Consider the following 224,619-nt stretch of genomic DNA (forward strand, 5'->3'; position numbering starts at 1 on the left):
CCGTCGACATCGTCGCGGCCGAATAGTTCCTCTTCCATCTCGCGGCGTAACGTAGAACCTATCTGCGTGTCCTCGCGGAAATCCGACAGTGGTTCATGGAAGCTCTTCGGGATTACGGCGAGACGGCGTGCGGCGTTTAGGACGCGCCCGCCACGCTCCTGTACGAGCAGGAGGTAGTCGGCTTTTCGTCTTCTCATTCCGGCCGGCCGCGCGATCGCCGTTAACGCTAACGCACCTCCCGCGCATAGTCGTGACCTCACATCGAGCACAGACGCTGTGTCAGGCATGTAATGCGCACGCAGGGGCAGGGAGGACGAGTCGAGAGCCTTGCCCGTCGCGATTGCATCGGCAAGTTCGGCTTCGAGCAGGTCCATTGTCAGTGCGTAGTGGACGAACGATGTTAGTCCGAAGGTGCCCGCCAGCTTTCCTGGAGCCACGTCGATCTCCACCAACCGGTAAAGGTCTGCATCGACCAGCCGTGTGTTCGCCTCCAACGTCTCCGCTAAACGGCGGACGGCAGCACTGATCGCGTACTCTGGGAGGACACTAGTCTGCAGAGACGCCTTGCGTGACAAGTCAGCCTGGTCGTTTGCTGGGGTCAGCGTGCACGCCAGGTCAATCCACTCGGGACGTGTCAGGATGCTGGTGCAAACGGATCCGTCCCCGGCATGTGCGCTGTACCTGCCGTACCCGTCTGGCAAATCCGCGTAGAACGCACGCAACGCCGCCGAGGCTTGCTCCCGATCAACCTTGCTGCGTAGCTGGCGCCGGTCATTGACCTCGCCAGGCTCGGCGCTCACGAGTTCTCTTGCGACTCGCTTCCGAGCCGTTCCGGGGGCCCAGTTGGCATGTTGATCCAGCCAGTCCAGCGCAGCACCGATATTCGGGTCGTTGGTCAAGCGCTGTTCCGCTGCGTTGAGATCTCGATCGGCGGCGGCCGTCCTTGCCGTCTCCGCCTCCACCATGAGACGAAAGCGCGCTCTCGCTGCGTCGGTGATCTTCTCCTGCAGCATGGTGTCGAGCGAGGCTTTCATCTCTGCCGTACGTGGATGTACTCCGGAGTTCCAGTTCGCGACCGTTCGGGTGGAGACGCCGAGCTTCTCGGCGAACTGCTCGTTGGTCATGCGGCATGCGGCTTGCAACATCGCGGCCCGCTCAGCGGTCCAGTCGTCAACCACGTCCACGAGACCGCTCCTTCCCTGCCTCGTCGGTTCGTGCACTGCCGCTGCACTCGAACTGCATTGCCGCTTCATCGCAGGTCAAAGGCTTGCGAGCTTGAATAGAAGCCATGGAACACGGCCCATCGAAGACCGAGCTTTGGACCACCGGAGCTCCGATGGCGACCTTAGGGGTCCTAACATAATGACCTTGGGTGTGGTTTGATGCCGTGTCTTGTTGGTCTTCGGTGAGAGGTGGGCTGGGTGGGGCAGCGGCGTCCGTGGGAGGTCGACGACGGTCTGTGGGAACGGATCGAGCCGTTGTTGCCGCAGGTGGAGCGTCGGTTTCGACATCCGGGGCGTAAGCGGTTGGACGACCGCAAGGCGTTGTGCGGGATCATGTTCGTGCTCTATACCGCGATTCCGTGGGAGTTCCTGCCGCAGGAGCTGGGCTATGGGTCGGGCATGACGTGCTGGCGCCGGCTGCGGGACTGGACCGAGGCCGGGGTATGGCAGCGGCTGCACGAGGTACTGCTGGCGGAGTTGCACGCGGCGAACCGGCTGGATTGGTCACGGGCGGCGGTCGATGGATCGCATGTAAGGGCGTTAAAAGGGGGCCGAAAACCGGTCCCAGCCCGGTAGACCGAGCCCGCACTGGGTCCAAGCACCACGTGATCACCGACGGTACCGGCATCCCCTTGGCAGCCACTCTGACCGGTGGGAACCGGCACGACGTCACCCAGCTGATGCCGTTGATCCAGGCGATCCCGCCGGTGCGGGGCCGTCGTGGACGGCCCCGCCGACGACCACGACGGATCTACGCCGACCGCGCCTACGACCACGACAAGTACCGCAAACTCGTCCGTGCCGAGGGAATCACGCCAGTCATCGCCCGCCGCGGCGAGGAACACGGCTCTGGCCTCGGCGTGTACCGGTGGGTCGTCGAGGGCGCGTTCGCCCTGCTGCACTGGTTCCGGCGCCTGCGCATCCGATGGGAGATCCGCGACGACCTCCACGAAGCCTTCCTCACCCTCGGCTGCGCCATCATCTGCTGGCGCCGCCTCAAAGCCCACTCATTGTGTTAGGACCCCTTAGAGGAGGAGACCATGGCGAAGAAGGATCCCCTGCAGGCCCTGGCCAGTGGTAGCGGCGGAGCGCTTCGGAAAGTCACGGGCATTGCAACCGTCATTGCCGTGGCGGTGATCATCGTGAGATTCCCCGGTGAAGCGGCTGACTGGGTCGGGGCTTTGTGGGACATGGGTTCGGACATCATCGACGGGCTCGTGAGCTTTATCCGGCAGGCGACCTAATCCTTCGCCTCCTCGATCTTGCGGACGCGCTGCTCAAGCGCAGCGAGGTCGACGCGCAGCGCCGACACTGTTTCACGCAGTTCCGACAGTGTCTCGGGTGGCTTCGACTCGGGCAGCGGGTCGGCAACGAAGACGCCCACCGAACCACGGGACAGGAGCCAGCCCTCATCGCGAAGTACCCCAATGGCGCGCTGCAGCGTGGGCAGCGAGACATCGTGTTGTTCAGCTAGAACCCTGTTGCTTGGCAGTTGCTCGCCAGGTGCCCAGCGGCCAGAAACGACCGCGTCTCGGATCGACGCCGCAACCCGTTCGAACGGGGCAAGGGCCCGAAGTTCGCTCGTCATGCTCCGAGCTTACCGCCGTGACCAAGCCTGACCAAGGAATCACCCAGAAAGAGCATCGACGAACTGACCAATGCTGACTAATGTCAGCACTTGTCAACGGCACACGGAGGTGGCACATGAAACCGGCACGAATCACCGATGCGGCAGTTCGGGAAGCGCTCGCACTCGCGACGGACCCGGACATCTGCGCAGTTCAGAGGGAGGAGGAGCACCGGATGGAGCTGGAAGAGATCGACCGACTGATTGAGGAGGTCGACCGCGAGGTGGCTGCCGAGGCGAGTGCGGCGGCATCGAGGGTGCGGCGGCCGTTCGCCGATGTTGAGCGGGCTCGCCGTTCTCAGCGGCGAGCAGTGCGAGACGCGCTCTCCCTGTTGCACGCGAACCCGCTGATCGCGGGCATGTCGGGCGGGGGCAAAGCGGCTGGAGTTCGCACCCTGCTGGCTGACCGCCTGGACGGGAAGGAGGCGGCCTGATGGGAAAGAAGGACCAGCCGCTGGTGCACATCACCGCGAAGAAGTCCTGGTGGAACGGCCGGATCACCGCGCTGTGCGGGGCCACCGAGGAGTACGGCAACTACCAGACCGACACCTGGCGCCTGTTCAAGCTGCCCGGCCGGCCGTGCCCGAGCTGCGAGCGGATCAAGAAGGAGGGCAAGCGCTGATGGGCCAGGGCAAGCGAACCGGCATGCGGCACTACGCGAAGACCTCGTGGTGGTCCGGCCGGGCACGCGCGCTGTGCGGCATCACCTGGGACGCGGGCGAGTGGGAGGACTCCAGCTGGTTCAGCACCGACCCGATCTGCCCGACCTGCAAGCGCCTCCGGAAGGAGGGCAAACGCCGATGAACGCCCGAATCACCGTTGGTGACCCCGGTGCGGCGCACTCCGCCAAGAACACGACCGCACCGGGACTCCCCAACCAGACAGCGAACGACTCGAAGGGAAGGACACCCATGGTGGCACAACAGGACATCGTCGCCGAGACCGCCGAACGAGGTGAGGCGCGATGAACCCGCGTAAGCGCAGGCAGCGGCCGGTGACGGTGTTCGACGGCCGAACCCACCATGTGGCGCTGTGCCGGGGGTTCCGGGACGGGCTGCCGGTGTTCGGCTGGGGCGAGGCTCCGTCGACGCTGCTGACCGCGACCCAGCTCCGGCAGGTCGGGTTGCGGCGCAACGGCCAGGACCCGGTGGCGCTGCTGGTGTTTCGCCACCACCACCCCTACCGGCACGAAACGGTGGCCGAGCTGTTCTCGGTGGAGCGGGCCGCCCCGGTGCGCGGCACCGAGGGTCAGCGCCGGGCGAAGGTGCAGGGCGCGCTGCGCGCCCGCCGGATCTGCGCCGAGTGCCGGCAAGACGTGGGCTACTACGTGCCCACCTCCACCGGGCTGTGCTGGAACTGCGAGGGCATCGACCTCGCCGAGGAGGTGGCGGCCTGATGTCCACCTTCGACGTGCTGCGCACCTACGGCACCGCGGCGCTGCTGCGGTTCGCCGGAGCGGTGGTGCTGTTCCTGGTGCTGCACCTGGTGCGGATTCCGCTGGTGCTGCTGGCGCGGGTGCTGGAGGTCGGCATGCGCCGCATCGACGGCTACGCCGCCCGGCAGGCCAGCCGCCCGCCACGCCGCCCGATCAACCACTTCTTCGACCCGTCCACGTCCACACAGGAGGGTGCCCGTGTCTACGCCTGAACTGCGCCGCAGGGCGGAGCTGACGCCGTCGCAGCGGCGCGCGCTGGAGCAGGAGCTGACCCGCACCGACCAGGTTGTGTCCTGGATCGGCTGGCACATCGGCGAACTGGTCGCGGTCGGACTGCCGCTGCTGCTCGCCATCACGATCACCTGGTGGCTGCTCGCCCTGTCCGTACTTGCCGGGGGTGTGTGGGCCGGGCACGAGTGGCTGCTGCACCGCCAGCAACGCCGCCAGGTCGAGCACGCCCGCCGCGCGCTGCCCGGTCGTGAGCAGGACGCCACCGACGTGCAGGCCGCGCAGAAGTCCCGCGAGGGCGGGGAGGTGTCGGCATGAGCACCTGGCGGGAGGAACGCCGCAAGGACCGGGTCGCCGAGGCCGAGGCCAAGCGCGCCGACACCCTGGCCGCCGCCGAGGCCGAGGCCGTCCGCACCGCCGCGCTGGCCGACGCGCAGCGCGCCGCCCGGGAGCAGGAACACGCCCACCAGCAAGCCCGCGCCCAGGCCCGGCAGGAGGCCAAGGACAAGCGCCGCGCCCAGCGTGCCGCCCGGATGAGCGGGCTGCGCCGGTGGGCGGCCGGGCACGTGGTGGATCTGCTGATCTACCCGCTGGCGCTGGTCAGTGCGGTGATGGCGATCCCGGCGATGGCCGCCTACGGCCACACCCTCTACGGCGGGGCGACCGGGCTGGTGCTGCCGGTGCTCTCGGAGCTGGGGATGTGGGCCTTCGCGGTGGCGGTGCAGGTCTCCCGTACCCGCACCCCAGAGCGGCCGGTGTGGGCGCTGCAGCTCGGGGTGTGGCTCTTCGCCGGAGTGGCCGCCGTGCTGAACTTCCTGCACGGCGTGACAGCGGAACCGGGTGCGCAGACGCCGCGCGGCGTGGATGTGGGCCTGGTGATGGGACTGGTGTCCATCGCCGGGGTGGTAGCCCACCAGCTCACCGTGGCCGGTGCCCGCCGCAGCCGCGCCGAGCGTGCCGAGGCGCGGCTGGCCCGGCAGGCCGCCCGCAAAACCCTGCGGGTCCGGCAGGCCGCGATCCGGCAGGCCGTCGCCGAGATCGACAGCAACGGCACCGCCCGGCTGGTCTATGCCCCCGGCCGCTATGTGCTGGCCCGCCGCAGTCTCGGCCAGACGCTGGCGTGCCGTCGTCGCCCGCTGGTGGCGGCGGTGGTGCCCGGCCTGCCCGTCGACTCGACACCGGCCGGGGAGGCAGGCACGGATTGGGATGCCGATCTGGCCGCCCTGCTCGCCTCGGTCGACCCCGATCCGGTCGCGTCGTCGGAGGGCGAGTCGACCCCCGGTGATGGGGGTGGTGTTGGCACCCTCGATCGGCCCGCTGAGCAGCCGAAATCGACCCCAGATCGAGGCCGACTGCGCGGCCGGGTCGGCCGCTCGCTCGACCAGCTCCGCGCCGAACTCCGCGCCGCGATCGAGGCCGGGCGAGTCGACCCGACCTCGGCCGAGTCGATCCGCAAGACCCTGCACTGCGCACCGAAGTACGCCCGCCAACTCCGCGACGAACACCGGGGAGGCCAGCAGTGACCACCGACCAGAACAACCACCCGCAACCCGGCGAGGACCAGGAGCTGGCGCGGGTGCACTACCTGCCCACCCGCCCCGAAGGTCAGACCGCGCCCGCCACGTCCGATACCGAGGTGCTGGAGGGCGAGCTGGTCTCCGATGAGGAGTACCGCCGTCTCACCTCGCAGAAGGCGCAGGCCATCGCCCGCTACAAGGGCTACGCCCACGACGCAGTGGTCGTCTACCGGGGCGTGAAGAAGGCCGCCACCCACGAACGCACCAAGGCGGTGCTGCGGCACACCATTGCCTATCCCGTGGCCGGGGTGAAGGTGGTGGTTAAGCGGTGGCGCGACACCCACGGCGCGTCCCGCTACGAGCGGATGATGCTGGCCGCCGAGCTGGAGGGCAACCACGAGCGACTGTTGGAGTGGGAGGCCCGGGATGTGGCGGAGAAGCAGCGTCGCCACCAGCGGGTGATGGACTGGGTCGCCGCGCCGGGCCAGTGGATCAAGGCCGGTGCACTCGGTCTGCTCGGGCTGGCCGGATTCCTGCTGGTACTCGGGGTGATCCTGTTCGCCAACTCCGGCGATCTAGCCGACGTGATCGCGCCGATCAGCGCGGTGGTGGACGCGGTGGCGTTCACCGTGTGGTTCCTCACCGCCTACGGGGCTTTCCTGCTGGCTGGTGGCACGGCAGCGGGCCTGTACTACCTGTACAAGCAGGGCCGCGATCACGGTGACACCCCGTCGTGGTTGCGGGCCACGCCGACCGGCGCCGAGACCCCGGAGACCGCGCTGGACGAGTCGATGATCATGAACGCGCTGCGCAATCTCGGGCACCCGGCGCTGAACAAGAAGTTCAAGGAGGGCTGGGGCTCCACGGTCCAGCCGACCTGGGTGCAGCCCCCGCTGCCGGTCAACCACGGCTGGGAGTTCGCGCTGCGCCTGCCCGGCGGTGCCCCGGCGAGCAGCATCAACGCCCGCAAGACGGTGCTGGCGCACAACCTCGGCCGCCGGCCGGAGGAGGTCTGGGTCGAAACCGACCACACCGACCCGATGGCGATGAAGTGCCTGGTGCTCAACCCAGGCGCGCTGCGCGAACCGGTGCCGGACTATCCGCTGGTCGAGAGTGGACAGACCGATTTCTGGACCGGGTTTCCGATCGGCATCGACGCCCGCTGGAACCCGGTGGAGACCCCAGTGTTCGAACGCAACTTCGCCTGGGCCGGGATCATGGGTTCGGGCAAGTCGGACCAGATCAACGCCCTGCTGGCCGGGGCGGTGCTCGACCCGGCGGTGGACATCGACGTGTTCTGCTTCGCCGAGAACAACGACTACGAGTGGCTGCGCCCGGTCGCGTCGACGATCTCGATGGGCGACACCGCCGAGAACGTCGAGGCGTGCATGGCCCACATCCACGAGCTGCACGCAAGCCTCGCCGAGCGGGGCCAGCTGCTGCGCGAGTACGGCGAATACTCGGTGACCCGGGAGCTGGCGGAAAAGGACGAGCGGCTGCGGCCGCGCGTGGTCGTGATCGATGAGTGCCAGAGCTTCTTCCGCCAGGACAAGCCCGAGGACCGGCGCGAGCTGGTCAATCTGGTGGTGCGGTTCTTCTCCGCCGCCCGCAAGTACGGCATCGTGCTCGGCTTCGCCACCCCCGTTCCGTCCGACCAGTCGCTGCCGCGTGACCTGATCTCGGTCACCACCAACAAGTCCTGCTTTGCCATCGGCGACAAGACCCGCAACAACGTCGTCCTCGGCGAGAAGGCCTATGAGAACGGGCTGTCGGCGCTGGAACTCAAGCCCGCCGTGAAGAAGGGCGGCAAGATCGTGGCCCTCAACGACGTCGGCACCTCGGTCACCATCGGATTCATGGACCAGCCCGGCCTGCTGCGCTCCTACCACCTCACCGACCAGCAGAAGGCCACCATCGCCGCGCGCGGCCTGGAACTGCGCGGCGGGAGCGTCCGCCGCCGCGCGGTCATCGAGCAGGAACAGCGGGACCTGCTCGCCGACGTCGCCGCCGTGCTCGCCCCCGGCGAGGACAAGGTCAAGGCCACCGACGTCTGCGCCCGGCTGCGCGAGCACGCCAAGGGCTACCGGCCCTACACCAGCCTGACCGCCGAAGCGCTGCGCGACCAGCTCGCCGACTACGGCTGCAAGGTCACCAAGGTCGGCGTGCTCATGGTGTTCACCGACCGTGTTCACGAAGCGCTCGCCGCCCGCGAGGGAGGGAACGACTAACCCCGCCGCACAATCCGCACCAGGCACCGGGTGTACGGCGCGGATTCCCTCGGCTCCCTCGTTCCCTCCACCCACCAAAACCGCTGATCAAACCGAGGGAGCCCGACGCGGGGAGCGGCAAGGGAATTCTCCCTCGCCACCAGCAGACTCCCTCGCCCGCTCCCTGCCGATTCCCTCACCCGCGTCGGCACCTCACGCCAAAATACGTTACCGATAGTAACCACGAAAGGGTTCTCGATGGACACCCCCACCACCCTTGCCCGCCTCACTTCCGCCGCGCTGGCCGCGCTCGCCCTCACCGCCTGCCAGCTTCCCTCCGCCCCCGCCGAACCGTCGTCCGCACCGGCTGCGGCCTCCCACGAGCTGGCCGCGTTGCCGGTCGCGCCGGAGGACACCGGGTTTCCCTACGACCGCGACGACTGGCCGCACTGGTCGTCCTCCGTGGGCGGCGGCTGCGACACCCGCGACCTCGTGCTGCAGAAGCAGGCCCGGCACGTTCGCGTCGGAGAGGACTGCTCGCTGACCGGCGAGTGGATCAGCGTCTACGACGGCCAGGTCGTCACCGATCCCTCCGCACTGGACGTCGACCACCTCGTGCCGCTGGCCGAGGTCGCCCGCTCCGGCGCGCGCGGCTGGAGCGAGGCGCAGCGGGAGGCCTACGCCAACGACCCCGCCGTGCTCGTCGCCGTGAGCGCGTCGAGCAACCGCGCCAAGGGCGACCAGGACCCGGCCGACTGGTTGCCCGAGCGGGACCGGTGCGGCTATGCCGCCCGCTGGGTCCAGACCAAACACCGCTACCGCCTCACCGTCGACCCGGCCGAGGCCCACGCCCTGCGCTCGGTGCTGGCGCACTGCCCGAGCGGGGGTGAGCGGTGATGGAGTCCCGCGAAGTCCTTACCCGCGCGGCGCTGGATGCGGCCGGGCGTGGCTGGCACGTCTTCCCGCTGGTGCCCGGCGGCAAGCGCCCGGCCCTACACGGGGCGGAGCGCTGCCCCGGCACCGGTGCGTGCGCCGAGGGTCACCAGGGCTGGGAACAGCGCGCTACCACCGACGCGGCGCGGATCCGTGCCGCGTGGGCGCACGCGCCGTACAACGTCGGCATCGTCACCGGCCGGTCGCGGTTGTGCGTGCTCGACCTCGACACCGCCAAGCCGGGCGAGGAGGTGCCCGAGCGGTGGGCCGCCGAGGGCGCCCGCTGCGGCGAGGACGTGCTCGCCGTCGTGGCCGAGCAGGCCGGGCACGCGCTGCCCGCCGAGACGCTGACCGTGGTCACGCCCTCCGGTGGGGTGCACCTGTACTTCACCGCCCCCGAGGGTGTCGAGCTGCGCAACACCAGCGGCGACACCGGGCGCGGCCTTGGCTGGAAGGTCGACACCCGCGCCGGTGGCGGCTACGTCGTCGCCCCCGGCTCGGTCACGACGGCCGGGAGCTACCGCTACCTCTACGACGGGCCGGTGGCGCCGCTGCCCAGCTGGCTGGCCCAGCGGCTGGCCCCGGCACCGCTCCCGCCCGCGCCGGTCGTGCCGATCCGCCCGGCCACCGGGCGCCGGGACCGCTACCTCACCGCCGCGCTGCGCGAGGAGTGCCGCCGCGTGGCCCAGGCCCGCACCAATCGCAACGCGGCCCTCTACGCCGCCGCTGTCGCCCTCGGCCAGCTCGTCGCCGGAGGCGCCCTCGGCGAGCACGAGGTGCGGGCCGCGCTGCGCACTGCGGCGGGGCGGCACATCGGGGTGCGGCAGTTCACCGCACGCGAGGCGGAGAAGACCATCACCTCCGGCCTGCAGGCCGGGGCCCATCGGCCCAGGAGCGTGGCCTGATGAACGTGTTGTCGCTGTTCTCCGGGATCGGTGGGTTGGAACTCGGGCTGGAGAGGGCGGGTATGCGCACCGTCGGCCAAGTCGAACTCGATCCGTTCTGCCGTTCCGTCCTCGCCCGTCACTGGCCGGAGGTACCCAAGCATGACGACGTCCGCACCGCCCCCGCCTGGTGGGCACGCTCTGTTCGACCTGCCGTCGACCTCGTCGCCGGCGGCTTCCCCTGCCAGCCCTTCTCCAGCGCCGGGCGCCGGCGCGGCGTCGCGGACGAACGCTGGGGCTGGCCCTGGATGGAGCGAGTCATTCGCCTGGTTCGACCCCGCTACGTCCTCGTGGAGAACGTCGCAGCTCTGCTTGATGACGGTGACGCCTTCGGATGGGTCCTGCGTGACCTGGCCGCGCTCGGGTTCGATGCGGAATGGTCAGTGCTCTCGGCGTGCGCCGTGGGTGCCCCACACACACGGGAACGACTGTTCCTCCTGGCCTACCCCCACGGCATCGATGGGCCGCCGCGGCTGGGGCCTGGGCACAGGCGGCCGCTACCGCGCCGACGTCGAGGCCCGCATCCGTGGCCTGATCCAATCCACGGGCTGCTGGCGACCCCACCCGACACAAGTGGAGTGGCTGATGGGGTTCCCCCGGAGCTGGACGGCCCCCGTGTCCGCGCCCTCGGCAACGCCGTCGTACCCCAGGTCGCCGAACACCTCGGCCACCTCATAAGCGCCCACCACCACGCCTGCGCGCCCTACCCGGCCGCCGCCTGACCTGGAGATTGCGACCATGACCACTGTTCGCCCCCTCTCGGCGGTGCCCGAGCAACCGGCACGCCGCACCCGGTGGACCGACGCCGAGCTGATGGCCGTCGACTTCCCGGAACCCCGCTGGGCGGTGCCCGGGCTGCTCTGCGAAGGGCTGAACCTGCTCGCCGGGGCACCCAAGCTCGGCAAGTCGTGGCTGTCCCTGGGGCTGGGCGCGGCGATCGCCAACGGGGAGCCCGCGCTCGGCGCGATCGACGTCGAGCGCGGCCCGGTGCTCTACTGCGCGCTGGAGGACACCGGCCGTCGCCTGCAGCGACGCAGGCGGCAGATGCTCGCCCACGGCGGCCGTCCGGCGCCGCTGCTCACCCTGGAGACCGCGTGCCCCACGATGGCGCACGGCGGGGAAGCGCTGCTGTGTGAGTGGCTGGAGGACAACCCGCACGCGCGGCTGGTCATCATCGACACCTTCGCCAAGATGCGCGGCGCCGACCCGCACGGCATGACCCAGTACGCCGCCGACTACGCCGCCGCCGTGCGGTTCAAGGCGCTGGCCGACCACTACAACGTGCCGTTCCTGCTCATCCACCACGTCCGCAAGCAGGGCGCCGACGACTTCCAGGACATGGTGTCCGGCACCAACGGTCTCACCGGCGCGGTGGACGCCACTCTGGTGCTCAAGCGCACGCGAGGCCAGGCCGATGGCGTTCTGCACGTCACCGGCCGCGACGTCGAGGAAGCCGAGTACGCGATGAGCTTCGACGCCAACTCCGGCGCCTGGACCAAGCTCGACGGCCCCGCCGCCGACTACCAGCTGCAGGACACCCGAGCGCTGATCCTGCGGTTCGTCCGCGACTACCCCGGCAGCAAACCCGCCGCCATCGCCGAAGCGCTCGAACTCAACCCGAACACCGTCCGGCAGACCTGCAAACGCATGGCCGACAAGGGCCAGCTCCGCGCCAGTGCCGGCGGGACGTACCACCCGCCCGACAGCGGTGACAGTGACAGCCCCGACCCCGAACTGTCACACCTGTCACTCTGTCACTCAACCCGCCCTGACCAGGAGAAACACCTGTGACACCTGCTGTGACACCCCACCCACCTGTCACACCTCGGAGGGACCGAATGGCCACCGCGACCAACCGGCGCCACATGACCGTAGATGAGTTCTGCGAAGAGATCGGTATTGCCCGCTCCACGTTCGATGACTGGCGCGCCAAGGGGCGCGCGCCGCAGTGCATAAAGCTGCCTAACGGCAAACTCCGAATTCGGCGGTCCGACTATGAGTCTTGGCTTGACTCGCTTGCGGAGGTGGCCGCCTGATGGGCAAGAGCTACAAGGTCCGTGTCTGGCAGATTTCGCCCCGCAGGAACAAGACTGGAAAAGTCACCAGCTACAGCGTTCGTTGGAAGGTCGAGAGCAACGAGTTCTTCGAGACCATCAAGAACAAGACCCAGGCCGATAGCTTCCGGTCCGATTTGGTATCGGCGCAGTGCCGTGGCGAACCGTTCGACACGGTAAGCGGACTACCCACCTCGATGATCCGCAAGGGCCATCAGGACATGTCGTGGTTCGACTTCACGTGCCGGTACGTGGACATGAAGTGGCCCGACCTTGCAGCAACGGCACGGCAAACGGTCGCGGAGGCCTTGATTCGCGTTGCCCCGGTGTTCGTTCCCATGAGCAAGAACGCACCGCAACCCAAGGAGTTGCGCTCGGCGCTGCGGCAGTGGGCGTACAACCCGCCGATGCGCCGAAGTGGTGAAATGCCCGGCGACGTTCTGAAGACGCTGGAATGGTGCTCTCGCCACACGAAGAAAGTTCAGGTAGTGAGTGATCCGGAAACGCTGCGCGAGCTGCAGCGTGCCGTGACGAAGCGACTGGACGGCAAGCCGTTCGCGCCGACAGTGGCACGGAAAACGCGGTCGGTTCTGTGGAATCTGCTGGACTACGCCGTGGAAAAGGAACTGATCGAGGCGAACCCGCTGCGTGGTGTGAGATGGACTGCCATGCCGAAGGGCAAGCGGAAGATCGATAAGCGTGCCGTGCCGAATCCGATTCAGGCCCGAACGCTTATCCGGATGGTCGGAGAAGTCGAGCGCAGTGGACCGAGACTGGTCGCATTCTTCGCGTGCATGTACTACGCGGCACTCCGGCCGGAAGAGGCTGCAGCGCTGAACAAACGGCACCTGTCGCTGCCGGACCCGGTGTGGAATCCGGACAAGCAGCGGTACGTGTACGGGTGGGGGGAACTACACCTGGACGAGGCCACGCCGCATGTCGGCGCGAGGTGGACAGACGGGGGTGCACCTCGGGACCGGCGGCAGCTCAAATCTCGCGCGGCAGGGGAGGGGCGGTCTGTGCCGTGCCCGCCGGAGCTGACCGAGCACCTATGGCACCACATCAACAAGTACGGCTACGGGCTGGACGGCCGGATCTTCCAAGGGGAGAAGGGTGGAGAGCTTCCGATGATCACCTACACCCGGGTATGGCGGGAGGCTCGCAGGCGGGCGCTCACCGCCGAGGCGCACACGACACCCCTGGCACGGCGGCCGTACGACCTCCGGCACGCGGCAGTGAGCACGTGGCTCACTGGAGGGGTGGACCCGACCACGGTGGCAGAGTGGGCCGGGCACTCACTGACCGTGCTGATGGAGATCTACGCGGCTTGCCTCTACGGCCAGGACGTGATCGCGCGTCAGCGCGTGCAAGCCGCGCTCGGACACCAGCCCTGACCGTGCACGCGTATTGCACGTAGCTGCCCGCAGGTGCCCGGGTTTGTCCGGGTGTGGTCGGGTAAAGACGATAACGGCCCCGACTGGCGTTTCCGCTGGTCGGGGCCAGTTTTGCGTGTTCATCGCTGGGCGCCCTCGGCAGGATTCGAACCTGCGACACCTGCCTCCGGAGGGCAGTGCTCTATCCACTGAGCTACGAGGGCCCATCGCTGTGCGACCCCTGAAGCTTAGCGCATGGTCGTTCCGCGGCTCGCGAGCGGGGCCCGGGTTGGCGAGCGGGGTGCGTTCCGCGCGGTTTGTGACCTCCGTCGGCGGGAATACCGCCCCCGCGCCTCGCAGGTTAGGCTGACCTGTATTGCACCTATGCGCATGTGACTATATGTAGCCGGTGGACGCGAGGAGGCTCGGCGATGGCGCACGGACACGGGCATGGGCACGTCGACGTGTCGGCGGCCGCGAGCGCCTCCAGCCGCCACCTACGCAGGCTCGCCGCCGCGCTCGCCATCGGCGGCGTGTTCATGGTGCTCGAGTTCGTCGTCGGATTCGCCACGTCGTCGCTGGCCCTGATCTCCGACGCCGCCCACATGTTCACCGACGTCCTGGGCCTGGGCATGGCGCTCCTCGCGGTGGTGCTCGCCCGGCGGAGCGGGCCGACCTACACCCGCACGTTCGGCCTCTACCGCGCGGAGGTACTCGCCGCGCTCGCCAACGTCGTGCTGTTGTTCGGGGTCGCCGGGTACGTCGTGTTCGAGGCCGTCCAGCGCATCGGCGACCCGCCTGCGGTGCCCGGGCTACCCGTGCTGCTCGCTGCCACGGCGGGCCTGCTGGCCAACCTGGTGGCGTTCTTCCTGCTGCGCTCCGGCGCCAAGGAGAGCCTCAACGTGCGCGGCGCCTACCTCGAGGTGCTCGCCGACATGGTCGGCTCGATCGGGGTGCTCGTCAGCGCCGCGGTCACCATGCTCACCGGATGGCGGTATGCCGACCCGCTGGTCGGCGTGGCGATCGGGCTCTGGGTGCTGCCACGTGCGGCGTCGCTCGCCGCCCGCACCCTCCGGATCCTGTTCCAGCACGCGCCCCGCGGCATCGACGTCGCCAAGCTCAGCGGCGAGCTGACCGCACTCGACGGCGTGGAGGACGTGCATGACCTGCACGTGTGGACGCTCACGTCGGGCATGGAGGTCGCCTCGGCGCACCTCACCGTCGCACCCGACGCGGACACCACGGTCGTGCTGTCCGAGGCACAGGACCTGCTCGCGGCCGGGTACTCCATCGAGCACGCGACGCTGCAGGTCGAGCCACGCGAGTCGGCACGCCGCTGCGAGGAACTCAGCTGGTGACGCTCACGGGAACGGCAGCGGTTCGCCGCCACGTTCCCGCAGCAGGGTGCGCATCGTGTTCATCTCGGGCCCCTGCGAGGCCAGGATGCTCCTCGCCAGCGTGCGCACCGCGCCGATCGAGGCGTGGTCGTAGCCGTACTCGGCCATCTCCGTGCCGCCCTGATGGTGGCGGAGCATGAGCTGCAGGAAGTAGACGTCGAGCTCCCGGCCCGACAGCGACCGCAGCCGGTTCAGCTCCTGCTGGCTCGCCATGCCCGGCATCGTCGTGGCGCCCTCGGATCGGCCGGAGTCCCCGGAGCCGTGGCCGTGCCCGTGGCCGTCCGGCTCGGACATCCAGGTCATGTACTCGCCGATGGGCTCCTCCGGCTGGCCCCACAGCATGAGCCAGCCTTTCATACGCCCGATCTGCTCGGTCTGCGTGCTCGCGATGTCGAACGCGAGCTGCACGATGGCCGGATCGGTGCTGTGGTCACGCGCCCAGTTGGCCATCGTGACCGCCTGCAGGTGGTGCACCGACATGTCCTGGGCGAAGCCGATGTCGACCGGTCCGGGTTGTCCGGCGGGCCGCTCGTCGTCGCCCGTCCTGGCGATCAGCATGCCGATGGTGGCGCCGATCAACAGCACCGCGAGCGTCGCCGCGCCGAAGATGACCACGCGTGACCACGACGACTGCCGCGGGACGTCCTCGTCCGTGGTGGGGTCCTCAGCAGCGGGGTCCGCCATCGCGTCAGTTCCCGGACGGCTGCCGGCTGCCGTCGCCCATCGGCTGGTCCTGCGCGGCGTTGCCGGTGCCCTCGTAGTCCATGGGCTTGGCGTCCGGGCCGGGCTCGCTCGGGTCGAACGGCGGCGGGTTGTCCGGGTCGAACTGGCCGGGCCCGAGCGCGTCACAGGAGGCGCCGACCTCGGGGTAGGTGTTCGGGTTGCGCTTGAGCGCCGCGATGAACTGGTCGATGCGCTGGTCCTCGACGCTGTCGACCTTCAGCTGGTGGCCCCACGACTGCAGCGACACCGGCTTGTCGAGGCCCGGGTACGGCGACAGCATCATGAACGGCTTGTTCTGTACGCGCACCTTGAGCTTGTCGAGGTCCTCGCCCTGCACGCGCTTCGGGTCGTAGGCGATCCAGATCGCGCCGTGTTCGAGCGAGTGCACCATGTTCTCGGTGCGCACGGCGTTCGGGTACACGGTGCCGGTGCACGCGGCCCAGAAACCGTCGTGCGGACCACCGAAGGGCGGCGTCTTGTCGTAGGCGACGCGCTCGGTCGGCAGGACGTGCGCACCCGCCCGGTACTGCGCGGTGACCACGCCCGGAATGTTCTTCGACGGGTCGGGGTTCTGCGCGCTCGGCGCGAACGAGGCGGCCGCTTCCTCGCGCTCCTTCTGGGCGCGGTTGTCGCTCGAGGCCACGTAGTAGTAGCCGAAGACACCGACCGCGAGCAGGAGGATGGCGATGACCGCGATGATCGTGCCCCACGGCGTCTGCTTCTGGGCGACCACGGAGCCGCGTGCCGCCTTGACGGCACTCTTCTTGGGGTTGCCTTTTCGTTTCGCGCCGCTCGCCATGGCTCCTGCTGTCTCCTTCGCCGAACGCGTACCCGCCCTGAAGTGTAGGGATCCGGCGTGAGCGGACAGTCAACGGCCGCCGGTAGGGGTGACAGAGTGTCGCCACCCCCGGCCGTACACTCGCCTGGTGACTCCCTCCGCCCTTGCTGACCTCGTGCGTTCGTCCGCCGTCAAGGTGCTCGAGGCTCGTGGCCTCGACCACAATGTCCTGCCCGACGCGGTGACGGTGGAGCGACCCCGCAACCCCGAGCACGGCGACTACGCGACCAATGTGGCCCTGCAGGTCGCGAAGAAGGTGGGGATGAAGCCACGCGAGCTGGCCGAGGCGCTGGCCGAGGAGATCGCGGGCGCGGAAGGCGTCGACACCGCGGAGGTCGCGGGCCCCGGTTTCCTGAATCTCCGCCTGGCGGCCGACGCGCAGGGCGAGATCGTCCGTCGCGTGCTGAGCGAGGGCGACGCCTTCGGCCGTGGTGACGCGCTGGCCGGCCGGAAGATCAACCTGGAGTTCGTCTCGGCCAACCCGACCGGCCCGATCCACCTCGGCGGCACCCGCTGGGCCGCGGTCGGCGACGCGCTCGGCCGCGTGCTGGCCGCGCAGGGCGCCGATGTGACACGCGAGTACTACTTCAACGACGCCGGCGCGCAGATCGACCGGTTCGTCAATTCCCTCATCGCCTCCGCGCTGGGGGAGCCGCCGCCCGAGGACGGCTACGCGGGCGCGTATATCGACGACATCGCGGCCGAGGTCCTGCGCCGCGAGCCGAGCGCGCTGTCGCTTCCCGAGGACGAGCGGCACGAGCTGTTCCGGCGCGTGGGTGTCGGCCTCATGTTCGAGGAGATCAAGCAGAGCCTGCACGACTTCGGCACCGACTTCGACGTCTTCTTCCACGAGGACTCGCTGCACGCTTCCGGCGCCGTCGGCGACGTCGTGGCCGAGCTCAAGGAGTCGGGCAGCCTCTACCACGCCGACAACGCGTGGTGGCTGCGCTCCACCGAGCAGGGCGACGACAAGGACCGCGTCGTCATCAAGAGCGACGGCGCTCCCGCCTACATCGCGGGCGACATCGCCTACCTGCGCGACAAGATCAACCGCGGGTTCGATCTCTGCATCTACATGCTGGGCGCCGACCACCACGGTTACATCGCCCGGCTCAAGGCCGCGGCCGTCGCGATGGGCTACGACGCCGACGTGGTGGAGGTGCTGATCGGCCAGATGGTCAACCTGGTCAGCGGTGGCAAGCCGGTGCGGATGAGCAAGCGGGCGGGCACCGTCGTCACCATGGAGGACCTCGTCGAGGCCGTCGGGGTCGACGCGGCGCGCTACGAGCTGGCGCGGTATTCCGTCGACTCCAGCCTGGACATCGACCTGGACCTGCTGCGCAAGCACACGAACGAGAACCCCGTGTTCTACGTGCAGTACGCGCACGCGCGGCTCGCCTCGCTGCAGCGCAACGCCGCCGAGCTGAAGATCGAGATGAAGCCGGATGCCGACTTCAGTCTCCTCACGCATCCCCGCGAAGGGGATCTGATTCGCACGATCGGGGAGTTCCCGAGCGTGCTGGCGAAGGCGGCCGAGCTGCGTGAACCGCACCGCGTCGCCCGCTACCTCGAGTCGCTCGCGTCGGCTTACCACAAGTTCTACGACGTCGCGCGAGTGCTCCCGCAGGGTGACGAGGAACCGACCGACCTCACCTATGCCCGCCTGGCGCTGTGCGAGGCCGCACGCCAGGTGCTCGCCAACGGACTGTCCCTGCTCGGGGTCTCCGCCCCGGAACGGATGTAGGAATGTGTGCACACCCCGCGGGGCCCCGTCACGCCGAGGTCTACCCGCACGCCGACCAGGCAGGCTTTCCACCGTCCACTTCGGATGAGCTCGACCGGCTCTACCCGAAGGTGTGGCCGCGCAACAGTTACCGTGCGCCCGACGGCGTGGTACGCATCGCGGGCGTGGACGTCCGGGAGCTGGCCCGCACCTACGGCACGCCGCTGTTCGTGGTGGACGAGGCCGACTTCAAGTCGCGCTGCGCCGAGTACGCGGCCGCGTTCGACGACCCGGCCCTCGTCCACTATGCAGGCAAGGCGTTCCTGAGCACCGAGATCGCGCGCTGGGTGGCCGGCCAGGGGCTCAGCCTGGACGTGTGCAGCGGTGGCGAGCTGGCCATCGCAGCGCGCGCGGAGTTCCCGCCGGAGCGGATCACGTTCCACGGCAACAACAAGTCCATCGCGGAGCTGGAGGCGGCGGTCGAGGCGGGGGTCGGCACGGTGGTGCTCGACTCGTTCTACGAGATCGCCCGCCTCGCCGACGTCGCCGCCCGGCACGACGTGGTGCAGTCGGTGCTGGTGCGCGTCACGGTCGGTGTCGAGGCACACACGCATGAGTTCATCGCCACCGCGCACGAGGACCAGAAGTTCGGGTTCTCGCTGGCATCCGGTGACGCCGCCGAGGCGGTGCGCAGGGTGCTCAACGCCCCGTCGCTGCGCCTGGTGGGTCTGCACAGCCACATCGGCTCGCAGATCTTCGACGCCGACGGTTTCGAGGTGGCCGCCCGGCGGGTGATCGGCCTGCTGGCCGAGCTCCGCAAGGAACACGGGCCCGAGGCGCTCGAGCATTTGTCTACTGTGGACCTCGGGGGCGGGTTCGGGATCGCCTACACCGACAAGGACAACCCGCCGCCGCCCGCCCAGATGGTGACCCAGATCCGCGAGATCGTGCACAAGGAATGCGCGTTCGCCGGCATTCCGGTGCCGAGGATCGCGGGCGAGCCGGGGCGAGCGATCGCGGGACCGGGCACCGTGACGCTGTACGAGGTCGGGACGATCAAGGACGTCACGCTCGGTGACGACGAGTCCCGGCGGTACGTCAGTGTGGACGGCGGGATGAGCGACAACATCCGCACCGCGCTCTACGACGCCGCCTACGACGTCCGGCTGGTGTCTCGCGCCAGCGACGACGGGCAGCCGCAGCCGGTGCACGCCATGCTGTCCCGCGTGGTGGGAAAGCACTGTGAGTCCGGTGACATCGTCGTCCGCGACTGCTGGTTGCCCGACACTCTGGCACCGGGCGACCTGATCGCGGTCGCCGCCACGGGTGCGTACTGCTACTCGATGGCCAGCAACTACAACCGGCAACCGCGGCCCGCCGTGGTCGCCGTCCGCAACGGTGGCCACCGGCTGCTGCTGCGCAGGGAGACGTACGAGGACATGCTGCGACTGGAGGCGTCGTGAGCGACAATCGCGCCGCTTCCGCTCGCGTAAGCCGACCGGGTGCGGGTGTCCCGCAGAACACTGGAGGCGTCGTGAGCGACAATCGCGCCGCTTCCGCTCGCGTAAGCCGACCGGGTGCGGGTGTCCCGCAGAACACTGGAGGCGTCGTGAGCGACAATCGCGCCGCTTCCGCTCGCGGGAGCCACGGCGTTCCGAGCGACAGGGAGGTGTCATGACGGTCGCGACCCACGATGGGCGCGCGGTTCGAGTCGCACTGCTCGGCTGCGGCACGGTCGGCAGCGAGGTCACCCGCATGCTCCTCGCCGAGGCCGACGAGCTCGCCGCCCGGGTCGGCGCTCCGATCGAGCTGGCCGGCATCGCGGTCCGGCGGCCGGACAAGCACCCGGAGCTGCCGCAGCACCTGCTGACCTCCGACGCGGGCAGCCTCGTCGAGTCCGATGTGGACATCGTCGTGGAGCTCATCGGCGGCATCGACCCGGTGCGCGGCTGGCTGCTCACCGCGCTGCGCAAGGGAAAGTCGGTCGTCACGGGCAACAAGGCGCTGTTGTCGGAATACGCGGCGGAGCTGTCCGAGGCGGCGGACGAGTCGGGTGCCGACCTCTACTACGAGGCGGCGGTGGCCGGTGCCATCCCGCTGCTGCGGCCGCTGCGGGAATCCCTGGCCGGTGACCGCATCATGCGCGTGATGGGCATCGTCAACGGCACCACCAACTTCATCCTGTCCGCAATGGACTCGACCGGCGCCGGATACGCGGAGACGCTCGACGAGGCCACCCGGCTCGGCTACGCCGAGGCCGACCCGACGGCCGACATCGACGGCTACGACGCCGCCTCCAAGGCCGCCATCCTCGCGTCGCTGGCGTTCCACAGCCGGGTCACCGCCGCGGACGTGCATCGCGAGGGCATCGTCGGCATCAGCGCGTCCGACATCGCCGCGGCCAAGTCGCTGAACCGGACCGTGAAGCTGCTGGCGATCTGCGAGCGGGTGACCGCCGACGACGGCACCGAGTCCGTGTCCGCCCGGGTGCACCCCGTGATGATCCCGCGCAGTCACCAGCTCGCGTGGGTGAGCGGCGCGTTCAACGCCGTCTACGTCGAGGCGGAGGCCGCCGGGCAGCTGATGTTCTACGGCCAGGGGGCCGGCGGCGCTCCCACCGCGAGCGCCGTGCTCGGTGACCTGGTCGCGGCCGCGCGGAACAAGGTCGCGGGCGGGCGGGGCCCGCGGGAGTCGGCGCACGCGGCACTGCCGGTGCGGCCGATGGGGCAGACGCCGACGCGCTACCACATCAGTCTCGACGTCGCCGACAAGCCGGGTGTGCTGGCGCAGGTGGCGCAGGTGTTCGCGACGCACGGCGTGAGCATCGCCGCGGTGCGCCAGCGGGACGGACGGTCGATGGCGAGCCTGGTGGTGGTGACCCACCTGGCCCCGGATGCCGCGCTCCAGGCCACTGTGGACGAGATCGGCAGGCTCGACGTCGTGCGCGAGGTTGTCAGCGTCATGCGGGTTGAAGGCGAGGATTCGTGAATCTCGTGAACCAGACCGCCCGGGCAGGCTGGCCGGGCATCATCCGGGCGTACTCGTCGCGGATCCCGATTCCCAAGGGCGCCGAGATCGTCACCCTGGGCGAGGGCAACACTCCGCTGCTGCCCGCCCCGTACCTGTCGGAGCTCACCGGCTGCACCGTCTACCTCAAGGTGGAGGGGGCCAACCCCACCGGGTCGTTCAAGGACCGCGGCATGACGGTGGCCATCACGCACGCGCTGGCCAGCGGGCTGCAGGCGGTCATCTGCGCGTCCACGGGCAACACGTCGGCGTCGGCGTCCGCGTACGCGGCACGTGCCGGGCTCACCAGCGCCGTGCTCGTGCCGCAGGGCAAGATCGCGCTCGGCAAGATGGCGCAGGCCGTGCTGCACGGTGCCCGTATCCTCCAGGTCGACGGCAACTTCGACGACTGCCTCGAGCTCGCGCGCAAGACCGCGGCCGACTACCCGGTGACGCTGGTCAACTCGGTCAACCCCGTGCGGCTGGTGGGCCAGAAGTCGGCGGCGTGGGAAATCTGCGACGTGCTGGGCACGGCGCCGGACATTCACTGCCTGCCCGTCGGTAACGCCGGCAACATCACCGCCTACTGGGCCGGTTACGCCGAGTACGCCGCGGACGGCGTGGTGGACCGCACGCCGCGCATGTTCGGCTTCCAGGCCGCCGGTGCCGCGCCGCTCGTGCACGGTGAACCGGTGAAGTCGCCGGAGACGGTCGCGACCGCGATCCGGGTGGGCAGCCCGGCGTCGTGGGAGTCGGCGGTGAAGGCCAAGACGGCGAGCGGCGGGCTGTTCGAGGCGGTCACCGACGAGAAGATCCTCGAGGCCTACCGCCTGCTGGCACGGCGGGAGGGCGTGTTCGTCGAGCCCGCGTCGGCCACCAGCGTCGCCGGGCTGCTGCTGACCGCCGCCGACGGCCGCATCCCGCGGGGCTCGACGGTCGTGTGCACGGTGACCGGTCACGGTCTCAAGGACCCGGCCACCGCGCTCGAGGGCAACGTCGAGGTGGAGCCGCTGGCCGTCGACCCGCGCGCGGTGGCGTCCGCGCTGGAGCTGTCGTGAGGCTGACCGTCCGCGTCCCCGCGTCGACGGCGAATCTCGGCCCCGGTTTCGACAGTTTCGGTCTCGCGCTCGCCCTGCACGACGTCATCGAGCTCGAGGTGACTCCGTCCGGGCTCGAGGTCGAGGTGATCGACGCGGGCGCGGGCGAGATGAAGGGCGTGCCCACCGACGGCACCCACCTCATCGTGCGGGCGCTGCGGCGGGCGTGCCGGGTGCTGGACGTCGACCTGCCCGGCGTGCGCCTGCGGTGCCACAACGCCATTCCCCATTCCCGGGGGCTCGGGTCGTCGGCGGCGGCCGTGGTGGCCGGGATCGCCGCGGGTTACGCGCTAGCGGGCCGGGCCATCGACGACCTGGCGCTGCAACTTGCCGCCGAGTTCGAAGGACACGCCGACAACGCGGCGGCCAGCCTCTTCGGCGGGTTCGTGGTGGCGTGGAACTCCGGTGGCCGGTTCCACGCCGAGCGGCTCGAACCGCACGCGGCGATCCGGCCCGTGGTGGCCATTCCCTCGACGCGGTCCTCGACCCGCGAGGCGCGCGGCCTGCTGCCCGAGCGCGTCCCACTGGCCGACGCGGCGTTCTCGGTGAGCCGCGCCGCACTGGGCGTGTACGCCATGACCGAGCGCCCGGAGCTGCTCTTCACCGCGACCGACGACCGGCTGCACCAGGCCTACCGCGCGCCGGCGTATCCGGACACGGCCCGGCTGGTCCGCACGCTGCGGGAACACGGCGTGGCGGCCGCCGTGTCCGGCGCGGGGCCGACCGTGCTGGCGCTGACGACGACGGGAATACTTCCCGAGGACGTCGGTGTTGAAGGATTCGACGTCACCGAGCTGGCGATCGACCCGACCGGTGTCCACATCACCGCGAGGTAGCCGCGGTACGGTCCTGCCAGGGCGTGAGGCACGCCACTGACAGGGGTGGTTGTTGCACCGCGACCTTGGTCGGTCTACCCTCGGGGGCGTTCGGTCACCGTGCTTGTTCCGCACCCGGTGATGGTCCCGGGAGCTTCTCCCGGTCGCATCTTCCGTTATCGACGGGGGTTCCCGGTAGCCACGGTGGTCGGCCCCATCCCGTGCAAGCGGCTCCGCCGCTGCGACTCCCACGTCTCAGCCGGATCGCTCGCAGGGAACTGAAACGCCGTCTCGCAATTCGGACGCGGGCGGCGGTCCGCTGGTCCACCGTGGAGGCGTGGATCGGTCAGGAAGGACATGTGTGAGCAACACCGATCTCTTGAGCGGCGACGCGAGCACCCAGGCGCCAGCGCCGGGTGATGGGGAGCAGACGCCGCAGACCAACGGTGCGGCCGCGACGCCGAAGCGGCGTCCCGGCGGGCTGTCCGGCATGGTCATCGCCGACCTGCGGGCACTGGCCGCCGAACTCGGCATCGGCGACACCACGGGGATGCGCAAGGGCGATCTGATCGCCGCTATTCGCGAGCGCCAGGGCAAGTCGAAGCGCGGCCGGACGACGGCGGGCAGTGGCGAGACGCTGCCGCTCGACGGCGTCGGCGAGACCGGCGAGGCGAAGAGCTCCGCGCGGAAGCCGGCGAGTGCCGAGAAGGCGACGGGTGCCGAGAAGGCGGCCGCGCCGAAGGCCGAGTCCGAGCAGTCCGCCGTGAGCGCGTCGACCGAGCAGGCCGCAAAGGTCCAGACCGACAGGAACGAGAAGGCCGAGAGCAAGCAGGCCACCGAGAAGAAGCCGGACGGCGACGCCGACTCCGGCCAGAGCGACGGCGGAGGACGGCGCAGGCGTCGCGGCGGCTCCGGCCGTGGTTCCGGTGGCTCCGACTCCGCCGCGCAGCAGCAGAAGACCGACGAGGAGTCCGGTCAGCGCGGGGAGTCCTCCGGCGAGCAGCGTGGCGAGTCCTCGGGCGACCAGCGCAAGCAGAACGGCGGCGCCAACCAGAACCGGAACAACTCCGGCGGCGACCGCAACAATGCCGGCGGCGGGGACGACGACGAGCGCGGCGGCCGCCGCGGACGGCGTTACCGCGACCGGCGCAGGCGCGGTGGCCGCGGTGAGGGCGGCGGCAACGCCGACACCGAGATCCGCGAGGACGACGTCCTGCTTCCGGTGGCCGGCATCCTCGACGTGCTGGACAACTACGCGTTCGTGCGCACCTCGGGCTACCTGCCCGGGCCGAACGACGTGTACGTCTCGCTCTCGCTCGTGCGCAAGTACGGCCTGCGGCGCGGTGACGCCATCACCGGCGCGGTGCGCCAGCCGCGTGAGGGTGAGCAGCAGCGGCAGAAGTTCAACCCGCTCGTCCGGGTGGACTCGGTCAACGGGCTGGACCCCGAGGTCGCCAAGAAGCGCCCGGAATTCCACAAGCTGACGCCGTTGTACCCGAACGAGCGGCTGCGCCTGGAGACCACGCCGAACAAGCTCACCACGCGCGTCATCGACCTGGTGATGCCGGTGGGCAAGGGGCAGCGTGCGCTGATCGTCTCGCCGCCGAAGGCGGGCAAGACGACCATCATGCAGGACATCGCCAACGCGATCACCACGAACAACCCCGAGTGCCACCTGATGGTCGTGCTCGTGGACGAGCGGCCGGAAGAGGTCACCGACATGCAGCGGTCGGTGAAGGGCGAGGTCATCGCCTCGACCTTCGACCGTCCGCCGTCGGACCACACCTCGGTCGCGGAGCTGTCCATCGAGCGGGCCAAGCGGCTCGTCGAGATGGGCCACGACGTGGTGGTGCTGCTCGACTCGATCACCCGCCTCGGCCGTGCCTACAACCTGGCGGCCCCGGCGTCCGGCCGGATCCTCTCCGGTGGTGTCGACTCGACCGCGCTGTTCCCGCCGAAGCGGTTCCTCGGCGCGGCACGCAACATCGAGGACGGCGGGTCGCTGACCATCTTCGCCACGGCGATGGTGGAAACCGGCTCCACCGGTGACACGGTGATCTTCGAGGAGTTCAAGGGCACCGGCAACGCCGAGCTCAAGCTCGACCGTAAGATCGCCGAGCGGCGCGTCTTCCCGGCGGTGGACGTCAACCCGTCCGGTACCCGCAAGGAGGAGCTGCTGCTCTCGCCGGACGAGCTGGCGGTGACGCACAAGCTGCACCGGGTGCTGCACGCCCTCGACTCGCAGCAGGCCATCGATCTGCTGATCGACCGGCTCCGCAAGACCAAGACGAACATCGAGTTCCTGATGCAGGTGTCGAAGACGACTCCGGGTCTCGACGACGACTGAGCAGGAACAAGGGCGCGTGCAGCGACGTTGCACGTGTCTGGCAGAATCGATCCGCTGACGTCCGGCTCCGGTTCACCTCGGCACGAGGACCCGGCGGCCAACGAGAGAGGACCCCATGAAGAGCGGTATTCACCCCGAGTACGTGGTGACCGAGGTCACCTGCGGCTGCGGTAACAGCTTCACCACGCGCAGCACGAAGGACACGGGCAAGATCTACGTCGAAATCTGCTCGAACTGCCACCCGTTCTACACCGGCAAGCAGAAGATTCTGGACACCGGTGGCCGGGTCGCACGGTTCGAGGCTCGCTACGGCAAGCGTCAGAAGAAGACCAACGCCAAGTAGCTTCACCAACGGCGCTCGCACCTGCCCTCGTGGCGGTGCGGGCGCCGTTTTCGTGTTCGGCGCCAGTGCGGCGCGCGGCTTGCGCAACGAAGGAGTGCAGTGGAATCCGGTTCCCTCCAGGGGCTGCTCGACGAGTACGCCGAGCTGGAAGACCAGCTCGCGGACCCGTCCGTGCACGCTGACCAGGCGCGGGCACGCAAACTGGGGCGCCGATACGCCGAGCTGTCTCCCGTGGTCAAGACGCTGAACGAGCTGAACGCCGCCCGTTCCGACCTCGCCGCCGCCAAGGAACTGGCCGCGGAGGACGAAACGTTCGCCGAGGAGGCCGACGAGCTGGCCGAGCGCATCCCCGCGCTCGAGTCGCGGCTCACCGAGCTGCTGCTCCCGCGCGACCCCTACGACTCCGCCGACGTGGTCATGGAGATCAAGTCCGGCGAAGGGGGCGAGGAGTCGGCCCTGTTCGCGGGCGACCTGCTGCGCATGTACCTGCGCTACGCCGAGCGGCGGGGCTGGAAGGCGGAGGTGCTCGACTCGACCGAGTCCGACCTCGGCGGGTACAAGGACGTCACGGTGTCCATCAAGAGCAAGGGCTCGGAGGCCGTGGTGGACGGGGTGTGGGCGCGGTTGAAGTTCGAGGGCGGGGTGCACCGGGTGCAGCGTGTGCCTGCGACCGAGTCGCAGGGTCGCATCCACACCTCGGCCGCCGGCGTGCTCATCTATCCCGAACCCGAGGAGGTCGAGGTCGAGATCGACCCGAACGACCTGCGGATCGACGTGTTCCGGTCGTCCGGCCCGGGCGGGCAGAGCGTCAACACCACGGACTCCGCCGTGCGCGTGACGCACCTGCCGACCGGCATCGTGGTGTCGTGCCAGAACGAGAAGTCGCAGATCCAGAACCGTGCGCGGGCCATCCAGGTGCTGCAGGCCCGGCTGCAGGCGTTGGCCGAGGAGGAGGCCGCGGCCAAGGCCGCCGATGCCCGCCGGTCCCAGGTGCGGACCGTCGACCGTTCCGAGCGCGTGCGGACCTACAACTTCCCGGAGAACCGGATCTCCGACCACCGGGTGAACTACAAGGCCTACAACCTGGACCAGGTGCTCGACGGGGAGCTCGACGGCGTCCTCGACGCCCTGCAGAGTGCCGACCGCGAGGAGCGGCTGGCCGACGCGCAGTCCTGACGGCAGCCTCCGAGTTCGGGCCGCCGTGTGGTCAGTGGCGTGGGTCCGGACCCAGGCGGGCCCTGTCGACGACGTCGGAGGCCGGGCGGCCCGGCGGCGTCTCGGCCGGTGACCGGCGTCCGACGTGGTCGCGATGGGAAGTGCCGGCGGCCGGTTCGGCTCTTGTTGCCGACCGGCCCGACCTGGGACTCCGTCCGGCCTCGTCGCTACGCTCCGGCGGGCACTGGCGGCCCTGGACGAGGCGGATCGAGTCGATGTGGCGGACGCGGACCACTCTCGCGGCGTATGTCCCGCTCGACGATCGAGGCGTGTGCCAGGCTGGACGATGTGAAAAGACAGCCCCTGCGACTGGCGATTCTGGAGGCGACCCGCATTCTCGAGCAGGCCGGGGTGGCCTCGCCGCGCACCGACGCGGAGCTCATCGCCGCGCACGTGCTCGGTGTCGACCGGGGGCGATTACCGCTGACACCACTGGTCGACCCACCCGTGGTGGAGGCCATCGGCCGGCTCGTCGCCCAGCGGGCCAAGCGCGTGCCGCTGCAGCACCTGACCGGCTGGGCGGCGCTCGGCGGCATCACCGTGGAGGTCGGCGCGGGCGTGTTCGTGCCGAGGCCGGAGACCGAGCTCCTGCTGGAGTGGGGCCTGTCGGTGCTCAAGGGACGCGAGTACCCGGTGGTCGTGGACCTGTGCACGGGCTCGGCGGCGCTCGCGCTGGCCGTCGCGCACGAGCGGCCCGACGCCGTCGTCTACGCCGTCGACAACGACCCCACCGCTCTCGCCTGGGCACGGCACAACGCCGACGCCCGGGCGGAAGCGGGCGACACGCCGATCCGCCTCTACTCGGGCGATGTCACCGACCACACCGTGTTCGCGGAACTCGACGGGCTGGTCGACCTGGTGCTGTGCAACCCGCCGTACGTGCCGCAGGGCACGCCCGTGCCGCCGGAGGTGGCCGAGCACGACCCGCCGCAGGCGGTGTTCGCGGCCGGGGGCGGGCTCGACGTCATCCGTCACGTCGTCGCGATGTCCGCCCGGCTGTTGCGGCCCGGCGGCGGGGTGGCCATCGAGCACGACGACACCCACGGCACCGCTGTGCCGGAGCTGCTGCGGGCCCGTCGGGTGCTCACGGAGGTGCGGGACCACCCGGACCTGGCCGGGCGGCCCCGTTTCGTCACGGCCCGCCGGGGCTGAGTGCCTACGCCCCGGTGCTCGCGCTCGCGAGCAGCAACCGGACGAGCAGGTAGAACGGCAACGCGAGAAGCACCAGCTTCCAGAACGCCCAGGCCGGTGTGCTGCGCTTGGCGATCAGCCACGTCACGAGCCCGGCGAGCACCGCGGGGACGATCGAGGCACCGATGAACGCGCCCGCCTGCTCGGCGCTCGGCGCTCCGGCGACGAGTAGTGCGATCACGAAGTTCACCGGCACCCACACGAGCGCCGCCAGCAGCGCCGAGCCGAAGCCGGCCCGTTTGCCCTGCGCCAGGGGCGCCTGCTCGCCCGGATTCACCGGGGGAGCGGCGGGCAGGTCGTGGGGATTGCGGTGCGGATCAGCGGGGTGTGTCATGACCGTTCCAACCTCGATCGTCGTTGGGCCGCCGCCCCTGCGCGGGCCGGTGCGGGGGTCGCTAAGCTCTGCCTTCATGAGCGCGGTGTACGACTGCAGCAACCCGGACACCCGAGCGGACGGCCTGAAGGCCGCCGCCGCGGCCGTGCGCTCCAGCAGACTCGTGGTGCTGCCGACGGACACGGTCTACGGCATCGGCGCCGACGCGTTCGACCCCGGTGCGGTGCGGTCGCTGCTGCAGGCCAAACACCGTGGACCGGACATGCCGGTGGGCGTCCTGGTGGGCTCGTGGTCCACTGTGGACGGCCTGGTGCTCGGCGTCCCCCAGCAGGCCCGCGCGCTCATCGAGGCGTTCTGGCCGGGAGACCTCTCGATCGTACTTCCGCACGCACCCAGCCTGAACTGGGATCTCGGCAGCACGCGGGGCACCGTGATGCTCCGGATGCCGCTGCACCCGGTGGCGCTCGAGCTGCTGCGCGAGGTCGGGCCGATGGCCGTGTCGAGCGCGAACGTCTCCGGCCGGCCGCCCGCGTCGACCGCGCAGGAGGCGCAGGAGCAGCTCGGCGAGTCGGTGTCGGTGTACCTCGACGGCGGCACGAGCGGCGACCCGGTGCCGTCCACGATCGTCGATCTCACCGGCGAGGAGCCGGTGCTGTTGCGGGAGGGCGCGGTGAGCGCCGAGGCGGTGTCGGAGGTGCTGGGTGTGGAGGTCGGCCCCCGGAGGTGACCGTGCTGCGGTGGCGATAGCGTTGCGCGCCGTGACCCCGCAGCACCTCTCCGGCAGGGGATGACGCAGTCGTGACTCCCACAGTGACCGCCGGCCTGCCGATCCGCGAGTACATCCTGGTCGCTCTCGTCTCCGCGGCCGTGACGTTCCTCCTCACCGCCGTGGTGCGCCGCTTCGCCATCAAGGCCGGCGCCGTGGCCGTGCCCCGAGCGCGAGACGTGCACGTCATCCCGATCCCGCGCATGGGCGGGCTGGCGATGTACCTCGGCGTCGTCGGCGGCATGGCCCTGGCGCACCAGCTCCCGGTGCTGCGCCGTGCGTTCGAGTACTCCTACGACCCCGTGGCCGTCCTCATCGGAGGCGGCGTCATCGTCCTGATCGGCGCGCTCGACGACCGGTTCGAGCTCGATGCCTGGACCAAGCTGGCCGGTCAGGTGATGTGCGCGGGCATCCTTGTCCTCTTCGGACTGCAGTGGGTGTCGTTCTGGGTGCCGTGGGGTGGCGATGGCGAGGCGCTCGGCCAGGTGCTGATCCTCGATCGCAACCAGGGTGGTCTGCTCGCGGTCCTGCTCGTGGTCGTGATGGTCAATGCCATGAACTTCGTCGACGGCCTGGACGGCCTCGCGGGTGGGCTCGGGTTCATCGCGGCGGCCGCGACGTGTGCGTTCTCGCTGGGCCTGCTCGCGTCGTCGGGCGGGGATGTCGGCACGTACCCGCCCGCGCTCATCGCGGCCACGCTGGCGGGCGCCTGCCTGGGCTTCCTACCGCACAACTTCCAGCCGGCGAAGATCTTCATGGGCGATTCGGGCTCGATGATGATCGGGCTCATGCTCGCCGCCGCCAGCACCTCGGCATCGGGCAAGATCAACTACACGTCGTTCGACGCGACGGACGTCGTGGCTCTGCTCTCGCCGTTGTTCGTCGTCGCCGCCGTGCTGTTCCTCCCGCTGCTCGACCTCGTGATGGCCGTCGTGCGGCGCACCCGCCGGGGCGAGAGCCCGTTCGCCGCCGACAAGATGCATCTGCACCACCGGCTGCTGGAGATCGGGCATTCCCAGCGCCGTGCCGTGCTGCTCATCTACCTGTGGGCGGCGTTGCTCGCGTTCGGAGCGGTCGCGGTGACCCTGTTCGACACGGCTGCCGTGTTCTGGATCACGTGTGCCGGGCTGCTCATCGCGGCCCTCATCTCGATGGTCCCTAGACTGAGGTCACGCAATTCCCAGGGAGCACCGTGAACGAGCAGTCCGAGAAAACCAATCCGCACGCCCAGCAGGTGCTGAAGCTGGCCGACGCCATGCTGCGCACCGCGCTGTGGCCGGCGATCGCCGTGGTGGTGGTCGGTGCGGTCGTGGCGACCGTCCTCGTCGGTACCGAAGGCCTGCTCGGTGCGCTCGTCGGTGGTGTCGTGGCCTTCGCCTCGTCGCTGGCGACGCTGTTCATGATGCGCAAGTCGTCCGCCATGGAACCCATGGCCGTGATGGCGGTCGCGCTCATCGGTTACGTCTTCAAGATCGTCGTGATCTTCGGCGTGATGACGCTGCTCCGCGGGGTCGACGCTCTGCACACCCTGTCGCTGGCCCTCACGATGATGGCGGTGATCTTGGTCTGGGCCGGTGCCGAGATGGTCGCGTTCAAGCGCACCAAGATCCCTACGATCATCCCTGACTAGGCGAAACGCGGTTACCGGCCGGTTAAGGAGTACGGGCGTACGGCGCGAATCGGGCGGCTGGTATCGTCCGGCCCGTGGACGCGGTTGCGGTCGCGCTCCCCGTCGTGCCAGGGGCACGGCCCGTGGGGCACGGCCGTTCTCCTACAAAACGTAGAGCCGCTTCCAGCTACTCGATCAGTATCAGGTACGTTAAGTCCTGATCGTGACGATTCCCCCGGCGGAGTGAACGCCGGCCGGGAGAACCGGAAGGAGCCCAGTTGGGCGCGCTGGTACTAGCCGAAGGCGAGTTCGTCGCCCCCGGTGCGAAGGACTTCGACCTTCCACCCATCTTCGGTGAAGGAACTTTCGTCACCAAGCCGATGGTGCTCGCCGTTCTGTCGGTGGTCATCGTCGCGGCGTTCTTCCTGATCGCCTCGCGGAACCTGAAGATCGTTCCCAGCAAGTTCCAGTTCGCGGCCGAGTCGATTTACGACTTCGGGCGCAACAACATCGCCCGGGAACAGATCGGTTCCAAGGACTTCAAGCCGTTCGTACCGCTCATCCTCGCGTTGTTCACGTTCATCCTCGTGAACAACATCTTCGGGATCATACCCGTCATCCAGTTCCCGACGATGTCGCACTTCGGTTTCCCGCTGGCACTGTCGGTGCTGGTGGTGTACCCGGTCTACCACTTCGTCGGGTTCAAGCGGCACGGATTCATCGGCTACATCAAGAAGGAGACGGTGCCCGCCGGAGCTCCCGGCTTCATCCTCCCGCTGCTGACGCCGATCGAGTTCCTGCAGAAGTTCTTCATCAACCCGGTCACGCTGGCGCTGCGAGTCTTCGCGGCCATGTTCGCGGGGCACCTGCTGCTGCTGGTGTTCACGCTCGGCGGCGAGTTCTTGCTGCTGGAGGCGAGCGCGGCGTTCAAGCCGGTCGGGCTGGTCAGTTTCGCCTTCGCGATTGTCCTGACCTTCCTGGAGGCCCTGATCCAGGTCCTGCAGGCCTACATCTTCGCGCTGCTGTCGGCCAACTACATCGGCGCGGCGCTCGCCGCTGAACACTGAGTAAGTAACGACCCAAGCCCCCGATCCGCGTAGTCGCGGACCGAGTCGAAAGGGATAACGCAAGTGAGCAACATTGTTCTCGCCCAGGCCGCGGAGGCCGCGTCCAACATCAACCCGGGTCTCGCCGCGATCGGTTACGGTCTCGGCGCCATCGGTCCCGGTATCGGTGTGGGTCTGATCTGGTCCGCGGTCATCAACGGCACGGCTCGCCAGCCCGAGGCCCAGGGCAAGCTGATGGGCATCGCCTGGACGACCTTCGCCCTGGTCGAGGTGCTCGCGCTGTTCGGCATCGTTATCTACTTCATCGCTTCCGGTGGCTGAGTCCTCGCTGTCTCATCTCTCACCGCACTAGGGAGAAGCTGTGCTGAACACCCAAATGGTTCTGGCGGCCGAATCGCCGAACCCGGTCCTGCCGCACGTTTCGGAGATCATCCTCGGTCTCGTCGCGTTCCTGCTTCTGTTGTGGGTGCTGCGCAAGTTCGCCGTCCCGCGGTTCGAGAAGCTCTACGAGGAGCGGACCGCGAAGATCGAAGGTGGCATCGAGAAGGCGGAGAAGGCACAGGCCGAGGCCGAGCAGGCGCTGGAGCAGTACAAGGCGCAGCTGGCCGAGGCCAGGACCGAGGCTGCCAAGATCCGCGACGACGCGCGGCTCGAAGCCGAGCAGATCAAGGCGGAGCTGCGTGCCGAGGCTCAGGAAGAGGCCCGTCGCATCGTCGCTCAGGGCGAGGCGCAGCTGCAGGCCCAACGGGCGCAGATCGTGGCCGAGCTGCGGCAGGAGCTCGGGCGCAACTCCATCGCGCTGGCCAGCCGGATCGTCGGTGAGTCGCTGGAGGACGAGACCCGCCGCCGCGGGACCGTCGACCGGTTCCTCGCCGAGCTCGAGACCAGTGGCAACGGCGCCGGAGCCAGGAACTAGGAGAAGGCGTACATGACGCTGCATGCTGCGAGCCGGGAGGCTCTTGGCTTCGCCGAGACCCGTCTCGACGAGGTGCTCGGCGACGCGGGCACGGACCCGTCCGCCGTCGGGGAAGAGCTGCTCTCCGTGGTGGATCTGCTCGCCAGGGAGGTCGGGTTGCGGCGGGCCGTCGGCGATGGCTCGTCCGACCCGGAGGCCCGCAAGCGGCTCGTCAGGACCTTGCTCCAGGGCAAGGTGTCGGATCCCGCTCTCCAGGTGCTCGACGCCGTGGTGGGCAGCCGCTGGTCCAGTCCCCGGGAGCTGCTGGACGGCCTCGAAACCGTCGCGCGGACGGCGTTGCTCGTCAGCGCGGAAAAGTCCGGCAAACTGGACACCGTCGAGGACGAACTGTTCCGGATCGCACGTATCGTGGAGGCGGAACCGGAGCTCGAGCGGGCGTTGTCCGATCGGGTCGGGCCCGTCGCAGGCAAGCGCACCCTCGTCCGCAACCTGGTCGCGGACAAGGTCGATCCTGTCACCCGGGTACTGGTCGAGCAGGTCGTCGCGCGGCCCCGTGGCCGGAGCATCGCGTTCGGCGTCGATGAGCTGGTCAAGCTGGCCGCCGCGCGGAGGTCGCGCTCGGTCGCGTACGTGACGAGCGCGACCGAGTTGACGGCCGAGCAGCGTGAACAGCTGTCGGCGAAGCTCGAGCGGATCTACGGACGGCAGATCACCCTGCACGTCGAGGTCGACCGCGCGATCGGGGCCGGCCTGGTGGTCCGGGTCGGCGACGAGGTGATCGACGGCAGCGCGGCGGGACGCCTCGAGGCGCTGCGCAGGCAGCTGGCGAGCTGACCAGCGCGGCATAACACATACTTTGCACAGTGGCAAGACACGAAGTGAGAGCGGGAACGACATGGCGGAGCTGACGATCTCCTCGGATGAGATCCGCAGTGCGATCGAGAACTACGTCTCGAGTTACTCCCCGGATGTAAGCCGGGAAGAGGTCGGCGTCGTCGTCGACACCGGTGACGGTGTCGCCCACGTCGAGGGCCTGCCGTCGACCATGGCCAACGAGCTGCTGGAATTCCCCGGCGGCGTCCTCGGCGTTGCGCAGAACCTGGAGCCGCGCCAGATCGGTGTCGTGATCCTGGGTGACTTCGACTCGATCGAAGAGGGTCAGGAGGTCAAGCGCACCGGGCAGATCCTGTCGGTCCCGGTCGGCGACAACTTCCTCGGTCGCGTCATCGACCCGCTCGGCAAGCCGATCGACGGTCTCGGCGAGATCGAGTCGACCGAGCGCCGCGCCCTGGAGCTGCAGGCCGCGTCGGTCGTCGAGCGGCAGCCGGTGTCCGAGCCGCTGCAGACCGGCATCACGGCCATCGACGCCATGACCCCGATCGGCCGTGGCCAGCGTCAGCTGATCATCGGTGACCGCAAGACCGGCAAGACCGCGGTCTGCGTCGACACGATCATCAACCAGAAGGCCAACTGGGAGAGCGGCGACCCGTCGAAGCAGGTCCGCTGCATCTACGTCGCCATCGGCCAGAAGGGCTCGACGATCGCCTCCGTGCGCAAGTCCCTCGAGGACGCCGGCGCGATGGAGTACACGACCATCGTCGCGGCCCCCGCCTCGGACTCCGCGGGCTTCAAGTGGCTGGCTCCCTACTCCGGCTCCGCCCTCGGCCAGCACTGGATGTACCAGGGCAAGCACGTCCTGATCGTGTTCGACGACCTCACCAAGCAGGCCGAGGCCTACCGCGCGATCTCGCTGCTGCTGCGCCGTCCGCCGGGCCGTGAGGCGTTCCCCGGTGACGTCTTCTACTTGCACTCCCGCCTGCTCGAGCGCTGCGCGAAGCTGAGCGACGAGCTCGGTGGCGGCTCGCTGACCGGTCTGCCGATCATCGAGACCAAGGCCAACGACATCTCGGCCTACATCCCCACCAACGTCATCTCGATCACCGACGGGCAGTGCTTCTTCCAGTCGGACCTGTTCAACTCCGGTCAGCGCCCGGCGGTCGACGTGACCACGTCGGTGTCGCGAGTCGGTGGTGACGCGCAGACCAAGGCCATGAAGAAGGTCTCCGGTTCGCTGCGCATCGACCTCTCGCAGTACGAGGAGCTCAAGGCGTTCGCCGCCTTCGCCTCCGACCTCGACTCGGCCTCGAAGGCGCAGCTGGACCGCGGTGCCCGCCTGTACGAGCTGCTCAAGCAGCCGCAGTACACGCCGGTCCCGGTCGAGCAGCAGGTCGTGACGGTGTATTTGGGCACCAACGGGCACTTCGACGACGTGCCGATCGAGGACACCGCCCGGTTCAACAGCGAGCTGCTGGAGAACCTGCGCCACAAGCACGAGGACATCCTCGCCGAGATCCGCGACAAGGGTCAGTGGACCGACGACCTCGCCGAGCGCGTCGTGGCCGCGGCGAACGAGTTCAAGAAGGGCTTCACCACCTCGGAGGGCCGCACCCTCAACGAGGTCGAGGCCGAGGCCATGGACGCCGAGAAGGTCGGACAGGAATCCGTCAAGGTGCACCGTCCGGCGCCGAAGAAGTAGTGGGCTGAAGCCATGGCTGCACAGCTTCGTGAGCTCCGGTCGAAGATCCGGGCAACCAAATCCATCGGCAAGATCACCAAGGCGATGGAGCTCATCGCCACGTCGCGCATCAGCAAGGCGCAGGCGCGGGTGGAGGCTGCACGGCCGTACGCCTCGGAGATCACCAACGTGCTCTCCGCGCTGGCCGGCGCGGCCGCCAACCTCGACCACCCGCTGCTGGTCGAGCGCGAGCAGGTGCGGCGGGTCGCGGTGCTCGTCGTGACCAGTGACAAGGGCCTCGTCGGTGGCTACAACGCCAACGTGCTTCGGGCGACCGAGGAGCTGCTGTCGCTTCTGCGCGAGCAGGGCAAGGACCCGCAGCTCTATGTGATCGGCGGCAAGGGCACGAACTACTACCGGTTCCGGGAGCGCGAGGTCGCCGGCAGCTGGACGGGCTTCTCCCAGCAGCCGCGGTACGAGAACGCGGCCGAGGTCGGCGAGACGCTCGTGCAGGCGTTCCTGGCGGGAGCTGACGACCAGGGGTCCTCGCCCGGGGCGGACGGCGTCCTCGGCGTGGACGAGCTGCACATCGTCTACACCGAGTTCCGGTCGATGCTCACCCAGACACCGGTCGCCAAGCGCATGGCTCCCCTGGAGGTCGAGTACTCGGAGGAGGAGTCGCCCGAGGCGCTCCCGCCCGCGTACGAGTTCGAGCCGAACGCCGAGACCCTCCTCGGTGCGCTGCTTCCGAAGTACATCAACACGCGGATCTTCGCGGCGTTGCTGGAGTCGGCGGCCTCCGAACTGGCGGCTCAGCGCAACGCGATGAAGTCCGCGTCGGACAACGCGAGCGAGCTCGTGGAGACCTACACCCGGCTGGCGAACCAGGCCCGCCAGGCCCAGATCACCCAGGAGATCAGCGAAATCGTCGGTGGAGCTGATGCGCTCGCCGCTGTAGGAAGTGATGACTGAGCTATGACTAGCACTGAAGCTGCCATCAAGGGGCGCATCGTCTCCGTGACCGGGCCGGTCGTCGATGTGGAGTTCCCGCGCGGCCACATCCCGGAGCTGAACAACGCCCTCAAGGTGGAGATCGAGTTCGAGGAACTCCGCAAGACCGTGACCCTGGAGGTCGCGCAGCACCTCGGTGACAACCTGGTGCGCACGATCTCGCTCCAGCCGCAGGACGGCCTCGTCCGTGGCGCCGAGGTCACCGACACCGGCGGCCCGATTTCGGTGCCCGTGGGCGACAAGGTCAAGGGCCACGTGTACAACGCCCTCGGCCAGTGCCTCGACGAGCCCGGCTACGGCGAGGACCTGGAGCGCTGGGGCATCCACCGCAACCCGCCGGCGTTCGACCAGCTCGAGGGCAAGACCCAGGTGCTGGAGACCGGCCTGAAGGTCATCGACCTGCTGACCCCGTACGTGCAGGGTGGCAAGATCGGTCTGTTCGGCGGTGCCGGTGTGGGCAAGACGGTGCTCATCAAGGAGATGATCACCCGCGTCGCGCAGAACTTCGGTGGTACCTCGGTGTTCGCCGGGGTCGGTGAGCGGACCCGTGAGGGCACCGACCTGTTCCTGGAGATGTCCGAGGACGGCGTCATCAACAACACGGCCCTCGTCTTCGGTCAGATGGACGAGCCGCCGGGCACCCGTATGCGCGTCGCGCTGTCGGCGCTGACCATGGCGGAGTACTTCCGCGACGTCCAGAACCAGGACGTGCTGCTGTTCATCGACAACATCTTCCGGTTCACCCAGGCCGGCTCCGAGGTGTCGACCCTGCTGGGCCGCATGCCGTCGGCCGTGGGTTACCAGCCGACGCTGGCCGACGAGATGGGTGTGCTGCAGGAGCGGATCACCTCCACCAAGGGCCGGTCGATCACCTCGATGCAGGCCATCTACGTGCCGGCGGACGACTACACCGACCCGGCCCCGGCGACCACGTTCGCGCACCTGGACGCCACCACGGAGCTGTCGCGGTCGGTGTTCCAGAAGGGCATCTTCCCGGCGGTCGACCCGCTGGCCTCCAGCTCGACCATTCTCGACCCGGCGATCGTCGGCGAGGAGCACTACCGCGTGGCCTCCGAGGTCATCCGGATCCTGCAGAAGTACAAGGAGCTGCAGGACATCATCGCGATCCTCGGTATGGACGAGCTGTCGGAAGAGGACAAGCTGACGGTGCAGCGGGCCCGCCGCATCGAGCGCTTCCTCTCGCAGAACATGCTGGTGGCCGAGGTGTTCACCGGGCAGCCCGGCTCGACCGTGCCGGTGGCCGAGACCGTCGAGGCGTTCGACAAGATCTCGAAGGGCGAGTTCGACCACTACCCGGAGCAGGCGTTCCTGGGCATCGGTGGCCTCGAGGACCTCGAGAAGAAGTACAAGGAAATCACCGGTAAGTGATTCGCCGAACGACGGGGCCGGTCCTTTGTGGATGCGGCCCCGTTGTTCGCATCCTCACACCGGAACCAACAGCGCGGCCGTTAGACTTGCGGGACGCGCGATGTGGAGGAGACCTACGTGGCTGAGATGTCCGTCGAGCTGGTGGCCGTCGAGCGTCGGCTGTGGTCTGGTAAGGCCTCGTTCGTCGTCGCGCAGACCACCGAGGGCGAGATCGGTGTCATGCCGGGCCACGAGCCGGTACTCGGCCAGCTGGTCGAAGGCGGCATCGTCAAGGTGACGACCACGGACGGTGACACGGTGACGGCCGCGGTACACGGCGGCTTCCTGTCCGTGACCCACGAGGTGGTGAGCATCCTGGCGGAGTCCGCCGAGCTGGGCGAGGAGATCGACGTCGAGGCGGCCAGGCAGGCGCTGACAGCCGAGGACGAGGCGGAGCGCGCGCGAGCGTCCGCGAGGCTCCGGGCAGCCGGTCAGTCGGCCTGACTCGGACGACGAGCGGGAGCCGGCCGTGGACGCAGCGATCGTGGTCACAGCCCTCCTGCTGGTGCTGCTTGTCGTCGTTGGCTGGTATGCCCTGCGCTGGGTCCGGATGCGACGACTGAGCGGCGTGAGCGTGGCTCTGCGGTGGCGGCCGGACCGTGAGCGGTCCGGCTGGCATCTCGGTATCGGCCGGTACAGCGGCGAGCGGTTCGTCTGGTATCGCGTGTGGAGTCTGCGTACCGGCCCCGATCGTGTGTTCTCCCGGGAGGGGCTGGAGATCGCCGACCGTCGCGAACCTATCGGCACCGAGTCCTATGCGGTTCCGGCGGGCGCGACGGTCTTGCGGTGTCAGTCCGCGGACCAGGAACCCATCGAGATCGCGATGGGGCCCGACGCCTTGACCGGCTTCCTGTCGTGGCTCGAATCGGCGCCGCCCGGACGCCGGATTCCCCGGGCGAGCTGAGGGCCCTGTTTCAACGATCCGGCATTTCTGCCGACATGTACCGGCGGCTGTCGCAGGCTCGTGCGGACGTCCTTCCGACGTAGCCAGGCGTATTCGGCCGGTTGAGGGGCGCTGTGCGGCTCGGACGTGGGCCGGCGAGTCAGGAACGGCGCGGTTGCCTGCCGCCGGTGCCCGACGCGACGTTCAGCGGTCGCAAAACCCGCGCGCGGTGCGTCCGGCCGTCGACGATGTGGAACGCGGCGGGTCCGTCCACCGGCAGAGAACGCCACGCGGTCAATGCGCGACGATCTGGTGCGCCCGGGCTCCGGGTCAGTGGCCGCCGCCGGGCTGCCAGAGGACGTCGCCGTCCGGGTTCGCCAGCCGCGCGAGGATGAACAGCAGGTCCGACAGGCGGTTCAGGTATTTCACGGCGAGCGTGTTGGTCCGCTCACCGTCGGCCTCGACGAGCGCCCAGCCGGACCGTTCCGCGCGCCGCGCGACGGTCCGCGCCTGGTGCAGCAGCGCGGCTCCCGCGGTGCCGCCGGGCAGGATGAACGACGTCAGCTTGCCCAGCCGCGCGTTGAACTCGTCGCACCAGCCTTCGAGCCGCTCCACATAGGCCTCGGTCACCCGCAGTGGCGGGAACTCGGGGTTCTCGACCACCGGCGAGCACAGATCGGCGCCGACGTCGAACAGGTCGTTCTGCACGGCCCGGAGCACGTCGGCGATCTCATCGGGTAGCCCGCCGAGCGCGATGGCGACGCCGACCACCGAGTTCGTCTCGTCCACGTCGGCATACGCGCCGAGCCGGGGATCGGTTTTGGGTACTCGGGAACCGTCGCCGAGTGCGGTGGTGCCGGTGTCGCCGACCTTGGTGTAGACACGGTTGATCCGTACGGGCATACGCGGAGTCTACGGCCAGGGAGCGCGAGAGCGGGGTGTCAGCTTCACCGCGACGCTCCCTATCGTCACGCGGAGATCGTTCGTTTCACGTCGTGGCCGAATTGTGACCGTCCTTTCGCTACGCCCGCCCCTGCGTGGCAGGGCGCGCTCGGCCCGGCATTATGGGCCACCATGAGCGAGCACTTCGACGTGCACGGCGGTGCGCGTCTGGTCGGCGAGGTCGAGGTAGTCGGCGCCAAGAACAGCGTGCTCAAGCTGATGGCGGCGGCCCTGCTCGCCGAAGGCACGACCACCATCACCAACTGCCCGCAGATCCTGGACGTCCCGCTGATGGCGGACGTGCTGCGCAGCGTCGGCTGCGAGGTGGAACTCGACGGTGACACGGCCTACATCACGACGCCGACGGAGCTCTCCCACCGCGCCGACTCGCCCGCGATGGGCAAGCTGCGGGCTTCGGTGTGTGTGCTCGGTCCGCTGGTCGGCCGGTTGAAGAAGGCCGTCGTCGCCCTGCCGGGCGGCGACGCGATCGGCTCCCGGCCGCTGGACATGCACCAGAACGGCCTGCGCAAGCTCGGTGCCACCAGCACGATCGCGCACGGTTGCGTCGTCGCGGAGGCCGACGGCCTGCACGGCGCTCAGATCTGGCTCGACTTCCCCAGCGTCGGCGCCACCGAGAACATCCTCATGGCCGCCGTGCTCGCCGAGGGCACCACGGTGATCGACAACGCCGCGCGGGAGCCGGAGATCGTCGACATCTGCACGATGCTCACGGAGATGGGCGCCAAGATCGAGGGCGCGGGCACCTCCACCCTGATCGTCGAGGGGGTCGACCAGCTGCATCCCACCGAGCACCGTGTCATCGGTGACCGCATCGTCGGCGCCACGTGGGCGTTCGCGGCGGCGATGACCCGCGGCGACGTGACCGTGACCGGCGTCGACCCGCACCACCTCGAGCTGGTGCTGGAGAAGCTGCGGCTCGCGGGCGCGGAGGTGACCACCTTCGACGGCAAGGGCTTCCGGGTGATGCAGCCCGATCGGCCGCGGTCGGTGGACTTCGTGACGCTTCCGTATCCCGGGTTCGCCACCGATCTGCAGCCGTTCGCGGTCGCGCTGTCCTCGGTGTCCGAGGGCACCTCGATGATCACCGAGAACGTCTACGAGGCGCGGTTCCGGTTCATCGAGGAGATGGTGCGGCTGGGCGCCGACGCCAGGACCGACGGCCACCATGCCGTGGTCCGCGGGGTCGAGAAGCTCTCCAGCGCTCCGGTGTGGGCCTCCGACATCCGCGCCGGTGCGGGTCTGGTGCTCGCCGGGCTGTGCGCCGACGGAGTCACCGAGGTGTGGGACGTCTTCCACATCGACCGCGGCTACCCCCATTTCGTGGAGAACCTCAACCGCCTGGGTGCGCGTATCGACCGTGTCAGCAGCGCGGGCGACGCCGACTGAGCCGAGGGGCGGCCGGGACGGCCCGGGAGAGCCCGGAGCCTCAGCCCTCGGCGGCGAGGGCCGCGCCGAACCCGATGAGCGTCGTGCCGGTGAGGGCGTCGAGCGACCGGCGTACCCGGGGTCGCCTGATCCATTCCCGCACCCGGTTCACGAACAGCAGGAGCAGCACCAGCCACGCCGCGCCCAGCACGGCCACGGTGTAGGCGAGCAGCAGCGCGTCGAACGCCGTGCTGCGCACCGGGTCGAGGAACTGCGGCAGCACCGACAGGTAGAGCGCCAGCACCTTCGGGTTGGTGACGTTGGAGAGGAATCCCTCCCGGAACCGCCGGAACCCGCTGGTGCGGGACCCCGCGGTGTCCATGGCGCCGTAGTCGCCGCGCCAGGCGGCGCGCAGCGCCTGGATACCGAGGTAACAGAGGTAGGCCACGCCCAGCCAGCGAATCGTCGTGAACACCGGCTGCGAGCGGACGATCAGCGCCCCGAGCCCCAGCGCCACGGCCGTGCCCTGAACGACGTTGCCGACCGCGATGCCGGACACCGCGAGCAGACCGCCCCGGAACCCGCCGGCGAACGAGTTCTTCAGCGTTACGAGGGTGTCCGGGCCGGGGGCGAGTACCACGATGATCACGAAGACCAGATAGCTGCTGTAGGCACTCCACGTCACGTCGTCACGGTATTCGAGCGGTTCCGGAGACGGCTCGCGGGTTTCCGCCGTGACGTGGCTCGCTCCACGCTCCGCGCAGGGTCACCCCACGTACCGGGCACTCGTCGGCGGCGGCCTCCACCGACCTGTCCGGCGCAACCTCGCCAAGGGCAGCCGGGCCTGTCGGTGGCCTTCGACCTGCCCACGCAGACGGGCTACGACCCGGACCACCCGCCGGCGGAGTACCGCGCCGCGATCGAGAAGGGCGAGCGGGTGCTCGTCGGCGTGAACCGGGTCGCCGAAACCGAGCCCAGCCCCTTGCAGGCTCAGGGCGCCAAGGCTGTCGAAACGGCCGAGCCGGTGGCGGAGAAGCAGGCCGTGGCGGCGCTCGACCAGTGGCGGCGGGCCCGGGACGGCGAGGCCGTGCGCCCAGCTCTCGACAAGCGTGAGGTGTCCGGCGACCGGGGTCTCCGCGGCGGCGTCGGCAGGCGAGGGGGCGAGGAGATCGCCCGCGTCCGGGCCACGAGCGAGGAGCTGGGGGAGCGGCTGCGTGTCCTGGTCGGCAAGCCCGGCCTCGACGGGCACTCCAACGGCGCCGAGCAGGTGGCCGTGCGGGCCCGCGACGCCGGATTCGAGGTCGGCTACCAGGCATCCGGCTCACGCGTGAGCAGATCGTCGCGACCGCGGTGCAGGAGGGCGTGCACGTGGTGGGGCTGTCCGTACCGTCCGGCTCGCACCTCGAGGTGGTGCCCGAGGTGGTCGACGGCCTGCGGGCGGCCGGCGCGGGCGACGTCCCGGTCGTGGTGGGCGGCATCATCCCCGCCGACGACACCCGGCTGCGGGGCGAGCGCGGGATCGCGAGGGTGTTCACGCCCAAGGACTACGAGCTGACCGGCATCATCGACGGGATCGTGACGCTCGTGCGCGAGGCGCGCGAGCTGGCGTGACCCCGCGACGCAATGTGATCTCGGGCCCGGAGTTGATGTCGTTCTGGTAACAGCCTGTGGGCAAACTTTACCGCCCTTTTGACCTGCTCGACGCTCGCGCCTAGCGTTCGGTGACTATGACCCTGTGCTCGGCACGGGGATTGACGACGAGGTCAATCGAAGGGGTCGGCCATGGCGCACAGTGAATGGACCCGCAGAGAGTTCTTCAGACGTTCCGCGGCCGTCGGAGCGGTGGCACTGGGAGGGCCTGCCGTGCTGGCGGCATGCCAGACCACCGACCAGGGCGGCGACACCCTGCAGACGGCCCGCGAGCAGGGCACCATCCGCATCGGCATCGCCAACGAGCAGCCGTACGGCTTCGCCGACTCCTCCGGCAGGGTCACCGGGGAGGCGCCCGAGGTGGCCAAGGCCGTGTTCCGCAACATGGGCATCAACGACGTCCAGAACAGCGTCGTGACGTTCGACCAGCTCATCCCCGCGCTCAACGCGCGCCGGTACGACGTGGTGTCGGCGGGCATGTTCATCACCCCGGAGCGGTGCAACGCGGCCCTGTTCTCCACCCCCGACTACACGGCGCTCGCGGCGTTGCTCGTGCCGAGGGGCAACCCGCAGCAGGTCAGGAACTTCTCCGACATCGCGAACAAGAACCTCAAGGTCGCCGTGCTGTCGGCCGCTGTCGAGAAGGGCTACGCGGAGTCCGCCGGTGTGCCCGAGGGCAACATCACCACGCTGGACACCCAGGACAGCATGCTGCGCTCGGTCATCGACGGGCGCGTGTACTGCGCGGCACTCACCGACATCTCGCTGAAGTGGCTGGTCAAGCAGAACCCCGGCGCCCCGGTCGAGGTGACGCAGAGCTTCCAGCCCACGCAGGACGGGCAGCCGGTGATCTCGGCGGGCGGGTTCGTGTTCCGCCAGGGTGACGAGTCACTGCGCGACGCCTTCAACGACCAGTTGCGCCGGCTGCACAACAGCGGCGAGTGGCTGCGCATCGCGCAGCCGTTCGGCTTCAGTCAGGCGAATGTGCCGAAGCCCAACGTGACAACGGAACAGCTCTGCAGCGGCTAGCCGGGAGGCGCCGTGTTCGACGACTTCGGACTCATCTTCTCGTCCATCCTCGATGGACTGCCGGTCACGATCGCGGCCACGGTAGGCGGCATCGCGCTCACGGTCGTGCTGTCGTTCATCGCGGGGCTGGCGTTGCTGTCGCCGTCCCGCCTCGTCCGGTTCATCGCACGCGTCTACGTCGAGGGCTTCCGCGGTACGTCCGAAGTGGTCCAGTTGTTCTGGATCTTCTTCGTGCTGCCGGTCCTCGTCGGACTCGAACTGGTCCCGTTGTTCGCAGGCATCCTCGTGCTGGGACTCAACCACGGCGCCTACGGGGCCGAGATCGTCCGCGGCGCGGTGCAGTCGGTCCCGAGGGCGCAGCGGGAGGGCGCGATCGCGCTCAACCTCAGCCCGGCCGTCCGGATGAGACGGGTCATCCTGCCGCAGGCGGTGGTGGAGATGTTGCCGTCGTTCAACAACCTCTTCATCCAGTTGCTGAAGAGCACGGCGCTGCTGTACTTCATCTCCGCCGGTGAGATCACCGAACGCGGCGAGTTGCTGCGCCCGGCGCTGCCGATGGGCCAGCTGACGGTCATCTACGGCGTCGAACTGCTGTTCTACCTGCTGCTGGCCATCCTCATCACCATCGGCATGCGGACGCTCGAGCGCATCGGCTCCCGCAAGCTCGGCAGGACGCCGAAGCCTCGCCCGAAGATCCTCTCGGCAGGGGGCACGTGATGGGCTGGGACTGGGAGTATGCCGTCGAGAGCCTGCCGCTGCTCGCGGAAGGCATGCTGGTCACGCTCGAGTTGACCGCACTCGGAGCGTTGCTGGCCTACCTGCTCGGGCTGGTGCTCGCGGTGTTCCGGCAGGTGCGCGTGCCGGTGCTCAGCCAGCTCGTGTACCTGTTCATCGAGGTGGTGCGCAGCACGCCGCTGCTGATCCAGGTGTTCGCGTTCTACTACCTCGTGCAGCCCGCGCTCGGTCTGACGCTGTCGCCGTTCCTCACCGGTGTGCTGGCCCTCGGCGTGCACTACGCCACCTACACCTCCGAGGTGTACCGCGCCGGCATCGAGGCGATCCCCAAAGGACAGTGGGAGGCGGCCACGGCGCTCAGCATCCCGCGGGGTCGCGTGTGGACCGGCATCATCCTGCCGCAGGCGGTGCCCCGCGTGCTGCCCGCGCTGGGCAACTACACGATCTCGATGTTCAAGGAGACCCCGCTGCTCCTGGCGATCGGCGTCGTCGACGTGCTCAACAGCGCCAAGGAAGCCGGCGCCGAGACGTTCCGCGTCATCGAACCGTACACACTGGCCGGCGTGTTCTTCCTCCTGGTGAGCTACCCGGCCTCCATCCTCGTCAGAAAGCTGGAACGTCGTGTCGGAACCGTATAAGGAACCCTCGTCCGATGTGATCATCCGGTTCGACCGGGTGGTGAAGAAGTTCGGTGACCACGTGGTGCTGCGGGAGCTGGACTTCACCGTGAAACCGGGTGAGTTCGTCACGCTGATCGGGCCGAGCGGCTCGGGTAAGACGACCATCCTGCGGCTGCTCATGACCCTCGAGCGGGTCAACGAGGGCACGATCGAGGTCTGTGGCGAGTACCTCAGCCACATGGAGCGCGGCGGCAAGCTCGTGCCCGCCGACGAGAAGCATCTGCGCCGCATGCGCAAGCGCATCGGGATGGTGTTCCAGCAGTTCAACCTCTTCCCGAACATGAGCGTCCTGCAGAACATCACCGAGGCCCCGATCCGCGCGCTCGGCATGTCCAAAGCGGAGGCCGGTGAGCGGGCACGGGACCTGCTCGACAAGGTGGGGCTGGGCGACAAGGTGGACGCGCATCCGATGCAGCTCTCGGGCGGGCAGCAGCAGCGGGTCGCCATCGCCCGCGCACTGGCGATGGAGCCCGACGTCATGCTGCTCGACGAGGTCACGTCCGCACTCGACCCGGAGCTCGTCGCCGGTGTCCTCAAAGTCCTCAGGGACATCGCGGAGAAGACCGATATCACATGTCTGTGTGTCACGCACGAGATGCAGTTCGCCAAGGACGTCTCCGATCGCGTCATGATGTTCGACCAGGGCCAGGTCATCGAGGACGCGCCACCGGAGAAGCTCTTCACCTCGCCCGAACACGAACGCACCCGCGAGTTCCTGCACGCCGTGATCGACCGCGCGGTCTGAAGGCGGTCACCGACGGTGGCTGTCTGAACCACCGGGGGCCCGCCGCGCCGAGTGGCGGGCCCCGACTCATGGATTTAACCTGTGTGTCCGGGCTGTTGTCTTCGCACGTCAACGCGCCTGTCGCGGCCGACCGAATCGTGTGAAGGAGGACGGAGAATTTCTCCTTTGATTGCGCACAAACGGGTGACTTGCTTAGGGTGAGCGCAATCGAGTCCGCGCTGATGTTGGAGCGGCGGACGCCGATGTCCACGACAGGAGCTATGAGTACGTGAATAACTCCAGGCTGAGCAGACGTGGTTTTCTGCGCGGCGCCTCAGGGGCGACCCTCGGCCTCGCGATCGGCGGCGGCGCACTGGTCAGTGGTTGTACCTCGATCAACGTGGCAGCCGGCAGCGAAGGCGGTGACCTGCTGCAGAGGCTTCGCGACTCCGGCACGGTGCGCATGGGCTTCGCCAACGAGCGCCCGTTCGGGTTCATCAACTCCGCGGGTGACCTGACCGGTGAGGCGCCCGAGGTCGGCAAGGAGGTGTTCCGCAGGCTCGGTGTCGACTCCTTCGAGCCGAAGCTGGCGGACTTCAGCTCGCTGATCCCCGGGTTGAAGGCGGGCCTGTTCGACGTGATCGCCGCCGGGATGTACATCACGCCCGACCGCTGCGCCGAGATCGAGTTCACCAACCCGGACTACAACGCGCCCGCCGCGCTGTTGTTGCCGAAGGGCAATCCGAAGGGTCTGTCCGATCTGGACAGTATCGTGCGGAAGCGCGCCCGCATCGGTGTGCTGACCGGTTCGGTCGAGGAGGGCTACGCCGCGGACTCGGGCATTCCCCGCTCGCGGGTGGTCGTCTTCCCGGACCAGTCCTCCGGTATCGACGGTGTCCTGGCCGGCCGCGCGGACTGCCTGATGCTGACCCGCCTCTCGCTCACGTCGGCACTGCAGCAGCGGCCCGGCGCGCAGCTGGAGATCGGCCCGTCGTTCATCCCGGTCGTCAAGGGCGAAAAGCAGTTCGGCGCGGGAGGTTTCGGCTTCCGCAAGGGAGAGACCAACATCGTCCGGGCATTCAACCGCGAACTGACGATCATGCAGGAGCGGGGCGAGATCTTGAAGCTGACCAAGCCGTTCGGCTTCTCGCAGGACGAGATGACGCGGCTCACGGCGGCGGATCTCTGCGCCGGAACAGCGTCCTAAGGGGGCCACTCATGTCAAGCGGGCTGATGGCCTATGTCTGGGAGGGTCTCGGCGTGACCCTCATGCTCACCGTGTTCGGTGCGCTGCTCGGGCTCGTCTTCGCGTTCATCGCGGGCCTGGCGCGCTCGAGCGACCGGAAGATCGTGCGTGGTGCCGCGATGGTCTACACCGAGCTCTTCCGCGGGTTCCCGTCGCTGGTGCTGCTGTTCGCGCTGATCTTCATCGTGCCGCAGTTCGGCTACCAGCTGAACACGCTGTTCGCCGGAGTTCTCGCGCTGGCGCTCAACATCGGTGCCTACGCGGCCGAGGTCGTGCGCGGGGCGGTGAAGTCGGTTCCGCCGGGCCAGATCGAGGCGGCGGTCGCGCTCAACTTCACGCCGATGCAGCGCCTGCGCAAGGTGATTCTGCCGCAGGCGATCGTCGCGATGATCCCACCGTTCTCCAACAACCTGATCGAGCTGCTCAAGGCGACCTCGCTGGTGTCGCTGGTCTACATCTCCGACCTGACCTTCGCGGCTCAGCTGATCCGCGCGTCGACCGGCGAGACGACGCTCGTCTTCCTCGGCCTGCTCGTGGGATACGGGCTCATCGCACTGGTGCTGACCACGATCATGAGGTTGCTGGAGCGAGTGGCCGCCCGCTCGCTGGGCCGGACCGTCCCGAAGGGACTGTTCGCGGGTAAGCAGGAGGTGGCCGCGTGAACGCGTTCGAATGGAGCCAGGTGTGGGACGCGATGCCCACGATGCTCGACGGTCTGCTCGTCGCGCTGCAGGCGACCGTCATCGGCTACGTCATCGCGTTGATCCTCGGCCTGGTCTTCGCCATCCTGCGGCGCAGCCACAACCGCTGGGTGAGCATGCCGGTCGGGTTCCTGGTCGAGTTCATCCGGTCGACGCCGCTGCTGGTGCAGCTGTTCTTCTTCTTCTACGTGCTGCCGCTGATCGGCATCAGCGTGTCACCGCTGGCGACGGGCGCGTTCGCGCTCGGCCTGCACTACGCGACCTACACCTCCGAGGTGTACCGCTCGGGCATCGACGGTGTCCCGGCCGGGCAGTGGGAGGCCGCGACGGCGCTCAACCTGTCGACGCGGCGCACGTGGACGAATGTGATTCTGCCGCAGGCGATTCCCAGGGTCGTTCCTGCGCTGGCCAACTACGTGATCGCGATGTTCAAGGACACGCCTCAGCTGCTGGCGATCACGGTGGTCGAGATGCTCGGTGCGGCGGTCGCACTGGGTTCGGAGACCTTCCGGTACTCCGAGCCGGTCGCCGCGGCCGGGCTCGTGTACCTGGTCGTGGCTCTGGTGATGGCCTGGCTGGCGCGGCTCGTCGAGCGCCGGTTCGGGCAGGTTCGGGTTTAGGAGAGGAACTTCGGTGAGCAACGGTGACTTCATCACGTTCGATGGCGTGCACAAGGCCTTCGGCAAAAACGTGGTGCTCGACGACCTCTCGTTCTCGGTCGCGTCGGGTGAGCGCGTCACCCTGATCGGGCCGAGTGGCTCGGGCAAGACGACGATCCTGCGGATGCTGATGACGCTGACGCGGCCCGACCGCGGCACGATCGGTGTCGACGGCGACTACCTCTACCACGAGAAGCGTGGCGACGAGCTGGTGCCGGCGAGCGAGGCGCACATCCGCAAGGTGCGCAGCCGGATCACGATGGTGTTCCAGCACTTCAACCTGTTCCCCAACATGAAGGTGCTCCGCAACGTCACGGAGGCGCCGATCCACGTCCTCGGCAAGTCGAAGGACGAGGCGGAGGCCCGGGGCAAGGAGCTGCTGGAGATGGTGGGGCTGGGCGACAAGCTGAACGCCCACCCGTCGCAGCTCTCTGGCGGGCAGCAGCAGCGGGTCGCGATCGCGCGAGCGCTCGCGGTCGACCCGGACGTGCTGCTGCTCGACGAGGTGACCTCCGCGCTCGACCCGGAGATCGCCGCGGAGGTCCTCGACGTCCTGCGGGACATCGCCAAGAGCACCGACACGACGATGCTGCTCGTCACGCACGCGATGAAGTTCGCGCGGGACGTCTCGCACCGGGTGCTGATGTTCAACGAGGGCAGGATCATCGAGGACGCCCCGCCCGAGAAGCTGTTCAACGAGCCCGAGCACGAGCGCACGCAGGCGTTCCTCCGGTCGGTCATCGACGAAACCTGACGCACCGCGTTACCGTCGGTGCATGGGTGAGTTCCAGCACATCCTCGTCAAGCGCGAGGGCGAGACGGTCACGATCACGATGAACCGGGGGAGCCGGCGCAACTCCCTGTCCGAGGACCACCTGCGCGAGCTGCTGGCCGCGTTCCGGCAGGCAGGCGAGTCCGATGCGACCGGCATCGTGCTGGCCGGAGCCGGTCCGGTGTTCTCCGCCGGGCACGACTTCGGTGACGTGGCCTCGCGCGACCTCATGGGTGTGCGGGAACTGCTGCGCCTCTGCACCGACCTCATGCGCACCATCCAGTCGGTGCCGCAGGTCGTGATCGCGCGCGTGCACGGCCTGGCCACCGCCGCGGGCTGTCAGCTCGTGGCCTCGTGCGATCTGGCGGTGGCCGCCGAGTCGGCCGGGTTCGCGTTGCCCGGCGGCAAGGGCGGCTGGTTCTGCCACACTCCCGCGGTGCCCGTGGCGCGGTCGGTCGGGCGCAAGCGCCTGATGGAGCTCGCGCTGACCGGGGACCCGATCGACGCGGCGACCGCGCTCGACTGGGGTCTGGTCAACCGAGTGGTGCCCGACGCCGACCTGGACGAGGCGGTCGCCGAGCTGCTCGGCCGGGCCACCCGCGGCAGCCGGGCGGCCAAGGCCCTGGGCAAGCAGACGCTCTACGCCCAGCTGGACCGGCCGGAGGACGACGCCTACGCGATCGCCATCGAGGTCATGGCCTCGGCGTCGCAGTTGCCCGGGGCCCGGGAGGGCATGGCGAGCTTCCTGGAGAAGCGCAAGCCGGTCTGGCCGGACTGAGCTTTGCTCACCCGCGTTCGTGCAGCTGGAGCAGCGTGTAGGCGGCGAGGGACTGGGCGTCGGTGATCTCGCCGGCGCGCACCATCTTCTCGAACTCGGCCCGGGAGAACCACGCCGTGCGCATGTCCTGTTCCTCGTGCTCCCGGTCCGGCACGCCTGCCCTGAGGTCGGTCGCCAGATAGGCGGTGCCGCGCTGGCTGGACATGCCCGCGGCCACGTCCAGCACGCCCAGGGCCACGAGCGAGCCCGCCTCCAGTCCGGTCTCCTCGCGCAGCTCCCGTGCGGCGAGCTCGGCCGGGTCGGCGTCGGAGAGCTCGGGCGCCGTTCCCTGCGGGAACTCCCAGCGGCGCAGCCCGAGCGGATATCGGTATTGCTCCACCAGGTGCAGCCGGTCGCCGTCCAGCGGGATCACGAGCGCGTAGTGCGGCTTGTCGACGACGCCGTAGATACCCTCGCTGCCGTCCGGCCTGCGGATGCCGTCCTCCCGGACGCTCATCCAGTTGTTCCGGTACACCTCGCGGGTCGACACGCGCTCGATGGGGTCCACACACCCAGTGTGCCAAGTCCCCTAATCTCTGGCGCGTGCGCTTGGTAATCGCCCGCTGCCAGGTCGACTATGCCGGCCGGCTCACCGCCCACCTGCCCATGGCCACGAGGCTGCTGCTGGTCAAGTCGGACGGCTCCGTGTCCGTGCACTCGGACGACCGGGCCTACAAGCCGTTGAACTGGATGAGCCCGCCGTGCTGGCTCATCGAGGACGGCAACCTGTGGATCGTCGAGAACAAGGCGGGCGAGAAGCTGGTGATCACCATCGAGCAGGTGATCGACGAGATCGAGCACGACCTCGGTGCCGAGCCCGGCCTGCAGAAGGACGGCGTGGAGGCACACCTGCAGGAGCTGCTCGCCGAGCACATCACGACGCTCGGCGACGGCTACACGCTGGTGCGGCGCGAATACCCGACCGCGATCGGCCCGGTCGACATCCTCGCGCGCGACGCGGACGGCTCGGCCGTGGCGGTGGAGATCAAGCGCCGCGGCGAGATCGACGGCGTCGAGCAGCTCAGCCGCTACCTCGAACTGCTCAACCGTGACCCGCTCCTGGCTCCGGTGCAGGGTGTGTTCGCCGCGCAGCAGATCAAGCCGCAGGCACGCACGCTCGCCGAGGACCGGGGAATCCGGTGCGTGACGCTGGACTACGACGCCCTGCGCGGCATCGAGACCGGCGACCTGCGCCTGTTCTGAGGACCCTCGCCGCTCCCGTGGGCCGGGTGGCTCACTGATGTCCGGGCCCTGACACCCGCCCGTTCCGGCCGTGGTCGCGGGGACGCGGTCCCCGCGGGTTTCCCGACGTTTCCCGATTCCGATGCCGGGGTAAAGCGCCGTCGGCCCGTGGGCGCAATCGGCACAGGATTTGCGATGTGGCATTCATCCCGGTGCGATCGTGCGGTAATGTGCGCTCGCAGGTTGATCCGTGATGAGTGTTGTTGACTGGTGTTGATTCCGGAGGTGGGCCGGTGAGCGTCCTTGCCCAGGATCTACGGCTTGATGCGAACGCGATCGACTACGTGTTGCTCGCGTTCTACTTCGTGCTTGTCCTCGGAATCGGATACCTGGCACGCAGGCAGGTCTCCACGAGTCTGGACTTCTTCCTCTCCGGACGCTCGCTGCCCGCGTGGGTGACCGGCCTGGCGTTCATCTCCGCCAACCTCGGCGCGATCGAGGTCATGGGCATGTCGGCCAACGGCGCCCAGTACGGCATGCCGACCGCGCACTACTTCTGGATCGGCGCCATCCCCGCGATGCTCTTCCTCGGCATCGTGATGATGCCGTTCTATTACGGCTCCAAGGTGCGCAGCGTCCCGGAGTTCATGCTGCGCCGCTTCGGCAAACCCGCCCACCTCGTCAACGGCATCAGCTTCGCGCTGGCCCAGATCCTCATCGCGGGGGCGAACCTCTTCCTGCTCGCGAGCGTGGTCAACCTGCTGCTGGGCTGGCCGATCTGGGTGTCGGTGATCCTCGCGGCCGTGATCGTGCTCGCCTACACCGCGCTCGGAGGTCTGTCGGCCGCCATCTACAACGAGGTGCTGCAGTTCTTCGTCATCGTGGCCGCGCTGCTGCCGCTGACGATCGTCGGTCTGTACAAGGTCGGTGGCTGGGAGGGCCTCGTCGACAAGGTGACCGCGGGACCGGGCGGCGCCGAGCAGCTCAACTCCTGGCCCGGCAACCAGCTCACAGGTTTCGGTGACAACTTCCTGTCCGTCCTCGGTCTGGTGTTCGGCCTCGGGTTCGTGCTCTCGTTCGGCTACTGGACGACGAACTTCGTCGAGGTGCAGCGCGCGATGGCCTCGAAGAGCATGTCCGCGGCCCAGCGCACGCCCATCATCGGCGCCTTCCCGAAGCTGCTGATGCCGTTCATCGTCATCGTCCCGGGCATGATCGCCGGCGTGAGCGTCGCCGAGCTCGCCGGGGAGAACAAGGCCGCGCTCATGAACGGCGAGGCCGCGCCCAGCGGTGCCACCTTCAACAACGCGCTCCTGCTCCTGATGCGCGACCTGCTGCCCAACGGCATGCTCGGCATCGCGATCGCCGGTCTGCTGGCGTCGTTCATGGCCGGCATGGCGGCGAACCTGAGCTCGTTCAACACGGTGTTCACCTACGACATCTGGCAGGCCTACATCAAGAAGGACCGGTCGGACGCGTACTACCTGCGCACCGGGCGCGTGGTGACGGCGGCGGCGACGATCCTCGCCATCGGCACGGCGTTCATCGCCTCCACCTACAGCAACCTGATGGACTACCTGCAGCAGCTGTTCTCGTTCTTCAACGCGCCGCTGTTCGCGACGTTCATCCTCGGCATGTTCTGGAAGCGCATGACGCCCACGGCAGGCTGGCTCGGCCTGGTCACCGGTACGGCGTCGGCGGTGGCCGTGTTCCTGCTCGCCGAGACCGGGGTCTGGGACCTGCCCGGCCAGGGGGCGTCGTTCGTGGGTGCCGGTGCGGCGTTCGTGGTCGACGTCGTGGTGAGTGTGGCCGTGACGATGGTGACGCGGCCGAAGCCGGAGGCCCAGCTCGTCGGGCTCGTCTACTCCCTGACGCCGCGGGAGACGCTGAGCCGGTCGACCACGGGCGAGGACGCGGGCTGGTATCGCAACCCCGGCCTGCTCGCGGGCATTGTCCTGGTCATCACGATCGTGCTGAACATCATCTTCTAGGAGGCGTGGACCATGGCGAACCAGACGCGCTCGCGCAGCGCCGGAGTGTTCGACGTCCGGCTGGTCATCGCTCTGCTGATCGGTGTGTACGGACTGGTCCTGACCATCATGGGCGTGGGCTTCACCACCGATCAGGACATCGCCAAGGCGGCGGGCCTGAACATCAACCTGTGGGCGGGCATCGGCATGCTCGTCTTCGCCGCGGCGTTCGTGCTGTGGGTGCGGCTGCGGCCGATCCGGGTGCCCACCGAGGCCGACCAGCAGGACCAGGGCGAGAGCTGAAACGCAGGTTCGGTGCATGCGCCGGAGATCGCCCGGCTAACGTGCACCCGTGGGGAAAATCGTCGGTCGCCGGTCCGGGGTCCTGCTCGGCATCGTCCTGCTCGGGCTGCTGAGCGGCTGCGCCGGTGAGGATCTGGCCAAGGCCAACTTCCAGCGCACCACGGTCTCCGCGGAGCCGGGCACCGGCCAGGGCGAGGTGCCGGAGGGGCCGATCACCGACCCGGCAGTCAGCCAGTCGGCCCTGCGGACCGTGGACCCGTGCGGGCTGCTCACCGACCGGATCGTCGGCGATCTCGGTTCGCTCGCCGACGAACCGTACCGGTCCGACTGGGGCTCCTGCCGGGTCGAGCTGCGGGACGCCGGGGACAAGACGGTCGACGTCGGGCTCGAGCTCGGCGAGACGGTGATCGCCGAGCCGACCGGCGGCATCGAGGGCCTGCCACTGGTGGAGAGCACGCTCGACGACGGCACCTGTTTCGTCACGGCCGTCACCGGCTACGAGCCCACGGTCGGCGTCACCGCGCAGGTCGAGTATCCCGGTGGCAACGCGTGCGATGCCGGCTACACGCTGGTGGGCAACGTGATCCGGGAACTGCGGGCCGACCCCCCGCGGTACGAGACGGTGCCGGGCAGCCTCGTCGACGTCGACCCGTGCACCGTCGTGTCCCGCGACGCGCTCGCCGAGGCGTTCGGCCCCGATGTGGTGCACCGGCCCTCGGGACTGCACCACTGCGACTTCACGCAGTCGGGCGATCCGGCGGCGTCGGTGCGGCTCTACGAGGGCGTGCTGCCGGAGGAGGGCGACAACGTCACGCGGGTCGACCTCGGAAACGGTGTGAGCGCGGTGCAGGAGAGGATCACGGACGCCGCCGACTGCGACGTGGTGTGGATGCACCGGCCGGGCGAGGACGGCATGGGCGAGGTCGTCGGCGTCAACTACCGGGACTATTCCGACGACGCCACCGCCGACGGCGCGTGTGCCGCCGCGGTCACCCTCGCGAAGGGCATCCTGGGCAGACTGCCGTCGCCGTGACCACCGGCGGGGCGTGGCCACCGGAGGGGAAAGCGGGGCGCGGCATGGCGCGAAGACCCCCCGGATGGCTAGCGTGGAAATCTGCTACCCGCACATGGTTGTGGCTGGAGGTGCGCCGTGAAAAAGATAATCAACGATCCGGCGACAGTGGTTGCCGAATCGCTTCGAGGACTCGCCGCCGCGCATGCGGATCTGGTCCGAGTCGGCTACGACCCCGACCACATCGTGCGCGCCGACGCGCCGGTCTCCGGGAAGGTCGCGGTGATCTCCGGCGGGGGCTCGGGACACGAGCCGCTGCACGGCGGCTTCGTCGGGCCGGGCATGCTGCACGCGGCCGTGCCGGGTGCGGTGTTCACGTCGCCGACGCCGGATGCGGTGCAGGCGGCCATCTCGGCGACGACCGGTGACGCGGGCGCGCTGCTGATCGTGAAGAACTACACCGGCGACGTGCTCAACTTCGAGACCGCCGCCGAACTGGCCTCCGCCGAGAACCTGGACGTGCGCAGTGTCGTCATCGACGACGACGTCGCCGTGGCCGACTCGACGTTCACCGCGGGCAGGCGTGGGGTGGGCGGCACGGTGCTGCTCGAGAAGCTCGCCGGTGCCGCCGCCGAGCGGGGCGACAAGCTCGACGCCGTGGAAGCGCTGGCGCGCAAGGTGATCGGCCAGGTCCGCTCGATCGGCGTGGCGTTGACGGCACCCACCGTGCCGCACGTCGGCGAGCCGAGCTTCGACCTCGGTCCCGACGAGATCGAGTTCGGCATCGGCATCCACGGCGAGCCGGGCCGCGAGCGCATCGGCGCCGAGCCCGCCGACGCGCTGGTGGAGCGGATGATCAACGCGGTGGTGGAGGACCTGCCGTACGGCGAGGGCGACGAGGTGTTGCTGTTCACCAACTCGATGGGCGCCACCCCGCTGATCGAGCTGTACCTGGCACACGGAATCGCCGAACGGTTGCTTGCCGATCGCGGAATCCGGGTAACCCGCCGACTGGTCGGTCCGTACATCACGAGCTTGGAGATGCAGGGGATCAGTGTGACATTGTTGCGTTTGGACGACGAGCTCACCGAGCTCTGGGACGCCCCGGTGAACACGCCCGCGCTGCGGTGGGGCGTCTGATGGGCTGCGGTGCTGCCGACGTCGCCGCCGTGCTGCGAGCAGGCGCGGAGACCATCGCCAAACACAAGGTGGAGCTCACCGAGCTCGACCGGCCGATCGGCGACGGTGACCACGGCGAGAACATGAACCGCGGCTTCACCGCCGTACTGTCCACTCTGGATACGGCGGTGCCGGAGACGCCCGGTGGCGTGCTGAAGATCGCGGCGACCACGCTCATCTCCAAAGTAGGCGGTGCCGCCGGGCCGCTGTACGGCACGGCGTTCCTGCGGGCCGCCACCACGCTCGGCGACAAGTCCGAACTGGACGCGGCGTCGGTGGTGGCCGCGCTGCAGGCGGCCCTCGCCGGGGTGGTCGCCCGGGGCAAGGCGGATGTGGGCGACGCGACGATGGTCGACGCTCTCACGCCGGCCGTGGCTGCGGCGGAGAGCTCGGAGAACAACGGCATCGCCGCGGTACTCGCCGCGGCTGCCGACGCCGCCGACCAGGGCGCGGAGTCCACTGTGCCCCTGGTCGCCCGCAAGGGCCGGGCCTCCTACCTGGGTGAGCGCAGCGTGGGTCACCTGGACCCGGGCGCGCGCTCGACGGCGCTGCTGCTCCGCGCGTTCGCCGAGGCGGTGCGATGAGGGTCGGTCTGGTCGTCGTGTCCCACAGCGGCAAGCTCGCGGAGGGGGTGGCCGAGGTCGCCACGCAGATGGCTCCCGACGTGACCGTGAAGGCGGCGGGCGGTCTGCCGGACGGCGGTATCGGCACGGACTTCGAGTCGGTGCTCACCGCCGTGCAGGAGGCCGACGCCGGGTCCGGAGTCGTGCTGCTCTACGACCTCGGCAGCGCGCAGATGACGGCCGAGCTGGCCGTCGAGGCGCTGGGCGATCCCGGGTCGGCGGTGGTGGTCGACGCCCCGCTGGTGGAGGGCGCGATCGCGGCCGCGGTGGCGGCACAGGGCGGCGCCGACCGCGCGGCCGTGGCCGAGGCCGCCTCGTCGGCGGGCGGCCGTGCCGAGCCGGCGGCAGCCGAGGCCGGGCAGGAACCCTCCGACGGCGCGACCCAGCGCACCGAGCTGACGCTCGCCAACGAGGTCGGTCTGCACGCCCGTCCCGCGGCCTTGCTCGTGCGCAGCATCGCGGGCCTGGACGCCGACGTGCGGATCAAGCGCGGTGACGACGAGGCCGACGGGCACAGCGTCCTCGCGCTCATGTCGCTGTCGGCCCGCAAGGGCGACACGATCGAGGTCACGGCCACCGGCGGCCAGGCGGGCGAGGCCATCCGGCGCATCCAGGCACTCGCGGAGCGCAACTTCGACGAGTGACCGCGCGCCGGGTGAGCTGCCCGCGGGTCAGGCATCCGGCCGGCAACACGAGCCTGCGGTCGGTGCCGGCTGTTCCTAGCCGCAGCCGCAGGCGCCGCCGCAGCAGCCGCCGACGGGTGCCGGGGCGCTCGCCGAACCCGTGAGCGCCACGGTGGTGAGCAGCTTGACGGTGTCGTCGTGGCCCTCGGGGCAGCTGGCGGGCTCGCTCGACTCGCTCATCGGCCGGTTGAGTTCGAACGTCGTGGTGCATTCCCGGCAGCGGTAGGCGTAGGTCGGCATGCCGATGATTATCGCCCGGCGGCGCACGGAGTGGGAAGCTGTCGGCGTGGCCTCTCCGCTGATCGACACCGGCACGCCGCACCTGAGCGAGGTCGTGCCGTCGCTGCTCGCGGCCCTCGGCGTGCCCGGCTGTAGTCGCACGCTCGACGTCCCGGAGGTGTCCCGGGCGTGCGTGCTGCTGATCGACGGGCTCGGCTGGGACCTGCTCGCCGAGCACGCCGCCGACGCCCCCGTGCTCCACGGACTGCGCCGCACCCCGCTCCGCGTCGGCTACCCCGCCACGACGGCGGCCGGCCTGGCGGCCATCGGCACGGGCGTGCCCGTGGGGGAGCACGGCATGGCCGGCTACACCTTCGAGGTGCCGGGTGTGGGGGTGGTCAACGCGCTGCGCTGGCGGCACCACCCGGGCGGTCCCGACCTGGGCGACGAGCTGCCCGCCGAGCGGGTGCAGCCGATGCGGACGACGTTCGAGCGCGCGGCGGCGGCCGGGGTCGCCACGAGCGTGGTGTCGGCGGCGCAGTTCGCGGGCTCGGCGCTCACGCGCGCCGTGTTGCGCGGCGGCGGTTACGTCGGTGTGCACGCGCTCGGCGACCTCGCGGCGAGCGCGCTCGCGGCGCTGCGGCCGCCCAAGGCGTTCTGCTACGCCTACCACAGCGAACTCGACCTGCTCGGGCACGTGTACGGACCGGGGTCGCCCGCGTGGCGCATGCAACTGCGGCAGGTGGACCGGCTCGTCGAGTCGATCGTGGACGGCCTGCCGCCCGGGGCCGTGCTGGCCGTCGTCGCCGACCACGGCATGGTGCGCGTGGACGACACGGTCGTGGACGTGGACACCGTGCCGGCGCTGCGGGCCGGGGTTCGGGCGCTGGGCGGCGAGGTGCGGGCACGGCACGTCTACACCGAGTCCGGCGCGGCCGGCGACGTGCTGGCGGCCTGGCGAGAGGTCCTCGGCGAGCACGCGTGGGTGGCCGCGCGTGAGGAGGCCATCGCGCAGGGTTGGTTCGGCCCCCGGGTCGCCGACCACGTGCGGCCGCGCATCGGGGACGTCGTCGCGGCCGCGCGGGACAGCTTCGGCATGGTGCGCCGGGAGGCGGAGCCGACGGAGTCGTCGCTGATCGGCCAGCACGGCTCGTTCACCAGCGCCGAGCAGCGGGTGCCGTTCGCCGTCGCCTACGGCTGACCTCCCGCCGGTCGATACCGTGGACGGCATGCCCCGCCGTCACCACAACCGCCGCCGGCAGAGCGGCCGCCCCTCCCTCGGCACGTTCACCGGCTGGGCGCAGGCGGAGTCGGCGGACGACGGCGACTGGCTCGTGCGCACGGTTCCCGGGGCCCAGGCGACGAAGGTCTACCGCTGTCCCGGCTGCGACCACGAGATCCGGCCCGGGGTCCCGCACGTCGTGGCGTGGCCCGCCGACGAGACCGGCTCGGTGGCCGACCGCAGGCACTGGCACAGCGGCTGCTGGCAGGCCAGGCGGCGGCGCAGGCCGACGCGCCGCCGTTGAACGGCACCGAAGCCCACTCCCCGCCCTGCACAGGGGCGGCTGAGCGGGGCGTAACCCTCGACGCGGTCACCCGCACCGAGGTGACGGGTACCCGACGCTGATCGTCGTCGTGCGGGTCAACGCGGGCGGTTGCGGAAGAAGCGCGCCGGTGCGCCGTCGTAGTCGGCCTGCCGGTACTCCACGAAGCCCAGCTTCTCCGCCACCCGGCACGCGGGCTCGTTGTCGACGTTGGTGACGATCACCACCGGCCGTTCCGGGATCGCCCGCTCGGCCCAGGCGAGGACGGCCTTCGCCATCTCCGGCGCGTAGCCCTTGCCCCACACCTCGGGCCGGAACCGGTAGTACAGGTTCAGCACCGGCTCGTCCTCGAGGTCCTTGAACTGCACGCCGCCGAGCCCGACGATCCGGCCGGTCTCCACCTCGACGACGGCCAGGTAGCCGAACCGGTGCTCCACCCAGTGCCGCTGCCACAGGACGAACTGCATCCGCACCCGCGCGGTCGACTCGGGTGGGGGATCGTAGGGGTGGGTCCGCGGGTCGGTCTGGATCTCGACGACCGCGGGCAGGTCTTCCACACCCAGCCGGCGCAGCAGCAGCCGTTCGGTCCGGAGGTCGGGCAGAGCGGGAGCCACGGCCTGACCGTAGCCGCCGGGTCGGACAGAATCGACCCATGGCTGATCTCCCACTCGTGCTGTTGCACGCCTACCCCGTCGACGCGCGGATGTGGAACGCCGTGCGGGAACCGCTGGCCGCGCGCACCCGGCTCATCACGCCCGACCAGCGCGGACTCGGCAGGACGCCGCTGCCGGAGACGGACCGGGAACCGAGCCTCGACGACGCCGCCCGTGACGTCCTCGCCCTGCTCGACCGGCTGGAACTGGACCGGGTGGTGCTGGGCGGCTGCTCGATGGGCGGCTACGTGACGCTGGCCGTGCTCCGGGCGGCGCCCGAGCGGATCGCCGGGCTCGTGCTCGTCGACACCAAGGCAGGCGCGGACACCGACGAGGCGAGGGCGAACCGGCTCACGGCGGCCGAGCGTGCCGAGTCCGAGGGCATCACCGGCTGGCTCGCCGACGCGATGGTGCCGAACCTGCTGTCGGAGCAGACCCGCCAGGCCCGGCCCGAGGTCGTGGCCACGGTCCGGGAGCTGATCGAGGCGCAGGCGCCGGCGGGCGTGGCGTGGGCGCAACGAGCCATGGCGGCGCGCCCGGACTCCACCGAGGCGCTCCGGCAGGCCGGGGTGCCGGCACTGGTGATCGTGGGCGAGCAGGACACCGTCACCCCGCCGGACGAGGCCCGTGCGATGGCCGACGCTCTGCCCGACGCGCGGCTGGAGGTGCTGCCCGGAGCCGGTCACCTGACACCGCTGGAGGCCCCGGACGCGGTCGCGAAGGCGATCCTGGACTGGTACCCGAGCTGAACCGGGCACCGCGTCAGCGCAGGTAACCGGCCAGCGCCGCGCGGGCCTCGCCGAGCCGGGCAGGTGTGCGGCGGGCGATCACGAACCGCCAGCACACCCCGAACAGCGCACGCAGGGCGACGAACGGGGCCAGCGCGCCGGCGTCCGGCGCCCCCGGGTAGGCGGCGACGGCGGCGGCGCCGTCGAGGCGGTCGGTCCGGCTCAGCACGGCGAGGTCCCAGGCGAGCGGTCCGCGCCAGGTGTCCTCGAAGTCGATCCAGCGCCAGCCGTCCGCGGTGGCGAGCAGGTTGCCGGGATGCGCGTCGCCGTGCAACACCTGCCGCGGACCCGGCGCGGCCGCGATCTCGGCGGCGATCCGGTCGGCGTCGGCCCGCAGCCGGGGCGCGGCGTCACCGAGATCACGCGTGACGAGATCGAGCAGCCGGTACAACTCGGCCACCGGACCGTCCCCGGGCAACGGGCCGGGGTAGTCCCGCGCGGCCTCGTGGATCTCCGCCAGCGACCGGGCCACCTCCCCGGGAGCGGGTATCGCGGCGGGATCGTGACGGACATAACGCCAGAAGGTCACCGGAAGGCCCGCGACCAGGTGCGGGCCCGCGGGCGGGTCCTCGGTGGGCGCAACGACGGGTGCGCCACGGCGAGCGAGAAACGAGGCGAGGCTCACGTCCCGGGCCAGCCAGTCGGCGGCATCCGGCCTGGCCAGCGCTGTGGTGGCGGGCACCCTGGCGACCACGTTCCCCAGTCTCACCAGCACATTCGACCGGTCGGCGAGCACGTCCGGGGCGTCGGCGGGGACCCCGTACCGGCGCGCCGCGCCGACCGCCGCGGCGACGGCGAGGGCGGTGCGGCGGTCCGGCATGACGCGATCATCCCAGCCGGTGCGCAAGGCCGGAAACGGCGACGGCTACGATCTGTCGTAGCCAACGTGGGTCCCCGCCCGTGGCGCAGCAAGGATCGCGGGGTTTTCGAGTGCAGGAGGCAGGAGTGACGGCCGTAGCCCCCAAGCCGATCGCGACGCGTCCCTACCCGGCGCAGAAATCGGCGAAGGGTTCGTACCTGCTGCGGTTGTTCCGCACGACGGACCACAAGCAGATCGGCATCATGTACCTGGTCACGTCGTTCGCCTTCTTCATGGTCGGCGGGGCGATGGCCATGTTCATCCGCACCGAGCTGGCTCGCCCGGGGCTGCAGTTCCTGTCGCAGGAGCAGTACAACCAGCTGTTCACCATGCACGGCACGATCATGCTGCTGCTCTACGCGACACCGGTGCTGTTCGGATTCGCGAACTTCATCCTGCCTCTGCAAATCGGCTCACCGGATGTCGCCTTCCCACGGCTGAACGCGCTCAGCTACTGGCTGTATCTCTTCGGCGGCCTGACCGCCGTCGGCGGGTTCCTCACCCCGGGCGGCGCGGCCGACTTCGGCTGGTTCGCCTACACGCCACTGTCGAACGCGATCTACTCCCCCGGCGTGGGCGCGGACCTGTGGATCACCGGCCTGCTGGTGTCCGGCCTCGGCACGATCCTCGGCGCCGTCAACATGATCACCACCGTGGTATGCCTGCGCGCGCCAGGAATGACTATGTGGCGGATGCCCATCTTCACCTGGAACATCCTGGTCACGAGCATCCTCATCCTCATCGCCTTCCCGATCCTCACCGCCGCCCTGTTCGGCCTGCTCGCCGACCGCCGCCTCGGCGCCCATGTGTTCGATCCGGCCAACGGCGGCGTGATCCTGTGGCAGCACCTGTTCTGGTTCTTCGGCCACCCAGAGGTGTACATCGTCGCGCTGCCGTTCTTCGGCATCGTGTCCGAGATCTTCCCGGTGTTCAGCCGCAAACCGGTGTTCGGCTACAAGGGCCTCATCTGGGCCACGCTCGCCATCGCGGCGCTCTCGGTGTCCGTGTGGGCGCACCACATGTACGCCACCGGCGCGGTGCTGCTGCCGTTCTTCTCGTTCATGACCTTCCTGATCGCCGTGCCGACCGGTGTGAAGTTCTTCAACTGGATCGGCACCATGTGGAAGGGACAGCTGACCTTCGAGTCGCCGATGCTGTTCTCGGTCGGCTTCATCGTCACGTTCCTCTTCGGCGGTCTGTCGGGTGTGCTGCTCGCGGCCCCGGCGATCGACTTCCAGGTGTCCGATTCGTACTTTGTGGTGGCGCACTTCCATTACGTGCTCTACGGCACGATCGTGTTCGCCACGTTCGCCGGCATCTACTTCTGGTTCCCGAAGATCACCGGCCGGATGATGGACGAGCCGCTGGGCAAGCTCCACTTCTGGACCACGTTCATCGGCTTCCACGCGACGTTCCTCGTGCAGCACTGGCTGGGTGCCGAGGGCATGCCGCGCCGCTACGCCGACTACCTGGTGACCGATGGCTTCACCACGCTCAACACGATCTCCACGATCGGCGCCTACCTCCTCGGTGCCTCGACGCTGCCGTTCATCTGGAACGTGTTCAAGAGCTACCGGTTCGGCGAGGTCGTGACGGTGGACGACCCGTGGGGCTACGGCAACTCGCTGGAGTGGGCCACGTCCTGCCCGCCGCCGCGGCACAACTTCACCGAACTGCCGCGCATCCGGTCGGAGCGGCCCGCGTTCGAGCTGCACTACCCGCACATGATCGAGCGACTGCACAGCGAGGGACACATCACCTTCACGGGTAAGCCGTTGCCGCACCCGGAGGCGAAGTCGGCGCCGTCCGAGGTGCTCACCGCGGCGGCCTACCCGGGCCGGCACGACAAGGACAACGCGAGCGAACAGTGAGCACCACGCCTGTCCTGATCACCACGACGGGGCCGGACAAGCCGGGCGTCTCGTCGGTGCTGTTCGCGGCACTGACGAAGCACGGTGTCGAGGTGCTCGACGTCGAGCAGGTGGTGATCCGCGGGCAACTGGTGCTCGGTGTCCTGGTGGGCGTCGAGAGTGACCCGGAGGCGCTGCAGGAAGCCGTCGAGCAGGCCATGGCGACCGTGTCGATGTCGGTCGACGTGCGGATCGGGTCGGCCATCGGCACGGACCCGTTCGCGCCGGGCAGGCAGGGCCCCACGCACGTGCTCACGCTGCTCGGCCGGCCGGTCACGGCCCGGTCGTTCTACGCGATCGCGCGCAGGCTGGCCTCCGTGGAGGCCAACATCGACACCATCCGCAGCATCGCCGACTACCCCGTCACGGGGCTCGAGGTGGAGCTCTCGGTGGCGAAGGACACCCCGGAGGCCGACGCCGAGCTGCGGTCGATCCTGGCCGACGTCGGTGCCCGCGGCGGTCTGGACGTCTCGATCCAGCGCGCGGGGCTGTCGCGCCGGGCCAAGCGGCTCGTGGTGTTCGACGTGGACTCGACCCTGATCCAGGGCGAGGTGATCGAGATGCTCGCGGCGTACGTGGGCGTCGAGCCGCAGGTGCGGGAGATCACCGAGGCCGCCATGCGCGGCGAGCTCAACTTCACCGAGTCGCTCGAACGCCGGGTCGCACTGCTCGAGGGGCTGCCCGAGTCGGTGCTCGACGAGGTCGCCGACGCGATCGAGCTCACCCCGGGCGCGCGCACCACCATCCGGACGCTGAAGCGGCTCGGGTTCCGGTGCGGTGTGGTGTCCGGCGGATTCACCCGCATCATCGACCGGCTTGTGTCCGACCTCGGGCTGGACTTCGCCGCCGCCAACGACCTCGAGATCGTCGACGGGAAGCTCACCGGCCGCGTCGTCGGCCAGATCATCGACCGCGCGGGCAAGGCGACGGCACTGGCGCGCTTCGCCGAGGGCTACGGCATCCCGCTCGCGCAGTGTGTGGCCGTCGGGGACGGCGCCAACGACATCGACATGCTGTCGGCGGCGGGCATGGGCATCGCGTTCAACGCCAAGCCGGCGCTGCGCGAGGTGGCCGATGCCGCCCTGTCGTACCCGTACCTCGACGCCGTGCTGTTCATGCTCGGTGTGACACGGGCGGAGGTCGAGGCAGCCGACGCGGCCGACGGCCTCCCGCTCGTCCGGCCGTGACCGGCCTGCTGGAGCCGCTCGCGGCGCGGTACGCGTCGTGGCTGGGACTGCCCGCCGAGGAGACCGCCGAGCCCGAGGCGGCGCCGGATCAGGTGCGTGCGATGCCGGTGATTCTGCGCATCGAACGGTCCGAACCTCCCACCCGCACGCCGCTGCTGGAGGCGGCGGCCGCCGCGGCACTGGCCGTGTGCCTCGACGAGCGCGCACAGGCGGGCGGGGACTGGCACGAACCGGTGCGCGCCTGGCTCGACGGTCACATCCGCAAGGTCGCCCGCCGGGCCCGTGGCGCGCACTGGAACGCCGTGCAGGACCTCGCGGGAGTCACGGTGTCGGTTGCCGGCGCGGAGGCGCGGGCGCTGCTTCCCGACCGTGTCGGCGCTCTGCCCAAGGAAGTGACGCGCCTGCAGGTCTCCGGCACCGACCTGCCGGCCGACGAGCCCGGACCCGCCCCCGCGGACAGGCCGTTGTTACTGCTCAATCCGGACGTCACCATGACCGCGGGCAAGGCCGCAGCGCAGGTGGGACACGGCACGATGTTGCTCGCCGCGCTGCTGGACGACGACCGCCTCGCGGCGTGGCGGGACCGAGGCTTCCGCTGCACGGTGCGCACGGCCACGCCTGCGGACTGGCAACGCCTGTACCCGCACGATCCGGCCGCAACGTGGAAGGAACACCGGGTGGTCGCCGTGCGCGACGCCGGGTTCACGGAGATCGCGCCGGGCACCGTCACCGTGCTCGCGCAGTGGCGGGAGTAGCGCTCAGGCCTGCCGGTCGCCGGCCTTCCACACGACGTAGGCCTGGTCGGCGTCGGTGGTCATGGCCTCGACGAACGTGTCGTGGTCGAAACCAGGCAGTGTCTGCAGTCGCTCGATGAGCGCGTTGGCGGCGGGATCACCGCTCGGCACGGCAGTGCCTGTGCCGTCGGAGGACGCGAGCATCAGGAAGACGTCCTCCTTCCACGGCCCCTCGGGAATCACCCGCACGACCACCGTGGCCAGGTCCTCCCAGTTGACGGACTCCTCGGTCCCATCAGCCAGCTGGCGGCGCACTCCGGTGTCGTCGACGCTGACGGAGCGGGAATGTGCGGTGGATGAGTCGGGGAACACGACCTCTCCCTTGCCTCGGGGTTCCCTTCACCGTAGCGCCTTGGTCACCGAAGCCCGGCCTGGGGCAGCGGCGTCCAGCCGGCGCAGTGCCTCGCGCACCACCGTCGGATCCTGGGTGGGCCACAGCGGTGGCAGCGACGCGCGCAGGAACCCGCCGTACCGCGCGGTGGCCAGCCGGGAGTCGAGGACGGCCACGACACCGCGGTCGCTCGTGGACCGGTGCAGACGCCCTGCGCCCTGCGCGAGCAGCAGCGCGGCGTGGGTGGCCGCGACGGAGAGGAAACCGTTGCCGCCGCGGGCCTCCACGGCACGCTGCCGCGCCGACGACACCGGGTCGTCCGGCCGCGGGAACGGCAGCCGGTCGACGATCACCAGCTGTAGCGAGGGCCCGGGAACGTCCACGCCCTGCCACAGCGACAGCGTGCCGAACAGGCAGGTGCGCGGCTCCTCCGCGAACTGGACGACCAGCAGGGACGTGGAGTCGTCGCCCTGGCAGAGGATCGGGTACGGCAACCGCTCGCGCAGCTCCTCGGCGGCTTGCTTGGCCGCCCGCATCGAGGAGAACAGGCCGAGTGCGCGGCCACCCGCGGCGTCGATCAGACCGGCGATCTCGTTGAGCGTGGGCTCGCCCAGCCCGTCCCGCCCGGGTGGCGGCAGGTGCTTGGCGATGTAGAGGATGCCGTTGCGGCCGTAGTCGAACGGCGAACCGACGTCGAGGCCCGTCCAGCGCAGGCCCTCGGAGTCACTGGGGGCGGGCTTGTCGGTGGCCGTGCCGTCGGCCTGGGGCGCGGGCTTGGGCGACGGCGGCAGCCCCCACTGGCGGGCCAGCGTGTCGAAGGCACCGCCGAGCGCGAGGGTCGCGGAGGTGAGCACCGTCGTGCTGCGGGCGAACACCCGCTCGCGGAGCAGACCACCCACCGACAGTGGCGCGACGTGCAGCGCGGGCGGTCGCGGCGAGGTCGAGTAGGTGTCGCGGGACAGCCACACGACGTCGGGCCGGTTGGCCTGGTCCTCGTCGAAGGCGTCGAGCAGCCGGACCGCGGTGTCGTGCACCTCGTCCAGCGCCGAGCGCGCGAGCTTGCGCGCGGTCGCTTCCTCGATGTCCTCCTTGCGCTCGGAACCCAGCGCGGTGAGGCACGCGTGCGCCGCGTCGCGCACGACGGTGAGCGCGCCGGACAGCGGTTGCGGCAACGTGTCCATGCGGCCCGGCGGCAGGTCGTCGAGCACGAGGGCGAGGCCGTCACCCGCCTCCAGGAGCCGGTCGGCGATGTCGGCGTCGATGATCCGGCCGCATCGCCGGGTGGCCGCGGAGATCATCGACGCCGTGAGCTCAGCGGTGGCGGCCGACGTCACGCGGTCGACGAGCTCGTGCGCCTCGTCGATGATGACCAGCTCGTGCTCGGGCAGCACCTGGTGCTCCTGCAACGCGTCGATGGCGAGCAGCGCATGGTTGGTCACCACGACGTCGGCACGGCCCGCCTCGCCCCGCGCGCGTTCGGCGAAGCAGTCGACGCCGATGGGGCAGCGGGCCACGCCGAGGCATTCCCGCGCGGTGACCGACACCTGGCGCCACGCCTGTTCGGACACGCCGGGCACCAGTTCGTCCCGGTCGCCGGTCTCGGTGTCGGACGACCATTCGTGCAGGCGCTTGACCTCGCGGCCGATGCGGGACACGGCGAAGGCGTCGAACAGGCCCGTGTCCTCCGGCTCCTCGGGGGCGCCGGTGTGCACGCGGTGCAGGCAGAGGTAGTTGCGCCTGCCCTTGAGGATCGCGAACGTCGGTTCGCGGCCGAGGGGCTTGGCGAGCGCCTTCGCCAGCCGCGGCAGGTCCCGGTCGACGAGCTGGCGCTGCAGCGCGATGGTGGCCGTGGAGACCACCACGGTGGTGCCGTGCTCGACGGCATGCCGGATGGCGGGGACGAGGTAGGCGAGCGACTTGCCAGTGCCGGTGCCCGCCTGCACGGCGAGGTGCTCGCCCGTGCGGATCGCCGTGCCGACCGCCTCCGCCATGCGCACCTGGCCCTCGCGTTCGGTCCCGCCCACGGCCTCGACGGCGTGGGTGAGGAGCTCGCGGACGCTGGGCAGGGTGGTGGTGTCGGCCGGCACGGGAGGAGACGTTACCGGTCACCACCGTCAGGATCGGCCGGACCGGCCGCATGTCCCGACCCGGCAACGTCGCGAGGGGTCCGTTCGCACCCGTGGGGCCGGTCACACTCACGGCGCGAGCGGGGACGCCCGCCCGCGGTCGTCCGTACCGTGGGCGGGGACAGCGTCAGCAGCGTCTCCAGTGCCTTGACGCGAGCCGATTCGCCGAGGTTGGTCCCGTGCCACAGTCCGCGACCGCTCCGCCCCACGCCATGACCCGCCGGACCGCGGGCCAGGACCCGCTGACCGTCGCGCACCGCGGGTATTCCGCCGTGGCGCCGGAGAACACGCTCGCCGCCGTCGAGGCCGGGGTCCGCGCGGGTGCCGAGTACGTCGAGATCGACGCGCGCACCACCGCCGACGGCGTGCCGGTGCTCATGCACGACTCCACGGTGGACCGGACGACGAACGGCTCCGGTGTGGTGGCCGAGCTCGACGCGGCATACGTCACGGGCCTGGACGCGGGGTCGTGGTTCTCGCCCGCGTTCGCCGCCCAGCGCGTGCCGACCCTCGCCCAGGCCCTCGACGTGCTCGCCGAGAGCGGCTCGGGGGTGCTGCTGGAGGTGAAGGGCCCGCAGCCCAGGGCCGGGTCGCGTGCGATCGTGTCGGCCGTGCTCGAGCACGACCTGGCGGACCGGGTATTGGTGCAGAGCTTCGACGAACGGGTGCTGCGCGACGCGCGCGAGCTGGCACCGGAACTGCCGATCGGCGTCCTTCGGTCCACGATGGACGCCGACCCGGTCGCGGCGGCCCGTGCCTTCGGTGCCGTGGCGTACAACCCCAGCGCCGCCACCCTGCGGCCCGGCGCCGTCGGCGAGCTCACCGCGGCCGGTGTGTCCGTGATGCCCTATACCGTCGACGAGCCCGAGCACTGGCAGGCGCTCGCCGACCTGGGCGTCGACGCGATCATCACCAACCGCGCGGGCGAGCACGCCGACTGGCGCGCGGACCGGCTCACCCGGGCGAGTGGTGTGGCCGCGAGCCCGTCAGGAGCGGGCGCTCGCTGACCGATGTCGAGGTGGGGCCAGGGCGCCCCGCAGTGAACGTCGGGAGGAGCGCGATGTCGACCAGGACCACAGCGAGGACCGCGGCCACGGCGGTACTGGTGGCCGCCGCGACGGCCGGGGTACCGGCCCACGCCGCGCCCGCGTCGACGGCCTCGGCCTCCCTCGGCACGGCCGAGATCGTGGTGGACGGTACGCCCACGCATGTCGGCCCCATCGCGCCGTGCTCGGTCGCCGGCCCCGCCGCCGGGTCCACGTCCGGCGTCCGCGTCGGCGACGACACCGAGTACGGCCGCGGGCAGACCCGCTGCGCCCGCGCCGAGGACGGCACGTCCACCGCGACGGCCTCCGGGCAGCGGTTCGAGACGTCGGTGCTGGAGGAGTACGGCGGCCCGGTGATCCGTGTGCGGACCTACTCGGCCGAATGCCATACGACCCGCAACGGCAGCAGCGGTCACGTCGAGCTCGGCGGCGTCTCCGGCTTCCCGCTGCCTGCCGACATCCCGCCGAACCACGTCGTGACCATCCCCGGCGCGCACCAGGGTGACCCGCCCATGGCCAGGCTGGTGCTCAACGAATTCACCGCCCCGGAACCGCCGGACGGCAGCCTCACCACCTCCGCCCTGCGCATCACGCTGTTCCCGGAGGGCGGACCCGTCAGCGGCGACATCCGCGTCGGGTCGGCGACCTGTGATCCGTACGGCGGCTGACTCAGCGCGACCGCGTCAGCTGCCGGAGCTCCTCGCGGTCGGGGAGGCCGGTCCAGCCCTCCACCGACATCGCGGCGGCGCGGCACGCGGCCGCCGTCCGTACCCGGCGATCGGGCGGGGCGCCGCTGAGGAAGTCCGCGAGGTAACCGGCGACGAACGCGTCGTCGGCGCCTTCCGGATCGACGGCGCGCACGGGATAGGACGGCACGTCGTACCGGGACCCGCCCAGCTCGGCGACGGCGCCCCGCGGGCCGCGCGTCACCACGACCTCGTCAGGCCCGAGCGAAGCCAGCTCGGCGGCGAGATCCTCGGCCGTGCCGTCGAACCCGAGCAGCCGGGCCTCGGCCTCGTCCGCGAACACGATGTCGGCCCTGGTGACGAGGTCGAGCAGCACGCCGCGGGCGTCGTCCGGCGACCACAGCGCGGGCCGGAAGTTGAGCGCGAGCGACACCGGCACCCGGGCTTCGCCGGCGATCTCGGTCGCGGCGAAGGCCGCCTTGGCCGCGGTGTCCGACAGTGCGGGCGTGATGCCGGTCAGGTGCAGCACGCCCGCGTCGCGGATGCGGTCCTCGCACAGGTCCTCCGGGGCCAGCCGGGCGCCGGCGCTGCCGTGCCGGTAGAACGCCGTGCGGGCGGAGTCGCGGGTGCGGAAGTCCTTGAGCACCAGGCCCGTCGGCGCCTCCGGGTCGGTGACGGCCCCGGAGACGTCGACCTGCTCGTCCCGTAGCCGCGCCAGCACCAGCGCACCGGGTTCGTCGGCGCCGACCCGGCCCGTCCACGCCGCCGCCACGCCGAGCCGGGCCACGCCGATGGCCACTGTGGACTCCGAACCGGCGACCCCGACGTCGACCGTCTCGGCATGGCGCAGCTTGCCCGTGGTGGTGCTGAACGCGGCCATGCTCTCGCCGAAGGTCAGCAGGCCGGCAGCACTCACGAAGCGACCCGGGGGCTTCCGTCGACCGGTACACCCGCGGCCGCCAGCTCCGCCAGCGCCTTGTCCACAGTGGACTGGTCGACGCCTGCGGTGAGACCGGCCAGCACCCGCACGGTGAAGCCCGCCTCCGCCGCGTCGAGCGCGGTGGCCCGCACGCAGTGGTCGGTGGCGATGCCGACCACGTCCACGTCGGTCACCCCGCGCGTGCGCAGCCAGTCCGCCAGCTGTTCACCGGTGTCCGTGGTGCCTTCGAAGCCGGAGTAGCCGTCGCTGTACTGGCCCTTGGAGAACACGGCCGTGATCGGTCCGATGTCGAGCTGCGGATGGAAACTCGCGCCCGGTGTGCCCGCCACGCAGTGCCGGGGCCACGAGCGCACGTAGTCCGGGTTGTCGCTGAAGTGGGCGCCGGGGTCGATGTGGTAATCGCGGGTGGCGACGACGTGGTCGTACGCCTGCCCGCGCACGAACTCCGAGATCTCCCCGGCGACCGCGGCCCCGCCCGCCACCGCGAGGGAGCCGCCCTCGCAGAAGTCGTTCTGCACGTCCACGACGATCAGCGCGGTCGTCATGCCTGCCTCCTGTGTCTCGTGGGGCACCCGCACCCGGCGCTAGCTGAACGTGGTCGGGATGGCGGGTTCGCCGTGGGAAAGCTTGAGCCCCTCCCACGGCAGGCTCACCAGCCCCCGGCGCAGCCGCTGCCTCCCGTCCTCCAGAGTGGGCAGGTCGTCCACCGGTTGTCCAGAGCGCATGAGCGGGATCATGAGCTCGCGATCATGCTCGCCCCGCTCCGGCGGCTTGCCGGTGGGGTAGACGACCTCCTCCAGGGCCGTTCCGGTGGGCTTGTGCCTGCGCAGGGCCGACTTGCGCCCGCCGCGCGACGCCTTGTGCTCACTGCGTTTCGCGACCGGCCTGCCGTTCACCTCGACGAGCTTGTAGACCATGCCCGCCGTCGGGGCGCCGGAGCCGGTCACGACGGACGTGCCCACCCCGTAGGCGTCCACCGGTTCGGCGCGCAGCGCCGCGATCGCGTGCTCGTCGAGGTCGCCGGACACCATGATCCGGGTGTCCTTGGCGCCGAGAGCGTCGAGCTGTTCGCGGGCCTTGCGAGCCAGCACGCCGACGTCACCGGAGTCGATACGGATCGCGCCGAGTTCCGGCCCGGCGACCCGGACCGCGGTCTCGATGCCCTTGGTGATGTCGTAGGTGTCCACGAGCAGCGTGGTGTCGGCGCCCATCTTCGCGACCTGGGCGCGGAACGCGGCTTCCTCGCTGTCGTGCAGCAACACGAAGGCATGGGCCGTGGTGCCGCGCGTCGGGATTCCGTAGCGGCGGCCCGCCTCGAGGTTCGACGTCGTCGCGAAGCCGGCGAGGTAGGCGGCCCGCGCCGCGGCGACGGCCGACATCTCGTGGGTGCGCCTGCCGCCCATCTCGATGATGGGCCTGCCGGCCGCGGCGCTGGACATCCGGGCCGCCGCGGAGGCGATCGCGCTGTCGTGGTTGAGGATCGAGAGCAGCAGCGTCTCCAGCAGCACGGCCTCGGCGAAGGTGCCGCGCACCGTGAGGATCGGCGAGCCGGGGAAGTACAGCTCTCCCTCGGGATAGCCGTCGATGTCGCCGGTGAAGCGGTAGTCCGCGAGCCAGGACAGCGTGTCGGAGTCCACCACCGCCGTCTGTTCGAGCTGGGTGAGCTCGGCGTCGGTGAAGCGGAAGTCGGCGATGGCGTCGAGCACCCGCGCCGTGCCCGCAACCACGCCGTACCGCCGGCCGTTGGGGAGCCTGCGGGCGAAGACCTCGAACACGCAGTCCCGGTCTCCGGTGCCGTCGGTGAGCGCGCTGCCCAGCATGGTCAGTTCGTAGTGGTCGGTCAGCAGGGCGGTGCTGGTGCCGGTCAGTTCCGCGGGGGCCATGCCCAGAATCTATCGGGCGGGTCCGGCCCGGTGATGGCGACACGGGTGGGCGAGCGTGCCGCGCACACGCGCCGTCATGGGTCACCCACACGGCCGGACCTGGTGCCGCGCGCACCGCACACGGCGTGACAACATGGGGACATGACCACGCCTGTCGAGGCCGAACAGACACTCGGCGCTGACCAGAGTGCCGAGGACAGACCGTGGCAGACCATCGTCTGGAACGACCCGGTCAACCTGATGTCGTACGTGACGTACGTGTTCCAGAAGCTGTTCGGATACAGCAGGGACCACGCCACCAAGCTCATGCTCGACGTGCACCACAAGGGCAAGGCCGCGGTGTCGTCGGGGAGCAAGGAAAAGGTGGAGGCGGACGTCGCCAAACTCCACGCGGCAGGTCTCTGGGCCACGATGGAGCAGCCGTGAGGGGCTGGCGCCGCAAGGGCGGCCGCGTACTCGCCGGGTTCGAGCAGCAGGAGGCCGCGGTCCTGCGGGGCCTGGTCAGCCAGATCGACGACATGCTGCGAGCGCGCGCGGAGGAAGCTCCGCAGGACGAGCTCGCCGACCTCACCGGCATCCGCACCGGACCGTCGGAGAGCCCGGACGATCCGGTGCTGTCCCGGCTGCTGCCCGACTTCCACCGCCTCGACCCCGACAACCCCAGCAAGGAGGACCTCGACTCGGCGGCGGTGCTGCGCTCCCTGCACGAGCCCGAGGTGCTGGACGCGAAGGTGGGCGTCGCCGCCGTCGTGCTCGACACGCTGCCGCCCGAGGGCGGAGACATCCGGCTCAGCTACGAGCAGGCCGACGCGTGGCTCTCGGCGCTCAACGACGTCCGGCTGGCGCTGGGCACCGCCCTCGACGTCACCGAGGACATGCCCGACGAGCTTCCCGAGGACGATCCGCGCGCTCCGCATCTCGGCGTCTACCACTGGCTGACGTGGGTGCAGGAGAGCCTCGTGCAGGCGCTCACCGAATGACGGAGAGCCGGGGATCGGCCGCCCCGCAGGGCACCGTCCGCAACGCGATCACCGACGTGCCGGGTGTGCTCGTCGGCCACCACCACCGGATCGGCCGGGGCTGGGCCACCGGAGCCACGGTGGTACTCGTTCCCGGGCAGGCGGTGGCCGCGGTCGACCAGCGTGGCGGCGCGCCAGGTACGCGGGAGACCGACCTGCTCGCGCCGGAGAACCTCGTGCAGCGGGTGGACGCCGTGTGCCTGTCCGGCGGCAGCGCCTACGGCCTGGCGGCCGCGGACGGCGTCGTCCGCTGGCTCGGCGAGCGCCACCGGGGGTTCCCGGTCGGCGCCAGGCCGCACGAGGTCGTGCCGATCGTGCCGGCGGCCGTCATCTTCGATCTGCCCCGCAACAACTGGGGCAACCGGCCGGACGTCGCGTTCGGCTACGCCGCGTGCGAGGCGGCCACGGCCGGTCCCGTCGCGCAGGGCACCGTCGGCGCGGGCGCGGGCGCGCAGGTCGGCTCGCTCAAGGGCGGCATCGGCACGGCGAGCGAGCGCGTCGGCGAGTTCACCGTCGGCGCGCTGGCCGTGGTGAACGCCGCGGGCGAGGCCGTGCGGCTGGAGACGGGCGAACCATACGCGGCCGACCACGAGGTCGACGGCGAGTTCGGCGTGGCACGCTGGCCGGCGCGAGCGGTGTCGCTGACCTCGGAGGGCAGGGACCTGAATACCACGATCGGCGTGGTGGCCGTGGACGCCGCGTTGTCGAAGGCCGAGTGCCGCAGGCTGGCCGTCGCCGCCCAGGACGGGCTCGCGCGGGCGGTGCGGCCCGCCCACACCATGTACGACGGCGACACCGTGTTCGCGCTGGCCACGGGCACGCGGGAGCTGTCCCGGGAGGCGGGCCGGATCGGCGAGGCCGACCGCAGCGCGGCGCTCGACCAGCTGTGCACGGCCGCCGCTCGCGTGTTCGCCCGGGCGATGGTGCACGGCGTGCTCGCGGCGACCTCGGTGCCGGGGCTGCGGGCCTACCGCGACGTCTGGCCGGAGGCGTTCGACTCCGAAGGGTGACGCCGTCCGGCTCCGGCCGGGCGCGGGCGTTGTGGCATAGCTCCCATCGGCCGCCACCGAGGGGCTCCGCGGCACGGAACCCGCCCACGGGCACGCTGACCAGGCACGGAGCTACGAGTCGGCGGTCCGTCCCAAGGTGTGAACAGCGCTTGTCCGGCCCGTAAGATGTTCACCGTGCTTCGGATCCGCCGTGACCTCGTGGACGCGATCGTCGCCCACGCCCGTCGTGACCACCCCGACGAGGCCTGTGGTGTCATCGCGGGCCCCGACGGTAGTGACCGCCCCGAGCGTTTCATCCCCATGGTCAACGCGGCGCGCTCGCCGACGTTCTACGAGTTCGACTCCGGCGACCTGCTCAAGCTCTACCGCGAGATGGCCGCGAACGACGAGGCACCCGTCGTGATCTACCACTCGCACACCGCCACCGAGGCGTATCCCTCGCGGACCGACATCAAGCTGGCCCAGGAGCCCTTCGCGCACTACGTGCTGGTCTCGACCAGGGACCCGGAAGAGCACGAGTTCCGTTCCTACCGCATCGTCGACGGGGTCGTGACCGAGGAGCCGGTCGAGGTCGTCGAGTCGTACATGTTCGCCAACACCGGCAACGACGACATCCCCGACGCGCAGTAGGTAGCCCGGGTCACACGCGGAATTTTCCCGCGTGCCCAGACGTCTGTCCTGTCAGAACCATCAGCGGAGGTAACCCATGGCCGTGACCGTCTCCATCCCCACGATCCTGCGTACGCACACCGGCGGCGAGAAGTCCGTCGAGGCGTCCGGCAAGACGGTGGCGGAGGTGATCGACGACATCGAGTCGCGCCACGGTGGCCTGAAGGCGCGCCTGGTCAAGGATGAGAAGCTGCACCGCTTCGTCAACGTCTACGTCAACGACGAGGACGTCCGCTTCGCGGGCGGGCTCGACGCCGAGGTGAAGGACGGCGACACCGTGACGATCCTGCCCGCGGTCGCCGGCGGCGCACGCTGACCATGGCTCGCTACGAGTCCCTGCTCGACGCGCTGGGTGGCACCCCGCTCGTGGGGTTGCCGCGCCTGTCGCCGTCGGACGACGTCCGCCTCTGGGCCAAGCTCGAGGACCGCAACCCGACCGGCTCGATCAAGGACCGGCCCGCGCTCGCCATGATCGAGGCCGCCGAGCGGGACGGCCTGCTGCGCCCGGGCGCGACGATCCTGGAGCCGACGTCGGGTAACACCGGTATCTCGCTCGCCATGGCCGCCAAGCTCAAGGGCTACGGCATGGTGTGCGTGATGCCGGAGAACACCTCGGCGGAGCGCAAGCAGCTGCTGCAGGCCTACGGAGCGCGGATCATCTACTCGCCCGCGGCGGGCGGCTCGAACGAAGCCGTGCGCCGGGCCAAGGAGCTGGCGAAGGCCAACCCGGACTGGGTCATGCTCTACCAGTACGGCAACCCGGCCAACGCCGACTCGCACTACTACGGCACCGGGCCCGAGCTGCTCAAGGACCTGCCGACCCTGACGCACTTCGTCGGCGGACTGGGCACCACGGGCACGCTCGTCGGCGTCGGCCGGTACATGCGCGACCACAAGCCGGACGTGCAGATCATCGCCGCCGAACCGCGTTACGGCGAGCTGGTGTACGGCCTGCGCAACCTCGACGAGGGGTTCGTGCCCGAGCTGTACGACCCGGATGTGCTCAGCGGCCGGTACTCCGTCGGTGCCTACGACGCCCTACGCCGTACGCGGCAGCTGCTGGAGCTGGAGGGCATCTTCGCCGGCATCTCCACCGGTGCCGTGCTGCACGCGGCTCTGGGCACCGCGGAGAAGGCCATCGCGAAGGGCGAGCGGGCCGACATCGCGTTCGTCGTGGCCGACGCGGGCTGGAAGTACCTGTCCACCGGCGCCTACAGCGGCTCGCTCGACGAGGCCGCCGAGCGCCTGGACGGCCAGCTCTGGGCCTGATCCCGCGGGCCGGTGCGTGCGGCACGACGCTTCGGGCTCGGTGAACCCCAGCCGACCAGGGCGGGGTCACCGGAGCCGGCGCCGCGTCCCTCCGCTCAGCCGGCGGTGGAGACGATGTCGTCCTTCAGCGGCGCGACGGCGCCGATGATCTGGTCGACGGTGTCGTTCGGGACACCCGCGGCCAGCAGCGACTCGGCGAGGTACTTCGCCACGAGGTCGAAGTGCTCACCCGCGATGCCCCGGCCGCGGTGGACCTCCTTCATGGACCGGCCCGAGTAAACCTCGGGACCGCCCAGCGCCTGCGTGAAGAACTCGACCTGCATGCCCTTGAGCCGCGGCATGTTCGAACCCCGGAAGAACGGCGCGAGCTGCGGGTCGTCCAGCACCCGCTCGTAGAAGTCGTCGACGACGGCGATGATGGCGTCCTGCCCGCCGATCTGCTCGTAAATGCTCATGGCGCACAGGGAACCGGCGCAATGTTTCCCGCGCATGTGCGTGGTATCAACGCCACGCAACCAAACCATCACCGAGTGTGGGCGTCAGTGGGGAAGGACAAGCGTCCCCGGGGGCCGAAGTTCAGGGTTCTCACCGAGGTCGCCGGGAGTGTTCCCGCCGTAGCCTGAAGTCGTGAGCACCCAGCCTCTCCCGTCCGGCCGGCCGCCCCAGCGGACCGGCGCCGCGAAGCGCATTCTGCCACCGAAACCGGTGGCCGCCGGCATCGTCGCGCTCTCGTTCACCGTGTTGCTCTACCTCGTCGAGCTCGTCGACGCGCTGCTGCCGGCGGAGCTCGACCACGGCGGGATCGTCGCGCGCTCGCTCGCCGGGCTCGACGGCATCGCGTGGGCGCCGGTGCTGCACGGTAGCTGGAGCCACGTCTTCGCCAACACCGTGCCGGTGCTGGTCTTCGCGTTCCTCGCGATGGCGGGTGGGATCGGGCAGTGGATCGCCGTCACGGTCACGATCTGGCTGGTCGGCGGCGTCGGCGTGTGGCTCACGGCACCTCCGGACACGGTGACGGTCGGTGCGTCGGGGCTGGCGTTCGGCTGGCTGGCGTTCCTGCTGGTGCGCGGGCTCTTCAACCGCAGCGTGTCGCAGTTGCTCGTCGCGGTGGTCCTGCTGTTCGTGTGGGGCGGGATGCTCTGGGGCGTGCTGCCCGGAAACCCCGGTGTCTCGTGGCAGGGTCACCTGTTCGGCGCGCTCGGCGGTGTGCTGGCGGCGTGGGTCGTCGCCAGGGCGGACCGGAGGCGGGCCGGCGGGCCCGGCACGTCCACCCGGCTCCCGCCACCGCCCGGGCAGCCCGGCCCGACGTGACGGTTAAGCTCGAGGCGTGAGTCGTGCGAGTGCCCCGATCGGGATCTTCGACTCCGGGGTCGGCGGGCTGACTGTCGCTCGCGCCATCGCCGACCAGCTCCCCGCCGAGAGTCTGCGCTACGTCGGCGACACCGCCCACGCGCCGTACGGCCCGCTGCCGATCGCGCGCGTGCGGGAGCTGGCGCTGGAGGCGCTCGACGGGCTCGTCGCCGACGGCGTCAAGGCCCTCGTGATCGCCTGCAACACCGCGTCGGCCGCCTGCCTGCGTGACGCCCGTGAGCGCTACGACATCCCGGTGATCGAGGTCGTGCTGCCTGCCGTGCGCCGCGCGGTCGCGGCGACCCACAACGGCCGTATCGGGTTGATCGGCACCGAGGGCACCGTACGATCGCGTGCCTACGACGACGCCTTCGCCGCGGCGAAGGACGTGTGCCTGACGAGTGTGGCCTGCCCGCGCTTCGTGGACTTCGTGGAGCGTGGCATCACGTCGGGGCGGCAGGTGCTCGGTCTGGCGGAGGGCTATCTCGAACCGCTCGCCCGCGCCGGGGTGGACACGCTCATCCTCGGCTGCACGCACTATCCGCTGCTCACCGGTGTGCTGCAGATCGTCATGGGCCCGGACGTCACGCTGGTCTCCAGCGCGGAGGAGACCGCGAAGGACGTCGTGCGTGTCCTCACCGAACGTGACCTGCTCGCGGACGGCGACGAGCCGCCGTCCCACCAGTTCCTCGCGACGGGCCCGGCGGAGCCGTTCACGCGCCTGGCGCACCGGTTCATGGGATTCGGTCCCGTGCTCGCCGCCACGTAGCGCGGGCACGCCGCGATCCGGCGTGGCATGGTGACGATCGTGCGACTCACCATCCTCGGCTGCTCGGGCAGTATCCCCGGGCCCAACACGGCGGCGTCCGGTTACCTCGTCGAAGCCGACGGCTTCGTGCTCGCCCTCGATCTCGGCAACGGCACCCTCGCGCAGCTGCAGGCCGTGGGCGATCCGTTCGCCCTCGGCGCGCTCGTCCTGTCGCATCTGCATCCCGACCACTGCGCCGACGTCAGCGCGCTGACCGTCCTGCGCCGCTACCACCCGGCGCCGCCGTACGACACGGCCGCGCACCGGCTCACCGTGTACGCACCGGCCGAGGCGCCCGCGCGGCTCGCCAATGCCTACGCGCCGGACGAGGCCGAGCGCGTGCGGACCGACCTCACCGACGTCTACGACTTCCGTCCGCTCTCGCCCGACCCGATCGCCATCGGCCCGTTCGAGGTGACCGCGGTGCCGATGGATCATCCGACCGAGGCGTACGGCGTGCGGCTCACGCACGGCGGCCGGACGCTGGCCTACACCGGGGACACCGGGCCGTGCGAGGAGCTCGACAAGCTTGCCGCCGACGCTGACGTACTGCTGGCCGAGGCCTCGTGGACGGACTCGCCGGACCGGCCCTCGGGCGTGCACCTGTCCGGCAGGCAGGCGGGCGAGCTGGCCGCGAGGGCGGGCGCGGGCCGGCTGCTGCTGACCCACATCGCGCCGTGGACCGACGCCTCGGCCGTGGTCGCCGAGGCCCGCGAGGTGTACGCGGGGCAGGTCGACGCGGTCACCCAGGGCGCCGTCTACGACGTGTGAGGGCCGCGGACTAGGCTCTGGCCCCGTGGTGCGAAAAGACGGCAGGAACGACGACCAGCTCCGCGAGGTGCGGATCACCCGTGGCTTCCAGCAGTGGCCGGCGGGCTCCGTGCTGATCGAGTTCGGCGACACCAAGGTGCTGTGCGCCGCCAGCGTCACCGAGGGCGTGCCCCGGTGGCGGGCCGGATCCGGGCTCGGCTGGGTCACCGCCGAGTACGCCATGTTGCCGTCGGCGACCCATTCGCGCGGCGACCGCGAGTCCGTCAAGGGCCGGATAGGCGGGCGGACCCACGAGATCAGCAGGCTCATCGGCCGCTCGCTGCGGTCGTGCATCGACCTCGCCGCGCTCGGCGAGAACACGATCATGATCGACTGCGACGTGATCCAGGCCGACGGCGGCACGCGGACGGCGGCGATCACGGGTGGTTACGTTGCGCTGGCCGACGCGATCACCTGGCTCGGTGCGGCGGGCAGGCTCGCCGACCCGAAGCCGTTGTCCGCCACGGTGTCGGCGGTCAGCGTCGGCGTCGTCGACGGGCGCGTGCGGCTCGACCTGCCGTACGAGGAGGACTCGCGCGCGGAGGTCGACATGAACGTCGTCGCCACCGACGCGGGCACGCTCATCGAGGTGCAGGGCACCGGCGAGGGCGCCACGTTCACCCGGTCCACTCTGGACAAGATGCTGGATCTCGCGCAGGCCGGCTGTGCCGAGCTGGCTCGCAAGCAGGCCGAGGCGCTCGCGGAGCCCTATCCCGGCGAGCTGCCCGAACCGGCTCCCATGGACAAGAAGTCGAAGGGATCCAAGTGAGCCGGCGGATCCTCCTCGCCACACGCAACGCGAAGAAGCTCGAGGAGCTCCGGCGCATCCTGCTCAAGCGCGGCCTGGGTGAGGTCGAGGTGCTGGGGTTGTCCGATGTGGACGAATTTCCCGAGGCGCCGGAGACCGGTGCGACGTTCGAGGAGAACGCGCTGGCCAAGGCGCACGATGCCGCGAAGGCCACCGGGCTGCCCGCGATCGCCGACGATTCGGGGCTGAGCGTGGACGCGCTGGGCGGCATGCCGGGCGTGCTCTCCGCCCGGTGGGCCGGCAGGCACGGCGACGACCAGGCCAACCTCGAGCTGGTGCTCAACCAGCTGCGCGACACCCCCGACGAGCGGCGCGGCGCCTCGTTCGTCTGCGCGGCCGCGTTCGTGGTGCCCGACGAGCAGGAGGTCGTGGTGCGCGGCGAGTGGCCGGGCACGATCATCCGGGAGCCGCGGGGTACCAACGGGTTCGGCTACGACCCCATTTTCGTGCCGGAGGGGGAGAGCCGGACCTCGGCGGAGCTCGACCCGGCGGAGAAGGACTCGTCGTCGCATCGCGGCCGTGCGCTGCGCGCGCTGCTGCCGTATCTGTGGGAGTTCGCCCAGACGCGCTGAGCGCGTGCCCGCCGTGGCTTCCGCTCAGCCGCAGCGAGAAGCCAAGCCGGAAGCCCGGCGGGAGCCGCTACAGCCACGGCCCCAGCGCCGGGGCGGTCGAGGTGCGGCCGGTGAGCCAGCGGGCGAGATCCGGCCCGTGCCCCTGCGCGAGCCGGGCGGCGAGCGTGTCCTCGACCAGCGCGTGCACGAAATCCCCGGGCAGATCGGCGAAGTCCACGCCGACGCCGAGGTCGACGGTGTGCACGGCGGCCTCCACGGCCCGCATCCACGGGATCTCGGTCGCCGGGATGGTGCGGCCCTGCCGTGTGGTGATCTCGTTCCGCCACGCGGCGTCCGGCAGTGCGTCGAGGTCGGCGGCGAGCGCCGCGGCGGAGCCGTGCACGAGTTCCCTCAGCCGCTCCGGCGGCAGCGTGGCGCCCTGCTCGATCTCCGCGTTGCGATGGTCCACGCTCGGATACATCGGGTTCTCCACGCCGGTGCGCGCCCAGCTGACCAGCCTGCGCAGCGCCTCGGCGTTGAAGTGGACGTGCGCGACGAGGTGCCGCCGCGTCCACCCGGGCAGCGCGCTCGGCGCGTCGAAATCGGCCTCACTCAGGCTGTCCACGGTGCGCAGCAGAAGCGCGGTGCTCTCGTCCATCCACGTTCTGGTGGCCGTGGTGGCGCGGCTGGTCGTCATCCCCTCGTCGCTCCTTTGCGTCGATGGCAGGATCTCGCTCAGGCGCTCAGGTCGAGCTCCCGGAGCAGCTTCGCGACGTGCCCGGTGGCGCGCACGTTGTACATCGCCTTGGCGATCGTGCCCTCCGGATCGACGATGAACGTCGACCGGATGACACCCTGCACCACGCGTCCGTAGTTCTTCTTCTCGCCGAACGCGCCGTAGGCGGTGAGCACGGTCTTGTCCGGGTCCGAGAGCAGCGGGAAGGTCAGGCCTTCCTTCGCGGCGAACTTCGCCAGCTTCTCCGGCTTGTCCGGAGAGATGCCGAGGACTTGGTAGCCCGCGTCATCCAGTTCGGCGAGGTTGTCGCGGAAGTCGCAGGCTTGCTTGGTGCAGCCGGGCGTGCCCGCGGCGGGGTAGAAGTACACGACGACGGAGCGGCCCCGGAAGTCGGCGAGGGAGACCTCGTTGCCCTCGCTGTCGGTCAAGGTGAACTCGGGTGCCTTGTCTCCGGGTGCCAGCCGCTTCTGCTCGGTCATGCCGTGAGCCTAACCGGCGGCGGCCCCGGCTCACACCGTGCCGGTGTAGATCGCGCGCGCCGGCGTCGAGGTGTCCGGCCGCACCGTGAGCCGTACCGGGCTGGTGGTGGCCGGGACGACGAAGGCGAAGGAGAGACGCACGATCTCGCCCGGCGGCAGGTCCCGGTCGGCGTCGACGATGCCGTTGAAACCCTGGGTCGGGTCCACCACCTGCGTGGCGGCCCGGTCGTCGGCGGTCGCGCTGACGCTGAGCCCGGAGAGGCGGTAGGGCTGGCCGGACTCGTTGTACACGACCACGCTGAACGCCGCGGCCCGCTCGGCGCGCGGGTAGGCCGACTCGCTCGGCCGGAACGGCTTGGGGCCCGAGACGGTGACGACGAGGCCGGAGTCGAAGCGGTAGTCGGTGCCGAACTCGATCACCGAGCCCGGTGCCGAGCCGGCGTTGCGCGGCGCCGTCGTGGTCTGCACCGTCGTGGAAGCCGCCGGGCCGGTGCTCTCGGCGCCCGAGGTGGCGCACGAGGTCAGTGCCAGTAGCGCGCAGACGGCCAGCGCAGGCCTCCGCATTCGCACGCCGCCACTCCTTTGCTCCGCCCGCGAGGAGCTGGTGCTCCATTCGGTGGCGGCACCCTGCCGCCTCGATCCACTGTGGCGACGCGAGTGGCGCGCTGCCACCGGCGCCACGGGGTTGAGGCGGACCTGGTGTAGGGCCGTGTCCTGTCCGTGACCAGAGTCGTACACGTAGTGAGCGCAGTCACTGACCGCGCTCAGAGCGCGAGCGCGAACAGCAGGATGAATACCGCGAGCGTGGCGAGCCACCCCACGATCAGCCAGCCCCAGTCCCGCCACGGGTCGACGAGGCGGTTGTCCTCGCCGGGAACGTAGACGCCGCGCATCTCGAACCAGTCGGCGAGCAGTCCCGGCCAGCGCAGCGGGTTGCGTGCGGACATGCCGTCTCTCCCTCCCGGTGTGCGCAGGCTGTGCGACCGACGTTACTGCACGTCCAACGCGGCTGACAGGACAGTCAAGGCGACATATCAATCGGACATTCATCGTTCACCCGGGCGGCCCGGCGTGCTTACGCTCCCGGCCACAAGCTGGGCGGGGTCTGTGCCGCCCACCGAGCGAACGTGCCCGGTAGGTCCGCCGGTCCGCCGCCCTTCATTCACGGGATGACGGGAGGCGGAGTGATGCGAGCGTCGAGAATCCGGCGGTGCGCTGTCTGCCTGAGCGTGACGGCATTGGTGGTGACCGCGTGCGGTAACGGCGGCGACGGAGAAGGCGGCGGTGGTGGCGGTGACCAGGGCGGAGCGCTGCAGCTCGGCTATGTCCTGCCCGAGACGGGTCAGCTGGCCTACCTGGGGCCACCGCAGATCCAGTCCGCGAAGTTCGCGATCAAGACGATCAACGACGCCGGCGGGGTACGGGGCCAGCAGGTCCCCGAGATCACCGGCGCCGACGAGGGCGGCCAGGAGGCCGTCGCCGTGCAGTCCGCGGACCGCGTGCTCGCCAGGGGACCGGACGCGATCATCGGTGCGGCGGCATCGGGCATGTCGCTGGCCTTCATCGACAACGTGACCGGCTCCGGGGTGGTGCAGTGCTCCGGGTCGAACACGGCCCCGACGTTCACCAACTACGACGACGGCGGCTTCTACTTCCGCACCGCCCCGAGCGACGCCCTGCAGGGGCCGGTGCTCGGCAAGGTGATCCGGGAGGACGGGCACAACCGCGTGGCGCTCGTCGCCCGCGCCGACGACTATGGGCGCGGCCTGATGGAGTCCACCAGGCGGGCGCTCGAGCAAGCAGGCGCCACCGTGGTGCTGGCGCAGACCTACGACCCCGAGGCGACCAACTTCCAGCAGCTCGTGCAGCAGATCCGCAACGCGCGGCCGGACGCGGCTGCGGTGATCGCGTTCGAGGAGGGCACCCAGATCCTGCAGTCGATGATCGAGGCGGGTGTCGGGCCGCGGCAGATCGGCGTGTACGGCGCCGACGGGCTGCGCAGCGAGGAGCTGGCGTCGCTCGTGTCGCCCGGCGACCCCAGCGTCATCAGCGGCATGAAGGGCACCGCGCCGGCGTCGGCGGCGAACCAGGAGTACATCCGCCAGCTCCGGCAGTTCGCCCCGGACCTGCGGGAACTGCAGTTCGCGCCGCAGGTGTACGACTGCGTGATGATCATCGCGCTGGCCGCGCACAAGGCCAACTCGACCGATCCCGCCGCCTTCGCGAGGGAGATCAACGGGATCACGAAGGACGGGCAGAAGTGCACGTCGTTCCGGCAGTGCAAGGACCTGCTCAACCAGAACCGCGATATCGACTACGACGGCGTGAGCGGGCCGCTCGACTTCATCGAGCAGGGTGAGCCGGGCCAGGCGACGATCGAGGTGTACACCTACGACCGGTCCGGCGCGCTGCGGACCGTGCGCACCGAGCTCAGCCGAGGTCAGGGCTGACGAGGTGGCCGGGCCGCCTTCCCCGTACTCGCGGGGGAGGCGGCCCGGTGTGTCACCGGGCGCGCGCGAGGGTGCCGAGATACAGCTCGATCACCTTCGGATCGTGCAGCAGCTCCAGGCCGGTGCCGGTGTAGGCGTTACGGCCCTGGTCGAGCACGTAGCCCCGGTCGCAGATCTGCAGGCACCGGCGTGCGTTCTGTTCGACCATCAGGATCGCCACGCCCGTCGCGTTGATCTCCTTGACGCGGTCGAACACCTGGTCCTGGTACTTCGGGGAGAGCCCCGCCGACGGCTCGTCGAGCAGCAACACCTCGGGCTCCATCATCAACGCCCGCCCCATGCCGAGCATCTGCCGCTCGCCGCCGGACATCGAGTTCGCCTTCTGCTGCTTACGCTCCGCCAGCACGGGGAAGAGCTCCTCGATCACGGCCACACGTTCGGCGAAGGCCTTGGGCCGCAGGTACGTGCCCATCCGGAGGTTCTCCTCGACGGTGAGTGTCGGGAAGACGTTCTGCCGCTGCGGCACGTACCCGATGCCGCGCGACACGAGGACGTGCGCGGGCTTGTTGGTGACGTCCTCGCCACGCAACCGCACGCTGCCGCTGCGTACCCGCAACAGCCCGAAGATCGCCTTGACCAGCGTCGACTTGCCCGCGCCGTTGGGGCCGATCACGCCGACGACCTCGCCGGGCGCCAGGTGGAGCCCGCAGCCGCCGAGCACGTCGACCCCCGGCACATAGCCGGCGACCAGGTCCTCGGCGACCAGCAGCGGCGCGTCCGCCTCATCGGGCATCGTCCTCACCTCCCGCTTCGTCGTGCCGGCTGCCGAGATAGGCGTCGATCACGGCGGGGTTCTCCGCGACCGCGCGCGGCGGGCCCTCGGCGACGATCCGGCCCTCGGCCATGCACACCACCCAGTCGCTGATGCCCATCACCACGTCCATGTCGTGCTCGACGAAGCACACCGTGAGCCCCTCGTCGCGCAGGTCGGTGATGTGCCCGAGCAACGACTGCGTCAGCGCGGGGTTGACCCCCGCCATGGGCTCGTCCAGCAGCACCATCGTGGGATGCACCATCAACGCCCGCGCCATCTCCAGCAGCTTGCGCTGGCCGCCGGAGAGTGTTCCGGCGTACTCGGTGCGCATCCGGTCGAGGCGGAAGCGCTCCAGCAGTTCGTCGGCGCGGCGCTCGATGTCGCGCTCCTGGCGCAGCCACAGCGGCGGCAGCAGGGCGGACAGGAGCCGCTCGCCGCGCTGACCGGTGGCGGCGAGCTTCATGTTGTCGAGCACGGTCAGCCGCGAGAGTGTCCGGGTGAGCTGGAAGGTGCGGACCAGCCCCTGGCGGGCGAGCCGGTGCGCCGCGCGGCCCGTCACCGGCGTCCCGTCGAAGCTCCACCTGCCGCGGTCGGCGCGGTCGAAACCGCTGAGCACGTTGAACAGCGTGCTCTTGCCCGCCCCGTTGGGGCCGATCAGCGAGGTGATGGTGCCGCGCTGGATCTCGAGGTGCTCGACGTCGACGGCGACGAGGCCGCCGAACGCGCGGACGAGGTCGTCGACGACCAGCACCGGGTCGGGTTTGGCGACGCCCGGCTCGGGCGGCAGGGTGGCGGGGTCAGCGGACATCGACCAGCATCTCCCTCCGGCTGCCGAGGATGCCCTGCGGGCGGAACACCATGAGCAGCATCAGCCCGAGACCGACCAGGGCGAACCGCACGGCGCCGACCTCGGGCGCGCCGATGACGGACGCCGGGATGACGCCGGCCTCGATGGCCTGCCGCAGCAGGCTGTCGAAGAAGGTCAGGATGGCCCAGAACAGGATCGCGCCGATGATCGGCCCGAACACGCGTCCGGCGCCGCCGAGCACCAGCAGGGTGTAAAGGAAGAACGTCACGACGGGGTCGTAGCTGTCCGGGTTCACCGACTGGTTCTGGATCGCCAGCATCATGCCCGCCATGGAGCCGATCGCCCCGCCGATGACGAGGCTCTGCATCTTGTAGGCGTACACGCTCTTGCCCAGGCTGCGCACCGCGTCCTCGTCCTCCCGGATGGCGCGCAGCACCCGGCCCCACGGGCTGTGCACGAGCAGCGCGACAAGCAGTGTCATCAGCAGCACCATCGCCCACGCCACCGTCAGTGCCCACAGATCCAGCGCGGTGTAGCGGACGAGCCAGAAGCCGTAGACATCGCGGGGGATGGGGTTGACGTCGTAGAACTCGTCGGCGAACTGTTGCAGGCCGAACACGCCGCCGGTGACCGGCTCGGCCCAGCTCGACCGGTAGAACAGCCGCAGGATCTCGCCCGCGGCGATCGTGGCGATGGCCAGGTACTCCGCGCGCAGCCGCAGGGTCGGCAGCCCCAGCAGCAGTGCCAGGACGATGGACGAGCCGAGTCCGATGAGGACCCCCACCCACAGCGGCAGGCCGTAGGTGGCGACCGACGCGGCCACGCCGTAGGCGCCGACGAGCATGAACGCCACCTGGCCGAAGTTCAGCAGCCCGGTGTAGCCGAAGTGCAGGTTGAGGCCGATCGCCGCCAGCGCGTACACCGCGGCGACCGGCCCGATACCGGAGCGGATCGCGTCGGAGAGGATGATCTGCCAGTCCACTGTGCACCACCTAGCCGACGCGTTCCCGCTGCCCGAGGATCCCCTGTGGACGGATCAGCAGGACGACGATGAGCGCGAGGAGGGCCCACGCGTTCTGCAGATCGATGGGGAACCACAGACTGGACACCTGCGCGACGATGCCGATGACGAAGCTGCCGACCATCGCCCCGTAGGCCGACCCGAGCCCGCCGAGGATGATGCCGGCGAACATGAGCAGCAACAGCCGGAACCCCATGTCCCACGTGATGATCTCGGACAGTCCGAAGAAGATCCCACCCAGTGCGGCCAGCGCGCCCCCAAGCACCCAGACCACCAGCACGACCCGGTGCACGTCGATACCGGACGCCTCGGCGAGGTCGGGGTTGCTCGACAGTGCCCGGATGGCGGTGCCGGTGCGGGTCTTCTGCAGCATGAGTGCCACGCCCACCAGGACGAGCACGGACACGACGACGATGGTCAGATCCCGCGGGGTGATGCCGATCGGCCCGAGTTCCAGCGCCTGCTGGATGTCGTATTCGCGGTAGGACTGCGGCCGGGTGCCGAAGAATACGAGCACGACGTGCCGCAACAGCAACGACAACCCGATCGTCACGATGAACATGTTGATGAGCCCGGTGCCTCGGTCGCGCAACGGCCGCCACAGTCCGCGTTCGGCGACCCCGCCGAGCAACGCGCCCGCGACGATCGCCACGACTGCCGCAGGAATGAGGTGCCAGCCGGGTCCGCCCGCCGCGACGTTGAGGAAGAACGCCAGCACGGCGCCGATCGTCACCAATTCGCCGTGGGCGAAGTTGATCAGATGCGTGGTGCCGAAGACGAGCGAGAGGCCCACCGCGGTGATCGCGATGATCGCTCCGAATTGGATACCGTCGACGAACGACTGCAGTGCGCGCTCGGCGAAGCCGGGACCCGGCGCGACCTCGCCGCCCTGGGCCATCGCTGACGCGAGCAAGAGTTGAACACGCACAGCCACCTCGCCGCGGGTTCGACCTGGGATTATCGAGTTTAGGCGCACACGAGGCGCGGCAACATCGCCGTGCACAATCGTTACGCGGCGTGCCGGGCGCGCCGTGCAGGGATCCAGGTGCGGCCGGCAGGCCATGTTGGCGTCCGGCCAACGGCGTGTGTCTGCCGTTCGTGTCGCTGTGTCTGCCGTCTGTGTCGCCGTGTCGCCCGCTCGCGTAGCCGTGTCGCCCGTTCGCGGCGGCGGGGCGTCAGAGCGTGGAGTGGTAGCGCCGGTGCAGCGCGCGGATCTCGTCCGCGAGCTCCTCGGCCGGACCGGCTACCTCGATACCGGGGACGACCTCCCGGATCGGCAGCGGTCGCACCGGCGGTGGTGGCACGCCCAGTTCGCTCAGCCACGCGGCCAGCTGCTCCGACGACGCGGCGTACACGATGCGCCCGAGCCCTACCCAGCCGTGCGCGGCCGCGCACATCGGACAGTGCTCGCCCGAGGTGAAGACCGTGGCCGCCGCCCGCTGCGCGGGTGACAGGTTCTCGGCCGCCCAGCGCGCCAGCGCGAACTCGGGGTGACGGGTCCGGTCGCCACCGGCGACGCGGTTGTGATCCTCGGCGAGTACGGTGCCGTCCGCGCCGACGAGCAGCGAGCCGAACGGTTCGTCACCCGCCTCCAGCGCCGCCCTGGCGAGCTCCACACACCGTCGCAGGTGCCGCAGTTCCGCCTCGCTCACGCCCGTCTCCATGTCACCATGGTGACTGGTCATCGGCGGGAAGGAGAGGCTTCGTGGCGTTCACCGACGACGAGGTCGAGTACCTGCGCTCGCATGGCATGGGCCGGCTCGCCACTGTCTCCCCGGACGGCCAGCCCGACGTCGTCCCGGTCGCGGTGGAATTCGACGGCCGCTTCTTCTGGATCGGCGGTGGCGGCACGGTCACCGCCACCCGCAAGTTCCGCAACGTGGCCGCCGGTGGGCACAAGGTCGCGCTGGTCGTCGACGACATGGTGTCGTTCGACCCGTTCATCGCACGCGGGATCCGGATCTACGGTCACGCCGAGCAGCCCTTCCACCGCGAGGGAATGGTCGGTCCGGGCGTCTACCTGCGGATCACCCCGCTGGTGTCCTGGAGCTGGAACATGGCGGGCGAGCCCGTCGGCGAGGAGTGGTACGAAGCGCGGCGCACGGTTCACCAGCCGGAGGACTGACCGACCGAGCGCTCTGACACGTGGGCGACCGCCGCGGCGCGCTCGCCGCTCCGGTTGGGCTCTGCCGCGTGCCCCCTCATCATGGGTGGAGAACACTCGTCACCAACCCGGCCGACGGAGGCAACGTATGGCGAGGCAGCACCCGACGTCCGCGCTCGTCGAACCGTGGCCGGCGCTCGCGGTCGACGAGTGGACCGACACCCGGGACACACTGCACATGTGGACCCAGATCGTCGGCAAGATCCGGATGGCCAAAGCGCCGATGGTCAACCACTGGTGGCAGGTGCCGCTGTACGTGTCGCCGCGCGGGCTCACTACCTCGTCGATTCCGCACGGCGACCGGCTGTTCGATCTGGAGTTCGATTTCGTCGAGCACCGATTGTGCGTGCGCTCCAGCAGCGGGGAGCAGCGCGAGGTCGCGTTGGAGCCGAAGGCGGTGGCCACGTTCTACCGGGAAGTGCTGGCCACGCTGGCGGACCTGGACCTCGATGTGTCCATTATGGGCAGCCCGGTCGAGGTGGAACGCGCGATCCCGTTCGCCGAGGACACCGAGCATGCCTCGTACGACGCCGGCCACGCGCGGCGGTTCTGGGGACAGCTGATGGCCGCCTACCGTGTCTTGAGCCGGTTTCGCGCGGACTTCCTCGGCAAGAGCAGCCCGGTGCACTTCTTCTGGGGAGCGATGGACCTCGCGTGCACGCGGTTTTCCGGGCGAACGGCTCCCGAGCACCCCGGCGGGGCGCCGAACTGCGCGGACTGGGTGATGGTCGAGGGCTATTCCCACGAGCTCGCGAGTTTCGGCTTCTGGCCCGGCGGCAGCACCGAGGGCACCTTCTACGCCTACGCCTACCCGGAGCCCGACGGGTACGCCCGTCACCCGGTGCGGCCGGATGCCGCGTACTACGACCCTGGCGCCCACGAGTTCTTCCTCCCCTACGAGGCCGTGCGGAAGGCGGACGACCCGGATGCCACGCTGCTGGAGTTCTTCCGGACGACCTACGAGGCCGCCGCCGACAACGCCGGCTGGGACCGCGAGGCGCTGGAGGTGCGGCCGCACGCCGGCGCCGCGACACGGTAGCCCGGCGCCGTGACGCGCGGCGGAACGTGCGCGTCGACCTGGGCGCCGTGGTCGTGCGCCACGGTGACGGGAACGGCAGACACGTCGACGGGAACGCCAGACACGTCGAGGTCGTCGACTCTGGTGGGCCCGGTGGGACTCGAACCCACACTGGCACGGACCTAAACCGTGTGCCTCTGCCAATTGGGCTACGGGCCCGACAGCCTGCAGCCTAGCGTCCGCCCCGCACGCCGCTCACCGGACCGGCTCAGCGGGCACGGCCCCACCGGCCACCGCGGCCCCACCGGGCACCGCACCACGGCCGGACGCGCAGCTCGACCGGCCGCCGCGGGTGCGGCTCCTCGGCGTGGCCTGTGCGGTGCGGGTTTGCCAGGTGATCTACCGTGACAGCCTGCGCTCAAGCATTCAGCGAGGGAGGACACGTGGCTCGCGATCCGGAGACCATCGAACGCGACATCGAGAAGGCGAGGGAGGCTCTGGCCTCCACTCTCGACCAGCTCAGCACGAAGGCCAGCCCCAAGCGGCTCGCCGACTCCGCCAAGACGAGCCTGCGGGCGAAGCTCGACGAGCCCAAGGTGAAGTTGCCGCTGATCGGCGCGGGGGTGCTGGTCGCGGTGTTGTTGGTGCGCAAGCTGGTGCGCTGACGGTGGCTCAGCCGGCGGCGCTCGCCGATCCTGCCGCTCCCGGCAGGCCGCCGAGTGCCCCGGCCGCCGTGGCCGCGTACCGGGCCTCGGTCCGCTGACCCGTGCCGCCGGCCTGGGGGCTGGTGGTCTCGTCCTTCGCCGGTGCGGCCTCGGGGGTCTTGCTGAGTTCCTTGCGAGGCACGCCGCGCTTGGGCGTGGTCTCCTGGTCGGCCGTCGTGTCCTTGGCCGGCTTCGTCTCGGCGGCCTCGGCAGGTGCGGGCGACGTGGCAGCCGACTCCGGCTCGGCAGCCTCGGCATCCGGTTCCGATTTGGCGGCCGGCTCCCCCTTGCCGGTCTCGTCGGCCTTCTCCGCCGTGCCGGCCGGGGCGGGCTTATCCGCCGTGCCCTCGGCGTCCTGCTGCGTTGCCTGCTCCTCCTCGCCGGTCTCGTCGGTCGCCTCCGGACGCGCGAGCCGGGCGGCCATGTACACCGACGTGAACTCGAGCGCGCTGCCGTTGAGCAGGTGTACGACCGTCGGGTTCTCCCCCTCGGGCGCGAGCTTCTCGACAAGCTGGTCGGCGCGGTCGCGAGCGGCGATGATGCCCGGCGCCTTCCCGCTGAGCTCCTTGCCCATGCCGGTGACGGTGACCGTGTAGTCCTCGTCGTCCTGCACGTACACCGCGGTGATCGCTTGCACCACTAGTCCTCACCCCTCTCCCGACGGCACGTCCCACCTTGGAAGACAACACTGCCGCCGTCTTATGACGCCAACCGGCGAACTACCCGATCGGGTGGTCCAGTCGACGCTGTTGAGATTCTGTTACGGAATGGTGCATTCAGCAATACGACAAAGTGTCACGTACTACTGAGCGTGAGAACCCTCTCAGTGGTGGCTACGCAGTGTTGACTTTCGCTCCCGCGGAGTGCACCCTCACCGGCCCGCGAGCCGCTCCAGGCCGCCCCAGAGCAGATTCATGGCGTACTCGGTGACGATGCCGGGCGTGATGTCCTCGCGGTGCTCGCACCAGATCGCCAGCCGTTCGCACCCGCCGACGACGAACTCCGCGGCCGCCTGGATGCCGTCGACGTCCGAGGCGTCGAAGTAGCCGCTCATGAGCGTGGCGATGAGGTCGGTCTGCTGCCGGCGGGTGGTCTCGATCTCGTCGGCCGCGGACGTTCCGATGAGGGTCATCTCGTGGCGAACCAGCGACCAGGCCTGTCTGCGCTCACGGATGAAGAGGAAGAACGCGTGCAGCCCGCGCCGCAGGGCCTCTTCGGCGGTCGGTGCGCCCACGACGGCCTGCTCGGTCACCTGCCGGAGCTCTGTTCGCGCCTGCTGGATGCACGCGAGGAGCAGGCCCTCCTTGGAGTTGAAGTACTCGTAGAGCATCGGCTTCGAGACGCCGACGCGCTCGGCGATCTCGTCCATGGAGGCCGCGGTGTAGCCGCGTTCGGAGAAGACGGCCTCGGCGACCTCGATCATCTGCCGCTCCCGCTGGGCGCGCGGCATGCGCTTACGCCGGGCGGGGGTCTTTGCAGTCGGGCTCACTCCCGCTACTCTACCGCAAGTAACCTACTTCCGGTAAGATGGACTCCGGGTAACAGGAACTGCGGCTTGGAGGCACGCATGGGCAACCGCACCGAGGCGGGCGTCGTCATCGTCGGAACGGGCTTCTCCGGGCTGGGCATGGCGATCCAGCTCCGCAAGGAGGGCCGCGACGACTTCGTGATCCTCGAGAAGGCCGACGACGTCGGCGGCACGTGGCGCGACAACACCTATCCCGGGTGCGCCTGCGACATCCAGTCGCACATGTACTCCTACTCGTTCGAGCAGAACCCCGGCTGGTCCCGCGCGTTCTCCCCGCAGCCGGAGATCCACGAGTACCTGCGCGGCGTCGCGCGGAAGTACGACCTGTATCGCTTCGTCCGATTCGGACAGGAGATGACCGGCGCCCGCTGGGACGCCGACGAGCAGCGCTGGCACGTCACCACCGCCGGCGGTGACGAGTTCGTCGGCCGGTTCCTGGTCGCGGGTGTCGGCGCGCTGCACATCCCGCAGATTCCGCAGCTGCCCGGCATCGACCGCTTCGAGGGCAGGGCGTTCCACTCCGCCGAGTGGGATCACGACTACGACCTGCGCGGCAAGAAGGTGGCGGTGATCGGCACCGGCGCGAGCGCGGTCCAGTTCGTGCCGCAGATCGCGAAGGACGTCTCGCGGCTGACGTTGTTCCAGCGCACGCCGCCGTGGATCATGCCCAAGCCCGACCACCCCATGCCGGAGTGGGCGAAGCGGCTGTTCGCCCGCGTTCCCGGCGTGCAGCGGCTCTACCGTGACCTGCTCTACTGGATGCTCGAGCTGCGCGCGGTGGGCTTCAACGGCAACCCGCGCATCATGAAGGTCGCGCAGAAGGTGGCCGAGCGTCACCTCGCCAAGCAGGTGCGCGATCCCGAGCTGCGGGCGAAGCTGACGCCCGACTATGTCATGGGCTGCAAGCGCGTGCTGATCAGCAACGACTACTACCCGGCGCTGGCCAGGGACAACGTCGACGTGGTGACTGACGGGATCGCCGAGGTCACCGCGCACGGTGTCATCGACAAGGCCGGCGTGGAGCACGAGGCCGACGCGATCATCTACGGCACCGGCTTCCACGTCACCGACGCGTTCGACGACCTGCACATCATCGGTTCCGAGGGTCGTGACCTCGGCAAGCTGTGGGCCACCGAGGGCATGCAGACCCACAAGGGCATCACGGTCGCGGGCTTTCCCAACCTGTTCTTCCTGCTCGGCCCCAACACCGGGCTCGGCCACAACTCCGTGGTGTTCATGATCGAGCAGCAGATCCGCTACATCGCCGAGGCGATCTCGTTCGCCGAGTCGCGGTCGGCGGGCGCCATCGAGGTGCGCCCGGAGGTGCAGGCGCAGTTCAACGCCGACATCCAGCGCAAGCTCGAGCGCGGGATCTGGACCCAGGGCGGCTGCAAGAGCTGGTATCTCGACGCCCAGGGCGTCAACCGCACGATCTGGCCCGGGTTCACCTGGCGTTACTGGATGCAGACCCGCAAGCTCGAGCCGAGCGACTTCGCCCTCACCCGGTAGCGGGGCCCACGGGATCCCGCCCGCGGGTGCCGCGGGCGGACAACCCGCGCAGGCGGGCGACGAGCTCCTGGGTGTCGACCCCGCACAGCTCGGCCATCCGCTCCAGGGCGGCGTGGTCGAGCTGGACCTCGCGGGCGCTCGTCTGCTCCAGCATCCCCGCGGCCCAGCGTCGTAGCGGCCCGAGATCGGGGCTGTCGTCCGCGGCCACCAGGGCCAGGTTCACCCGCACCTGTCCGGGCTCGTCGCCGAACACCCGCCGGTGGACGCGCGCGAGCAGCTGGTGTGGCAGCTCGTCCATGGCCAGGCACAGCTCCACGAGCCGCACCACCGAGCACTGGCGGGTGCCCAGCTCGTAGGTGGCGAGCGTCTGCAACGAGATCTCACTCTGCAGGCGCTCGTTCAGATCTCTGCGCGTCCAGCCGCGCCGCTTGCGAAGTTTGCGCAGTTCGTCCCCCAACGCCCGTTGATAGGCGTCCCCGTCGATCAGCACGTCACGTCCCCTGCTCGCATCACGTGTGATGCCGTGCGCCGGTGACCCCGGCGCGGCGCATGTGTCCTTCACGGGAGTGAAAGGCACGTGACCGGCTTGGCTGACGCGGGTGACGGGGAAAGTCGGACCAGAGACCGTGGAACTACTCCGTTCGAGCTACCGATTTCACCTGGTTGGGCTCACCCGTTCCTCAGTTCACGCACGTGACGCCGTCGGCCTTGATCGGTGCGTCGCCGGTCGGCTCCTGCTGGGCCGCCGGCTGCACGGACCGGGGCTGCTGCACCATGGCGGGCTCGGTGGACCCGGCGACGTCCGCCGGCGGCTCGTAGTCCGGACCGAGCAGGACCCGCACGTGTCCGGAGGGCACGGCCGGATCCGTCTCGACGTCCACACCGCCAATGGCCTCCGCCACTTGCTCGCCCGAGGCCTCCTCGCCTTCGGCGACCTGCACCACCGTCGTCGACCGCGGGTCGGTGTTGCCCACCTCGCCCTGGCCGTAGCCCTTGCCGGTGAGCGACTCCGACACGCTTCCGGCCAGCCCGGTGATGGACGAGCCGTTGAGAACGTCGACCGTGATCTCGCCGGGTGCGGGCGCCGCCGCCTGCTCGTCCGGCTGCTTCTCCGCGGGCTTGCCCGCCAGCCGCTCGACGAACGCACGCACCTCGTCGGGGTCGATGTCGATCGCCATGCCGTCCTCGGGCGTCTCGTACTCGGTGTCGGCCACCGGAATCGTCTGGAACTGGATCTGGCCGCCGCTGAGGCCCTGCAGCTGCTGGGCGAAGCCGAGCAGGTCCCAGCCCTGGTTGACCACCACGGACTTCTGCACCGCGCCGATCAGGCTGTTCAGCTTGGCCGGGTCGGCCAGCGTGCCCGCCGAGAGCACCTTGCGGGCGAGGCCGGCCATGAAGACCTGCTGACGCACCACGCGGTCGAGGTCCCCACGCAGCAGCCCGTGCCGCTGCCGGACGAACGCCAGCGCGTCGAAGCCGGAGATCGTCTGGCGTCCCGCCTCGAAGTCGGCACCGGAGTAGGAGTCCTCGACCGGCTGCTTGAGGCACACGTCGACGCCGCCGATCGCCTTGGTGATGTCGTAGAACCCGAGCAGGTTGATCGAGGCGTAGTTGTCGATGCCGGCGCCGGTCAGCTGCTCGACCGTCTCGACCAGCGTCTTGGCGCCCTCCTGATTGCTGCGGACCTCGAGCTCCTTGGGGTCGGTGACGCCCTCCTCCTCGAGCTTGCGCTTGGCCTCGAACTTCGCGCGCGCGTACGCTGAGTTGATCTTGTGCTTGCCGAAACCCGGGATGTCGACATACGAGTCACGAGGCAGCGACACGGCGACGGCCTTGCTGCCGTCGTTGGGGATCCGGACGAAGATCAGCGTGTCGGTGTTGAGCTCGCCGTCCGAGACGCCGGCCCGCAGCTTGGCGAGCATCTCCTCCGACAGCGGGTTGCCCTGGGCGTCGGTGCGGCTGTCCATGCCGACCAGCAGGATGTCGCGCGCGCCGTCGGCGGGCAGATCCTCCTGGTTGTCGATGACGTCGGCCATGGTGAGCCCGCTGACCAGGCCCTGCATCGCGGCCCACGCGTAGCCGGTCAGCGTCATCACGAGTGCCGACACCACGGCCAGGGCGATCTTCGCGCCTCGCCGAGGGCGGTGCCGCGGTGGCGGCTCCGGTGGCCTGCGCCGGCGCGGCGGGGGAGTGCGGTCCGGGCCGGACCCGGGGCGCCGCCGCTGCGGGGGAGGTGGCGCCGTCCTGCGCGGCGCGGACCTGCCGCCCCGTGCCGGTGGCTGGGATGGCGGGGATGGCGGGGATGGCACGGCCCTGCCGTCGGCGCGCTGCTCCCACGGCCTCGCGCGACCTCGGCCTCGCGGGGAGTTCCGCGGCGGGTGATCCACGCCAACGGCTCCTTTCGTCGACAGTTCCGGTCGTCTCGTGAGACGTCCGAGCGCGGACGTGGGTTGTCGTAGGGTGGCACACCGGCACCGTGCTGTGGTCGAAACCACCGGCGCGTCGCCCGGCTACGTCGCGTAACTCGCCGTGGTGCGAGCGGACCACACGGTAGCCAGCGCCGCCGCGACGGCCAGCAACCCCGTCCCGGCGTAGACGACCACACCGAGTGCGAAGGTGCTGGGGCCCGACGTCGCCGACAGCAGCGGCGGGACGCAGGCCAGCGCCGTGAGCAGCCACGTCCTGGGGGCGTGGCTGTCGCCCGTGCGCACCGTGTGCAGCAGGGACATCCCGAGCAGCAGGTGCACCAGGCTCTGGATCGGGTCCAGCGGCAACCCCGGCAGCGTGGTGTCTCCCATTCCGCCGAAGCTCGTCACGGCGAAACCGAACACACCCACAGTGGAGTACCCGATTCCGGCGACCGTAGCCGCGTGTGCGAGCACCCGATCGAGTCGTCCCGGCAGCTCACGCCAGGCAGGTGGCGGCGGAGGGCGGTGGCCGACGTGCCGTTCGAACCACCAGAAGACCACGACGGCCGGTCCGGTGAGCATGGTCACCGCCACCACGACCCGCAGGCTGCCGGACGGTAGCAGCTCGGGCACGTAGACGGCGGCCACGAGCAGCAGCATCACCGCGAGAAAGCCCAGGTAGAGGCTCATCGGAGCCCGCGAGGCGTACCCGGCGGCGCGGCGGATGCCCTCGTGCGCGGCCACGCGCGTCAGCGGTGTGCGCAGCAGGCCGAGCACGCCCAGCTGCACCAGGCCGAGCGCGAGGACGGGCAGGACCGGCCCTGCCAGCGGGGGTGGTGCGCCGGCCGTGCCGAGCAGGGTCAGCGGGACGCGGCCGCTCGCCACGCCTGCGACCAGCACCGCTGCACCCGCCCCGGCGACCACCGCGGCCGGCGCCCACGACCGCCTGCCCGGGCGGTCGGCGTGGGCGAAGGCCAGCTGCTGCGCGAGCAGGGCCAGCGCCACGACCGCGGTGCCGTCCAGCACCGGGGAGGCGTGCCGGTCGGCGGCGAGCAGGAGCAGGCCGAGCGTCCCGAGGAGCAGCAGCGCGACGGCGATCGGAGCGCGCCGGTGCAGCGTGTGCATCGCCGGGGTGGCCACCGTCGTCAGGACGTACACGCCGAGCAGCCACAGCGGGTGCAGCGCGATCCGCACGACGACCTCGACGGTCGCCTCGGGGATCGTGAGCAGTTCCAGCGCGGTGGGCATCGCGAAGGCGACCACGGCGAAGACCAGGGCCATCCGCAGCAGCCAGCTCGTGCGGTGGGCGAGGTACTCGCGATAGCCGCCGCCCGCGCGGCGCACCCGGAGCCAGCCGTCGAGGTTGGAGTGGCCGCCCGCGAAGAAGAAGACGAAGGCCAGCTGCGCCATCCACGTCAGCGGCCACAGCCAGTGCTCGCCGGCCCCGGCCCAGCGGGCCAGGGCCACGGCCGATTCGCCGAGCACGAGCGTCGCGATCGCGGCGACCCCCAGCAACGTCCAGCGGCCCGCCGGCGCGGGCGGGGAGGGCAGCACGGTGCGGGCGATCCGGGGCCGGGCGCGCCGGGCGACCAGCCAGCCCTTCAACCGGAACGACAGCAGGAATCCGATCACGGCGACGCCCGCCAGCATGGGCACGATCGGCTCGCCGACCGGTGGCCCCCAGCGCTGGTGCCAGGAGTTCACGACCAGGCCCGCCGAGTAGACCGATGCCACCGCCTCGCACGCACTCGCCGAGTCCTGGGGGTTGTGCGCGCAGGCGGCGTGCATGTCCGCCGAGAGCCGGTCGTCGAGGGCCTCGCGCACCTCGGGGCCGAGCGGGTGCCCCTTCTTCTCGGCGTACCGCAGCAGGTCGTAGCCGAGGTCGTGGGAGCGGCACGCCGTGCCGAAGTCCCAGCGCGTGTCGTCGTCGCCCCACGGGGTCGAGCAGCCGCCGTCGACGTGCACGGCCCGCACCGTGCCGTCGAGCGCGGCGGCCTGTCCGGGCACGACGCCCGTGACCTCGGTGAAGTCGGCGGGCAGCAGCCGCAGTGCGTCCGGCTCGGGCCCCGGCGTGAGCAGCGCGTCGATGGCCCGCTGCGCGGCGGCGACGTCCCCCCGCGGCGGGCCGAGGTCGGGTGTCGCCTCGGACCGGGAGGCCAGGAATCCGAATCCGACGACGGCCAGCATCAGCAGCAACACCCAGGCCGAGGTCCCGAGACGACGGCGCCCGCGGCGTGGCGCGGGCGCGTGTTCCTCGGTCCGTTCGGTCATGGGTCCCCAGGGTTGCAGCACGGACTCCGGGCGGACATCCGGGTAGCCCCCGGATGTTCGGTGGGGCACAGGCTACTGGTCGGGCCGCGCCGCGAAGCGCACCTGGTTCCGGCCGTGTTCCTTCGCCTCGTACACGGCGGCGTCGGCGGCCTGCATGAGGCCGTCGAGCGTGGCGGCGTGGTCCGGGTAGACGGCGACGCCGATGGAGGTCGTGCGTTCGGTGATGGTGGTCTGGGCGCCGCGTTTGTCGGTGGTGTCGATGTGCAGGGCCGCGATCGTCCGCCGGATGCGTTCCGCGGCGACCTCCGCGGCCGGGCCGTCGGCGTCGGGCAGGAGCACGAGGAATTCCTCGCCGCCGAACCGCCCGACGATGTCGGCCGGCCGGGTGACATCGCGCAGCGCCGCGGCGATCGAGGCGAGCACGTCGTCACCGGCCGGATGGCCGAAGGTGTCATTGATCCACTTGAAGTAGTCGAGGTCGATCATGAGCACGGCCAGCCGGCCCTCGGCGCGGTGCACCCGGCTCAGCGCCCGTTGCGCCGATTCCGACCAGCCGCGCATGTTCAAAAGCCCAGTCTTGGGGTCGGTGACGACGTCGTCCTGCAGCTGGTCGAGCTCGGCGAGCCGGTTGAAGACGACGGTCACCACGGCCATGATCGCGACGGTCGGCGGCATGGTGACGAGCAGGACCGCGGTGACGGCGCCGAGTCCGGTGGTGATCGCCTCCAGCAGGTTGTCGGCCTTGCTGCCGAGCACGCCGCGCACGGTGGGATGCGGCTCGCTCAGCGCGAGAATGCCGCCGACGTAGATCACCTGCACGCCCTCGTACACCGCTGCCGCGACGAGCACGAGCGCGAACTCCCGCAGTGAGCTCAGCGCGGTGATGTCGTGCCAGTCGACCGGATCCAGCGCGACGTAGACGACATTCGCCAGCGCCGCCGCCAGACTGTGCGAAATGGACGAGTAGACGAAGTTGTGTGCCGGGCGGCGGGCCGTGAACCAGCGTTGGACCCGGATCACCACCACGACCAGCACGGCGAGTGTCGCCGGAAGTACCAGCACGGCGGGGAAGACCCACACCGCGATCAGGTCGATGAGGACGGTCTTGGACCGGTTGCGCCTGCGTTCCTCCTGGCGCTGGGTGAGTTGGATATGGACGGTCGCACCCGCGGTGAGAATGCCGAACTCGAGCCAATCCGAGGCGGTCGGCGTCGCCGCACCCGAGAACGCGACGACGAAGCCGGCGATCGACACCAGCTCCATCAGGATCAGGAACGCGATGAACTTCCGGGGCCTGCGCCACAGAGCCCAGTTCCGCGGCAACCTGGCCGACCGGCGTCCCTCGCGGGGCCGTCCGGCCGTGGGCGCGGCACCGGCGTCCGGCGGCGTGGAGTGCTCCGTCCGGCCGGAGCCGGGTGCACCCGTGCGCCGATGGCCACCTGGCGTCGGAGGGGCAGGTGGCGGCCGATCCCGAGGCGTGAGCGGCACTCGCCAAACCTCCCCAAGCTGTTCGTCCTGGTAGTGAAGTCCCCTCTGCCGAGGCTGCGCGGCAAGGGAACTCGCTGCCACACCAGGTATCATCCCACCACGCCGGAACCGTTGCGGAGGCGAGGACGCCGGGTTCCGGGCGATGAGGCCGTCCGGGCCTCGGTTCGAGGCGATCGGAGGTGTTCTCCCTTGTCTGGCCGTGACTTCTGATCTAGAACAAACACATGTTGGTTGTTTCCGCTCGCAATGGAGGTGCAGGCATGGCCGGCCGCGATTTCTGATGTTCCGGGTACATGAACTCTGTTGGTACCGCACGTAAAGGAGGCAAAACCGTGACCGGTCGTGATTTCTGAAACACGCTGTGTCGAGCCGAGTGGATTCGTTCCCGCCGTCGCCGAGGAGGTGCACCGTGGCAGGCCGTGACTTCTGAGTCGTCCTCCCATTGCCGTCGTCGAGAAGCAGTCGACCGAACAGAGAGGTATACACCGATGACCGGTCGTGATTTCTGAGTTCGCTCGAGCGAACGTGAGTACATCGTCACGCAGGATTCGTTTTCGTGTTCGTGAAGGAGGGACGACATGCGGTTCGGCCGGGACTTCTGATTTTCCTCATCCGTTTTCCGAGACAGCCGGCTCATGCCGGACGCGTGCCCACGAGACCGCGACCGGCACGGTGAGCACCACACCCGCGAGTCCGGCGAGCGCGATCGCCGAAGTGGCGGATCCGACCACCTCCGCCAGCACACCGCCGATCGCGACACCGATGCCCTGAGCGACCCGGAGCCCGGTGCGGTACAGACCTCCCGCACCACCACGCAGGTCGTTCGGCACCCACGTGATGAAGGTGGCACCCACCGTGATGATGTAGGCGCCCGCGGCACCGGCCAGCGCGAGCACGACGAGGGCGACCGGCAGGCTCGGCTCCAGTGCGAACAGCACGAGCACGGCACTCGCCGCGATCGCCAGGACGCCGAGATAGCGGCGCCGTCCCTCCGCTGAGACGAACCGGGACAGCAGGAACGCGCCGACGATGAACCCCACGGGGTCGGCGGCGAGCAACCAGCCGACGGCTTCGTCCGGCGCCCCGATCTGGTGGGCGAGCGGAGCCGCGAGTCCTTCGGGCACCACCGCGAGGCCGACGAGCCACGAGAACGCGAGCAGCACTCGCAGCCTGCGCCGGGCGAACACCCAGCGCGTCGCGCGGAACCACGGGTCCTCCGGATCCCCTGCTGCGGGGCGGCGGTGCACGCGGACACGGACGACCACGGCGGTCACGACGAACGTCACCGCGTCGATCGCCAGCGCCCAGGACGTGCCGAACGCCGTCACGAGCAGGCCGCCGCCCGCGAGCCCGCCCAGCATCGCGATGTTCGTGGTGATGCCACGCAGATCCTGGCTGCGGAGGTAGACGTCGTCGTCGGTGAACACCTCGCGCGTGAGCGCGTTCTGCGCGGCGTTGACCGGAGCGCCGACCAGCCGCACCAGCACCACGAGCACGCACAGCAGCGCGAGCGGAGTTCCCGGGATCGCCATGCCGCCGACGAGCACCGCCTGCAGCAGCGCGCACGTGACCAGCACGGTCCGCCGGGGGAACCGGTCGGCGATCTGCGCGAGACCGAGGCCGCCCGCCAGCGCGGGCAGGAACGTCAAGGCGTAGACCACCGCCGACCACAGCGCCGAACCGGTGCGGTGGAACACCATGATCGACAGCGCCACGGTGGTGAGGTGATCGCCCGCGACCGACTGCATCTCCGCGAGCCAGAGCGCACGGAACTCCCGGTTGCGGATCGCCATGCTCATCCGCGGAGCCGTGCCGGTACTCACGCGTGTCACCTTGTGTTCGTTCGACTACTCCCCGTTCGGGACAACGGTAAGTATCCCCTCCGCTACGCGCAGGGGAACAGGAAACGTTGCCCGGATCGGACCAACGGCTGTGCGGCTTGGGCCGTTCGTCCGCCTACCAAAGTACGGGTGAACGGAACGTGACCACGGCCGCCGTGGGGTCAGCGCGGCAGTTACCCGCGGCCTATCACCTGGTGCGCGCTCGGCGCCGTCCGGACACCGTTGGGCGAGCCGTCCGCCTCGATGGCGCCATCGGGGCGAAAGACTGGAGGCAGCCGGTGAGGTCGGGGACCGGGCTCGCGCCGGTGCCGGCGGTTGGGAGGGACGACGATGGACAGGCTGCTCGACGGCAAGGCCGTGGTGGTGACAGGTGCGGGGCGGGGTCTCGGGGAGGCCTTCGCCGTGCACGCGGCGCGAGCGGGCGCCGCCGTGGTGGTGAACGACATCGACGCCGAGCTCGCCGAGGCGACCGCGGCGAACATCCGGGCACACGAGGGGCGCGCGGTGGCCAGCGGGCACGACGTCGCGGACCCGGACCAGGCGAAGGCGATCATCGAGCTGTGCGCGGGGGAGTTCGGCTCCGTCGACGGGCTGGTGAACAACGCGGGGCTCAACTACGAGGCGCTGCCGTGGCAGGACGACCCGGCGCGGGTGCGGGCCCTCATCGAGACCAACGTGCTCGGTGTCGTCTACACCGGGATGGCCGCGGCCCAGGCCATGATCGAGCACGGCCGTGGCGGCTCGATCGTCAACATCTCGTCCGGGGCGTCGCTGGGCCAGCGCAAGCTCGGTGCCTACGCGGCCAGCAAGGGCGCCGTCGCGTCGCTGACCTACTCCTGGGCACTGGACATGGAGGAGGCCGGCATCCGGGTCAATGCCGTCTGCCCGCTCGCGCACACCCGGATGGTGTGGAAGTCGGAACGCTCCCTGCGCAACTGCCCGCCGGACCGCACGCCGGGCCGGATCGCGCCACTGGTGCTGTTCCTGCTCGGTGACGGCTCGCGGGGCATCACCGGGCAGCTGGTCCGGTGCAACGGCCCGCAGCTGCACATCGTCGGCCAGCCGTATCTCAAGCAGCCGATCCTCGAACGCGACGTGTGGGACTCCGACAGCGTGCAGCGCGCGTTCGACGAGGTCTTCAGCGCCCACCTCGAGCCGTACGGGCTCGAGAAGCGGGTGCCGCCGCGGCTGCGCAAGTGGATGGAGGGTGCGCCGCTGCGCAGCGCCTGAGCGGCTGCGCAGCGGCGCCCGGCCGAGCGCCCCTCCGCGTACCGGCTCACACCTCGTAGAGGGCGTTGATGTCGGCGCCGTAGCGCTCGGTGATGACCCGGCGCTTGAGTTTCAACGTCGGGGTCAGCTCGCCCGACTCCGGGCTCCACGCGGTGGTGAGCACGCGATACCGCTTCACCTGCTCCACCCGTGCGAGCCGGTCGTTGGCGGCCTGCACGGCACGGTCGATCTCGGCCCGGACCTCGGGGTGCTCGGCGAGCGTGGCGACGTCGGCGGCCTCGATGCCCTTCGCGGACGCCCACGCGGGGGCGATCTCGTCGTCGAGCACGATCAGCGCGGTGACGTACGGCCTGCTGTCCCCGATCGCGACCGCCTGCCCGATGAGCGGATGCTCCTTGAGCAGCCCCTCGATCCGGGTCGGGGCGATGTTCTTGCCGCCGGCGGTGATGATGAGTTCCTTCTTGCGGTCGGTGATCGAGACGAAGCCGTCCTCGTCGATCGTGCCGATGTCGCCGGTCGCGAACCAGCCGTCGGTGTCCGTCGCCGGTTCGATCGAGCCGTCCTCCTGGAGGTAACCGAGGAAGACGATCGGCCCGCGGACGAGGAGCTCTCCGTCGTCCGCAAGGCGCACCTCGACGTCGGCGATCGGGCGGCCGACGGTGCCCGCCTTGAACGCGGACGCGCAGTTGGACGTCGCGGCGCCGGTGGTCTCGGACAGGCCCCACACCTCCTGGATCTCGATGCCGAGCCCGGCGATGAAGTACAGCACCTCGACGGGCAGTGCGGCGGCACCGCTGGAGGCGAGGACGATCTGGTCGAGGCCCAGCAGCTGACGGACCGGCGCGAGGACAGTGCGGTCGGCCTCCTCGATCTTCGCCGCGAGGTCGGCGGGCACCTCCTGGCCCGTGCTGCGCAGTTTGTAGCCCTGCTGCAGCAGCTCGTTGGCCTGTACCAGGGCGGTGCGCTTCTCCTCGGGCACGCCGGCGAGCATGTTCTTCAGGCCGGCCGCCATCTTCTCCCACACGCGTGGCACGCCGAAGAACATCTGCGGGCGGACCCGGCCGAGCGCGGTGATGATGTCGGCCGGATCGTCGAGCGTGTGCACGTGCCCGGCGTGGACGATCGGCAGGTAGATCGACAGCACGCGCTCGGCGATGTGCGCCAACGGCAGGTAGGCGATGTTGGTGAGGTGCTTCGGCGCGTTGTGCAGCGTCTGCATCGCCACCGCCTCGTGGACGGCGTTGCGGTGGGAGACCACGACGCCCTTCGGCACGCCGGTGGTGCCCGAGGTGTAGATCATGGCAAGTGGGTCGTCCGGGCGGATCTCCGCGATGCCGCGCTCGAACGCGTGCGGTTCGGCCGCGTGCAGGACGGCTCCGCGTTCGAGCACGTCGGCGTAGCTGACGAACCGCTCGTCGCCGTCCGGCATGGCGGCGGCGTCGAACATGACGATCCGCTCCAGGTTCGGCATTCCGTCGAGCACCGGCTGCCAGCGGGCGAGTTCGTCCGGGCCGGCGAGCACGGCGATCGGAGCCGCGCTGTGGTTGACGACGTAGGAGACCTGCTCGCTGCTCAGGGTCGAGTACGCCGTGCAGGGGATGGCGGCCAAGCTCGCCGCGGCGAGATCGGCGATCAGATGCTCGGGACGGCTGGGCGCCATGATGATCATGCGCTGGCCCGCGCGCAGCCCGAGGTCGGCGAGCCCGCGGGAGAACGCGGCGACCTGCTCGCACAGCTCGGCCCAGGTGAGTGTCGGTGCGCCCTCGACGTCAAGTGACGTGATCGCGGGGAGGCCACCGAACTCGGCGGCGTTGCGCCGCAGGAGTGCGGGGATCGTGGCGGTCGTCGGGTCCACCGCCGGTTCCTGCGCGGACGGTGAGGACGTGGGTGCGGGTGATGACACGGATGGCGACGACAACTCTGTCCTCCTCGGCCTGACCTTCTGCGGATGCCTCACCCTATGTGGTCCGCGTCACGCGCAACAGGTGTCGGAAGACCCGCTTGTTCGGATTCGCAAGATGCGTGGTCTGTGCAACTTGATCTCGTCAACTGCTTGATTTGCGCATCTTCTGTGTGCATGATGGCCACGTCGTTCACCTGCCGAGGAGGATCACCGTGGATCTCCAGTTACTGGCTGCCCTGGTACTAGGGATCGCCGCGATCGTGCTGATCGTGTTGCGCACGCGGCTCGACGCGTTCGTCGCGCTGCTCGTCGCTGCGCTGCTGGCCGGATTCGTCGCCGGCCTACCGGTGACCGGCATCCTGGACTCGATCACCGAGGGCTTCGGGTCGACGATGGGCGCCATCGGCATCGTCATCGGACTCGGTGTCGGCGTCGGCAAGATCCTCGAGGTCTCCGGGGCCGCCGACGCGCTCGCGAAGGCGTTCGTCCGGGCGCTCGGCAAGGGGCGCGAACCGTGGGCGATGGCCGGCACGGGCGCGCTCGTCTCCATCCCGGTGTTCTGCGACTCCGGCTACGTCATCATGAACCCGCTCGCCAGGTCGATCGCGCGCCGGGCCAAGGCCGGTTACGTCACCTTGGCACTCGCACTGGGCTGCGGCATGACCCTGACCCACCACCTGGTGCCGCCGACCCCGGGGCCCCTCGGTGTCGCGGGCATCCTGTCGGCCGATGTAGGCGGCCTGATCCTGGGCGGGCTCGTCTTCGCGATCGTCCTGCTGCCCGTCATCGTCGCGTACGCCCGGTGGATCGGTCCGAAGCTGGAGAGCCAGGTCCTGCCCAACGTCCGCGCGGAGGTGTACGGCGACTCGGCCTCCCGCAGTGCCGTTGCCACCACAGGCTCGACGGGTTCGACAGGCTCGGCCGGTGCGGGCGACGACGGTGCCGGGGACGCCGGGAACGACGAGAGCGCCACGGACACGACCACGCCGGACGAGGGCGGTTCCGAAGCCGGCTGGCGGCCACGCCGGCTGTCGGCGTGGGTGGCTTCGCTGCCGCTCGTCGTGCCGCTGCTGCTCATCGTGGCCAACACCGTGGCCGAGGCCGTCGACCGCAGCGCCCAGGGCGTGCTCAGCGGGGACGACTACGAGCCCTCGCCCGTCGCGGGTGTGCTGTCGTTCCTCGGCAGCCCGGTCGTGGCGCTGCTGATCGGCCTGGTGCTCGCCGTGTACGTGCTGCTGCCGCGGATGACGACCCGCAACCAGGTGGCGAACTGGCTGTCGCAGGCCGCGTCGTCGGCGGGACTCATCATCCTCATCACCGGGGCCGGTGGGGCGTTCGGCCAAGTGCTGCGGGACACCGGTGTCGGTGAGGAGCTCGCCGAGACCATCGCGTCGTGGAACCTGCCCGGCGTGCTCGTGCCGTTCCTCGTCGCCACGCTCGTCCGGCTAGCCCAGGGATCCGGCACGGTCGCGATGATCACGGCGGCGTCGGTCACCGCGCCGCTCGTCGCGGGACTCGGCATCTCGCCACTGGCCGCCGCGCTCGCGTGCTGCGCGGGATCGATGGTGTTCAGCTACTTCAACGACTCCTACTTCTGGGTCGTCACCCGCTTCACCGGTCTGGACGGCGCGGCGGCGATTCGCGGCTGGTCCGGGATCACCACGGCGGCCTGGCTGGGCTCGCTGCCGCTCGTGCTGCTCGCGGGTGCGGTGCTGTGACGGTGCAGGCCCAGGTGCTCGTGATCGGTGACGACCTCACCGGCAGCAACGCGACCGGTGCCCGGTTCGCCCGCACCGGGCTGCGGACCGTCTCGGTCACCGGCGTCGAGCGCGTGGAGTGCGCGAAGGGCGCCGACGTGGTGGTGATCAACTGCGGCAGCCGGCAGCGCCCGGCCGCGTGGGCGCGGGCCGCGGTGCGGCGGGCCGTCGACGCGGTCGGCCCGGTCGAGTTGCTGGCCAAACGCGTCGACACCACGTTGCGGGGCAATGTCGGCGCGGAGGTCGATGCGGTGCTCGAGCTCGCCGAACCGGGCACCCGCGCCCTGGTCGTGCCCGCCTTTCCCGAGGCGGGTCGCACCACGGTGGGCGGACTCCACCTCGTCGACGGCACTCCGCTCGCGGAGACGTCCGCGGCGCGCGACCCGCTGACCCCGGTCGCGCACTCGAGGGTCGCGACGATCCTGCAAGAGGGTACCGACCGCGCCGTCACCGAGATTCCGCTCGACGTGGTGGAGTCCGGTGTGGACGCTGTCGCGGAGCGGCTCGCCGGCACGGTGGAACCGCTCGTCGTCTGCGATGCGACGACCAACGCGCATCTGGGCACCATCGCCGAGGCAGCGGCGGCGGTCCGGCGACGACAGGGGACGCACTGGGTGTCCGTCGACAGTGGACCGTTCGCGGTGCTGCTCGCGACCGCACTCGGCATCGGCAGCGGACCGCATCCGTTGCCGCCGGCGCTGGCGGTGGTCGGCAGCATCACCGCCACCACCCGCGACCAGGTGCTCGAACTGGAACAGGTGCTGCGCGCGCGGTTCGTCGACGTGGCGCTGGACGGGCTCGACCCCGGCGCGATCGCCCGGCGGACCGCCGGCCTGCTCGACGAGGGCGGCCGCGTGGTCGGCATCCGCACCTGCCTTCCCGCGCCGGGAGAGCGGGTCGACCCCACGACGGCGGAACGCATTCCGGCGATCCTCGCGGAGGCCGCCGCGCGCGTGGCCGCACAGCACCGCGTCGGCGGGCTCTACGCCACGGGCGGCGACATCGCGGAGGCCGTCACGGCGGCACTCGCCAGTGACGGCTTCGCCATCGACACCGAGGTGCTGCCGCTCGCCGTCGCGGGCAGGCTCGTGGGAGGCCCGCACGACGGCCTGCCCTTCGCCACGAAGGGCGGGCTGATCGGCGACCGTACCGCCGCCGTCGCGTGTGTCGAGCACCTGCTGAGAGTCATCGCGCAACGAGAGAAAGGAACGTCGTGACCTCTACCTCCACCGACCGGCCCGTCCTGGCGGTCACCCTCGGAGACCCCGTGGGCATCGGCCCGGAGATCACCGCACGCACGCTCGCCGAACCCGAGGCGACCGCGCAGGCCCGGCCGCTGGCCGTGGGCGACGCCGCCGTCCTGCGGAGGGCCATCGAGGTCTGCGGGCTCGACGCCGAGGTCAACGCCGTCTCCTCGGTGTCGCAAGCGCGCTACGAGCCCGGTGTCATCGACATCCTCGACCTCGGTATCGCACCCGCCGACCTGCCGTGGGGCACCGTGGACGGGGTGGCGGGCAAGGCCGCCGTGGCGGCGATCGAGGCCGCCACCAAGGCCGCGCTGGCGGGTGAGGTCGACGGCATCGTCACCTCGCCGATCAACAAGGAGGCCATCTGGGCGGCCGGGTCGAAGCACCTGGGCCACACCGAGATGCTGGGCGAGCTCACCGGCTCGAACCGGTTCAACACCATGTTCTGGGTCCGCGGGCTCAAGATCTTCTTCGCCACCCGGCACCTGTCGCTGCGGGAGGCACTGGACAAGATCACCAAGCCGAACATCGAGCATGCCGTTCGCGAGGCGTACACGGCGCTGGAGGTGTTCGGCACCCGGGAGCCGAAGCTGGCCGTGGCCGCGCTGAACCCGCACGGCGGCGAAGGAGGCAAGTTCGGCGACGAGGAGATCGTCGCGATCGCTCCTGCCGTGGAGGCGGCACGCGCCGACGGCCTCGACGTGGTCGGGCCGATCCCCGCGGACTCGGTGTTCCACCAGGGGCTCGAGGGCCGGTTCGACGGCGTGCTGTCGCTCTACCACGACCAGGGCCACATCGCCTCCAAGACCGTCGACTTCCACGGGACGGTGTCGGTGACGGTGGGTCTGCCGATCCTGCGCACCTCGGTCGATCACGGCACCGCGTTCGACATCGCCGGCACCGGCCGGGCCGATGCGGGCACGATGCGGGCGGCGTTCCGGGCGGCCGTCGAGCTGGCGCCGTTCGCGGGCAAGCTGCGCGTCGTCTACCCGCCCGCCGCGTCGTAGAGTTCGGCCGTGACCGTTCCGCGGCAGACGACCACCCAGCGACGGACGATGCTGCTCGCCGCGGTGCGCGGCGGGGACAGCAACATCCAGCGGCTCGCCGAGCGGTTCGGTGTCTCGTCGTCGACCATCCGGCGCGACCTCGCCGAGCTCGCCCGCGAAGGCCACGTGGTGCGGACCTATGGGGGTGCGCTCGATGCCGGGCCGAGCGTCGAGCGCACCCTGCGCGAGAAGGACGCCGTGCACGCCGAGGAGAAGAACGCGGTGGCGCGCGCGGCGGCCGAGCTCGTCCAGGACGGCGAGGTCGTCCTGCTCGACGCGGGCACCACCACCGGGCGGCTGGCTCACCACCTGGCGGACCGGTGCGGGCTGACCGTGGTCACCAACGGGCTCACGGTCCTGCTCGCGCTGGCGGACAGTCCGGAGATCGACGTGGTGGTGCTCGGCGGCAGGCTACGGTACCCGAACGAGGCGATCCTCGGCCCGACGGTCGAGCAGCAGCTGCGGCACATCACCCCGGACCGGGTCTTCCTCGGCGCGGACGGGCTGACCGCCGACCGCGGCCTGTGCGCGCCCACGCTGGAACAGGCGCAGCTCAAGCACATGATGCTGCACGCGGGCCGCGAGGCGTACGTGCTGGTCGATCACTCGAAGCTGGGCAGCTCCCCGTTCGCGTACTGGGCGCCGATGGACCGGGAGTACACGATCGTGGTCGACGCCGGTGCTCCGGAGGCGCTGGTGCCGTTCACGGCGAGCGCGCACTGCTCGGTACTCGAGGTCTGAGCGGCGGGCGTGCCGGACGCGCGGTGCGGGTAGTCCGGCGATATGGCCGACACGACGACCCGCGACACGGTCGAGCGGCTGCTGGAGGCCGCCGGGACCACGTACGCGCACGAGGCCGGCATCCGGCTGGCGGACAAGCCCGCGCCGCTCTACCGGCTGCTGGTGCTGTCGGTGCTGCTGTCCACGCGGATCAAGGCCGACATCGCCGTCGCCGCCGCGAAGGAGCTGGTGCGGGCCGGGTTCGGCACGCCACGGCGCATGCTTGAGGCGTCGTGGCAGGAGCGGGTGGACGCCCTCGGCCGCGCCCACTACGTGCGCTACGACGAGAGCACGGCGACCGCACTCGGTGAGGGTGCGCAGCTGTTGCTGGACGACTACGGCGGCGACGTGCGGCGGATGCGGTCCCGCGCGGACGGTGACGTCGGCGCGCTGCGCAAACACCTGTGTGAGCTGCCGCGTCTCGGCGCCGTGGGGGCGGACATATTCTGCCGCGAGGCGCAGGAGGTGTGGCCGGAACTGCGGCCCTACCTCGACCGCAAGGCGCTTCAGGGCGCGGCGGCGGTGGGGCTGCCGGAGGACGCCGACGAGCTCGCCGGGCTCGTGCGGCCGGACGATCTCGCGCGGCTCAGCGCGGCACTGGTCCGGGTCAGCCTCGACAAGAAGCTCGCCGCGCGGGTGCGGGACTGACCACCGCGCCCGCGGGTAGTCCACGGGGATGTCCGAACTGCTGACGGGTGACTTCTACCGCTTCGAAGAGCTGCTCGACGACGAGGAGCGCCGGACGCTGGGGCGGGTCCGCGAGTTCCTGCGCACCCAGGTCGCGCCGATCGCCAACGAGTACTGGGCCCGGGCCGAGTTCCCCACCGAGGTCGTGAAGGGCTACGCCGAGCTGGGCCTCGCGGGCCGCGCCTACCCGGGCGCGCCGGGGCCGAGGCCGAGCAGCTTGCTCAGCGGGTTCCTCGCGCTCGAGATGGCGCACACCGACGCGTCCGTGGCGACGTTCTACGGCGTGCACACCGGCCTGGCGATGGGCAGCATCGCCTCGTGTGGGTCCGATGAGCAACGGGACCGCTGGCTGCCGCCGATGAGCCGGATGGAGCAGATCGGGGCGTTCGCCCTCACCGAGCCCGAGGGCGGTTCGGACGTGGCGGGCGGGATGCGGACCACGGCCGTGCGCGACGGCGACGACTGGGTGCTCACCGGCGCCAAACGGTGGATCGGCAACGCCACCTTCGCCGATCTGGTGGTGGTCTGGGCGAAGGACGAACTCGACGGCCAGGTCAAGGGATTCGTGGTGGAGCGCGGCACCCCCGGATTCACGGCGACGAAGATCGAGCGCAAGATCGCGCTGCGATCGGTGGAGAACGCCGACCTCGTGCTCGACAACTGCCGCGTGCCCGAGGCGAACCGGCTGCAGAACGCGCGGTCGTTCCGCGACACGGCCGGCATCCTGCGGGCGACCCGCAGCGGTGTCGCGTGGCAGGCCGTCGGGGTGATGCTGGCGGCCTACGAGATCGCGCTCGACTACGCGAGGAAGCGCGAGCAGTTCGGTCGGCCCATCGGCAGGTTCCAGCTGGTGCAGGACCTGCTGGTGCGCATGCTCGGCAACGTCACGTCGTCGCTGGGCATGGTCGTGCGGCTGGCCCAGCTGCAGGACGAGGGGACCTACCGCGACGAGCACTCGGCGCTGGCCAAGGCGCACTGCACGAGCCGGATGCGGGAGGTGGTCGGCTGGGCCCGTGAGCTGCTCGCGGGCAACGGCATCGTGCTCGACTACGACATCGGGCGGTTCGTCGCCGACGCCGAGGCGCTCTACTCCTACGAGGGCACCAGGGAGATCAACAGCCTGATCGTCGGGCGCGCCATCACCGGGCTGAGCGCGTTCGTGTAGCCCCGTCGCTCCACGCTTGTCCAATTCGAGAACGTGTTCTAGTTTTTGAGGGCAGGCGAGGAGTGGAGGTGGCCGTGGCAGGCCGACACCTACGGCAGGACGGCGCCGTCGTGCTGGTGACCGGTGGCGTCCGGGGCGTCGGCGCCGGTATCGCCTCGGCGTTCCAGAACCACGGCGCCACCGTGGTCACCTGCGCCCGGACCGAGCCGGAGCACCCGGCCGCCGAGTTCGTGCGCTGCGACGTCCGTCACCCCGGACAGGTGCGGGCGCTGATGGAACGCGTTCTCGACCGGCACGGTCGTCTGGACGTCGTGGTGAACAACGCGGGCGGCTCGCCGTACGCATCCGCCGCCGAGGCGTCGCCGAGATTCCACGACAAGATCGTCCAGCTCAACCTGCTGGCGCCGCTGCTCGTGGCCCAGGAGGCCAACGCCGTCATGCAGCGCCAGGACTCGGGCGGCTCGATCGTCATGATCAGCAGCGTGAGCGGGCGCCGGCCGTCGCCGGGCACCGCCGCGTACGGAGCCGCCAAAGCCGGCCTGGACAACCTCACCGCGAGCCTGGCCGTCGAGTGGGCGCCGAAGGTGCGGGTCAACGGACTCGCCGTCGGCATGGTGCGCACGGAGGGCGCGCACCTGCACTACGGCAGCGAGGCCGGCGTCGCCGCGGTCGCCAAGACGGTTCCGCTCGGCCGGCTCGCCGAACCCGAGGAGATCGGCGACTGCGCGGTCTTTCTGGCGTCTCCCCTCGCCTCGTACGTCTCCGGGGCCACGCTGCTCGTCCACGGCGGTGGCGAGGTCCCGGCGTTCCTCGCCGCCGCGGACGCCGATCACGGGAGTACGCATGGGTAGTGGCTTGTGCCGGGACAGGGTCGTCATCGTCACCGGAGCCGGACGCGGCATCGGCCGGGCGCACGCGCTGGCGTTCGCCGATGAGGGCGCACTGGTGGTGGTGAACGACGTCGGCGTGGCACTCGACGGCTCGCGCACGGGCGAGGGACCGGCCGCCGACGTGGTCGCGGAGATCGAGGAGCGCGGCGGCAAGGCGGTCGCCAACACCGACGACGTCGCCGACTTCGAGGGCGCGCGCAGGCTCGTCGGCACGGCGCTGGAGAACTTCGGCAGGCTCGACGTGCTGGTCAACAACGCGGGTTTCGTGCGCGACCGGATGCTGGTCAACCTCGGCGAGGACGAGTGGGACGCGGTGATTCGGGTGCACCTCAAGGGCCACTTCGCTCCCCTGCGGCACGCGGCCGCGCACTGGCGCGCGGAGAGCAAGGCCGGCCGGACGCCCGAGGCGAGGGTCATCAACACCAGTTCCGGTGCCGGGCTGCTCGGCAGTGTCGGCCAGGCGAACTACTCGGCCGCCAAGGCGGGCATCGCGGCCCTGACGGTGGTGGCCGCGGCCGAACTGGCCCGCTATGGCGTGACGGTGAACGCCATCGCCCCCTCCGCGCGGACGCGGATGACCGAGGAGGTCTTCGCCGACACGATGGCCCGGCCGGACGCCGGTTTCGACGCGATGGCACCGGAAAACGTCTCGCCGCTCGTCGTGTGGCTCGGCAGCACGGAGTCGGCGGACGTGACCGGCCGCGTGTTCGAGGTCGAGGGCGGCAAGGTGGCGCTCGCGCAGGCGTGGCGGCACGGCCCCGAAGCCGACAAGGGTGCCCGCTGGCACCCGGCTGAGCTGGGACCCGTCGTCGCGGACCTGCTCGCGAAAGCGCCCGCCCCCGAACCCGTCTACGGAGCGAACTGATGCCGATCACGAGCGAACGGGCCGAGGACGGCATCCAGGTCGTCACGGTCGACTGCCCTCCCGTCAACGCGCTCACCGTGCGCGGCTGGTTCGACCTCGCCGACGCGGTGCGCTCGGCGGGCGCCGATCCCGAGGTGCACGTGGTGGTGCTGCGCGCCGAGGGGCGCGGGTTCAACGCGGGCGTCGACATCAAGGAGATCCAGGCGGCCGGCGGATACGAGGCGCTGGTCGGCGCCAACCGAGGCTGTTACGCGGCGTTCGGCGCGGTCTACGACTGCGCGGTGCCGGTGGTGGCCGCCGTGCACGGATTCTGCCTCGGCGGCGGCATCGGGCTGGTCGGCAACGCCGACGTCGTGGTGGCCTCCGACGACGCCACGTTCGGCGTGCCCGAGGTGGAACGCGGCGCGCTCGGGGCGGCGACCCACCTGGCGCGGCTCGTCCCGCCGCACCTCATGCGGACCCTGTACTTCACGGCGCGGACGGTGACCGCAGCCGAACTGCACACGTTCGGCTCGGTGTACCGGGTCGTGCCGCGGGACGCCCTCGACGACGCGGCCCTGGACGTGGCGCGGGACATCGCCACGAAGGACACCCGGGTGATCCGCGCGGCCAAGGAGGCGCTCAACGGCATCGATCCCCAGGACGTACACCGCAGCTACCGCTTCGAGCAGGGATTCACCTTCGAGCTGAACCTGCTGGGCGCCTCCGACGAGGCCCGGCAGGCGTTCCTCGACGGGAAAGGACGTTGATGAGGGACAAGCGGACGACCGCGGATGACGCGGTGGCCGAGCTTCGCGACGGCATGACCATCGGCATCGGCGGCTGGGGTTCGCGGCGCAAGCCGATGGCGCTGGTGCGCGCGATCCTGCGCTCGCCCGTGAAGGACCTGACGGTGGTGTCCTACGGCGGCCCGGACGTCGGGCTGCTGGCCTCGGCGGGCAAGGTACGCAAGGTCGTGTTCGGCTTCGTCACGCTCGACTCCATCCCGTTCGACCCGTGGTTCGGGCGCGTCCGGGAGACGGGCCAGGTCGAGGTCATCGAGTACGACGAGGGCATGTTCGCCGCCGCGCTGTCGGCGGCGGCCCAACGGTTGCCGTTCCTGCCGACCCGCGCCGGGCTCGGGTCGGACGTACTGCGGCTCAACCCTCGTCTGCGCACGGTCCGCTCGCCCTACGCCGACGGCGAGGAGCTGGTGGCCGTGCCCGCGCAGCCACTCGACGTCGCATTCGTCCACCTGAACCGGGCCGACGCGCGCGGCAACGCCCAGTACCTCGGCCCGGATCCGTACTTCGACGATGTGTTCTGCCTGGCGGCCAAGCGGCGGTTCGTGTCGGTGGAGAAGGTCGTGCCGACCGAGCAGCTGACCGCCGAGGGCCCGGTGCAGACCCTGCTGCTGAATCGGTCCGCTGTGGACGGTGTCGTCGAGGCTCCGGGCGGCGCGCATTTCACCACGGCCGTCCCCGACTACGGACGCGACGAACGGTTCCAGCGGCACTACGCGGACTGCGCGAAGGATCCGGACCGATGGCAGTCCTTTGTGGATCGTTTCCTGTCCGGGGACGAGCAGCGGTACCAGGCCGAGGTGTGCCGCTTCGCGGAAGAGGAGACCGCATGAGCGAGGTGACTAGGGCCGAGGTCGCGGTGGTCGCGGTCGCGGAGTTGTTCCGGGGTGACGGCGAGATCGTGGCGAGCCCGATGGGGTTCATTCCATCGCTGGGTGCCAAGCTCGCCCGGCTGACGTTCGAGCCGGAGCTGCTGCTCTCCGACGGCGAGGCCTACCTGCTGGCGAACACGGGCGGCAAGCCGGTGATCGAGGGGTGGCAGCCGTTCCGGAAGATGCTCGACACGATCGTTCCGCACGGGCGGCGGCACGTCGTGATGGGTGCCAACCAGATCGACCGCTACGGCAACCAGAACATCTCCGCGATCGGTGACCACGCGCGTCCGGCCAAGCAGCTGCTGGGGGTCCGGGGCGCGCCGGGCAACACCGTGAACCACCGGACGAGCTACTGGGTGCCGAGGCACAGCAGGCGTGTGTTCGTGGAGTCGGTCGACATCGTGTCCGGCGTCGGCTATGACAACGCCGCCAAGGCCGGGCCCGCGGCGCAGCGGTTTCACGACGTGCACCGGGTGGTCACGAACCTCGGCGTGTTCGACTTCGGCGGGCCCGATCACCGGATGCGGCTCGTGTCGGCGCATCCGGGCGTCGACGTGGCCGACATCGAGGAGGCCACGTCGTTCGAGCTGGACGTGGCGGATGCAGGCGTCACGCGGTTGCCGACCGCGGAGGAGCTGCGTCTGATCCGGGAGGTCCTCGATCCCGGCTCGTTGCGGGACCGGGAAATGCCGTCGTGACCGCGCCGCTCGACACGGCGCTCACCAGGCTGGCCGGCGTGCGGTACCCGATCGTGCAGACCGGGATGGGCTGGGTCGCCGGGCCGCGTCTCGTCTCGGCGACGGCCGAGGCCGGCGGGCTCGGCATCCTGGCGTCGGCGACGATGACCTACGACGAGCTGGCCGCCGCGATCGCCGAGGTGAAGAAGCGTACGGACAAGCCTTTCGGGGTGAATCTGCGCGCGGACGCCGAGGACGCGGGCAGGCGCGTCGACCTGCTCATCGCCGAGGACGTGCGGGTGGCGTCGTTCGCGCTGGCACCGCGCGAGGAGATGATCGCGAAGCTGCACGACCACGGGGTGCTGGTGATCCCGTCCGTCGGCGCCGTGCGGCACGCGGAGAAGGTGGCGTCGTGGGGCGCCGACGCCGTGATCGTCCAAGGCGGCGAGGGCGGTGGGCACACCGGTGCCGTGCCCACCACGCTGCTGCTGCCGTCCGTGCTCGATGCCGTCGACATCCCCGTCGTGGCCGCGGGCGGGTTCCACGATGGTCGTGGACTCGCGGCAGCGCTGGCCTACGGGGCGGCCGGGGTCGCCATGGGCACGCGGTTCCTGCTGACCAAGGACAGCACGGTGCCGGACGAGGTGAAGCGTTACTACCTCGCGCAGTCGGTTTCCGCGACGGTGGTGACGCGGCGCGTCGACGGACTGCCCCACCGGGTGTTGCGCACCGACCTGGTCGACCGGCTGGAATCCGCGGGCCGGGTGACGGGTCTGGTGCGGGCGGTCCGGAACGCCCTGCGGTTCCGCGCACTCACGGGCCTGTCGCTGCCCGCGATGGTGCGCGAGGGGCTGGCGATGAAGCACGGCAACGAGCTGTCGTGGAGCCAGGTGATCATGGCGGCGAACACACCCATGTTGTTGCGCGCCGGGCTCGTCGAGGGACGGACCGACGCCGGGGTGCTGGCGTCCGGTCAGGTGGTCGGCCTCATCGACGACCTCCCGACCGTGGCGGAACTGGTGGAGCGGACGGTCAGCCAGGCTCGGGAGTGCCTGGCCCGGCTGCCCCGGGGCTGACCGGCCCGCGCCGTCATTCCTCGTCGCCGCTGTCCGGCTGCGCGTTCTGTGGCACGCCCTTGATGATGTCCACGAGCGTCTTGCCCGTGAGCCCACGCGCGCCGTACATCGGGTCGGTCAGGGTCTTGACGACGGCCTCGAACCGGTGCGCGTTCTCCGGGCCCATGACCTTGCCGAGCTGTGCCACCGAGAGATTGCTGATCATGTCGAACTTCCGCAGGATCTCCTCGCGGGCCGCGGGCGTGAAGGCGGGATTGTTGCCCAGCTTCTTGTACAGCTCCTCGATCAGCTTCTCCCGGACGATGGCCGTGGCCTTGTCCGACAGCGGTTTCGCGTGCGGGTCCAACCTGGACTCGGGGTTCCAGTCGGCCTGGTTCTGATCCGGCTTGCCGGGCGGCGGGGGATCGCCTGCGCCCGGCTTCGGGCCGGGTGGCGCTGAGTCACCGCCCGGCTTCGCCGCGGTATTCCCACCACCGGCGCCGCCGAACTTGCCCGCCTGCGCGGTGAACTCGTCACCGGCCTGGCCGAGACTCTTCAGGCTGGCCAGTTGCTTGGCGAGCAGCCTGGTCAGTTCCGCGATCTGTGCGCCGATCTTGCCGAGTGCGGTCGCGACGGTGCCGATGGCGGTGCCGATGAAGACCGCGATCGACGCACCGAACGTGACCGGTGCCAGCGCCGCGGCGATCAGCGCGCCCTTGATGATGCCGGCCAGAAGCATCGCGATGAAGTCACGGATGATGCCGCGGAACGCCCCGACCAGGCCTCCCGCGACCTCCATCTGCTTCGCCGCCGATGCGACGTAGTCGCCGAGGAGGCCGAGTTGCTCGCCGACGGCCTCCATGTCCTTGCGGAACTGCTCGGCCGCGTCACCCGACCACTCCGCCATCAGCTTCTCGAGCGCCGCCGTGTGCTCCCGTGACCAGTCCGCCAGCTTCTCCTGCTCGGCCTTGATGGCGTCCGTGGCCGCGGCGATGCCGACCGGGTCGCCCATCATGAAGTCCAATGGCCAGCGCAGAATCGAGATGTGCTCGATGAGCCAGCCGATCCCCGCGGTCAGCACGCTGCCGATCGGGTCGAGGGCGAGTCCGAGCGTCTCGAGCGCCAGGCCTGCCGACCCGATTCCGATCGCGACCTTGTCGTTCTCCTGGATGGCGCTCGCCAGGCCTGCGCCCGCGTCGATGATGCCCGCGCCGGCGAAGCCGGTCTCCCCCTCGACCAGATCCTTCGGGTCGTGGAGGCCGACGTCGCCCGGCTGGTAGTCGCTCATGGTGTGAACCTCGAGATCGAGACTTCCGCGTCGTTGTCGCTGTCCTCGTACCGCCTCGCCGCATCGCGGAGCCGGTCGGCGAACTCGCCGAGCGTCCCCGCATAGGACTCGAGCTGATCGCGAGCCTTGTCGCAGTGGATGCTGGCGCCCGCGCCGAAGGCCTGGCCCACCAGGCCGAACAAGCCGATGTCCAGCACACAGTGGCCGACGACGGAGCCGCTCGACCGCAGCTTCTCGCCCAGGTCGTCGAGGTGCTTGCTGAAGTCGGTCAGCGGTGCGGACTTGACCTTGATGTCGGTCACCAGGGGTTCGCCTCGTCTTCCTCGTCGTCGCGGGGTGCGGGCCTGCGCCGGGGTGCCGTCGGGGCCTGCGGGGTGATCGCCTGGGGTGGCGGCGGGGGAGCGTCCGGAAGCTCGGGTGCCTCGGCGAACGTGTTCGCGGCCGCATCGCCGTCGTCGGGTTCCGGTGGCAGGAAGCTCTTGACCAACTCGACCGACTCTCCGCCACCCGTGATGGCCTCCAGCGAGCTGAACACGCTGCGGGCCGTCTGCCGCTGGGCCTGGCCGACCGTCGCCATGATCGCCGCCGTGAGCCGCGCCGGGCCGAGCTCGCAGGCCCGGTTGCCGAGGCGCAGGTCGCGCAGCGCGCCGTTCGCGGCCAGCGTCACGGTGACGGACCCGTCCCGTGAGGTCACCGTCGCGCCCGCCTCGGCGAACGCGTCCGTCAACGCCGCCGCCTGTTGCTGCATCTCGGCGGCCTGCCGTTCGAGGAAATGCTGAAAGTCCTCGCCCGGCCTCAAATTGGGATGCACACCCAGCTCCTTGCTGTTCCCCGCTTGTACTGCGTACCTCGCCGCGCCTGCTCGAACAACGCCTGGCGCGCAGGAGCACGGCCGGTGAAGTGGGCCCGCGCCTCGGCGGCGGACGGTGTCCAATGAGGAGGCGACGGTGCCAGGGCGCCCAACCTAGTACCTCCGCCGTCGCGCGGTCCAGACAACGTCCGGATTCACCCGGATCCGTGCTCAGATGAGCGAAATCGAGCCGGGTCCGGCCATCTCTGCCCCGCTCACAAGATCAACTGCTAACCTCCCCTGCGAGGCGAGTACGCGGCATCTCTTCCGGAAAGGCGGCCTCCACCAACGTGTCCGGTAGCTTCGATTTCGTGCTGGGCAGCGTCGAGGCGAGTGTCATCGGTCAGGCTCTCGGCGTGGATGTGCGGCGCTTTCCGCTGCGCTTTCGCAACACGACCACCGACCCCGTACGGCTGGTGAAGTTGACGACGCTCGTCAGCGGCGAGCTCGCGAAACGTCGACTTCTCGTGGGCGGAAAGCTGCATCCCCAGGTGAGCACGGCGTTCGAGCTCTTCTCGAGTCAGCGCGTCGTGGTGTCGATCAGCGGAATCGACGGGCGCGGCTGCGAGATCGCCGTGCTGGCCCTCACCGATGGCGCGCAGGCACTGGGAATCACGCAGCACGGCGGGGTCGACGAGCTGCTGTTCTCGTTGTTCTCCGACGACGACCTGGTCGACATCCTCGCGGGTGTCCTGCCGGTCATGGGACGGGCGCCCGGGCCCGAGGCGACCGTGCGGCAGAGCGCCACCGAGTACCGATCCGCGCTCACGGCCCGCAGGGCCGCCGAGCGCGCGCACGACGAGGAAGAGACGAGCGCGTTCGGCAACATCGAGGTTGTCGGCATGGTGAACCCGCCGCGGAAATCGCGCGGTAGCGGGGAAACCGACCACGAGCGGTTGTCGCGCGTGCTGGCGGGCGAGCGCCTCGGCGGTGGCCAGATCGTCGTCACGGGGCTTGGTGAGCGCTCCACTCCACTGTCCCTGAGTTGGCTCGACACCGGAGAGGGCCGGTATCTGGTCCATACCACCGAGGCCCGGGGCGAGTTCGTCGCGCGCTACGAACCCGCAGACCACGCCGACGTGGCACACGCCATTCGAGAGCTGGTTTCCCAAGCCTATTGACCCGGAGTGAACGATGAGCGAGCAGCAGGCCGGCACCGAGACGGCCGAGGAGACGGTACGGGCGAGCACGCGGATGCTCAGCGGTGCCGAGCTGAAGCAGCTGGTCGACAACGGTGGTTTCAGGGTGGACGAGACCACCGGCGACCGGATGATCAAGGCGCTCGAGGACATGATCGACGCGCTGAACGCACGCTGGGCGACTCTGGAGAAGCTCGGCGCCCACCCTCCGCTGAGCACGACGCCGACGGCCCAGTGGGTCGCCCAGCACACGGTGCGCACGGCGTCCGACGACCGTGGGCTTCTCACCCAGCTCCAGCGGGCGCGCGAGGAACTGCCCCAGTACGTCGAAGCGATCCGCGAGGCCAAGCGCCGTTACGCCGACACCGAATCGAGCACGCGGGGCACGCTCGATCGGTTCACCACGTCCTGACCATCCGATGTCGCCTGAATGAGGTGCGAGCACCGTGTCCACTCCCGCCGAGCTGACCCGCGCCGTATCGGATCCGACCAGTGAACGGTACGACCCGGAGAGCCCGCACTACGACGTGACCGTCGACCCGTCGTCGCCGTTCTACGTCGGGCCGATCGAGGACCACGCCCGATCCGGCGACGACATCCGGGCAGAGGTCACGGCGCATGTGCAAGAGGCACTGGGTGTCTCGGAACTGACCGAGAAACAACGTGACGCCATCATCCAGACCCTGTACACCGCCAACATCTGGCGGGAGGAGTCCGGATTGGACCAGGGCCTCGAGTTGCGGCAGCCGGGCGCGGCGCCCAGGACGGTCTGGCACAACGCGTCGCACGAGCAGATGATCGACACGCTCACCAGCAACGCCGACTCGGCCGCCGTCGCGGAGACCTCCGAGGAATGGATCCGGCTGGGCAACGAGCTCACGCTGCATCAGCGCGCGATCGCCGACGCGATCGACGACAGCATGGGCGACTGGCAGGGCGAGGGAGGCGACGCGGCGCGCCGGCATCTCGCCGAGGTCGCCAAGTGGCTGGGGACGACCGCGCAGGGTGCCGTGCTGACCGGTCGGCAGCAGCAGATCCACTCGCAGACGCTCAACGAGACCCAGAAGCAGATGGACGCCAACCCGCCCGTGCACTTCTCGGCGGCGGAGGCCAACGCGTCGCTGCAGCAGATCGCCGATCCCGTCGCGTACGCGGCCACGGCACAGCAGATGATCCGGACGATGCAGGCCCAGCAGGCCGCGCGTGATCAGGCCGCGCGGATCATGACGCAGTTCGACGACACGGTCGGTTCGGCCACCGACCTGCCGCTGTTCTCGCCGCCGCCCAAGCTCGCGGACGTCCAGCCGCAGGGCCTGCGGCGGGTGACGCCTGCCGGGGGTGGTGCGGGTGCCGCCGGCGCGGGTATGCCGGACCCGGCCGTGACGATGGGCGGCGACGGTGCTGCGGGCGGAGGTGCGGCCGGTCTCGGCGGCGTGCCGGGTGCCGACGGGCCGGGAGCTCTCGGGGCCGGCGGCTTCGGCGGTGGCGGGTCGAATCCGGACCCGGCGTCGCCGGGCACGGAACTCCCGGCCGCCGATGCCGGCCATGGAGCCCCACAGGTCTCGATGCCGGGCCTGCCCGGGCCGGGCGGCCCGGGGCAGGGTGTCCCGTTCAGTGCCCCGACCCCTGGGCCGGGCGGCGACCTGCCGGGCGTTCCGCCGTCGATCCCCGTCCCCGACGTACCCACCCCCGGCCACGGCCCGAGCGGCTTCACCTCGGACGGGCCGAACGTGTCGCGCGTCCCGATGCCGGACCTCGGCAACCCGCCCGGTGTCGACGACTCCACGACGACCTCGTCGTACACGCCGGCCGATCCCACGCTCCCGGGGACCGGCAAGCTCGGCTGGCCGGGCGGGGTGAACGGCGACAGCATCGCCAACCGGCTCGCCGGTGGCGGTCCCGGTCCCGGTTCCGGTGGTGGCTCTTTCGGCGGGGCGTTGCCGAACACCGCCGGTATGGGCGGTGCCGCGGGCCTCGCGGGTGGCGGTGGCGCGGCAGGCGGCGGCTCCCGCGTCTCCGGTGGGGCGAGCACCGGCGCGGTCAAGGGGCCGCTCGGCGAGGGCCTGCCGATGGGGCCGGGCCCGGGCGTGGCCGGTCCGGGCGGTCGCGGCGGTATGCCGGGCGCGATGGCTCCCGGAATGGTCCCTGCCGCGGGCGCCGGTAAGAAGGGCGAGGACGACACGGAGCACCGCGTCGCCGGGTACCTCTCCGACGACGAGGACATCTTCGCCAGCGAGACCCCGATCGCGCCGCCGGTGATCGGCGACTGGAAGAACAACAAGAACGCGGACTGGAAGTGAGCCGGCGCACCGAACGGTGACGGGCCGCCCGGGCCGAGACCGGACGGCCCTCAGCCCAGGCGCTCGATGATGGTGACGTTCGCCGTTCCGCCGCCTTCGCACATGGTCTGCAGGCCGTACCGGCCGCGCCGTCGTTCCAGTTCGTTCAGCAGGGTCGCGAGCAGTTTCGTGCCCGTGGCACCGATGGGGTGGCCGAGGGCGATGCCGCCGCCGTTGACGTTGACGCGGTCCGGGTCGGCACCGGTCTCGTCGAGCCACGCCAGCACCACGCTCGCGAACGCTTCGTTGACCTCGAACAGGTCGATGTCGTCGATAGCCAGACCGGTTCGGCGCAGCGCGTGTGCCGTCGCGGGGACGGGCCCGGTGAGCATCCACACCGGGTCGGCCGCGCGCACCGACAGGTGGTGGATGCGGGCTCGCGGCGTGAGCCCGTGCTCGCGCACGAACGACTCCGACGCGACGAGCGCGGCGCTCGCGCCGTCGGAGATCTGACTCGCCACCGCCGCGGTCAGCCGCGACCCGTCGCTCAACGGCGGGAGTGCCGCCATCTTCTCCGGTGTCGTGTCCGGCCTGGGCCCCTCGTCGCGCGTCATGCCGTCGACCGGCACGATCTCCCGCGTGAACCGTCCCTCGTCGATCGCCGCGAGCGCGCGCCGGTGGCTGCGGTAGGCGAACTCCTCCATCTGTTCCCGGGAGATGTCCCAGTGCTCGGCGATCATGTCGGCACTGCGGAATTGGGAGATCTCCGCGCTGCCGTAGCGCCCCTGCCAGCCCTTCGAGCCGGAGAACGGGTCGTCGATCCCGAACGCGCGGCCGGCGAGCATGGCGGCGCTGATCGGGATCTGGCTCATGTTCTGCACACCGCCTGCCACCACGGCGTCCATCGTGCCGGACAGCACGGCCTGTGCGGCGAAGTGCACGGCCTGCTGACTCGACCCGCACTGCCGGTCGACCGTCACGCCCGGGACGTGGTCCGGCAGATCGGCCGCGAGCCACGCCGTCCGGGCGATGTTGCCCGCCTGCGCGCCGAGCGTGTCCGTGCACCCCAGGATCACGTCGTCCACAGTGGAGGGGTCGATGCCCGTGCGGTCGATGATCGCGCCGATGACGTGGGCGGCGAGATCGGCGGGGTGCACCGCGGACAGTCCGCCGCCACGTTTGCCTACCGGCGTGCGGGCGGCGTCGACGAGGTAGGCCTCGGCCACGGGATCTCCTAGGGGTGCTGGCTTGAGACGGACACGGTTTCGCCGGTGAGGTAGGTGGCGTAGTCGCTGGCGAGGAAGACCATGACGTTGGCGACCTCCCATGGCTCGGCTGCGCGGCCGAACGCCTCCCTACGGGCGAGCTCGTCGAGCAGCTCCTCACTCGTCACCTTCGCCAGGAACGGGTGCGCCGCCAGACTCGGTGCCACGGCGTTGACGCGCACGCCGTGCGCTGCTGCGTCGATGGCCGAACAGCGGGTGAGGGCCATGACACCCGCCTTGGCGGCCGCGTAGTGTGCCTGGCCCGCCTGGGCCCGCCAGCCGATCACCGAGGCGTTGTTGACGATCACGCCACCGCCGCCCTGCGCGACGAACCGGCGCAGCGCCGCCCGGGTGCAGCGGAACGTGCCGTTCAACGTGATGTCGATGACGCGCGACCACTCCTCGTCGGTCATGTCCAGAATGGACTTCGTGCCGCCGAGTCCGGCGTTGTTCACGAGGACGTCGATGTGTCCGAAATGGTCGGCGGCGCCGTCGACGAGTGCCTGTACCTGACTCTCGTCGGTGACGTCGCACGGGATGGCGTGCACCTTGCCGAGCTCGGCGAGTTCGGCCGCTTTCGCCGCCAGCCGTCGTTCGTGCCGGTCGCTGATCACGACGCTCGCGCCTTCCTCGAGGCAGCGCTTCGCCACGGCGGAGCCGATGCCCGTTCCGGCGGCGGCGGTGACGACGACGATTTTGCCGCTCAGCAGATCGTGTGCGGGTGGGTAGTCCGGGACGGCGGCCGCACCTGGCGGGGTGTGCACACGCTCCGTACCGGGGTTCATCGTCGCTCCTCTTTCGGCAGGCCGAGCACCCGCTCGGCGATGATGGTGCGCTGGATCTCGTCGGAGCCGCCGTAGATGGTGTCGGCGCGGCTGAACAGGAACAGGCGCTGCCACTCGTCGAGGTCGCCGCCGGTGACGATCGACCGCGCGCCGCGCGCCCGCATCGCCAGCTCGCCGAGGCCGCGATGCCAGCCGGCCCACAGCAGCTTGCCCACGGCGACCTCCGGGCCCGGCTCCTTGCCGAGCGTGCGCAGCGCGTGGGCCCGCAGGACGCGCAGGCCGATCCAGGCGCGCGTCAGCTCGGCGCGCAGCACCGGGTCGTCGAGCGTGCCGGCCGCCCTGGCCTGCTCGACGATGCCCTCGAGCTCCCGACGGAACCCGATCTGCTGGCCCAACGTGGAGACGCCACGCTCGAAACCGAGCGTGCCCATCGCGACCCGCCAGCCGTCGCCGGGCTCGCCGACCACCAGATCGGCGGCGGTGCGCGCGTCGTCGAAGAACACCTCGTTGAACTCCGATGTCCCGGTGAGCTGGCGGATCGGCCGCACGGTGACGCCCGGCTGCTTCAGCGGGACGAGCAGGTACGACAGGCCGTGGTGGCGTTGCGAGCCGGGTTCGGTGCGGGCGAGGACGAAGCACCAGTCGGCGACGTGCGCCAGCGACGTCCAGATCTTCTGCCCGTTGACGACCCACTCGTCGCCGTCGAGTCGGGCGGAGGTGGACACGGCGGCGAGGTCGGAGCCGGCGCCGGGTTCGGAGTAGCCCTGGCACCACAGTTCGTCGGCGGCGACGATCCTCGGCAGGAAACGCCGTTGCTGGGCCGGGGTGCCGAACGCGATGAGGGTCGGGCCGAGCAGTTGCTCGCCGAGGTGGCTCACACGCGCGGGTGCGCCGGAGGCGGCGTACTCCTCGTGGAAGATCACCTGTTCGGCGAGACTGAGCCCCCGGCCCCCGAACTCGCGCGGCCAGCCGACGCAGGTCCATCCCGCGGCCGCCAGGTGGCGCTCCCAGGCGAGCCGCAACTCGAACGCCTCGTGTTCCCGGCCGGGGCCCCCGAGTCCTCGCAGCCGCGCGAACTCGCCGGTGAGGTTGTCGGCCAGCCAGCCGGCCACCTCGCGCCGGAATCGTTCGTGGTCTTCCACCCACACCTCCTGCTACCGTGCGCTAGCATAATGAGAACACGTTCTAGATTTCGCGTCCAGCGAGGGAGCGAGATGGCCGAGGTGTGGGTTCCGCCGTCGATTCCGGCCGCTGTCAGGGTTGCCGCCGAACGGTTCGGGACATGCGAGGCCGTCGTGGACGGTCCCGTGCGGCTGAGTTACCGCGATCTACTGGAACACGTTCGCATCATGGCGAGAGTCTTCGTCGCGCGCGGTGTCCGGCCCGGCGATCGGGTGGCCGTCAATGCGCCGAACACACACCACTGGGTGGTCGCCGCACTCGGCGCCCACTACGCGGGCGCGACACTCGTGCCCGTCAACACCCGGTTCACCGGAACCGAGACGGTGGACCTGCTTCGCCGCAGCCGCGCCCGGGCGCTCGTCGTGGCCGGCGACTTCCTCGGTGCCGACCGGCTCGCCGCCATCCGCGACGCCGCGGGCGAGGCCGGGCTCCCGGAGCTGGGCACGATCATCCGGGTGCCGCTGCCCGGGCCGCTCGCCCCGGAGCCCGGCGTGCTCGACTGGGGCGACCTCGCCGCCGTCGCCGAGGACACACCGCTCGCGGAGGCCGAGGCGAGGGCCGACGCCGTCGGCGGCGACGACATCAGTGACATCCTGTTCACCTCGGGCACCACGGGCCGGAGCAAGGGCGTGCTCTCGGCGCACCGGCAGGCGCTCGGCGTCGCCGCGGCCTGGGCGGAACGCGGTGAGGTGACCGCCGGCGACCGTTACCTCGTCGTCAACCCGTTCTTCCACAGCTTCGGCTACAAGGCAGGCATCCTCGTGTGCCTGCTCACCGGAGCGACGATGCTGCCGCAGGCCGTCTTCGACGCCGGGGACACGCTGGATCTCATCGAGCGGGAACGCGTATCGGTGCTGCCCGCCGCGCCGACGGTCTTCCAGACCCTGCTGCACCACCCCGGCCGCCAGGGGCGCGACCTCTCGTCGCTGCGGCTCGCGGTCACCGGCGCCGCCACGGTGCCGGTGACGCTGGTGGAGCGGATGAGCACCGACCTCGGCTTCCGCACCGTGCTCACCGCGTACGGGCTCACCGAGGCCGTGGTCGCCACGATGTGCAGGCCCGGCGACGACCTGCGAACCATCGCACACAGCAGTGGCCGGTCCGCCGCGGGTTTCGAGGTGCGGATCGGTGACCGCGGCGAGGTGCTCCTGCGCGGGCCGAACGTGATGCTCGGCTACCTCGACGATCCGGAGGCCACCGCCAAGGCCGTCGACGCCGGCGGCTGGCTGCACACCGGCGACGTCGGCACGCTCGACCCCGACGGCAACCTCACCATCACCGACCGGCTCAAGGACATGTACATCTGCGGCGGGTTCAACGTCTACCCCGCAGAGATCGAGCAGGCGCTGGCGCGGCTGCCCGGGGTTCGCGACGTGGCCGTCGTCGGGGTGCCGGACGAGCGACTCGGGGAGGTCGGCAAGGCCTTCGTGGTGTCCGATGGGGATCTGACCGAGGACGCCGTGCTCGCGTTCTGCGCCGAACGGCTCGCGAACTACAAACGGCCCCGGTCGGTGGAATTCGTGCCGGAACTCCCGCGCAACGCCTCGGGGAAGGTCCTCAAACGCCTGCTGGGCAAGGAAAGCGAGGAGAGCACGGTATGACCGACGAGGTGGTGCGCTACGAACGCCGGGGCGCCGTCGCCATCGTGACCATGAACCGTCCGGAGTACCGCAACGCGCAGAACTCCGCGATGACCTACGCGCTCGACGACGCGTTCACCCGCGCCGTGGACGACCCGGAGATCTCCGTCATCGTGCTCGCGGGGGAGGGCAAGCACTTCTCCGCCGGGCACGACATCGGCTCGCCCGGCCGGGACGCCGACGTGTCGTTCGACCGCCGGGCGGTGGTGTGGTGGGACCACACCGGCCGGGAGGGCGGCGACCGGCGGTTCGCGCGCGAGTCCGAGGTGTACCTCGGCATGTGCAGGCGGTGGCGCGAGATTCCCAAGCCGATGATCGCCTCCGTGCAGGGCGCGTGCATCGCGGGCGGGCTGATGCTGGCGTGGGTGTGCGACCTGATCGTCGCGGCCGACGACGCCTTCTTCGCCGATCCCGTGGTGCGCATGGGAATTCCCGGTGTGGAGTACTTCGCGCACCCGTGGGTGCTCGGCCCGAGGGCCGCGAAGGAAGTGCTGTTCACGGGCGGGCGATTCGACGCCCACCGCGCCCGGGAATGGGGCATGGTGAGCCACGTGGTCCCCCGGGACGAGCTGGAGAAGCACACGCTCGAGCTGGCCGGGACGATCGCCGAGATGCCGCCGTTCGGCCTGGCACTGGCCAAGAAAGCCGTCAACCAAGCCGAGGATCTCATGGGCATGCGGTCCGGAATGGACTCCGTGTTCGGCCTGCACCACTTCGCCCACGCCCACAACGCCGAAACGTCCGCCGATTCGCTGGGCGGGCAGACCGCGGCCTCGATGCGTCACGCGAACGGGGCACGCTAGTGGACCTGGAGATCGACGCCGAGTCCGCGGCGTTCCGCGACGAGGTGCGGGCGTGGCTCGCGGCCAACGTGCCACGCCCCGCGCTACCGTCGATGGACACCGCGGAGGGATTCGACGCCCACCGCGAATGGGAAGCCACGCTCGCCGACGCGCGGTTGTCGGTGGTCACCTGGCCGCGTGAGTACACCGGCCGGGACGCCTCCCTGGTGCAGTGGCTGCTGTTCGAGGAGGAGTACTACGCCGCCGGCGCGCCGGGGAGGGTCGGCCAGAACGGCATTTTCATGCTCGCGCCCACCCTCTTCGCGCACGGCACGCGGGAACAGCGCGACCGCATCCTGCCCGCCATGGCACGCGGTGAGCAGGTGTGGGCGCAGGCGTGGTCGGAGCCGGAGGCAGGCAGCGACATCGCGGCCCTGCGCAGCCGTGCGGTGCGCACCGACGGCGGCTGGCTGCTGTCCGGGCAGAAGACGTGGAGCTCGCGGGCCGCGTTCGCCGACAAGGCGTTCGGGCTGTTCCGCAGCGACCCGGACCCCGGCAGGCACGGTGCTGGTGCCTCGAGTGCCGGCGGGCACGGTGCTGGTGCCTCCGGTGCCGGCAGGCACGGTGGCCTGACGTACCTGATGTTCGACCTGCGCGCCGACGGCGTGACCGTCCGGCCCATCCCGCAACTCGACGGGGAGCCGGGCTTCGCCGAGATCTTCCTCGACGAGGTGTTCGTGCCCGACGCCGACGTGATCGGCGAGCCCGGTGACGGCTGGCGGGTCGCGATGACCACGGCGAACAACGAGCGCGGGCTCTCGCTGCGCAGCCCCGGCCGGTTCCTCGCCGCGGCCGATCGCCTGGTGCGGCTGTGGCGGGAGCGGGGAGCGTCCGCGGCGACGGCGGAGCGGGTGGCGGACGCCTGGCTCGGGGCACGCGCCTACCAGCTCTACACCTACGGCACCGTCACCCGGCTGGCCGAGGGCGGCGACCTCGGACCCGAGTCCAGCGTCAACAAGCTGTTCTGGTCCGCGCTGGACGTCGAGCTGCACGAGACCGCGCTCGACCTGCTCGGCCCGGACGGCGAGCTCGCCGGTCCCTGGGGCGACGGCTACCTGTTCTCGCTCGCGGGGCCGATCTACGGCGGCACCGACCAGATCCAGCGCAACATCGTCGCCGAGCGGCTGCTCGGTCTGCCGAGGGAGCCGCGATGAGGTTCGCGCTCTCACCGGAGCAGCGCCAGTTCTCGGCGAGCCTGCACGATCTGCTCGCGGGCGCCGACACCCGCGCCGCCGCGCGGGCGTGGGCACAGGGCAGGCACGAGCCGGGCCTGAAGCTGTGGCGGGACCTGCACGACCTCGGGATCGGTGCGTTGCTGGTCCCGGAGGAGCACGGCGGCGTCGGCGCCGAGGCCGCCGACGCCGTGGTGGCGTTCGAGGCGCTCGGCTACCACGCCGTGCCGGGCCCGCTCGTGGAGAGCGTCGCCGTCGCGCCGGCCCTGCCCGTGGGGGACCGGCTGCCCGCACTCGCGGCAGGGGAGCTGATCGTGACCGTCGCCTTGCCGCCCGAGGTGCCGCGCGCGCTGGACGCCGACGTCGCCGGCCTCGTGCTTCGGGTGCGGGACGGTCTGGTGGAGCGGGTCGAACCCGGCGAGCCCACCCGGTCCCTCGACCCCGCGCGCAGACTGTTCACAGTGGACGGTCCGGGTGAGACGCTCGGGGAGTGCGGCGCCGGGCCGTTCGAGACCGGCGTGCTCGCGGTGTCCGCCCAGCTGCTCGGCGCAGGCCGGCGGCTGCTGGAACTGGCGACCGAGTACGCGAAGCACCGGCACCAGTACGGCAGGCCGATCGGCTCGTACCAGGCCGTGAAGCACCTGCTCGCCGACGTCGCCACCCAGTTGGAGCTCGCCCGCCCGCTCGTGTACGGCGCCGCGGTCGCCGTCCAGGAGCGCACGGACGTCATCCGGGACACCTCGGCCGCCAAGGTCGCCGCGGGCCGGGCCGCCCATCTCGCCGCCCGCACGGCACTGCAGGTCCACGGTGCCGTCGGCTACACCGCCGAGCACGACCTCGGGCTGTGGCTGATGAAGGTGCGGGCACTCGTCGCGGCGTGGGGCGGCGCCGCCTTCCACCGGGCACGCGTGCTCGCCGCACTGGGAGGGATCTGACATGTCCGACCCACTGAGCACGGACGAGGCGAAGGCACTCCGCGACGCGGTGCGCGGGCTGCTCGTCAAGCGTTCCGACGTCCGCGCAGCCGTCGAGACGCCGCTCGGATACGACGACAAACTGTGGTCGGTGCTGTGCGAGCAGATCGGCGTCGCGGCACTGGCGATCCCCCAGGAGTACGGGGGAGCCGGGGCGAGCCTGGCCGAGGTGTGCGTCGTGCAGCACGAACTCGGTCGCACCCTGACGCCGAGCCCCATGCTCGGTTCCCCCGTGCTCGCCGCGCTGGCCGTGCTCGCCACCGGCCGGCCCGAGGTGTGCGAGCGGCTGCTGCCCGGCATCGCCGACGGCAGCCGGGTCGCTGCGGTGGCGTGGAGCGGCGCCGATGGCGACTGGGCCGTCGGAACGCCCGCGCTGACGGTGCACGGCGGCAGGCTGAGCGGTAGCGCGCACTACGTGCTGGACGGCGCCGTCGCCGACGTGCTGCTGGCCGTGGCTCGCGACGACGACGGCCCCGGGTTGTACGAGGTGGACCTCGAGGATGCCGGGCTGCGGCGCCGCGACGCCGGGGCGCTCGACCCCACCCGCGGGCTCGCCAGCGTGGAGGCGGCCGACGTGCCCGCCCGCAGGCTCGACACCGGTGGCTACGCGCCCGCCCTGGCCACCGTGCGCGACCGGGTGCTCGTGGCGCTCGCGGCGGAGCAGGTCGGAGCCGCCGAGCGCGCGCTCGAACTGACCGTCGGCTACAGCACGCAGCGCCGACAGTTCGGCAGGCCGATCGGCAGCTTCCAGGCACTCAAGCACCGGATGGCCGACGCGTTCGTCCGGCTGGAGGCGGCCCGCTCCGCATGTCATGCGGCGGTGCTGTCGGCGCGGGACGGCACCCCCGAGGCCGCTGCCGACGCGGCCGTCGCCAAGGTGGTGTGCTCGGAGGCGCTGCAGCACGTGGCGGCCGAGATGATCCAGCTCCACGGCGGCATCGCCATCACCTGGGAGCACGACGCGCACCTCTACTTCAAACGAGCCCACGGCAGCGCCGAGTTGTTCGGCACGCCGCAGCGCTACGTCGACGCGCTCGCGGGTGCCGCCCGCATCGGATGAGCCGGTTCAGCGCGCGTTGAACGTGTCCGGGTCGGGACCGGTCCGCTCGCCCCGGTCGAGGTCGGCCAGCTGAGCGAGGTCGGCGTCGTCGAGGGCGAAGTCGAACAGCGCGAGGTTCTCCCGCATCCGCGACGGCGTCACCGACTTCGGGATCACGACGTTGCCGAGCTGAAGATGCCAGCGCAGCACCACCTGAGCGGCCGTGCGGCCGTGCTTCTCGGCCAGTGCCGTGACGGCCGGGTCGGTGAGCAGGGCACCACCCTTCGCGATCGGGCTCCACGCCTCCGTCACGATGCCGTGCTGGGCGTCGTAGTCCCGGACCTCGCGCTGCTGCAGATACGGATGGAGCTCGACCTGGTTCACGGCGGGCTGCACCTCGGCGGACTGCGCGAGCCGCTCGAGGTGGTGCGGCTGGAAGTTGGAGACACCGATGGCCTTCGCGCGGCCCTCGGCATGCAGGCGCTCCAGGGCCCGCCACGTCTCGGCGTAGAGGTCGAGCTCGGGCACCGGCCAGTGGATCAGGTACAGGTCGACGTAGTCGGTGCGGAGCTCGGCCAGGCTCGCGTCGAACGCGCGCAGCGCGGCGTCGTAGCCGTGGTCGCTGTTCCACAGCTTCGTGGTGAGGAACAGCTCCTGCCTCGGGATGCCGGAGTCCGCGATCGCCTTGGCGACGCCGGCCTCGTTGCGGTACGCGGCCGCGGTGTCGATGCTGCGATACCCGGCGTCGAGCGCGGCGGATACGGCCTGCGCCGTCTCGGGCGGTGGCACCTGGAACACGCCGAAGCCCACCTGGGGCATGGCGACGCCGCCGGGAAGCGTGACGGTCGGGATGTCGATGTCGGTCATGCAAATGCTCCTCCGGCTCCGAGTGTGCCCGAGGACGCGCCGCCGGGCACGTCCGCCTCCGCCGGTGTGGACGCCGCACCGATGGGAAACCCCATGGGCATGACCGAGCGCACGTCCACGGCGGGCCGGTACGGCCAGCACGCGGGCAGGCCGGACGAGATCCCGCCCCGCGGCTGGTGGCAGGTGCTGCGCCGCGGCATGAAAGCCGGCAAGACGGACAACATCTCCATCCTCGCGGCCGGGGTGGCGTTCTTCGGGTTCCTGGCCCTGTTCCCGGCCCTGATCGCGGCACTGATGCTCTATGGGCTTGTCGCCGACCCGCAGCGCATCGCCGAACAGACCCGCGAGCTGACGTCGGCCCTGCCGGGATCGGCCGGGCAGCTGGTGGGCGAGCAGGTCACAGCGGCGACCAGCGCGGGCGGCGGCGCGCTGTCCATCGGGCTGGTGGTCGCGCTGCTCGCCGCGCTGTGGAGTACCTCGAGCGGCGTGAGCAACCTGATGTCGGCCATCAACGTGGCCTACGACGAGGAGGAGACCCGCGGCTTCGCGAAGCTGCGTGGCACAGCGCTCCTGCTCACCCTCGCCATGATCGTGTTCGCGCTGCTGACACTGACGCTCGTGGCCGTCGTGCCCGGGGTGTTCAGCGCACTGGACCTGGGGACCGTCGGCCGCATCGTCGGCGAGGTCGTCCGCTGGGTGCTGCTGATCGTGGTGTTCACCGCGGCGCTGGCGGTGCTGTACCGCGTCGGGCCGGACCGGGCGGCCGCACGCTGGAGCTGGGTGAGCCCCGGGGCCGGCATCGTCACCGTGCTCTGGATCATCGCCAGTGCCGCGTTCAGCCTCTACGTCACGTTCTTCGGCAACTACAACAAGACCTACGGCGCCCTGGCCGGTGTGGTGATCCTCATGCTGTGGCTCTACCTCACCAGCTATCTGGTGCTGCTCGGCGCCGAGATCAACGCCGAGTCGGAGCGGCAGACCTCGCGGGACACCACGACGGGTACACCGGTGCCCGAGGGTCGGCGGGAAGCGGTGAGCGCCGACGTCCAGGCGGAGGAGGCGCGAGCGGCACCCGCCGACCGGCGGTGACCCTCAGCCCACCGGCTCGACGCGAACCCCGGGCAGCCGGAGGACCTCCATCACCCGGGCGGGCACGGCACTCTTCGTGCGCACCACCGCGGTGGCGCCCCGGCGTTCGGCGAACCGGGAGAGCAGCAGCAGGCTGCGGTGGTCCATGAAGGTGACGGCCGTGGCGTCGATGGCGAGTTCGCCCGACCGCGGCTGCGGGTCGGCCCGCTCGAGCGCCAGGCTCAGCAGCCGCTGGGCGGCCAGGTCGAGCTCCCCGGACAGCCCGATGGCGGCCTCGTCGGTGGCGAACAGGCGGAACGGTGCGGCGCCGACGTTGGTGATCGGGTGCATGCAGGCCACTTCGGCGACCAGCTCCCGGCCGAGCCGGCGGCGGTTGTAGGCGCACAGCGCGGAGAACGGGCGATGTGCCATGTGCCGGTCGACGAGATGCTCGTAGCGGGCGAGGTGGTCGACGCCGCCGCGGCCTTCGAGCAGCCCGGTCCCGTCGGCGGCGACCCGGAGCCCGCTGAACCCGTCCGCGAGTGCCTCGTCCAGCGCGTCGGCATACGTCCGTACCTGGCTCTCCGGGTCGGGACTGGTGTAGCGGCGGCCCAAGGGTGCGACCTTGGCGGCACCCGAGGTGAGCGCCTCGTCGGCGCCCGCCAGGCCACGCAGGACGCGAAGGAGGTCCCGCTCCGGTGCGTCGGCGATGTACCACACCTGCTGGCCCTGGGCCAGTCCGTCGGCGAGGAAGCGGAGCGCGCGCCGCTCGAACTCGGGCGGCCGGTCGAACGCCCAGCACACGTTGGCATAGGGACCGAGCAGTTCGGTGTTCTCGACCTCTCCGCAGACTCGCACCCGCACATCGTAGGGCTGAATGTGACGAAAACAACACCCATTACGCACAGGTGTGCACAGTCGGGGACCCCCATGGCCGGGACTGCTCGTCGGGCGGTCCGTCGATCCCGCACTACAATGACGCGATTTCCGCAGGCAGACCCCGAGGAGCGCAGTGCCGAACGTTTCTCCCCCGAGGACGCTCACCTGGCAGGGACCACCCACGCGCGGCGAGCCCGCCGCTGTGCTGGCCGCGCTGGAAGCCGGGAGCGGCCGGCGGTACACCCTGTCCACCGGACCGAGGCGGGTGCGGACGGTGACCTATGCCGACACGGTCGACTGGCGGCTCCGGCGCAAGGGCATCGCGCTTGCACACCAGCGCGCGTCCGGCCCGGGCAGCCTCACGGTCAGCCGCGACGGCGACTCGGGAGGAGCGGCGGTCACGGTGCTCACCGAGCTGCCGCAGTGGCCCGCCCGCGTCGAGCAGCTGCCCGACGGCGAGGCCCGCGACGCGGTGGCGGCCGCGATGTGGGTGCGCGCGGTCGCCCCGGTGGTGCGGGCGCGCACGGTGACCCGGGAGGTGGCCGTGCTCGACGAGGACGACAAGACCGTGGTCCGGCTCGAATGGACCGAGGTCACCGGCATGGAGCCGGTGAGAACGGAGCCGTTCACCCGGGTGTCGGTGCTGCCCTTACTCGGCTACGACAAGGACGCCAAGCGCGTCGCCAAGGCGCTGCGGGCCACCGGCGAGTTCGCCGACGCCGATGCCGACCTGTACGGCGTGCTGCTGGCGGCCGCCGGGTTGCCGCCCGAACCGCGTGGTGCCGAGATCGCGCGCGGCATGCCCGCCGACATCGCGGTCGCCACGGCGCTGCGGGCGTTCGCCGACTCGATCACCGCGAACGTCGACGGCGTGCTCGCCGACGTGGACACGGAGTTCCTGCACGAGCTGCGCGTCGCCGTCCGGCGCACGCGCACGCTCCTCAAGCTCGCCGGCGACCTGCTGCCCTCGCCGCTGGCCGGGCGGTACGCGCCGGGATTCAAGTGGCTCGGCGACGTCACCACCCCCACCCGTGACCTCGACGTCTACCTGTTGGAACTCGACGAGCTCGCGGCGAGCCTCGTCGCCGCCGAGCCCGAGCACCTGCATCCGTTCGCCGAGCACCTGCACGCCGAGCGCGAGAAGGCGCGGCGCGCGCTGGCGCGGTCGCTGAAGTCGCAGCGTTTCACCCGGCTGCTCGACGGCTGGCGCGCCGGGCTGACGTCGCTGATCGAGCAGGACCGGTCCGAACCGGACGAGCTGCCCACCGTGGAGGCTCTCGTCGCGCGGCGGCTCACCCGCACGGCGGCGAAGGTGACGCGCAAGGCGGCGGCGATCACACCGGAGTCGCCCGCCGAGGCCGTGCACGACCTGCGCAAGCGGTGCAAGGAGCTGCGGTACCTGCTCGAGTTCGCCAAACCGCTCTGCGCCGAGGCCGAGCACGCCGCGGTGCTGAAGAAGCTCAAGAAGCTGCAAGACATCCTCGGCGACTTCCAGGACGGCGAGGTGCAGAGCCAAGCGCTGCGCGCGTTCGCCGAACGGATGCAGGAGCGCGGCCGGCCACCCGCCGCCACCCTGCTCGCCATGGGTGAGCTCGCCGGCAACTTCGCGGTCAAGCAGGCGCGGGCGCGGCATGAGCTCACCGCCGCGCTGCAGACCTTCCTCGGCCAGGACATGCGGGAGCGGATCGAGGCGCTGCTGCCGTGAAGATCGTCGCGTCGTACAACGTCAAAGGCGGGGTGGGCAAGACGACGGCGGCGGTGAACCTCGCTTACCTCAGTGCCCGGCAGGGCAGCCGCACGCTCCTCTGGGACCTCGACCCGCAGGGCGCGGCCACGTTCCTGTTCCGCATCAAGCCACGGGTGAAGGGCGGCAGCGGCAAGCTCGTCCGCGGCGAACGGCCGATCGACGCGGCACTCAAGGGCACCGACTTCACCGGTCTCGACCTGCTGCCCGCCGACTTCACCTACCGCAACATGGACCTCGACCTCGCGCGGGCGCATCCCAAGGCGAAGAAGGCGGCGCGGGCGCTGTCCCGGCTGCTCGACGACCTCGCGCACGACTACGACGTGGTCTTCCTCGACACGCCGCCGAGCCTCTCGCTGGTCTCGGAGAACGTCCTGCACGCGGCCGACGTCGTGCTCGTGCCGATCATCCCGACCGTGCTGGCCCTGCGCACGTACGACCAGCTGGCCGAATTCGTCGCGGGGTTCGACCGCGATCGCCCGGCGCTGCACGCGTTCTTCTCCATGGCCGACCGGCGTAAGGCGCTGCACCGCGAGATCCTCGCGACGTTGCCGCGGGAGCGCGACGGCATCAGCCCCACCGCGATCCCGGCGCTGTCGGTGATCGAGCAGATGGCCGTGCATCGCGCACCGCTGCCGGTGTACGCGCCACGCAGTCCGGCCACGCGTGCCTACCAGTCACTGTGGACGGAGCTCGTCGGGCTGCTCGGTGTGGAGCAGGCCGGGGCCACGCCGCAGCGGTGAGCCGAGCGAGTCGCCGTTCGGCCGGCACCGTGAGGCCGATCCTCGGCGGGCGTTGGGACGGGACGGCTGGTCCCGATAGGGTGATCTTGGAGCCGATCGTCGAGGAGGTCCCATGTCGCCGAGTGATCCGGAGTTCGTGCCCGAGGGCGTGGATCTGGAGCGGCCCAATCCGGCCCGGATCTACGACTGGTTCCTCGGGGGCACGACGAACTGGGCCATCGACCGGGAGTTCGGTGCGAAGGCCATCGAGACGTTTCCGATGGTGCGCACGATGGCCAAGGTGGGCCGGGAGTTCCTCGGCCGGGGCGTGCACTACCTCGCCCGGCAGGGGATCACCCAGTTCCTCGATCTCGGCTCCGGGGTTCCGACGGTCGGCAACGTCCACGAGATCGCCGACTCGGTGAACCCGGGCAGTCGCTGTGTCTATGTCGACAATGAACCTGTCGCGGTCGCGCATTCGAAGGTGCTGCTGGAGCGGGAGGGCGATCCGGGGCGGCACGCGGTGCTGCACGCCGACCTGCGCGATGTCGACGAGGTGTGGGAGCGCGCGCAGGGCACCGGCGTGCTGGACCCCACGCGCCCGATCGGGCTGATCGTGGTGAACGTGCTGTACTTCTTCGGGCCCGACGACGACCCGCACGGCGTCGTGGCACGCTACCGCGACCGGCTGCCGTCCGGGTCGTACCTGCTGTCGACGCACCTGACCGCCGACGGGGTGCCCGCCGAGGGCGAGGAACAGCGCGAGCAGATCCGCCGGCAGTACGAGCGGTCGAGTTCGGCGTTGTTCATGCGCACGCGCGAGGAATTCGGGCGCTTCTTCGCCGGGTTCGACCTCGTCGACCCGGGTCTGGTGTGGATCCCCGAGTGGAAGCCGGATGAGCTGCCCTCACCGGCGACCGAGGAATTCCGGTCCAACCCGCCGGCCAGCAGCGCGTTCGCGGCACTGGGCCGCAAACCCTGACGCATCGATCCGGGGTGTCGCGCCCGGCAGGCCCGCGCGGCCGGTGGACATCGGCTCGCCGCTCGGCGGGTGCCTCGCCCGATGTTCTGCTCCGACGACGCCGCGGCGGGTCGCTCACCGGCGGTACCCGGCTTAGACTCCGGATTTGCGTGCAGTGTTGCGGCTGGGCGGCCCGCAGACGCCGCCCGGGAGGTGGTGGGCGTGTCCACACCGCGGTCGGTGGGCCCGATCCGGCTGCTCCTGGTCGAGGACCACTCGATGGTGGCCATGGCGCTCGACTCCGCGTTCGCGTCGGTCGAGGACATCGAACTGATCGGGCAGGCGACGTCCATCCGGCAGGCGGTCGACGACGTCGGCACCCACCGCCCTGATGTGGTGCTGCTCGACCGCAGGCTGCCCGACGGTGACGGCATCGCCGCGATCTCCCGGCTCCGGGATCAGGCACCCGGCACGCGCGTGCTCGTCTTCACCGGGGCCGCCGACCGCGACCTCAGCCGCCGGGTCGCCGACGCCGGTGGCGCAGGCGTGCTGCTCAAGGCCGGACTGCTGACCGACCTCCTCGACACGATCCGCCGCGTCGCCGCGGGCCAGACCGTGTTCGACATCGATTCGCCAGGGTAGGCCCCGTTCACCGAGGAGGATGTCGATGGCGCAGCGACCCGTCGATCCGCCCGAGGCCGGTCTCCGTCCGGTACTGGAGGGACTCGTCTCCGTACGCGACGGCGACTTCACCGTGCGGCTGCCCCGCTCCGGCGATCCCCTGCTGGACGAGATCGCAGCCGTGTTCAACGACACCACCGCGCGGCTCGGGCTCGTCGGGTCGGAGGTCACGCGTATCGCCCGCGAGGTGGGCAGCGAGGGCAGGCTCGGCGGCGTGGTGTCCGTGCCGGGGGCCGCCGGGTCGTGGAAGGAGCTCACCGACGCCGTCAACGCGATGGCCATGAGCCTGTCGGCCCAGGCGCGCGACGTCACGGATGTCGCGACCGCGGTCTCCCGCGGCGACCTCTCGCGGCGGATCACCGTCGACGCCCGGGGCGAGCCGCTGGCGTTGAAGAACACCACCAACGACATGGTGGATCGGCTGACGTCGGTCGCCGACGAGGTCATCCGGGTCGCGCGCGAGGTGGGCAGCGAGGGCAGGCTCGGCGGCCAGGCCGACGTCCCCGGCGCTACCGGCATCTGGCAGGAGCTGCTGCGGGCGGTCAACTTCATGGCAGGCAACCTCACCGACCAGGTCCGCGACATCGCGACGGTCGCCACGGCCGTCGCCAAGGGCGACCTCAGCCAGAAGATCACCGTGGACGCCCGCGGGGAGATCCTGGAGCTCAAGTCGACCATCAACACGATGGTGGACACGCTCTCGTCGTTCGCCGACGAGGTCACCCGGGTGGCGCGTGAGGTCGGCACCGACGGCAGGCTCGGTGGGCAGGCGAACGTCAAGGGTGTCGCCGGTACGTGGCGCAGCCTGACGGAGTCGGTGAACGTCATGGCCGACAACCTCACCGACCAGGTGCGTTCCATCGCCCAGGTCGCGACGGCGGTCGCCCGCGGTGACCTCTCGCAGAAGATCACCGTCGAGGCCAAGGGCGAGGTCGCGGCACTCGCGCAGACCATCAACACGATGGTCGACACGCTCTCGGCGTTCGCCGACGAGGTCACGCGCGTGGCCCGCGAGGTGGGGACGGAGGGCAGGCTCGGCGGCCAGGCGCGCGTGAGCAACGTCGCCGGGACGTGGAAAGACCTCACCGACAACGTCAACTCGATGGCGAGCAACCTGACCGGCCAGGTGCGGTCGATCGCCCAGGTGACCACCGCCGTCGCGCGAGGCGACCTGTCGCAGAAGATCGACGTCGAGGCGCGCGGCGAGATCCTCGAGCTCAAGACGACGATCAACACGATGGTCGACACGCTTTCCGCGTTCGCCTCGGAGGTGACACGGGTGGCGCGTGAGGTCGGCAAGGAAGGCAGGCTGGGCGGCCAGGCCGAGGTCGAGGGTGTGTCCGGGACGTGGAAGCGGCTCACCGAGAACGTCAACGAACTCGCGGGCAACCTGACGCGGCAGGTGCGGGCCATCGCTGCGGTGACGAGCGCCGTGGCGACCGGTGACCTCACGCGTTCCATCGCCGTGGAGGCGCGCGGCGAGGTCGCCGAGCTCAAGGACAACATCAACGCGATGGTGCAGTCGCTGCGGGAGACGACCCGGGCGAACGAGGAACACGCCTGGCTCAACACCAGCCTGGCGCACCTGCATGGGGTCCTGCAGGGGCACCGCGACCTGCGCGCGGTCACCGAGGCGATCATGAACGAACTGACCCCGCTGGTCGGCGCGCAGTACGGGACGTTCTACCTGGTCGATTCCACGCAGGAGCCACCGGTGCTGCGGCTCACCGCCTCCTACGGCGGGGCCGCCGACGTGCCGCGCGAGTTCCGGCTGGGGGAGTCGCTGGTCGGGCAGGTCGCGCGCACGCGGACGTCGTTGCGGGTCGACCGGACGCCACCCGGCTACGTCCGCATCTCCTCCAGCCTCGGCTCGGCGCAGCCGGTGAACCTCATCGTGCTGCCCATCACGTTCGAGGACCGCACGCTCGGTGTCATCGAGCTCGCGTCGTTCACCGAGTTCACGCTCGTCCAGCGGGACCTCCTCGATCAGCTGACGGAGGTCATCGGCGTCAACCTCAACACGATCGTCGCCAACGCGCGCACCGACGCGCTGCTCGACGAGTCCCAGCGGCTGGCCGCCGAACTGCGGGCACGGTCGGAGGAACTCCAGGCACAGCAGGTGAAGCTGCGACAGTCCAATGCGGACCTGGAAGAGAAGGCGGCGCTGCTGGCGAGGCAGAACCGGGACATCGAGCTGAAGAACGTCGAGATCGAGCAGGCGCGCCGCGAGATCGAGCAGCGTGCCCAGCAGTTCGCGCTCGCGTCGAAGTACAAGTCCGAGTTCCTCGCCAACATGTCGCACGAACTGCGGACCCCGCTCACGAGCCTGCTCATTCTCGCCGGGGTGCTCGCCCAGAACGCCCAGGGCAACCTGACGCCCAAGCAGGTCGAGTACGCCAAGGTCATCGAGTCGGCGGGAACCGACCTGCTCCAGCTCATCAACGACATCCTCGACCTGTCGAAGGTCGAGGCGGGCAAGATGGACGTGCACCCGGACGAGGTCCCGTTGCCGCAGGTGCTGGAGCACGTCCGCTCGACGTTCAGCCCGCTCACCGCCGAGAAGGGCCTGGAGTTCCACGTCGTCGTGGAGGACGGCGTGCCGGAGCGCCTCCACACCGACGAGCAACGCCTGCGGCAGGTGCTGCGCAACCTGCTGTCCAACGCCGTGAAGTTCACCGAGCGGGGCCGGGTGGAGTTGCGTGTCCGTTCGGTGGACGACGGCGAGCCGTCGGTCGCGTTCGCGGTGAGGGACACCGGGATCGGCATCGCCGAGGAACAGCTGCCGGCGATCTTCGACGCCTTCCAGCAGGCTGACGGCACCACGAGCAGGGGCTACGGGGGCACCGGGCTCGGCCTGTCGATCAGCAGGCAGGTCGCCAACCTGCTGGGCGGTGAGCTGACGGCCGAGAGCGTGCTCGGTGAGGGCAGCACGTTCACGCTGACCGTGCCGGTCGACCCGCGGTTCGAGGCGGGTAGCGAGCCGCGGCGCCGGCTCACCGCGGAGCCGGGTATGCGGATCCTCGTGGTGGATGCCGACGAGGACCGGTTGCTCACCGTGCTCGTGCGCGGGTTCGTCCGCAACCGCGCCGGGCCCGAGGCCGCGACGCGGATCGATTCGGTGCCGACACCGGACGAGGCCATCGACGCACTGACGACGCGGTCGTACCACTGTGCCGTGGTGGACGCGAGCGCAGGCGCTCCCGCGCTGACGTTCCTGCAACGGCTCGCCGAACCGGGGCGGCACCGGGACGTTCCCGTGCTGGTTCACGCCACCCGCAAGCTCAGCTCCGCGCAGTCACGGCTGCTGGACTCGCAGGTGCAGGCGGGCACGGCGGAGTTGTTCCCGTCGCTGGACGACCTGCGCGACCGGCTCGGCGCGATGTTCGTTCCACCCGCCACGGCGGAGGATTCCGGGTCGCCGCGGCAGGAACGACGTCCGGCCCGGGAGTCTGGGTTGGACGGACGCAAGGTACTCATCGTGGACGACGACTCGCGCAACGTCGTGGCACTGACGGAAATGCTTGCCCTGCGCGGCATGCTGGTCAAGCACGCGCAGAACGGGCGCGAGGGCATCGAAATGCTGCGTAGGAACCGGGACACCGACGTCATCCTGATGGACGTGATGATGCCGGAGATGGACGGTTACGCCACCACGGCCGCCATCCGGGCCATGCCAGGGTTCGCGAGCCTGCCCATCATCATGGTCACCGCCAAGGCGATGGCGGGCGACCGGGAGAAGAGCCTGGCCGCGGGCGCCAACGACCACATCACCAAACCCGTGCACACCGACGAGCTGCTGTCCTGCATTGAACGCTGGCTGCCGGAGTGAGCGTCCGCGGTCGTTGGGACCTGGCGCGGTGCTGGCGCGGACACGAACGCGCCCGACGCCCCCGCCGGGGTCGGCGAGGGCGTCGGGCGCGGTAGGAAACTGCGCTCACGAACGGGAATGCGGATCCGGCCTGCTCACCCGCATTGCCGGCGGACGATCCCGGGGCCGGATCGGCCGGGAGATCGCCCGCCGGCTTTGCGACGCGCTCGGACCCGAGCATTCCGAGGCGGCGTGCGGTGGCCGTGGCCGTCCGGCGGCGTGCCGTTCGCGGTACCGGAGCGTCCAGCCGAGCGCGCCGGCCGGATCGGCGAGGGGATGGCCCTGCCGATCCGGCCGGACGACGCTTGTGCTTCCCGGAACAGGGAGCGGCTATCAGTAGCCCTGGTAGTCGCCACCGTCGGACATGGAGGCCAGGCCGGGGTGCTCGTCGAAGCTGCCGTAGCGGTCCAACGTGTACCGGACACCGGCGATGATGTTGTCCACCGGGTTGTAGATGTCATCGTGGCCAGGCAGCTTGTGGGCGTCGAAGGTCGGGTCGATGGTCTGCATCAGGCCCTTCGACGGCGTGCCCTTCTCGGCGTTGCTGTCCCACAGGTTGATGGCCTTGGGGTCGCCGCTCGATTCCTTCTCGATGACGGTCCGGATCTCGTCCTTGTCGGCATGCGACACCGGCACGCCCTTGGACTTCATGATCACGATGGCCTGGTGGATCCACCGGTCGACACGGTCGCCGGCGGGCGCCGGAGCGGGCTTCGGAGCGGGTGCCGGAGCCGGCTTGGGTGCCGCCTGCGGGGCCGGTGCGGCCTTGGGCTGGGCGGCCGGCTTCGGCTGGGCCACCTCGGCGACCTTCTTGCCGCCGTCGGACTTGCTCTGTGCCGCGCCGCCCTGGCCGGCAGCCTTCGCCGCGGGCGCGGCGGCCTTGGCGTCGGCCTCGCTCCGTGCCTGGTCAGCGGGCTGGGCCACACCGAACTGGGTGTGCTCCCGCACGACGGCGGCGTTCTCGGCCGAGGCCGGGGAGGCCTTGGCCGCGGATGCCGGCTGCTCGTCGTCGCCGAGGGCGCCCTGGCTCACGACACCGGTGACGGCGACCGCGAGCAGGCCGACCGAGACATAACCCCGGACAGCGTCACGCAGCGAACGGTTCAGCTTCGCCGGGGCCGGGTTCTCCAGGGAGGTCGGGTTCTTCTGGGGGGTCGGGGCAATCTTTGCGAAGATCTTTTTCGCGTTTTCAGGCAGGTTGTGCCACTCCACGGGGGTGGTTCTCCTTTTCGCTTTCGCGTACCGGCCAGGTCGGGGTTCCAGGCCGGCGCGCACGCGACCGTGCGGGGGAACACGGGGGGATGTCGCGAGCGCCTCCATGAGATTACGAAAAGAAAACGGTGAAGTCACGACCCGGTGTTGTGAAACACAGATCACAAGATGTTTAAACAACCAGAGTGGCGGTAACTGGCATTCTTCAATGCCTGCCGAGCAGCGCGGTGAAAGTGCCCCTTGGTGGTCCTGACCTGCATGTGATCGGCCATGACCAGCGCGGACAGTGCCGCGTCGCCATTTTGACTGCGCCACGTGGGCGAATGACTACATTCGCCGGGTCGTGGGCCATCGATCTGTACTCGACAGATTACAGAGCGTTGCACATGGCCCGTTATGTGAATCCGTACGGAGGATTTTCATGAATCGACGTCGCTCTCGGCATAGGTTACGCCACGCGCATTGACTGCATTCGGGGTGTGTCGCTCGTATGGGCAGTCCGCGTCATCGGTGCCGCTATCCCGCCCGACACGGCGACACGAACAGTGCCCGTCAGCCGATTCCTTGCGCGCTCCAGCCTCCGTCGATGGGGACGACCACTCCGGTGATGTAGGCCGAAAGTGGAGTGCCGAGGAAGTAGGCGAGCTCGGCGACCTCGGCCGGCCGCCCGAAGCGATTCATGGGTATCCGATCCAGGAACGCCTGCTCGTCGATCACACCCTGGCGGATGAAGTCCGCCGAGAGTTCGGTGGCGATCGGGTCGGGGGCGATCCCGTTGACCCGGATTCCCTGCTGGGCCCACTCCGCGGCGAGTCCGCGGACGAGGCCTGCGACACCGGCCTTCGCGGCGCCGTACGCCGTGCGGCGGGGGAAGCCGAGCAAGCCGTTGAGCGAGGACATCAGGACCAGTCCGCCACCGGCCCGCATCCTCGACACGGCCTGCTGCGCCCCGACCATGGCACCGGTCAGGTGCACGCGCAGCATCGCGTCCCAATCGGCGGCCGGGTAGTCGACCGAGGTCTCGGCCTTCGCGTGGCCCGCGTTCGCGACCAAGGTGCCGAGCCCACCCGCCGTGTCCGCCGCCAGATCGCAGGCGCGCGCGACGTCGTCGGGGGAGGCGGCATCCCCCGGCACGGCCCGATGTCCGCTCCCCGGCCAGCCGGACACGGTCGCGACGAGTCGTTCGCCGTCGAGGTCCAGGCCGACCACCGGATGTCCAGCGTCGGCGAAGCGTGCCGCGATCGCCGCCCCGATCCCGTGCGCCGCCCCGGTGACGACGACGGCGGGCCGCTGCCCGGCGTCCAGCTCAGGCATCCCGCACCGCCAGCGGGAAGCTCTGCTGCACGTCGATCCGCTTCCGGTGGATTCGTAGCCGGCCCGCCTGCCGGACGAGCACGTCGCGGTACTCGCCGAACACCGCCTTCGCCTCGGACCCGGTGCTGGACACGGCCTGGAAGTATGCGGTGACCGCGAGTCCCTCGACGGTCGCCTCCGTCGTCACGTTGGTCACCATGTGCTTGCTCCACAGCGTCGGCCCGTCGAAAACGGTCCGGTAGAAGGCGAGTACGGCCGCCCGGCCGACGCGGCTGCCGTCCACCCGTTCCAGAACGACGTCCCCGGTGAATGTCTCGGCCAGCAGACTCTCGTCAGCGAGGTCCACGGCCCGAGCGTAGCGGTACAAGGCGTTCCGGGCGGCCTCGGCGTCCTCCGCCGTGACCGCGCCCGTTTCCGCATCGGCGGCGTCCCTGGTCACTGTGTCCTCCTCACCCGCCGTGGTGCACCGGTTCCAGGTGCGGTTCCCGGGTCGCGCCCAGCGGCCTGCCGTCGAGGTGCCGCCGCGGCAGCAGCAGCACCAGAGCCACACCGATCGCCGCGGGGACCACGAAGACGTAGAAACTCCACTGCACGGGCACGTCCGCCGCCACGATCAGTCCGCCGAGGATCGGACCGACGATCCCGCCGAGCCGGGCGACCGTCATGATCGAGCCGAGAGCCGTCGCTCGGACCGCGGCGGGAAACCAGGTCGCGATGTATCCATTGAGGATCACCGAGGTTCCGTTGGCGCCAACGCCGGCGAGCGCGACGGCGATGTACAGCACGAAGGTCGGCGGGCTCAGGCTCATGGTGACCAGTGCGAGCACGCCGATACCGAAACCCCACATGGCCACGACCCTCGGCCCGATGCGGTCGGCGAACCAGGACATCAGGGTCGCGCCGAGGATCGCGCCGACGCTCATCGTGGCCAGGAAGCTCAGCGCGGAGCCGAGCGGGTAGCCCGCCGAACGCATGAGTTGGGGGAGCCACGTGCTCAACCCGTAGATGAACAGCTGCCCGATGAGCGTGACGAGCGCGAATACGATCGCCATCGTGACCAGCGGTTTGTGGAGCAGGTCCCGCATAGCCGCGTGGTGTGCGCCCTCGCGCACGGGCTCCGACGGGCAAGCCAGGTCGTACCGGCGGGCCGTCGCGGCGGCTTCGTCGTGCCTGCCCTTGGCGGCGAGGAAATCGACGGACTCCGGCAGTGTGGCGTACGCGATGGGTACCAGCACCACGAGCGGCAGGGCGCCGATGGCGTACATGGGGCGGAAGCCGAACGGCTCGATGATGATCGTGCCGAGCGCGGAGGCTCCGATGGTGCCGACCGAGAAGCCGGAGCTGACCAGCGCGTTGAACAGGTTACGGCGATGCCGCGGCGCGAACTCGACGGTGAGCGCGAGTGCTGTCGGCAACAGGCCGCCGAGCCCGATCCCCGCCAGGAACCGGAACAGTCCGAACAGGTCCGGGTTCGGCGCGATCGCACAAGCGACCATGAACACCGAGAACCAGCTCATGCAGGTCATCAGCATCCGGCGGCGGCCGAGCACATCGGTGGCGAACCCGCAGATCAGGGTTCCGACGAGCATGCCCATGAAGGCGTAGCTGGCGATCACGCCGGCCTCTGCGGCATCGAGTCCCCACGGCTCGGTCTCGAGGATGGCGGGGAGGGTGGTCGCGTAGACCGACAGGTCGTAGCCGTCGAAGACGACGGCGCAGCAGCAGATGACCGCCACGAGCGTTCCGCTGCGCTGCCGCGGGGACGGATCGGTCATGCGGTCCTCCTCGACCAGTACCGACTTCCCTAAGGATCATCGCAATCATGATGATGGATGTCCAGTAGCGATTCAGGGCAGCGACGCGGACAGCCATCGCAAGCCTGGCCGGTGCCGCGCCACGAACCCGGTCAGGAGCCAGGGGATCCAGCTGGCGCGTCGACCGATGACAGCTGCCGCGAAGAGTGGATTGTGGACGGTCGAGGCGTTGCGAACGGGCGTCCTGCCGCGCTCGGCGCGACGGACGGGTCACCGGGGCGCGCCGACGAGTGCGGCACGTCCGACGACACGGCGAGCAGGCCGTGCTTGCGGGTGCGGGCCCGCATCCCGCGTGATCGGCGACCACGGCGGGCGTGCGGCCGGACCAACGTCCCGGGCCGGCCCGGCGTTGGTGGGTGGGCACGTCCCGGCCGTTCCGGGGTGCACGGGGTCGAAGAGCACGGCCGGCGATGCCGGCCACAAGCAGCCCTCGCGACACGCGTGGCGGTCACGTGGACGCCGCGACGGCACGGCAGAGACCCAGGGCAGACAACACAAAACCCCAGGCCACCTGACCTGGGGTTATTGTGCGCCATCAGGGACTCGAACCCCGAACCCGCTGATTAAGAGTCAGCTGCTCTGCCAATTGAGCTAATGGCGCGTGTCGGACCTGCTGGAACCTGGTCGGTCCCCCTCAGCGACGAGAGAAACACTAACACGCCCCCTCGACCGCCTGAACGGGCACCCCCTGTGCACGGCTTGGCCACAACTTGGCGACGTCCACACCCGGTCGATGATCTCCCCGGCACACTGAAGCGACGTCGGGGCAGGACAGAATCGGGGGCGCGATGGGACGTCGGGGTGGCTACGGGCCGCGGAGGTGGGTTCGCCTGGCCGCGATGGTGACGCTCGGTAGCGTCCTTGGTGCCGGCTGTACCCCGACAGCGAATGAGGAGACCTCGTCCGACGGCCCGGCCACGACAGCCGTGGCCCGGCCTGCCTCGCTGATCCTTTCCGTGGCCCCGGGCGCACACGGCGTGGAGCCTGCCGGCACCGTCACGGCCACCGCCCAGGGTGGCACCATCACGCAGGCCTCGCTCGTCGGCACGCGCGGCACCGTCGTCGAGGGTGCGATCACGCCGGACGGCACGGCCTGGCGGTCGGCGGAGCCGCTCGGGTACGGCAAGACCTACACGCTGACGGCCACCGCCCGGGGCGCGGACGGCACGCCGGTCACCCGGAGGTCGACGTTCACAACGGCCACTCCGCAACGCCAGGTGTCGGTCTCGATGAACGTGAGCGACGGCCAGACGGTCGGCGTCGGCATGCCGTTGATCTTCTCGTTCAGCGGCGACATCACCGACCGGTCAGCGGCCGAGCAGGCGGTGCGGATCACCACCGAGCCGGCGACCGAGGGCGCGTTCCGGTGGTTCGACGACGACCAGCTGATCTGGCGGCCGAAGGAGTACTGGAGGCCGGGCACGACGGTGTCGGTCGAGGCGAACGTCTACGGCCGTGACCTCGGCGACGGCACCTACGGCACCGAGGACCGCGCGGCCACGCTGACGATCGGCGACAAGGTGGTGGCCATCGCGGATGGCGAGACGCATCACATGTCGGTGTTCGTCAACGACCGGCGTCTCCGCCGCCTCCCGATCTCGATGGGCAAACCGTCCAGCTCGACCCCGAACGGCACCTACACGGTCATGAGCGAGCACTACGGCTACACGATGGACTCGAGCACCTACGGCGTCCCGGTCGACAGTGGCGCCGGCTACCGGCTGTGGGTGGAGTACGCCGTGCGGCTGTCCTACAGCGGCATCTTCTATCACTCGGCGCCGTGGTCGGTGGGCTACCAGGGCAACACGAACACCAGCCACGGCTGCATCAACCTGTCGACCGAGGACGCGGCGTGGCTCATGGAGCGCTCGCAGCCGGGCGATGTCGTGACCGTGCGCAATGCGGGCGAGCAGGTTCTCGAGCCGACCGACGGCTGGAGCGTGTGGCAACTGTCGTGGGAGGAGTGGACCGCCGCGGGCGCGTAGCCCAGGCCTAAAAAGCACACAGGCCCGGTCGCCCGGGCCTGTGACTGTGACTGTGAAAGAAACCTGGGGTGAGTGACGGGACTTGAACCCGCGGCCCCCTGGACCACAACCAGGTGCTCTACCGACTGAGCTACACCCACCATGCGAGGAACTCCCTGAGCACCTCGGCTGACACATCGTAGCGTGTGGCTGTGACGGCTCGCGCGGAGGGTTGCGCTTAGCCGCGCGACTGCCCGTTCAGCACCTCGTCGGCGGCCGCCCTGGCCTCCTCGGTGCTCGGGCCTGGCTGTGGCACGAAGGCGGTCCGGCGGTAGTACTCCAGCTCACCGATGGACTCCTTGATGTCGGCGAGCGCGCGGTGCGCCAGGCCCTTCTCCGGCTTGGCGTAGTAGATCCGCGGGTACCAGCGCCGCACCAGTTCCTTGATCGACGACACGTCGACCATGCGGTAGTGCAGGTAGCCGTCGAGCTCGGGCATGTCGCGCGCGATGAAGCCGCGGTCGGTGCCGATGGAGTTGCCGGCGAGCGGTGCGGTCTGGGGGTCTGGCACGTGCTCCCGGATGTAGGCGAGCACCTGCTGCTCGGCGTCCTCGAGCGTGACCGTCGAGCGACGTACTTCCTCGGTGAGCCCCGACTTCGCGTGCATCTCGCGCACCACGTCGGGCATGTTCGCCAGCGCGTCGTCGCCGGCGTGGATGACGAGGTCGAGGCCGTCGCCGAGGACACGCAGGTCGGCGTCGGTGACGAGAACGGCGATCTCGATCAGGGCGTCCTTGGCGAGGTCGAGCCCCGTCATTTCACAATCGATCCAGACAAGACGGTCGGTCACCCGGCCACACTAACGTGACCGGGCTCCGATGTGCTTCTCACGCTCCGTTCTCGATCGTGTCGAGGATCTTCGTGGCGTCGTTGACCGGAATGGCGAAACCGATGCCGATGCTGCCCTCGTTGGGGGAGTACATCGCGGAGTTGATCCCGATCACCTCGCCCTGGGCGTTCACCAGCGGGCCTCCGGAGTTGCCGTGGTTGATCGGGGCGTCGGTCTGGATGGCGGTGTAGCTCGGGCCGGAGGACTCCTGCACGGGCGAGCCGAACGGTGACTGCGGCTGCTGTTGCGTCCCGAGCTCCGACAGCTCGCGGTCGACGGCGCTCACGATGCCGGAGGTCACGGTGTTCTGCAGCCCCGCGGGCGACCCGATGGCGAGCACCTGCTGGCCGACCTCCACCGACTCGGAGTCACCGAGCGTGGCCGGGGTCAGGCCGACGGCCCCCTGCGCCTGCAGCACGGCGATGTCGGCGGTCGAATCGCTGCCGAGCACGTCGGCGCGGTACTCCGTCCCGTCCGAGTCCGTGACGATGACCACCCCCGCGCCCTCGACGACGTGGGCGTTGGTGAGGATCCGGCCGTCCTCGGTGAGCACCACCCCCGACCCGACCGACTCGCCGCCCTGCGTGGTGGCTTGCACCTGCACCACGCTGGGCAGCACCTGCTGGGCGACCGTGCTGATGTCCCCGCTGCCGGTGGAGGCGGTCGTGGCGGTGGCCGCACCGGACGTGCTGGAGGAGGTGGCCCCACCGTCGTCGGCTGTGGTGGCCGAGACGATGGCCGCACCTCCCGCGCCGCCCACGACCGCGGCGACGACGGCGGCACCGGCCACCAGCACGCCGAGGCGGCGCGGCCGGGACCGGTCGGGTGGTGGGGATCCGGCCGGTGGTTGCCGGACCGGGATGGGCTGGGTGTCCTGGGCGCTGTTCGAGGTCTCCATGCGTCGACTGTCGGTCCGCAAGGTGAGAGGACGCTGAGGATCAACGTGTACTTGCCTGAGAGTCGTGCACCGCGGCGGCGAGGGCGGCCCAGTCCGCGGGCGGCAGGGTCCCCGCGGGAGCGGCCGGGGCGATGCCGGTCGCGCGGAACACGGCGCGGGACCTGTTGCCCGTGTATCCGGCGACGACGGAGCGTACGCTGCGGTCCGGCGTCCGGTACGCGGCATCGAGCAGGGCCCGGAGGGTGTGCTCGGCGGCGCGGGGCAGACCGGTCCTGCGCGTGATAGTGAGCAGAGCGGAGTCCATTGTGGGCGCCGGGCGGAAACATCGTGCCGGGACGCGCCGGTCGATCCGCAGCTCGTACCGTGCCGCCCACCACGCCAGGTCCCGGGATCGGGGAGCGATTGCCGTGACCCGTTTCGCGAATCCCCATTCGACGAGGAGTGCGGCCCGGTCGAGCTGAGTGTGGCGCGAATGGACCAGCCGCCGTAGCAGCGGCGTGGAAATCGAGTACGGGATGCTCGATGCGACGACGAACGGCTTGCGCGGCAACGGGAACGTCCGCATATCGGCGACCACGACGCGCACAGTGGACCGATCGCCGAAGCGGTTCCGGAGCTTGCGGGCGAACTCGGGATCGCGTTCCACCGCGACGACGGTGGCGCCGGTCCGTGCCAGGTGAGCGGTGATGGCGCCGAATCCGGCGCCGAGGTCGAGGACGAGGTCGGCGGGGCCCGGCGCACAGGCCGCGACGAGGCGGTCGGCGACGTGGCCGGAGGCGAGGAAGTGGACACCCGACGGGTTCGGTGGTCGGCGGGCAGGACGATATCCGTGGCGTGGCATGGGTTCGGCTCTGTCATGAACGTGGGCGGAGCGCGCCGGCAGGCGCGCGAGGACGTCATGACGCAGCGGCCGGAGCCACCGGGATCAACGTGAAGAGAGCACGGCGCAGCCTACGGCCGGTCCGTCAGGGACGGCGCGTGTCGGTGCTGCCGGACGAGGAGTGTCGACCGCTGCGTCAGGCGACGCGCGGCCAAGGCCGGGCGATCGCCGCGCAGGCGCGGCACAAAGTTCCCATGTCGAGCAACGTATCAGTGCCCGCAAGGGATTTTCGCGCCCTCGTGGTGCGGAGTCTCCACTCGCGCCGGATTCCGGGGGTAATGGATCCGTTCGCGAAATCGGCACTGTCCGGGCGTTGCCACGGCGTCCTAGCGTCGGCTCCGAGATGTTCGCGTACGGAGGGGGTTTCGCGATGGGGACAGACGTGGCCGGCCCGGTGTCGGTGACCGAGATGGAGACAGGCGGCGATTTCGATCTCGACGCCTCGGCATGGTTCGCCGCGACGATCGCGCCGACGATCGAACGCGCCGACCGTGAGCCGGGCACGCTGCGGCTCGCGTTCCCGGTCGAGCGGGCGTGGGAGCCGGTCGGTGTGTACCTCCACGCCCGCACGCCCCGGCTGCTGGAGGTGACCGTCGACGGCCCGCCCGCGTCGGCCGACGAGGCGATGCACCAGGTCCGCCGCATCCTGTCCCTCGACGTCGATGCCTCCGGTTTCGCCGACGTGGCCGCGCGCGACCCGGTGCTCGCCGGCGTGTGGCGCCGCCACCGTGCCGTGCGACCGGTGCTGTTCCCGTCGCCGTACGAGGCGGCGTGCTGGGCGGTCGTCTGCCACCGGTTGCGTCTCGACCAGGCGAGGCGCGCCCTGTGGCGCATCGTCGAGCGATACGGCACCGTGGTGACGGTCGGCGGCCGGGAGTGCGCGGCCTTCCCGGCACCCGAGGTACTACGGGACCTGGGTCCGTCGACCGGCCTGTCGGCGGTGAAACGCGACCGGCTCGCCGTGATCGGTGACGCCGCCCGTGCCGGACTGCTCGACGGCAGGGCATTGCGCGCGATGCCTGCCGAGGACGCGCTGGACCTCGTCCGCCAGCTCCCGGGAATCGGACCGTTCTCCGCCGAGCTCGTCGTGGCCAGGGGAGCCGGCCATCCCGACGTCTTCCCGCGGCACGAGCACGGCTTGCTCGGGAGCATGGCGGCCGCCTACGGCACCACGGACGCCACGGCGCTGGCCGATATCGCCGACCGCTGGCGGCCCTATCGCAGCTGGGCCGCGTTCCTGCTGCGCATCGCCGGGTCCGCCGACGCCGAAAAGGACGAAACGGTAGCGCGACAGGAGACAGTCGAGACGAGAAGGGGGTCACCGTGACCAGACGCGGGCTGTGGTGAGCTGGCCGGGTGCGGTTGACCATCGAGGAGATCACGCGGGCATTCGACCTGGACGCGAACATGGCGGGCGGCATCGTCCTGATCGCGGGCGTCGTGGCACTGATCCTGGTGGTGTCGGGCACGCCCTGGCGGCTCGCCCGCAACGTTGTGACGATCGTGCACGAGGCCGGGCATGCCGTCGCCGCGTTGCTGGCGGGCAGGCGACTGCAGGGGATCCGGCTGCACTCGGACACCTCAGGCGTCACCGTGTCCCGTGGCAAACCCGAGGGCGCGGGCATGGTGCTCACCTCGCTCGCCGGGTACCCGGCGCCGGCCTTGCTCGGCCTGGCGTTCGCGGGATTGGTGTCGGCGGAGAAGCTCAGCGCGGTGCTCGGCATCGCGGCGGCCCTGCTGCTGGGTGTACTCGTCATGGTCCGCAACGCGTACGGAGTGTTCGCGGTCGTCGTCTCGGCGCTGGTGCTGGCCGGCGTGGCGTTGGTGGCGGGCGCGGCGGTGCAGGCCGCGTTCGTGTACCTGATGACGTGGTTCCTCTTGTTCGGCGCGGTCCGGCCGCTGTTCGAGTTACAGCGCAAGCGCCGCAGGGGAGCGGCCCGCGACTCGGACATCGACCAGCTCGCCCGGCTGACCGCCCTCCCCGCCGCGATCTGGCTCCTGGTGCTCGGCGTGTTGATCGGCGGCTGTGTGGTGGTCGGTGGGATGTTGCTGGTGGAGCCCGCCGTCGGCGGGCCGCTGTGAGCCGGCGGAAACGCGGACCGGCCGAGCACGTCTGTCGGGGCGTGCGGCACACTGGGGAGTTGACACCGGCACCGAAACCGGCTGGTGAACGATGTGGGTCGCGCTGCGCGCGAGCGGTGGAAAGGGCTGTGCTGTGACGGACGAGGTCGTCAAGGCTGTCGAGGAGTGCGCACGAGCGGCGAAGCGTGCGGCGCCGTCGTTGGCCGCGGCGTCCGACACCGCGATCGACACCGCACTGGGCGCCATGGCGAGCCGCCTGCTGAGTCACCGCGCCGAGGTGCTGGCCGCCAACGAGGCCGACGTCACGAAGGCCCGCACGGACGGCATGAGCGCGGGCCTGCTCGACCGCCTCACCATCACCGAGCAGCGGCTGACGGGCATGGCCGACCAGCTGCTCCTGCTGGCGCGGGCCCCGCACCCGCAGCGTTCGCTCGAGGTGTCCACTCTCGACGGTGGGCTCAAGCTGGTGGAGCGCAGGCGTCCGGTCGGTGTCATCGGTGCCAACTACGAGGCGCGGCCGAACGTCACCGTCGACGTCGCCTCCCAGCTGGTCAAGTCGCGCAACGCCGGTGTGCTGCGCACCGGGTCGGCCGCCCTGGGGTCGGCGCAGCGGCTCCTCGAGGTGGTCATCGCACCGGCGCTGACGGAGGCAGGCATCGACGCCGACGTGGTGCAGCTGGTGCCCCGCGTGGAACGCGAGGCCGCCGCGGCTCTGGTGCGGCTGCCCGCACTGGTGCCGCTGGTGATCCTCCGGGGCAGCGGCGAGAGCACTCGTACCCTGGCCACCGAGGCCGCCACGCACGGCGTCCGGACGCTCGCGCACGCCGACGGCGGCGGGGTTCTCTACGTCGACGCCGCTGCCGACCCCGGCAAGGTGCGCTCGCTCGTCACCGATAGCTTGGACCGGCTCGGCGTCTGCAACCGGCTCAACCTGCTGTTGATCCACGCGACGGTCTACGACGAGGTGTGGCCGCAGGTGTCGGAGGCGCTCGCCGCGCGGGGTGTCACGCCGTCGCTGCCGCCGCACGAGCACCCGATCGGCTACGAGTGGGCGCTTGACTCCGATCGCGAGGCCACCGTGACCGTCGCGACGGTCGACGGCCTCACCGAGGCCGTCGCCATCGCCAACGAGCAGACGTCCGGCCTGGCGGCCGGTATCGCCACCGAGGACGCAGCCGCCGCGGAGGCGTTCTTCGACGGCTACCAGGGCACCGGCGTGTTCTGGAACGCGCCCACCCGGCTGCTGGACGGTTTCAAGTTGCTGGGCGTGCCCGAGACGGGCATCAACCTGGACAAGGTTCCCGGACCGCGTGGCCCGGTCACCTACACCGACCTGTACGTCCGCCAGTACGCGGTGCTGCCGGCCTCACACTGATCGTGATCCCGTCGGTTCGGCGGGCACGGTCAGTGGTTACCCCTGTCGGGGATGTCACGGGCGTGGCGTCGCCGAAACACCCCGGATCAGGAAGGTCCACCATCGTGAACGACACGGAGAACGCGACGACGTTCGCCGACCTGGAGCTGCGCGAGGAACTGCTCGACGCACTGGCGGCGCTGGGCTACGAGGAGCCGACGCCCATCCAGCGGGAGGCGATCCCGCCCCTGCTGGAAGGCCGGGACCTGGTCGGCCAGGCCGCGACCGGTACCGGAAAGACCGCCGCGTTCGCGTTGCCGATCCTGCAGCGCATCACCGGCCACGGGAAGGGCGCCAACCCGAAGGCACTCGTGCTCACGCCGACCCGCGAACTCGCCGTGCAGGTCTCCGAGGCGATGCACCGCTACGGCCAGCAGCTCGGAACGCGCGTTCTGCCGATCTACGGCGGCCAGCCGATCGGCAGGCAGCTCAAGGCGCTGGAACGCGGCGTGGACGTCGTGATCGCGACGCCGGGCCGGGCGCTCGACCACATCTCCCGCGGCACGCTCTCGCTCGGAGAACTGAGCATGGCAGTGCTCGACGAAGCCGACGAGATGCTGGACATGGGCTTCGCCGAGGACATCGAGGCGATCTTCCAGGAGATCCCCGCGGAGCGGCAGACCATGCTCTTCTCGGCGACGATGCCGCCGCGCATCGGCGGCATGGTCAAGCACTACCTCACCGACCCGGTACGGATCACGCTGGGCCGGGACGGGGCGGCCAAGGGCGAGACGTCCCTGATCAGCCAGACCGCCTACGTCGTGCCCCGCGGCCACAAGCCGGCAGCGCTCGGCCGGGTGCTGGACGTCGAGTCCCCCGCTGCCGCAATCGTGTTCTGCCGGACGCGCGAAGAGGTCGACCAGCTCACCGAGACCCTCAACGGCCGGGGCTATCGCGCCGAGGCACTGCATGGTGGCATGAACCAGCTGCAGCGTGACCGCGTCGTCGACCGGCTGCGTGCCGCGAGTGCCGACCTCGTCGTGGCGACGGACGTCGCCGCGCGCGGTCTCGACATCGAGCAGCTCACCCACGTCGTGAACTACAACGTGCCGAGCGCGCCCGAGTCCTACGTGCACCGCATCGGCCGGGTGGGCCGGGCCGGCCGGGAGGGCACGGCGATCACCCTGGCTGAACCGCGCGAGCACCGCATGCTCAAGACCATCGAGCGCGTGACCGGCCACAAGATCGCCGTCAAGAAGCTGCCCACCATCGCCGACCTGCGCGCGCAGCGCCTCGAGCAGACCCGGGCGGCGCTGTGGGAGCACCTGCAGGACGAGGACGGTCTGGACCGCTTCCGCGCCGTCGTCGAGCCCCTGGCCGAGGAGTACGACGTCGTGGAGGTCGCGCTCGCGGCGGTCAAGCTCGCGCACGAGGCGGGCGGCACGATCAGCGACGAGGAGGAGATCCCCGAGGTCACGGCGTGGCCACCTGCCGAGGGCAAGCGCGGCCGCCGCGAGGGCCCTACCGGGCAGCGCCGTGGACGCGGCACCGCGCGGGGCATGACCCGGCTCTTCGTCGGCGTCGGCCGGACGTCGGGCGTGCGGCCGCAGGATCTCGTGGGTGCGATCGCGGGGGAGTCGCGCCTGCGTGGCCGGGACATCGGGGCCATCGACGTCGCGGATCGGTTCTCCCTGGTCGACGTTCCCGAGGACGCCGCCGACGACGTGATCAGCGCGCTCAAGGGCACGACCATCAAGGGCCGCAAGGCCACCATCCGCCGGGAGCGCTACCAGTCCCGCTGACCGGCCACGCCGCGGCCGCCGCATCCCGGCTCGCACGGTCGCCGGGGACTGCTGGACCACCGACCTTGCCGGCTCGGGCAGGGCAGCCTGGATCGTCGTGGGTGGCCGCCCGGCCTCGACACGTCGGCGGACCTGCTGTGTGTGCCGGAGGCTGTGCCCGGGCGTCGATAGGGGCCTGACCCACTATCAGGACCGGCTTCGGGGCCACCGCCGCGGCCCAGTTCCGTACCCGCTCAGCGACGTCCGTTGCCGGGACGGGGCAGACCGAGCAGGTCGGCGGCCAGCTGCTGGCTGCTCTGCACGTGGCTGCCGTCCCGCCCCCGGCCGTTGTCACGTGCCCGGCGGAGTGCCGACGGCCGCACTCGGTGGTAGCCGCGCACGGCCACCGCACGGCGCGAGCGGAGCTCGTACGCCGTCTCATCGGCGAGTTCCCGCGCCAGCGCCTTGTCGACCAGCACGCTGCCGGGGCGGGCGATCGACGTCAGCCTGCTGGCGAGGTTCACCACGGAGCCGTAGACGTCCCCGAAACGGTTGAGCACCCGGCCACTCGCCATGCCCGCCCGCACCGCGGGCAGCTCGCTGTCCTCGGTGGTCCGTTCGGTCAGGGTCAGGGCGATCTCGGCCGCGTCCACCGGCGAATCGCACACGAACAGCACCTCGTCGCCGATCATTTTCACGATCCGGCCGTGGTGCTCGGCGATCACGTCCGCGGCGAGCTCCTCGAAGCGGTCCAGCACGGCGCTCAGTTCGGATTCGTCGATCCGCCGCGTCATGCGCGTGTAGCCGACCATGTCGACGAACCCCACGACCTCGGTGCGCGATTCGAGGTCCTCGTCGGACGGTGTCAGCCCGCGGCCAGCGTAGGCCACCAGGTGCCTGCGCCAGACGAAGTTCTGCACCCGCTCCAGCTCGGGCAGCACCTGGGCGACGAGCCGGCCGATCCGCCGCTCATCGGTGGCGAGCCGGGGATTCTCGTTGATCAGTGACCACAACAGGTCGGCCTGCCACTCGGCGAGTCGCGACAGGTGCAAACCCACCGCCCGCGCCACCGAGGTCTCCAGCTCCGGGTCGAGCAGCCCGGCCGCCACGAGCCGGTCGGTGATGCGGACGGCCTCGACGTCGGCGTCGGTGAACACCACCTCGTCGTCGGCCGCGGTCGCGAAACCCAGGGCGCGCCACAACTTCTGGGTCCGCTCCGGCGGCACACCGGCCTTCTCGGCCACCTGCAGCCGTGTGTACCGGCGCTTGCCGCCCAGCAGGATCCGCTCCAGCCGTTGCTGGAGCACCTCGTCCGGCACGGGCCTACGTGGTGTGGACGATCAGTACGTCGACACCGGACTTGCGGGCGACCTCGGAGGGCACCGATCCGAGGATCCGGCCCGTCAGCGTGTTGAGCCCGCGGTTGCCGACCACCAGCAGGTCGGCCTTGCGCTCGGCGGCGACATCGCGCAGCACGTCGACCGGTGCGCCCTTCACGGCCACCGTCTCGATCTTCGCGGCCCCGGCCTTGATGGCCCGGTCCCGGGCGGTCTGGAGAGTATCCTCGGCCGGCGCCGAGCCCACGACCTGGTACGCCTCGTCGCCGAGCTCGTCCTGCGCCCGTTCGACCTCCTGCTTGCTCGCGGGGTAGTAGGCGCACACGATCACGAGCGTGGCGGCCGCGTCCGCGGCGACGGAGGCTGCGCGGTCGACGGCTGCGAACGAGGAGTCCGACCCATCGGTCCCGACGACCACGGTCTGGTAAGCGGCCATTCTGAGGTCCTCCAGCGGGTGCTCAGGCAACACTGCAGGCCGACAGTAGCCGGTCGGGCGCGCGGACGCAGCAGGAACCTACTCGCGAGTCGGTTCGGATCCGGCCGACGCTGTGGCGTGGGCCTTCTGGCCGTTCGCACGGGCCCGGCCGGAGTCGTCCGACACGGGCTCGCTGCCGTCGATCGCGGCCTCCACCTGCGCGAGCATCGCCCGCGCCGCGTTCACCTGGTCGGCGATCGCTCCCCGCAGCGTGCGCAGCGCCTCGACCTTGGCTTTCGCGTCGGCGATGCGGCGGTTCGCGATCTCGGTCGCCTCGCGGACCCGGCGGTTGGCCTCCTCGGTGGCCTCGCGCACGCGCCGGTTCGCCTCGTCGGTGGCCTCCGCGACCCGGGCGTTGGCCTCGCTGATCGAGTTCTGCTTGCGCCGGTTGGCGTCCTCGATGGACTCGCGCCGGCGCCGCTCGATCTCGGTCCGCGCCTTGGCCTGCTCGTCGGCGACCTCCTTGCGGATGGCGGCCGCCTCCTCGGTGGCCTCCCGAACGCGCCGCTCGGCCTCCGCCTTGCTCGCCGCCTCCTGCTCGGCGAGCTCGCGCATGGCCTCCGCGCGGCGCGTGGCCATCGCGATCTCGAAGTCCTCCTCGACCTGGGTGCGCCGCTGCTCGGCTTCCCGGTCGAGCCGGTCTCGTTCCTGCTTGGCCTTGGTGGTGATCGACTCGGCCTCGGCCCGCGCGTCGGCGAGGACCTTGCGGTGCTCGGCCTCCATTTCCCGGCGCCGCTCGGCGAGTTCGGTGAGGAGCTGCTCGTAGCGGGCGCGCATGGCGCTCGCGTCGGCCTCGGCCTTCGCCCGGATGTGCCCGGCCTCGGCCTCGGCCCGTGCCTTGGTGTCGCTGGCCTCCTCCTGCGCCAGCCTCAGCATGCGTTGCAGGCGTTCGGAAAGCCCCTCGATGGTCGTCGGCGGCTGGGCGAGCCGGTCGACCTGCCCCCGCAGGTCGTCGATCTCGATGCGCGCGGCTTCGAGCTGCCTTGCCAGGTCGCCGGCCTGCGAGATGGCCGCGTCCCTGTCGGACGTGAGCATCTTGAGGTCGGCGTCCAGCCGCTCCAGATGCTCGTCGACCTGTGCGCGGTTGTAGCCGCGCTTCTCGAAGTCGAAGCCGGCTCCCAGCGGCACGAGCTCCCGTTCTTCGCCAAGGCTCATGACTCCACCCTAACGGCAGGTGAGATTGACCCGCCGTGGAACGTCTCGATGCCGCGCACGTGTCGTTCACACATTTCCCGTGGCAGGCCCACCGCGGCCGAAATTCCGATGTACCGCAACGTAGGCCGGGCATCGCCCGCAAGCCGGCCGATTCGTACGTTGTGGACACCGGCGAGGTGCCCGCCCGAGGCGAGGCCCGTGGGTGCGTGACGGCCGGCCGCCGCCGGCTGGGCTCGAGTGCGCGCGGCTCCACGCACGCGCGGCGCGCGGCGACTGTGGTGCGGACGTGGGCGAAGCTGCCGGTTCGGCAGCGTGGGGAACCTCGCGAACGTCCCCGGTGCCACCCGCCGTTGTCGTTGCGGAAGAAGGCGTCGCCGGTGTTTGACCGGGCGGCCAACCAAGGCGCATTCTGGATTCGGGACCGCCTCACGACGGTTTCCGCGGTGACACACCGACGTGCTCACCGTGTGGTTGTCCTCTTGGAGGTGATCACGATGGCTGGGGTCTCGGCACGTCCCTGGACGCGACCGCACGACTGGGCCGAAGTCGTGCTGGGTGCGGTACTCGCGTTGTCCCCGATCTGGATGGACACCGACAACGCCGCGATGTGGACGATGATCGTGCTCGGTGCCCTCATCGCCGTCGACGGCCTGGTCTCGCTCGCGCGGCCCGGCCTGATCTACGGCGAGGGCCTGCAGGTCGTCCTCGGTGCGCTGGCGTTCATCTCGCCGTGGGTCATGACCTACACCGGGCTCACCGGCGCGGCATGGACGTCGTGGATCGTCGGCGGGCTCACCGTGCTGGTCGGCGCGGCGGCCTTGCCGGTGGCCAACTCGGTGCACCGCACGGCGGGCCAGCACTGAACGACCCGTTCGCGGCGTTGCCCGGGCCCGGGCAACGCCGCGATCCGTACTCGGAAAGGGGAGCGATGCCTCGTACCGCAGGTGACGATTCCTCGGCCCGCGAACGCATCCTCCTCGCCGCCGAACGGCTCTTCTCGGAGTGCGGATTCGACGCCACGCCGACCTCGCGGATCGCCGAGGTCGCCGGCGTCCCCAAAGGCCTCGTGCACTACTACTTCCGGCGCAAGCAGGACCTGCTGACGGCGCTCGTCGAGCGGCTGCCGGACGAGCACGTCGAGCCGGAACGCGTCGTCGTGCCGGGCGACATCGCGGAGAGCCTGCGCAGGCTGGTCGCCGAACTCGACCGCAGGCTGGCCTCGTCCTGGGTGCTGTCCCACCTGCTCTGGCGCGAGGCGGACACCCACGGCGCCGTGCGCGACGCGCTGCAGAGCCGCTACGACGTGCTGGTGGCCCAGGTCAAGTCCGTCATCATCGCGGCGGCGGGAGCGGGCACGCTCGCGCTCGCCGACGTCGACAGCGCGGCCGCGCTCCTGGCGCTCGCCGTGAGTTACCGGCACTCGGTCGCCCGCCACTCGGAGGGCGCGCCCGAGGAGATGGAGCGCGAACTGACGTTCATCGCGGGCGCCCTGACCCGGGGGCGCGCCGGCGCCTAGTGCTCCGCGGCCGGTTCGACCAGCTCCACCAGCACGCCGCCGGCGTCCTTGGGGTGGACGAAGTTGACGCGGCTGTTCGCCGTGCCGCGCTTCGCCTCGGGGTAGAGCAGCCGCAGCCCCTTGGCGCGCAGCGCCTCCGCCGCGGCCTCGACGTCGGTGACCCGGTAGGCCAGCTGCTGCAGCCCGGGGCCTTTGGTGTCGAGGAACTTGCCGATCGTCGAGTCCGGCCGAAGCGGCGCGAGCAGTTGCACGGCAGGGCCGTCCGCGTCACCGGGCGCGTGCAGCATCGCCTCCCGCACGCCCTGCTCCTCGTTGACCTCGACGTGCGTCGCCTCGAGGCCGAAGTTCTCGGCGTAGAACTCGAGGGCGGCGTCGAGGTCCGGGACGGCGACGCCGACGTGGTCGATCGTCGTGATGAACGGCCTCAGTGCCTCCTGCATACGGGCAGGATAGGGGCCGGGTGCACAGCCTGGACGTGCGCTTGTTCACAACGTGTGCTGCCTCCTGCGCGCGGTCGCCCCGTGCGGCCGGCCGGTATCGTCATCGTCGCGGCTTGTGCAATGAGGCAGCGCGTCGATGACTTCTTGGAGGCTGTTGTGTCCGGTTCCGTGATCCTGGGTGCGGCCCGTACGCCGATCGGTCGGCTGCTGGGCTCGTTGAAGGACTTCTCCGGCGCCCAGCTCGGCGGTATCGCCATCAAGGCGGCGCTGGAGCGTGCGGGTGTGGCGCCGGAGCAGGTGCAGTACACGATCATGGGGCAGGTCCTCACCGCGGGCGCCGGGCAGATCCCGGCCCGCCAGGCCGCCGTGGCCGCGGGCATCCCGATGGACGTCCCCGCGCTGTCGATCAACAAGGTGTGCCTGTCCGGCCTCGACGCCATCGCGCTCGCCGACCAGCTCATCCGGGCCGGCGAGTTCGACATCGTCGTCGCGGGCGGCCAGGAGTCGATGACCCAGGCCCCGCACCTGCTGCCCAAGTCGCGGTCCGGCTTCAAGTACGGCGACACCACGCTCGTCGACCACATGGCGCACGACGGCCTGTTCTGCGCGTTCGATCAGGTCGCGATGGGTGTGTCGACCGAGAAGTACAACGCCCGCTACGGCGTCACCCGCGAGGACCAGGACGCGTTCGCCGCCCGGTCGCACCAGCGGGCCGCCAAGGCGATCGCCAACGGCACCTTCGCCGACGAGATCGCCGAGGTGCAGATCCCGCAGCGCAAGGGCGATCCGGTGGTGTTCTCCACCGACGAGGGCGTGCGCGGCGACACCACGGCCGAGGGTCTCGCCAAGCTGCGCCCGGCCTTCTCCGCCGACGGCACCATCACCGCCGGATCCTCGTCGCAGATCTCCGACGGCGCGGCGGCCGTGGTGGTGGCGAGCAAGGCGAAGGCCGAGGAGCTCGGGATCGCGCCGCTGGCCGAGATCGGCGCGCACGGCGTGGTGGCCGGCCCGGACGCCAGCCTGCACGAGCAGCCGTCCAACGCCATCAAGGCTGCGCTGGGCAAGGCGAAGCTCGGCACGGACGCCCTGGACCTGGTCGAGATCAACGAGGCGTTCGCGGCGGTCGGGCTCGTGTCCACGCAGCAGCTGGGCATCGACCCGGAGATCGTCAACGTCAACGGCGGGGCCATCGCGCTCGGCCACCCGATCGGTGCCTCCGGTGCGCGGCTCGTCGTGCACCTGGCCTACGAGCTGCGCCGCCGGGGCGGCGGGCTCGGTGCCGCCGCGCTGTGCGGTGGCGGCGGCCAGGGTGACGCCCTGCTCCTGAGCGTCCCGAAGCAGTAAGGGCGCGCCAGGTCTGGCGGCGAAGGCAGCCGGGTCCGGGTGCCGGAGGTCGCCGACCTGGTCGCCCAGGCACGGGATGGTGGTCCGCAAGCCGTCGCGCGGCTCCTCACGATGGTCGAGGACGCCGCACCCGAGGCTGAGGGAGATCGCGTCCGCGCTCACGCCCTGCACCGGCAACGCGCACATCATCGGGCTCACCGGCCGGCCGCGCTGGGCGCTGCTCGGCGACCGCATCCGGATGACCGAGCACGCCACCGAACCCAGGGTGTTCATCCCGTCGATGGCCACCCGCGATCGTCTCGGTGGCCTGTCCTGGGCCACGCCCCAGGTCGTGCGGCGTGCTCGATGCGGCCGGGTTCGACGTGGTGCTGATCGAGACCGTCGGGGTTGGACAGTCCGAGGTGGACGTCGTGCGGCCGGCGGACACCACGGTGGTGCTGCTCGCACCAGGCATGGGCGACGGCATCCAGGCCGCCAGGGCCAGGTGCCGGAGATCGCCGACTGCCTCGTGGTCGACAAGGCCGACCGGCCGGGTGCGGACTCGACCGTGCACGACCTTCGGCAGACGCTCGCCGGGAGCCGCCGCGACGTGGCCGGACCTGCGTGGCGGCAGCCGATCGTGCCGACCGTCGCCGCGAAGCGTGAGGGTGCCGAGGACCTGGTGACCCGCCCGGTAAGCCGTTCAGTAGCGAGCCGCCGCCCGCAGCGCCGTCGCGGCGTCGCCGACCAGCGGATCGCCGTGGCCGAAGCACGCGATGTCGGTGTCGAGCTCGGCAAGCCGGCGCAGGGACGCCACGGTGCGTTGCCGGTCCTGGTTGAACACGCCGAGCATGATCTCGCCGCCGTGCTCGGCGATCGTGTCGCCGGTGAAGAGCACGCGTTCGCCGGGCAGGTAGAGCGCCATGCTGCCCGCGGTGTGCCCCGGGATCCACAGCACGTGGGCGTTCTCGCCGACCCGGTCGCCGTCGTCCAGGTCGATGTCGACCTCCGCGGGCGGTCCCGTGATGTTGTCGCCCACCTGGTCGAACAGCGGACGTTCCCAGTCCTGCAGCACCGGCGGCGGTGCGGCGGCCAGGCCGCGGACGATCGGCGCGTCGAACCGGTGCGCGTGGACTGCAGCCGCGCTCCACGACCGGATCTCGGCCACCGAGCCCGCGTGGTCGCCGTGGAAGTGCGTGAGCACGATCCGGCGGAGGTCGCCGCGCGATGCCCCGACGTGCTCGAGCGCGCGGGCGATCTCCTCGCCGTTGCCGGGTGGTCCGGTGTCGACGAGCGTGACGCCGTCGCCGTCCCGCCACAGATAGGCCTGCCCGACGGCGAACCGCAGCAGGTGCAGACGCGGGGTGAGCTCGACGAGGTCCATGCCGCCGAACGTAGCCGCGGAGACGGCCCACGCCGAGCCGATCCGCTCAGGGCGAACCGCCGGCCGGCGTGCGGCGCAGTGCCCCCAGGCCTCCAGCGTCGCGGCGAAACGCGCGCTCCGGGATGGAGCGGCTCACCCGCCTCGCGTGGGACGCGGCGGGCGGCAGCGGACCACGGTCACGTCGCCGGTGAGCTCGAGTTCGCCCGCGCCGTGCGGCACCACCACGGTGTCACCCCGGCCGAGCGCGTGCTCGGTGCCGTGGGCGGTGCGCAGCGCGCCCGATCCGGCCAGCACGACGAGCACCGCGAACGACGGATCCAGCCCGAGCGCCCCGCCCGCGGGACACAGCCGGTCGGCCCGGAAGAACTCCGCCGCCCCCGTCGCGAGCAGGTCCACGGTCCCGTCCGGCTCGGCTCCGGTGGTGCGGACGAGAGTGCGCAGCCGCTCCTCGTCCCAGCCGGAGGTGTCGAGCGCGCGCAACGCGGTGTCGAACCCCAGGCCGAGGTGGCCCCTCTCCGGGGCCCCGAGGAAGTCACGCCACTCCATGGTCAGCGAGAAGTCCGTGGGCTGCTGCAGCTCCACCACGAACACGCCCGCGCCGATCGCGTGCGGCAGGCCCGCCGGGATGAACACCGTGTCGCCGGGCCGGACCCGGATCGAGTTGAGCGCGCCGAGCATCGAGGGCGCGTCCTGGTCCCGTACCCAGTCGGACACGGTCGCGAGGCTCTGCGATCGCCGGAACCCGGCGTACACGGTCGCGTCCTGCTCGCTCGTGCCCACCACGATCCACGCCTCGGTCTTGCCGAAGTGGGAGTCGAAGTGCCGGCGTGCGAACGCGTCGTCCGGGTGGAAGTGCACGGGCAGGCGCTGCCCGGCGTCGAGCAGCTTCACCAGCAATGCCGTCGAGCCGCCGAACGCCGCGACATGTGCCTCACCGAGCCAGCCCACCGGGTCGGCACGGACGGCGTCGCGCAGCCACCGGCCGTCCGGCAGCCGGGTCAGGCCGTCGGTGTCCTTGCCGAACATCGTCGTCGTGGAGGCGACCCAGTCCTCCGGGCCGTACTCCCGGGCGCCGCCGCCGCGGAGCTCGGCGATGGCGGCACCGCCGCGGTAGAACTGCTTCGGCTGATTGGCGGGCAGCGTGATCGGGGTGAGCGGCTGCGGCATCGGACCTCCGGGACGACGGCGGGTTCTGCGCGAGGTGCGGCAGGCGAGGGTACGCCGCCGGAAACGGAGAAGCCGCACCCGGGAGCGCGGGGCACAGGCTAGATTCTCGCCATGACACCACCGCCGGCGCTGTCGGTCAGCGACATCCGCATGAGCTACGGAGACCTCCGCGCCGTCGACGGCGTGTCGTTCGAGGTCGCCGAGGGCGAGTTCTTCGGCATCCTCGGCCCGAACGGTGCCGGCAAGACCACAACCCTGGAGATCGCCGAGGGCCTGCGGGAGCCGGACAGCGGGACGGTGCGGTTGCTCGGCGAGCCGCCGTGGCCACGCAACGTCGCGCTGTTGCCGCGCATCGGGGTGCAACTGCAGGCGTCGGCGTTCTTCGAGAAGCTCAGCACGCGGGAACAGCTGGAGACTTTCGCCTCCCTCTACGGCGTGGGTCCCGCCCGCGTCGACGAGATGCTCGAGCTGGTGGGGCTCACCGGCAAGGCGAGCACACCGGAGGCCAAGTTGTCCGGCGGCCAGCGGCAGCGGCTGTCCATCGCCTGCGCGCTCGTGCACGACCCCGACATCGTCTTTCTCGACGAGCCGACCGCGGCACTCGACCCGCAGGCCCGGCGCAACCTGTGGGACGTGCTGCGCGAGGTCCAGGCGCGCGGCAAGACGATCGTCTACACCACCCACTACCTCGACGAGGCCGAGGTGCTGTGCGACCGCGTCGCGATCATGGACCACGGCCGCATCCTCGCCATGGACACGCCCGCCCGGCTCGTCCGGGACCTCGACGCCGCGGCCCGGGTGAGCCTCGACCGTGGCTCGCTGCCGGCCGAGCGCGCCCGCGGACTGCCCGGCGCGGACGCGGTGACCGAGGACGACACGACGCTGACCATCTCCACCCGCAACCCCGCGCCGCTGCTGTCCGCGCTCGCCGAACTCGGCACGCTCGAAGGCCTGCAGGTGCGCACAGCCACGCTCGAGGACGTCTTCCTCGACCTGACCGGCAGGGAGTACCGGGCGTGACCCTCACCGAGACCGACCGCGAACCGCCGACCACGCCAACGCGACCCGCCCGGTCCTTGCCGTTCCGTGCGCTGTCGAAGGCGATGTTTCTCGGCTTCGTGCGCGACAAGGCGACGCTGTTCTTCACGTTCCTGATGCCGTTGATGTTCCTGTTCATCTTCGGGTTGATCTTCGGCGGGGAGGAGACGTCGAAGCCGCAGCTCGGCGTGGTCGGTGACGGCTCGGTGATCGCCGCGCTCGACGAGTCGGGCATCGTCGAACTGACGCCGTTCACCTCCGCGGGCGAGGCCGAGGAACAGGTGCGCTCCGGCGACCTGCCCGGGTTCGTCACCCAGCACGGCGGAACCGTCACGCTGCGGTACGCGGCCAGTGACCAGGACAGCGCGGGGACGCTGCAGGGCATCGTCAACGGCGTGGTGAGCCAGGTCAACGTCCAGGCGACCGGCCAGCCGCCGCGCTACACCGTCGAGTCGCGCCAGGTCGAGGACGAGTCGCTCGAGTACATCCAGTTCATGGCGCCGGGCATCCTGTCGTGGGCCGTGTCGATCGCCGCGGTCTTCGGGGCCGCGATCACGTTCGTCAACTGGCGCAAGAAGCAGGTGCTGCGCAGGCTGCGGCTCGCCCCCGTGCAGCCGATCACGGTCCTCGGATCCCGCGTCGTCGTGACGCTCGGGGTGGCGCTGCTGCAGTTCGCCGTGTTCGTCGGGGTGGCCATGCTGCCGATGTTCGGGCTGAGGCTGACGGGCCAGTGGTGGCTGTCCGTGCCGCTGCTGCTGCTCGGCACGCTGTCGTTCTTCTCGGTCGGCATGCTGGTGGGCGCGTTCTGCAAGACCGAGGAAGCGGCCAGCGGCGTGGCCAACCTCATCACGCTGCCGATGGCGTTCCTCTCCGGCGCGTTCCTGCCGGTGGAGATGATGCCCCAGTGGCTGCAGGGCGTGTCGTGGATCTTCCCGATGCGCCACCTCAACGAGGGCATGCTCGACTTCCTCGCCCGCGGGCAGGGGTATGAGGCCTTCTGGCTACCCGCTCTCGTGCTGATCGGGTTCACCGTCGTCGTCGGCCTGGTCGCCGCCAAGGCCTTCCGCTGGGAGGACTGACCGCGCACGGTGAGAATGATCACCGGCCCCGGTGTCCTGGTGAGCACCATCACGCTTCACACTGGGATGAGCGCGCCCGACATCGTGGTTGGCGTGTACAGCACCCGCATCCGGCCGCTTTTTCGGGCGGTGTCGTGATTTCGAGGAGGAACCGTTGTCGAACAAGGCTGCCGTCTTGTTCCGCGTGGTCGCCATCGCCGAGGCGTTTTCGTGGGCCGGCTTGCTGATCGGCATGTTCCTGAAGTACGTCGTGGAGCTTGGCGAGGGCGGTGTTCCCGTGCTGGGCATGGTGCACGGCGTGATGTTCGTGCTCTACGTGGTCGTGACGCTGGTGGCGGCGCGCCCGCTCGGCTGGAAGGCCGGCACGGTGATCACCGCGCTGCTGGCGAGCATCCCGCCACTGTTCACGTGGTGGTTCGAGGCGTGGGCGCTGCGTCGCGGCAAGCTCGACGGCCCGGAGCGCGCGTCGCACGGCGGCACGGGGCTCATCATCCGCGAGACCGCGAACGCCTGACGCCCGAGCCGCTGCTCGGGCTCACTCGGCGAAGTCGCCCGCGGCTTTGCGCACCTTCGTCAGCAGCTCGGTGAGCTGTCGTGTCTGCCGCTCGGTGAGCCCAACCAGGCCGAAGTCGATCGCGGTGACGGCCTTGGTGGCCTGCTCCCGGCGCAGCCGCCCCTCGTCGGTGATCTCGACGAGCGTGGTGCGGCGGTCGGTCGGATGCGGCATCCGCTTGACGAGACCGTCCTTCTCCAGCCGGTCCACGATGTTGGTAACGCTCGTAGGGTGCAGCTGGAGGCGCTCACCCATCACCCGCATCGGCAGGCTCGTCCGGCGCGCGAACGTCAGCAGCACCAGCGCCTCGTAGCGGGCGAACGTCAGCCCGTGCGGCTTCAGCGCCCCGTCGACGGCGGACTGGACGATCTGCTGCACCCGCATCAGGCCGGTGACGGCCGCCATGGTCTCGGAGGGCCCGATGCGGTCCTCCCACAGCTGCGCCGCGCGCGCGATCGGGTCGAACGGCAACGGACGGTTCATGGGGCTCGAAGTTAGCAGCGAGGGTGGGCAAGCTGGGGACCGGTAGGGCCGATCCAGGCAGCGGATTCACCGCGCGGCAGCGCGCCGGCAAGGAGGAAACGCATGATCGTCGCATTCAGCGTCAGCCCGTCGGGCGGGGACTCCGACGGCGGGGTGAGCGAGGCCGTCGCCCGTGCCGTGCAGGTCGTACGTGAGTCCGGGTTGCCGAACTCCACCAACGCGATGTTCACCAACATCGAGGGCGAGTGGGACGAGGTGATGGCCGTCGTCAAACGAGCCGTCGAGGCGGCGGGCGAGGGGTCGCCGCGGGTGAGCCTGGTGCTCAAGGCCGACATCCGGCCCGGCTACGAGGGGCAGCTGGAGGCGAAGGTGCGGCGGGTCGAGGAGCGGCTGCGTGGCGAGTAGCCCCACCGGTGGCGTTTCTGCTGTTCGCGCGTACCGCTGGACGGGTGCGACGCGGCCGGTTCGCTAGCATCCACCTGCGATGACCGAACCGGACGTTCGTGCCAGGATGGAACCGTGACACAGCCACGCGGATCAGCAGCCAACTCACAAGCGATGTCCGCCGCGCTTTCCGGGGCGGTCGACCTGTCCGGGCTGAAGGCGCGAGCCGACGCCGCGCGCCAGCAGCCGAGCGGGTCCGCTCAGCAGCCAGCCGGGGGCGGAGCACCCGCGGGCGGCGCGGGCGGTGCCGTTGTCGACGTCACCGAGGCGACCTTTCAGGCCGAGGTCGTCGAGCGGTCGTTGCAGACCCTCGTCGTCGTGGACCTTTGGGCCGACTGGTGCGGCCCGTGCAAGCAGCTCAGCCCGGTGCTGGAGAAGCTCGCCGCCGAGGGCAACGGCTCGTGGATCCTCGCGAAGATCGACGTGGACGCCAACCCGCGGATCTCGCAGCTGTTCGGCGTGCAGTCGATCCCGACCGTCGTCGCCATCGCGGGCGGCCAGCCCGTCGACGCGTTCTCCGGTGCGCTGCCGGAGCCGCAGATCCGGCAGTGGCTGACGCAGCTGCTCGACGCGCTGCGGGACAAGCTGCCCGGCATCCGCGCCGCGGAGCAGGCCGCGGGCGGCCCGGTGGAGGAGCCGGAAGACCCCAGGTTCACCGAGGCCGAGGAGGCGCTGGCGCGGGGCGACTTCGCCGCGGCCGAGGCGGCGTACCAGCGCATTCTCGACGCCGAGCCGGGCAACGAGCAGGCCAAGGCCGCACTGAACCAGGTGCGGTTCTCGGCGCGTGCCAGCCAGGCCGACTCGTCCGCGGTCGCCCGGGCCGAGGCCGACCCCGACGACCTCGACGCCCAGCTGGCGGCCGCCGACTACGAGGTCGCCCAGCATCAGATCGAGGCGGGTTTCGCCCGCCTCATCGGTGTCGTGCGGCGGACGAGCGGCGCGGACCGCAACCGCGTGCGCGAGCACCTCGTCGGCCTGTTCGAGCTGTTCGACCCGGCCGACGAGCGCGTCATCAAGGCCCGCCGGGACCTCGCCAGCGCCCTGTTCTAGGCGCCGGCGCTCACGCGTAGTTCGTCGTGCAGGCCTTCGATCCCTCGAAGTAGCCGAGCCGCAGGGACTCGACGCGCGCGAAGCCGTTCGCGACGCGGTGGCCGGTGACGTCCGCCGCAAGCAGGCTGCGCGGCTGCAGCAGCTCCGCGATCGCCTCGTCCAGGTCGCCCGGCGACAGCAGCAGTGTGTTGCCGTTGCCGGGCCGACTGATGGCGCCCGCCCACGCGCCGACGAGACACGAGGTGCGCAGGCCCGCGTTCGGTCCCTCCAGCGAGGCGCCCACGCCCTTCTGGATGCCCTGCACGTAGCGGGAGGCGATCTCGGCGAACGCGGCGAAGTCGCCGAGACCCCCGTCGGACTCGGCACCCTGGAACTCGGCCTCGCGGTCCACCGGCTGACCGATCTCGGACAGCGTGGCCAGGTCGATGCTCACGGTGTTGTCCGCGGGGCAGTACGACGCGGGCGGTGTCGACGTGCCGTCGGCGCACTCGCCACCGTCGTCGACGATCTCGGGCGCCTCCACCCCGGCGCCGGAGAATGCCAGGTCGAGACTCTCCTGCAGGAGGCTCACCGTGTCGGCGGTGATCGACACGTCGCCGCCCTGGTCGCTGGGATCGAACGGCTGCTCGGTGATCCGGGCGTCGACGTTCTCCTGGTTGATGCCCGCACACTCCGTAGCGCCCTTCTCGAAGCCGAGCTGGAAGGCGTAGGTGCGGTCGAACGCCGTGCCGTGCGCCCCGCGCTCCTGTGCGGACTGCCCGGCCTCGTCGCGGATGAAGAACAGCGACGCCAGCACCTGGTTCAGGCCTTCGGAGGTCGACACGGTGAAGTAGGTGCTCCGGCCCTCGGCCATCCAGCGGAAGTAGGAGCCGGTGAAGCAGTCGGCCTGCTGCTCCTTGACGATCGTCGAGGTGCTCTCGTCCACCCCGGCCTTCTCGCCGAGCCGGTACTGGATGGCGTGGCCGAACTCGTGGCCGAGCACGGTCACGATGGCCATCGGCCCGAACCGCTCGCGCAGCAGCGGCAACAGCATGCCCCGGTCCCACGCGACGAGGTCCTCGGGCGGGCAGTAGAACGCGTTCATCGCGGCGTCGGCGGTGGTGGCTCCGCAGACCTCGATCTCGGGCTCGCTCGGGTCGTAGGACAGCAGCGCCTTCACGGGGTCGAACCGCAGTCCGAAATGCTCGGGTAGCTGCTGCTCCCAGTAGTCACTCACGTCGGCGATGGCGGCGAGCGCAAGCCGGTCCTCCTCGGAGGAGGTGGCGCCCCGCGCGGTGACGTCCGGGGCCGGCGCGTCCGGCTTGAGCCCGCTCTCGAAGTGGGTGACGGGCAGGCCGGCGATGTCCCCCGCGGTCTGCAACCGGCCCGCTGTCTCCTCGCCGCACGCGCTCGCCAGCGAACCCGCCAGCGCGACGCTCGCGACCACGGCCATGACGCGGGCCCTGCGACCCCCAGTGCGCTTCATGATCGGCACCTTACTGAGCGGCCCGGACGAGCACTCGCGGATCCGCGCGATGCGCGGCGGCTCACCTGATCACGACCCCCTGTCGTGGGATGGCGCTCCGGTAGGTTGAATCGAGCCATGAGAGCAGTCCGCCGATTCACGGTGCACGCGCGCATCCCGGATCAGCTGGCCGGTCTGACCGCACTCGCGACGAACCTGCGCTGGACGTGGCACCCGCCGACCCGCGATCTGTTCGCGTCGATGGACAACGCCTTGTTCCGGCGGATCCGGGACCCGCTGCGCATGCTCACCGAGATCCCGGCAGGCCGGCTGGAGGAGCTCGCGCGCGACGAGGTGTTCCTGGCGCGTACCCGGGAGGCCGTGGAGGACCTGGAGCGCTACCTCACCGAACCGCGCTGGTACCAGCGGCTGGCCGCCGAGGACGGCGACCGGCACCGGGTGCCCGCCGCGATCGCCTACTTCTCGATGGAGTTCGGTGTGCACGAGGCGCTGCCGAACTACTCCGGTGGGCTCGGCGTGCTGGCGGGCGACCACCTCAAGGCCGCCTCCGACCTGGGCGTGCCCGTGATCGGGGTCGGGCCGCTCTACCGTGCGGGCTACTTCCGGCAGTCGTTGTCGCTCGACGGCTGGCAGGTCGAGCACTACCCGGTGATCGACCCCGACGGGCTGCCGCTGGAACTGGTCACCGAACCCTCGGGTGAGCCCGTGCTGGTGCGGGTGGCGATGCCGGGTGGGCGAGAGCTGCGCGCGCAGATCTGGAAGGCCAGCGTCGGCCGGGCGCCGCTGCTGTTGCTCGACACCGATGTGGACGGCAACGACGATGACCTGCGCCGGGTCACCGACCGGCTCTACGGCGGTGACGCCGACCATCGCATCCGGCAGGAGATCCTCGCCGGGATCGGCGGCATGCGGGCGGTGCGCCGCTATTGCGAACTCACCGGGCATCCGCAGCCTGAGGTGTTTCACACGAACGAGGGCCACGCCGGCTTCCTCGGCCTGGAGCGTGCCAACGAGATCCTCGGCTCCGGCGAGCTCAGCTTCGACGAGGCGCTCTCGGCGGTGCGCGCGGGGACGGTCTTCACCACGCACACGCCGGTGTCGGCCGGTATCGACCGGTTCCCCGTGGACCTGGTGCAGCACTACTTCGGCGACGGGCGGCTGCTGCCGCACGTCGACCCGCGGCGGGTGCTCGCACTCGGCGCCGAGGACAACCCCGGCATGTTCAACATGGCGCACATGGGGCTGCGGCTGGCGCAGCGGGCCAATGGAGTGTCCGCACTGCACGGGCGGGTGTCGCGCCGCATCTTCGCGGGCCTGTGGCCGGGGTTCGACGTCGAGGAGGTGCCGATCCGGTCGGTCACCAACGGCGTCCACGGCCCGACCTGGGTGGCCAGGGAGATGAGCGCGCTGCTGGGCGGCAACGACGAGGAATGGGGCCACGACGGCGACGGCTCCGGCATCGATCCGTCCGTCACCGACGAGCAGCTGTGGGCGCTGCGACGGGAGCTGCGGTCGAACCTCGTCGCCGAGGTCCGCCGCCGGGCACGCGAGGCCTGGCTGCAGCGTGGTGCCTCGGCGCTCGAGCTGGGCTGGACGGAACGCATCTTCGACCCGGACGTGCTGACGGTCGGTTTCGCGCGCCGGGTGCCGACGTACAAGCGGCTCACGCTCATGCTGCGCGATCCCGAGCGGCTGCGGGCGCTGCTGCTGGACGAGCAGCGGCCGATCCAGATCGTGGTGGCGGGCAAGTCGCATCCCGCCGACGAGGGCGGCAAGGCGCTCATCCAGCAGATCGTGCGGTTCGTCGACGACCCCGAGGTACGCCAGCGCATCGTCTTCCTGCCCGACTACGGCATGTCGATGGCGCGCTACCTCTACCGCGGTTGCGACGTGTGGCTGAACAACCCGACCCGGCCGCTCGAGGCGTGCGGCACGTCCGGCATGAAGGCGGCGCTCAACGGGTGTCTGAACCTCTCCATCCGCGACGGCTGGTGGGACGAGTACTACGACGGCAGCAACGGGTGGGCCATCCCGACCGCCGACGGCGTCACCGACCCGTTGCAGCGCGACGACCTGGAAGCCGCCGCGCTGTACGACCTGCTGGGCCAGCAGATCGCGCCGCTGTTCTACGACCGGGACGCCAACGGGGTGCCCAAGGGCTGGATGTCGATGGTCTGGCACACCCTGCGCACGCTGGGCCCGAGCGTGCAGGCGTCCCGGATGGTGCGCGAGTACGTCGAGTCGTACTACCTGCCCGCGGCGACCATGGTGGCCGCGGCCGGCGAGAACGACTACGCCGGGTCGCGCGAGTTCGCGCGGTACCGCGACCGTCTCGAGATGGCGTGGCCGCAGGTTCGTGTGCTGGACACCGAGCTGCTCGGCGAGGGTGCCGACACCCTGGTCGTCGGCACGGAGGTGCGCGTGCGGGCGACCGTGGACCTCGCCGGGCTTGATGAGTCCGATGTGGACGTCCAGGCGGTGGTCGGCCGGGTCGGCGACACCGACGACCTGCACGACACCGTGCACGTGTCGATGAAGCCCACCGGGCGCGGCGTGTTCGAAACCGCGCTCCGGCTGCCGCACGCGGGGGCGCTCGGCTACACGGTGCGGGTGCTGCCGCGGCACCGGTTGCTGGCGAGTCCGGCCGAGCTCGGAAAGGTGGTGCTGGCGTGAGGCGGGCCCACGCACGCCCGGCGTGGATGGGTCGGTGACAATGGCCCCCGTGAACTCGGTGCAGGACAACCTTGACGACCTCGTGATCCACCTGTCGGGCGTCGACGTCCGGCGTGGCGGCAACAAGCTGCTGGCCGACCTCGACTGGTCGGTGGAGCTCGACGAGCGCTGGGTGGTGCTCGGCCCCAACGGTGCCGGCAAGACCACGCTGCTCAAGCTCGCCGCGGCCGAACTGCACCCCACCAGCGGGACGGTGCACGTGCTCGGTGAGCGTCTCGGCCGCGTGGACGTGTTCGAGCTGCGCACGCGGATCGGGTTCACCTCCGCCGCGATCAACGGCCGCGTGCCCGCCGACGAGAAGGTGCTCGACGTCGTCGTCAGCGCCGGCTACGCGGTGCTGGGGCGCTGGCGGGAGAACTACGACTCCCTCGACACGGAGCGGGCCGAGGAGCTGCTCGGCGCGCTCGGTATCGGCCACCTCGCGTCGCGCTCCTACGGCACCCTGTCCGAGGGCGAGCGCAAGCGCACACTCATCGCCCGCGCGCTCATGACCGACCCCGAACTGCTGCTGCTCGACGAGCCGGCCGCGGGGCTCGACCTCGGCGGCCGGGAGGACCTGGTCGCGCGGCTGTCCACGCTCGCGTTCGACCCCGACGCGCCCGCGATGGTCCTGGTGACCCACCACGTCGAGGAGATCCCGCCCGGCTTCACGCACGCGCTGCTGCTCGCCGACGGCCGCGCCGTGGCGGCCGGGCTCATCGACGATGTGCTGACCAGCGAGAACCTGGCGGCCACCTTCGGGCAGGATCTGGTTCTCGAGCGCTCGGGTGATCGCTTCTTCGCCCGGCGCCGGTAACCTCACTACCGACGAGTAGCGTCCTGCGACAGCGAGCATTCAAGGAGGAAGGCGTGGGCGAGTTCGTACGTCTCGAGGTCGAGGCCGGAGTCGGCACGATCCGGCTGGACCGGCCGCCGGTCAACGCACTGAACGACCAGGTCCAGGCCGAGCTGGCCGAGGCCGCGCGCGAGGCGGCGGAGCGGGACGACGTCCGCGCCGTCGTCCTCTACGGGGGCGAGAAGACGTTCGCGGGCGGTGCGGACATCAAGGAGATGGCCGCGAAGTCCTACGTCGAGATGACCAAGTTCGGTGCGGCGCTGACGGCGTCACTTACCGCCATCGCGGAGCTGCCGAAGCCCACGGTCGCCGCCATCACGGGCTACGCGCTCGGCGGCGGGCTGGAGCTGGCGCTCACCGCCGACCGACGTGTCGCGGGCGACAACGTCAAGGTCGGCCAGCCCGAGATCCAGCTGGGCATCATCCCCGGCGCGGGCGGCACGCAGCGGCTGACCCGGCTCGTCGGGCCGAGCAAGGCCAAGGACATCGTCTACACCGGCCGGTTCGTCAAGGCCGACGAGGCCCTCGCGATGGGCCTGGTGGACGAGGTCGTCGCACCCGACGACGTCTACGCCGCCGCGCACAAGTGGGCCGCCCAGTTCGTCAACGGGCCCGCGGTCGCCCTCAAGGCGGCGAAGGCGGCCATCGACGGTGGTCTCGACATGGACCTGCGCAACGGCCTGAAGCTCGAGACGCACCTGTTCACCGCGCTGTGGGCGACCGAGGACCAGCGCGCGGGGATGCAGTCGTTCATCGAGAACGGCCCCGGCAAGGCCACGTTCGAGGGGAAGTGACGGCGCCGTGACGGATCCGGCTCCGAACCCCCACGCGAGCGCCGAGCAGGTGCGGGCCGCCTTCGACGACCCGAAGCTCGCCAACATCCTCTACCACGACTGGGAAGCGGGCACGTACGACGAGAAGTGGTCCATCTCCTACGACGAGCGCTGTATCAGCTACGCCACCGACGTGTTCAATGCCGTCGCGGGGGAGCAGGGCCAGCCGTACCCGAGGGCGATGGAACTCGGCAGCGGCACCGGGTTCTTCCTGCTGAACCTCATGCAGGGCGGGGTCATCAAGAAGGGCTCGGTCACCGACCTGTCGCCGGGCATGGTGCAGGTGGCCCTGCGCAATGCCGAGAAGCTCGGGCTCGACGTGGACGGCCGGGTCGCCGACGCCGAGCGCATCCCGTACGAGGACGACACGTTCGACCTCGTCGTCGGCCACGCCGTGCTACACCACATCCCGGACGTGCCGGCGGCACTGCGTGAGGTGCTGAGGGTGCTCAAGCCGGGTGGCCGGTTCGTGTTCGCGGGAGAGCCGACGAAGATCGGTGACTTCTACGCCCGTAAGCTCGGCCAGCTGACGTGGTGGCTGACCACCAACGTCACCAGGCTGGGCCCGCTGCGCTCGTGGCGCAGGCCGCAGGCCGAGCTGGACTCCTCGTCGCGGGCGGCCGCGCTCGAGGCGGTGGTGGACCTGCACACGTTCGACCCGTCGGACCTCGAGCGGAAGGCTATCTCGGCGGGGGCGATCGACGTCAGGGCCGTGACGGACGAGTTCAGCGCCGCGCTGGCGGGCTGGCCGATCCGGACGTTCGAGGCCGCCGTGCCGCCGGAGAAGCTGACGCTGCGCTGGCGGCTGTTCGCCTACCACCTGTGGCTGCGGCTGTCCGCTGTGGACCGGAAGGTGCTGGCGAAGATCCTGCCGCGCGAGCTCTTCTACAACGTGATGATCACCGGCATCAAGCCGGCCGCGCCGACGGAACTGTAGGTGCCGTACGCCTTCTCGCTCGACGACGTCGCCTTCCTGGCCTCGCCGGAGGGTGAGGAGGCGATCGCGGCCTGTTCGGAGCTGCCGCTCACCGGCGCCACCCGGATCGCCGACGTCGCCACGGCGCGCCGGGTGGTCGGGGAGCGCTACGCCGCCGTGCTCGAGACCGTGGAGCTGCGCAGGAAGGCGTCGGTGAAGTTCGCCGACCCGCGTGGGTGGCTGTTCACCGGGGACGCGTTGCAGCAGGCGAGCGCGGCACCGGTCGCGCGGCACCGCGCCGCGCGGCTCGCCGGACGCGATGTGCACGACGTGACGTGCTCCGTCGGCGCCGATCTGGTGGAGCTGGCGGCAACCGCACGGCGGTGCGTGGGGTCCGATGTGGATGCGGTGCGGCTGGCGATGGCCCGACACAACAGCGCGCAGGCCGGGGTCTCGCCGCTGCTGGTGCGTGCCGACGCGCTGCGTCCGGTGACGCGGGACTGTGTGGTCGTGGCCGACCCGGCTCGGCGGGACGCGTCGGGACGGCGGATCTGGCGGCCCGGTGACTTCGTGCCCGCCCTGGACGATCTGGCCGGGGTCTACGCCGACCGTGATCTCGTGGTGAAGTGCGCGCCGGGCCTCGATGCCTCGGCGGTGCCGTGGGCGCGCGAGCTCGAGCTGGTCTCGCTGGACGGTCAGGTGCGCGAGGCGTGCCTGTGGAGCGCGGGGCTCGCGTCGACCGCCCGGCGTGCCACCGTCCTGCGGTCGGATGGGACACAGTGGACGGTCACCGCGGAGGAACCGGACGACGTGGGCACCGGCGAGCCGGGGGAGTGGATCGTCGATCCGGACGGTGCCGTGGTGCGGGCGGGACTGGTGCGGCAGTACGCGGCCCGGCACGGGCTCTGGCAGCTGGACGAGCGGATCGCCTACCTCACCGGGGACGCTCCGCCGCCGGGTGTGCGCGCGTTTCGGGTGGTCGAGTTCGGGCACTACAGCGAGAAGGAACTCCGCGCGACGTTGCGCAGGCACGACATCGGCCGGGTCGAGATCCTCGTCCGCGGCCTGGACGTCGATCCGAACACGCTGCGGCGCAGACTCAAGCTCAGTGGTGCCGGCGAGGCGAGCGTGGTGCTCACCCGCATCGGCCGCACGCCGACGGCGTTCCTCTGCCGCGCGGAGCGGATCCCCGTCTGACCACTGTGGACGGTTATCGCCGCGTGGTGAGGCTCAGCCGCGCGGTTTGGCGACCTCGTCCAGGCTGGCCCACCCGGGGCCGGCGTCGGCCCAGTCGCCCTCGCCGGACAGCACGGCGATCGCGGAGGTCTTGAGGGTGCAGCCGCGGCCCGCCAGGTACGACACGAAGTCCTCGAGCCCGGGGTTGTGGCCGATGAACAGCACCGTGTGCGCCTCGTCCGGCAACTCCCGGGCGATGCCGGTGAGTGTCTCGGCCGAGGCGCCGTAGAGTCGCCCGTCGTGGCTGACCTCGGGGGTTCCGGCCAGCTCGCGCCGGACGAGGTGCCAGGTCTGGCGGGCGCGCTTGGCGGTGGAGCAGAGCACGAGGTCGAAGGCCGGCACGTGGGCCCGCAACCACCGGCCCGCCGCGGGGGCGTCCCGGCGACCGCGCTCGGCGAGCGGGCGTTCGTCGTCGGCGACGCCGTAGGGCCAGTCGGATTTGGCGTGCCGGAGGATCACGAGTTCTCGTCGCACGCCCCCATCGTTCCCCATCCGGGGCCCGCCGCGGTCACGTCCGGCCCCGGGGTGCGGCGGGTGTGCCGTCACCGCTGGTGTCGTGCGCGCGCCTCGGCGGCGTCGAGCGCGGGGACGAGCGGGGTGAGCGCGTCGCGCAGCAGGTCGGCGAGTGAGCCGGACGGGAGGACGAGACCGCTCGCGGTCGCGGGCCGGACCCAGGTGTCGAGCGCGACCCGGACCGCGGCGGCCACACTGGCCGCCAGAACCCGTGCCGTGGTTGGTTCCGGATCACCGAGCCGCGCGGCGATCGCGGTGGTGAGCGGCGGTTCGATATCGGTCGCGGCGCCGACGAACGCCGCGCGCAGTGCGGGATGGGTGGTGATCAGAATCAGCGCGTCCCGGTGGTCTTCACCCGGGTCGGTGTACTGCTCGACGATTGCCTCGATCACCGTGTCGGCGAGTCCCGCGTCGGCGGGCCGGGCGGTGACGGCGGCGGCGACTCGCTCCTCCCGCTCGGCCGTGACCGCGGCGACGATCGCCTGCTCGCGGCTGGAGAAATAGTTGTTGTAGGTCCGCGGCGAGACGCCGGCCGCCTCGGCGATGTCGTCGACGCGGACCTTGTCGGGTCCGTGTCGCAGGGCCAACCGCAGGGCCGCCTCGCGCAGTGCCCTCCTCGTGGCCTGCTTCTTTCGTTCGCGCAGTCGCGGTCGTTCCGTCACCACGTGCCGATCATCGCAGCATACCTGCGCGAGCGCAAACTTGCGTGAACGTAACTTTCTGCTTAGGTTGGACGACGTGTCCACTCGGGAGGAGCAGGCCATGCGAGCCAGGGGCATCAGCTACGACACCGGGCTCGTCCGAAACGGAAAGACCTCTCGCGCACGCTGTGATCCAGGCGTCGTCAGGCGCGAGCTGGAGATCATCCGGGATGACCTGCACTGCACGGCGGTCCGGTGATCGGCGGCCTGCGCGAGCTGGTCGCTCAGCTGGCCGAGCGCGTCAGCGCCTTCCTCGGTGACGTCGTCGCCCGGTACGAGAACGCTTCGGGGGCAAGCGCACCTACGCGTCGGTGCCGCTCGAACGGGTCGACTGGACGCCTTTCGACATCGTTGGCGTCGATCTCTATCGATCCGCCGAGGTGGCGGGCCATTTCGCCGAGGGGGTCCGCGCGCTCGTCGCGCAGGACAAGCCGGTGGCGATCACCGAGTTCGGTAGCGCCTCCTACCGCGGCGCGGGCGAGGCGGGCGCGCGCGTCATGGAGATCTGCGACTACGACAGGCACACCGGTGCTCCGATCCGGCTCACGGGGGAGTATGTGCGCGATGAGGCGGGGCATGCCGCCTACCTACGTGAACTGCTCGAATCGCTACGACGCCGCGGGGGTTGACTCCGCCTTCGTCTTCCTCTTCGCGCTCGAGAACTTCCCGCACCGGCCGGGTGGCGATCCGCGTGACGACCTCGATCTCGCGAGCCCGGGCATCGTGAAGGTGCTCGACGGGTGCCATGGCGTCACCTACCCCGGCATGAGCTGGAAGCCCAAGGAGGCATTCACGGCGGTCGCCGACTGCTACGCGCGTCGTACGCCGACGCGGAGGGAGCCGGGCTGATCACCGCGGCGTACCTCGGCACGCCCACACCTCGGCTGCCTCAGGCCCGGGCTGCGGTGTCAGCACCCGGCGCGGTGCCACGGACACGATGCGGTCACACGTACGAACGGGCGCGAGGTCGTCACGCCGCCGGGCGGCCGGCACCCGCGTAGTCGTCCCCGGGTTCGCGGTAGTTGTGCACCTGCACGGCCTGGCCGAAGGTGGGGGCGTCGATCATCTGCTGGTTGCCGATGTAGATGCCGACGTGGTGGATCTTCGTGTCCGGGTCGCCGTAGAAGATCAGGTCGCCGAGCCGCGGTTCCTCGCCTGCCGGCACGAGCGGCACGCTGGTGTACTGCCAGTGCGCCGTCCGCTGCAGGGTGATGCCCGCCGCGGCGTACGCCGCCGTCGTCAGGCCCGAGCAGTCGAAACCGGCGTCGCCCTTCTCCTGCCCGTTACCGCCCCACACGTACGGGAGGCCGATCTTGTCGATGGCGAAGCTGACCGCCGTGAGCGCGGCCCGGTTCGGCGGCTTGCCCTCCATGCCCACCGTGCCGTACACGTTCGCGGTCGCGAGCACGCGGTGCAGGAAGAGCGGCGCGTCGTGCACCGCCGACACCCCGGCCAGCCAGTCATCGCCCCGGTCGAGGTCGCGGCCGTCGGCGCAGAGCGCGCGGCCCGCCGTGAGGGCGGCGTCGTCGAGGTTCTGGATGTCCGGTGTCCCGCCGGAGGCGCTGGCCTGCCAGCCCCGCCACACGGCGGGGGAGAGCTGCATCGGACCCGCCGAGCCGGGCACGGAGATCAGCTCGCCGGAGAAGTCCCGCAGCTCGATGGTGCCGATGGGCGTCGACGCGGTGCCGGCGGGGGTGATGTGGCCACCGGCGGCGCGCCCGTGGTCGGTGGTCGTCTTGCCGATGCCGGCGAGCGTCACCCACGACAGGTTGCAGTCCGGCTGCTCCTGCCCGAGTCGGACGGTCGCGGCGGCGTAGGCGTGCATCGCCCGGCGGGGAATGTCCAGCCACCGCGCGACGTCGTCCACCCAGGCCTCGAACCGGGGTCCCGGCTGCTGTGGAACCCGCGTCGCCCGCGGTGCCGCCGAGGTCGCCGCGGGGCTGGTGGCGCCGGTCGGGGTCGTCGTGGCGCGGGCGTGCCCGGTGGAGGCCGACGCGGTGACGTCCTCGCCCGACGGGGCCAGCTGGACGGCCGTCACGACCGCGGCCGCCACCACCGCGGCCGAGCCGAGCCCCAACGCGAGCTTGAGGCGGGAGCGCCGCCGCGGCGGTGCGGCCGCATGGTGCGCAGTGGGTTCCTCCCCCGACGTCATGGCCTCAGAATAAGGAGCGCGCGTGGTGACGTCGTGAGGTCGGTGTTCATTTCTCGCCGCCGAGCCGCTCCAGCAGAAAGGCCCGCAACCCGTCGAGGTCGGTGTCCACGGCGATCTCGGGGAACGGGCCCGTGGCGGCGCCGTCGGTGCTCGCGCGGACGCCCGCGGCACGGCGGTCGACGAGGGTGGCGCCGCGGGCGGGGCCGTGGGAGCACTCCACCTGCACCGGAGCGGTGTCCGTCCGCAGGATCCCAGGCCGGATCGCCTCGGCGACCGCCACCGCGTCGTGCACGGCCATGCCGTCGAAGCCGAGCGCCTCGCGGTAGTGGGCGAGGTAGTCGGGCGTGAGCGCGTCGAGAGCCGCCCCGACCGGGCCCGAGGACGCGAGCCGTGCCAGCCATGTGGAATCGACGGCACACCGGTGTGTGAGGTCCATCGGGACCAGCACACACGGCACCTCGCCGCCGGTGAGAACGCGCTGGGCGGCCTCCGGGTCGCTCCAGATGTTGAACTCGGCGGCCGCGGTCGTGTTGCCGTGAGCCAGCGAGCCGCCCATGATCACCAGCCTGCCGACGCGCTCCGCCGCCCGCGGGTGGGCCGCCAGCAGCGCGGCGATGTTGGTGAGCGGACCGATCGCGGCGACCGTGATCGGCTCGATCGTCTGCTCCAGCAGCCTCGCCAGCAGCGTCACCGCATCGACGGGCTCCAGGTCGCGCGCGGGCTCCGGCAGCACTCCCGCACGACCGGAGAGCCCGTCGGCGCCGTGCGCGTAGCGGGCCTCGTGGGGGTGCGGATGCACGAGCGGGCGAGCGGCGCCCGGGGCCACGGGAACGTCGTCGCGTTTGCACAGCGCCAGGATGCGGCGTGCGTTGCGGGTGGTGGCCGCGAGCGGGACGTTGCCGTACACGGTCGTGACGCCGAGCAGGTCGACGTCCTCGCTCAGCGCCGCCAGCGCGATCGCGAACGCATCGTCGACGCCCGGATCCGTGTCGATGATCAGCTTCGTCCCCACCGTCACTCCCTCGCCCGGTTGCTTCACCCGACAGGCTACGGTCACCCCATGACGTCCATGTGGGGATCGCCGGTGCTGTCCCGGGTGCAGGCCTGGCGCCGGGTTCGCAAGGACCCCCGCCAGGCGAGGTTCCTGACCGCCGACTCGCTGCGCTGGGTGCTGCGCAACCGTGCCTTCACGCCCTGGTACCTGGTGCGGTACTGGCGGCTGCTGAAGTTCCGCATCGCCAACCCGCACATCATCCTGCGCGGCATGGTGTTCCTCGGCCGCAACGTCGAGATCCACTGCAGGCCCGGCTATGGGCGCATGGAGATCGGGCGGTGGGTGCACATCGGCGACGGCAACGCCATCCGCTGCCACGAGGGGTCACTGCGCATCGGCGACAAAACGGTCTTCGGCAGGCAGAACGTCCTCAACGGCTACCTCGACATCGAGATCGGGGCCGCCACCCTCGTCGCCGACTGGGTCTACATCACCGACTTCGATCACGTGACCGCCGACATCAACCTGCCGATCAAGGACCAGGGGATCGTGAAGTCGCCGGTGCGGATCGGCCCGGACACCTGGATCGGGACGAAGGTGTCGGTGCTGAAGGGCACGCGCGTCGGGCGCGGGTGCGTGCTCGGTGCCCACGCCGTGGTGCGTGGCGACATCCCCGACTACGCGATCGCCGTGGGAGCCCCGGCGCGGGTGGTGCGCGACCGCAAGGCCGATTACGAGGCCGACGCCGAGCGGCGCGAGGCGGTCAGGGATATGGCCCGCAAGGCCGATCAGGCGCTGCAGAAGACGCTCGGGGAGAGCTGACAGCCGCGCGATACCGGCATTCGGGGGCTATCCCACCAGGTACTTAGCGGCTATAACTAAAGATCACGGTGGCGCCACCGCACCCTCACAGCCGACGCCCGCGCCCGGCGCGGGCTCTTCACCGAGCACCGAGGAGTCGCCGTGCCCACCCGTAGCTGATCCCTGCTGGCGGCCGCCACCGGAGCGGTCACCGCGTTCACGCTCGTCACCGCCCCGCCGGCCGTGGCGGTCCCTGCCTCGCCGGGCGCGCCCGCCGCGCAGCAGTGCAGTGACGAGCCGCGCGACCTGCCCGTCCACCAGTTCACCGATCACCGCGAACTCGGCGTCGAACTCGCTCGCATCGAACGCGTCAGCGGTGGTGCCGTCGAGGTCACCGAGGTCGGTCGGAGCAACCGCGGCCGGGAGGTCTGGGCCGCGCGCGTCGGTACCGGCCCGAAGGCCGTCCTGCTCACCAGCGAGATCCACGGCAACGAGAAGACCGGGACCGACGCGATCGTGCGGTTGCTCGACTGGATCGGGACGAGCGAGAGCGCCAAGGCCCAGCGGTGGCGTTCCGAGCTGACGATCGTGGCCATCCCGAAGATGAACCCCGACGCCGCCGAACTCGACCGCCGCGGCAACGACATGACCTGGGACGAGGTGACCGCCCGCTTCCCGCAGTTGCGTGGCAGCGAGCCGGCTTGGAACTACTACACCGAACCCAGGCAGGGCGACGACTACTCGCAACGGCCGGGCTTCGACGTCAACCGCGACTACAACCCCGACCTGGGCTACGAGCCGAGGCCGGAGGACTTCCCCGGTAGCTCGGCCGAGACCGGCTGGTTCATCACGCCGGAGTCGCGCATCGTCCGCGACGTCTATCTCGGCCTCACCCACGAGTTCGGCAAGGTCGACACCTACATCGACCTGCACCACCAGGGCGCCTGCTACGTCATGCCGGACGATCCGGACGAGTTCGTCACGATGTCGATCTCCGGCAAGTTCGTCGACGACCCGGCCAGCACACCCGGCTACGAGCGCTACGCCGCCGGCTACGACCTCGACTACTCGAAGCGGCTCAACGTGGCGGCCTACCATGCGCTGCAAGGCCAGGCCAACGACAACCCGCTGTTCGGCAACATCACGCTCTACCCACAGGACATCAACCTGCCCGGCACCGGGCTCGGCACGTTCGCGCTCAACGGCAGCGGTGCCGTGCTCTTCGAGGTGCGGGGGCAGACGCAGACGCTCGGGCAGCAGTACCGCGCCCAGCTGACGCGCACCGTGTACATCGGACTCGACGGCATCCTCTCGGCGCTGGCGACGGGCCGGGTGGACCAGCTCGACCCGGCCGTGTACGACAGCATCCCGCCGCGCGGTCCCAGCATCGGCAGCACCGCCGTGCGGGCCACGGCGCTGGAGCGGTAGAGCCGCGCCGGGGGCGCCGCGGCCTGCTCGGCAAAGCAGCCGCGGAGCCCCCGGCCCGCGCCTACGCGTCCTGCTTCGGCACCGCGGGGTACGGGACGAACGTGCTGGTGTTCTCGTCCACGGTGAGCTGCTTGCCGATGGTCGGGAACGCGCGCTGCGGGCAGGCCGGGCGGTCGCACACCTTGCAGCCCATGCCGATCGGGGTGGCCGCGGTGCGGTCGTCGAGGTCGAGCCCGGCGGAGTAGACCAGCCGGCGCGCGTGCCGCAGTTCGCACCCGAGGCCGACGGAGAACATCTTGCCGGGGCTGCCGTAGCCGCCGATGTTGCGCGAGATCGTCCGCGCGATCCAGAAGTAGCTCTTGCCGTCGGGCAGCGTCGCCACCTGGGTGAGGATCTTGCCCGGGGACGTGAACGCCTCGTAGATGTTCCACAGTGGACACGCACCGCCGACGCGGGAGAAGTGGAACCCGGCCGCCGACTGCCGCTTGGACATGTTGCCTGCCCGGTCGACCCGCACGAAGGAGAACGGCACGCCGCGGGCCCGCGGCCGCTGCAGCGTGGACAGCCGGTGGCAGACCGTCTCGAAGCCGACCCCGAAGGTGTCGCACAGCCGCTCGATGTCATAGCGGTACTTCTCCGCGGTCGACAGGAACGGGCCGTAGGGCAGGATCAGCGCCCCGGCGAAGTAGTTCGCGAGGCCAACCCGCGCCAGCGACCGGGCGGCCGGGCCGGAGAACGCCCACGAGTCGGCAAGCTCGGTGATGAGGTCGTCGTACTCGAGCAGCGCGATCTGCGAGGCCATCCGGAACGCGCGCTGGCCGATGCGCAGGCTGGGCGCCAGCCGCAGCACCTTCGCGTCCGGTTCGTAGCGGTGCTGCTGGCCGGCGGCCTCGTCGATGCCCTCGCCGGTCACCTGCACGCCGTAGTGGCCGGTGAGCCGCTCCTGCAGCGTCCGATGCACCTCGCCGCGCCGCAGGTCCATCTCGGCCGCCATCTTCTCGGCGCGCTCGTCGAGCTCGCCCACGTAGTTCTCGCGCTCGTAGAAGAAGTCGCGGACCTCCTCGTGCGGCAGCGGCGCGGCGGCGCTGCCGTGCAGGCCCATACCGTTCTCCGTGACCAGCGCGGCCGTGGTCTCGATGGCGTTGCGGTAGCTGCGGTGCAGCTTGACCAGTGCCGAGGCGATGTTCGGCAGGTTGGTGGCCAGTTCGTTCAGTTCCGTGGTCGTGACGTCGACGCCGACGGCTTCGTCCAGCAGTGCCTCCTTGACGTCGGCCACCAGCCGCGCGGTGTCGGTGTTGGAGAAGAACTCGGTGTCGACGCCGAACGCCTCGGTGATCCGGAGGAGTACTGGAACGGTCAAGGGCCGGGAGTTGTGCTCGATCTGGTTGAGGTAGCTGGGGGAGATTTCGAGGAGTCTGGCCATGTCGGCCTGGCTCATCGACCGGCTTTCGCGCAGATGCCGCAGCTTCGCGCCGGCGAAAGTCTTGTCCACTACTGGCCTCCCGGTTGAACATCTTCCGCGCCGGAACGATCACGGAACCGGTTCAGTCGTCGGTTTTTCCTGTGGCTGCGAACCCGGTGTTCGCAACCTTCGCAACATGCTACGGAAAATTCGCAAAAATTGGCAAATTGGAGCAGTGGCGACGTTTCCGCAGCGCATGTCATGGTCTTGGCAGACAGCGAGGCAATCGCAAAGTTTGCAAAGGTGGAGAGTTCGATGGCACAGAACTTCGAGCAGGCGGCCGCAGAGCTGGCCAAGCAGTGGGAGACCGACCCCCGGTGGAAGGGCATCGAGCGGTCCTACAGCGCGGCCGACGTGATCAAGCTGCGCGGCAGCGTGGTCGAGGAGCACACGCTCGCCCGCCGTGGTGCCGAGAAGCTGTGGAACCTGCTGCACACCGAGGACTACGTCCACGCTCTCGGCGCGCTGACGGGCAACCAGGCCGTCCAGCAGGTCCGCGCCGGCCTCAAGGCCATCTACCTGTCCGGCTGGCAGGTCGCCGCCGACGCGAACCTGGCGGGCCAGACCTACCCGGACCAGAGCCTCTACCCGGCCAACTCGGTGCCGGCCGTCGTGCGCCGTATCAACAACGCGCTCGCGCGTGCCGACCAGATCAACTGGGCCGAGGGCAACACCGACATCGACTGGTTCGCCCCGATCGTCGCCGACGCCGAGGCCGGCTTCGGTGGCCCGCTCAACGCGTTCGAGCTGATGAAGGCCATGATCGCCGCCGGCGCGGCCGGCGTGCACTGGGAGGACCAGCTCGCGTCCGAGAAGAAGTGCGGCCACCTCGGCGGCAAGGTGCTCATCCCGACCAAGCAGCACGAGCGCACGCTCAACGCCGCCCGGCTCGCGGCCGATGTGCTGGGCGTCCCGTCGCTCATCATCGCCCGGACCGACGCGGAGGCCGCGACGCTGATCACCAGCGACGTCGACGACCGCGACAAGCAGTTCATCACCGGTGAGCGCACGTCCGAGGGTTTCTACAAGGTGCGCAACGGCCTCGAGCCGTGCATCGAGCGCGCCAAGGCCTACGCGCCCTACGCCGACCTGATCTGGATGGAGACCGGCACGCCGGACCTCGAGCTGGCGCGCAAGTTCGCCGAGGCCGTCAAGGCCGAGTTCCCGGACCAGATGCTGGCCTACAACTGCTCGCCGTCGTTCAACTGGAGCAAGCACCTGGACGACGACACGATCGCGCGGTTCCAGCGTGAGCTCGGCGCCATGGGCTACAAGTTCCAGTTCATCACGCTGGCCGGCTTCCACGCGCTGAACTACTCGATGTTCGACCTGGCCAAGGGCTACGCCTCCGACGGCATGACCGCCTACGTCGACCTGCAGCAGCGCGAGTTCGCCTCCGAGGAGCGCGGCTACACCGCCACCAAGCACCAGCGTGAGGTCGGTACGGGTTGGTTCGACCTGGTCAGCACGGCGCTGAACCCGGAGTCCTCGACCACCGCCCTGACCGGCTCCACCGAGGAAGCGCAGTTCTGATCACCCCGGCGTCCTGCCGGCCGGTGCACAGGCGCCGGCCGGCAGGCCCGCCACTCAGCGGTCCTTCCCGCTGACTCCCCACAAAGCTCCGGCAGAGCACCCCTTCGAAAGGGACCGACATGGCTGACACGCTCGACCACCGGCTCCAGGTCGCAGGCCCGGCAGGCGACCGGTTCGACGAGATCCTCACGCCCGCGGCGCTGGAGTTCGTCGCGAAGCTGGACAACGCGTTCGCCGGCCGTCGCCGGGATCTGCTCGACGCGAGGCGGCGCAGGCGGGAGCGGATCGCCTCGGGCGAGGAGAAGCTGGACTTCCTGCCCGAGACCCGTGCGATCCGCAACGACACCTCCTGGCAGGTGGCGCCCCCGGCTCCGGGCCTGGAGGACCGGCGCGTCGAGATCACCGGGCCCACCGACCGCAAGATGACCGTCAACGCGCTGAACTCGGGCGCCAAGGTGTGGCTCGCCGACTTCGAGGACGCCACGTCGCCGACCTGGCAGAACGTGGTGGGCGGCCAGCTCAACCTCTACGACGCGATCCGGCGGGACATCGACTTCACCGACAAGGGCAAGCGGTACACGATCGGCGACGACCCGGCCACCATCGTGGCCCGCCCGCGCGGCTGGCACCTGGTGGAGAAGCACGTCCGGATCGACGGCCGTCCGGTGTCGGCCAGCCTGTTCGACTTCGGTCTCTACTTCTTCCACAACGCCCGGCGGCTCGTCGCGAAGGGCAGCGGACCGTACTTCTACCTGCCGAAGCTGGAAAGCCACCACGAGGCTCGCTTGTGGAACGACGTCTTCCGCTTCGCGCAGCGGGAACTCGGCCTGCCGCGGGGGACGATCCGCGCCACGGTGCTCATCGAGACCATCACCGCGGCGTTCGAAATGGACGAGATCCTCTACGAGCTGCGTGAGCACGCGGCCGGTCTCAACGCCGGCCGGTGGGACTACATCTTCAGCCTCATCAAGACGTTCGGTGCCGCCGGGTCCGACTTCGTGCTGCCCGACCGTGCCGACGTCACCATGACCGTGCCGTTCATGCGGGCCTACACCGAGCTGCTGGTGCAGACCTGCCACAAGCGCGGCGCGCACGCCATCGGCGGCATGGCGGCTTTCATCCCGAGCAAGGACCCCGAGGTGAACGCCACCGCACTGGAGAAGGTGCGCCAGGACAAGGAACGCGAGGCGGGCGACGGCTTCGACGGATCCTGGGTGGCACACCCCGGCCTGGTCCCGGTGTGCCGGGAGGTGTTCGACGAGGTGCTCGGCGGCTGGCCGAACCAGCTCGGCAAGCTCCGCGAGGACGTCGTCGTCACCGCCGAGGACCTGCTCGACGTGGCCAGCGCGGGCGGCGAGGTGACCGAGCAGGGGCTGCGCAACAACATCAACGTGGCCCTGCGCTACATCGACGCGTGGCTGCGCGGCACGGGTGCGGCGGCGATCTTCAACCTCATGGAGGACGCGGCCACCGCGGAGATCGCCCGGTGCCAGGTGTGGCAGTGGCTCCGCAACGGCACGAAGCTCGCCGACGGCACCGCGGTCACCCGCGAGCTCGTCACCGGATGGCTGGACGAGGAACTGGCCTCGATCCGGGCCGACCTCGGCGACGGCACGCGGCTGTCCGATGCCCGCGAGATCTTCGTCGAGACCGCGCTCGGGGAGAAGCTGCCCAGCTTCCTCACCACGGGTGCGTACGCGCGCTACCTGACCAGCGCCACGGTCGGGTAACCGCGCGGACCGGGGCATCGTCGGTGCGTCCCGCAACGCACCGACGATGCCCCGGTCGCCGTGTCTGCCGTTCCGGTCGCCGTGTTTGCCGTCTGTGTCGCCGTGTCTGCCGTTCCGGGAGGCGGCGGTCAGGCGCGGGCGGCGTCGATGACGCGCTGGAGGGCGCGGTTGAGCCGTTCGAGCTCGTCGACATCCATGCCGAGTCGCTCCACGACGCGGTAGGGAATCTGCTCGGCTTCCCGGCGCAACGCCCGGCCGGACTCGCTGAGTGATACCTCCAGGGTTCGCTCGTCGCCGGGACGACGCCTGCGGGTGACGTATCCGAGGGCCTCGAGCCGCTTGAGCAGCGGCGACAGGGTGGCTGGCTCGGAGCACAGCGTCTCGCTGAGGTCCCGGACCGATCGCGGGGAGCGTTCCCACAGCGCCAGCAGTACCAGGTATTGCGGATGGGTCAGGCCGTACGGTTCCAGCAGCGGCCGGTAGATCCCGATCACGCTCCGCGAGGCGACCGACAGGGCGAAGCAGACCTGACGGTCCAGGGCCAGGGGGTCGTCACCCAGATCGATCGTGGACACGACCCGACCTTATCAGTTAACGCACTAACGGTTAGCCTGCACATCATGGCGAGCACGCGACCGAATCCGATCCAGTGGCTGTGGTACTCGGTGGGCGGCCGGTTGCCCGAGAGGCTGGCGCCGTGGGTACTGCGGGATGCGACGAGCCGGGCGTGGCGGTGGCGGCTCGCGGCGCGGAGCTCGGTGGTCGTGCTACCGCTGGCGGCCGTGTGGCTGTTGCTGCCCGGCCCGATCGGTCTGCGGCTGGCGCTGTCGCTGATGGCCTTGCTGGTGGGCTACTTCTACTCGCAGGCCTACGGCGACGAGAGTGTCGAGCTGCGCGTGGCCAAGCACGGCTACGAGTACGGGGTGGCGCGCGCGATGCGCCGCGCAGCCGAGGACGAGGCCGACGCCGAGGCTCGGGCACGCTACAACGCCCGGTACCGGTCCGGATCGGGCGACGCGGCGCCCTAGACGGCCGACACGGCGACGTGGATGGCGGACACGGTGACGTGGATGGCGGACACGGCGACATAAGCGGCAGACACGGCTACCCAAACGGCCGACACGGCTACTCAAACGGCCGACACGGGCGGCTGGGCGATGCGGGGCTAGAGATCGAAGGCGTTGCCCGTGGCGATCTTGGGGCGGCCGAACTCCTGCGGTCCGCGGGGGCGGGTCCGGCGGTAGACCTCCGCGGTGGCGGCCGCGATGCGTGCCCAGTCGAAGTCGGCCGCCAGCCGCGACTGGGCGGCCTGCGCCCGCCTGCCCGCGGCGTCGGCGTCGGCGAGCACGGTGTCGACGGCGGAGGCGATGGCCTCGACGTCGCCGGGATCGAAGGCCAGCCCGGTCTCGCCGTGCACCACCACCTCGCCGAGCCCGCCCGCCGTCGAGGCGACCAGCGGGCGGCGCGCGGCGGCGGCCTCCAGCGCGACGATGCCGAACGGCTCGTACCGGCTCGGCAGCACCACGGCGTCGGCGGCGGCCAGCACCGCGCGCAGCTCCCGGTCCGGGAGGTGGCCGACGAAGTCCACAGCGCCGCTCAGGTCCAGCCGCGCCGCCTGCTCGACGAGCTCGTCGAGGTGCCTGCCCACGCCCGCGACGACCAGCCGCGTGCCGGGATGCCGTGCCCGGATGGCAGGCAGCGCGTCGAGCAGGTCCTGCACACCCTTTTCCCACTCCAGCCTGCCGAAGTACAGCAACAGCGGGGTGCCCTCGGGGCTGTACCGGGCGCGCGCCCGGGTGATCTCGGCGGCGGGGACCTGCCAGCTGCGTTCCTCGATGCCGTTGTGGATCACGGTGATGCTCTCCACCGGAACCTCGAACAGGTGCGCGACCTCGCCGCGCATGGCCTGGGAGCACGTGATGAGCGCGTCGGATCGGTTGGCCAGCCACCACTCCACGGAGTGCACCTGCTGATTGAGCGGGTGGGAGAGCCAGCCCGAGTGCCTGCCCGCCTCGGTGGCGTGGATGGTGCCTACCAGCGGGACTCGGGAGGCGTCGGCCAGCGCGATGGCGGGGTGGGTGACCAGCCAGTCGTGAGCGTGCACCACGTCGGGCCGCCAGGTGCGGAGCAGCTCCGTCCCCGCGCGCACCATGGCGTGGCCCATCGCCAGGGTCCACGCGACGAGGTCGCGTTCGAACGTCACGTGCAGCGGGTCCTCGGCCACCCGGATGATCCGGACGCCCTCGACCACCGTGTCCGTGGTCGGGTGGGTGTCGGCGTCGGTGCCGGCCGCGTGCCTGCAGAGCACGGTCACGTCGTGCCCGTCCATGGCCAGGTGGCGGGCCAGTGCGTGGACATGCCGGGCGAGCCCGCCGACCACCACGGGCGGGTACTCCCACGAGAGCATCAGCACGCGCATGATTGGAGGTTACTCACGGGTCGCATCGCGCCGGGCGACGCGTCGCGCAAAGTCTGCGACCATCGGAGGCGATGACGTCCTCGACCTCCGAGAACCCCGTGACCTCCGAGCCCTCCCCGACCTCCGAGCCCTCCGACGTAGCGCTGTCCACGCCCTGGACCGACCAGGTCGATCCTCAGGCGCCCCTGCCCGAGCACCCACGCCCGCAGCTGGTGCGCGAACGCTGGCAGAGCCTCAACGGCCGGTGGGAGTACACCAGCCGCGACCGCGACGGCGCGCTCCGGCGCGGTGAGCACATCCTGGTGCCGTTCCCGCCCGAGTCGGGACTGTCCGGGATCGGCCGCCGGGACGAGCAGATGTGGTACCGCCGCACCTTCGACGTGCCCGCGGACTGGCGGGCGGGCCGCGTGCTGCTGCACTTCGGTGCCGTCGACCAGATCGCGACGGTGTGGGTGAACCACCAGCTCGCCACGCGCCACGAGGGCGGCTACACGGCGTTCACCGCCGACATCACCGACGTGCTGCGCGACGGCGAGCAGGAAGTCGTCGTGCACGCCGAGGACACCGGCAACAGCGGCACATTCCCCGTCGGCAAGCAGGCCAACCAGCCCGGCGGAATCCTCTACACGGGCGCGTCCGGCATCTGGCAGACCGTGTGGCTGGAAGCGGTGCCGCGCGTCTACGTCGAGAAACTCGACATCGGCTCCGATCTCGCCGGCTTCGACGTCACGGCCCGGCTCGCGCACGCGACGGAGGAGCGGGTCGAGATCGTCGTCGCCGACGGCGGCACGGAGGTCGCGCGCATGTGCGGAGCTCCCGGCGAGCGGCTGCGGGTCGAGGTGCCCGAGCCGCGGCCGTGGAGTCCCGAGCAGCCGCACCTCTACGACCTCACCGTGCGCGTGCTGGCGGACGACGGTGGGCTTGTGGACGAGGTGCGCAGCTACGCGGGCCTGCGCACGATCACCCTCCAGCCCGACGACCGGGGGCGTCCGCGCATCGCGCTCAACGGCCGCATCACGTTCCTGCACGGCCCGCTCGACCAGGGCTACTGGCCGGACGGCATCTACACCGCGCCCACCGACGAGGCGCTGCGCTACGACCTGGAGCAGACGAAGGCGCTCGGCTTCAACACCGTCCGCAAGCACGTCAAGGTAGAGCCCGCCCGCTGGTACTACTGGGCCGACCGGCTCGGCCTGCTGGTGTGGCAGGACATCCCGTCGCTGCCGGTGGTGCTCGACAACCCGCCCGGGCCGCAGGCTCCGCCGGTCGGGCAGGCTCGCGCCCGCTTCGAGACGGAACTGGCCGAGATCGCCGAGCAGCTGCGTTCGGTGACCTCGCTCGTGGTCTGGACGCCGTTCAACGAGGGCTGGGGCGAGTACGACACCGCGCGGGTGGCCAAGGAGTTCGCCGAGGCCGACCCGGCGCGCCTGGTCGTGGCCGACAGCGGCGTCAACTGCTGCCATTCCCACCCCGACTCCGGTGCCGGGCACATCTACGACGACCACACCTACGTCGGCCCCGGACGTCCGCTGGTGCGTGACGGGCGCGCTACCGTCGACGGCGAGTACGGCGGACTGGGTCTCGTGCTCGACGGGCACGTCTGGCCGGGCGAGCCGATGGCCTACGAGATGACCGCCGACCGCGAGGAATTGACGCGCCGCTACACCGAGGTGAGCCGGGACCTGGAGACCGTCGTGCGCGATCTGGGGCTGTCCGGCGCGATCTACACGCAGACCACCGACGTCGAGAACGAGGTGAACGGGCTGCTCACCTACGACCGCAGGGTGGTCAAGGTGCACGCCCCGGTGGTGGCCGAACGCAACCGTGCGGTGATCGACGCCGGCTCCGCGTGAGTCAGAGGTCCCGGGCGTCGAGGCGGCCGAAGGCTCCCGTCCGCGCCCGGGACGCGGCCGCTCGCTCGGCTGCGGCCGGGTCCCCGGCGCGGTGCAGAGCGGCGAGCTCGTCGAACCGCTCGGTGTGCTCGCGGGCGCGCCTGCGCGCGTAGTCGGCGGCGGAGTCCTTGGTGACCATGAACGCCCAGTCGCTGGAGAGCGCCAGCATCGCCTCCACGACGGCCTGGTCGGCGACGACGTCGCGGTGGCCGCGTGCGACGGGGAGCGCGAGCAGCCTGCGCTGCAGCTCCGTGTTGGCGCCGACCATGTCGGCGACCTGTTCGCCGTCCCACACCCGCCAGTCCTTGCCCGAGCCCCACGACGAGGCGGGCAGCTGCACCGGGCCGCCGACGTGGCCCGCCTCGATCGCGCCGCGCAGCGTGGTCACCCGCACTCCCGCCTCCGGCAGCGCGCGCAGCACGCCGTCCAGCCACACCGGACCCTCGTGCCACCAGTGTCCGAACAGCTCGGTGTCGTACGCGGCGACCACAAGGGACTCCCGGCCCGTCCGGGCGCGCAGCTCGCGCAACCGGGCCACGACCGTGTCCACGAAGTCCTTGACGTGCGTCCGCACCGTGTCCGCCGCCAGGGCCGGATCATAGGGTTCCTTGTGCCGTGGGGGGACGTGCTTGCCGGTGACGCGTGCGGGCTTCAGGCCGACCTCGTGCGCCCACGTGTGGAAGTCGCGGTAGGCCGGATGGCCCGGGTAGCCCGCTTTCGGTGACCACACGCGGTAGGTCACATCCAGGTCCCGGCCGAAACAGACCACATCGGACTCCCCGACCGTCCGCGCGGACGCAGTGTCGCCGCGCAGCGAGGGACCGTCCACAAGGAACCGGCGCACGCCCGCCGCCGCGTAGCCGCGTTCCATCCCCGGTGCGTACCCGCATTCGGGAGCCCAGATCCCTTCCGGGCACCGGCCCACGCGCAGTGCGGTGTCGGCGAGCCCGGAACGCAGCGCGAACGCGCGGACGCGCTCGTCGAGCAGCGGCTGGAACGGATGCGTCAACGGCCCGCCGAGCAGCTCGATGACGTCGCTGTCCACAAGGGAGCGAAGAAGTGGTGAGAAACCGTGCCGCCAGCGCGTTTCGAACTCCTCGAGCGCGGACGTCGCCGCCCGGTACTCCGCGGCCGCGAGGTCGGCGAGCCGCTCGCGGCCGCGCCAGAGCGTTCCCGCCTCCTGGGCGCGCAGCTGCCAGGTGCCCAGCCACTCGTGGACGGCGCGGAGGGCGTACGGGTCGTCGAGCTGGGCCGCCAGCACCGGGGTGACGCCGAGGGTGAGCACGTCACGCCGGCCCTCGTCGGCGAAGCGGCGCAGCAGCCCGGCGATGGGCAGGTAGGAATGCGCCCAGGCCTGGTACAGCCATTCCTCGCCGACCGGCCAGGTGCCGTGGTGCGGCAGCCACGGCAGGTGGCTGTGCAGCACGAGGCAGAAGGTGCCCTCGTGCGTGGTCACGGGCGCACCGCCACGGCCACGAGATCCAGGCTGGCATCGAGATCGGCGCCGTGGATGTCGAAGTCGTCGGCTGTGATCGCGGCGATGTCCGCGAGCAGCCCGGCCGGCCAGGAGGCCTGCCCGGGCAGCGAGCCCATCACCACCTCGAGCTGGGCGTCGATGATGGAGCCGCCGTAGCGGTCGTCGAGCGCGCGGACACCCGCGCCGTGGTGCAGGCCGTGCAGGATTTCGACGGCGAAGCCCGCCTCGCGCAGCAGTTCGTCCAGTTCGTACGGTGCGAGTTCCCTGGTGTGGTACGGGTTCAGCGGGGTGTCGCTGCCGGGCGTGAAGGTGAGCCGGTTCGGCGTGGTGACGAGCAACCTGCCGCCCGGCCGCAGCACCCGGTGGCACTCGGCCAGGAAGCCGGCCTGGTCCCAAAGATGCTCGATCACCTGGAAGTTGGCGACCACGTCGATGCTGGCCGCCGCGAGCGGCAGGTGGGCGAGGTTGCCCCGCACCACGCCCACGCCCGGGTACCGGCGGGCCACGTGGCGGGTGGAGGGTTCGTCGTAGTCCAGCGCCACGACGGCATCGGCGTGGCCCGCGATCAGGGCCGCGCCGTAGCCCTCACCGCAACCTGCCTCCAGCACGGTCGCGCCGGAGCAGTACGGCAACAGCGCGTGGTAGGCCGCCTCGTGCCGCCGGTACCAGTAGTTCTCTTCCGGCACTCCGGGCACCGTGCGCTCGCCCGTGAGGTGCAGGGCCTCGGCCCGAGTGGTGTCCACGGCTGTGAGAGTAGCCGCGGCGCCATGCGCCTCCCCGTGGGCGGTGGGGGAGACAGGCGGACTGCGCGCGTCCCCGTCCCGGGGCGCCCGCGGTGGCCCCGGAGCTCCGGCGGGTCCGCGACGGCGGCGCCGCTCAGTACCCGGCGCGCGGCGGTGTGCCTCCGCCCTTGCCGCCCTTGCCGCGGAGCTTCGCGAGGGCGTCCTTGGCCTGCTGACGCGTCCGCGGGTCCCTGGCGAGCCGCTTGGCCTGTTCGATCGCGCGGCGCCCCTGCGGGGTGCGCGCGAAGCGGGCCACCTTCTGGAACAGCGATGCCATCGTCGTCCTCTCGATCCGGTCGTTCGTGGGCGTTCCGGCGAGTACCCAACGTACCGCCCGCCCACGCGGTTCCCGGGGTCCCCGCTCAGAGCAGCGGCGCGACGGTCACACCGAGCGCGCCCGGGCCGACATGTGCGGTGATCACCGTGCTCGCCTGCACGAGCATGATGTCGTTGAGCTTGGGAATGCGCGACCGGAGCTGCTGGACCAGGCTCATCTCGCGGTCGGACGGTGCCGCGCACGACACGGCGATGTCGACCGGGTCGTCCCCGGCGCGCTCGACGGCGAGGTCGGCCAGCTTGGCCAGCGCCCGTTTGCTGCCAGCCACCCGCGCCAGCGGGGCGACCTCGCCGTCTCGCACCGTCAGGACCGGCCGGATGGACAGCGCGGTGCCCAGCAGGGCAGACGCGGCGCCGATGCGCCCGCCGCGGCGTAGGTAGTCCAGCGTGTCGACGTAGAGCAGCTCGCTGCTCGCCCGGATACGCCGGTCGGCGGCTTCCATGACGCGTTCCACCTGGCCGCCCGCGGCGGCCGTGCGGGCCGCCGAGAGCGCGGCGAAGCCGAGGCTCATGCTGGTGGTCCCGCTGTCGAGGACGTAGACCGGGACCTTGACCTGCTGCGCCGCCTGCCGGGCGGCGTCGGCGGTGGCGGACATCTTGCTGGAGATGTGCAGGCTGACGATCGCGGTGGCGCCCGCGCTGACCGCGTCCTGATAGGTCCAGAAGAAGGCGCCCGGATCGGGTTCTCTGGTGCTCACGTCCTGCTTGGCGCGGAGCATCCCAATCAACTCCGAGCGGTCGAACCGGGCCTCGTCGTCGATCCGGTTCCCGGCCACGATCTGTACCTGCACCACGGCGATGCCCCATTGGGCAGCCAGTTGTTCGGGCAGGCCGGCGGTGGAATCGGTGATCACTGCTACGGGCACCCCGGCAGGCTAACGCCCGATGCCACCCGTTAGAAGGAGCCGGTTGCGACTTTCGGACGCAGAACGCGCACGTGGCGTAGCGCTGCGGCGGTAGAATCCGGTTATTGGGACCATGGTCCCGATAACTCGCGATTCCGGGTGAAGGTGGTCACCTCGGGACCCGGGCCAGCGATTTCACGAATAATCTACCGCTCAGTAACGCCCTGCATGCGCCGAAGGAGATCCATGACCAACATCGTTGTCCTGGTCAAGCAGGTGCCGGACACGTACTCGGAGCGCAAGCTCAGCGAGAGTGACCACACCCTGGACCGTGAATCCGCCGACGCGGTGATCGACGAGATCAACGAGCGTGCCGTCGAGGAGGCGCTCAAGATCAAGGAGGCCGGCGAGGGCGAGGTGACCGTCCTCTGCGTCGGGCCGGACCGCGCCACCGACGCCATCCGCAAGGCCCTGTCCATGGGCGCCGACAAGGCGATCCACGTCTCCGACGAGTCGCTGCACGGCTCCGACATGGTCGCCACCGCGAAGGTCATCGCGGCCGCGCTGGGCAAGGTCGGCAGCTACGACCTCGTCATCGCGGGCAACGAGGCGTCCGACGGCCGTGGCGGTGCCATCCCCGCCATGCTCGCCGAGCTGCTCGGCCTCCCGCAGCTGACCCACGCGCGTCAGCTCACCGTCGAGGGCACTACCGTCAAGGTCGACCGTGAGACCGAGGACGGCGTGACCCACCTCGAGGCGAGCCTGCCCGCCGTCGTCAGCGTGACGGAGAAGATCAACGAGCCGCGCTACCCCTCGTTCAAGGGGATCATGGCGGCCAAGAAGAAGCCGGTGGAGACCCTCACCGTCGCCGACCTCGGTGTCGACGCGGGCGAGGTCGGTCTCGGCAACGCCTGGTCGACGGTGCTGGAGGCGGCGCCCAAGCCGCCGCGCACGGCTGGTCAGCGGGTCGAGGACGAGGGTGACGGCGGCGTGAAGGTCGCCGAGTACCTGGTCGGCCAGAAGCTCATCTGAGACAAGGAGACGAACTCATGGCTGAAGTACTCGTGCTCGTCGACCAGGTCGACGGTGAGGTCAAGAAGGTCACCTACGAGCTGCTCACCGCGGCGCGCGCGCTGGGCGAGCCCTCGGCGGTCGTCGTCGGCGCACCCGGCACGGCGGGCAAGGTGAAGGACTCGCTCGCGTCCTACGGCGCGGCGAAGGTGTACGTCGCGGAGTCCGACGACGCCGCCGGCTACCTGGTGACGCCGAAGGTCGACGCGCTCGCCACCGTCGCGGGCCAGGCGTCCCCGGCCGCGGTGCTCGTGCCCGCGACGTCCGAGGGCAAGGAGATCGCGGGCCGGCTCGCCATCCGCCTCGGCGGTGGTCTGCTCGTGGACGCCGTCGGTGTGAACGCCGACGGCTCGGTGGACCAATCCATCTTCGGTGGCGCCTTCTCGGTCAAGGCCAAGGCGTCCCAGGGCACCCCGATCATCTCGGTGCGGCCGGGTGCCGTGGAGGCCGAGCAGGCCGAGGGTGCCGCCGCGGAGGAGTCGGTGTCGCTGCCCGCCGTCGACGCCGCGAAGGCCGCCAAGATCACCGGCGTGGAGCCGGTCGTCGGGGGTGACCGTCCGGAGCTCACGGAGGCCTCGATCGTCGTCTCCGGTGGCCGTGGTGTCGGTTCCGCCGAGAAGTTCGAGGTCGTCGAGAAGCTCGCCGACGCGCTCGGCGCGGCGGTCGGCGCCTCGCGTGCCGCGGTCGACTCCGGCTACTACCCGGCCCAGTTCCAGGTGGGCCAGACCGGCAAGACGGTCTCGCCGCAGCTGTACGTCGCGCTCGGCATCTCCGGCGCGATCCAGCACCGCGCGGGCATGCAGACCTCGAAGACCATCGTCGCGGTGAACAAGGACCCCGAGGCGCCGATCTTCGAGATCGCCGACTTCGGTGTCGTGGGTGACCTGTTCAACGTCGCGCCGCAGCTCACCGAGGAGGTCAGCAAGCGCAAGGGCTGAGCCGGTTCACCGGCCCGGTCCGCGAAGGCCGCCTTCCCGCACGGCGGGGAGGCGGCCTTCGCCGCTTCGGTGAACAGGCTGTTCACGCAGTGTGCAGCCGCGCGCCACGGCCGGTGCCCTTCGTGGTTTCCCTCCCCGGTTCAGCATCTGGGGCATGACGCGGTCACAGCTACTGCTCAGTACTGACCGGAAAGGCGACTCGGCGGCGCGGTATTCGCTGCGGGTCGCACACGACCAGGACGAGGTGCTCGCCGCCCAGCGGCTGCGATACCGGGTGTTCGCCGAGGAGATGGGGGCGCACCTCGACTCCCCGGAACCGGGCCTCGACATCGACCACTATGACCAGTTCTGCGACCACCTGGTGGTCACCGACGACGGCACGGGCGAGATCGTCGGGACCTACCGGATGCTCCCGCCCGACCGTGCGCGCGAGGCGGGTGGCCTCTACGCCGACACCGAGTTCGACCTCGGCAACCTCGACGGCCTGCGTGGCTCGCTCGTCGAGACCGGGCGCTCCTGCGTCGACGCCGCACACCGCAGCGGCGCCGTGGTGAGCCTGGTGTGGGCGGGCATCGCGCGCTACATGCTGCTGGCCGGGCACCGCTACCTCGCCGGGTGCGCGTCGGTGCCGCTGGCGGACGGCGGAGCGACGGCGGCGGGCGTGTGGGACCTCGCGCGTGCCCGGCACTACGCGCTTGCCGAGCAGCGGGTGACCCCGTTGCACCCCTGGACCTGCGACGACATCGCCCGGCCTGCCCGGCCACTGCTGCCGCCGCTGCTGAAGGGCTACGTCCGCCTGGGTGCCCGGGTCTGCGGACCGCCCGCTCACGACCCGGACTTCGGCGTCGCGGACTTCTTCGTGCTCCTCGACCTGCAGCAGGTGGACGCGCGGTACCTGAAGTTCTTCCTCGGGATGCCGGGATGACGCACGGCTGGATGCCCGTTTCGCCCTGTGGCGACGGCTGTCTGCAGCCGGGCGCGCCCACCGTGGCGTTCCCGCGCCGGGTCGCTCGGCTGTGCGGCGCCGCGGCCGTGGTGGTGCTGGCGCTCGGGATCGCGCCGCTGCTGACCGTGCTGCCGGGCAGGCAACGGCTGGTGCGTCTGGTGTTCCGCGGCCTGTTGGCCGCCCTGGGCGTGCGGCTCGTCGTGCACGGCGAGCTCGACGGTACGGGCCGCGGCGCGCTCGTGGTCACCAACCACATCTCCTTCCTCGACATCATCGGCGTCAACGCCGTCCGTCCGATGAGGGCACTCGCGAAGCGGGAGATCGCGGGCTGGCCGGTGCTGGGCGGCCTGGTCTCCCGCGCGGGCACGGTGTTCGTGGATCGGGAGCGACTGTCCACATTGCCCGGCACCGTCGCCGAGCTGGCCGCGGCGCTGCGCTCCGGATCGCTGGTCAACGTCACCCCCGAGGGCACCACGTGGTGCGGCCTGGCCTCCGGCCGGTTCCGGCCCGCGGCCTTCCAGGCGGCCATCGACGGGGGCGTCCCGGTGCGGCCGCTGGCCCTGCGCTACCTCGCGGGCGGCCGCGAGACCACCCAGCCCGCGTTCATCGGCCCGGAGTCGCTGATCGCGTCGCTGCGCCGGGTGGTCAGGCTGCGTGGCCTGGTGCTCGAGGTGCACGTGTGCCCGGAGATCGCGCCCGGACGTGCCGCGGACCGGCGGAAGCTGGCCGCGCTGGCCGAGGCCGCCGTGCGCTCCGCCCTCGGCACCGCGGCGGTGGCGCCGGCCAGGCGGGCGCCCGCGACGGCGGCGTCGACGAACGCGAGGCCGGCCGGCCCGGGCGGCCCTAAGCTGATCGGATGAGCGAGTCCGACGCCGCGCTGACCTACACCTCCTACCTCGCACTCGACGAGGTGCTCGGTGCCCAGCGGCCGCGGTCGGACGAGCACGACGAGCTGCTGTTCATCGTCATCCACCAGGTCTACGAGCTGTGGTTCAAGCAGCTGCTGCACGAACTCGCCTTCCTGCAGGGCGTTCTGGAGGACGGCGACAGCCCGCACGCGCTGCGCACGCTGCGCCGCATCCTCACCATCCTCAAGGTGGTGGTGGCCCAGATCGACGTGCTGGAGACGATGACGCCCAGCCAGTTCGCAAGCTTCCGGGCGCGCCTGGACGCGGCGAGCGGCTTCCAGTCCGCCCAGTTCCGGGAACTCGAGGCCGTGCTCGGCAGGCGGGACGAGAAGGTCCGCGAGCACTACCCGCCCGGCAGCCCGGCCCGGGACCGGATCGCCGCCGCGATGAGCAGGCCGTCGCTGTTCGACTCGTTTCTCGCCTACCTGCGCAAGCACGGCTACGACACCCCGGCGCGCCCGGACGTCACCGCGCCGCTCGAACCCTCACCCGTCGTGCAGGACGCCCTGCTGCGCGTGTACCGCGACGACGAGGCGCCCGCGTCGGTGTGCGAGCGCATGGTCGATCTCGACGAGGGCGTCCAGGAGTGGCGCTACCGGCACGTGAAGATGGTCGAACGGACCATCGGCGACAAGCCCGGCACCGGTGGTTCCTCCGGTGCGGCCTACCTGCGGACCACGTTGTCCCGGCCCGTGTTCCCGGATCTCTGGGCCGTGCGCAGCCGGCTGTGACCCGGCGTGCCGGCGACGCGACGAAAGTGTCCCGGGTGGGTGGTGGCGGGCCTCGGCCGGGTTTAGGTTGAGGCCAGCGGTGATCGCTCCCGGGACGACCTCCCGGCCGCGGCGCCGCCCCGACAACAGACACCGGCCGCGCCCACAGGTGGGGCCGGGGACGACAAAGGAGTCACCGACCGTGACCGACGGTGTATTCGGCCGCGACAGCGGCCACGAACAAGTTGTCTACTGCCAGGACCGGGCCACCGGGCTGAAGGCGATCATCGCGGTGTACTCCACCGCGCTGGGTCCCGCGCTCGGCGGCACCCGTTTCTACCCGTACGCCTCCGAGGCCGACGCGCTCGAGGACGTCCTCGCGCTGTCGAAGGGCATGGCGTACAAGAACGCGCTCGCCGGACTGGACCTCGGCGGCGGCAAGGCCGTCATCATCGGCGACCCACGGACCGCCAAGTCCGAGGCGTTGCTGCGCGCCTACGGCCGGTTCGTGCAGTCCCTCGGCGGGCGGTACATCACCGCGTGCGACGTCGGCACGTACGTGGCGGACATGGATGTCATCGCCCGGGAGACCCGGTTCGTCACCGGCCGGTCACGCGACGACGGGGGAGCGGGCGACTCCTCGGTGCTCACCGCGTTCGGCGTGTTCCAGGGCATGCGCGCGTGCGCCGAGCACGTGTGGGGCGTGCCCGAGCTCCGTGGTCGCCGCGTCGGCGTGTCCGGCGTCGGCAAGGTCGGCAGGCTGCTCACGGGACACCTGGTGGAGGCCGGGGCCGAGGTGGTCGTCACCGACGTCGACGAGCAGGCCATCGACCGGGTCCGGGCCGCGCACCCGTCCGTCGAGGTCGTGGCCGACTCCGCGACCCTGTTCCGCTCGGACCTCGACGTGCTGGCGCCGTGCGCGCTGGGGGGTGTGCTGAGCGAGGAGACGGTGCCCGCGCTGCGGGCGAAGATCGTGTGCGGGGCCGCGAACAACCAGCTGGCGCACCCGGGCGTGGAGAAGCTACTGGACGAGCGGGGCATCCTGTTCGCCCCCGACTACCTGGTCAACGCGGGCGGCGTCATCCAGGTCAGCGACGAGTTGCACGGCTTCGACCTCGACCGGGCCCGGCGCAAGGTCACGGCGCTGTACGACACGGCGAAGGCGGTGTTCGCGCTCGCCGCCGACGAGGGTGTTCCGCCCGCGACGGCCGCCGACCGGCTGGCCGAGCGGCGCATGGCCGAGGTGTCGCGCCTGCGCTCGATCCTCACCCCCTGAGCCGACCGGATACGACACGGGCCGCCTCGCCGTGCGCGAGGCGGCCCGTGCCATCCGGACATCAGCCGCTCTTGCGGCGGAAGGTGCGCTTGTGCGCGGCCGGACCGTGGGCCTGCCCGGTCCGGGATCCGAGGTCGGTGTGCGCGGCGCCTTCCTTGGCCTTGGCCTGCTTGCGTTCCAGGGCCTCCCGGAAGCGGCGCTTGACGGCGTCCTCCCCGGTGCCGGCACCACCGGCCGCCTCGGATGCGGCGTTGTCCTGCGGCGGAGCTGATTCGGTCATGGTGCCTCCCGGGTGACGGCGTCGGACCGGTCCAGCCTGGCACCGCGCCGTCCCCGGGGCCACCCGTTTTCTCAGGGACGTCCGCCGCAGACGATCTTGTTCTGCGGGTTGTAGCGCACGGTCCGCGACTCCCGGCGCACCTCCGCGCCGGTGGCCGGGTCCCGCAGGATGCGCGTGTCGGTGACGGTGAAGCCCGGCGCGCCGCTGCTCGGGGAGCAGTTCTCCTTCGGGCCCCGCTCGGTCTTCGGCGGCACGAAATTGGTGCGCTCGCCGGTCACCGACTGGACGTCGTACTGCTTGGTGCCCCACAGCCGCACGGTGATGCTCGACGGCGTCCACTCGGTCTGGATCGCCACGCCGGTCGGGCTGTCGTTGCGGAACCTCAGGTCGATGACGCTGGAGCCGTCGGCGTTCTGGAACACCGTGGCCTCGCGGCCCGCGGGGTACCGGCTGATGTAGTAGCTGTGCTCCTGGTGACCGGCGTCGGTCATGCCCGCGAAGTACGCGGCGTTGTACAGCGTGGTCGCGAACTGCGAGATCCCGCCGCCGACTGCCTTGCCGGGCGCACCGTCCTGGATGATCCCGGCCTCGATGTAGCCGTCGGCGGCCGTGCGCGGCCCGGTGTGGCCGTTGAGGCTGAACGTCTCGCCCGGCTTGACGATCGCGCCGTTGACCTCCTCGGCGACCCGGCGGATGTTCACGCCGGAGTCGGCGGCGAAGTCACCGGTGGTGAACTCGCCGATGACCTCCTTGATGCCGAGCTGGTTGGCTTCCTCGGTGGTCGTCTCGGCGGGCTTCTTCTCGTAGTGCGCCGCGAGCTCCCGGCCGTCGTCCTTCTTGAGGACGTCCATCAGCGGCTTGAACGTCACGTCCCACTTGATCTGGTTGCCGTCCTCGGACGGCACGACGGTCGGCGCGCCGCCCTCGAACACGATCTGGGCGTCGCGGCCTTCCTTCTCCGTGCTCGCCAGCTCCTCCTCGACGCCCGCGACCATCTTCTTCTGGTCGATCTTCGGCACGAGCCGGCCGTTCTCCGGCGCGAAGCTGAGTGCCGCGGCGATCTCCTCGGGCTCCAGCGTGCCGTCCGCGCCCTCACCGTGGACGACGACCGGTGCGGAGACGGCGGGCTCGGCGACATCCTTGAGCGCTGCCTGCACGGCCTGGGACGTGATGGTCACCGGCGTGCTCCGGACCGGCAGCCGCAGGCGCTCACCGTCGGCCCAGCCGTCGAGGATCACCGACTGCGCGCCCGCCACGTCGAGTTCCTGGCCGTTCTTGGGTTCGATCGCCTTCGGTGTCGCGTCCTCGAACACGACGTTGCCCTCGACGGGCTCGCGGTCGATCTCGTTGCGCAGCGCCGCCATCGCGTTCTCGAGCTGGTTGGGCTCGGACTCGGTGACGACACCGACCTCGCGCTCGGAGAAGAACGACGTGATGCGGGTGATGGGGTTCAGCGGCTGGTCGCCCGCCTCGTCGAGGGTCTGCTGCCAGTTCAGCCGCAGGCCCGCGGACGTGGGGTCGAACGAGCTCTGCACGTCGCCCGCCGTGTACTCGACGGGCTTGGTCAGCCGCGGTTCGAGTTCGGAGCGGAGCTTGTCCTCGGCCTCGCTGTGGCTCAGCCCGCCGACCTCGACTCCGGCCACCACGACGCCGCGCGGCACGTCGCCGCTCGTCACGAGCAGGTCGGCGACATAGGCCAGGGCGAGGACCCCGAACACGGCGGCGGCGATCAGCGCCGGCTTCGGCACACGGCGCTTGCCCTTCGCCGGCTCGGCCTCGCCGGCCGGGGCCGTCCGTGGCGCGAACTGCTCGGTGGGACCGTCGGCGCCGCCGGGCCGCTGCCCGTAGCCCTGCGAGCCGTGCGCGGCGGCCAGGTGCTGCGTGTCGGCCGCGCCGTAGTCGTGCGCCGGTATCTGCTGGGTCGCTTCGACGTCGGACTCGTGCCCGGCAGGGCCGGGACGTGCCGGAACGGCCGGCAGCACGTCGGTCTGCTCGGCATGCGATTCGGGCCACTGAGGATCCTGTGGCAAGACAACCCTCCACGTCCTGCGATGACGGGCCAGGACTCCGCCGGTCAAGATACGGCCCGCGCCGGGTCCGGCGGTACGCGACCCCCGCAACGGGGTGCCAGGGCGTTTCCGCAGGCATCGGGGGTGGCGCCACTCCTTCACCGGGCGAACACCGGCTGCGGACAGCGGGTAGCGATTCGATCTCGATCGACTTTCGGCCGAACGGGTACCCGGGGTGGACAGGCGACGACCGACGAGAGGGAGAGCCTCATGCGCATCACCGCCGATCACGTCCGCGCCCTGCTGGAGTCCGAGCTCAGCGAGCCGAACCTCGTCGTGCTGGAGGGCCGGGTCAGCGTGCTGGACGCCTCCGACCTCGGTTCGCAGCGTTACGCTGGGGCGCTGGTCGTCGCGTCCCGCGAGGACCTGCACGGCCGGCTCGGCGACCGGGAACCGTCGGAGCGGGAGCTCACCGAACTCGCCGCCGGGCTGGAGGCCGGAGTGTCGAACCTCGGTGGGTAGGAGATGCGCGGCATGCGGTTGCTGATCATCGCCGACACGCACGTGCCGCAGCGGGCGAAGCGCCTGCCCGAGCAGGTGTGGCAGGAGGTCGACCGCGCCGACGTGGTGATCCACGCCGGCGACTGGGTGGACGTCGCCCTGCTGGACGAGCTCGAGGCGCGCTCGCGGCGGCTGCTCGGCGTCCACGGCAACAACGACGGTCCCGCCCTGCGCGCACGGTTGCCCGAGGTCGCCACGGCCGAGCTGGACGGCCTGCGGCTCGCCGTCGTCCACGAGACCGGGCCCGCGAAGGGCCGAGAGCGCCGCTGCGCGCGCGACTACCCGGACGCCGACGTGCTCGTGTTCGGCCACAGCCACATCCCGTGGGACACGGTCGCCCAGAGCGGCCTGCGCCTGCTCAATCCCGGGTCGCCGACGGACCGGCGCAGGCAACCGCACTGCACATACCTGACCGCGCGGGTCGAGAACGGGCGGCTGGCCGACGTCGCCCTGCACGCGCTACCGCCGAGGTGAGGCATGGATCCCGTGAAGGTGTTGCGCCAGATCGCCCTCCACCTGGAGCGCAACGGCGAGCCGAGCTACCGCGTCCGGGCGTTCCGGCGGGCCGCCTCGGTGGTGGCCGAGCTGCCCGAGCGAGAGGTGGAGGAGCGGGTCCGCGCGGGCACGCTCACGGCGTTGAGCGGCATCGGCAAGACGACGGCCGCGGTGATCGCCGACGCCGTGGAGGGCCGGGAACCGGCTTATCTCACCGACCTGGCCTCCCGGGGCGCACCCGGCATCCCGGACGGTGGTGCCCTGCACGCCGCGTTGCGGGGTGACTGCCACACCCACTCCGACTGGTCCGACGGCGGCAGCCCCATCGAGGAGATGGCCGAGGCGGCCCGCGCTCTCGGGCACGACTACCTCGTGCTCACCGATCACTCGCCGCGGCTCACCGTCGCGAACGGGCTGTCCGCCGAGCGGCTGCGCAGGCAGCTCGATGTGGTGGCCGCGCTCAACGAGAAGCTCGCGCCGTTCCGGATCCTCACCGGCATCGAGGTGGACATCCTCGCCGACGGAACCCTCGACCAGGATCCGGACCTGCTCGAGGAGCTCGACGTCGTGGTGGCGAGCGTGCACTCGCTGCTGCGGATGCCGGCGCCGGAGATGACCGAGCGCATGCTCACGGCGGTGGCCAACCCCCGCGTGAACGTGCTCGGCCACTGCACGGGGCGGCTCGTGTCCGGGCGCGGCAGGCCGGAGTCGACGTTCGACGCCGAAGCCGTGTTCACCGCGTGCCGGGAGCACGATGTCGCCGTGGAGATCAACTCGCGCCCGGAGCGGCTCGACCCGCCACGCAGGCTGCTGCGCCTGGCCCGTGAGCTGGGCTGCCGGTTCTCGATCGACAGCGACGCCCACGCCCCCGGGCAGCTGAGCTGGCTGCCGTTCGGGTGCGTGCGTGCCACCGAATGCGGGGTCGAGGAGGCCGCGGTGGTGAACACGATGAGTGCCGACGACCTCACCGCGTGGGCGGGCCGGCGCTGACGTCTCCCTGACGCACCACCGGCACCGAGTTGGACAGACAGGTACGGGCGTACTAGAACGGGTGGCATGTCCCACGCCCTGCCGGACACGGCTCCGAGCGCTCCGGCTCCTCCCTGGCACCACCGGGACTTCCGGTTCTCCCTGCTGGCGTCCGCGCTGGCGTTCTCCGGCTACGCCCTCCTGCTGCCCGTGGTGCCGCTGTGGGCCGTGCGGCAGGGGGCCGGGCCGTTCGCGGCGGGCGCGGCCACCGGTGTGTTCATGGCCAGCACGGTGCTCGCGCAGTTCGCCTCCGGCGCCCTCGTGCGGGCTCAGGGCTACCGCGCCGCGATGCTGTGGGGCGCGGTGTTCCTCGGGGCGCCGACCCCGTTGCTGATGCTGTGGCCGACCGCCCCCGGCATCCTGACGGTCTCGCTGCTGCGGGGCATCGGATTCGGCCTGCTCACCGTGTGCGGCAGCGCGCTCATCGCCGAACTGCTGCCGCGGGAATCCGTGGCGAAGGGGTCCGGTCTGTACGGGCTGGCCGCGGGCCTGCCCCAGCTGCTCGGCCTGCCGGTCGGCACGTGGCTGGCCCAGCACTGGGGGTTCGTGCCCGTGTTCGTCCTGGCGACGGCGTTGCCGGCGGCATCGGTCGCGCCGATCGTGCTGCTGGCCCGGATCCACCCGGCAGCCGAGCGCGGCAGGCGGAGCGGCCTGCGCGACATCGTCGGCGCGACCTGGCGGCCGTGGCTGCCGATGCTGGCCGTGTCCACGGGCTGGGGCGCACTCGCGACGTTCCTGCCGATCGTGCTGACCTCGCCGTCCTCCTCGGTGGCGTTGTTCGTGGCGCCGTGTGCGTCGATGTTCGCCCGCTGGGCGGCGGGTGCGATCGGTCACCGGGTCGGCGGCCCGGGCCGGATGCTGCCCGCGGGGCTCGCCGTGGGCGGGCTGGGACTGGCCGGCTTCGCGGTGCTCACCAGCACCGGCTCGGACGGCGCCTCCTGGCCGGCCGTGCTGGCCGTCGCGCTGTTCGGCCTCGGCTTCGGTGTGGTGCAGAACGACGCCCTGGTGGCCATGTTCGCCCGCACGCAGGCCGGTCCGGCCAGTGTCGCGTGGAACGTGGCCTTCGACGCCGGGCAGGGGCTCGGCGCCGTCGCGGTGGGCGCGGTCGTGTCGGGGACGAGCTTCGGGGTGGGCTTCGGGCTGCTCGCGGCGTGGGCGTTCGCGCTGCTGCCGGTGGCCTGGCTGGCCCGGCGAGCGGGTTAACCTGGAGTCGTGCCTCGTGTTGTGATCCTGGACTACGGGTCCGGAAACCTCCGTTCCGCCGAACGCGCCCTGCAACGGGCCGGTGCCGAGGTGGAGGTCACCGCGGATCCCCATGCGGCGCTGGAGGCCGACGGGCTCGTGGTGCCCGGGGTCGGCGCCTTCGCCGCGTGCGCCGACGGACTGCGCTCGGTGCAGGGCGACCGCATCATCGGCAAGCGGCTCGCGGGCAGCAGGCCCGTGCTCGGGATCTGTGTCGGGATGCAGATCCTCTTCGAGCGTGGCGTCGAACACGGCGTCGAGGCCGAGGGCACGGGAGAGTGGCCGGGCACGGTCGACCGGCTCGACGCCGAGGTGTTGCCGCACATGGGCTGGAACACCGTCCGCGCCCCCGCCGACTCGCAGCTGTTCGCCGGCCTCGACGCCGACGCGCGGTTCTACTTCGTGCACTCCTACGCCGCGCGCACCTGGGACCTGGAGTCCGGACTGACCGGCCGCCAGCCGAAGGTCACGTGGGCGCACCACGGCGAGGACTTCGTGGCCGCGGTGGAGAACGGGCCACTGTGCGCCACGCAGTTCCACCCGGAGAAGTCCGGCGACGCCGGAGCGCAGCTGCTGCGCAACTGGCTCAGCACCCTGTGACCCGATCGGCGCAGCCGCGTTCTACAGTGACCGCGTGACGTTCACGCTCCTTCCCGCCGTCGATGTGGCCGATGGTCAGGCCGTCCGTCTCGTCCAGGGCGAGGCCGGCACCGAGACCTCCTACGGATCCCCGCTGGACGCCGCGCTGTCCTGGCAGCGTGACGGTGCCGAGTGGGTCCATCTCGTCGACCTCGACGCGGCGTTCGGGAAGGGTTCGAACCGGGAGCTGCTGGCGGAGGTCGTGGGCAAGCTCGACGTGAACGTGGAGCTCTCCGGCGGCATCCGCGACGACGAGTCGCTGGCCGCCGCGCTGGCCACGGGCGCCCGGCGGGTGAACCTGGGCACGGCCGCGCTCGAGTCGCCGGACTGGTGCGCCAAGGTCGTGGCCGAGCACGGCGACCGGGTCGCGATCGGCCTGGACGTGCGCATCACCGAGCAGGGTCACCGGCTCGCCGCCCGGGGCTGGACCCAGGACGGCGGCGACCTGTGGGAGGTGCTGGAGCGCCTCGACCGCGACGGCGCCCAGCGCTACGTCGTCACCGACGTCAGCAAGGACGGCACGCTCAAGGGCCCGAACCTGGACCTGCTGCGCGATGTCACCGCGCGCACCGACGCCGCCGTCATCGCCTCCGGCGGTGTGTCCAGTGTGGACGACCTGCGGGCACTGGCGACGCTGGCACGCGACGGCGTCGAGGGCGCCATCGTGGGCAAGGCGCTGTATGCGGGCGCGTTCACGCTGCCCGAGGCGCTCGAGGCCGTCGCGAACGCCTGATCCGGCCTACTCGGCCTCGTTCAGCGCGATCGCGATCCCGACGGTCCGCTCGGGGTTGCCCTGCAACCGGCCACGCAACCGGCTGAAGAACATCGTCACCGCGCCGAGGATGCCGTACTTGCGGGACAGCGCGGAGCGGATCTCGGCGAAAGCAGCGCCGTCGACGATGCGGGCCACGCCCCGGACCGTCGGTCCATGCGTCCTCGTGCCGCGCAGGTCGCACGCCGTGACCTCGACCTGCGGGTTGTTGCGAATTCGCTTGACCTTGCCCGCGTCGCGCACGCTGAACAGCACCAGCTCGTCGCCCAGCCGCGCCACCCACACCGGCGTGGGCACCGCCTGGCCGGACTTCCGGAACGTGGTCAGCTGCACGTACTTCTCGGCGGCGAGGCGCCCCAGTTCTCCCATGCGGTGACCTTAGCCCCGTGGCGGCGCGGTCCGGGCGGTAATGGGGCCGGGTGCCGGACGTCCTACAGCGCTCCCGTGCCCGTCTGCCCGATCCGCAGCGTGTCGCCGCAGGCCCGCGTCGGCCACGTCGCGATGTTGCGTTCCAGCTTGGCCGCGTGCTCGGCGGCGTAGGCGCGCAGCTCCCGCAGCGTTTGCCGGTCCGGCACGACGTCCTTGCGCACCCAGTCGCCGTTCGGCGGCGGCTGGTAGAGGTCGGTGTGGATCTGGTAGTAGTCCCGCGCGAGCCGCGGGTCCAGGCCGAGGCCGTTGCCGTTGGTCCACGGCTGGCGGGTGTGGATGAACGTCGGCTTGAGCTCCTCGAACACGTACTTCGCCTGACCCGCGTTGTCGTGTTCGCGGACCAGCTGGGCGAACCGGTGGTTGGTCAGGCCGGCCATGTCGATGAGATGCAGCCTGCTGGTGAGCGCCGAACCGCCCAGGTCGGGCAGCACGAGCGAGCCCCGTTCGAGGCCCAGGATGTCGGCGTAGCCGTTGAAGGTGCGGCCGAAGCGGTCGGCGACGTAGCAGGCGGAGATGTTGGGGTCGGTCCGGAAGTCGTCCGCGGCGTGAGCGAACGAGGCTCCCGTGGGGAGCAGCACGGCGACCAGGCCCACGGCGATCCACGCCCGCGAGCGTGTGCGGGCGTACCGCAGCGCCTCACCGGCGGCGAGCGTGGCGGCCAGCGCGCCGAGAATCCAGATCGGGGTGGCGAACCGCAGCTGGTACATCCAGTCGGGCTCGAGCACGGTGTAGGCCACGATGGCCAGACCCAGCGGGACGAGCAGTGCGAGCAGACCACGGCGCCACCACGCGGGCCGGGCGAGCACCACGCCGATGAGCAGCACGGCCAGCAGCACGGCCGGGGCGCCGGCGTAGGCCACCAGGTCACCGGCCCTGGTGAGCTCGCGCAGCGCGGGGATGTCCTGTCGTTTCGCGATCGACGGGCTCGCCAGCCACTGTCCGAACGTCGCGTACCGCCACACGAAGTACGCGCCCACCGGCACGACGAACGTGACCACGGACAGCAGGATGTGCTTGACGCTCGAGGCGAGCGTGGCCCTGCGCATCGTGCCGAGCACGACGATCGGGTAGACGCCCGCGTAGATGAGCCCCTCGGGCCGGGTGAGGGCGGCGAACGCCGCCAGCGCGCCCATACCGAGCGCGAGCTTCGGCCGGAGCAGCCGGTTGTCGAGCACGGCCAGGAAGACGAGCACCGCCATCACGGTGACGGTGAGTCCGTACAGCGGGTTCTCCAGGCCGGAGAAGCTCCAGATGACGAATGACGGCGTGATCGCGAGCAACGCGCCGACGCAGAGCGTGGCCAGCCACGGTCGCTTGGTCACCCGTGCGGCCGCGACGTGACAGGCCGCCAGGATGCCCGCGCAGAAGAGCAGCGCGAGCGCCTTCGGGAAGAACACGTAGTCCGGGATGCCGAAGATCGTGCCGTGGTCGAACAGGCCGAAGAGCCTGCCGAGCACGAGCAGCGCGGTCCAGGTCGGGTTCGAGTAGCCCTCGACGGGTTCGGCGCCAGGCTGGACCACCGGGCCGAGGCCTTCGGCGAAGCTGCGCGCGTAGGCGAACGTGATCGCCGCGTCGTCGATGATCCAGTTGCCGTAGAGCGAGGCGTGCGCGCCGATGAGGGCCGTACCACCCGCCACCGAGGCGACGGGAAGCAACCGCGCGCGCCGCCGCGGGCGCGCGGCCGGCTCCGCGTCCGGATCCGGCGACCCGGACACAGGCGCTTCCCCCATCGTGACCGTTGCCATCCCAGCACCCTTGACATTCATCGTGCCGGCCGGTTCCCCCATGGCAGGAGTATTCCCCGGCCGGCGTGCGAATAACGCTCCGGAACGTGAACGTCCTGCCGTGTTCCGGAGGTGGCCGAGGCGCGTGCGTCATCGTGACCGCCTGCCGGCTGGTCTCGATGCAGCGGATCAAGGCGGGAAATGCTGCCTTGCTGCGATCCGGCCCACAGTCAGAGGATCATACGCACGCACCGGTCCGTCGGCCCGTTGGGTGGTCCATTCTGGACCGCGTATTTCCCTGGAGAGATCACGAAAAGGTCAACAGATGGGTGGGAACCACCCGCTCGGGCACCGGGCCCGTGCTGGGTGCCGACCGCCGCCGGGGGCGGCCCACCTGCGGAACCCTAAGCTGGATGCATGTCCGTTGCGGTGAGGGTGATCCCGTGTCTCGACGTCGACGCGGGCCGGGTGGTCAAGGGCGTCAACTTCGCCAACCTGCGTGACGCGGGCGATCCGGTGGAACTCGCGCGCGCCTACGACGCCGAGGGCGCCGACGAACTGACGTTCCTCGACGTCACCGCGTCGTCGGGCGATCGGGAGACGACCTACGACGTCGTACGCCGAACGGCCGAGCAGGTGTTCATCCCGCTCACCGTCGGCGGGGGCGTGCGCAGCACGGCCGATGTCGACCGGCTGCTGCGGGCCGGGGCCGACAAGGTGAGCATCAACACCGCGGCCATCGCCCGCCCGGAGCTGCTGCGGGAAGCGTCGCACCGGTTCGGGGCGCAGTGCGTGGTGCTGTCGGTCGACGCCCGGCGCGTGCCGGAGGGCGGCCGGCCCACGACGTCGGGTTTCGAGGTGACCACGCACGGTGGCCGTCGCGGCACCGGGATCGACGCGGTCGAGTGGGCCACGCGCGGTGAGGAACTGGGTGTCGGGGAGATCCTGCTCAACTCGATGGACGCGGACGGCACGAAGAACGGTTTCGACCTCGAGCTCATCCGGCTGGTCCGCAAGGCCGTGCGGGTGCCCGTGATCGCCAGCGGCGGTGCCGGCGCGGTCGAGCACTTCCTCCCCGCCGTCGAGGCCGGGGCCGACGCGGTGCTGGCGGCCAGCGTGTTTCACTTCGGGCAGCTCAAGATCGGCGACGTCAAGGACGCGCTGCGGGCCGGGGGTGTGGAGGTCCGGTGACCGAGAGCCCGCTCGACCCGGAGCTCGCCCGGCGGCTCAAGCGCAACGCGGACGGCCTGGTCTGCGCCGTCGTGGTCGACCACGAGACGTCCGACGTGCTCATGGTGGCGTGGATGGACGACGAGGCCCTGCACCGCACGTTGACCACCCGCCGTGCGACGTACTTCTCCCGGAGCAGGCAGCGGCTGTGGGTCAAGGGGGAGACGTCCGGGCACGTGCAGCACGTGCGGGAGGTCCGCCTTGACTGTGACGCCGACACCCTGCTCGTGCGCGTGGATCAGACCGGCCCGGCGTGCCACACCGGGACGCGCTCGTGTTTCGACACCGGCGAGCGGCTGTTGCTGGCCGACGACGGCGGACCGGCCGGGGCTCGCCCTGCCGGTCAGGTCTGAGCAGCGAGCAACCAGCCCAGATAGCCGCCGTACGCCACGACGAAGAGGGCACCCTCGAGGCGGCTGATCCGGCTGCCCGACACGAACACCGGCACACAGGCCAGCGCCGCCGCGACCATCAGCAGGAGGTCGCCTTCGAGGACCTCGTCGGGCACCGGGACGTCGCCCGGTGCCACCAGGACCGTGATCCCGAGAATGAGCGCGATGTTGTAGACGCTGGATCCCAGCAGGTTGCCCAGGGCGATGTCGCGATTGCCCCGGATCGTGGAAAAGATCGTGGTGACCAGCTCCGGCGCCGACGTGCCGATGGCGATGATCGTCAGCCCGATGACCGTGTCGCTCACCCCGAACGCCCGGGCGGCCTCGACCGCGCCGTCGACGAGCAGCGTGGCGCCCACGACGATGACCGCGATGCCGGCGACCAGGGTGACGGCGTCCACCCAGGGCCGGGTGGTCTCGCGCTCGGCATCCAGCGGCACCGGGCCTTCCGCGTCCTCGGCGGCGGACTCCTGACGGCCGGTGCGCAGGACGCCGAGCGTGTAGATGGTTCCGAAGAGCAGCAGGACCACGCCGTCCCAGGTGCCCAAGCCGCCGTCGAGCGCGACCAGCAGCAGCAACACCGCCGCCGCTGTCATCAGCGGGAGATCGAACCGCACGGTGCGGGTGTCGAGCGTGATCGGCCTGATCGCCGCGCTCAAGCCGAGAATCAGCAGCAGGTTGACCACGTTCGTGCCCACGATGTTGCCGACGGCCAGACCCGCACTGCCCTGGCGCGCGGATTCGATGCCAATGGCCAGCTCCGGCATGCTGGTACCGAGGGACACGACGGTGACCCCGATGACGATCGGCGCGATTCCCAGCCGCAACGCCAGCGCGGTCCCGGCCCGGATCAGCAGCTCGGCCCCACCGAGCAGGCCGGCGAAACCGGCAATGATCAGCAGGGCGCTCGACACTCAGACCGCCCGGTGCGGACGCGCCCGGCCGACGCGGTACACGAGCCGTCCGGACTCAGAACGCATACCGGAACGTGGCCGCGACCGGCCCTCCCCCGGGGACGTCGTCGGCACGCACCGCCACCACGCGGCCGCCGGCAGACAGCACGCGCCTGGCGATCTCGTCGACGACGCCGTAGCTGGAGGCGTCGTTCCCCGCGAACGTCACGGCACCGGACTCCTCGTCGACGTGGCCGGGCACCTGCGCATCGATGTCGGCGACCAGCGTGTCGACGACGCCGTAAGTCGCGGCGCGCGCGACGGTGGCGAGGTCCGCGGACGCACGGCCCTGGGCGAAGCGCTCCTCGAAGCGCTCCCGGAGCTCCGCGAGCTGGTGCGCGTAGACCTCGTCGAGGACCGTCCGTGCCGCGGCCGCCAGCTCGGCATCGGTGGCACCCTCCGGGCTGCCGGGGATCCCGGCACGGACGAGGTGCGGATAGCTGTTCACCGACCGGTAGATGGCGTTCAGCGGTTCGGCGGCGGCGAGGATCAGCGGCAGCTCGAGGCCGGTGAGCACGCCGCGCAGCGCCTGGTCCACCTTGCGCGCGTACTGCCGCAGCCTGACCTTCTGGCCCTCGGAGCCCTGGAGGCGACGGATCGGGGAGCGGTCGGCGATGGAGGACTTGCCCACGGCGCTGGCCGCGTCCGTGGGCAGGCCCGGGACGTCGACCGGGTAGGGCGGCCCGTCGCGCGTGACCTCCACCAGGCGTACCGAGCCCGCCGCGAGCGCGAGGACGAACGCGGCCTGCGGGAAGGTGACGGCCCGCAGCAGCGGCTTCACGTGGAAGCGGTCGCTGACCTCGACGGTGCTCGGCAACCGGTTCGGCAATCGGTAGGTCGTCACATTGCCGGGCGAGGCGAACACCGCCAGACTGCGTGCCTGCTCGGCCCAGAGATCGTCGTCCTCGACGAGGTCGTCGAGAGACTCGCGGACATCGGCGACCGCAGCGTGGTCGGCCCCCGACTCCTCGAGCTGCCGCACGGCCTCACCGGCCAGGTTCTTCAGCTCGATCCGGCCCGCCTGCGCCTGCGGGGTGACCGCCGTCGTCGGAAGGTACACCGAGACGCTGACCCGGTCCCGCGCCGCGATCAGCCACTCGAGCTGGTCGCGCGTGGGGATGTCTGTGTGGAGCGTCACAGCACTACTGTCCCCACGGCGCCGGGGACACGCAAGCTGACCGCGCCTGACCATGCGCGGTCGGTCAACACCCGGTTCCCGGCCACCCGAGCCCGGCGAGATCGCCGGCCGGATCTCGCGTCAGTCGATGTCGCCGGTGAGGTAGCGCTGCAGGGTCGGCGCGATGGCGGCGACGAGCGTGTCGATGTCGGCCGATGCCATGGGCTCGATCTTGGCGACGTAGCGGGCCATGCCGATGCCGATCACCTGGGTGGCGCACAGCGAGGCGCGCAACTCGGGCCGGTCCTTGCCCGTGCCCTGCGTGACGCCCGCGAAGATCCGGTTGATGAGCACCGTCTTCAGCGTGTGCATGGCCTCGGGCTTGGTGGTGACGCTGCGGATGAGGGCGGCGAAGGTGTCGCTGCCCGCGCCGTCCCAGCGGGTGAGGAACGTGCGCACGATGCTCTCGCCGAGGTGCTCGGGGCCGCGGGCGGTGACGGTCTCGATCACCTCGTCGATGTCGAACGGCACGTGCAGCACGGCCTTGGCGAACAGGCCCTCCTTGCCGCCGAACCAGTGGTTGACCATGGCGGCGTCGACGCCGGCCCGGGCGGCGATGGCGCGGACCGTGGCGCCCTCGTAGCCGTTCTCGGCGAACACGGCCCGTGCGGCCTCGAGCAGGGCCGCCTTCGTATCCTCGCCCGCCGGGCGGCGGCCACGTCGCTTCTGAGGGGTGTTCTCCCGCGCGGTCGTCACCTGCTCATCATGAACGAGCGAGGTCAGGAATTCAACGACGAGTGAATTAGTGCCCGGTGCGGGGCGTCCGCACGGACGGCGGCACAATAACCGCATGGTGACTGCCCATTCCCTCGAGGCCGGCCGGGCCGGCCTGGGCGCGATCACGCCGTCCCGCGAGGAGTTCCGCGCTCTCGCGGAGGACCGGCGCGTGATCCCGGTGGTCCGGCGTCTGCTCGCCGACGCCGACACCCCCGTCGCGCTCTACCGCAAGCTCGCCGGGGACCGCCCCGGCACGTTCCTGCTCGAATCGGCGGAGAACGGGCAGTCCTGGTCGCGCTGGTCGTTCATCGGAGTGCGCAGCCCCTCCGCGCTCAGCGTGCGCGACGGCCAGGCGTGCTGGACCGGCACCCCCGTGACGGGACTGCCGACCGAGGGTGACCCGCTGACCGTGCTGCGGGAGACCATCGAAACCCTGCACACCGAGCCGCTGCCCGGAATGCCGCCCCTCACCGGCGGCATGGTCGGCTACATCGGCTACGACGCGGTGCGCTGGCTGGAACGGCTGCCCGAGCTCGCCGAGAAGGACATCGACATCCCCGAGCTGACGATGCTGCTGGCGACCGACCTCGCGGCGTTCGACCACCACGAGGGCACCGTCACGCTCATCGCCAACGCGGTGAACTGGGACGACAGCCCCGAGCGCGTGGACGCGGCCTACGACGACGCGGTGCGCCGCCTCGAGGAGATGACCACGCAGCTCGCCGCTCCCGCGCCCGCCACCAACGCCGTGTTCGACCGGCCCGCTCCGGAGTTCGTCCGGCAGCGCGCCAAGGAGGACTTCCACGCCGCCGTGGACGCGGCACGAGAGGCCATCCACGCCGGTGAGGCGTTCCAGATCGTGCCCTCCCAGCGGTTCGAGATGCGCACGGGCGCCGACGCCCTGGATGTCTACCGCGTGCTGCGGACCTCGAACCCCAGCCCGTACATGTACCTGCTGCGGCTCGACGGGTTCGACATCGTGGGGTCGAGCCCCGAGTCGCTGGTGACCGTGCGGGACGGCCGGGCCACGACCCACCCGATCGCCGGGACGCGCTGGCGCGGCGCCGACCCGGAGGAGGACGCCCAGCTCGCCAAGGACCTGCTCGCCGACGAGAAGGAGCGCGCCGAGCACCTGATGCTGGTCGACCTGGGCCGCAACGACCTCGGCAAGGTGTGCCGGCCGGGCTCGGTGCACGTGGTCGACTTCTTCGCCATCGAGCGCTACAGCCACGTCATGCACATCGTGTCGACGGTGACCGGAGAGCTCGCCGAGGGCAGGACGGCGTTCGACGCCGTGACCGCGTGTTTCCCGGCGGGCACGCTCTCCGGGGCGCCCAAGGTGCGGGCGATGGAGCTGATCGAGCAGCTCGAGCCGGTGCGGCGCGGGCTGTACGGCGGCGTGGTCGGCTACCTCGACTTCGCCGGGGACGCCGACACGGCCATCGCCATCCGGACCGCCTTGATGAAGGACGGCGTCGCCTACGTGCAGGCGGGCGGGGGTGTGGTCGCCGACTCGGTGGCCGACTACGAGGACAACGAGTCGCTCAACAAGGCGCGGACGGTGCTCTCGGCGGTCGCCGCCGCGGGCACGATGGCGCCCGCCGCGACGCTGGACGGGGACAGTGGCTGACCAGCCGGAGCAGAAGCGTCCACTGTGGATTGTGGTGGCCGCGTTGCTGCTCGGTGCCGCGGCACTGTGGGGGTCGTCGGCTCTCACCTGGATCGACGTCCCGCAGGGTCGCACCGTCGACGGCAGGCTCGCCGATGACTTCACCGGTGGCGAGCTGGCCAACTGGCACGTTCCGCTGGCGTTGTTCGCGCTGGCGGCGGTGGCGGGTGCGCTCGGCATCCGCGGCGTCGCCCGGCGGATCCTCGGGGTGCTGCTGGTGGTGGCGGGCGCCTGGACGGTGTACCTGGCCCTCGACGGCGACGTCTACGACGTGGCGTGGTCGGGCTGGGCGCCCGGCTACGAGAACAGCGGCGGAGAGCCGGCGCGGACCTTCTGGGGGCCCGCCCTGGCCGTGGCGGGCGGGGTGCTCGTCGCGCTGGCCGGGGGGCTGCTCGCCTGGCGCGGGCACCGGATGCCGAGAATGGGCGCGAAGTACTCCGCTCCGGGGACGAAGCGGGTGGCCCGCGACCCCGACACGGAGCTGTGGGATGCGCTTTCCGATGGCGAGGATCCGACCACGCGTAGTTAGGAAAGTCGCTCAACCACTGGTGGACAAGACAATTCCGACCCGGAGCCGGTGCGGCCGAACGCGAGGGTTAGCATCGATTCGGCGGGAAGGGGAAGGTTTTTGTGAGCCACCTTGCGAGTGAATCAACAACCTTGACGGCCGGTGAGGTTGCCCGGTGAGCGTTCTCGAGGACATTGTCGCGGGCGTGCGGGCCGACCTCGCCGAACGCGAGGCGGCGTTGCCGTTCGACGAGCTGAAGAAGCAGGCCGCGGCGGCATCCCCGCCGAGGGACGTCATGGCCGCCCTGCGGGAGTCCGGCATCGGCGTGATCGCCGAGGTGAAGCGACGGAGCCCGTCGAAGGGCGACCTGGCCGCCATCGGTGATCCGGCCGCGCTGGCCAAGGACTACGAGGACGCCGGTGCGCGCGTCATCAGCGTGCTCACCGAACAGCGCCGGTTCGGCGGCTCGCTGGCCGACCTGGACGCCGTCCGCGCCGCGGTGGACATCCCCATCCTGCGCAAGGACTTCATCGTCAGCCCGTACCAGGTGCACGAGGCGCGCCTGCACGGAGCCGACATGGTACTGCTCATCGTGGCGGCACTGGAGCAGAACGCGCTGGTCGCGCTGCTCGACCGCGTCGAGTCGCTGGGTATGACGGCGCTCGTCGAGGTCCACAACGCCGAGGAGGCCGACCGCGCCCTGGAGGCGGGTGCGTCGGTGATCGGCATCAACGCCCGTAACCTGCACACACTCGAGGTGGATCGCGACGTGTTCGGCAGGCTGGCCCCCGGCCTTCCGATGGACACGTACAAGGTCGCCGAGTCGGGCGTGCGCGGTCCCGGCGACCTCATGGCCTATGCCGGGCACGGCGCCGACGCCGTGCTGGTCGGCGAGGGCCTCGTCGCCACGGACGACCCGAAGGGTGCGCTCGTCAAGCTGGTGACCGCGGGATCGCACCCGGCATGCCCGAGGCCGAGCCGGTGACACAGAACGTTCAGCACAGCAAGCACGACCCCGACGAGCGCGGCCACTTCGGCCCGTACGGCGGGCGGTTCCTTCCCGAAGCCCTCATGGGCGCGCTCGACGAGCTCGCCGCCGAGTACCGCAAGGCGCAGGAGGATCCGGAGTTCACGGCCGAGTTCGACCGGCTGCTCTCCGACTACGCGGGCAGGCCGTCGCTGCTGACCGAGGCGCCACGGTTCGCCCGGCACGCCGGCGGCGCGCGGATCTTCCTCAAGCGTGAGGACCTCAACCACACCGGGTCGCACAAGATCAACAACGTGTTGGGTCAGGCGCTGCTCACCAAGCGGATGGGCAAGAAGCGCGTGATCGCCGAGACGGGCGCGGGTCAGCACGGGGTCGCCACGGCCACGGCGTGCGCGCTGCTCGACCTCGACTGCGTGGTCTACATGGGTGAGGTCGACACCGAGCGGCAGGCGCTCAACGTGGCCAGGATGCGGCTGCTCGGCGCCGAGGTCGTCGCCGTCAAGACCGGCTCCCGGACGCTCAAGGACGCCATCAACGAGGCCCTGCGCGACTGGGTGACCAATGTGGACACCACGCACTACCTGCTCGGGACGGCGGCGGGCGCGCACCCGTTCCCGGTCATGGTGCGTAACTTCCACAAGGTGATCGGCGAGGAGGCGCGCAGGCAGATCCTCGAGGCCACCGGCAGGCTGCCGGACGCCGTCGCCGCCTGCGTCGGCGGCGGGTCCAACGCCATCGGCATCTTCCACGGGTTCATCGACGACCCGGACGTGCGGCTCGTCGGCCTCGAGCCCGGCGGCAAGGGCATCGAGACGGGCGAGCACGGCGCGACCCTCACCGAGGGAACGCCGGGCACCCTGCACGGCGCGCTGTCGTACCTGCTGCAGGACGAGGACGGCCAGACGATCGAGGCGTACTCGATCTCGGCGGGTCTGGACTACCCCGGAGTCGGCCCCGAGCACTCGCACCTCAAGGACAGCGGCCGGGCGGAGTACCGCGCCGTCACCGACGCCGAGGCCATGGACGCCTTCCAGCTGCTGTCGAAGACCGAGGGCATCATTCCCGCGATCGAGTCCGCGCACGCTCTCGCCGGCGCGCTCCAGCTGGGCCGGGAGCTCGGTTCCGATGCGCACATTCTCGTCAATCTCTCCGGTCGCGGGGACAAGGACGTGGACACCGCGGCGCGGTACTTCAACCTGGTGGAGGGCGTGTGAGCGTGCCGGCGAGCGACGAGCTGAACGCGACCCGGGGCATCGATGCCCTCTTCGCGCGGACTCGGGCGGAGAAGCGCGCCGCGCTGGTCGGGTACCTGCCCGCGGGCTATCCCACCGTCGCGGCGTCCAAGGAACTGCTGGCCGCCACCCTCGACGCGGGCGCCGATCTGGTCGAGGTGGGACTGCCCTACTCCGATCCGGTGATGGACGGGCCGACGATCCAGGCGGCGGCCGAAGCCGCGCTGCGCAACGGGTTCCGGCTCAAGCACCTGTTCGAGGTGGTCGAGTCGGTGGCCGAGCGGGGTGGCCACGCCGTCGTGATGACGTACTGGAATCCGGTGTTCCACTACGGTGTCGACGCCTTCGCGCGGGACCTGGCCGCGGCGGGCGGGCTCGGCATGATCACCCCGGACCTGACGCCGGACGAGGCCGGCGACTGGCTCGCCGCGTCCGAGCAGCACGGCCTCGACCGCATCTTCCTCGTGGCTCCGTCGTCGTCGGAGGAGCGCATCGCCCTGACCGCGAAGGCCGCCACCGGATTCGTGTACGCCACGGCGGTGATGGGCGTGACCGGCGCCCGCGACCGGGTGGGTGAGGCCGCCGAGGATCTCGTCAAGCGCACGCGCCCGCACACCGACCTGCCGATCGGGGTCGGGCTGGGCGTGCGGTCGGGTGAGCAGGCCGCCGAGGTCGCCGCGTTCGCGGACGCGGTCATCGTCGGATCGGCCCTGGTGACCAAGGCGGGCGAGAGCGCCTCCGAGCTGGCGGCGCTGACCGCGGAGCTCGCCGAGGGCGTCCGCCGCCCGCGCCCCGCCTGACCCCGGGCGTGGAGCCGAACCTCCGCGGCCGGGGGCCGGTTGCTCACGCTACGGTGGCCCCGTGAGTACCGCGTCGGCAGTCTTCCTCGCCAACATTCCCAGCCCGGACCGGGGCGTGTGGCAGCTCGGACCGGTGTCGCTGCGGGCCTACGCGCTGTTCATCATCCTCGGCATCATCGTCGCCATCTGGTGGGGCGAGCGCCGGTGGGCGCAGCGGGGTGGCACCAAGGGGACGATCATCGACGTCGCGGTGTGGGCGGCGCCGTTCGGCCTCGTCGGCGGGCGGCTCTATCACGTCATCACCGACAACCAGCTGTACTTCGGCGAGGGCAAGGACCCGATCCGCGCGCTGTATGTGTGGGAGGGCGGCCTCGGCATCTGGGGCGCGATCGCGCTCGGTGCGGTCGGCGCGTGGATCGCCTGCCGCCGCAAGGGCATTCCCCTGCCGGCGGTCGCCGACGCCGTGGCGCCCGGCATCGTGGTCGCGCAGGCCATCGGCAGGCTCGGCAACTACTTCAACCAGGAGCTCTACGGCGGGCCGACCGATCTGCCGTGGGGTCTGGAGATCTACCGCCGCGTCGATCCCGGCAACCCGCTCGTGGACGACCCGCTCAACGGGGTCGCGGTCAACGACGTCCCGATCGAGGTCGTGCATCCCACGTTCCTGTACGAGCTGCTGTGGAACCTCGCGGTCGCGCTGCTCATCGTGTGGCTGGACCGCAAGTTCCGGCTCGGGCACGGTCGCGTATTCGCTCTCTACGTCGCCGGCTACACGGCGGGGCGGTTCTGGATCGAGCTCATGCGGACCGACCCGGCGAACGAGATCCTTGGGCTGCGGGTCAACGTCTGGATGTCGGTGCTGGTGTTCATCGGCGCGGTCGTCTACTTCGTCCTGGCGGGCAAGAAGGGTCCGAGGGAGGAGCCGGAGACGTTGCGCGGCAAGGACGACGACACGGAAACCGCGGACCAGCAGCGCGACGGCGACGCGGCGAGCAGCCCGGATCAGGACGGCACGAAGGGCTCGGGCGACCCGGACAAGGCCACGGCCACCGGGCAGGCGGAGTCCTCCGGCGGCGCGGAGGAGCGCAGGTCCGACTCGGGCGACTGAGCGTTTGGTGCCCTGGGTACCGCATTCGGTTTTCCTGTACGGCGGCGGCGTCCGGTCAGCTGAGCTGGGGTCGCCGCCACCGCAGCAGGTACCGCCAGTGGGCCAAACGGCGTACCTCGCTTCCGGGCAGCACGGCGGCGGCGGTCGACCGGACCTGCGCGGTCGTCAGGCTCGGGTCGAGGATCGGCATCCGGTCGTGGGTGTCCTCGGCGCGGTACCAGTCCCGGCCGGTGAGCCGGCGCAGCGCGGCGAAGCCGAGCCCGAGCGTCAGGTGACTGACGGCGCCCAGGAGTTCGACCGGGAGTTCGCGCGGCAGGTCCGTCCGCGGCAGCGCCACGGCCGCGAGCACGCCGCCTGGACGTACGGCCCGGGCGAGCCGCGTGAGCGCCGTCTCGAGCGGCAGGTGGTGCAGTGCCGTCATCGAGACCACCGCGTCGTACCCGGCGTCCGGGAGCGGGTATTCCAGCACGTCGGCGAGGACGCACCGCACGTTGGCGGGGGTTCGTTCCCGCGCGAACTCGATCATCTCGGGTGAGCAGTCGATGGCGTCGACGTGGGTCGCTCGCCGCGCCAGGCGCGCCGTCATCGAACCTGCGCCGCACCCCACGTCCAGCACCCGGCGCGCGCCCATCGGCACCGCCCGGAGCAGCAATCGCTGGTAGTAGGCGTTGTGATCCCAGCCGAACGGATCCATGGCCCCGATCCTGTCAGGCCCGGGCGGGGACCCCGGTGAGGTCGGCGCGAGGCGTCAGAGGTCGGGCAGGCCGAGGTCGAGGTTGGGCACCTGCTGGCCGCCGTCGACCTCCAGCACCTTTCCCGTCAGATAGCCGCCGGCGGGCGAGGCCAGGTAGACGACCGTGGTGGCGATCTCCTCGGGGTCGCCGATGCGTCGCAGTGGCGTGGCCGCCTCCACGCGCTCCCGAAGTTCCGGATCTCCGACCACGACGTCCAGCGCGGAGGTGGCGATCGATCCTGCCGAGACGGCGTTGACCCGGATGCTCGGCGCCAGGTCGGCCGCCGCGAGCCGGGTGTAGTGGGCGAGGGCGGCCTTGGCCGTGCCGTAGGCGAGGTAGCCGCGCCCCGCCACACGGCCGACGACCGAGGTGATGTTGACGATCGAGCCGCCGCCGTTCTCGAGCATCGCGGGTACCGCGGCGCGGGTGAGCGCGTGCGCGGTGGACACGTTGAAGCGCACCGCGTCCTCGAGGAAGCCGGTGGACGTGTCGAGCAGTGGGCGGGGAAGTGCGCCGCCCACGTTGTTGACGACGATGTCGAGCCGGCCGAACCGCGTGACGGCAGCGTCCGCGAGCGCGCCCGCGGCGGCCGGGTCGGCGAGGTCGGCGGCCACGGCGTGGGCCTTGCGGCCGGTGCCGGCGATGCGCTCGGCGACCTCGTCGAGCTGGGAGCGGGTGCGGGCGGCGAGCACGACATCGGCGCCCGCCTCGGCGAGCGCGAGTGCGGTGGCGGCGCCGATGCCCCGGCCGGCGCCGGTCACCACGGCGACGCGGTCGGGCACGCGGAAGCGGTCGAGGATCACGGCCGGAACTGTAACACGTTCTAGTTCAGGGCCGGATCCGCCGGACGGGCGCCACGACGGGGTGGCCTTCGGCGGTGGTGAGCACCTCGACGTCGGCCGAGTAGTGCTCGCGGAGGCGTTCGGTGGTCAGCACCTCCGCCGGTTTGCCCGACGACACGAGACGGCCCCGATCGAGCAGCACCAGTTCGTCGGCGTACTGCGCCGCGAACGTGAGGTCGTGCAGGGTCGTCACCACGGTCGTGCCGTCCTCGCGGCGCAGCTGGTCGAGCCGCTCCAGCAGGGTCTGCGCGTGCCCGACGTCGAGGCCGGTGGTCGGTTCGTCGAGCAGCAGCAGTGTCGTCCGCTGGGCGAGCACTCGGGCGAGCACGGCACGCTGTAGCTCGCCACCGGAGAGCGTGCCGAGCTTGCGCGCCGCCAGGGCGTCCAGGTCGAGGCGGTCCAGTGTCTCGTCCACGATGGACAGATCGGAGCGGCTTTCCCGCGCCAGCAAACCGAGGTAGGGCGTCCGTCCAAGCAGGACGTAATCGGTGACCGTGAGCCGCTCGGGTAGCACGGGGTTCTGCGGTGCATACCCGATGAGCCGGGCTCTGTCCTTGCGCGACAGCGAGTCCGCAGGAGTTCCATCCAACGTCACGCTGCCCTGCCACGGAACGAGTCCGGCGATGGCCTTGAGCAGTGTCGACTTCCCGGCTCCGTTGGGGCCGACGATCGCGAGCCAGCGTCCGGTGCCGACACTCACCGACACGTCCCGCACCACCGGTTCGGCGTCGTATCCGGCGCTCACGCCGTGCAGCGACAGCTCC

General features: G+C 70.8%; 229 protein-coding genes, 4 tRNA genes and 3 pseudogenes (2 of these 236 cut by a window edge). 154 read left to right on the forward strand and 82 right to left on the reverse strand.

Annotated elements, in window-relative coordinates; genetic code table 11:
* On the reverse strand, positions 1-1,184 hold the 5' portion of the coding sequence (locus ACFSZT_RS11890) for a transcriptional regulator (protein ID WP_377384432.1). It extends 391 nt beyond the left edge of the window; 1,184 of the gene's 1,575 nt are visible here — the first part of the coding sequence; the start codon lies at positions 1,182-1,184; its stop codon lies beyond the left edge, outside the window.
* 237 nt (positions 1,185-1,421) lie between these two features.
* On the opposite strand from ACFSZT_RS11890, the gene ACFSZT_RS11895 reads away from it, so the two are divergent.
* Positions 1,422-2,242 (forward strand): IS5 family transposase gene (locus ACFSZT_RS11895; protein ID WP_377478172.1). Its coding sequence is split into 2 segments (ribosomal slippage): positions 1,422-1,776 and positions 1,776-2,242, totalling 822 coding nucleotides; the frame shifts between segments, so codons are not numbered across the junction.
* 21 nt (positions 2,243-2,263) lie between these two features.
* Positions 2,264-2,467, forward strand: a complete 204-nt coding sequence (locus ACFSZT_RS11900) for a hypothetical protein (protein ID WP_377394543.1) — start codon at positions 2,264-2,266, stop codon at positions 2,465-2,467.
* On the opposite strand, the gene ACFSZT_RS11905 is transcribed toward ACFSZT_RS11900, so the two are convergent.
* Positions 2,464-2,811 carry a GntR family transcriptional regulator gene (locus ACFSZT_RS11905; protein ID WP_377394541.1) on the reverse strand — a complete coding sequence of 116 codons (348 nt, stop codon included), beginning with the start codon at positions 2,809-2,811 and terminating at the stop codon, positions 2,464-2,466. The genes ACFSZT_RS11900 and ACFSZT_RS11905 overlap by 4 nt on opposite strands.
* Before the next feature lie 116 nt (positions 2,812-2,927).
* Between ACFSZT_RS11905 and ACFSZT_RS11910 the strand changes: the two genes are divergently transcribed.
* From ACFSZT_RS11910 to ACFSZT_RS11980, 15 genes are all read left to right on the forward strand, one after another.
* Complete coding sequence (locus ACFSZT_RS11910; RefSeq protein ID WP_377394540.1) at positions 2,928-3,284, forward strand: hypothetical protein; 357 nt, start codon at positions 2,928-2,930, stop codon at positions 3,282-3,284.
* The gene (locus ACFSZT_RS11915; RefSeq protein WP_377394538.1) at positions 3,284-3,472 is read left to right on the forward strand and encodes a hypothetical protein; all 189 of its coding nucleotides are present in this window, start codon (positions 3,284-3,286) and stop codon (positions 3,470-3,472) included. Before ACFSZT_RS11910 ends, ACFSZT_RS11915 begins: the two co-directional genes overlap by 1 nt.
* Complete coding sequence (locus tag ACFSZT_RS11920) at positions 3,472-3,654, forward strand: hypothetical protein (protein WP_377394536.1); 183 nt, start codon at positions 3,472-3,474, stop codon at positions 3,652-3,654. Before ACFSZT_RS11915 ends, ACFSZT_RS11920 begins: the two co-directional genes overlap by 1 nt.
* On the forward strand, positions 3,651-3,818 hold the full coding sequence (locus tag ACFSZT_RS11925; protein ID WP_377394534.1) for a hypothetical protein: 168 nt from the start codon (positions 3,651-3,653) through the stop codon (positions 3,816-3,818). The genes ACFSZT_RS11920 and ACFSZT_RS11925 overlap by 4 nt, the downstream gene beginning before the upstream one ends.
* Positions 3,815-4,246: an RRQRL motif-containing zinc-binding protein gene (locus ACFSZT_RS11930; protein ID WP_377394532.1), complete on the forward strand. Its 432-nt coding sequence runs from the start codon at positions 3,815-3,817 to the stop codon at positions 4,244-4,246. Before ACFSZT_RS11925 ends, ACFSZT_RS11930 begins: the two co-directional genes overlap by 4 nt.
* On the forward strand, positions 4,246-4,497 hold the full coding sequence (locus ACFSZT_RS11935; protein ID WP_377394530.1) for a hypothetical protein: 252 nt from the start codon (positions 4,246-4,248) through the stop codon (positions 4,495-4,497). Before ACFSZT_RS11930 ends, ACFSZT_RS11935 begins: the two co-directional genes overlap by 1 nt.
* Positions 4,484-4,831 (forward strand): hypothetical protein, encoded by a 348-nt coding sequence (locus tag ACFSZT_RS11940; protein ID WP_377394528.1) that lies wholly within the window; start codon positions 4,484-4,486, stop codon positions 4,829-4,831. The genes ACFSZT_RS11935 and ACFSZT_RS11940 overlap by 14 nt, the downstream gene beginning before the upstream one ends.
* Entirely contained in the window at positions 4,828-6,036 is a 1,209-nt protein-coding gene (locus ACFSZT_RS11945) for a hypothetical protein (RefSeq protein ID WP_377394526.1), read from the forward strand. The genes ACFSZT_RS11940 and ACFSZT_RS11945 overlap by 4 nt, the downstream gene beginning before the upstream one ends.
* Positions 6,033-8,258: a hypothetical protein gene (locus ACFSZT_RS11950; RefSeq protein WP_377394524.1), complete on the forward strand. Its 2,226-nt coding sequence runs from the start codon at positions 6,033-6,035 to the stop codon at positions 8,256-8,258. Before ACFSZT_RS11945 ends, ACFSZT_RS11950 begins: the two co-directional genes overlap by 4 nt.
* A 237-nt stretch (positions 8,259-8,495) precedes the next feature.
* Positions 8,496-9,134, forward strand: a complete 639-nt coding sequence (locus ACFSZT_RS11955) for an HNH endonuclease family protein (protein ID WP_377394522.1) — start codon at positions 8,496-8,498, stop codon at positions 9,132-9,134.
* Positions 9,134-10,075, forward strand: a complete 942-nt coding sequence (locus ACFSZT_RS11960; protein WP_377394520.1) for a bifunctional DNA primase/polymerase — start codon at positions 9,134-9,136, stop codon at positions 10,073-10,075. Before ACFSZT_RS11955 ends, ACFSZT_RS11960 begins: the two co-directional genes overlap by 1 nt.
* On the forward strand, positions 10,075-10,836 hold the full coding sequence (locus ACFSZT_RS11965) for a DNA cytosine methyltransferase (protein WP_377394518.1): 762 nt from the start codon (positions 10,075-10,077) through the stop codon (positions 10,834-10,836). Before ACFSZT_RS11960 ends, ACFSZT_RS11965 begins: the two co-directional genes overlap by 1 nt.
* Before the next feature lie 16 nt (positions 10,837-10,852).
* On the forward strand, positions 10,853-11,905 hold the full coding sequence (locus tag ACFSZT_RS11970; protein WP_377394516.1) for an AAA family ATPase: 1,053 nt from the start codon (positions 10,853-10,855) through the stop codon (positions 11,903-11,905).
* A 47-nt stretch (positions 11,906-11,952) separates the two neighbouring features.
* Positions 11,953-12,150 (forward strand): helix-turn-helix transcriptional regulator, encoded by a 198-nt coding sequence (locus ACFSZT_RS11975; RefSeq protein WP_377394514.1) that lies wholly within the window; start codon positions 11,953-11,955, stop codon positions 12,148-12,150.
* On the forward strand, positions 12,150-13,562 hold the full coding sequence (locus ACFSZT_RS11980) for a tyrosine-type recombinase/integrase (RefSeq protein WP_377394512.1): 1,413 nt from the start codon (positions 12,150-12,152) through the stop codon (positions 13,560-13,562). The genes ACFSZT_RS11975 and ACFSZT_RS11980 overlap by 1 nt, the downstream gene beginning before the upstream one ends.
* Before the next feature lie 130 nt (positions 13,563-13,692).
* Here the strand turns inward: ACFSZT_RS11980 and ACFSZT_RS11985 are convergent.
* Positions 13,693-13,765: transfer RNA gene (locus ACFSZT_RS11985), tRNA-Arg, on the reverse strand.
* Between the two features lie 207 nt (positions 13,766-13,972).
* Here ACFSZT_RS11985 and ACFSZT_RS11990 point away from each other — a divergent pair.
* Entirely contained in the window at positions 13,973-14,899 is a 927-nt protein-coding gene (locus tag ACFSZT_RS11990) for a cation diffusion facilitator family transporter (protein ID WP_377394510.1), read from the forward strand.
* Between the two features lie 3 nt (positions 14,900-14,902).
* On the opposite strand, the gene ACFSZT_RS11995 is transcribed toward ACFSZT_RS11990, so the two are convergent.
* Both ACFSZT_RS11995 and ACFSZT_RS12000 read right to left on the reverse strand, forming a co-directional pair.
* On the reverse strand, positions 14,903-15,622 hold the full coding sequence (locus ACFSZT_RS11995; RefSeq protein WP_377394508.1) for a DUF305 domain-containing protein: 720 nt from the start codon (positions 15,620-15,622) through the stop codon (positions 14,903-14,905).
* A 4-nt stretch (positions 15,623-15,626) separates the two neighbouring features.
* Positions 15,627-16,460 (reverse strand): DUF3105 domain-containing protein, encoded by an 834-nt coding sequence (locus ACFSZT_RS12000; RefSeq protein WP_377394506.1) that lies wholly within the window; start codon positions 16,458-16,460, stop codon positions 15,627-15,629.
* A 127-nt stretch (positions 16,461-16,587) separates the two neighbouring features.
* Here ACFSZT_RS12000 and argS point away from each other — a divergent pair, with 127 nt between their 5' ends.
* The 9 genes from argS (at position 16,588) to prmC (ending at position 28,197) form a co-directional block, all read left to right on the forward strand.
* A complete protein-coding gene (gene argS, locus ACFSZT_RS12005; RefSeq protein ID WP_377394504.1) occupies positions 16,588-18,243 on the forward strand; it encodes an arginine--tRNA ligase in 1,656 nt (551 codons plus the stop codon).
* 2 nt (positions 18,244-18,245) lie between these two features.
* The gene (gene lysA, locus ACFSZT_RS12010; protein ID WP_377394501.1) at positions 18,246-19,685 is read left to right on the forward strand and encodes a diaminopimelate decarboxylase; all 1,440 of its coding nucleotides are present in this window, start codon (positions 18,246-18,248) and stop codon (positions 19,683-19,685) included.
* 211 nt (positions 19,686-19,896) lie between these two features.
* The gene (locus tag ACFSZT_RS12015) at positions 19,897-21,210 is read left to right on the forward strand and encodes a homoserine dehydrogenase (RefSeq protein WP_377394499.1); all 1,314 of its coding nucleotides are present in this window, start codon (positions 19,897-19,899) and stop codon (positions 21,208-21,210) included.
* A 5-nt stretch (positions 21,211-21,215) separates the two neighbouring features.
* Positions 21,216-22,286 (forward strand): threonine synthase, encoded by a 1,071-nt coding sequence (gene thrC, locus ACFSZT_RS12020; protein ID WP_377394497.1) that lies wholly within the window; start codon positions 21,216-21,218, stop codon positions 22,284-22,286.
* A complete protein-coding gene (thrB, locus tag ACFSZT_RS12025; RefSeq protein ID WP_377394495.1) occupies positions 22,283-23,161 on the forward strand; it encodes a homoserine kinase in 879 nt (292 codons plus the stop codon). Before thrC ends, thrB begins: the two co-directional genes overlap by 4 nt.
* Before the next feature lie 340 nt (positions 23,162-23,501).
* Positions 23,502-25,487 carry a transcription termination factor Rho gene (gene rho, locus ACFSZT_RS12030; RefSeq protein WP_377394493.1) on the forward strand — a complete coding sequence of 662 codons (1,986 nt, stop codon included), beginning with the start codon at positions 23,502-23,504 and terminating at the stop codon, positions 25,485-25,487.
* A 115-nt stretch (positions 25,488-25,602) separates the two neighbouring features.
* Complete coding sequence (rpmE, locus tag ACFSZT_RS12035) at positions 25,603-25,830, forward strand: 50S ribosomal protein L31 (RefSeq protein ID WP_377394491.1); 228 nt, start codon at positions 25,603-25,605, stop codon at positions 25,828-25,830.
* A 99-nt stretch (positions 25,831-25,929) separates the two neighbouring features.
* Positions 25,930-27,006: a peptide chain release factor 1 gene (gene prfA, locus ACFSZT_RS12040; protein ID WP_377394490.1), complete on the forward strand. Its 1,077-nt coding sequence runs from the start codon at positions 25,930-25,932 to the stop codon at positions 27,004-27,006.
* Positions 27,007-27,333: 327 nt separating this feature from the next.
* Positions 27,334-28,197, forward strand: coding sequence for a peptide chain release factor N(5)-glutamine methyltransferase (gene prmC, locus ACFSZT_RS12045; RefSeq protein WP_377394488.1), 864 nt, complete (start codon positions 27,334-27,336; stop codon positions 28,195-28,197).
* Between the two features lie 4 nt (positions 28,198-28,201).
* Here prmC and ACFSZT_RS12050 read toward each other — a convergent pair whose 3' ends face one another.
* Entirely contained in the window at positions 28,202-28,570 is a 369-nt protein-coding gene (locus ACFSZT_RS12050) for a hypothetical protein (RefSeq protein ID WP_377394486.1), read from the reverse strand.
* A gap of 76 nt (positions 28,571-28,646) precedes the next feature.
* On the opposite strand from ACFSZT_RS12050, the gene ACFSZT_RS12055 reads away from it, so the two are divergent.
* The 12 genes from ACFSZT_RS12055 to ACFSZT_RS12110 all read left to right on the forward strand — a co-directional run bounded on the left by ACFSZT_RS12055 (position 28,647) and on the right by ACFSZT_RS12110 (position 38,786).
* Entirely contained in the window at positions 28,647-29,297 is a 651-nt protein-coding gene (locus tag ACFSZT_RS12055; RefSeq protein WP_377394484.1) for an L-threonylcarbamoyladenylate synthase, read from the forward strand.
* A 71-nt stretch (positions 29,298-29,368) separates the two neighbouring features.
* Positions 29,369-30,532: a glycosyltransferase family 4 protein gene (locus tag ACFSZT_RS12060; protein WP_377394483.1), complete on the forward strand. Its 1,164-nt coding sequence runs from the start codon at positions 29,369-29,371 to the stop codon at positions 30,530-30,532.
* A 59-nt stretch (positions 30,533-30,591) separates the two neighbouring features.
* Positions 30,592-30,966: a hypothetical protein gene (locus tag ACFSZT_RS12065; protein ID WP_377394575.1), complete on the forward strand. Its 375-nt coding sequence runs from the start codon at positions 30,592-30,594 to the stop codon at positions 30,964-30,966.
* A 257-nt stretch (positions 30,967-31,223) separates the two neighbouring features.
* Positions 31,224-32,012: a F0F1 ATP synthase subunit A gene (gene atpB, locus ACFSZT_RS12070; protein ID WP_377394481.1), complete on the forward strand. Its 789-nt coding sequence runs from the start codon at positions 31,224-31,226 to the stop codon at positions 32,010-32,012.
* A gap of 63 nt (positions 32,013-32,075) precedes the next feature.
* Complete coding sequence (locus ACFSZT_RS12075) at positions 32,076-32,333, forward strand: ATP F0F1 synthase subunit C (RefSeq protein ID WP_110337835.1); 258 nt, start codon at positions 32,076-32,078, stop codon at positions 32,331-32,333.
* Between the two features lie 55 nt (positions 32,334-32,388).
* Entirely contained in the window at positions 32,389-32,928 is a 540-nt protein-coding gene (locus ACFSZT_RS12080) for a F0F1 ATP synthase subunit B (RefSeq protein ID WP_377394573.1), read from the forward strand.
* 12 nt (positions 32,929-32,940) lie between these two features.
* A complete protein-coding gene (locus ACFSZT_RS12085) occupies positions 32,941-33,762 on the forward strand; it encodes a F0F1 ATP synthase subunit delta (RefSeq protein WP_377394478.1) in 822 nt (273 codons plus the stop codon).
* Positions 33,763-33,823: 61 nt separating this feature from the next.
* On the forward strand, positions 33,824-35,464 hold the full coding sequence (gene atpA / locus ACFSZT_RS12090; protein WP_377394476.1) for a F0F1 ATP synthase subunit alpha: 1,641 nt from the start codon (positions 33,824-33,826) through the stop codon (positions 35,462-35,464).
* Between the two features lie 12 nt (positions 35,465-35,476).
* Positions 35,477-36,415, forward strand: coding sequence for a F0F1 ATP synthase subunit gamma (locus tag ACFSZT_RS12095; RefSeq protein WP_377394474.1), 939 nt, complete (start codon positions 35,477-35,479; stop codon positions 36,413-36,415).
* 3 nt (positions 36,416-36,418) lie between these two features.
* A complete protein-coding gene (gene atpD, locus ACFSZT_RS12100; RefSeq protein WP_377394472.1) occupies positions 36,419-37,843 on the forward strand; it encodes a F0F1 ATP synthase subunit beta in 1,425 nt (474 codons plus the stop codon).
* 126 nt (positions 37,844-37,969) lie between these two features.
* Entirely contained in the window at positions 37,970-38,326 is a 357-nt protein-coding gene (locus tag ACFSZT_RS12105) for a F0F1 ATP synthase subunit epsilon (RefSeq protein WP_377394571.1), read from the forward strand.
* 25 nt (positions 38,327-38,351) lie between these two features.
* Entirely contained in the window at positions 38,352-38,786 is a 435-nt protein-coding gene (locus ACFSZT_RS12110; RefSeq protein ID WP_377394471.1) for a DUF2550 domain-containing protein, read from the forward strand.
* A gap of 309 nt (positions 38,787-39,095) precedes the next feature.
* Here ACFSZT_RS12110 and ACFSZT_RS12115 read toward each other — a convergent pair whose 3' ends face one another.
* Positions 39,096-39,668 carry a cob(I)yrinic acid a,c-diamide adenosyltransferase gene (locus tag ACFSZT_RS12115; RefSeq protein WP_377394468.1) on the reverse strand — a complete coding sequence of 191 codons (573 nt, stop codon included), beginning with the start codon at positions 39,666-39,668 and terminating at the stop codon, positions 39,096-39,098.
* Positions 39,669-39,839: 171 nt separating this feature from the next.
* Between ACFSZT_RS12115 and murA the strand changes: the two genes are divergently transcribed.
* Positions 39,840-41,114 carry a UDP-N-acetylglucosamine 1-carboxyvinyltransferase gene (gene murA, locus ACFSZT_RS12120; RefSeq protein WP_377394466.1) on the forward strand — a complete coding sequence of 425 codons (1,275 nt, stop codon included), beginning with the start codon at positions 39,840-39,842 and terminating at the stop codon, positions 41,112-41,114.
* A gap of 40 nt (positions 41,115-41,154) precedes the next feature.
* Here murA and ACFSZT_RS12125 read toward each other — a convergent pair whose 3' ends face one another.
* A complete protein-coding gene (locus ACFSZT_RS12125) occupies positions 41,155-41,778 on the reverse strand; it encodes a LysE family translocator (protein WP_377394464.1) in 624 nt (207 codons plus the stop codon).
* 216 nt (positions 41,779-41,994) lie between these two features.
* Here ACFSZT_RS12125 and ACFSZT_RS12130 point away from each other — a divergent pair.
* From ACFSZT_RS12130 to ACFSZT_RS12175, 10 genes and pseudogenes are all read left to right on the forward strand, one after another.
* Positions 41,995-42,704 (forward strand): annotated as a pseudogene (locus tag ACFSZT_RS12130) (methylmalonyl-CoA mutase family protein); the annotation flags it as partial.
* Positions 42,705-42,875: 171 nt separating this feature from the next.
* On the forward strand, positions 42,876-43,772 hold the full coding sequence (gene ehuB / locus ACFSZT_RS12135; protein ID WP_377394462.1) for an ectoine/hydroxyectoine ABC transporter substrate-binding protein EhuB: 897 nt from the start codon (positions 42,876-42,878) through the stop codon (positions 43,770-43,772).
* Positions 43,773-43,784: 12 nt separating this feature from the next.
* The gene (gene ehuC / locus ACFSZT_RS12140; protein ID WP_377394460.1) at positions 43,785-44,489 is read left to right on the forward strand and encodes an ectoine/hydroxyectoine ABC transporter permease subunit EhuC; all 705 of its coding nucleotides are present in this window, start codon (positions 43,785-43,787) and stop codon (positions 44,487-44,489) included.
* Complete coding sequence (gene ehuD / locus ACFSZT_RS12145; RefSeq protein WP_377394458.1) at positions 44,489-45,145, forward strand: ectoine/hydroxyectoine ABC transporter permease subunit EhuD; 657 nt, start codon at positions 44,489-44,491, stop codon at positions 45,143-45,145. The genes ehuC (ACFSZT_RS12140) and ehuD (ACFSZT_RS12145) overlap by 1 nt, the downstream gene beginning before the upstream one ends.
* A 19-nt stretch (positions 45,146-45,164) precedes the next feature.
* On the forward strand, positions 45,165-45,932 hold the full coding sequence (gene ehuA / locus ACFSZT_RS12150; RefSeq protein ID WP_377394569.1) for an ectoine/hydroxyectoine ABC transporter ATP-binding protein EhuA: 768 nt from the start codon (positions 45,165-45,167) through the stop codon (positions 45,930-45,932).
* A 268-nt stretch (positions 45,933-46,200) separates the two neighbouring features.
* A complete protein-coding gene (gene ehuB / locus ACFSZT_RS12155) occupies positions 46,201-47,118 on the forward strand; it encodes an ectoine/hydroxyectoine ABC transporter substrate-binding protein EhuB (RefSeq protein ID WP_377394456.1) in 918 nt (305 codons plus the stop codon).
* A gap of 11 nt (positions 47,119-47,129) precedes the next feature.
* Complete coding sequence (gene ehuC / locus ACFSZT_RS12160; protein WP_377394454.1) at positions 47,130-47,819, forward strand: ectoine/hydroxyectoine ABC transporter permease subunit EhuC; 690 nt, start codon at positions 47,130-47,132, stop codon at positions 47,817-47,819.
* Positions 47,816-48,478 (forward strand): ectoine/hydroxyectoine ABC transporter permease subunit EhuD, encoded by a 663-nt coding sequence (ehuD, locus tag ACFSZT_RS12165; protein WP_377394452.1) that lies wholly within the window; start codon positions 47,816-47,818, stop codon positions 48,476-48,478. The genes ehuC (ACFSZT_RS12160) and ehuD (ACFSZT_RS12165) overlap by 4 nt, the downstream gene beginning before the upstream one ends.
* A 13-nt stretch (positions 48,479-48,491) precedes the next feature.
* Positions 48,492-49,271, forward strand: coding sequence for an ectoine/hydroxyectoine ABC transporter ATP-binding protein EhuA (ehuA, locus tag ACFSZT_RS12170; protein WP_377394450.1), 780 nt, complete (start codon positions 48,492-48,494; stop codon positions 49,269-49,271).
* A gap of 22 nt (positions 49,272-49,293) precedes the next feature.
* Entirely contained in the window at positions 49,294-50,067 is a 774-nt protein-coding gene (locus ACFSZT_RS12175) for an enoyl-CoA hydratase-related protein (protein WP_377394448.1), read from the forward strand.
* A gap of 7 nt (positions 50,068-50,074) precedes the next feature.
* On the opposite strand, the gene ACFSZT_RS12180 is transcribed toward ACFSZT_RS12175, so the two are convergent.
* The gene (locus ACFSZT_RS12180) at positions 50,075-50,614 is read right to left on the reverse strand and encodes an NUDIX domain-containing protein (protein WP_377394446.1); all 540 of its coding nucleotides are present in this window, start codon (positions 50,612-50,614) and stop codon (positions 50,075-50,077) included.
* 35 nt (positions 50,615-50,649) lie between these two features.
* On the opposite strand from ACFSZT_RS12180, the gene nucS reads away from it, so the two are divergent.
* From nucS to dhaM, 7 genes are all read left to right on the forward strand, one after another.
* Entirely contained in the window at positions 50,650-51,309 is a 660-nt protein-coding gene (gene nucS, locus ACFSZT_RS12185) for an endonuclease NucS (RefSeq protein WP_377394444.1), read from the forward strand.
* A 272-nt stretch (positions 51,310-51,581) separates the two neighbouring features.
* Complete coding sequence (locus ACFSZT_RS12190) at positions 51,582-53,279, forward strand: sodium:solute symporter family protein (RefSeq protein WP_377394442.1); 1,698 nt, start codon at positions 51,582-51,584, stop codon at positions 53,277-53,279.
* A 12-nt stretch (positions 53,280-53,291) separates the two neighbouring features.
* On the forward strand, positions 53,292-53,561 hold the full coding sequence (locus tag ACFSZT_RS12195) for a hypothetical protein (protein ID WP_377394440.1): 270 nt from the start codon (positions 53,292-53,294) through the stop codon (positions 53,559-53,561).
* A 49-nt stretch (positions 53,562-53,610) separates the two neighbouring features.
* A complete protein-coding gene (locus tag ACFSZT_RS12200; protein ID WP_377394438.1) occupies positions 53,611-54,594 on the forward strand; it encodes a hypothetical protein in 984 nt (327 codons plus the stop codon).
* Between the two features lie 117 nt (positions 54,595-54,711).
* Complete coding sequence (gene dhaK / locus ACFSZT_RS12205; RefSeq protein WP_377394436.1) at positions 54,712-55,713, forward strand: dihydroxyacetone kinase subunit DhaK; 1,002 nt, start codon at positions 54,712-54,714, stop codon at positions 55,711-55,713.
* Positions 55,713-56,336 carry a dihydroxyacetone kinase subunit DhaL gene (dhaL, locus tag ACFSZT_RS12210; RefSeq protein WP_377394434.1) on the forward strand — a complete coding sequence of 208 codons (624 nt, stop codon included), beginning with the start codon at positions 55,713-55,715 and terminating at the stop codon, positions 56,334-56,336. The genes dhaK and dhaL overlap by 1 nt, the downstream gene beginning before the upstream one ends.
* Positions 56,333-57,019, forward strand: coding sequence for a dihydroxyacetone kinase phosphoryl donor subunit DhaM (dhaM, locus tag ACFSZT_RS12215; protein ID WP_377394432.1), 687 nt, complete (start codon positions 56,333-56,335; stop codon positions 57,017-57,019). Before dhaL ends, dhaM begins: the two co-directional genes overlap by 4 nt.
* A 75-nt stretch (positions 57,020-57,094) precedes the next feature.
* Here dhaM and ACFSZT_RS12220 read toward each other — a convergent pair whose 3' ends face one another.
* Positions 57,095-57,298, reverse strand: a complete 204-nt coding sequence (locus ACFSZT_RS12220; RefSeq protein ID WP_377394430.1) for an FmdB family zinc ribbon protein — start codon at positions 57,296-57,298, stop codon at positions 57,095-57,097.
* Between the two features lie 4 nt (positions 57,299-57,302).
* On the opposite strand from ACFSZT_RS12220, the gene ACFSZT_RS12225 reads away from it, so the two are divergent.
* Both ACFSZT_RS12225 and ACFSZT_RS12230 read left to right on the forward strand, forming a co-directional pair.
* Positions 57,303-58,478, forward strand: a complete 1,176-nt coding sequence (locus ACFSZT_RS12225; protein ID WP_377478396.1) for an alkaline phosphatase family protein — start codon at positions 57,303-57,305, stop codon at positions 58,476-58,478.
* Positions 58,479-58,506: 28 nt separating this feature from the next.
* Entirely contained in the window at positions 58,507-58,803 is a 297-nt protein-coding gene (locus tag ACFSZT_RS12230) for a hypothetical protein (protein WP_377394426.1), read from the forward strand.
* A gap of 116 nt (positions 58,804-58,919) precedes the next feature.
* On the opposite strand, the gene ACFSZT_RS12235 is transcribed toward ACFSZT_RS12230, so the two are convergent.
* A complete protein-coding gene (locus ACFSZT_RS12235; protein WP_377394424.1) occupies positions 58,920-59,435 on the reverse strand; it encodes a GNAT family N-acetyltransferase in 516 nt (171 codons plus the stop codon).
* 38 nt (positions 59,436-59,473) lie between these two features.
* Here ACFSZT_RS12235 and ACFSZT_RS12240 point away from each other — a divergent pair, with 38 nt between their 5' ends.
* A complete protein-coding gene (locus ACFSZT_RS12240) occupies positions 59,474-60,223 on the forward strand; it encodes an alpha/beta fold hydrolase (protein WP_377394423.1) in 750 nt (249 codons plus the stop codon).
* Positions 60,224-60,236: 13 nt separating this feature from the next.
* Here the strand turns inward: ACFSZT_RS12240 and ACFSZT_RS12245 are convergent, their stop codons facing one another.
* Complete coding sequence (locus ACFSZT_RS12245) at positions 60,237-61,082, reverse strand: phosphotransferase family protein (RefSeq protein ID WP_377394421.1); 846 nt, start codon at positions 61,080-61,082, stop codon at positions 60,237-60,239.
* A gap of 125 nt (positions 61,083-61,207) precedes the next feature.
* Here ACFSZT_RS12245 and ctaD point away from each other — a divergent pair, with 125 nt between their 5' ends.
* From ctaD to ACFSZT_RS12260, 3 genes are read left to right on the forward strand one after another with little or no spacing between them, the layout of a single operon-like run.
* Positions 61,208-62,992: an aa3-type cytochrome oxidase subunit I gene (gene ctaD / locus ACFSZT_RS12250; protein WP_377394419.1), complete on the forward strand. Its 1,785-nt coding sequence runs from the start codon at positions 61,208-61,210 to the stop codon at positions 62,990-62,992.
* Positions 62,989-64,218, forward strand: coding sequence for a phosphoserine phosphatase SerB (gene serB / locus ACFSZT_RS12255; protein ID WP_377394417.1), 1,230 nt, complete (start codon positions 62,989-62,991; stop codon positions 64,216-64,218). The genes ctaD and serB overlap by 4 nt, the downstream gene beginning before the upstream one ends.
* Entirely contained in the window at positions 64,215-64,973 is a 759-nt protein-coding gene (locus ACFSZT_RS12260; RefSeq protein ID WP_377394415.1) for an aminoacyl-tRNA hydrolase, read from the forward strand. The genes serB and ACFSZT_RS12260 overlap by 4 nt, the downstream gene beginning before the upstream one ends.
* 3 nt (positions 64,974-64,976) lie before the next feature.
* On the opposite strand, the gene ACFSZT_RS12265 is transcribed toward ACFSZT_RS12260, so the two are convergent.
* Positions 64,977-65,324 carry a hypothetical protein gene (locus ACFSZT_RS12265; RefSeq protein WP_377394413.1) on the reverse strand — a complete coding sequence of 116 codons (348 nt, stop codon included), beginning with the start codon at positions 65,322-65,324 and terminating at the stop codon, positions 64,977-64,979.
* A gap of 27 nt (positions 65,325-65,351) precedes the next feature.
* A complete protein-coding gene (locus tag ACFSZT_RS12270; RefSeq protein WP_377394411.1) occupies positions 65,352-67,430 on the reverse strand; it encodes an ATP-dependent DNA helicase in 2,079 nt (692 codons plus the stop codon).
* A gap of 218 nt (positions 67,431-67,648) precedes the next feature.
* Between ACFSZT_RS12270 and ACFSZT_RS12275 the strand changes: the two genes are divergently transcribed.
* Positions 67,649-68,476, forward strand: a complete 828-nt coding sequence (locus ACFSZT_RS12275; protein WP_377394409.1) for a glycerophosphodiester phosphodiesterase — start codon at positions 67,649-67,651, stop codon at positions 68,474-68,476.
* A gap of 53 nt (positions 68,477-68,529) precedes the next feature.
* Positions 68,530-69,183, forward strand: coding sequence for a choice-of-anchor P family protein (locus ACFSZT_RS12280; protein ID WP_377394407.1), 654 nt, complete (start codon positions 68,530-68,532; stop codon positions 69,181-69,183).
* Position 69,184: 1 nt separating this feature from the next.
* Here the strand turns inward: ACFSZT_RS12280 and ACFSZT_RS12285 are convergent, their stop codons facing one another.
* The 3 genes from ACFSZT_RS12285 to ACFSZT_RS12295 are packed head-to-tail and all read right to left on the reverse strand — an operon-like array spanning position 69,185 to position 72,024.
* Entirely contained in the window at positions 69,185-70,117 is a 933-nt protein-coding gene (locus ACFSZT_RS12285; RefSeq protein ID WP_377394404.1) for a sugar kinase, read from the reverse strand.
* The gene (locus ACFSZT_RS12290) at positions 70,114-70,686 is read right to left on the reverse strand and encodes an isochorismatase family protein (RefSeq protein WP_377394402.1); all 573 of its coding nucleotides are present in this window, start codon (positions 70,684-70,686) and stop codon (positions 70,114-70,116) included. Before ACFSZT_RS12290 ends, ACFSZT_RS12285 begins: the two co-directional genes overlap by 4 nt.
* Positions 70,687-70,725: 39 nt before the next feature.
* Positions 70,726-72,024 (reverse strand): nicotinate phosphoribosyltransferase, encoded by a 1,299-nt coding sequence (locus tag ACFSZT_RS12295; protein ID WP_377394400.1) that lies wholly within the window; start codon positions 72,022-72,024, stop codon positions 70,726-70,728.
* A gap of 141 nt (positions 72,025-72,165) precedes the next feature.
* Between ACFSZT_RS12295 and clpS the strand changes: the two genes are divergently transcribed.
* From clpS to ACFSZT_RS12325, 6 genes are all read left to right on the forward strand, one after another.
* Positions 72,166-72,450, forward strand: a complete 285-nt coding sequence (gene clpS / locus ACFSZT_RS12300; protein ID WP_377394398.1) for an ATP-dependent Clp protease adapter ClpS — start codon at positions 72,166-72,168, stop codon at positions 72,448-72,450.
* Positions 72,447-73,004, forward strand: a complete 558-nt coding sequence (locus ACFSZT_RS12305) for a DUF2017 domain-containing protein (RefSeq protein WP_377394396.1) — start codon at positions 72,447-72,449, stop codon at positions 73,002-73,004. The genes clpS and ACFSZT_RS12305 overlap by 4 nt, the downstream gene beginning before the upstream one ends.
* Positions 73,001-74,053: a P1 family peptidase gene (locus tag ACFSZT_RS12310; RefSeq protein WP_377394394.1), complete on the forward strand. Its 1,053-nt coding sequence runs from the start codon at positions 73,001-73,003 to the stop codon at positions 74,051-74,053. Before ACFSZT_RS12305 ends, ACFSZT_RS12310 begins: the two co-directional genes overlap by 4 nt.
* A 165-nt stretch (positions 74,054-74,218) precedes the next feature.
* The gene (locus ACFSZT_RS12315) at positions 74,219-74,683 is read left to right on the forward strand and encodes a Mov34/MPN/PAD-1 family protein (RefSeq protein WP_377394392.1); all 465 of its coding nucleotides are present in this window, start codon (positions 74,219-74,221) and stop codon (positions 74,681-74,683) included.
* 76 nt (positions 74,684-74,759) lie between these two features.
* Positions 74,760-75,038, forward strand: coding sequence for a MoaD/ThiS family protein (locus ACFSZT_RS12320; RefSeq protein WP_377394390.1), 279 nt, complete (start codon positions 74,760-74,762; stop codon positions 75,036-75,038).
* Positions 75,039-75,040: 2 nt separating this feature from the next.
* Positions 75,041-75,991 carry a PLP-dependent cysteine synthase family protein gene (locus tag ACFSZT_RS12325; RefSeq protein WP_377394388.1) on the forward strand — a complete coding sequence of 317 codons (951 nt, stop codon included), beginning with the start codon at positions 75,041-75,043 and terminating at the stop codon, positions 75,989-75,991.
* Between the two features lie 95 nt (positions 75,992-76,086).
* Here the strand turns inward: ACFSZT_RS12325 and ACFSZT_RS12330 are convergent, their stop codons facing one another.
* Positions 76,087-76,446: a group I truncated hemoglobin gene (locus tag ACFSZT_RS12330; protein ID WP_377394386.1), complete on the reverse strand. Its 360-nt coding sequence runs from the start codon at positions 76,444-76,446 to the stop codon at positions 76,087-76,089.
* 172 nt (positions 76,447-76,618) lie between these two features.
* Between ACFSZT_RS12330 and ACFSZT_RS12335 the strand changes: the two genes are divergently transcribed.
* From ACFSZT_RS12335 to rdgB, 5 genes are read left to right on the forward strand one after another with little or no spacing between them, the layout of a single operon-like run.
* On the forward strand, positions 76,619-77,302 hold the full coding sequence (locus ACFSZT_RS12335) for a rhomboid family intramembrane serine protease (protein WP_377394384.1): 684 nt from the start codon (positions 76,619-76,621) through the stop codon (positions 77,300-77,302).
* Between the two features lie 16 nt (positions 77,303-77,318).
* On the forward strand, positions 77,319-78,110 hold the full coding sequence (murI, locus tag ACFSZT_RS12340; RefSeq protein WP_377394382.1) for a glutamate racemase: 792 nt from the start codon (positions 77,319-77,321) through the stop codon (positions 78,108-78,110).
* A 39-nt stretch (positions 78,111-78,149) separates the two neighbouring features.
* Complete coding sequence (locus ACFSZT_RS12345; RefSeq protein WP_377394380.1) at positions 78,150-78,920, forward strand: MBL fold metallo-hydrolase; 771 nt, start codon at positions 78,150-78,152, stop codon at positions 78,918-78,920.
* Positions 78,921-78,945: 25 nt separating this feature from the next.
* Complete coding sequence (gene rph, locus ACFSZT_RS12350) at positions 78,946-79,728, forward strand: ribonuclease PH (RefSeq protein WP_377394378.1); 783 nt, start codon at positions 78,946-78,948, stop codon at positions 79,726-79,728.
* A complete protein-coding gene (gene rdgB, locus ACFSZT_RS12355) occupies positions 79,725-80,339 on the forward strand; it encodes an RdgB/HAM1 family non-canonical purine NTP pyrophosphatase (protein ID WP_377394376.1) in 615 nt (204 codons plus the stop codon). Before rph ends, rdgB begins: the two co-directional genes overlap by 4 nt.
* Positions 80,340-80,406: 67 nt before the next feature.
* Here the strand turns inward: rdgB and ACFSZT_RS12360 are convergent, their stop codons facing one another.
* From ACFSZT_RS12360 to ACFSZT_RS12375, 4 genes are all read right to left on the reverse strand, one after another.
* On the reverse strand, positions 80,407-81,015 hold the full coding sequence (locus tag ACFSZT_RS12360) for a maleylpyruvate isomerase family mycothiol-dependent enzyme (RefSeq protein WP_377394374.1): 609 nt from the start codon (positions 81,013-81,015) through the stop codon (positions 80,407-80,409).
* A 38-nt stretch (positions 81,016-81,053) separates the two neighbouring features.
* Positions 81,054-81,533, reverse strand: a complete 480-nt coding sequence (bcp, locus tag ACFSZT_RS12365) for a thioredoxin-dependent thiol peroxidase (protein ID WP_377394372.1) — start codon at positions 81,531-81,533, stop codon at positions 81,054-81,056.
* 30 nt (positions 81,534-81,563) lie between these two features.
* Positions 81,564-82,097 (reverse strand): hypothetical protein, encoded by a 534-nt coding sequence (locus ACFSZT_RS12370; protein ID WP_377394567.1) that lies wholly within the window; start codon positions 82,095-82,097, stop codon positions 81,564-81,566.
* 200 nt (positions 82,098-82,297) lie between these two features.
* Positions 82,298-82,480 carry a hypothetical protein gene (locus ACFSZT_RS12375; protein ID WP_377394370.1) on the reverse strand — a complete coding sequence of 61 codons (183 nt, stop codon included), beginning with the start codon at positions 82,478-82,480 and terminating at the stop codon, positions 82,298-82,300.
* A gap of 240 nt (positions 82,481-82,720) precedes the next feature.
* Between ACFSZT_RS12375 and ACFSZT_RS12380 the strand changes: the two genes are divergently transcribed.
* Positions 82,721-83,983, forward strand: coding sequence for an ABC transporter substrate-binding protein (locus tag ACFSZT_RS12380; protein ID WP_377394368.1), 1,263 nt, complete (start codon positions 82,721-82,723; stop codon positions 83,981-83,983).
* A 52-nt stretch (positions 83,984-84,035) separates the two neighbouring features.
* On the opposite strand, the gene ACFSZT_RS12385 is transcribed toward ACFSZT_RS12380, so the two are convergent.
* The 5 genes from ACFSZT_RS12385 to ACFSZT_RS12405 all read right to left on the reverse strand — a co-directional run bounded on the left by ACFSZT_RS12385 (position 84,036) and on the right by ACFSZT_RS12405 (position 88,290).
* Positions 84,036-84,776 carry an ABC transporter ATP-binding protein gene (locus ACFSZT_RS12385; protein ID WP_377394366.1) on the reverse strand — a complete coding sequence of 247 codons (741 nt, stop codon included), beginning with the start codon at positions 84,774-84,776 and terminating at the stop codon, positions 84,036-84,038.
* Positions 84,766-85,605 carry an ABC transporter ATP-binding protein gene (locus ACFSZT_RS12390; RefSeq protein ID WP_377394364.1) on the reverse strand — a complete coding sequence of 280 codons (840 nt, stop codon included), beginning with the start codon at positions 85,603-85,605 and terminating at the stop codon, positions 84,766-84,768. Before ACFSZT_RS12390 ends, ACFSZT_RS12385 begins: the two co-directional genes overlap by 11 nt.
* On the reverse strand, positions 85,595-86,587 hold the full coding sequence (locus tag ACFSZT_RS12395; protein ID WP_377394362.1) for a branched-chain amino acid ABC transporter permease: 993 nt from the start codon (positions 86,585-86,587) through the stop codon (positions 85,595-85,597). Before ACFSZT_RS12395 ends, ACFSZT_RS12390 begins: the two co-directional genes overlap by 11 nt.
* Before the next feature lie 10 nt (positions 86,588-86,597).
* A complete protein-coding gene (locus ACFSZT_RS12400; RefSeq protein ID WP_377394360.1) occupies positions 86,598-87,554 on the reverse strand; it encodes a branched-chain amino acid ABC transporter permease in 957 nt (318 codons plus the stop codon).
* Between the two features lie 247 nt (positions 87,555-87,801).
* The gene (locus ACFSZT_RS12405; RefSeq protein ID WP_377394358.1) at positions 87,802-88,290 is read right to left on the reverse strand and encodes a nucleoside deaminase; all 489 of its coding nucleotides are present in this window, start codon (positions 88,288-88,290) and stop codon (positions 87,802-87,804) included.
* A gap of 41 nt (positions 88,291-88,331) precedes the next feature.
* Between ACFSZT_RS12405 and ACFSZT_RS12410 the strand changes: the two genes are divergently transcribed.
* Entirely contained in the window at positions 88,332-88,751 is a 420-nt protein-coding gene (locus ACFSZT_RS12410; protein WP_377394356.1) for a PPOX class F420-dependent oxidoreductase, read from the forward strand.
* A gap of 127 nt (positions 88,752-88,878) precedes the next feature.
* On the forward strand, positions 88,879-89,829 hold the full coding sequence (locus ACFSZT_RS12415; protein ID WP_377394354.1) for a DUF5996 family protein: 951 nt from the start codon (positions 88,879-88,881) through the stop codon (positions 89,827-89,829).
* A gap of 121 nt (positions 89,830-89,950) precedes the next feature.
* Here ACFSZT_RS12415 and ACFSZT_RS12420 read toward each other — a convergent pair.
* A tRNA-Leu gene (locus tag ACFSZT_RS12420) sits at positions 89,951-90,027 on the reverse strand.
* A gap of 224 nt (positions 90,028-90,251) precedes the next feature.
* Between ACFSZT_RS12420 and ACFSZT_RS12425 the strand changes: the two genes are divergently transcribed.
* On the forward strand, positions 90,252-90,473 hold the full coding sequence (locus ACFSZT_RS12425; protein ID WP_377394352.1) for a DUF3618 domain-containing protein: 222 nt from the start codon (positions 90,252-90,254) through the stop codon (positions 90,471-90,473).
* A gap of 7 nt (positions 90,474-90,480) precedes the next feature.
* On the opposite strand, the gene ACFSZT_RS12430 is transcribed toward ACFSZT_RS12425, so the two are convergent.
* Positions 90,481-91,149: a hypothetical protein gene (locus ACFSZT_RS12430; RefSeq protein WP_377394350.1), complete on the reverse strand. Its 669-nt coding sequence runs from the start codon at positions 91,147-91,149 to the stop codon at positions 90,481-90,483.
* A 234-nt stretch (positions 91,150-91,383) separates the two neighbouring features.
* Complete coding sequence (locus ACFSZT_RS12435; RefSeq protein WP_377394348.1) at positions 91,384-92,001, reverse strand: TetR/AcrR family transcriptional regulator; 618 nt, start codon at positions 91,999-92,001, stop codon at positions 91,384-91,386.
* A gap of 78 nt (positions 92,002-92,079) precedes the next feature.
* On the opposite strand from ACFSZT_RS12435, the gene ACFSZT_RS12440 reads away from it, so the two are divergent.
* Positions 92,080-93,549, forward strand: a complete 1,470-nt coding sequence (locus tag ACFSZT_RS12440) for a flavin-containing monooxygenase (protein ID WP_377394346.1) — start codon at positions 92,080-92,082, stop codon at positions 93,547-93,549.
* Here the strand turns inward: ACFSZT_RS12440 and ACFSZT_RS12445 are convergent.
* From ACFSZT_RS12445 to ACFSZT_RS12465, 5 genes are all read right to left on the reverse strand, one after another.
* Positions 93,539-94,039 (reverse strand): helix-turn-helix transcriptional regulator, encoded by a 501-nt coding sequence (locus ACFSZT_RS12445; RefSeq protein WP_377394344.1) that lies wholly within the window; start codon positions 94,037-94,039, stop codon positions 93,539-93,541. The two genes, ACFSZT_RS12440 and ACFSZT_RS12445, sit on opposite strands and share 11 nt — an antisense overlap.
* 190 nt (positions 94,040-94,229) lie before the next feature.
* The gene (locus ACFSZT_RS12450) at positions 94,230-95,936 is read right to left on the reverse strand and encodes an LCP family protein (RefSeq protein ID WP_449301414.1); all 1,707 of its coding nucleotides are present in this window, start codon (positions 95,934-95,936) and stop codon (positions 94,230-94,232) included.
* Between the two features lie 123 nt (positions 95,937-96,059).
* Positions 96,060-98,228 carry a phospholipase A2 gene (locus ACFSZT_RS12455; RefSeq protein ID WP_377394340.1) on the reverse strand — a complete coding sequence of 723 codons (2,169 nt, stop codon included), beginning with the start codon at positions 98,226-98,228 and terminating at the stop codon, positions 96,060-96,062.
* A 72-nt stretch (positions 98,229-98,300) separates the two neighbouring features.
* Positions 98,301-99,491: a GGDEF domain-containing protein gene (locus tag ACFSZT_RS12460; protein WP_377394565.1), complete on the reverse strand. Its 1,191-nt coding sequence runs from the start codon at positions 99,489-99,491 to the stop codon at positions 98,301-98,303.
* Between the two features lie 833 nt (positions 99,492-100,324).
* Complete coding sequence (locus tag ACFSZT_RS12465; protein ID WP_377394563.1) at positions 100,325-101,515, reverse strand: MFS transporter; 1,191 nt, start codon at positions 101,513-101,515, stop codon at positions 100,325-100,327.
* 372 nt (positions 101,516-101,887) lie between these two features.
* Between ACFSZT_RS12465 and ACFSZT_RS12470 the strand changes: the two genes are divergently transcribed.
* On the forward strand, positions 101,888-102,787 hold the full coding sequence (locus ACFSZT_RS12470; RefSeq protein WP_377394338.1) for an SDR family NAD(P)-dependent oxidoreductase: 900 nt from the start codon (positions 101,888-101,890) through the stop codon (positions 102,785-102,787).
* A 46-nt stretch (positions 102,788-102,833) separates the two neighbouring features.
* Here ACFSZT_RS12470 and ACFSZT_RS12475 read toward each other — a convergent pair whose 3' ends face one another.
* Entirely contained in the window at positions 102,834-104,642 is a 1,809-nt protein-coding gene (locus ACFSZT_RS12475; protein ID WP_377394336.1) for an AMP-dependent synthetase/ligase, read from the reverse strand.
* A 260-nt stretch (positions 104,643-104,902) separates the two neighbouring features.
* Here ACFSZT_RS12475 and ACFSZT_RS12480 point away from each other — a divergent pair, with 260 nt between their 5' ends.
* From ACFSZT_RS12480 to ACFSZT_RS12535, 12 genes are all read left to right on the forward strand, one after another.
* Positions 104,903-106,408: a GntP family permease gene (locus ACFSZT_RS12480; protein WP_377394334.1), complete on the forward strand. Its 1,506-nt coding sequence runs from the start codon at positions 104,903-104,905 to the stop codon at positions 106,406-106,408.
* On the forward strand, positions 106,405-107,664 hold the full coding sequence (locus tag ACFSZT_RS12485) for a four-carbon acid sugar kinase family protein (RefSeq protein ID WP_377394332.1): 1,260 nt from the start codon (positions 106,405-106,407) through the stop codon (positions 107,662-107,664). The genes ACFSZT_RS12480 and ACFSZT_RS12485 overlap by 4 nt, the downstream gene beginning before the upstream one ends.
* Positions 107,661-108,701 (forward strand): 4-hydroxythreonine-4-phosphate dehydrogenase PdxA, encoded by a 1,041-nt coding sequence (gene pdxA, locus ACFSZT_RS12490; protein ID WP_377394330.1) that lies wholly within the window; start codon positions 107,661-107,663, stop codon positions 108,699-108,701. Before ACFSZT_RS12485 ends, pdxA begins: the two co-directional genes overlap by 4 nt.
* A gap of 9 nt (positions 108,702-108,710) precedes the next feature.
* Positions 108,711-109,481 (forward strand): DeoR/GlpR family DNA-binding transcription regulator, encoded by a 771-nt coding sequence (locus tag ACFSZT_RS12495; protein WP_377394328.1) that lies wholly within the window; start codon positions 108,711-108,713, stop codon positions 109,479-109,481.
* 42 nt (positions 109,482-109,523) lie between these two features.
* On the forward strand, positions 109,524-110,168 hold the full coding sequence (locus tag ACFSZT_RS12500) for an endonuclease (RefSeq protein WP_377394326.1): 645 nt from the start codon (positions 109,524-109,526) through the stop codon (positions 110,166-110,168).
* Between the two features lie 28 nt (positions 110,169-110,196).
* Entirely contained in the window at positions 110,197-111,372 is a 1,176-nt protein-coding gene (locus tag ACFSZT_RS12505; protein ID WP_377394324.1) for an acyl-CoA dehydrogenase family protein, read from the forward strand.
* A 74-nt stretch (positions 111,373-111,446) separates the two neighbouring features.
* The gene (locus ACFSZT_RS12510; protein WP_377394322.1) at positions 111,447-112,223 is read left to right on the forward strand and encodes an SDR family oxidoreductase; all 777 of its coding nucleotides are present in this window, start codon (positions 111,447-111,449) and stop codon (positions 112,221-112,223) included.
* Positions 112,216-113,127, forward strand: a complete 912-nt coding sequence (locus tag ACFSZT_RS12515; protein ID WP_377394320.1) for an SDR family oxidoreductase — start codon at positions 112,216-112,218, stop codon at positions 113,125-113,127. Before ACFSZT_RS12510 ends, ACFSZT_RS12515 begins: the two co-directional genes overlap by 8 nt.
* A complete protein-coding gene (locus tag ACFSZT_RS12520; protein ID WP_377394318.1) occupies positions 113,127-113,876 on the forward strand; it encodes an enoyl-CoA hydratase family protein in 750 nt (249 codons plus the stop codon). The genes ACFSZT_RS12515 and ACFSZT_RS12520 overlap by 1 nt, the downstream gene beginning before the upstream one ends.
* Positions 113,876-114,742: a CoA transferase subunit A gene (locus tag ACFSZT_RS12525; RefSeq protein WP_377394316.1), complete on the forward strand. Its 867-nt coding sequence runs from the start codon at positions 113,876-113,878 to the stop codon at positions 114,740-114,742. The genes ACFSZT_RS12520 and ACFSZT_RS12525 overlap by 1 nt, the downstream gene beginning before the upstream one ends.
* Entirely contained in the window at positions 114,739-115,482 is a 744-nt protein-coding gene (locus tag ACFSZT_RS12530) for a CoA-transferase subunit beta (protein WP_377394314.1), read from the forward strand. Before ACFSZT_RS12525 ends, ACFSZT_RS12530 begins: the two co-directional genes overlap by 4 nt.
* Entirely contained in the window at positions 115,479-116,537 is a 1,059-nt protein-coding gene (locus tag ACFSZT_RS12535) for an NAD(P)H-dependent flavin oxidoreductase (RefSeq protein ID WP_377394312.1), read from the forward strand. Before ACFSZT_RS12530 ends, ACFSZT_RS12535 begins: the two co-directional genes overlap by 4 nt.
* A 13-nt stretch (positions 116,538-116,550) precedes the next feature.
* On the opposite strand, the gene ACFSZT_RS12540 is transcribed toward ACFSZT_RS12535, so the two are convergent.
* From ACFSZT_RS12540 to ACFSZT_RS12550, 3 genes are read right to left on the reverse strand one after another with little or no spacing between them, the layout of a single operon-like run.
* Complete coding sequence (locus ACFSZT_RS12540; protein ID WP_377394310.1) at positions 116,551-117,804, reverse strand: WXG100 family type VII secretion target; 1,254 nt, start codon at positions 117,802-117,804, stop codon at positions 116,551-116,553.
* A complete protein-coding gene (locus ACFSZT_RS12545) occupies positions 117,801-118,106 on the reverse strand; it encodes a type VII secretion target (RefSeq protein ID WP_377394308.1) in 306 nt (101 codons plus the stop codon). Before ACFSZT_RS12545 ends, ACFSZT_RS12540 begins: the two co-directional genes overlap by 4 nt.
* Positions 118,103-118,615, reverse strand: coding sequence for a YbaB/EbfC family nucleoid-associated protein (locus ACFSZT_RS12550; protein WP_377394306.1), 513 nt, complete (start codon positions 118,613-118,615; stop codon positions 118,103-118,105). Before ACFSZT_RS12550 ends, ACFSZT_RS12545 begins: the two co-directional genes overlap by 4 nt.
* A 329-nt stretch (positions 118,616-118,944) precedes the next feature.
* On the opposite strand from ACFSZT_RS12550, the gene ACFSZT_RS12555 reads away from it, so the two are divergent.
* From ACFSZT_RS12555 to ACFSZT_RS12565, 3 genes are read left to right on the forward strand one after another with little or no spacing between them, the layout of a single operon-like run.
* Positions 118,945-119,775 (forward strand): ESX secretion-associated protein EspG, encoded by an 831-nt coding sequence (locus ACFSZT_RS12555; RefSeq protein WP_377394304.1) that lies wholly within the window; start codon positions 118,945-118,947, stop codon positions 119,773-119,775.
* A gap of 13 nt (positions 119,776-119,788) precedes the next feature.
* Entirely contained in the window at positions 119,789-120,205 is a 417-nt protein-coding gene (locus ACFSZT_RS12560; RefSeq protein WP_377394302.1) for a hypothetical protein, read from the forward strand.
* Positions 120,206-120,239: 34 nt separating this feature from the next.
* Positions 120,240-122,093 (forward strand): hypothetical protein, encoded by a 1,854-nt coding sequence (locus ACFSZT_RS12565; protein WP_377394300.1) that lies wholly within the window; start codon positions 120,240-120,242, stop codon positions 122,091-122,093.
* A gap of 50 nt (positions 122,094-122,143) precedes the next feature.
* On the opposite strand, the gene ACFSZT_RS12570 is transcribed toward ACFSZT_RS12565, so the two are convergent.
* Genes ACFSZT_RS12570 through ACFSZT_RS12580 form a run of 3 tightly spaced genes read right to left on the reverse strand, consistent with a single transcriptional unit; the run spans position 122,144 to position 125,264 of the window.
* Positions 122,144-123,298, reverse strand: a complete 1,155-nt coding sequence (locus tag ACFSZT_RS12570; protein ID WP_377394298.1) for an acetyl-CoA C-acetyltransferase — start codon at positions 123,296-123,298, stop codon at positions 122,144-122,146.
* An 8-nt stretch (positions 123,299-123,306) separates the two neighbouring features.
* The gene (locus ACFSZT_RS12575) at positions 123,307-124,122 is read right to left on the reverse strand and encodes an SDR family oxidoreductase (RefSeq protein WP_377394296.1); all 816 of its coding nucleotides are present in this window, start codon (positions 124,120-124,122) and stop codon (positions 123,307-123,309) included.
* Positions 124,119-125,264, reverse strand: coding sequence for an acyl-CoA dehydrogenase family protein (locus ACFSZT_RS12580; protein ID WP_377394294.1), 1,146 nt, complete (start codon positions 125,262-125,264; stop codon positions 124,119-124,121). The genes ACFSZT_RS12575 and ACFSZT_RS12580 overlap by 4 nt, the downstream gene beginning before the upstream one ends.
* Before the next feature lie 72 nt (positions 125,265-125,336).
* Here ACFSZT_RS12580 and ACFSZT_RS12585 point away from each other — a divergent pair, with 72 nt between their 5' ends.
* From ACFSZT_RS12585 to ACFSZT_RS12605, 5 genes are read left to right on the forward strand one after another with little or no spacing between them, the layout of a single operon-like run.
* Positions 125,337-126,905 carry a FadD3 family acyl-CoA ligase gene (locus ACFSZT_RS12585; protein WP_377394292.1) on the forward strand — a complete coding sequence of 523 codons (1,569 nt, stop codon included), beginning with the start codon at positions 125,337-125,339 and terminating at the stop codon, positions 126,903-126,905.
* Positions 126,902-127,747, forward strand: a complete 846-nt coding sequence (locus ACFSZT_RS12590; protein WP_377394290.1) for an enoyl-CoA hydratase — start codon at positions 126,902-126,904, stop codon at positions 127,745-127,747. The genes ACFSZT_RS12585 and ACFSZT_RS12590 overlap by 4 nt, the downstream gene beginning before the upstream one ends.
* Positions 127,747-128,940, forward strand: coding sequence for an acyl-CoA dehydrogenase family protein (locus tag ACFSZT_RS12595; protein ID WP_377394287.1), 1,194 nt, complete (start codon positions 127,747-127,749; stop codon positions 128,938-128,940). Before ACFSZT_RS12590 ends, ACFSZT_RS12595 begins: the two co-directional genes overlap by 1 nt.
* A complete protein-coding gene (locus tag ACFSZT_RS12600; RefSeq protein WP_377478242.1) occupies positions 128,937-129,893 on the forward strand; it encodes an acyl-CoA dehydrogenase family protein in 957 nt (318 codons plus the stop codon). Before ACFSZT_RS12595 ends, ACFSZT_RS12600 begins: the two co-directional genes overlap by 4 nt.
* 1 nt (position 129,894) lies before the next feature.
* A complete protein-coding gene (locus tag ACFSZT_RS12605) occupies positions 129,895-130,992 on the forward strand; it encodes an acyl-CoA dehydrogenase family protein (RefSeq protein ID WP_377394283.1) in 1,098 nt (365 codons plus the stop codon).
* A gap of 6 nt (positions 130,993-130,998) precedes the next feature.
* On the opposite strand, the gene ACFSZT_RS12610 is transcribed toward ACFSZT_RS12605, so the two are convergent.
* Positions 130,999-131,838, reverse strand: coding sequence for an aldo/keto reductase (locus ACFSZT_RS12610; RefSeq protein ID WP_377394282.1), 840 nt, complete (start codon positions 131,836-131,838; stop codon positions 130,999-131,001).
* 24 nt (positions 131,839-131,862) lie between these two features.
* On the opposite strand from ACFSZT_RS12610, the gene ACFSZT_RS12615 reads away from it, so the two are divergent.
* A complete protein-coding gene (locus ACFSZT_RS12615) occupies positions 131,863-132,927 on the forward strand; it encodes a YihY/virulence factor BrkB family protein (protein WP_377394280.1) in 1,065 nt (354 codons plus the stop codon).
* A 3-nt stretch (positions 132,928-132,930) separates the two neighbouring features.
* Here ACFSZT_RS12615 and ACFSZT_RS12620 read toward each other — a convergent pair whose 3' ends face one another.
* A complete protein-coding gene (locus ACFSZT_RS12620) occupies positions 132,931-133,764 on the reverse strand; it encodes an MEDS domain-containing protein (protein ID WP_377394277.1) in 834 nt (277 codons plus the stop codon).
* Positions 133,765-133,918: 154 nt separating this feature from the next.
* Here ACFSZT_RS12620 and ACFSZT_RS12625 point away from each other — a divergent pair, with 154 nt between their 5' ends.
* The 5 genes from ACFSZT_RS12625 (at position 133,919) to ACFSZT_RS12645 (ending at position 141,722) form a co-directional block, all read left to right on the forward strand.
* Positions 133,919-135,490 carry a CYTH and CHAD domain-containing protein gene (locus ACFSZT_RS12625; protein WP_377394275.1) on the forward strand — a complete coding sequence of 524 codons (1,572 nt, stop codon included), beginning with the start codon at positions 133,919-133,921 and terminating at the stop codon, positions 135,488-135,490.
* The gene (locus ACFSZT_RS12630) at positions 135,487-136,272 is read left to right on the forward strand and encodes a ParA family protein (RefSeq protein ID WP_377394273.1); all 786 of its coding nucleotides are present in this window, start codon (positions 135,487-135,489) and stop codon (positions 136,270-136,272) included. Before ACFSZT_RS12625 ends, ACFSZT_RS12630 begins: the two co-directional genes overlap by 4 nt.
* 112 nt (positions 136,273-136,384) lie before the next feature.
* Positions 136,385-137,233, forward strand: coding sequence for an SAM-dependent methyltransferase (locus tag ACFSZT_RS12635; protein WP_377394271.1), 849 nt, complete (start codon positions 136,385-136,387; stop codon positions 137,231-137,233).
* Positions 137,234-137,434: 201 nt separating this feature from the next.
* Complete coding sequence (locus tag ACFSZT_RS12640) at positions 137,435-137,854, forward strand: response regulator (protein WP_377394269.1); 420 nt, start codon at positions 137,435-137,437, stop codon at positions 137,852-137,854.
* A 25-nt stretch (positions 137,855-137,879) separates the two neighbouring features.
* Positions 137,880-141,722, forward strand: coding sequence for a HAMP domain-containing protein (locus ACFSZT_RS12645; RefSeq protein ID WP_377394267.1), 3,843 nt, complete (start codon positions 137,880-137,882; stop codon positions 141,720-141,722).
* Positions 141,723-142,094: 372 nt separating this feature from the next.
* Here the strand turns inward: ACFSZT_RS12645 and ACFSZT_RS12650 are convergent, their stop codons facing one another.
* The 5 genes from ACFSZT_RS12650 to ACFSZT_RS12670 form a co-directional block, all read right to left on the reverse strand.
* Positions 142,095-142,973, reverse strand: coding sequence for a transglycosylase SLT domain-containing protein (locus ACFSZT_RS12650; RefSeq protein WP_377394264.1), 879 nt, complete (start codon positions 142,971-142,973; stop codon positions 142,095-142,097).
* Between the two features lie 552 nt (positions 142,974-143,525).
* Positions 143,526-144,287 (reverse strand): SDR family NAD(P)-dependent oxidoreductase, encoded by a 762-nt coding sequence (locus tag ACFSZT_RS12655; RefSeq protein ID WP_377394262.1) that lies wholly within the window; start codon positions 144,285-144,287, stop codon positions 143,526-143,528.
* The gene (locus ACFSZT_RS12660) at positions 144,280-144,726 is read right to left on the reverse strand and encodes a nuclear transport factor 2 family protein (RefSeq protein WP_377394260.1); all 447 of its coding nucleotides are present in this window, start codon (positions 144,724-144,726) and stop codon (positions 144,280-144,282) included. Before ACFSZT_RS12660 ends, ACFSZT_RS12655 begins: the two co-directional genes overlap by 8 nt.
* A gap of 10 nt (positions 144,727-144,736) precedes the next feature.
* Positions 144,737-146,062, reverse strand: coding sequence for an MFS transporter (locus tag ACFSZT_RS12665; protein ID WP_377394258.1), 1,326 nt, complete (start codon positions 146,060-146,062; stop codon positions 144,737-144,739).
* A gap of 567 nt (positions 146,063-146,629) precedes the next feature.
* Positions 146,630-146,702, reverse strand: a tRNA-Lys gene (locus ACFSZT_RS12670).
* Positions 146,703-146,889: 187 nt separating this feature from the next.
* Here ACFSZT_RS12670 and ACFSZT_RS12675 point away from each other — a divergent pair.
* A complete protein-coding gene (locus tag ACFSZT_RS12675; protein WP_377394254.1) occupies positions 146,890-148,086 on the forward strand; it encodes a L,D-transpeptidase in 1,197 nt (398 codons plus the stop codon).
* A 64-nt stretch (positions 148,087-148,150) separates the two neighbouring features.
* Here ACFSZT_RS12675 and ACFSZT_RS12680 read toward each other — a convergent pair.
* The 4 genes from ACFSZT_RS12680 to ACFSZT_RS12695 form a co-directional block, all read right to left on the reverse strand.
* Positions 148,151-148,226 (reverse strand) — tRNA-His (locus tag ACFSZT_RS12680).
* 77 nt (positions 148,227-148,303) lie between these two features.
* Positions 148,304-148,915, reverse strand: coding sequence for an oligoribonuclease (orn, locus tag ACFSZT_RS12685; protein ID WP_377394252.1), 612 nt, complete (start codon positions 148,913-148,915; stop codon positions 148,304-148,306).
* A 37-nt stretch (positions 148,916-148,952) separates the two neighbouring features.
* Positions 148,953-149,852: a S1C family serine protease gene (locus ACFSZT_RS12690; RefSeq protein ID WP_377394250.1), complete on the reverse strand. Its 900-nt coding sequence runs from the start codon at positions 149,850-149,852 to the stop codon at positions 148,953-148,955.
* Positions 149,853-149,892: 40 nt separating this feature from the next.
* Positions 149,893-150,693, reverse strand: coding sequence for a ribosomal RNA small subunit methyltransferase A (locus ACFSZT_RS12695; RefSeq protein ID WP_377394248.1), 801 nt, complete (start codon positions 150,691-150,693; stop codon positions 149,893-149,895).
* 409 nt (positions 150,694-151,102) lie between these two features.
* Between ACFSZT_RS12695 and ACFSZT_RS12700 the strand changes: the two genes are divergently transcribed.
* From ACFSZT_RS12700 to ACFSZT_RS12715, 4 genes are all read left to right on the forward strand, one after another.
* Positions 151,103-152,059 (forward strand): DNA-3-methyladenine glycosylase family protein, encoded by a 957-nt coding sequence (locus ACFSZT_RS12700; protein ID WP_377394245.1) that lies wholly within the window; start codon positions 151,103-151,105, stop codon positions 152,057-152,059.
* Between the two features lie 80 nt (positions 152,060-152,139).
* Positions 152,140-152,814, forward strand: a complete 675-nt coding sequence (locus ACFSZT_RS12705; RefSeq protein ID WP_377394561.1) for a M50 family metallopeptidase — start codon at positions 152,140-152,142, stop codon at positions 152,812-152,814.
* Positions 152,815-152,947: 133 nt separating this feature from the next.
* Positions 152,948-154,189: an aldehyde dehydrogenase family protein gene (locus ACFSZT_RS12710; RefSeq protein ID WP_377394243.1), complete on the forward strand. Its 1,242-nt coding sequence runs from the start codon at positions 152,948-152,950 to the stop codon at positions 154,187-154,189.
* Positions 154,190-154,293: 104 nt separating this feature from the next.
* The gene (locus tag ACFSZT_RS12715) at positions 154,294-155,970 is read left to right on the forward strand and encodes a DEAD/DEAH box helicase (RefSeq protein WP_377394241.1); all 1,677 of its coding nucleotides are present in this window, start codon (positions 154,294-154,296) and stop codon (positions 155,968-155,970) included.
* 233 nt (positions 155,971-156,203) lie between these two features.
* Here ACFSZT_RS12715 and ACFSZT_RS12720 read toward each other — a convergent pair whose 3' ends face one another.
* The 3 genes from ACFSZT_RS12720 to ACFSZT_RS12730 form a co-directional block, all read right to left on the reverse strand.
* Complete coding sequence (locus ACFSZT_RS12720) at positions 156,204-157,268, reverse strand: adenylate/guanylate cyclase domain-containing protein (protein WP_377394239.1); 1,065 nt, start codon at positions 157,266-157,268, stop codon at positions 156,204-156,206.
* Positions 157,269-157,272: 4 nt separating this feature from the next.
* Entirely contained in the window at positions 157,273-157,722 is a 450-nt protein-coding gene (locus ACFSZT_RS12725; protein ID WP_377394238.1) for a universal stress protein, read from the reverse strand.
* 78 nt (positions 157,723-157,800) lie between these two features.
* Entirely contained in the window at positions 157,801-158,916 is a 1,116-nt protein-coding gene (locus ACFSZT_RS12730; RefSeq protein ID WP_377394236.1) for a chromosome segregation protein, read from the reverse strand.
* 494 nt (positions 158,917-159,410) lie between these two features.
* Between ACFSZT_RS12730 and ACFSZT_RS12735 the strand changes: the two genes are divergently transcribed.
* Both ACFSZT_RS12735 and ACFSZT_RS12740 read left to right on the forward strand, forming a co-directional pair.
* Positions 159,411-159,779, forward strand: coding sequence for an SPW repeat protein (locus ACFSZT_RS12735; protein ID WP_377394234.1), 369 nt, complete (start codon positions 159,411-159,413; stop codon positions 159,777-159,779).
* A gap of 65 nt (positions 159,780-159,844) precedes the next feature.
* Entirely contained in the window at positions 159,845-160,432 is a 588-nt protein-coding gene (locus ACFSZT_RS12740; protein ID WP_377394232.1) for a TetR/AcrR family transcriptional regulator, read from the forward strand.
* Here ACFSZT_RS12740 and mce read toward each other — a convergent pair.
* On the reverse strand, positions 160,429-160,872 hold the full coding sequence (gene mce / locus ACFSZT_RS12745) for a methylmalonyl-CoA epimerase (protein ID WP_377394230.1): 444 nt from the start codon (positions 160,870-160,872) through the stop codon (positions 160,429-160,431). The genes ACFSZT_RS12740 and mce overlap by 4 nt on opposite strands.
* 156 nt (positions 160,873-161,028) lie before the next feature.
* Here mce and ACFSZT_RS12750 point away from each other — a divergent pair, with 156 nt between their 5' ends.
* The gene (locus ACFSZT_RS12750; RefSeq protein ID WP_377394228.1) at positions 161,029-162,216 is read left to right on the forward strand and encodes an acetyl-CoA C-acetyltransferase; all 1,188 of its coding nucleotides are present in this window, start codon (positions 161,029-161,031) and stop codon (positions 162,214-162,216) included.
* Positions 162,217-162,255: 39 nt separating this feature from the next.
* A pseudogene (locus ACFSZT_RS12755) lies at positions 162,256-162,880 on the forward strand (ArgK/MeaB family GTPase); the annotation flags it as partial.
* A gap of 18 nt (positions 162,881-162,898) precedes the next feature.
* Here the strand turns inward: ACFSZT_RS12755 and ACFSZT_RS12760 are convergent.
* Both ACFSZT_RS12760 and ACFSZT_RS12765 read right to left on the reverse strand, forming a co-directional pair.
* Positions 162,899-163,579 carry an MBL fold metallo-hydrolase gene (locus ACFSZT_RS12760; RefSeq protein WP_377394226.1) on the reverse strand — a complete coding sequence of 227 codons (681 nt, stop codon included), beginning with the start codon at positions 163,577-163,579 and terminating at the stop codon, positions 162,899-162,901.
* Between the two features lie 132 nt (positions 163,580-163,711).
* Positions 163,712-164,746, reverse strand: a complete 1,035-nt coding sequence (locus ACFSZT_RS12765; protein ID WP_377394224.1) for a class I mannose-6-phosphate isomerase — start codon at positions 164,744-164,746, stop codon at positions 163,712-163,714.
* Positions 164,747-164,857: 111 nt separating this feature from the next.
* Between ACFSZT_RS12765 and ACFSZT_RS12770 the strand changes: the two genes are divergently transcribed.
* The 3 genes from ACFSZT_RS12770 (at position 164,858) to ACFSZT_RS12780 (ending at position 167,377) form a co-directional block, all read left to right on the forward strand.
* Positions 164,858-165,766: an ABC transporter ATP-binding protein gene (locus ACFSZT_RS12770; RefSeq protein WP_377394223.1), complete on the forward strand. Its 909-nt coding sequence runs from the start codon at positions 164,858-164,860 to the stop codon at positions 165,764-165,766.
* A complete protein-coding gene (locus ACFSZT_RS12775) occupies positions 165,763-166,863 on the forward strand; it encodes an ABC transporter permease (protein WP_377394220.1) in 1,101 nt (366 codons plus the stop codon). The genes ACFSZT_RS12770 and ACFSZT_RS12775 overlap by 4 nt, the downstream gene beginning before the upstream one ends.
* Positions 166,864-167,017: 154 nt before the next feature.
* Positions 167,018-167,377 (forward strand): DUF3817 domain-containing protein, encoded by a 360-nt coding sequence (locus ACFSZT_RS12780; RefSeq protein WP_377394219.1) that lies wholly within the window; start codon positions 167,018-167,020, stop codon positions 167,375-167,377.
* A gap of 21 nt (positions 167,378-167,398) precedes the next feature.
* On the opposite strand, the gene ACFSZT_RS12785 is transcribed toward ACFSZT_RS12780, so the two are convergent.
* Complete coding sequence (locus tag ACFSZT_RS12785; RefSeq protein WP_377394217.1) at positions 167,399-167,899, reverse strand: MarR family winged helix-turn-helix transcriptional regulator; 501 nt, start codon at positions 167,897-167,899, stop codon at positions 167,399-167,401.
* Positions 167,900-168,001: 102 nt separating this feature from the next.
* On the opposite strand from ACFSZT_RS12785, the gene ACFSZT_RS12790 reads away from it, so the two are divergent.
* Together ACFSZT_RS12790 and ACFSZT_RS12795 are read left to right on the forward strand one after the other, a co-directional pair.
* Positions 168,002-168,304, forward strand: a complete 303-nt coding sequence (locus ACFSZT_RS12790) for an MTH1187 family thiamine-binding protein (protein ID WP_377394215.1) — start codon at positions 168,002-168,004, stop codon at positions 168,302-168,304.
* 114 nt (positions 168,305-168,418) lie between these two features.
* Positions 168,419-169,393 (forward strand): tetratricopeptide repeat protein, encoded by a 975-nt coding sequence (locus tag ACFSZT_RS12795; RefSeq protein ID WP_377394213.1) that lies wholly within the window; start codon positions 168,419-168,421, stop codon positions 169,391-169,393.
* 10 nt (positions 169,394-169,403) lie between these two features.
* On the opposite strand, the gene ACFSZT_RS12800 is transcribed toward ACFSZT_RS12795, so the two are convergent.
* Positions 169,404-170,858, reverse strand: coding sequence for a neutral zinc metallopeptidase (locus ACFSZT_RS12800; protein WP_377394211.1), 1,455 nt, complete (start codon positions 170,856-170,858; stop codon positions 169,404-169,406).
* A 117-nt stretch (positions 170,859-170,975) separates the two neighbouring features.
* Between ACFSZT_RS12800 and glgP the strand changes: the two genes are divergently transcribed.
* From glgP to ACFSZT_RS12825, 5 genes are read left to right on the forward strand one after another with little or no spacing between them, the layout of a single operon-like run.
* Positions 170,976-173,531 carry an alpha-glucan family phosphorylase gene (glgP, locus tag ACFSZT_RS12805; protein WP_377394209.1) on the forward strand — a complete coding sequence of 852 codons (2,556 nt, stop codon included), beginning with the start codon at positions 170,976-170,978 and terminating at the stop codon, positions 173,529-173,531.
* Between the two features lie 40 nt (positions 173,532-173,571).
* Entirely contained in the window at positions 173,572-174,387 is an 816-nt protein-coding gene (locus tag ACFSZT_RS12810) for an ABC transporter ATP-binding protein (RefSeq protein WP_377394559.1), read from the forward strand.
* 53 nt (positions 174,388-174,440) lie between these two features.
* Positions 174,441-175,220 carry an enoyl-CoA hydratase/isomerase family protein gene (locus ACFSZT_RS12815; protein ID WP_377394207.1) on the forward strand — a complete coding sequence of 260 codons (780 nt, stop codon included), beginning with the start codon at positions 174,441-174,443 and terminating at the stop codon, positions 175,218-175,220.
* Between the two features lie 7 nt (positions 175,221-175,227).
* Positions 175,228-176,196: a class I SAM-dependent methyltransferase gene (locus tag ACFSZT_RS12820; protein WP_377394205.1), complete on the forward strand. Its 969-nt coding sequence runs from the start codon at positions 175,228-175,230 to the stop codon at positions 176,194-176,196.
* Positions 176,197-177,372 (forward strand): class I SAM-dependent methyltransferase, encoded by a 1,176-nt coding sequence (locus ACFSZT_RS12825; protein WP_377394203.1) that lies wholly within the window; start codon positions 176,197-176,199, stop codon positions 177,370-177,372.
* 33 nt (positions 177,373-177,405) lie between these two features.
* Here ACFSZT_RS12825 and ACFSZT_RS12830 read toward each other — a convergent pair whose 3' ends face one another.
* Both ACFSZT_RS12830 and ACFSZT_RS12835 read right to left on the reverse strand, forming a co-directional pair.
* Entirely contained in the window at positions 177,406-177,885 is a 480-nt protein-coding gene (locus ACFSZT_RS12830; protein WP_377394201.1) for a SixA phosphatase family protein, read from the reverse strand.
* A gap of 68 nt (positions 177,886-177,953) precedes the next feature.
* Positions 177,954-178,589 carry a TetR/AcrR family transcriptional regulator gene (locus ACFSZT_RS12835; protein ID WP_449301415.1) on the reverse strand — a complete coding sequence of 212 codons (636 nt, stop codon included), beginning with the start codon at positions 178,587-178,589 and terminating at the stop codon, positions 177,954-177,956.
* A 97-nt stretch (positions 178,590-178,686) separates the two neighbouring features.
* On the opposite strand from ACFSZT_RS12835, the pseudogene ACFSZT_RS12840 reads away from it, so the two are divergent.
* A pseudogene (locus tag ACFSZT_RS12840) lies at positions 178,687-179,474 on the forward strand (hypothetical protein).
* 121 nt (positions 179,475-179,595) lie between these two features.
* On the opposite strand, the gene ACFSZT_RS12845 reads toward ACFSZT_RS12840, so the two are convergent.
* Positions 179,596-180,777 (reverse strand): C40 family peptidase, encoded by a 1,182-nt coding sequence (locus ACFSZT_RS12845; protein WP_377394199.1) that lies wholly within the window; start codon positions 180,775-180,777, stop codon positions 179,596-179,598.
* A gap of 46 nt (positions 180,778-180,823) precedes the next feature.
* Positions 180,824-181,789: a nucleoside hydrolase gene (locus tag ACFSZT_RS12850; protein WP_377394197.1), complete on the reverse strand. Its 966-nt coding sequence runs from the start codon at positions 181,787-181,789 to the stop codon at positions 180,824-180,826.
* A 48-nt stretch (positions 181,790-181,837) separates the two neighbouring features.
* Here ACFSZT_RS12850 and ACFSZT_RS12855 point away from each other — a divergent pair, with 48 nt between their 5' ends.
* Together ACFSZT_RS12855 and ACFSZT_RS12860 are read left to right on the forward strand one after the other, a co-directional pair.
* Positions 181,838-182,593, forward strand: coding sequence for an acyltransferase (locus tag ACFSZT_RS12855; protein WP_377394195.1), 756 nt, complete (start codon positions 181,838-181,840; stop codon positions 182,591-182,593).
* 222 nt (positions 182,594-182,815) lie between these two features.
* Entirely contained in the window at positions 182,816-184,000 is a 1,185-nt protein-coding gene (locus ACFSZT_RS12860; RefSeq protein WP_377394193.1) for a M14 family zinc carboxypeptidase, read from the forward strand.
* 61 nt (positions 184,001-184,061) lie between these two features.
* Here ACFSZT_RS12860 and ACFSZT_RS12865 read toward each other — a convergent pair whose 3' ends face one another.
* The gene (locus ACFSZT_RS12865; RefSeq protein WP_377394191.1) at positions 184,062-185,492 is read right to left on the reverse strand and encodes a short-chain fatty acyl-CoA regulator family protein; all 1,431 of its coding nucleotides are present in this window, start codon (positions 185,490-185,492) and stop codon (positions 184,062-184,064) included.
* 225 nt (positions 185,493-185,717) lie between these two features.
* Between ACFSZT_RS12865 and aceA the strand changes: the two genes are divergently transcribed.
* Both aceA and aceB read left to right on the forward strand, forming a co-directional pair.
* Positions 185,718-186,995: an isocitrate lyase gene (gene aceA / locus ACFSZT_RS12870; protein WP_377394189.1), complete on the forward strand. Its 1,278-nt coding sequence runs from the start codon at positions 185,718-185,720 to the stop codon at positions 186,993-186,995.
* Positions 186,996-187,114: 119 nt separating this feature from the next.
* Entirely contained in the window at positions 187,115-188,725 is a 1,611-nt protein-coding gene (gene aceB, locus ACFSZT_RS12875; RefSeq protein WP_377394187.1) for a malate synthase A, read from the forward strand.
* Between the two features lie 128 nt (positions 188,726-188,853).
* On the opposite strand, the gene ACFSZT_RS12880 is transcribed toward aceB, so the two are convergent.
* Entirely contained in the window at positions 188,854-189,300 is a 447-nt protein-coding gene (locus tag ACFSZT_RS12880; RefSeq protein WP_377394185.1) for a MarR family winged helix-turn-helix transcriptional regulator, read from the reverse strand.
* 45 nt (positions 189,301-189,345) lie between these two features.
* Here ACFSZT_RS12880 and ACFSZT_RS12885 point away from each other — a divergent pair, with 45 nt between their 5' ends.
* Positions 189,346-189,753, forward strand: coding sequence for a DUF5313 family protein (locus ACFSZT_RS12885; protein ID WP_377394183.1), 408 nt, complete (start codon positions 189,346-189,348; stop codon positions 189,751-189,753).
* A 137-nt stretch (positions 189,754-189,890) separates the two neighbouring features.
* Here the strand turns inward: ACFSZT_RS12885 and ACFSZT_RS12890 are convergent, their stop codons facing one another.
* Positions 189,891-191,144: a glycosyltransferase family 4 protein gene (locus tag ACFSZT_RS12890; RefSeq protein ID WP_377394181.1), complete on the reverse strand. Its 1,254-nt coding sequence runs from the start codon at positions 191,142-191,144 to the stop codon at positions 189,891-189,893.
* Between the two features lie 71 nt (positions 191,145-191,215).
* Here ACFSZT_RS12890 and ACFSZT_RS12895 point away from each other — a divergent pair, with 71 nt between their 5' ends.
* Positions 191,216-192,997, forward strand: a complete 1,782-nt coding sequence (locus tag ACFSZT_RS12895; RefSeq protein WP_377394179.1) for a glycoside hydrolase family 2 protein — start codon at positions 191,216-191,218, stop codon at positions 192,995-192,997.
* A gap of 1 nt (position 192,998) precedes the next feature.
* Here ACFSZT_RS12895 and ACFSZT_RS12900 read toward each other — a convergent pair whose 3' ends face one another.
* The 4 genes from ACFSZT_RS12900 to ACFSZT_RS12915 all read right to left on the reverse strand — a co-directional run bounded on the left by ACFSZT_RS12900 (position 192,999) and on the right by ACFSZT_RS12915 (position 196,497).
* Positions 192,999-194,492 (reverse strand): 1,4-alpha-glucan branching protein domain-containing protein, encoded by a 1,494-nt coding sequence (locus ACFSZT_RS12900; RefSeq protein ID WP_377394178.1) that lies wholly within the window; start codon positions 194,490-194,492, stop codon positions 192,999-193,001.
* A complete protein-coding gene (locus ACFSZT_RS12905; RefSeq protein WP_377394176.1) occupies positions 194,489-195,256 on the reverse strand; it encodes a class I SAM-dependent methyltransferase in 768 nt (255 codons plus the stop codon). The genes ACFSZT_RS12900 and ACFSZT_RS12905 overlap by 4 nt, the downstream gene beginning before the upstream one ends.
* Positions 195,257-195,389: 133 nt before the next feature.
* Complete coding sequence (locus tag ACFSZT_RS12910) at positions 195,390-195,572, reverse strand: hypothetical protein (protein WP_377394174.1); 183 nt, start codon at positions 195,570-195,572, stop codon at positions 195,390-195,392.
* Positions 195,573-195,657: 85 nt separating this feature from the next.
* Complete coding sequence (locus ACFSZT_RS12915) at positions 195,658-196,497, reverse strand: DegV family protein (RefSeq protein WP_377394172.1); 840 nt, start codon at positions 196,495-196,497, stop codon at positions 195,658-195,660.
* A 225-nt stretch (positions 196,498-196,722) separates the two neighbouring features.
* Between ACFSZT_RS12915 and ACFSZT_RS12920 the strand changes: the two genes are divergently transcribed.
* From ACFSZT_RS12920 to ACFSZT_RS12945, 6 genes are all read left to right on the forward strand, one after another.
* Positions 196,723-197,508, forward strand: coding sequence for an electron transfer flavoprotein subunit beta/FixA family protein (locus tag ACFSZT_RS12920; protein ID WP_377394170.1), 786 nt, complete (start codon positions 196,723-196,725; stop codon positions 197,506-197,508).
* Between the two features lie 17 nt (positions 197,509-197,525).
* Positions 197,526-198,485, forward strand: a complete 960-nt coding sequence (locus tag ACFSZT_RS12925; protein WP_377394168.1) for an electron transfer flavoprotein subunit alpha/FixB family protein — start codon at positions 197,526-197,528, stop codon at positions 198,483-198,485.
* A 154-nt stretch (positions 198,486-198,639) separates the two neighbouring features.
* Positions 198,640-199,410: a GNAT family N-acetyltransferase gene (locus ACFSZT_RS12930; RefSeq protein WP_377394166.1), complete on the forward strand. Its 771-nt coding sequence runs from the start codon at positions 198,640-198,642 to the stop codon at positions 199,408-199,410.
* Positions 199,407-200,291 (forward strand): lysophospholipid acyltransferase family protein, encoded by an 885-nt coding sequence (locus ACFSZT_RS12935; RefSeq protein ID WP_377394164.1) that lies wholly within the window; start codon positions 199,407-199,409, stop codon positions 200,289-200,291. The genes ACFSZT_RS12930 and ACFSZT_RS12935 overlap by 4 nt, the downstream gene beginning before the upstream one ends.
* A complete protein-coding gene (locus tag ACFSZT_RS12940; protein WP_377394162.1) occupies positions 200,288-201,070 on the forward strand; it encodes a tryptophan 2,3-dioxygenase in 783 nt (260 codons plus the stop codon). The genes ACFSZT_RS12935 and ACFSZT_RS12940 overlap by 4 nt, the downstream gene beginning before the upstream one ends.
* Before the next feature lie 181 nt (positions 201,071-201,251).
* Positions 201,252-202,325: a Glu/Leu/Phe/Val family dehydrogenase gene (locus ACFSZT_RS12945; protein ID WP_377394160.1), complete on the forward strand. Its 1,074-nt coding sequence runs from the start codon at positions 201,252-201,254 to the stop codon at positions 202,323-202,325.
* 61 nt (positions 202,326-202,386) lie between these two features.
* Here the strand turns inward: ACFSZT_RS12945 and ACFSZT_RS12950 are convergent, their stop codons facing one another.
* Both ACFSZT_RS12950 and ACFSZT_RS12955 read right to left on the reverse strand, forming a co-directional pair.
* Positions 202,387-202,605: a DUF5302 domain-containing protein gene (locus tag ACFSZT_RS12950; protein ID WP_377394158.1), complete on the reverse strand. Its 219-nt coding sequence runs from the start codon at positions 202,603-202,605 to the stop codon at positions 202,387-202,389.
* 71 nt (positions 202,606-202,676) lie between these two features.
* Positions 202,677-204,635: a VanW family protein gene (locus ACFSZT_RS12955; protein WP_377394156.1), complete on the reverse strand. Its 1,959-nt coding sequence runs from the start codon at positions 204,633-204,635 to the stop codon at positions 202,677-202,679.
* A gap of 249 nt (positions 204,636-204,884) precedes the next feature.
* Here ACFSZT_RS12955 and ACFSZT_RS12960 point away from each other — a divergent pair, with 249 nt between their 5' ends.
* From ACFSZT_RS12960 to priA, 6 genes are all read left to right on the forward strand, one after another.
* Entirely contained in the window at positions 204,885-205,136 is a 252-nt protein-coding gene (locus tag ACFSZT_RS12960; RefSeq protein WP_377394154.1) for a hypothetical protein, read from the forward strand.
* Positions 205,137-205,148: 12 nt separating this feature from the next.
* Positions 205,149-205,649 (forward strand): metallophosphoesterase family protein, encoded by a 501-nt coding sequence (locus tag ACFSZT_RS12965; RefSeq protein WP_377394152.1) that lies wholly within the window; start codon positions 205,149-205,151, stop codon positions 205,647-205,649.
* Between the two features lie 3 nt (positions 205,650-205,652).
* A complete protein-coding gene (locus ACFSZT_RS12970) occupies positions 205,653-206,660 on the forward strand; it encodes a PHP domain-containing protein (protein WP_377394150.1) in 1,008 nt (335 codons plus the stop codon).
* Positions 206,661-206,726: 66 nt separating this feature from the next.
* Positions 206,727-207,902 (forward strand): MFS transporter, encoded by a 1,176-nt coding sequence (locus tag ACFSZT_RS12975; RefSeq protein WP_377394148.1) that lies wholly within the window; start codon positions 206,727-206,729, stop codon positions 207,900-207,902.
* Between the two features lie 9 nt (positions 207,903-207,911).
* A complete protein-coding gene (gene hisH / locus ACFSZT_RS12980; protein WP_377394146.1) occupies positions 207,912-208,541 on the forward strand; it encodes an imidazole glycerol phosphate synthase subunit HisH in 630 nt (209 codons plus the stop codon).
* Positions 208,542-208,575: 34 nt separating this feature from the next.
* Entirely contained in the window at positions 208,576-209,313 is a 738-nt protein-coding gene (gene priA, locus ACFSZT_RS12985; protein WP_377394144.1) for a bifunctional 1-(5-phosphoribosyl)-5-((5-phosphoribosylamino)methylideneamino)imidazole-4-carboxamide isomerase/phosphoribosylanthranilate isomerase PriA, read from the forward strand.
* A gap of 6 nt (positions 209,314-209,319) precedes the next feature.
* Here the strand turns inward: priA and ACFSZT_RS12990 are convergent, their stop codons facing one another.
* Positions 209,320-209,721, reverse strand: a complete 402-nt coding sequence (locus ACFSZT_RS12990) for a PPOX class F420-dependent oxidoreductase (protein WP_377394142.1) — start codon at positions 209,719-209,721, stop codon at positions 209,320-209,322.
* A gap of 62 nt (positions 209,722-209,783) precedes the next feature.
* Positions 209,784-211,526 (reverse strand): hypothetical protein, encoded by a 1,743-nt coding sequence (locus ACFSZT_RS12995; protein ID WP_377394140.1) that lies wholly within the window; start codon positions 211,524-211,526, stop codon positions 209,784-209,786.
* Positions 211,527-211,922: 396 nt separating this feature from the next.
* Between ACFSZT_RS12995 and hisF the strand changes: the two genes are divergently transcribed.
* Positions 211,923-212,696 (forward strand): imidazole glycerol phosphate synthase subunit HisF, encoded by a 774-nt coding sequence (gene hisF / locus ACFSZT_RS13000; protein ID WP_377394138.1) that lies wholly within the window; start codon positions 211,923-211,925, stop codon positions 212,694-212,696.
* Positions 212,693-213,088: a phosphoribosyl-AMP cyclohydrolase gene (gene hisI, locus ACFSZT_RS13005; RefSeq protein WP_377394136.1), complete on the forward strand. Its 396-nt coding sequence runs from the start codon at positions 212,693-212,695 to the stop codon at positions 213,086-213,088. Before hisF ends, hisI begins: the two co-directional genes overlap by 4 nt.
* Here the strand turns inward: hisI and ACFSZT_RS13010 are convergent.
* The 3 genes from ACFSZT_RS13010 to ACFSZT_RS13020 form a co-directional block, all read right to left on the reverse strand.
* A complete protein-coding gene (locus ACFSZT_RS13010) occupies positions 213,079-214,041 on the reverse strand; it encodes a calcium/sodium antiporter (RefSeq protein ID WP_377394134.1) in 963 nt (320 codons plus the stop codon). The two genes, hisI and ACFSZT_RS13010, sit on opposite strands and share 10 nt — an antisense overlap.
* A 55-nt stretch (positions 214,042-214,096) precedes the next feature.
* Positions 214,097-215,218 (reverse strand): baeRF11 domain-containing protein, encoded by a 1,122-nt coding sequence (locus ACFSZT_RS13015; RefSeq protein WP_377394132.1) that lies wholly within the window; start codon positions 215,216-215,218, stop codon positions 214,097-214,099.
* Positions 215,219-215,338: 120 nt separating this feature from the next.
* A complete protein-coding gene (locus ACFSZT_RS13020) occupies positions 215,339-215,953 on the reverse strand; it encodes a TetR/AcrR family transcriptional regulator (RefSeq protein ID WP_377394130.1) in 615 nt (204 codons plus the stop codon).
* A 94-nt stretch (positions 215,954-216,047) separates the two neighbouring features.
* Here ACFSZT_RS13020 and ACFSZT_RS13025 point away from each other — a divergent pair, with 94 nt between their 5' ends.
* From ACFSZT_RS13025 to lgt, 6 genes are all read left to right on the forward strand, one after another.
* Entirely contained in the window at positions 216,048-217,604 is a 1,557-nt protein-coding gene (locus ACFSZT_RS13025) for an anthranilate synthase component I (protein ID WP_377394128.1), read from the forward strand.
* Entirely contained in the window at positions 217,597-218,172 is a 576-nt protein-coding gene (locus tag ACFSZT_RS13030) for a Trp biosynthesis-associated membrane protein (RefSeq protein WP_377394126.1), read from the forward strand. Before ACFSZT_RS13025 ends, ACFSZT_RS13030 begins: the two co-directional genes overlap by 8 nt.
* Positions 218,173-218,326: 154 nt before the next feature.
* The gene (trpC, locus tag ACFSZT_RS13035; RefSeq protein WP_377394124.1) at positions 218,327-219,136 is read left to right on the forward strand and encodes an indole-3-glycerol phosphate synthase TrpC; all 810 of its coding nucleotides are present in this window, start codon (positions 218,327-218,329) and stop codon (positions 219,134-219,136) included.
* Positions 219,115-220,353, forward strand: coding sequence for a tryptophan synthase subunit beta (gene trpB, locus ACFSZT_RS13040; protein ID WP_377394122.1), 1,239 nt, complete (start codon positions 219,115-219,117; stop codon positions 220,351-220,353). Before trpC ends, trpB begins: the two co-directional genes overlap by 22 nt.
* Positions 220,354-220,355: 2 nt before the next feature.
* On the forward strand, positions 220,356-221,171 hold the full coding sequence (gene trpA, locus ACFSZT_RS13045; RefSeq protein ID WP_377394555.1) for a tryptophan synthase subunit alpha: 816 nt from the start codon (positions 220,356-220,358) through the stop codon (positions 221,169-221,171).
* 61 nt (positions 221,172-221,232) lie between these two features.
* Positions 221,233-222,279 (forward strand): prolipoprotein diacylglyceryl transferase, encoded by a 1,047-nt coding sequence (lgt, locus tag ACFSZT_RS13050; protein ID WP_377394120.1) that lies wholly within the window; start codon positions 221,233-221,235, stop codon positions 222,277-222,279.
* A gap of 55 nt (positions 222,280-222,334) precedes the next feature.
* Here the strand turns inward: lgt and ACFSZT_RS13055 are convergent, their stop codons facing one another.
* The 3 genes in view from ACFSZT_RS13055 to ACFSZT_RS13065 are tightly spaced (at most 54 nt apart) and all read right to left on the reverse strand, a layout consistent with a single transcriptional unit that may run on beyond the window.
* Positions 222,335-222,973 (reverse strand): class I SAM-dependent methyltransferase, encoded by a 639-nt coding sequence (locus ACFSZT_RS13055; RefSeq protein WP_377394117.1) that lies wholly within the window; start codon positions 222,971-222,973, stop codon positions 222,335-222,337.
* Positions 222,974-223,027: 54 nt separating this feature from the next.
* Positions 223,028-223,816: an SDR family oxidoreductase gene (locus ACFSZT_RS13060; RefSeq protein ID WP_377394115.1), complete on the reverse strand. Its 789-nt coding sequence runs from the start codon at positions 223,814-223,816 to the stop codon at positions 223,028-223,030.
* A gap of 25 nt (positions 223,817-223,841) precedes the next feature.
* On the reverse strand, positions 223,842-224,619 hold the 3' portion of the coding sequence (locus tag ACFSZT_RS13065; RefSeq protein ID WP_377394113.1) for an ABC transporter ATP-binding protein. 5 nt of this gene lie beyond the right edge of the window; the window shows 778 of its 783 coding nt (coding positions 6-783); its start codon lies off the right edge, out of view — the gene reads right to left on this strand; the stop codon is at positions 223,842-223,844.

It is taken from the genome of Prauserella oleivorans (assembly GCF_042685745.1).
In the GTDB taxonomy this organism is placed as follows: Bacteria; Actinomycetota; Actinomycetes; order Mycobacteriales; family Pseudonocardiaceae; genus Prauserella_A; species Prauserella_A oleivorans.

Excerpts from the sequence above, each read along its gene's own strand:
- ACFSZT_RS11900 (WP_377394543.1), top strand. The coding sequence starts at position 2,264 with ATGGCGAAGAAGGATCCCCTGCAGGCCCTGGCCAGTGGTAGCGGCGGA.
- ACFSZT_RS11905 (WP_377394541.1), bottom strand. The coding sequence starts at position 2,811 with ATGACGAGCGAACTTCGGGCCCTTGCCCCGTTCGAACGGGTTGCGGCG.
- ACFSZT_RS11910 (WP_377394540.1), top strand. The coding sequence starts at position 2,928 with ATGAAACCGGCACGAATCACCGATGCGGCAGTTCGGGAAGCGCTCGCA.
- ACFSZT_RS11915 (WP_377394538.1), top strand. The coding sequence starts at position 3,284 with ATGGGAAAGAAGGACCAGCCGCTGGTGCACATCACCGCGAAGAAGTCC.
- ACFSZT_RS11920 (WP_377394536.1), top strand. The coding sequence starts at position 3,472 with ATGGGCCAGGGCAAGCGAACCGGCATGCGGCACTACGCGAAGACCTCG.
- ACFSZT_RS11925 (WP_377394534.1), top strand. The coding sequence starts at position 3,651 with ATGAACGCCCGAATCACCGTTGGTGACCCCGGTGCGGCGCACTCCGCC.
- ACFSZT_RS11930 (WP_377394532.1), top strand. The coding sequence starts at position 3,815 with ATGAACCCGCGTAAGCGCAGGCAGCGGCCGGTGACGGTGTTCGACGGC.
- ACFSZT_RS11935 (WP_377394530.1), top strand. The coding sequence starts at position 4,246 with ATGTCCACCTTCGACGTGCTGCGCACCTACGGCACCGCGGCGCTGCTG.
- ACFSZT_RS11945 (WP_377394526.1), top strand. The coding sequence starts at position 4,828 with ATGAGCACCTGGCGGGAGGAACGCCGCAAGGACCGGGTCGCCGAGGCC.
- ACFSZT_RS11955 (WP_377394522.1), top strand. The coding sequence starts at position 8,496 with ATGGACACCCCCACCACCCTTGCCCGCCTCACTTCCGCCGCGCTGGCC.
- ACFSZT_RS11960 (WP_377394520.1), top strand. The coding sequence starts at position 9,134 with ATGGAGTCCCGCGAAGTCCTTACCCGCGCGGCGCTGGATGCGGCCGGG.
- ACFSZT_RS11965 (WP_377394518.1), top strand. The coding sequence starts at position 10,075 with ATGAACGTGTTGTCGCTGTTCTCCGGGATCGGTGGGTTGGAACTCGGG.
- ACFSZT_RS11970 (WP_377394516.1), top strand. The coding sequence starts at position 10,853 with ATGACCACTGTTCGCCCCCTCTCGGCGGTGCCCGAGCAACCGGCACGC.
- ACFSZT_RS11975 (WP_377394514.1), top strand. The coding sequence starts at position 11,953 with ATGGCCACCGCGACCAACCGGCGCCACATGACCGTAGATGAGTTCTGC.
- ACFSZT_RS11980 (WP_377394512.1), top strand. The coding sequence starts at position 12,150 with ATGGGCAAGAGCTACAAGGTCCGTGTCTGGCAGATTTCGCCCCGCAGG.
- ACFSZT_RS11990 (WP_377394510.1), top strand. The coding sequence starts at position 13,973 with ATGGCGCACGGACACGGGCATGGGCACGTCGACGTGTCGGCGGCCGCG.
- ACFSZT_RS11995 (WP_377394508.1), bottom strand. The coding sequence starts at position 15,622 with ATGGCGGACCCCGCTGCTGAGGACCCCACCACGGACGAGGACGTCCCG.
- ACFSZT_RS12000 (WP_377394506.1), bottom strand. The coding sequence starts at position 16,460 with ATGGCGAGCGGCGCGAAACGAAAAGGCAACCCCAAGAAGAGTGCCGTC.
- lysA (WP_377394501.1), top strand. The coding sequence starts at position 18,246 with ATGTGTGCACACCCCGCGGGGCCCCGTCACGCCGAGGTCTACCCGCAC.
- ACFSZT_RS12015 (WP_377394499.1), top strand. The coding sequence starts at position 19,897 with ATGACGGTCGCGACCCACGATGGGCGCGCGGTTCGAGTCGCACTGCTC.
- rpmE (WP_377394491.1), top strand. The coding sequence starts at position 25,603 with ATGAAGAGCGGTATTCACCCCGAGTACGTGGTGACCGAGGTCACCTGC.
- ACFSZT_RS12050 (WP_377394486.1), bottom strand. The coding sequence starts at position 28,570 with ATGACACACCCCGCTGATCCGCACCGCAATCCCCACGACCTGCCCGCC.
- ACFSZT_RS12055 (WP_377394484.1), top strand. The coding sequence starts at position 28,647 with ATGAGCGCGGTGTACGACTGCAGCAACCCGGACACCCGAGCGGACGGC.
- ACFSZT_RS12065 (WP_377394575.1), top strand. The coding sequence starts at position 30,592 with ATGCTGCGCACCGCGCTGTGGCCGGCGATCGCCGTGGTGGTGGTCGGT.
- ACFSZT_RS12080 (WP_377394573.1), top strand. The coding sequence starts at position 32,389 with ATGGTTCTGGCGGCCGAATCGCCGAACCCGGTCCTGCCGCACGTTTCG.
- ACFSZT_RS12085 (WP_377394478.1), top strand. The coding sequence starts at position 32,941 with ATGACGCTGCATGCTGCGAGCCGGGAGGCTCTTGGCTTCGCCGAGACC.
- atpA (WP_377394476.1), top strand. The coding sequence starts at position 33,824 with ATGGCGGAGCTGACGATCTCCTCGGATGAGATCCGCAGTGCGATCGAG.
- ACFSZT_RS12095 (WP_377394474.1), top strand. The coding sequence starts at position 35,477 with ATGGCTGCACAGCTTCGTGAGCTCCGGTCGAAGATCCGGGCAACCAAA.
- atpD (WP_377394472.1), top strand. The coding sequence starts at position 36,419 with ATGACTAGCACTGAAGCTGCCATCAAGGGGCGCATCGTCTCCGTGACC.
- ACFSZT_RS12105 (WP_377394571.1), top strand. The coding sequence starts at position 37,970 with ATGTCCGTCGAGCTGGTGGCCGTCGAGCGTCGGCTGTGGTCTGGTAAG.
- ACFSZT_RS12115 (WP_377394468.1), bottom strand. The coding sequence starts at position 39,668 with ATGCCCGTACGGATCAACCGTGTCTACACCAAGGTCGGCGACACCGGC.
- murA (WP_377394466.1), top strand. The coding sequence starts at position 39,840 with ATGAGCGAGCACTTCGACGTGCACGGCGGTGCGCGTCTGGTCGGCGAG.
- ehuB (WP_377394462.1), top strand. The coding sequence starts at position 42,876 with ATGGCGCACAGTGAATGGACCCGCAGAGAGTTCTTCAGACGTTCCGCG.
- ehuD (WP_377394458.1), top strand. The coding sequence starts at position 44,489 with ATGGGCTGGGACTGGGAGTATGCCGTCGAGAGCCTGCCGCTGCTCGCG.
- ehuC (WP_377394454.1), top strand. The coding sequence starts at position 47,130 with ATGTCAAGCGGGCTGATGGCCTATGTCTGGGAGGGTCTCGGCGTGACC.
- ACFSZT_RS12175 (WP_377394448.1), top strand. The coding sequence starts at position 49,294 with ATGGGTGAGTTCCAGCACATCCTCGTCAAGCGCGAGGGCGAGACGGTC.
- ACFSZT_RS12195 (WP_377394440.1), top strand. The coding sequence starts at position 53,292 with ATGGCGAACCAGACGCGCTCGCGCAGCGCCGGAGTGTTCGACGTCCGG.
- dhaL (WP_377394434.1), top strand. The coding sequence starts at position 55,713 with ATGGGCTGCGGTGCTGCCGACGTCGCCGCCGTGCTGCGAGCAGGCGCG.
- dhaM (WP_377394432.1), top strand. The coding sequence starts at position 56,333 with ATGAGGGTCGGTCTGGTCGTCGTGTCCCACAGCGGCAAGCTCGCGGAG.
- ACFSZT_RS12220 (WP_377394430.1), bottom strand. The coding sequence starts at position 57,298 with ATGCCGACCTACGCCTACCGCTGCCGGGAATGCACCACGACGTTCGAA.
- ACFSZT_RS12225 (WP_377478396.1), top strand. The coding sequence starts at position 57,303 with ATGATTATCGCCCGGCGGCGCACGGAGTGGGAAGCTGTCGGCGTGGCC.
- ACFSZT_RS12230 (WP_377394426.1), top strand. The coding sequence starts at position 58,507 with ATGCCCCGCCGTCACCACAACCGCCGCCGGCAGAGCGGCCGCCCCTCC.
- ACFSZT_RS12240 (WP_377394423.1), top strand. The coding sequence starts at position 59,474 with ATGGCTGATCTCCCACTCGTGCTGTTGCACGCCTACCCCGTCGACGCG.
- ACFSZT_RS12245 (WP_377394421.1), bottom strand. The coding sequence starts at position 61,082 with ATGCCGGACCGCCGCACCGCCCTCGCCGTCGCCGCGGCGGTCGGCGCG.
- ACFSZT_RS12280 (WP_377394407.1), top strand. The coding sequence starts at position 68,530 with ATGTCGACCAGGACCACAGCGAGGACCGCGGCCACGGCGGTACTGGTG.
- ACFSZT_RS12290 (WP_377394402.1), bottom strand. The coding sequence starts at position 70,686 with ATGACGACCGCGCTGATCGTCGTGGACGTGCAGAACGACTTCTGCGAG.
- ACFSZT_RS12295 (WP_377394400.1), bottom strand. The coding sequence starts at position 72,024 with ATGGCCCCCGCGGAACTGACCGGCACCAGCACCGCCCTGCTGACCGAC.
- clpS (WP_377394398.1), top strand. The coding sequence starts at position 72,166 with ATGACCACGCCTGTCGAGGCCGAACAGACACTCGGCGCTGACCAGAGT.
- ACFSZT_RS12310 (WP_377394394.1), top strand. The coding sequence starts at position 73,001 with ATGACGGAGAGCCGGGGATCGGCCGCCCCGCAGGGCACCGTCCGCAAC.
- ACFSZT_RS12315 (WP_377394392.1), top strand. The coding sequence starts at position 74,219 with ATGTTCACCGTGCTTCGGATCCGCCGTGACCTCGTGGACGCGATCGTC.
- ACFSZT_RS12320 (WP_377394390.1), top strand. The coding sequence starts at position 74,760 with ATGGCCGTGACCGTCTCCATCCCCACGATCCTGCGTACGCACACCGGC.
- ACFSZT_RS12325 (WP_377394388.1), top strand. The coding sequence starts at position 75,041 with ATGGCTCGCTACGAGTCCCTGCTCGACGCGCTGGGTGGCACCCCGCTC.
- ACFSZT_RS12330 (WP_377394386.1), bottom strand. The coding sequence starts at position 76,446 with ATGAGCATTTACGAGCAGATCGGCGGGCAGGACGCCATCATCGCCGTC.
- ACFSZT_RS12360 (WP_377394374.1), bottom strand. The coding sequence starts at position 81,015 with ATGACGACCAGCCGCGCCACCACGGCCACCAGAACGTGGATGGACGAG.
- bcp (WP_377394372.1), bottom strand. The coding sequence starts at position 81,533 with ATGACCGAGCAGAAGCGGCTGGCACCCGGAGACAAGGCACCCGAGTTC.
- ACFSZT_RS12370 (WP_377394567.1), bottom strand. The coding sequence starts at position 82,097 with ATGCGGAGGCCTGCGCTGGCCGTCTGCGCGCTACTGGCACTGACCTCG.
- ACFSZT_RS12375 (WP_377394370.1), bottom strand. The coding sequence starts at position 82,480 with ATGTCCGCACGCAACCCGCTGCGCTGGCCGGGACTGCTCGCCGACTGG.
- ACFSZT_RS12380 (WP_377394368.1), top strand. The coding sequence starts at position 82,721 with ATGCGAGCGTCGAGAATCCGGCGGTGCGCTGTCTGCCTGAGCGTGACG.
- ACFSZT_RS12385 (WP_377394366.1), bottom strand. The coding sequence starts at position 84,776 with ATGCCCGATGAGGCGGACGCGCCGCTGCTGGTCGCCGAGGACCTGGTC.
- ACFSZT_RS12390 (WP_377394364.1), bottom strand. The coding sequence starts at position 85,605 with ATGTCCGCTGACCCCGCCACCCTGCCGCCCGAGCCGGGCGTCGCCAAA.
- ACFSZT_RS12405 (WP_377394358.1), bottom strand. The coding sequence starts at position 88,290 with ATGGAGACGGGCGTGAGCGAGGCGGAACTGCGGCACCTGCGACGGTGT.
- ACFSZT_RS12415 (WP_377394354.1), top strand. The coding sequence starts at position 88,879 with ATGGCGAGGCAGCACCCGACGTCCGCGCTCGTCGAACCGTGGCCGGCG.
- ACFSZT_RS12440 (WP_377394346.1), top strand. The coding sequence starts at position 92,080 with ATGGGCAACCGCACCGAGGCGGGCGTCGTCATCGTCGGAACGGGCTTC.
- ACFSZT_RS12455 (WP_377394340.1), bottom strand. The coding sequence starts at position 98,228 with ATGACCGAACGGACCGAGGAACACGCGCCCGCGCCACGCCGCGGGCGC.
- ACFSZT_RS12460 (WP_377394565.1), bottom strand. The coding sequence starts at position 99,491 with ATGGAGCTGGTGTCGATCGCCGGCTTCGTCGTCGCGTTCTCGGGTGCG.
- ACFSZT_RS12465 (WP_377394563.1), bottom strand. The coding sequence starts at position 101,515 with ATGAGCATGGCGATCCGCAACCGGGAGTTCCGTGCGCTCTGGCTCGCG.
- ACFSZT_RS12470 (WP_377394338.1), top strand. The coding sequence starts at position 101,888 with ATGGACAGGCTGCTCGACGGCAAGGCCGTGGTGGTGACAGGTGCGGGG.
- ACFSZT_RS12500 (WP_377394326.1), top strand. The coding sequence starts at position 109,524 with ATGGCCGACACGACGACCCGCGACACGGTCGAGCGGCTGCTGGAGGCC.
- ACFSZT_RS12505 (WP_377394324.1), top strand. The coding sequence starts at position 110,197 with ATGTCCGAACTGCTGACGGGTGACTTCTACCGCTTCGAAGAGCTGCTC.
- ACFSZT_RS12515 (WP_377394320.1), top strand. The coding sequence starts at position 112,216 with ATGGGTAGTGGCTTGTGCCGGGACAGGGTCGTCATCGTCACCGGAGCC.
- ACFSZT_RS12520 (WP_377394318.1), top strand. The coding sequence starts at position 113,127 with ATGCCGATCACGAGCGAACGGGCCGAGGACGGCATCCAGGTCGTCACG.
- ACFSZT_RS12525 (WP_377394316.1), top strand. The coding sequence starts at position 113,876 with ATGAGGGACAAGCGGACGACCGCGGATGACGCGGTGGCCGAGCTTCGC.
- ACFSZT_RS12530 (WP_377394314.1), top strand. The coding sequence starts at position 114,739 with ATGAGCGAGGTGACTAGGGCCGAGGTCGCGGTGGTCGCGGTCGCGGAG.
- ACFSZT_RS12540 (WP_377394310.1), bottom strand. The coding sequence starts at position 117,804 with ATGAGCGACTACCAGCCGGGCGACGTCGGCCTCCACGACCCGAAGGAT.
- ACFSZT_RS12560 (WP_377394302.1), top strand. The coding sequence starts at position 119,789 with ATGAGCGAGCAGCAGGCCGGCACCGAGACGGCCGAGGAGACGGTACGG.
- ACFSZT_RS12575 (WP_377394296.1), bottom strand. The coding sequence starts at position 124,122 with ATGAACCCCGGTACGGAGCGTGTGCACACCCCGCCAGGTGCGGCCGCC.
- ACFSZT_RS12585 (WP_377394292.1), top strand. The coding sequence starts at position 125,337 with ATGGCCGAGGTGTGGGTTCCGCCGTCGATTCCGGCCGCTGTCAGGGTT.
- ACFSZT_RS12590 (WP_377394290.1), top strand. The coding sequence starts at position 126,902 with ATGACCGACGAGGTGGTGCGCTACGAACGCCGGGGCGCCGTCGCCATC.
- ACFSZT_RS12600 (WP_377478242.1), top strand. The coding sequence starts at position 128,937 with ATGAGGTTCGCGCTCTCACCGGAGCAGCGCCAGTTCTCGGCGAGCCTG.
- ACFSZT_RS12605 (WP_377394283.1), top strand. The coding sequence starts at position 129,895 with ATGTCCGACCCACTGAGCACGGACGAGGCGAAGGCACTCCGCGACGCG.
- ACFSZT_RS12610 (WP_377394282.1), bottom strand. The coding sequence starts at position 131,838 with ATGACCGACATCGACATCCCGACCGTCACGCTTCCCGGCGGCGTCGCC.
- ACFSZT_RS12635 (WP_377394271.1), top strand. The coding sequence starts at position 136,385 with ATGTCGCCGAGTGATCCGGAGTTCGTGCCCGAGGGCGTGGATCTGGAG.
- ACFSZT_RS12645 (WP_377394267.1), top strand. The coding sequence starts at position 137,880 with ATGGCGCAGCGACCCGTCGATCCGCCCGAGGCCGGTCTCCGTCCGGTA.
- ACFSZT_RS12655 (WP_377394262.1), bottom strand. The coding sequence starts at position 144,287 with ATGCCTGAGCTGGACGCCGGGCAGCGGCCCGCCGTCGTCGTCACCGGG.
- ACFSZT_RS12665 (WP_377394258.1), bottom strand. The coding sequence starts at position 146,062 with ATGACCGATCCGTCCCCGCGGCAGCGCAGCGGAACGCTCGTGGCGGTC.
- ACFSZT_RS12675 (WP_377394254.1), top strand. The coding sequence starts at position 146,890 with ATGGGACGTCGGGGTGGCTACGGGCCGCGGAGGTGGGTTCGCCTGGCC.
- ACFSZT_RS12690 (WP_377394250.1), bottom strand. The coding sequence starts at position 149,852 with ATGGAGACCTCGAACAGCGCCCAGGACACCCAGCCCATCCCGGTCCGG.
- ACFSZT_RS12695 (WP_377394248.1), bottom strand. The coding sequence starts at position 150,693 with ATGCCACGCCACGGATATCGTCCTGCCCGCCGACCACCGAACCCGTCG.
- ACFSZT_RS12700 (WP_377394245.1), top strand. The coding sequence starts at position 151,103 with ATGGGGACAGACGTGGCCGGCCCGGTGTCGGTGACCGAGATGGAGACA.
- ACFSZT_RS12705 (WP_377394561.1), top strand. The coding sequence starts at position 152,140 with ATGGCGGGCGGCATCGTCCTGATCGCGGGCGTCGTGGCACTGATCCTG.
- ACFSZT_RS12725 (WP_377394238.1), bottom strand. The coding sequence starts at position 157,722 with ATGGCCGCTTACCAGACCGTGGTCGTCGGGACCGATGGGTCGGACTCC.
- ACFSZT_RS12730 (WP_377394236.1), bottom strand. The coding sequence starts at position 158,916 with ATGAGCCTTGGCGAAGAACGGGAGCTCGTGCCGCTGGGAGCCGGCTTC.
- ACFSZT_RS12735 (WP_377394234.1), top strand. The coding sequence starts at position 159,411 with ATGGCTGGGGTCTCGGCACGTCCCTGGACGCGACCGCACGACTGGGCC.
- ACFSZT_RS12740 (WP_377394232.1), top strand. The coding sequence starts at position 159,845 with ATGCCTCGTACCGCAGGTGACGATTCCTCGGCCCGCGAACGCATCCTC.
- mce (WP_377394230.1), bottom strand. The coding sequence starts at position 160,872 with ATGCAGGAGGCACTGAGGCCGTTCATCACGACGATCGACCACGTCGGC.
- ACFSZT_RS12760 (WP_377394226.1), bottom strand. The coding sequence starts at position 163,579 with ATGGACCTCGTCGAGCTCACCCCGCGTCTGCACCTGCTGCGGTTCGCC.
- ACFSZT_RS12765 (WP_377394224.1), bottom strand. The coding sequence starts at position 164,746 with ATGCCGCAGCCGCTCACCCCGATCACGCTGCCCGCCAATCAGCCGAAG.
- ACFSZT_RS12770 (WP_377394223.1), top strand. The coding sequence starts at position 164,858 with ATGACACCACCGCCGGCGCTGTCGGTCAGCGACATCCGCATGAGCTAC.
- ACFSZT_RS12785 (WP_377394217.1), bottom strand. The coding sequence starts at position 167,899 with ATGAACCGTCCGTTGCCGTTCGACCCGATCGCGCGCGCGGCGCAGCTG.
- ACFSZT_RS12790 (WP_377394215.1), top strand. The coding sequence starts at position 168,002 with ATGATCGTCGCATTCAGCGTCAGCCCGTCGGGCGGGGACTCCGACGGC.
- ACFSZT_RS12800 (WP_377394211.1), bottom strand. The coding sequence starts at position 170,858 with ATGAAGCGCACTGGGGGTCGCAGGGCCCGCGTCATGGCCGTGGTCGCG.
- glgP (WP_377394209.1), top strand. The coding sequence starts at position 170,976 with ATGAGAGCAGTCCGCCGATTCACGGTGCACGCGCGCATCCCGGATCAG.
- ACFSZT_RS12810 (WP_377394559.1), top strand. The coding sequence starts at position 173,572 with ATGGCCCCCGTGAACTCGGTGCAGGACAACCTTGACGACCTCGTGATC.
- ACFSZT_RS12845 (WP_377394199.1), bottom strand. The coding sequence starts at position 180,777 with ATGACGTCGGGGGAGGAACCCACTGCGCACCATGCGGCCGCACCGCCG.
- ACFSZT_RS12855 (WP_377394195.1), top strand. The coding sequence starts at position 181,838 with ATGACGTCCATGTGGGGATCGCCGGTGCTGTCCCGGGTGCAGGCCTGG.
- aceA (WP_377394189.1), top strand. The coding sequence starts at position 185,718 with ATGGCACAGAACTTCGAGCAGGCGGCCGCAGAGCTGGCCAAGCAGTGG.
- aceB (WP_377394187.1), top strand. The coding sequence starts at position 187,115 with ATGGCTGACACGCTCGACCACCGGCTCCAGGTCGCAGGCCCGGCAGGC.
- ACFSZT_RS12885 (WP_377394183.1), top strand. The coding sequence starts at position 189,346 with ATGGCGAGCACGCGACCGAATCCGATCCAGTGGCTGTGGTACTCGGTG.
- ACFSZT_RS12890 (WP_377394181.1), bottom strand. The coding sequence starts at position 191,144 with ATGCGCGTGCTGATGCTCTCGTGGGAGTACCCGCCCGTGGTGGTCGGC.
- ACFSZT_RS12895 (WP_377394179.1), top strand. The coding sequence starts at position 191,216 with ATGACGTCCTCGACCTCCGAGAACCCCGTGACCTCCGAGCCCTCCCCG.
- ACFSZT_RS12910 (WP_377394174.1), bottom strand. The coding sequence starts at position 195,572 with ATGGCATCGCTGTTCCAGAAGGTGGCCCGCTTCGCGCGCACCCCGCAG.
- ACFSZT_RS12920 (WP_377394170.1), top strand. The coding sequence starts at position 196,723 with ATGACCAACATCGTTGTCCTGGTCAAGCAGGTGCCGGACACGTACTCG.
- ACFSZT_RS12925 (WP_377394168.1), top strand. The coding sequence starts at position 197,526 with ATGGCTGAAGTACTCGTGCTCGTCGACCAGGTCGACGGTGAGGTCAAG.
- ACFSZT_RS12930 (WP_377394166.1), top strand. The coding sequence starts at position 198,640 with ATGACGCGGTCACAGCTACTGCTCAGTACTGACCGGAAAGGCGACTCG.
- ACFSZT_RS12935 (WP_377394164.1), top strand. The coding sequence starts at position 199,407 with ATGACGCACGGCTGGATGCCCGTTTCGCCCTGTGGCGACGGCTGTCTG.
- ACFSZT_RS12940 (WP_377394162.1), top strand. The coding sequence starts at position 200,288 with ATGAGCGAGTCCGACGCCGCGCTGACCTACACCTCCTACCTCGCACTC.
- ACFSZT_RS12950 (WP_377394158.1), bottom strand. The coding sequence starts at position 202,605 with ATGACCGAATCAGCTCCGCCGCAGGACAACGCCGCATCCGAGGCGGCC.
- ACFSZT_RS12960 (WP_377394154.1), top strand. The coding sequence starts at position 204,885 with ATGCGCATCACCGCCGATCACGTCCGCGCCCTGCTGGAGTCCGAGCTC.
- ACFSZT_RS12965 (WP_377394152.1), top strand. The coding sequence starts at position 205,149 with ATGCGGTTGCTGATCATCGCCGACACGCACGTGCCGCAGCGGGCGAAG.
- ACFSZT_RS12970 (WP_377394150.1), top strand. The coding sequence starts at position 205,653 with ATGGATCCCGTGAAGGTGTTGCGCCAGATCGCCCTCCACCTGGAGCGC.
- ACFSZT_RS12975 (WP_377394148.1), top strand. The coding sequence starts at position 206,727 with ATGTCCCACGCCCTGCCGGACACGGCTCCGAGCGCTCCGGCTCCTCCC.
- ACFSZT_RS12990 (WP_377394142.1), bottom strand. The coding sequence starts at position 209,721 with ATGGGAGAACTGGGGCGCCTCGCCGCCGAGAAGTACGTGCAGCTGACC.
- ACFSZT_RS12995 (WP_377394140.1), bottom strand. The coding sequence starts at position 211,526 with ATGGCAACGGTCACGATGGGGGAAGCGCCTGTGTCCGGGTCGCCGGAT.
- hisF (WP_377394138.1), top strand. The coding sequence starts at position 211,923 with ATGTCCGTTGCGGTGAGGGTGATCCCGTGTCTCGACGTCGACGCGGGC.
- ACFSZT_RS13025 (WP_377394128.1), top strand. The coding sequence starts at position 216,048 with ATGGTGACTGCCCATTCCCTCGAGGCCGGCCGGGCCGGCCTGGGCGCG.
- trpB (WP_377394122.1), top strand. The coding sequence starts at position 219,115 with ATGCCCGAGGCCGAGCCGGTGACACAGAACGTTCAGCACAGCAAGCAC.
- ACFSZT_RS13055 (WP_377394117.1), bottom strand. The coding sequence starts at position 222,973 with ATGGATCCGTTCGGCTGGGATCACAACGCCTACTACCAGCGATTGCTG.